The organism is Telluria mixta (assembly GCF_029223865.1).
GTDB lineage: Bacteria > Pseudomonadota > Gammaproteobacteria > Burkholderiales > Burkholderiaceae_D > Telluria > Telluria mixta.
The window spans coordinates 3,941,315-4,166,734 of record NZ_CP119520.1 but is presented as its reverse complement, the minus strand read 5'-3'; the positions used below and the strand labels follow the sequence as shown (position 1 = coordinate 4,166,734).

General features: G+C 66.4%; 208 protein-coding genes, 5 tRNA genes, 2 pseudogenes and 1 riboswitch (1 of these 216 running past the window's edge). Of the genes and pseudogenes, 69 read left to right on the top strand and 146 right to left on the bottom strand.

What is annotated here, in order from left to right; genetic code table 11:
- The first annotated feature begins 22 nt into the window (after window positions 1–22).
- From P0M04_RS18555 to P0M04_RS18545, 3 genes are all read left to right on the top strand, one after another.
- Window positions 23–148 carry a hypothetical protein gene (locus P0M04_RS18555; protein ID WP_259447616.1) on the top strand — a complete coding sequence of 42 codons (126 nt, stop codon included), beginning with the start codon at window positions 23–25 and terminating at the stop codon, window positions 146–148.
- An 89-nt stretch (window positions 149–237) separates the two neighbouring features.
- Entirely contained in the window at window positions 238–1,191 is a 954-nt protein-coding gene (locus P0M04_RS18550; protein WP_259447617.1) for a DMT family transporter, read from the top strand.
- Window positions 1,192–1,253: 62 nt separating this feature from the next.
- The gene (locus tag P0M04_RS18545; protein WP_259447618.1) at window positions 1,254–1,595 is read left to right on the top strand and encodes a DUF4124 domain-containing protein; all 342 of its coding nucleotides are present in this window, start codon (window positions 1,254–1,256) and stop codon (window positions 1,593–1,595) included.
- Here the strand turns inward: P0M04_RS18545 and P0M04_RS18540 are convergent.
- From P0M04_RS18540 to P0M04_RS18525, 4 genes are all read right to left on the bottom strand, one after another.
- A complete protein-coding gene (locus P0M04_RS18540) occupies window positions 1,592–4,552 on the bottom strand; it encodes a putative bifunctional diguanylate cyclase/phosphodiesterase (RefSeq protein ID WP_259447619.1) in 2,961 nt (986 codons plus the stop codon). The genes P0M04_RS18545 and P0M04_RS18540 overlap by 4 nt on opposite strands.
- Window positions 4,553–4,652: 100 nt before the next feature.
- Window positions 4,653–5,426, bottom strand: coding sequence for a hypothetical protein (locus tag P0M04_RS18535; protein WP_259447620.1), 774 nt, complete (start codon window positions 5,424–5,426; stop codon window positions 4,653–4,655).
- A gap of 132 nt (window positions 5,427–5,558) precedes the next feature.
- Entirely contained in the window at window positions 5,559–6,410 is an 852-nt protein-coding gene (locus tag P0M04_RS18530) for a PhzF family phenazine biosynthesis protein (RefSeq protein WP_259447621.1), read from the bottom strand.
- 25 nt (window positions 6,411–6,435) lie between these two features.
- Window positions 6,436–7,332 carry a LysR family transcriptional regulator gene (locus P0M04_RS18525; RefSeq protein ID WP_259447622.1) on the bottom strand — a complete coding sequence of 299 codons (897 nt, stop codon included), beginning with the start codon at window positions 7,330–7,332 and terminating at the stop codon, window positions 6,436–6,438.
- Between the two features lie 194 nt (window positions 7,333–7,526).
- Here P0M04_RS18525 and P0M04_RS18520 point away from each other — a divergent pair, with 194 nt between their 5' ends.
- Together P0M04_RS18520 and dkgB are read left to right on the top strand one after the other, a co-directional pair.
- Window positions 7,527–8,735, top strand: a complete 1,209-nt coding sequence (locus P0M04_RS18520) for an MFS transporter (RefSeq protein ID WP_259447623.1) — start codon at window positions 7,527–7,529, stop codon at window positions 8,733–8,735.
- 16 nt (window positions 8,736–8,751) lie between these two features.
- Window positions 8,752–9,555 carry a 2,5-didehydrogluconate reductase DkgB gene (dkgB, locus tag P0M04_RS18515; RefSeq protein ID WP_259447624.1) on the top strand — a complete coding sequence of 268 codons (804 nt, stop codon included), beginning with the start codon at window positions 8,752–8,754 and terminating at the stop codon, window positions 9,553–9,555.
- A 6-nt stretch (window positions 9,556–9,561) separates the two neighbouring features.
- Here dkgB and P0M04_RS18510 read toward each other — a convergent pair whose 3' ends face one another.
- Window positions 9,562–10,269: a glutathione S-transferase gene (locus P0M04_RS18510; protein ID WP_259447625.1), complete on the bottom strand. Its 708-nt coding sequence runs from the start codon at window positions 10,267–10,269 to the stop codon at window positions 9,562–9,564.
- A gap of 249 nt (window positions 10,270–10,518) precedes the next feature.
- Between P0M04_RS18510 and P0M04_RS18505 the strand changes: the two genes are divergently transcribed.
- Window positions 10,519–11,475, top strand: coding sequence for a DUF535 family protein (locus P0M04_RS18505; protein ID WP_259447626.1), 957 nt, complete (start codon window positions 10,519–10,521; stop codon window positions 11,473–11,475).
- 111 nt (window positions 11,476–11,586) lie between these two features.
- Window positions 11,587–11,686: riboswitch (TPP riboswitch) on the top strand.
- An 84-nt stretch (window positions 11,687–11,770) separates the two neighbouring features.
- A complete protein-coding gene (locus P0M04_RS18500; protein ID WP_259447627.1) occupies window positions 11,771–13,906 on the top strand; it encodes a TonB-dependent siderophore receptor in 2,136 nt (711 codons plus the stop codon).
- A 61-nt stretch (window positions 13,907–13,967) separates the two neighbouring features.
- Here the strand turns inward: P0M04_RS18500 and P0M04_RS18495 are convergent, their stop codons facing one another.
- Window positions 13,968–14,522, bottom strand: coding sequence for an AAA family ATPase (locus tag P0M04_RS18495; RefSeq protein ID WP_259447628.1), 555 nt, complete (start codon window positions 14,520–14,522; stop codon window positions 13,968–13,970).
- The gene (pnuC, locus tag P0M04_RS18490) at window positions 14,519–15,136 is read right to left on the bottom strand and encodes a nicotinamide riboside transporter PnuC (protein WP_259447629.1); all 618 of its coding nucleotides are present in this window, start codon (window positions 15,134–15,136) and stop codon (window positions 14,519–14,521) included. Before pnuC ends, P0M04_RS18495 begins: the two co-directional genes overlap by 4 nt.
- A 185-nt stretch (window positions 15,137–15,321) precedes the next feature.
- Here pnuC and P0M04_RS18485 point away from each other — a divergent pair, with 185 nt between their 5' ends.
- The 7 genes from P0M04_RS18485 to P0M04_RS18455 all read left to right on the top strand — a co-directional run bounded on the left by P0M04_RS18485 (window position 15,322) and on the right by P0M04_RS18455 (window position 22,528).
- Window positions 15,322–15,606 (top strand): hypothetical protein, encoded by a 285-nt coding sequence (locus P0M04_RS18485; protein ID WP_259447630.1) that lies wholly within the window; start codon window positions 15,322–15,324, stop codon window positions 15,604–15,606.
- A gap of 152 nt (window positions 15,607–15,758) precedes the next feature.
- A complete protein-coding gene (locus P0M04_RS18480; RefSeq protein WP_259447631.1) occupies window positions 15,759–16,568 on the top strand; it encodes an efflux RND transporter periplasmic adaptor subunit in 810 nt (269 codons plus the stop codon).
- A 19-nt stretch (window positions 16,569–16,587) separates the two neighbouring features.
- Window positions 16,588–17,271, top strand: coding sequence for an ABC transporter ATP-binding protein (locus P0M04_RS18475; RefSeq protein ID WP_259447632.1), 684 nt, complete (start codon window positions 16,588–16,590; stop codon window positions 17,269–17,271).
- Window positions 17,261–18,514 (top strand): ABC transporter permease, encoded by a 1,254-nt coding sequence (locus P0M04_RS18470; RefSeq protein WP_259447633.1) that lies wholly within the window; start codon window positions 17,261–17,263, stop codon window positions 18,512–18,514. The genes P0M04_RS18475 and P0M04_RS18470 overlap by 11 nt, the downstream gene beginning before the upstream one ends.
- The gene (locus P0M04_RS18465; protein WP_259447634.1) at window positions 18,514–19,710 is read left to right on the top strand and encodes an ABC transporter permease; all 1,197 of its coding nucleotides are present in this window, start codon (window positions 18,514–18,516) and stop codon (window positions 19,708–19,710) included. Before P0M04_RS18470 ends, P0M04_RS18465 begins: the two co-directional genes overlap by 1 nt.
- An 11-nt stretch (window positions 19,711–19,721) precedes the next feature.
- The gene (locus P0M04_RS18460) at window positions 19,722–21,113 is read left to right on the top strand and encodes a sigma-54-dependent transcriptional regulator (RefSeq protein WP_259447635.1); all 1,392 of its coding nucleotides are present in this window, start codon (window positions 19,722–19,724) and stop codon (window positions 21,111–21,113) included.
- On the top strand, window positions 21,110–22,528 hold the full coding sequence (locus P0M04_RS18455) for a sensor histidine kinase (protein ID WP_259447636.1): 1,419 nt from the start codon (window positions 21,110–21,112) through the stop codon (window positions 22,526–22,528). Before P0M04_RS18460 ends, P0M04_RS18455 begins: the two co-directional genes overlap by 4 nt.
- Before the next feature lie 52 nt (window positions 22,529–22,580).
- On the opposite strand, the pseudogene P0M04_RS18450 reads toward P0M04_RS18455, so the two are convergent.
- The 3 genes and pseudogenes from P0M04_RS18450 to P0M04_RS18440 all read right to left on the bottom strand — a co-directional run bounded on the left by P0M04_RS18450 (window position 22,581) and on the right by P0M04_RS18440 (window position 27,251).
- Window positions 22,581–24,718, bottom strand: a pseudogene (locus tag P0M04_RS18450) (S46 family peptidase).
- Window positions 24,719–24,864: 146 nt separating this feature from the next.
- On the bottom strand, window positions 24,865–25,521 hold the full coding sequence (locus P0M04_RS18445; RefSeq protein WP_259447638.1) for a hypothetical protein: 657 nt from the start codon (window positions 25,519–25,521) through the stop codon (window positions 24,865–24,867).
- 11 nt (window positions 25,522–25,532) lie between these two features.
- Window positions 25,533–27,251 carry a rhamnogalacturonan lyase B N-terminal domain-containing protein gene (locus P0M04_RS18440; protein ID WP_259447639.1) on the bottom strand — a complete coding sequence of 573 codons (1,719 nt, stop codon included), beginning with the start codon at window positions 27,249–27,251 and terminating at the stop codon, window positions 25,533–25,535.
- 188 nt (window positions 27,252–27,439) lie between these two features.
- Here P0M04_RS18440 and P0M04_RS18435 point away from each other — a divergent pair, with 188 nt between their 5' ends.
- A complete protein-coding gene (locus P0M04_RS18435) occupies window positions 27,440–28,432 on the top strand; it encodes a bile acid:sodium symporter family protein (protein WP_259447640.1) in 993 nt (330 codons plus the stop codon).
- Window positions 28,433–28,504: 72 nt separating this feature from the next.
- On the opposite strand, the gene P0M04_RS18430 is transcribed toward P0M04_RS18435, so the two are convergent.
- From P0M04_RS18430 to P0M04_RS18385, 10 genes are all read right to left on the bottom strand, one after another.
- Window positions 28,505–28,894 (bottom strand): hypothetical protein, encoded by a 390-nt coding sequence (locus P0M04_RS18430; RefSeq protein ID WP_259447641.1) that lies wholly within the window; start codon window positions 28,892–28,894, stop codon window positions 28,505–28,507.
- Window positions 28,895–28,898: 4 nt separating this feature from the next.
- Window positions 28,899–30,335, bottom strand: coding sequence for an efflux transporter outer membrane subunit (locus P0M04_RS18425; RefSeq protein ID WP_259447642.1), 1,437 nt, complete (start codon window positions 30,333–30,335; stop codon window positions 28,899–28,901).
- 8 nt (window positions 30,336–30,343) lie between these two features.
- Window positions 30,344–33,586, bottom strand: coding sequence for an efflux RND transporter permease subunit (locus P0M04_RS18420; RefSeq protein ID WP_259447643.1), 3,243 nt, complete (start codon window positions 33,584–33,586; stop codon window positions 30,344–30,346).
- Complete coding sequence (locus P0M04_RS18415; protein WP_259447644.1) at window positions 33,583–36,687, bottom strand: efflux RND transporter permease subunit; 3,105 nt, start codon at window positions 36,685–36,687, stop codon at window positions 33,583–33,585. Before P0M04_RS18415 ends, P0M04_RS18420 begins: the two co-directional genes overlap by 4 nt.
- 10 nt (window positions 36,688–36,697) lie before the next feature.
- Window positions 36,698–38,044, bottom strand: coding sequence for an efflux RND transporter periplasmic adaptor subunit (locus tag P0M04_RS18410; protein WP_259447645.1), 1,347 nt, complete (start codon window positions 38,042–38,044; stop codon window positions 36,698–36,700).
- A gap of 269 nt (window positions 38,045–38,313) precedes the next feature.
- Complete coding sequence (gene sppA, locus P0M04_RS18405) at window positions 38,314–40,185, bottom strand: signal peptide peptidase SppA (protein ID WP_259447646.1); 1,872 nt, start codon at window positions 40,183–40,185, stop codon at window positions 38,314–38,316.
- 11 nt (window positions 40,186–40,196) lie between these two features.
- A complete protein-coding gene (locus tag P0M04_RS18400) occupies window positions 40,197–41,672 on the bottom strand; it encodes a sodium:solute symporter (RefSeq protein ID WP_259447647.1) in 1,476 nt (491 codons plus the stop codon).
- Window positions 41,673–41,719: 47 nt separating this feature from the next.
- Window positions 41,720–42,148 carry a hypothetical protein gene (locus P0M04_RS18395; RefSeq protein ID WP_259447648.1) on the bottom strand — a complete coding sequence of 143 codons (429 nt, stop codon included), beginning with the start codon at window positions 42,146–42,148 and terminating at the stop codon, window positions 41,720–41,722.
- A 244-nt stretch (window positions 42,149–42,392) separates the two neighbouring features.
- Window positions 42,393–43,886, bottom strand: coding sequence for an NYN domain-containing protein (locus P0M04_RS18390; protein WP_259447649.1), 1,494 nt, complete (start codon window positions 43,884–43,886; stop codon window positions 42,393–42,395).
- 93 nt (window positions 43,887–43,979) lie between these two features.
- Complete coding sequence (locus P0M04_RS18385; RefSeq protein WP_259447650.1) at window positions 43,980–44,402, bottom strand: DUF1810 domain-containing protein; 423 nt, start codon at window positions 44,400–44,402, stop codon at window positions 43,980–43,982.
- 62 nt (window positions 44,403–44,464) lie between these two features.
- On the opposite strand from P0M04_RS18385, the gene P0M04_RS18380 reads away from it, so the two are divergent.
- The 8 genes from P0M04_RS18380 to P0M04_RS18345 all read left to right on the top strand — a co-directional run bounded on the left by P0M04_RS18380 (window position 44,465) and on the right by P0M04_RS18345 (window position 52,920).
- Window positions 44,465–44,674, top strand: a complete 210-nt coding sequence (locus P0M04_RS18380; RefSeq protein WP_259447651.1) for a DUF3820 family protein — start codon at window positions 44,465–44,467, stop codon at window positions 44,672–44,674.
- A gap of 102 nt (window positions 44,675–44,776) precedes the next feature.
- A complete protein-coding gene (locus P0M04_RS18375; protein WP_259447652.1) occupies window positions 44,777–45,478 on the top strand; it encodes a pirin family protein in 702 nt (233 codons plus the stop codon).
- A 144-nt stretch (window positions 45,479–45,622) separates the two neighbouring features.
- Complete coding sequence (locus P0M04_RS18370; RefSeq protein WP_105375525.1) at window positions 45,623–46,006, top strand: response regulator transcription factor; 384 nt, start codon at window positions 45,623–45,625, stop codon at window positions 46,004–46,006.
- On the top strand, window positions 46,003–47,100 hold the full coding sequence (locus P0M04_RS18365; protein WP_259447653.1) for a HEAT repeat domain-containing protein: 1,098 nt from the start codon (window positions 46,003–46,005) through the stop codon (window positions 47,098–47,100). The genes P0M04_RS18370 and P0M04_RS18365 overlap by 4 nt, the downstream gene beginning before the upstream one ends.
- Window positions 47,097–48,518 carry a glycosyltransferase family 2 protein gene (locus tag P0M04_RS18360; protein WP_259447654.1) on the top strand — a complete coding sequence of 474 codons (1,422 nt, stop codon included), beginning with the start codon at window positions 47,097–47,099 and terminating at the stop codon, window positions 48,516–48,518. Before P0M04_RS18365 ends, P0M04_RS18360 begins: the two co-directional genes overlap by 4 nt.
- Window positions 48,518–50,149 carry a hypothetical protein gene (locus tag P0M04_RS18355; protein ID WP_259447655.1) on the top strand — a complete coding sequence of 544 codons (1,632 nt, stop codon included), beginning with the start codon at window positions 48,518–48,520 and terminating at the stop codon, window positions 50,147–50,149. Before P0M04_RS18360 ends, P0M04_RS18355 begins: the two co-directional genes overlap by 1 nt.
- 91 nt (window positions 50,150–50,240) lie before the next feature.
- Entirely contained in the window at window positions 50,241–50,603 is a 363-nt protein-coding gene (locus P0M04_RS18350; protein ID WP_259447656.1) for a PilZ domain-containing protein, read from the top strand.
- 139 nt (window positions 50,604–50,742) lie between these two features.
- Window positions 50,743–52,920, top strand: coding sequence for a putative bifunctional diguanylate cyclase/phosphodiesterase (locus tag P0M04_RS18345; protein WP_259447657.1), 2,178 nt, complete (start codon window positions 50,743–50,745; stop codon window positions 52,918–52,920).
- Here the strand turns inward: P0M04_RS18345 and P0M04_RS18340 are convergent.
- Window positions 52,893–55,178, bottom strand: a complete 2,286-nt coding sequence (locus P0M04_RS18340) for a sensor histidine kinase (protein ID WP_259447658.1) — start codon at window positions 55,176–55,178, stop codon at window positions 52,893–52,895. The two genes, P0M04_RS18345 and P0M04_RS18340, sit on opposite strands and share 28 nt — an antisense overlap.
- Window positions 55,179–55,438: 260 nt before the next feature.
- On the opposite strand from P0M04_RS18340, the gene ribA reads away from it, so the two are divergent.
- The 4 genes from ribA to P0M04_RS18320 all read left to right on the top strand — a co-directional run bounded on the left by ribA (window position 55,439) and on the right by P0M04_RS18320 (window position 59,228).
- Entirely contained in the window at window positions 55,439–56,086 is a 648-nt protein-coding gene (gene ribA / locus P0M04_RS18335) for a GTP cyclohydrolase II (protein ID WP_259447659.1), read from the top strand.
- Between the two features lie 288 nt (window positions 56,087–56,374).
- A complete protein-coding gene (locus tag P0M04_RS18330; RefSeq protein ID WP_281042043.1) occupies window positions 56,375–57,529 on the top strand; it encodes a S1 family peptidase in 1,155 nt (384 codons plus the stop codon).
- Window positions 57,526–58,494, top strand: a complete 969-nt coding sequence (locus P0M04_RS18325; protein WP_259447661.1) for an FHA domain-containing protein — start codon at window positions 57,526–57,528, stop codon at window positions 58,492–58,494. The genes P0M04_RS18330 and P0M04_RS18325 overlap by 4 nt, the downstream gene beginning before the upstream one ends.
- Window positions 58,495–58,580: 86 nt before the next feature.
- Entirely contained in the window at window positions 58,581–59,228 is a 648-nt protein-coding gene (locus tag P0M04_RS18320) for a dihydrofolate reductase family protein (protein WP_259447662.1), read from the top strand.
- A gap of 3 nt (window positions 59,229–59,231) precedes the next feature.
- On the opposite strand, the gene P0M04_RS18315 is transcribed toward P0M04_RS18320, so the two are convergent.
- Entirely contained in the window at window positions 59,232–59,543 is a 312-nt protein-coding gene (locus P0M04_RS18315; protein WP_259447663.1) for a YciI family protein, read from the bottom strand.
- 91 nt (window positions 59,544–59,634) lie between these two features.
- On the opposite strand from P0M04_RS18315, the gene P0M04_RS18310 reads away from it, so the two are divergent.
- Window positions 59,635–60,708: a sensor histidine kinase gene (locus P0M04_RS18310; protein ID WP_259447664.1), complete on the top strand. Its 1,074-nt coding sequence runs from the start codon at window positions 59,635–59,637 to the stop codon at window positions 60,706–60,708.
- A gap of 7 nt (window positions 60,709–60,715) precedes the next feature.
- Window positions 60,716–61,438 (top strand): LytR/AlgR family response regulator transcription factor, encoded by a 723-nt coding sequence (locus P0M04_RS18305; protein ID WP_259447665.1) that lies wholly within the window; start codon window positions 60,716–60,718, stop codon window positions 61,436–61,438.
- Window position 61,439: 1 nt separating this feature from the next.
- On the opposite strand, the gene P0M04_RS18300 is transcribed toward P0M04_RS18305, so the two are convergent.
- A complete protein-coding gene (locus P0M04_RS18300) occupies window positions 61,440–63,059 on the bottom strand; it encodes a S53 family peptidase (RefSeq protein WP_259447666.1) in 1,620 nt (539 codons plus the stop codon).
- A gap of 167 nt (window positions 63,060–63,226) precedes the next feature.
- Here P0M04_RS18300 and P0M04_RS18295 point away from each other — a divergent pair, with 167 nt between their 5' ends.
- On the top strand, window positions 63,227–64,339 hold the full coding sequence (locus tag P0M04_RS18295) for a Gfo/Idh/MocA family protein (RefSeq protein ID WP_259447667.1): 1,113 nt from the start codon (window positions 63,227–63,229) through the stop codon (window positions 64,337–64,339).
- A 6-nt stretch (window positions 64,340–64,345) separates the two neighbouring features.
- Here the strand turns inward: P0M04_RS18295 and P0M04_RS18290 are convergent, their stop codons facing one another.
- Together P0M04_RS18290 and P0M04_RS18285 are read right to left on the bottom strand one after the other, a co-directional pair.
- A complete protein-coding gene (locus tag P0M04_RS18290; protein ID WP_259447668.1) occupies window positions 64,346–65,281 on the bottom strand; it encodes an SMP-30/gluconolactonase/LRE family protein in 936 nt (311 codons plus the stop codon).
- 484 nt (window positions 65,282–65,765) lie between these two features.
- Window positions 65,766–65,921, bottom strand: a pseudogene (locus P0M04_RS18285) (hypothetical protein); the annotation flags it as partial.
- Window positions 65,922–67,789: 1,868 nt separating this feature from the next.
- On the opposite strand from P0M04_RS18285, the gene P0M04_RS18280 reads away from it, so the two are divergent.
- Both P0M04_RS18280 and P0M04_RS18275 read left to right on the top strand, forming a co-directional pair.
- Entirely contained in the window at window positions 67,790–69,322 is a 1,533-nt protein-coding gene (locus tag P0M04_RS18280) for an alpha-L-fucosidase (RefSeq protein WP_259447670.1), read from the top strand.
- A 114-nt stretch (window positions 69,323–69,436) separates the two neighbouring features.
- The gene (locus P0M04_RS18275) at window positions 69,437–70,660 is read left to right on the top strand and encodes an acyltransferase family protein (protein WP_259447671.1); all 1,224 of its coding nucleotides are present in this window, start codon (window positions 69,437–69,439) and stop codon (window positions 70,658–70,660) included.
- 34 nt (window positions 70,661–70,694) lie between these two features.
- Here the strand turns inward: P0M04_RS18275 and P0M04_RS18270 are convergent, their stop codons facing one another.
- Window positions 70,695–71,258: a phasin family protein gene (locus P0M04_RS18270; RefSeq protein ID WP_259447672.1), complete on the bottom strand. Its 564-nt coding sequence runs from the start codon at window positions 71,256–71,258 to the stop codon at window positions 70,695–70,697.
- A gap of 189 nt (window positions 71,259–71,447) precedes the next feature.
- Here P0M04_RS18270 and P0M04_RS18265 point away from each other — a divergent pair, with 189 nt between their 5' ends.
- The 5 genes from P0M04_RS18265 (at window position 71,448) to P0M04_RS18245 (ending at window position 77,538) form a co-directional block, all read left to right on the top strand.
- Window positions 71,448–72,209: a hypothetical protein gene (locus P0M04_RS18265; RefSeq protein ID WP_259447673.1), complete on the top strand. Its 762-nt coding sequence runs from the start codon at window positions 71,448–71,450 to the stop codon at window positions 72,207–72,209.
- 333 nt (window positions 72,210–72,542) lie between these two features.
- On the top strand, window positions 72,543–74,123 hold the full coding sequence (locus tag P0M04_RS18260) for a flavin monoamine oxidase family protein (protein WP_259447674.1): 1,581 nt from the start codon (window positions 72,543–72,545) through the stop codon (window positions 74,121–74,123).
- Window positions 74,120–74,515, top strand: a complete 396-nt coding sequence (locus tag P0M04_RS18255) for a c-type cytochrome (RefSeq protein WP_259447675.1) — start codon at window positions 74,120–74,122, stop codon at window positions 74,513–74,515. The genes P0M04_RS18260 and P0M04_RS18255 overlap by 4 nt, the downstream gene beginning before the upstream one ends.
- Before the next feature lie 15 nt (window positions 74,516–74,530).
- Entirely contained in the window at window positions 74,531–75,025 is a 495-nt protein-coding gene (locus P0M04_RS18250; RefSeq protein WP_259447676.1) for a RidA family protein, read from the top strand.
- 62 nt (window positions 75,026–75,087) lie between these two features.
- Window positions 75,088–77,538, top strand: a complete 2,451-nt coding sequence (locus P0M04_RS18245) for a TonB-dependent receptor plug domain-containing protein (RefSeq protein WP_259447677.1) — start codon at window positions 75,088–75,090, stop codon at window positions 77,536–77,538.
- Here the strand turns inward: P0M04_RS18245 and P0M04_RS18240 are convergent.
- The 4 genes from P0M04_RS18240 to P0M04_RS18225 all read right to left on the bottom strand — a co-directional run bounded on the left by P0M04_RS18240 (window position 77,535) and on the right by P0M04_RS18225 (window position 81,410).
- Window positions 77,535–79,448, bottom strand: coding sequence for a two-component system response regulator (locus tag P0M04_RS18240; RefSeq protein ID WP_259447678.1), 1,914 nt, complete (start codon window positions 79,446–79,448; stop codon window positions 77,535–77,537). The genes P0M04_RS18245 and P0M04_RS18240 overlap by 4 nt on opposite strands.
- Window positions 79,449–79,532: 84 nt before the next feature.
- Window positions 79,533–80,435, bottom strand: coding sequence for an ion transporter (locus P0M04_RS18235; RefSeq protein ID WP_259447679.1), 903 nt, complete (start codon window positions 80,433–80,435; stop codon window positions 79,533–79,535).
- A complete protein-coding gene (locus P0M04_RS18230; RefSeq protein ID WP_259447680.1) occupies window positions 80,432–80,866 on the bottom strand; it encodes a VOC family protein in 435 nt (144 codons plus the stop codon). The genes P0M04_RS18235 and P0M04_RS18230 overlap by 4 nt, the downstream gene beginning before the upstream one ends.
- The gene (locus P0M04_RS18225) at window positions 80,856–81,410 is read right to left on the bottom strand and encodes an NADPH-dependent FMN reductase (RefSeq protein WP_259447681.1); all 555 of its coding nucleotides are present in this window, start codon (window positions 81,408–81,410) and stop codon (window positions 80,856–80,858) included. Before P0M04_RS18225 ends, P0M04_RS18230 begins: the two co-directional genes overlap by 11 nt.
- Window positions 81,411–81,646: 236 nt before the next feature.
- Here P0M04_RS18225 and P0M04_RS18220 point away from each other — a divergent pair, with 236 nt between their 5' ends.
- Window positions 81,647–82,597, top strand: a complete 951-nt coding sequence (locus P0M04_RS18220; RefSeq protein WP_259447682.1) for a phytanoyl-CoA dioxygenase family protein — start codon at window positions 81,647–81,649, stop codon at window positions 82,595–82,597.
- Between the two features lie 8 nt (window positions 82,598–82,605).
- Here P0M04_RS18220 and P0M04_RS18215 read toward each other — a convergent pair whose 3' ends face one another.
- The 29 genes from P0M04_RS18215 to P0M04_RS18075 all read right to left on the bottom strand — a co-directional run bounded on the left by P0M04_RS18215 (window position 82,606) and on the right by P0M04_RS18075 (window position 109,479).
- A complete protein-coding gene (locus P0M04_RS18215; RefSeq protein ID WP_105375500.1) occupies window positions 82,606–82,914 on the bottom strand; it encodes a hypothetical protein in 309 nt (102 codons plus the stop codon).
- A gap of 5 nt (window positions 82,915–82,919) precedes the next feature.
- Complete coding sequence (locus P0M04_RS18210) at window positions 82,920–84,131, bottom strand: MFS transporter (RefSeq protein ID WP_259447683.1); 1,212 nt, start codon at window positions 84,129–84,131, stop codon at window positions 82,920–82,922.
- Between the two features lie 61 nt (window positions 84,132–84,192).
- A complete protein-coding gene (gene ispF, locus P0M04_RS18205; RefSeq protein WP_036230599.1) occupies window positions 84,193–84,705 on the bottom strand; it encodes a 2-C-methyl-D-erythritol 2,4-cyclodiphosphate synthase in 513 nt (170 codons plus the stop codon).
- Window positions 84,706–84,722: 17 nt separating this feature from the next.
- The gene (gene ispD, locus P0M04_RS18200; RefSeq protein ID WP_259447684.1) at window positions 84,723–85,427 is read right to left on the bottom strand and encodes a 2-C-methyl-D-erythritol 4-phosphate cytidylyltransferase; all 705 of its coding nucleotides are present in this window, start codon (window positions 85,425–85,427) and stop codon (window positions 84,723–84,725) included.
- Window positions 85,428–85,437: 10 nt separating this feature from the next.
- Window positions 85,438–86,130, bottom strand: coding sequence for a hypothetical protein (locus P0M04_RS18195; protein WP_259447685.1), 693 nt, complete (start codon window positions 86,128–86,130; stop codon window positions 85,438–85,440).
- Entirely contained in the window at window positions 86,131–86,688 is a 558-nt protein-coding gene (locus tag P0M04_RS18190; protein WP_259447686.1) for an NUDIX domain-containing protein, read from the bottom strand.
- A gap of 64 nt (window positions 86,689–86,752) precedes the next feature.
- Window positions 86,753–89,038: a hypothetical protein gene (locus P0M04_RS18185; RefSeq protein ID WP_259447687.1), complete on the bottom strand. Its 2,286-nt coding sequence runs from the start codon at window positions 89,036–89,038 to the stop codon at window positions 86,753–86,755.
- A gap of 84 nt (window positions 89,039–89,122) precedes the next feature.
- Window positions 89,123–89,443, bottom strand: coding sequence for a DUF2818 family protein (locus P0M04_RS18180; RefSeq protein ID WP_259447688.1), 321 nt, complete (start codon window positions 89,441–89,443; stop codon window positions 89,123–89,125).
- A gap of 7 nt (window positions 89,444–89,450) precedes the next feature.
- Window positions 89,451–90,977: an NADH-quinone oxidoreductase subunit NuoN gene (gene nuoN / locus P0M04_RS18175; RefSeq protein ID WP_259447689.1), complete on the bottom strand. Its 1,527-nt coding sequence runs from the start codon at window positions 90,975–90,977 to the stop codon at window positions 89,451–89,453.
- Between the two features lie 20 nt (window positions 90,978–90,997).
- Complete coding sequence (locus P0M04_RS18170) at window positions 90,998–92,521, bottom strand: NADH-quinone oxidoreductase subunit M (RefSeq protein WP_259447690.1); 1,524 nt, start codon at window positions 92,519–92,521, stop codon at window positions 90,998–91,000.
- A 16-nt stretch (window positions 92,522–92,537) separates the two neighbouring features.
- Window positions 92,538–94,658: an NADH-quinone oxidoreductase subunit L gene (nuoL, locus tag P0M04_RS18165; protein ID WP_259447691.1), complete on the bottom strand. Its 2,121-nt coding sequence runs from the start codon at window positions 94,656–94,658 to the stop codon at window positions 92,538–92,540.
- A gap of 45 nt (window positions 94,659–94,703) precedes the next feature.
- Window positions 94,704–95,012, bottom strand: coding sequence for an NADH-quinone oxidoreductase subunit NuoK (gene nuoK / locus P0M04_RS18160; protein ID WP_029757428.1), 309 nt, complete (start codon window positions 95,010–95,012; stop codon window positions 94,704–94,706).
- On the bottom strand, window positions 95,009–95,674 hold the full coding sequence (locus P0M04_RS18155) for an NADH-quinone oxidoreductase subunit J (RefSeq protein ID WP_259447692.1): 666 nt from the start codon (window positions 95,672–95,674) through the stop codon (window positions 95,009–95,011). The genes nuoK and P0M04_RS18155 overlap by 4 nt, the downstream gene beginning before the upstream one ends.
- A 26-nt stretch (window positions 95,675–95,700) precedes the next feature.
- The gene (nuoI, locus tag P0M04_RS18150; protein ID WP_029757430.1) at window positions 95,701–96,189 is read right to left on the bottom strand and encodes an NADH-quinone oxidoreductase subunit NuoI; all 489 of its coding nucleotides are present in this window, start codon (window positions 96,187–96,189) and stop codon (window positions 95,701–95,703) included.
- 13 nt (window positions 96,190–96,202) lie between these two features.
- Window positions 96,203–97,270 carry an NADH-quinone oxidoreductase subunit NuoH gene (nuoH, locus tag P0M04_RS18145; protein WP_371877227.1) on the bottom strand — a complete coding sequence of 356 codons (1,068 nt, stop codon included), beginning with the start codon at window positions 97,268–97,270 and terminating at the stop codon, window positions 96,203–96,205.
- 36 nt (window positions 97,271–97,306) lie between these two features.
- On the bottom strand, window positions 97,307–99,637 hold the full coding sequence (gene nuoG, locus P0M04_RS18140) for an NADH-quinone oxidoreductase subunit NuoG (protein ID WP_259447694.1): 2,331 nt from the start codon (window positions 99,635–99,637) through the stop codon (window positions 97,307–97,309).
- 21 nt (window positions 99,638–99,658) lie between these two features.
- Entirely contained in the window at window positions 99,659–100,954 is a 1,296-nt protein-coding gene (gene nuoF, locus P0M04_RS18135) for an NADH-quinone oxidoreductase subunit NuoF (protein ID WP_259447695.1), read from the bottom strand.
- Complete coding sequence (gene nuoE, locus P0M04_RS18130; protein WP_259447696.1) at window positions 100,951–101,427, bottom strand: NADH-quinone oxidoreductase subunit NuoE; 477 nt, start codon at window positions 101,425–101,427, stop codon at window positions 100,951–100,953. Before nuoE ends, nuoF begins: the two co-directional genes overlap by 4 nt.
- A 17-nt stretch (window positions 101,428–101,444) precedes the next feature.
- A complete protein-coding gene (locus tag P0M04_RS18125; RefSeq protein WP_259447697.1) occupies window positions 101,445–102,698 on the bottom strand; it encodes an NADH-quinone oxidoreductase subunit D in 1,254 nt (417 codons plus the stop codon).
- Complete coding sequence (locus P0M04_RS18120) at window positions 102,698–103,291, bottom strand: NADH-quinone oxidoreductase subunit C (protein WP_259447698.1); 594 nt, start codon at window positions 103,289–103,291, stop codon at window positions 102,698–102,700. The genes P0M04_RS18125 and P0M04_RS18120 overlap by 1 nt, the downstream gene beginning before the upstream one ends.
- Window positions 103,292–103,309: 18 nt before the next feature.
- Window positions 103,310–103,786: a NuoB/complex I 20 kDa subunit family protein gene (locus P0M04_RS18115; protein WP_036230641.1), complete on the bottom strand. Its 477-nt coding sequence runs from the start codon at window positions 103,784–103,786 to the stop codon at window positions 103,310–103,312.
- Window positions 103,787–103,789: 3 nt separating this feature from the next.
- Window positions 103,790–104,149: an NADH-quinone oxidoreductase subunit A gene (locus P0M04_RS18110; RefSeq protein WP_259447699.1), complete on the bottom strand. Its 360-nt coding sequence runs from the start codon at window positions 104,147–104,149 to the stop codon at window positions 103,790–103,792.
- 297 nt (window positions 104,150–104,446) lie between these two features.
- Window positions 104,447–104,531, bottom strand: a tRNA-Leu gene (locus tag P0M04_RS18105).
- A 210-nt stretch (window positions 104,532–104,741) separates the two neighbouring features.
- Window positions 104,742–105,182, bottom strand: coding sequence for a preprotein translocase subunit SecG (secG, locus tag P0M04_RS18100; RefSeq protein ID WP_259447700.1), 441 nt, complete (start codon window positions 105,180–105,182; stop codon window positions 104,742–104,744).
- Window positions 105,183–105,376: 194 nt separating this feature from the next.
- Window positions 105,377–106,123: a triose-phosphate isomerase gene (gene tpiA / locus P0M04_RS18095; RefSeq protein ID WP_259447701.1), complete on the bottom strand. Its 747-nt coding sequence runs from the start codon at window positions 106,121–106,123 to the stop codon at window positions 105,377–105,379.
- 101 nt (window positions 106,124–106,224) lie between these two features.
- Window positions 106,225–107,211, bottom strand: a complete 987-nt coding sequence (locus P0M04_RS18090; RefSeq protein WP_259447702.1) for an NAD(P)H-quinone oxidoreductase — start codon at window positions 107,209–107,211, stop codon at window positions 106,225–106,227.
- 309 nt (window positions 107,212–107,520) lie between these two features.
- Window positions 107,521–107,859, bottom strand: coding sequence for a KGG domain-containing protein (locus P0M04_RS18085; RefSeq protein ID WP_259447703.1), 339 nt, complete (start codon window positions 107,857–107,859; stop codon window positions 107,521–107,523).
- Between the two features lie 169 nt (window positions 107,860–108,028).
- Window positions 108,029–108,643 (bottom strand): tetratricopeptide repeat protein, encoded by a 615-nt coding sequence (locus tag P0M04_RS18080; protein WP_259447704.1) that lies wholly within the window; start codon window positions 108,641–108,643, stop codon window positions 108,029–108,031.
- A 62-nt stretch (window positions 108,644–108,705) separates the two neighbouring features.
- Window positions 108,706–109,479, bottom strand: coding sequence for a GIN domain-containing protein (locus tag P0M04_RS18075; RefSeq protein WP_259447705.1), 774 nt, complete (start codon window positions 109,477–109,479; stop codon window positions 108,706–108,708).
- Between the two features lie 305 nt (window positions 109,480–109,784).
- On the opposite strand from P0M04_RS18075, the gene P0M04_RS18070 reads away from it, so the two are divergent.
- A complete protein-coding gene (locus P0M04_RS18070) occupies window positions 109,785–111,137 on the top strand; it encodes a M16 family metallopeptidase (protein WP_259447706.1) in 1,353 nt (450 codons plus the stop codon).
- A gap of 11 nt (window positions 111,138–111,148) precedes the next feature.
- Window positions 111,149–112,567, top strand: a complete 1,419-nt coding sequence (locus P0M04_RS18065) for a M16 family metallopeptidase (RefSeq protein WP_259447707.1) — start codon at window positions 111,149–111,151, stop codon at window positions 112,565–112,567.
- Between the two features lie 45 nt (window positions 112,568–112,612).
- On the opposite strand, the gene P0M04_RS18060 is transcribed toward P0M04_RS18065, so the two are convergent.
- The 10 genes from P0M04_RS18060 to rpsO all read right to left on the bottom strand — a co-directional run bounded on the left by P0M04_RS18060 (window position 112,613) and on the right by rpsO (window position 122,210).
- Window positions 112,613–112,801, bottom strand: coding sequence for a hypothetical protein (locus P0M04_RS18060; RefSeq protein ID WP_259447708.1), 189 nt, complete (start codon window positions 112,799–112,801; stop codon window positions 112,613–112,615).
- Window positions 112,802–112,880: 79 nt separating this feature from the next.
- Window positions 112,881–114,773: a hybrid sensor histidine kinase/response regulator gene (locus P0M04_RS18055; RefSeq protein WP_259447709.1), complete on the bottom strand. Its 1,893-nt coding sequence runs from the start codon at window positions 114,771–114,773 to the stop codon at window positions 112,881–112,883.
- A 10-nt stretch (window positions 114,774–114,783) separates the two neighbouring features.
- Complete coding sequence (locus P0M04_RS18050; protein WP_259447710.1) at window positions 114,784–116,121, bottom strand: ATP-binding protein; 1,338 nt, start codon at window positions 116,119–116,121, stop codon at window positions 114,784–114,786.
- Window positions 116,118–117,146 carry an ATP-binding SpoIIE family protein phosphatase gene (locus tag P0M04_RS18045; RefSeq protein WP_259447711.1) on the bottom strand — a complete coding sequence of 343 codons (1,029 nt, stop codon included), beginning with the start codon at window positions 117,144–117,146 and terminating at the stop codon, window positions 116,118–116,120. Before P0M04_RS18045 ends, P0M04_RS18050 begins: the two co-directional genes overlap by 4 nt.
- Window positions 117,134–117,601, bottom strand: coding sequence for an anti-sigma regulatory factor (locus P0M04_RS18040; protein ID WP_259447712.1), 468 nt, complete (start codon window positions 117,599–117,601; stop codon window positions 117,134–117,136). The genes P0M04_RS18045 and P0M04_RS18040 overlap by 13 nt, the downstream gene beginning before the upstream one ends.
- Window positions 117,601–117,957 (bottom strand): STAS domain-containing protein, encoded by a 357-nt coding sequence (locus P0M04_RS18035; protein WP_036230674.1) that lies wholly within the window; start codon window positions 117,955–117,957, stop codon window positions 117,601–117,603. The genes P0M04_RS18040 and P0M04_RS18035 overlap by 1 nt, the downstream gene beginning before the upstream one ends.
- A 9-nt stretch (window positions 117,958–117,966) precedes the next feature.
- Complete coding sequence (locus tag P0M04_RS18030; protein WP_259447713.1) at window positions 117,967–118,836, bottom strand: STAS domain-containing protein; 870 nt, start codon at window positions 118,834–118,836, stop codon at window positions 117,967–117,969.
- Between the two features lie 342 nt (window positions 118,837–119,178).
- Window positions 119,179–119,388 (bottom strand): hypothetical protein, encoded by a 210-nt coding sequence (locus tag P0M04_RS18025; protein ID WP_259447714.1) that lies wholly within the window; start codon window positions 119,386–119,388, stop codon window positions 119,179–119,181.
- A gap of 259 nt (window positions 119,389–119,647) precedes the next feature.
- A complete protein-coding gene (gene pnp, locus P0M04_RS18020) occupies window positions 119,648–121,756 on the bottom strand; it encodes a polyribonucleotide nucleotidyltransferase (RefSeq protein ID WP_259447715.1) in 2,109 nt (702 codons plus the stop codon).
- A gap of 184 nt (window positions 121,757–121,940) precedes the next feature.
- Window positions 121,941–122,210, bottom strand: coding sequence for a 30S ribosomal protein S15 (gene rpsO, locus P0M04_RS18015; RefSeq protein WP_259447716.1), 270 nt, complete (start codon window positions 122,208–122,210; stop codon window positions 121,941–121,943).
- 187 nt (window positions 122,211–122,397) lie between these two features.
- Between rpsO and P0M04_RS18010 the strand changes: the two genes are divergently transcribed.
- The 4 genes from P0M04_RS18010 to P0M04_RS17995 all read left to right on the top strand — a co-directional run bounded on the left by P0M04_RS18010 (window position 122,398) and on the right by P0M04_RS17995 (window position 125,165).
- Window positions 122,398–122,889 (top strand): hypothetical protein, encoded by a 492-nt coding sequence (locus P0M04_RS18010; protein WP_259447717.1) that lies wholly within the window; start codon window positions 122,398–122,400, stop codon window positions 122,887–122,889.
- A gap of 14 nt (window positions 122,890–122,903) precedes the next feature.
- On the top strand, window positions 122,904–123,410 hold the full coding sequence (locus P0M04_RS18005) for a hypothetical protein (protein ID WP_259447718.1): 507 nt from the start codon (window positions 122,904–122,906) through the stop codon (window positions 123,408–123,410).
- A 65-nt stretch (window positions 123,411–123,475) separates the two neighbouring features.
- Window positions 123,476–124,210 (top strand): hypothetical protein, encoded by a 735-nt coding sequence (locus P0M04_RS18000; protein ID WP_259447719.1) that lies wholly within the window; start codon window positions 123,476–123,478, stop codon window positions 124,208–124,210.
- 322 nt (window positions 124,211–124,532) lie between these two features.
- Window positions 124,533–125,165, top strand: coding sequence for a phasin family protein (locus P0M04_RS17995; RefSeq protein ID WP_259447720.1), 633 nt, complete (start codon window positions 124,533–124,535; stop codon window positions 125,163–125,165).
- An 82-nt stretch (window positions 125,166–125,247) separates the two neighbouring features.
- Here P0M04_RS17995 and pssA read toward each other — a convergent pair whose 3' ends face one another.
- The 6 genes from pssA to P0M04_RS17965 all read right to left on the bottom strand — a co-directional run bounded on the left by pssA (window position 125,248) and on the right by P0M04_RS17965 (window position 131,422).
- Complete coding sequence (gene pssA, locus P0M04_RS17990; RefSeq protein WP_259447721.1) at window positions 125,248–126,108, bottom strand: CDP-diacylglycerol--serine O-phosphatidyltransferase; 861 nt, start codon at window positions 126,106–126,108, stop codon at window positions 125,248–125,250.
- Between the two features lie 86 nt (window positions 126,109–126,194).
- Window positions 126,195–126,959 carry an SIMPL domain-containing protein gene (locus P0M04_RS17985; RefSeq protein WP_259447722.1) on the bottom strand — a complete coding sequence of 255 codons (765 nt, stop codon included), beginning with the start codon at window positions 126,957–126,959 and terminating at the stop codon, window positions 126,195–126,197.
- Window positions 126,960–127,129: 170 nt separating this feature from the next.
- Window positions 127,130–128,146, bottom strand: a complete 1,017-nt coding sequence (ilvC, locus tag P0M04_RS17980) for a ketol-acid reductoisomerase (protein ID WP_036230707.1) — start codon at window positions 128,144–128,146, stop codon at window positions 127,130–127,132.
- A gap of 74 nt (window positions 128,147–128,220) precedes the next feature.
- Window positions 128,221–128,712 carry an acetolactate synthase small subunit gene (gene ilvN / locus P0M04_RS17975; protein WP_028104341.1) on the bottom strand — a complete coding sequence of 164 codons (492 nt, stop codon included), beginning with the start codon at window positions 128,710–128,712 and terminating at the stop codon, window positions 128,221–128,223.
- Window positions 128,712–130,436 carry an acetolactate synthase 3 catalytic subunit gene (locus P0M04_RS17970; protein WP_056330513.1) on the bottom strand — a complete coding sequence of 575 codons (1,725 nt, stop codon included), beginning with the start codon at window positions 130,434–130,436 and terminating at the stop codon, window positions 128,712–128,714. The genes ilvN and P0M04_RS17970 overlap by 1 nt, the downstream gene beginning before the upstream one ends.
- Before the next feature lie 359 nt (window positions 130,437–130,795).
- On the bottom strand, window positions 130,796–131,422 hold the full coding sequence (locus tag P0M04_RS17965; RefSeq protein ID WP_259447723.1) for a glutathione S-transferase family protein: 627 nt from the start codon (window positions 131,420–131,422) through the stop codon (window positions 130,796–130,798).
- A gap of 166 nt (window positions 131,423–131,588) precedes the next feature.
- Between P0M04_RS17965 and P0M04_RS17960 the strand changes: the two genes are divergently transcribed.
- Genes P0M04_RS17960 through P0M04_RS17945 form a run of 4 tightly spaced genes read left to right on the top strand, consistent with a single transcriptional unit; the run spans window position 131,589 to window position 133,880 of the window.
- Window positions 131,589–132,158 carry an RNA polymerase sigma factor gene (locus tag P0M04_RS17960; protein WP_056136992.1) on the top strand — a complete coding sequence of 190 codons (570 nt, stop codon included), beginning with the start codon at window positions 131,589–131,591 and terminating at the stop codon, window positions 132,156–132,158.
- The gene (locus P0M04_RS17955; protein ID WP_259447724.1) at window positions 132,155–132,574 is read left to right on the top strand and encodes a DUF3619 family protein; all 420 of its coding nucleotides are present in this window, start codon (window positions 132,155–132,157) and stop codon (window positions 132,572–132,574) included. The genes P0M04_RS17960 and P0M04_RS17955 overlap by 4 nt, the downstream gene beginning before the upstream one ends.
- Before the next feature lie 3 nt (window positions 132,575–132,577).
- Window positions 132,578–133,345 (top strand): DUF3106 domain-containing protein, encoded by a 768-nt coding sequence (locus P0M04_RS17950; protein ID WP_259447725.1) that lies wholly within the window; start codon window positions 132,578–132,580, stop codon window positions 133,343–133,345.
- A gap of 10 nt (window positions 133,346–133,355) precedes the next feature.
- Window positions 133,356–133,880: an RDD family protein gene (locus P0M04_RS17945; protein ID WP_259447726.1), complete on the top strand. Its 525-nt coding sequence runs from the start codon at window positions 133,356–133,358 to the stop codon at window positions 133,878–133,880.
- Here the strand turns inward: P0M04_RS17945 and P0M04_RS17940 are convergent, their stop codons facing one another.
- On the bottom strand, window positions 133,881–134,372 hold the full coding sequence (locus tag P0M04_RS17940) for a thioredoxin family protein (protein WP_259447727.1): 492 nt from the start codon (window positions 134,370–134,372) through the stop codon (window positions 133,881–133,883).
- A gap of 9 nt (window positions 134,373–134,381) precedes the next feature.
- Entirely contained in the window at window positions 134,382–135,074 is a 693-nt protein-coding gene (locus P0M04_RS17935) for a cytochrome c biogenesis CcdA family protein (protein WP_259447728.1), read from the bottom strand.
- Between the two features lie 174 nt (window positions 135,075–135,248).
- On the opposite strand from P0M04_RS17935, the gene P0M04_RS17930 reads away from it, so the two are divergent.
- Window positions 135,249–135,992 carry a response regulator gene (locus P0M04_RS17930; RefSeq protein ID WP_259447729.1) on the top strand — a complete coding sequence of 248 codons (744 nt, stop codon included), beginning with the start codon at window positions 135,249–135,251 and terminating at the stop codon, window positions 135,990–135,992.
- On the top strand, window positions 135,989–137,287 hold the full coding sequence (locus P0M04_RS17925) for an ATP-binding protein (protein WP_259447730.1): 1,299 nt from the start codon (window positions 135,989–135,991) through the stop codon (window positions 137,285–137,287). Before P0M04_RS17930 ends, P0M04_RS17925 begins: the two co-directional genes overlap by 4 nt.
- A gap of 8 nt (window positions 137,288–137,295) precedes the next feature.
- Here the strand turns inward: P0M04_RS17925 and maiA (P0M04_RS17920) are convergent, their stop codons facing one another.
- On the bottom strand, window positions 137,296–137,931 hold the full coding sequence (gene maiA / locus P0M04_RS17920; protein WP_259447731.1) for a maleylacetoacetate isomerase: 636 nt from the start codon (window positions 137,929–137,931) through the stop codon (window positions 137,296–137,298).
- A 117-nt stretch (window positions 137,932–138,048) separates the two neighbouring features.
- Here maiA (P0M04_RS17920) and P0M04_RS17915 point away from each other — a divergent pair, with 117 nt between their 5' ends.
- Window positions 138,049–138,519 (top strand): MarR family winged helix-turn-helix transcriptional regulator, encoded by a 471-nt coding sequence (locus P0M04_RS17915; protein ID WP_259447732.1) that lies wholly within the window; start codon window positions 138,049–138,051, stop codon window positions 138,517–138,519.
- Window positions 138,520–138,522: 3 nt separating this feature from the next.
- On the opposite strand, the gene P0M04_RS17910 is transcribed toward P0M04_RS17915, so the two are convergent.
- A complete protein-coding gene (locus P0M04_RS17910; RefSeq protein WP_259447733.1) occupies window positions 138,523–139,128 on the bottom strand; it encodes a TetR/AcrR family transcriptional regulator in 606 nt (201 codons plus the stop codon).
- Between the two features lie 83 nt (window positions 139,129–139,211).
- Here P0M04_RS17910 and P0M04_RS17905 point away from each other — a divergent pair, with 83 nt between their 5' ends.
- Window positions 139,212–139,949, top strand: a complete 738-nt coding sequence (locus P0M04_RS17905) for a 3-oxoacyl-ACP reductase family protein (protein ID WP_259447734.1) — start codon at window positions 139,212–139,214, stop codon at window positions 139,947–139,949.
- A 5-nt stretch (window positions 139,950–139,954) separates the two neighbouring features.
- Here P0M04_RS17905 and P0M04_RS17900 read toward each other — a convergent pair whose 3' ends face one another.
- The 13 genes from P0M04_RS17900 to P0M04_RS17840 form a co-directional block, all read right to left on the bottom strand.
- Entirely contained in the window at window positions 139,955–140,905 is a 951-nt protein-coding gene (locus tag P0M04_RS17900) for a gliding motility protein GldB-related protein (RefSeq protein ID WP_259447735.1), read from the bottom strand.
- Window positions 140,905–141,615: an RNA pseudouridine synthase gene (locus tag P0M04_RS17895; RefSeq protein ID WP_259447736.1), complete on the bottom strand. Its 711-nt coding sequence runs from the start codon at window positions 141,613–141,615 to the stop codon at window positions 140,905–140,907. Before P0M04_RS17895 ends, P0M04_RS17900 begins: the two co-directional genes overlap by 1 nt.
- The gene (gene ltaE / locus P0M04_RS17890; protein WP_259447737.1) at window positions 141,612–142,649 is read right to left on the bottom strand and encodes a low-specificity L-threonine aldolase; all 1,038 of its coding nucleotides are present in this window, start codon (window positions 142,647–142,649) and stop codon (window positions 141,612–141,614) included. Before ltaE ends, P0M04_RS17895 begins: the two co-directional genes overlap by 4 nt.
- Window positions 142,646–143,521: a class I SAM-dependent methyltransferase gene (locus P0M04_RS17885; RefSeq protein WP_259447738.1), complete on the bottom strand. Its 876-nt coding sequence runs from the start codon at window positions 143,519–143,521 to the stop codon at window positions 142,646–142,648. Before P0M04_RS17885 ends, ltaE begins: the two co-directional genes overlap by 4 nt.
- Window positions 143,508–143,702 (bottom strand): Fe-S cluster assembly protein IscX, encoded by a 195-nt coding sequence (gene iscX, locus P0M04_RS17880; protein ID WP_036230754.1) that lies wholly within the window; start codon window positions 143,700–143,702, stop codon window positions 143,508–143,510. Before iscX ends, P0M04_RS17885 begins: the two co-directional genes overlap by 14 nt.
- 16 nt (window positions 143,703–143,718) lie before the next feature.
- Window positions 143,719–144,057 carry an ISC system 2Fe-2S type ferredoxin gene (gene fdx, locus P0M04_RS17875; RefSeq protein ID WP_259447739.1) on the bottom strand — a complete coding sequence of 113 codons (339 nt, stop codon included), beginning with the start codon at window positions 144,055–144,057 and terminating at the stop codon, window positions 143,719–143,721.
- Window positions 144,058–144,226: 169 nt separating this feature from the next.
- Complete coding sequence (gene hscA / locus P0M04_RS17870) at window positions 144,227–146,116, bottom strand: Fe-S protein assembly chaperone HscA (protein WP_259447740.1); 1,890 nt, start codon at window positions 146,114–146,116, stop codon at window positions 144,227–144,229.
- A gap of 108 nt (window positions 146,117–146,224) precedes the next feature.
- Window positions 146,225–146,740, bottom strand: coding sequence for a Fe-S protein assembly co-chaperone HscB (gene hscB, locus P0M04_RS17865; protein ID WP_259447741.1), 516 nt, complete (start codon window positions 146,738–146,740; stop codon window positions 146,225–146,227).
- Window positions 146,741–146,756: 16 nt separating this feature from the next.
- Window positions 146,757–147,080, bottom strand: coding sequence for an iron-sulfur cluster assembly protein IscA (gene iscA / locus P0M04_RS17860; protein WP_105375433.1), 324 nt, complete (start codon window positions 147,078–147,080; stop codon window positions 146,757–146,759).
- Window positions 147,081–147,107: 27 nt separating this feature from the next.
- A complete protein-coding gene (gene iscU / locus P0M04_RS17855) occupies window positions 147,108–147,500 on the bottom strand; it encodes a Fe-S cluster assembly scaffold IscU (RefSeq protein WP_025511909.1) in 393 nt (130 codons plus the stop codon).
- 31 nt (window positions 147,501–147,531) lie between these two features.
- The gene (locus P0M04_RS17850) at window positions 147,532–148,788 is read right to left on the bottom strand and encodes an IscS subfamily cysteine desulfurase (RefSeq protein ID WP_259447742.1); all 1,257 of its coding nucleotides are present in this window, start codon (window positions 148,786–148,788) and stop codon (window positions 147,532–147,534) included.
- Window positions 148,788–149,285 (bottom strand): Fe-S cluster assembly transcriptional regulator IscR, encoded by a 498-nt coding sequence (gene iscR, locus P0M04_RS17845; protein ID WP_025511911.1) that lies wholly within the window; start codon window positions 149,283–149,285, stop codon window positions 148,788–148,790. The genes P0M04_RS17850 and iscR overlap by 1 nt, the downstream gene beginning before the upstream one ends.
- Window positions 149,286–149,444: 159 nt before the next feature.
- Window positions 149,445–150,206: a uracil-DNA glycosylase family protein gene (locus P0M04_RS17840; protein WP_259447743.1), complete on the bottom strand. Its 762-nt coding sequence runs from the start codon at window positions 150,204–150,206 to the stop codon at window positions 149,445–149,447.
- 152 nt (window positions 150,207–150,358) lie between these two features.
- Between P0M04_RS17840 and P0M04_RS17835 the strand changes: the two genes are divergently transcribed.
- On the top strand, window positions 150,359–150,817 hold the full coding sequence (locus P0M04_RS17835) for a CBS domain-containing protein (RefSeq protein WP_259447744.1): 459 nt from the start codon (window positions 150,359–150,361) through the stop codon (window positions 150,815–150,817).
- Window positions 150,818–150,848: 31 nt separating this feature from the next.
- On the opposite strand, the gene maiA (P0M04_RS17830) is transcribed toward P0M04_RS17835, so the two are convergent.
- Window positions 150,849–151,493, bottom strand: a complete 645-nt coding sequence (gene maiA / locus P0M04_RS17830) for a maleylacetoacetate isomerase (protein WP_259447745.1) — start codon at window positions 151,491–151,493, stop codon at window positions 150,849–150,851.
- Window positions 151,490–152,515, bottom strand: a complete 1,026-nt coding sequence (locus P0M04_RS17825; protein WP_259447746.1) for a fumarylacetoacetate hydrolase family protein — start codon at window positions 152,513–152,515, stop codon at window positions 151,490–151,492. Before P0M04_RS17825 ends, maiA (P0M04_RS17830) begins: the two co-directional genes overlap by 4 nt.
- 95 nt (window positions 152,516–152,610) lie before the next feature.
- Between P0M04_RS17825 and P0M04_RS17820 the strand changes: the two genes are divergently transcribed.
- The 3 genes from P0M04_RS17820 (at window position 152,611) to P0M04_RS17810 (ending at window position 154,841) form a co-directional block, all read left to right on the top strand.
- Window positions 152,611–153,591, top strand: a complete 981-nt coding sequence (locus tag P0M04_RS17820; protein ID WP_259447747.1) for a LysR family transcriptional regulator — start codon at window positions 152,611–152,613, stop codon at window positions 153,589–153,591.
- A 56-nt stretch (window positions 153,592–153,647) separates the two neighbouring features.
- Window positions 153,648–154,220 (top strand): gamma-glutamylcyclotransferase, encoded by a 573-nt coding sequence (locus P0M04_RS17815; protein ID WP_259447748.1) that lies wholly within the window; start codon window positions 153,648–153,650, stop codon window positions 154,218–154,220.
- Window positions 154,221–154,301: 81 nt separating this feature from the next.
- Window positions 154,302–154,841, top strand: coding sequence for an ankyrin repeat domain-containing protein (locus P0M04_RS17810; RefSeq protein WP_259447749.1), 540 nt, complete (start codon window positions 154,302–154,304; stop codon window positions 154,839–154,841).
- 8 nt (window positions 154,842–154,849) lie between these two features.
- On the opposite strand, the gene P0M04_RS17805 is transcribed toward P0M04_RS17810, so the two are convergent.
- Window positions 154,850–155,419 (bottom strand): RNA 2'-phosphotransferase, encoded by a 570-nt coding sequence (locus P0M04_RS17805; RefSeq protein WP_259447750.1) that lies wholly within the window; start codon window positions 155,417–155,419, stop codon window positions 154,850–154,852.
- A gap of 65 nt (window positions 155,420–155,484) precedes the next feature.
- On the opposite strand from P0M04_RS17805, the gene P0M04_RS17800 reads away from it, so the two are divergent.
- The gene (locus P0M04_RS17800) at window positions 155,485–156,678 is read left to right on the top strand and encodes an acyltransferase family protein (RefSeq protein WP_281042041.1); all 1,194 of its coding nucleotides are present in this window, start codon (window positions 155,485–155,487) and stop codon (window positions 156,676–156,678) included.
- Window positions 156,679–156,681: 3 nt separating this feature from the next.
- On the opposite strand, the gene P0M04_RS17795 is transcribed toward P0M04_RS17800, so the two are convergent.
- Complete coding sequence (locus tag P0M04_RS17795) at window positions 156,682–157,365, bottom strand: PadR family transcriptional regulator (RefSeq protein ID WP_259447752.1); 684 nt, start codon at window positions 157,363–157,365, stop codon at window positions 156,682–156,684.
- Window positions 157,366–157,481: 116 nt separating this feature from the next.
- On the opposite strand from P0M04_RS17795, the gene P0M04_RS17790 reads away from it, so the two are divergent.
- A complete protein-coding gene (locus P0M04_RS17790) occupies window positions 157,482–158,816 on the top strand; it encodes a deoxyguanosinetriphosphate triphosphohydrolase (protein ID WP_259447753.1) in 1,335 nt (444 codons plus the stop codon).
- On the opposite strand, the gene P0M04_RS17785 is transcribed toward P0M04_RS17790, so the two are convergent.
- Window positions 158,813–159,367, bottom strand: coding sequence for an AAA family ATPase (locus P0M04_RS17785; protein WP_259447754.1), 555 nt, complete (start codon window positions 159,365–159,367; stop codon window positions 158,813–158,815). The genes P0M04_RS17790 and P0M04_RS17785 overlap by 4 nt on opposite strands.
- 85 nt (window positions 159,368–159,452) lie before the next feature.
- Between P0M04_RS17785 and P0M04_RS17780 the strand changes: the two genes are divergently transcribed.
- On the top strand, window positions 159,453–159,992 hold the full coding sequence (locus P0M04_RS17780) for a GNAT family N-acetyltransferase (protein ID WP_259447755.1): 540 nt from the start codon (window positions 159,453–159,455) through the stop codon (window positions 159,990–159,992).
- Here P0M04_RS17780 and P0M04_RS17775 read toward each other — a convergent pair.
- The 7 genes from P0M04_RS17775 to P0M04_RS17745 form a co-directional block, all read right to left on the bottom strand.
- Entirely contained in the window at window positions 159,989–161,140 is a 1,152-nt protein-coding gene (locus P0M04_RS17775) for a PA0069 family radical SAM protein (protein WP_307727049.1), read from the bottom strand. The two genes, P0M04_RS17780 and P0M04_RS17775, sit on opposite strands and share 4 nt — an antisense overlap.
- Before the next feature lie 99 nt (window positions 161,141–161,239).
- Window positions 161,240–161,812 carry a tRNA-uridine aminocarboxypropyltransferase gene (locus P0M04_RS17770; protein WP_281042039.1) on the bottom strand — a complete coding sequence of 191 codons (573 nt, stop codon included), beginning with the start codon at window positions 161,810–161,812 and terminating at the stop codon, window positions 161,240–161,242.
- Window positions 161,813–161,878: 66 nt separating this feature from the next.
- A complete protein-coding gene (locus P0M04_RS17765; RefSeq protein ID WP_259447757.1) occupies window positions 161,879–162,493 on the bottom strand; it encodes an NADPH-dependent FMN reductase in 615 nt (204 codons plus the stop codon).
- 19 nt (window positions 162,494–162,512) lie between these two features.
- Window positions 162,513–163,883 (bottom strand): efflux transporter outer membrane subunit, encoded by a 1,371-nt coding sequence (locus tag P0M04_RS17760; RefSeq protein ID WP_259447758.1) that lies wholly within the window; start codon window positions 163,881–163,883, stop codon window positions 162,513–162,515.
- A complete protein-coding gene (locus P0M04_RS17755) occupies window positions 163,880–164,959 on the bottom strand; it encodes an HlyD family secretion protein (protein ID WP_259447759.1) in 1,080 nt (359 codons plus the stop codon). Before P0M04_RS17755 ends, P0M04_RS17760 begins: the two co-directional genes overlap by 4 nt.
- A 14-nt stretch (window positions 164,960–164,973) precedes the next feature.
- Window positions 164,974–166,710, bottom strand: a complete 1,737-nt coding sequence (locus P0M04_RS17750) for an MFS transporter (protein WP_259447760.1) — start codon at window positions 166,708–166,710, stop codon at window positions 164,974–164,976.
- On the bottom strand, window positions 166,707–167,135 hold the full coding sequence (locus P0M04_RS17745; RefSeq protein ID WP_259447761.1) for a MarR family winged helix-turn-helix transcriptional regulator: 429 nt from the start codon (window positions 167,133–167,135) through the stop codon (window positions 166,707–166,709). Before P0M04_RS17745 ends, P0M04_RS17750 begins: the two co-directional genes overlap by 4 nt.
- A gap of 205 nt (window positions 167,136–167,340) precedes the next feature.
- Here P0M04_RS17745 and P0M04_RS17740 point away from each other — a divergent pair, with 205 nt between their 5' ends.
- The gene (locus P0M04_RS17740; RefSeq protein ID WP_259447762.1) at window positions 167,341–168,585 is read left to right on the top strand and encodes a dienelactone hydrolase family protein; all 1,245 of its coding nucleotides are present in this window, start codon (window positions 167,341–167,343) and stop codon (window positions 168,583–168,585) included.
- Between the two features lie 184 nt (window positions 168,586–168,769).
- Window positions 168,770–169,966 (top strand): esterase/lipase family protein, encoded by a 1,197-nt coding sequence (locus P0M04_RS17735; protein ID WP_259447763.1) that lies wholly within the window; start codon window positions 168,770–168,772, stop codon window positions 169,964–169,966.
- A gap of 4 nt (window positions 169,967–169,970) precedes the next feature.
- Here the strand turns inward: P0M04_RS17735 and P0M04_RS17730 are convergent, their stop codons facing one another.
- From P0M04_RS17730 to P0M04_RS17710, 5 genes are all read right to left on the bottom strand, one after another.
- On the bottom strand, window positions 169,971–171,875 hold the full coding sequence (locus P0M04_RS17730; protein WP_259447764.1) for a hybrid sensor histidine kinase/response regulator: 1,905 nt from the start codon (window positions 171,873–171,875) through the stop codon (window positions 169,971–169,973).
- A gap of 181 nt (window positions 171,876–172,056) precedes the next feature.
- A complete protein-coding gene (locus tag P0M04_RS17725) occupies window positions 172,057–172,938 on the bottom strand; it encodes a helix-turn-helix domain-containing protein (RefSeq protein ID WP_259447765.1) in 882 nt (293 codons plus the stop codon).
- 4 nt (window positions 172,939–172,942) lie between these two features.
- Entirely contained in the window at window positions 172,943–173,800 is an 858-nt protein-coding gene (locus P0M04_RS17720; RefSeq protein WP_259447766.1) for an alpha/beta fold hydrolase, read from the bottom strand.
- Between the two features lie 10 nt (window positions 173,801–173,810).
- On the bottom strand, window positions 173,811–174,179 hold the full coding sequence (locus tag P0M04_RS17715; RefSeq protein WP_259447767.1) for a nuclear transport factor 2 family protein: 369 nt from the start codon (window positions 174,177–174,179) through the stop codon (window positions 173,811–173,813).
- A complete protein-coding gene (locus P0M04_RS17710) occupies window positions 174,176–174,451 on the bottom strand; it encodes a hypothetical protein (protein WP_259447768.1) in 276 nt (91 codons plus the stop codon). The genes P0M04_RS17715 and P0M04_RS17710 overlap by 4 nt, the downstream gene beginning before the upstream one ends.
- On the opposite strand from P0M04_RS17710, the gene P0M04_RS17705 reads away from it, so the two are divergent.
- Window positions 174,435–176,678, top strand: coding sequence for an ATP-binding protein (locus tag P0M04_RS17705; protein WP_259447769.1), 2,244 nt, complete (start codon window positions 174,435–174,437; stop codon window positions 176,676–176,678). The two genes, P0M04_RS17710 and P0M04_RS17705, sit on opposite strands and share 17 nt — an antisense overlap.
- A gap of 19 nt (window positions 176,679–176,697) precedes the next feature.
- Complete coding sequence (locus P0M04_RS17700) at window positions 176,698–177,156, top strand: response regulator (RefSeq protein ID WP_259447770.1); 459 nt, start codon at window positions 176,698–176,700, stop codon at window positions 177,154–177,156.
- Here the strand turns inward: P0M04_RS17700 and P0M04_RS17695 are convergent, their stop codons facing one another.
- The 9 genes from P0M04_RS17695 to P0M04_RS17655 all read right to left on the bottom strand — a co-directional run bounded on the left by P0M04_RS17695 (window position 177,157) and on the right by P0M04_RS17655 (window position 185,717).
- Window positions 177,157–178,767 carry a response regulator gene (locus P0M04_RS17695; protein WP_259447771.1) on the bottom strand — a complete coding sequence of 537 codons (1,611 nt, stop codon included), beginning with the start codon at window positions 178,765–178,767 and terminating at the stop codon, window positions 177,157–177,159.
- A 145-nt stretch (window positions 178,768–178,912) separates the two neighbouring features.
- The gene (locus P0M04_RS17690; RefSeq protein WP_259447772.1) at window positions 178,913–179,254 is read right to left on the bottom strand and encodes an HNH endonuclease; all 342 of its coding nucleotides are present in this window, start codon (window positions 179,252–179,254) and stop codon (window positions 178,913–178,915) included.
- Between the two features lie 40 nt (window positions 179,255–179,294).
- Complete coding sequence (locus P0M04_RS17685; protein WP_259447773.1) at window positions 179,295–180,389, bottom strand: tartrate dehydrogenase; 1,095 nt, start codon at window positions 180,387–180,389, stop codon at window positions 179,295–179,297.
- Between the two features lie 26 nt (window positions 180,390–180,415).
- Window positions 180,416–181,801 carry an MFS transporter gene (locus tag P0M04_RS17680; protein ID WP_259447774.1) on the bottom strand — a complete coding sequence of 462 codons (1,386 nt, stop codon included), beginning with the start codon at window positions 181,799–181,801 and terminating at the stop codon, window positions 180,416–180,418.
- Between the two features lie 64 nt (window positions 181,802–181,865).
- Entirely contained in the window at window positions 181,866–183,083 is a 1,218-nt protein-coding gene (locus P0M04_RS17675; RefSeq protein WP_259447775.1) for a YeeE/YedE family protein, read from the bottom strand.
- 76 nt (window positions 183,084–183,159) lie between these two features.
- Entirely contained in the window at window positions 183,160–184,278 is a 1,119-nt protein-coding gene (locus tag P0M04_RS17670) for an alpha/beta fold hydrolase (RefSeq protein WP_259447776.1), read from the bottom strand.
- Window positions 184,279–184,396: 118 nt separating this feature from the next.
- Window positions 184,397–184,472 (bottom strand) — tRNA-Asn (locus tag P0M04_RS17665).
- A gap of 22 nt (window positions 184,473–184,494) precedes the next feature.
- Complete coding sequence (locus tag P0M04_RS17660; RefSeq protein WP_259447777.1) at window positions 184,495–185,589, bottom strand: acyl-CoA dehydrogenase family protein; 1,095 nt, start codon at window positions 185,587–185,589, stop codon at window positions 184,495–184,497.
- Window positions 185,590–185,641: 52 nt separating this feature from the next.
- Window positions 185,642–185,717 (bottom strand) — tRNA-Asn (locus P0M04_RS17655).
- A gap of 158 nt (window positions 185,718–185,875) precedes the next feature.
- Here P0M04_RS17655 and purT point away from each other — a divergent pair.
- The 3 genes from purT to P0M04_RS17640 all read left to right on the top strand — a co-directional run bounded on the left by purT (window position 185,876) and on the right by P0M04_RS17640 (window position 190,290).
- The gene (gene purT, locus P0M04_RS17650; RefSeq protein WP_281042038.1) at window positions 185,876–187,036 is read left to right on the top strand and encodes a formate-dependent phosphoribosylglycinamide formyltransferase; all 1,161 of its coding nucleotides are present in this window, start codon (window positions 185,876–185,878) and stop codon (window positions 187,034–187,036) included.
- A gap of 98 nt (window positions 187,037–187,134) precedes the next feature.
- A complete protein-coding gene (locus P0M04_RS17645; RefSeq protein WP_259447779.1) occupies window positions 187,135–189,198 on the top strand; it encodes a TonB-dependent siderophore receptor in 2,064 nt (687 codons plus the stop codon).
- 3 nt (window positions 189,199–189,201) lie between these two features.
- A complete protein-coding gene (locus P0M04_RS17640) occupies window positions 189,202–190,290 on the top strand; it encodes a PepSY-associated TM helix domain-containing protein (protein ID WP_259447780.1) in 1,089 nt (362 codons plus the stop codon).
- A gap of 43 nt (window positions 190,291–190,333) precedes the next feature.
- Here the strand turns inward: P0M04_RS17640 and P0M04_RS17635 are convergent.
- The 3 genes from P0M04_RS17635 to P0M04_RS17625 all read right to left on the bottom strand — a co-directional run bounded on the left by P0M04_RS17635 (window position 190,334) and on the right by P0M04_RS17625 (window position 191,928).
- A tRNA-Asn gene (locus P0M04_RS17635) sits at window positions 190,334–190,409 on the bottom strand.
- 66 nt (window positions 190,410–190,475) lie between these two features.
- Window positions 190,476–190,551: transfer RNA gene (locus P0M04_RS17630), tRNA-Asn, on the bottom strand.
- 165 nt (window positions 190,552–190,716) lie between these two features.
- Window positions 190,717–191,928: an amino acid aminotransferase gene (locus tag P0M04_RS17625; protein WP_259447781.1), complete on the bottom strand. Its 1,212-nt coding sequence runs from the start codon at window positions 191,926–191,928 to the stop codon at window positions 190,717–190,719.
- Between the two features lie 107 nt (window positions 191,929–192,035).
- Here P0M04_RS17625 and uvrB point away from each other — a divergent pair, with 107 nt between their 5' ends.
- Together uvrB and P0M04_RS17615 are read left to right on the top strand one after the other, a co-directional pair.
- Window positions 192,036–194,132 carry an excinuclease ABC subunit UvrB gene (uvrB, locus tag P0M04_RS17620; protein WP_259447782.1) on the top strand — a complete coding sequence of 699 codons (2,097 nt, stop codon included), beginning with the start codon at window positions 192,036–192,038 and terminating at the stop codon, window positions 194,130–194,132.
- 66 nt (window positions 194,133–194,198) lie between these two features.
- Entirely contained in the window at window positions 194,199–194,555 is a 357-nt protein-coding gene (locus P0M04_RS17615; protein ID WP_259447783.1) for an NTF2 fold immunity protein, read from the top strand.
- Between the two features lie 14 nt (window positions 194,556–194,569).
- On the opposite strand, the gene P0M04_RS17610 is transcribed toward P0M04_RS17615, so the two are convergent.
- Window positions 194,570–195,481 carry a LysR family transcriptional regulator gene (locus P0M04_RS17610; protein ID WP_259447784.1) on the bottom strand — a complete coding sequence of 304 codons (912 nt, stop codon included), beginning with the start codon at window positions 195,479–195,481 and terminating at the stop codon, window positions 194,570–194,572.
- Between the two features lie 102 nt (window positions 195,482–195,583).
- On the opposite strand from P0M04_RS17610, the gene P0M04_RS17605 reads away from it, so the two are divergent.
- The gene (locus P0M04_RS17605) at window positions 195,584–196,687 is read left to right on the top strand and encodes an aldo/keto reductase (RefSeq protein ID WP_259447785.1); all 1,104 of its coding nucleotides are present in this window, start codon (window positions 195,584–195,586) and stop codon (window positions 196,685–196,687) included.
- Here P0M04_RS17605 and P0M04_RS17600 read toward each other — a convergent pair.
- From P0M04_RS17600 to rlmN, 24 genes are all read right to left on the bottom strand, one after another.
- A complete protein-coding gene (locus P0M04_RS17600) occupies window positions 196,639–197,217 on the bottom strand; it encodes a hypothetical protein (protein WP_259447786.1) in 579 nt (192 codons plus the stop codon). The genes P0M04_RS17605 and P0M04_RS17600 overlap by 49 nt on opposite strands.
- Window positions 197,218–197,230: 13 nt before the next feature.
- Entirely contained in the window at window positions 197,231–197,767 is a 537-nt protein-coding gene (locus P0M04_RS17595; protein WP_259447787.1) for a PEP-CTERM sorting domain-containing protein, read from the bottom strand.
- A gap of 19 nt (window positions 197,768–197,786) precedes the next feature.
- Entirely contained in the window at window positions 197,787–199,676 is a 1,890-nt protein-coding gene (locus tag P0M04_RS17590) for a S53 family peptidase (RefSeq protein WP_259447788.1), read from the bottom strand.
- Between the two features lie 200 nt (window positions 199,677–199,876).
- Window positions 199,877–202,138: an ATP-binding protein gene (locus P0M04_RS17585; protein ID WP_259447789.1), complete on the bottom strand. Its 2,262-nt coding sequence runs from the start codon at window positions 202,136–202,138 to the stop codon at window positions 199,877–199,879.
- Between the two features lie 86 nt (window positions 202,139–202,224).
- Window positions 202,225–207,105, bottom strand: coding sequence for a DUF4347 domain-containing protein (locus P0M04_RS17580; RefSeq protein ID WP_281042037.1), 4,881 nt, complete (start codon window positions 207,103–207,105; stop codon window positions 202,225–202,227).
- Window positions 207,106–207,218: 113 nt separating this feature from the next.
- Window positions 207,219–208,442: a glycosyltransferase gene (locus tag P0M04_RS17575; RefSeq protein ID WP_259447790.1), complete on the bottom strand. Its 1,224-nt coding sequence runs from the start codon at window positions 208,440–208,442 to the stop codon at window positions 207,219–207,221.
- Window positions 208,443–208,511: 69 nt separating this feature from the next.
- The gene (locus tag P0M04_RS17570; protein WP_259447791.1) at window positions 208,512–209,321 is read right to left on the bottom strand and encodes an AraC family transcriptional regulator; all 810 of its coding nucleotides are present in this window, start codon (window positions 209,319–209,321) and stop codon (window positions 208,512–208,514) included.
- A gap of 3 nt (window positions 209,322–209,324) precedes the next feature.
- On the bottom strand, window positions 209,325–209,777 hold the full coding sequence (locus P0M04_RS17565; protein ID WP_259447792.1) for an FKBP-type peptidyl-prolyl cis-trans isomerase: 453 nt from the start codon (window positions 209,775–209,777) through the stop codon (window positions 209,325–209,327).
- Window positions 209,778–209,792: 15 nt separating this feature from the next.
- Complete coding sequence (locus tag P0M04_RS17560; RefSeq protein ID WP_259447793.1) at window positions 209,793–210,389, bottom strand: MarC family protein; 597 nt, start codon at window positions 210,387–210,389, stop codon at window positions 209,793–209,795.
- Window positions 210,390–210,486: 97 nt separating this feature from the next.
- On the bottom strand, window positions 210,487–211,029 hold the full coding sequence (locus P0M04_RS17555) for a phosphoribosyltransferase (protein WP_036240089.1): 543 nt from the start codon (window positions 211,027–211,029) through the stop codon (window positions 210,487–210,489).
- A 75-nt stretch (window positions 211,030–211,104) separates the two neighbouring features.
- Window positions 211,105–212,418: an adenylosuccinate synthase gene (locus P0M04_RS17550; RefSeq protein WP_371877234.1), complete on the bottom strand. Its 1,314-nt coding sequence runs from the start codon at window positions 212,416–212,418 to the stop codon at window positions 211,105–211,107.
- On the bottom strand, window positions 212,418–213,572 hold the full coding sequence (locus P0M04_RS17545; protein ID WP_259447795.1) for an ATP phosphoribosyltransferase regulatory subunit: 1,155 nt from the start codon (window positions 213,570–213,572) through the stop codon (window positions 212,418–212,420). The genes P0M04_RS17550 and P0M04_RS17545 overlap by 1 nt, the downstream gene beginning before the upstream one ends.
- A gap of 173 nt (window positions 213,573–213,745) precedes the next feature.
- Entirely contained in the window at window positions 213,746–214,624 is an 879-nt protein-coding gene (hflC, locus tag P0M04_RS17540; protein WP_259447796.1) for a protease modulator HflC, read from the bottom strand.
- Entirely contained in the window at window positions 214,624–216,036 is a 1,413-nt protein-coding gene (gene hflK / locus P0M04_RS17535; protein WP_259447797.1) for an FtsH protease activity modulator HflK, read from the bottom strand. The genes hflC and hflK overlap by 1 nt, the downstream gene beginning before the upstream one ends.
- Window positions 216,037–216,039: 3 nt before the next feature.
- On the bottom strand, window positions 216,040–217,176 hold the full coding sequence (hflX, locus tag P0M04_RS17530; protein WP_259447882.1) for a GTPase HflX: 1,137 nt from the start codon (window positions 217,174–217,176) through the stop codon (window positions 216,040–216,042).
- A gap of 29 nt (window positions 217,177–217,205) precedes the next feature.
- A complete protein-coding gene (gene hfq, locus P0M04_RS17525; protein WP_036168820.1) occupies window positions 217,206–217,442 on the bottom strand; it encodes an RNA chaperone Hfq in 237 nt (78 codons plus the stop codon).
- A 201-nt stretch (window positions 217,443–217,643) separates the two neighbouring features.
- A complete protein-coding gene (gene der / locus P0M04_RS17520) occupies window positions 217,644–218,981 on the bottom strand; it encodes a ribosome biogenesis GTPase Der (protein ID WP_259447798.1) in 1,338 nt (445 codons plus the stop codon).
- A gap of 6 nt (window positions 218,982–218,987) precedes the next feature.
- A complete protein-coding gene (gene bamB / locus P0M04_RS17515) occupies window positions 218,988–220,142 on the bottom strand; it encodes an outer membrane protein assembly factor BamB (RefSeq protein WP_259447799.1) in 1,155 nt (384 codons plus the stop codon).
- A gap of 33 nt (window positions 220,143–220,175) precedes the next feature.
- A complete protein-coding gene (locus P0M04_RS17510; protein ID WP_259447800.1) occupies window positions 220,176–220,826 on the bottom strand; it encodes a YfgM family protein in 651 nt (216 codons plus the stop codon).
- A gap of 38 nt (window positions 220,827–220,864) precedes the next feature.
- On the bottom strand, window positions 220,865–222,211 hold the full coding sequence (gene hisS, locus P0M04_RS17505; protein WP_259447801.1) for a histidine--tRNA ligase: 1,347 nt from the start codon (window positions 222,209–222,211) through the stop codon (window positions 220,865–220,867).
- Window positions 222,212–222,219: 8 nt separating this feature from the next.
- Window positions 222,220–223,497 carry a flavodoxin-dependent (E)-4-hydroxy-3-methylbut-2-enyl-diphosphate synthase gene (gene ispG, locus P0M04_RS17500; protein ID WP_259447802.1) on the bottom strand — a complete coding sequence of 426 codons (1,278 nt, stop codon included), beginning with the start codon at window positions 223,495–223,497 and terminating at the stop codon, window positions 222,220–222,222.
- Between the two features lie 15 nt (window positions 223,498–223,512).
- Window positions 223,513–224,571 carry a RodZ domain-containing protein gene (locus tag P0M04_RS17495; protein WP_259447803.1) on the bottom strand — a complete coding sequence of 353 codons (1,059 nt, stop codon included), beginning with the start codon at window positions 224,569–224,571 and terminating at the stop codon, window positions 223,513–223,515.
- Between the two features lie 10 nt (window positions 224,572–224,581).
- Window positions 224,582–225,391 (bottom strand): type IV pilus biogenesis/stability protein PilW, encoded by an 810-nt coding sequence (gene pilW, locus P0M04_RS17490; protein WP_259447804.1) that lies wholly within the window; start codon window positions 225,389–225,391, stop codon window positions 224,582–224,584.
- Window positions 225,391–225,420, bottom strand: the final stretch of a protein-coding gene (gene rlmN, locus P0M04_RS17485) for a dual-specificity RNA methyltransferase RlmN (RefSeq protein ID WP_259447883.1). It continues 1,143 nt past the right edge of the window; only the last 30 of its 1,173 coding nucleotides appear in the window; its start codon lies beyond the right edge, outside the window; the stop codon is at window positions 225,391–225,393. Before rlmN ends, pilW begins: the two co-directional genes overlap by 1 nt.

The following is a 225,420-nucleotide window of genomic DNA, read 5'->3' as shown; positions in this document are numbered from 1 at the left end:
AGACCGAACGCAACTGTCAGGAATGAGAGCAAAAAAGATCGCAACCGTTTTACTGGCCATCATCGCCTTCCTGATCGTAGCCGTCTGCCTCGCCGGGCAACTGATCGGCTACGGACTGAAAGAATTCGCAAAAGGCGGCGTCTGCTGAGAGACCCGGTCAAATCGCCAGTAGTTCCCGCCAAGACTCCCCTCCTCCCTCCCCCGACAATGGATGCTTTCCGCATCTGGAGCATCCCCGTGACCACGAACAAAACCCTCCTCGGCATCGCGGCCGGCATCGTCGCCGGCGCGTTCTGGGGCCTCGTCTTCCTCGCACCCAGGCTGGCCGCCGATTTTCCGCCGCTGCAATTGTCCGCCGGGCGCTATCTTGCCTACGGGCTCGTCGCCGCCGTGCTCGTGGCGCCGTCCTGGCGCCGGCTGAAGGGCGCGCTCGGGTGGCGCGAGTGGCGAGCCCTCGCCTGGCTCAGCTTCATCGGCAACATCCTGTACTACGTGCTGCTGGCCAAGGCGGTGCAGACCGGGGGCGTCGCGATGACCGCCTTCGTGATCGGCCTGCTGCCGCTTGCCGTCACGCTCGTCGGCAGCCGCGAGCGGCATTCTCCCACCTTGCGCGAGCTGCTTCCCTCGCTGGCCTGCAGCACGGCCGGGCTCCTCTGCATCAGCTGGCAATCGCTGGTAACGTCCGGCTGGGGCTCGTTGACGGGCCTGCTGTGCGCAGCTGGCGCACTCGTGTCGTGGACGGCGTATGCCGTCACCAACAGCCGCTGGCTGGCCCGGCTCGACCATGTGTCGGCGCAGGACTGGAGCCTGCTGACGGGCGTCGTCACGGGCCTCGAAGCCATCGTGCTGGCCGTGCCAGCATTTCATGGCGACACGTTCGTCCACGCGCACACGGACTGGCTGCGCTTCCTTGGCCTCATCGGCGCGATGGCGCTGTTCTGTTCCGTGCTCGGCAACGGCTTGTGGAATGTCGCGAGCCGCGCGCTGCCGCTCGCGCTCACGGGGCAGATGATCGTGTTCGAGACCATCTTCGCGTCGCTGTACGGCTACCTGTGGGAGGGCCGCTGGCCGGCACCGCTCGAAGCGCTGGCGCTGATGCTGCTCATCGCGGGCGTCGTGATGTGCGCGCGGGCGCATCGCGAAGAGACGCGCGTCACGACGGTGCTGGAAGCGGACATGCGCACTGGGTGAGTCAGCGAACAGAGGCAGGCGGCCGCACCGGGCACGATGGGAACCTAGCACAGGAGAACATCATGAAACGCCCAGTTAGACTGCTGAGCATGATCGCCGCCGCGGTTCTGGCGGCGCCGGCACTGGCCGGCGAGATCGTCAAATGTGTGGACAGCAACGGTCACATCACGCTGACGGACCAGCCCTGCGCGTCCGGTTCGGTCTCTACGCCCGTGTCGCGCGACACCGGCCCGTTGCCGGCGCAGCGCCACGTGCTGCCCGCGGCCGAGCTGCCGCGCGTGGCGTGGAAGAAGCCGAATCTCGCGGCGCCGGTGAAGCTGGCGCGCGACATCGCCACCTTGAAGGAGGCACGGCGCATGCTGATGCTGCACGATGCGCGCCCGCGCCTGGCGGGTCTGAATTAAAACAGGTGCTCGTCGTACGGCGCAAACCCGAGGAGTTCCGGCTCGTTGGCCGACGCACCCAGCGTACGCACGAGCTGCAGCACATCGTCGCCCTGGATGAAGCTGGCCGATGAACTCGCGGCCAGCAGTTTTTCCGGCGGCTGCGAGCGCGCCACAGCATAGCCCTGCACGTAGTCGACGCCGATCTCCGCCAGCGTGCGGATCGTGGCGGCGTCCTCGGCCCACTCCGCGATCGTGCGCATGCCCAGGTTGCCGGCCAGGTTGACGATCGCTTCCACGATGGCCACGTTGGCCGGGTGGGCGTTGATGTTGACGATGAAGTTGCCGTCGATCTTGAGCACGTCCGCCGGCAGCTCCTTCAGGTACGAGAACGACGTGTAACCCGCGCCGAAATCGTCCAGCGCCACCTTCACGCCGAAATTGCGCACCTGGTCGATGAAGCGGCGCGTGTTGTCCAGGTCGTGCAGCGCCACGCTTTCCGTGATCTCCATGCACAGGCGGCTCGCCACGTGCGTGTAGCGCGCCAGGATTTCCAGCGTGTCCTGCACGAAGCGCTCGTCGTTGAGCGACGCGCCGGACAGGTTCATGCACACGAAGCGCGTGTTGGTCAGCGATTCCAGGTTATCCTCGATCCACGACAGCGTGGTCGACAGCACCCAGCGGTCGATCACGCCGGCGCGTCCGCTCTTTTCGGCGGCGGCGATCAGGGGACCGGCCGGGGCCACGCGGCCGTCCGCCTCGCGCATGCGCAGCAGCACTTCGAAGTTCAGCGATTCGTACGGCGCGGAGAGCGACATGATCGGCTGCATCTCGAGGAACATGCCCTCGGTGGCGTCGGGACCGGACAGGCGCGCGACCAGGTTCAGTTCGTTGGCACGCTCCTGGAACGCGTTCGAGCCGCGTTCGTACACGACGAGACCTTCGTGGTGGCCGTCCTTCGCCTCGCGGCAGGCGCGGTCGGCGGTCGACACGGCATCCTTCATCGGCATGCCCGGCGACACTTCGATCAGGCCGACGGAGCCGCGCACGTGGAACGCCTTGTCGCCCACGCGGTACGGCGTGCCGCCGATGCGGTCGACGATGCCGCGGCAGATCAGCGACGCCAGCGGGATCGCGGTGTCCGGCATGACGATGACGAATTCGTCGCCACCCACGCGCCCGATCTTCTGGCCGCCGGCGAGGGTCAGCTCCATGCGTTCGCACACCTGCTTCAGCACTTCATCGCCGGCCGCGTGGCCGAACAGGTCGTTGATCAGTTTAAAACGGTCGAGATCGATGTAGGCCAGCGCCAGCGGCTTGCCCGCGTTGAGCAGCTGGGCCGCGCCCTCGAACATCTTTTCGATGCCGCGCCGGTTGAAGACCTTGGTGAGCGGGTCGTTGTTGGCCATGAAGCGCAGTTGCTCGGTGGCCTGGTATTGCTCGGTGACGTCCTGCAGCACGGCTTCCACGCGGCCGCGCGCGAGCGTGGCGCTGACCATGAAGCGCTGGGCGCCGTCGCGGCTGGCGATCTGCATCTCGGCGTCGCTGCGCAGGTGCACCTGTTCCAGCAGTTCCGTCCACAGGCTGTCGGCGAAGAACTGCTTCCACGACGTGCGTCCCGAAACGATCTCGGTGATGCCCAGCATCTTGCGCATGGCCGGGTTGGCGCTCACGATGTTGCCGTACATATCGAGCGTGAACAGGCCGACGGGCATCGCCTCGTAGGCGTGCTCCAGCTTTTCCTGGGCTTCGCGGCGCTTCTGCGTTTCGATGCGCATCTGCTCGGCCACGGCCAGCGCGGCCAGCAGGCTCGATGCGAGCGCCGCGGTCACGCTGTTGATCACGTTCAGCACCTGGTGCATGCCGAGCGCCGCCGACACGACCTCCGCCAGCGAAGCGACATAGGTCAGCGCGAACGACGCCGCGAACCAGCCCGCCACGCGGTTGCGCGAACGGATGATGATCGAGACGAGGCCCAGCGTCATCAGCGAGAAGCCGAAGGCCATGATGACCCACAGCATCGGCAGGAACGTCCCGTACGGCATGGTGACGGCACCGACGAGCAGCGGGATGCACGCCCATTGCGTGATGCGCAGCGGGATCGCCCAGCGCGTCTTGACGAGCTCCTCGCGGAACAGGGCCTGGTACAGCGTGAGCGTGGACACGCCGTACAGCGCGATCGTCAGCGAGCGGCCCAGCAGCATCCATTGCGGCGGCACGGTCATGCCCAGCCACTGGATGTCCCAGCCGGCCGACAGCCCGGCGATGCGCAGGTTCAGGAGCAGCCAGCCGGAGAACAGGACGTACAGCGGCTGGCGGTTGATGAGCGCCGTGATCAGGACGAACAGCGACAACACGATCATGCCGCCGTCGAGCAGGCCCGACTTGCGGTGGTAGCCCTCGACGGACAGGTCGAATTGCGTCTCCGGCCATTGCACGACGTTGACGCGCGCGGGGCCGGCGAAGGTGCCGCGGCACAGGATCTCGCGCGGCAGATCGGTGAGCTGCAGGGCGAAGCCGGCCTTGGAAGGATGCAGATACGGTGTGCTTTGCTCGCGCGTGGCGGTGCCGAGCGGTTGCAGGGTGGCGGCGTCCCAGCAGGAAATATCGACTGCGTGGCGCGACGGGAATTCGATCACGTCGCCGACGATGCTGCCGGTCGCACGCGGCCGCGTGCTGAAGCGGAACCACACGGGAGCTTCGGACAGATGCGTGTCGAAGTACGACACCGGGACGGCGGCATGCAGGCGCGCGTTCGCCGCGGGCGGGCTCAGCGGCGCCGTTTCCTTCAGGACGCGGATGTCGCGCGCATCGCTGCTGCCCGACACATACTGGCTGTCCCAGCACACGAGGGCAACGATCGAGACGACACCGATCGCGATCGGAATCAGATAGTAGGCGAACGTCCGGAACGTCAGGTCAAGCGCCGACTGCGCCAGGCCCGGCAGTTTCCAGCGACCGGATGATGTGAATTGCATGAGTATCTGCGAAGCTCGTAATGCGGCCCGTTGGCGCGGGCGGCCATTATTGTCTCGCAAGGATACAGCTTTACAGTAGTGCCGTCATGCAATTAATGGATCAGGCAACAAGTTCATGCCAATCCGATGCCTGCCTTACAACACCCGTACGACCCGCATTGGGCAGGGGCGGCCGCACGCCGGCCCGGCCGCTGACGTCGATATCCGGATGGTGCGTGTGGCAGAAGAAGTTCAGCAGCGGGTGCTGCGCGGCCGTCCAGCGTTCCTCGATCGTCGTGATGTCGAACGCCATGATCCGGTGCGGAATATTGCCCACGTGGCGCAGCGGGACGAAGCCCACTTCCGGGAAGACGTCGACGAAGGTCAGCTGCTCGTACTGGCGGTCGATCGGCGCGCGCCCCGTCGCCAGCGCCCAGTGGATGCCGTTCTGCTGGCAATACATGACGCCGGCCTTCAACAGCGCGGTCTTGACCATGCGTCCGATACGGCCGTTGTCCACGCCCAGGCGACTCATCTCGGCCAGGGGCTGGCCACGCAGCCAGTCGGGCAGCTCGACGGACTCTTCGACGTGCAGCGTCTCATGCAGGTTCGTCTGCATGCGGGCCGTGCCCAGCGGGGCGCCGTCCAGCTTGGATTCGGCGAGGAAAACGATTGCGTCGTCGCCGTAGTCAGAAGATTCGGGCTGGCCGAGCTGGCGCGCGAAGTCCGGGACGTGGCGCGCATAGGCCGCGTGACGCACGCGGACGGCTTTCCACAAGTCGGCTTCGTTGTCGACGCGGCGGATGGTAAAGGGCAGGCGTTCGGTCGGCTTGCCCGCGAACCCGGCGGGGGCTGTCATGACGGGGCGAAGAACGCCGGGGTGGCGCATTTCCATGTTGACTCCTGTGTTGATGTTCAGAAACGTATCGTGCTTTGAACTTTATCAACGTTGCAGGGGTTAACAATTTGTCGAAAAAGCGTGTCTTTTGCCCCTATTTCAATTTTCAATAAATCATGATCAATTTCATTAGTCTTTCACCAACATTCTTGCCGTCCCGCTAACGCGGATCGAACCGCCCTGTTCCGGACCGATTTCGGCATGCAATAACGACCGCATTCCCATGTCCTCGCCCTGCACGACGTCGATGGCGCCGCCGTGCGGCCAGCCGAGGTCGCGTAAATACCCGGCCAGCGCGGCCGTCCCCGCACCCGTGGCCGGGTCCTCGTAGACGCCCCCGATGGCGAATGGATTGCGGGTATGAAAACGTTGCGGCGTTTCAACATAGGCCAGCACGATCGTCGTCAGGCCGTATTTCGCCATCAGCGCACGGCCGGCCTCCAGGTCGTAGCGCATGGCGGCCAGCAGGTCGCGGCTGGCCAGCGCCAGAACGAGGTGGTTCGCGCCCGCGTGTGCGAGGCCGGGCGGAATGCGCGGGTCGAGGTCCGCATCGTGGTAACCGAACAACAACAATGCCTCCGCGACAAGCTCCGGCGTGGCCGGCCGGCTCCACGTCGGCGGCGATTGCAGCGCGGCGGCTACCCGTTCCCCTTCGCGCCGTCCTTCGACCGTGATGCCGGCATCGTTCAGGGCCAGGGCATACACGCCGTCACCCTCGCGCCGGGCCAGTGCGGCGCCGAGTGCGATCGTCGCGTGGCCGCAGAACGGCACTTCGAACGCCGGCGAGAAATAGCGCACGCGCCAGCCCTCCCCTTCCTGCGCCGCGAACACCGTCTCCGAGTAACCGACCGCGTGGGCCAGGCGCTGCATCTCGTCCGCCGGCGGGAGAGACTCTCCGATCCAGACGCCGGCCGGATTGCCGCCGGCGTCGCCGTCCGAGAATGCGGCGATACGAAGGATGTGCGAGGTCGTGATGGTCATGCGGTCTCCTTGTTGGGGTGAATGATCAGGGTTCGAGCACGCCGGCCAGCCGATCGGCCAGGAAGTCGACGAACGCCTTTACGCGCGGCGCCAGCGCGCCCTGCTTGTAGAACACGGCCCACACGGGCTGGGTCCACGGCAGCGCCGCCTCCTCCAGCACCGGCACGAGGCGGCCCGCGGCGATGTCGGCGCGTGTGAGAAAGTCGGACAGGCTGACGATGCCCGCGCCCTGCAGCGCGAGGTGGCGGACGGTCCCGCCGCTGGTGGCCGTCACGTGCGGCGCGATGCGCCAGCCTTCTTCGGTTCCCGCGCGCAGCGGCCACGTGTTCAGCGACGCGGGCGCGACGAAGCCGGCCAGGCGGTGCTTTGCCAGGTCTTCCACGCGCTGTGGTACGCCATGGCGTTCGAGGTAGCCGGGGGCGGCCAGCACGCGGATGCGGCTGCGGCCCAGGCGGCGGGCATTCAGCGTGGAGTCGGCCAGGTGGCCGATGCGGATGGCGACGTCGGCCTTTTCCTCGATCAGGTCGACGACGGTCTCGCCGCTCGTGAGTTCCACCTGCACCTGGGGGTACGCATCGAAAAAGGCCGCCAGCTGCGGCGCGATCAGGTGGTCCAGGGTCGGCGTCGCCGCGTTCACGCGCACGAGGCCCGCGGGTTGCGCACGCGCGAGGGCGGCCTGCGATTCCGTCTCTTCCAGCTCGGCGAGGATGCGGCGCGCGCGGGCCAGCAGCCAGCTGCCTTCCTCGGTGAGGTCGAGGCGGCGCGTCGTGCGGTGGATGAGGGTCATGCCGAGCTGCTGCTCCAGGCGCGCAATGGTGCGCGACACGCCGGATGGCGTCTGCCCCAGTTGCTGCGCCGCGTTGGAAAACGAACCCGTGTCGATCACGGCGACGAATGCAATCAACGCGCCCACGTCCAGCATCTTTGCTCCCAGGTCAAAAGTCTATTGTACGGCGACGGGTTTTTCTTTGTAGACCGGCCGGAGAGAATGCACCTTCGACGCAACCAACGTCGCCCCCGCGAAGGCGGGGGCCCAATTTCGCAAGCATCGCCACGACGCACGCAGAACTTGGATCCCCGCCTTCGCGGGGATGACGGCTTTTTAAGGATAACGATATGCCACTCGCACTTTGGGCCCTCACACTGAGCGCTTTCGCCATCGGCACGACGGAATTCGTGATCGTCGGCCTGATCCCCACCATCGCATCCAGCCTGCATGTATCCGTGCCGTCCGCCGGCCTGCTCGTGAGCCTGTACGCGCTGGGCGTCGCCATCGGCGCACCGGTGCTGACCGCCCTCACCGGCCGCATGCAGCGCAAGACGCTGCTGCTCGGCCTCATGCTGCTGTTCACGGCCGGTAACCTGACCGCGTGGATGGCCCCCGGCTACGCCGCCCTGATGGCCGCGCGCGTGCTGACGGGCCTCGCGCACGGCGTTTTCTTCTCGATCGGTTCGACGATCGCCACGAGCCTCGTGGCCAAGGAAAAAGCGGCCAGCGCCATCGCCCTGATGTTCAGCGGCCTGACCGTGGCCCTCGTGACGGGCGTGCCGCTCGGGACGTTCATCGGCCAGCACTTCGGCTGGCAGATGACGTTCCTGGCCGTCGCGCTGCTGGGCGTGATCGCATTCGCCGGCATCGCCCTGCTCGTCCCGCGCGGCATCGCCGGCAGCAAGCCGTCGAGCCTCCTCACGCAGCTGTCGGTGCTGAAGAAACCGCGCCTGCTGCTCGTGTATGCGATGACGACCCTGGGCTACGGCGGCTCGTTCATCGCCTTTACGTACCTTGCACCGATCCTCGAACAGGTTGCCGGCTTCTCGTCGAACAGCGTGGGCCTCGTGATGCTCGTGTACGGCGTGTCGGTCGCCTTCGGCAATATCTGGGGCGGCAGGCTGGCGGACCGCAAGGGCCCCGTGCGCGCCCTGCAGATCGTGTTCGCGCTGCTGGCCGCCGTGCTGTTCGTCCTGGAGTTTACGGCCGCGAACAAGATCGCCGTCCTCGTCACCGTACTGGCCTGGGGCGCCGTCGCCTTCGGCAACGTGCCGGGCCTGCAGGTTTACGTCGTGCAGCGCGCCGAGCGCGATGCACCCGGTGCCGTCGACGTCGCGTCGGGCCTGAACATCGCCGCGTTCAACGTCGGCATCGCCATCGGCGCGTGGGGCGGTGGCCTGATCGTCGCACACCTCGGCCTGATGCACACGCCGTGGATCGGCGGCCTGATCGTCATCGGCGCCCTCGCCCTCACCACGCTGGCCGGCTGGCTGGACCGGCGCGACCCGGCGCCGCAGCACGCCACCCGCGGCGAACGCGCCGTCGCCATGCATTGAATTGAAAGGAAACACCATGCACACTATTCCGCAACTGGGCCTCGGCACGTTCCGCCTGAAGGAACGACAGGCCATCGATGCCGTCGCCACCGGCCTGGACCTGGGCTACCGTCACGTCGACACGGCGCAGATCTACGGCAACGAGGCCGAGGTCGGGCAAGCCCTGGCAGAATCCGGCGTGCCCCGCGCCGACGTCTTCGTCACCACCAAGATCTGGACGGAGAACCTGGCAGCAAGCCGCCTGCGCGCCAGCCTCGAAGACAGCCTGGCCAAGCTGCGTACCGACTATGTCGACCTCACGCTGATCCACTGGCCGTCGCCCGGCGCCGCGGTGTCCGTCGCGGAATCGATGGAAGCGCTGCTGGCCGCGCGCGAGGCCGGACTGACGCGTGCCATCGGCGTATCGAACTTCCCGATCGCCCTGCTCCGCGACGCCATCGCCGCCGTGGGCGCGGACAACATCGCGACGAACCAGGTCGAGCTGCATCCGTTCCTGCAGAACCGCGCGCTGGATGCGTTCATGGTCGATGCCGGCATCCACCTGACCGCGTACATGCCGCTCGCCTACGGCAAGGTGATGGAAGACCCCACCATCGCCCGCATCGCGCAGGCGCACGGCGCGACGCCGGCCCAGGTGGCGCTGGCGTGGTCGATGGCGAAGGGCCATGCCGTGATCCCGTCGTCGACGCAGCGTACGAACCTGGAGAGCAACCTGCGGGCCCGCGACCTGATCCTGTCGCGGCAGGACATCGCCGCCATCGATGCGCTGGACCGGGGCGAGCGCCTCGTCAGCCCCGACTTCGCGCCGGCGTGGGACTGACGGCGCTTATTTATCCAGCTCTTTATAGTGGCGGAAGATCCCTTCCTCGTTGAAGGGAATCCGCCGCGGCGATTTCAGATAGGCCGCGATGCGCGGCCGTGCGGCCACCCGGTCGTGCAGGGCCGTCAGCAGCGGATAGCCCGCGTCGACGCGGCCCAGCGCCTTGGGGAAGGCGTAGCGCAGGCCCGCGACGAGCTGGAACAGCGACAAGTCCGCATACGTGACCGTGTCCCCCAGCAGATAATCCTTCGGCTCGGGCCGGGCCAGGATGTTCTCGAACCAGTCGAAGAATTTCGGGATGCGCGTGTCGATGAAATCGGCCGACCGGCGCTTCGCTTCCGGGCGCTGGTCCTCGAAATACAGCGACGTCGCGATCGGGTGGTGCGTGTCGTGCGTCTCGGCCACCAGGTCGGCAATGGTCAGCTGGATCTGGTTCACCCAAAATTTACCTTGCACATCCTGCGGCGCCAGGCCGTGGCGCTCGCCCAGGAACATCAGGATGTTGGCGGTCTGGCCCACCGTCACGTCGCCCGCCTTCAGGAACGGCGGCGCGAACGACGGGTGGTCGGCGCCGTCCATCGCCGCGATCATGCGCCCCATGCCGCCCGGCTCGCGCGCCACGTCCACGTACTGCACCCCTGCTTCTTCCAGCGCCAGGCGCACGAATTCGCCGCGGCCCTGGATGCTCGGCCAATAAAAAAGTTCATACACCATGCCACGCTCCTCATCTTGTTCGGTCTGACTCAATTATCGAGCAGGATTTTGATGTTCGGCGCGGCAATCGTGCTAGTCTTGCGTCTGGCGCTTGCCTGACAAAAGATTAATAAAAAGAGAGACATGAAAACAAGAATTGATAACGGGATGGGGCATCGGAGGCTCCGATCTTGACTTGCTGAACGATTCATTCCCGTTAAGCAAGCTACACAAGACGAATTCACCGATAACGATTGCCCGGAGCGCATCATGATTTTCGCTCACCTGACCAAACACTGGATGGCCCGTCGCCGCCAGCACAGCCTGTCGTCGTGGGTGCTGTGCATCGCGCGCAGCCTGCGCGTGCTGGCGTATTACCGCGACCACCGCGCGCTGTGCCAGCTCGGCGTCTACCGCAACCACGTCGCGAAAGACGCCAGCGAGGACCTGTTCCATCACCTCAGTCACCGCGATTACCTCATCAAGGGCTTGAGTCCGCGCCAGCGCGTGCAGGCCGTGCTGAGCCACTACCGGTTCGAGGAAACGACGTTCAACGACGGCTACCTGGACGCCGTCTACGGCCAGCGCGGCCTGCCCCTGTGGCACCACCAGGATGACGGCAGCACCTTCATGATCCAGCTCGAGATGGCCTCGCGCAGCAATGCCGAAGGCGACCTGACTCTCGCCCTCATCGCGGACGGCAAATGCCTGCACCGCCTCTCCTTCAGCTGGCTCGAAGGCGACATGGTGGGCGTCGACATGCCCGTCGTCGCGTTCATCGCGCGCAACCAGGGCCGCTGGATCGATTCCGGCGCCGCGTTCGAAGCGTTCGAGCGCGTCTTCCCGAACAACTCGCCCAGTTTCTTTTGCTTCGCAGCCATGCAGGGCATCGCACTGGCGCTCGGCATGGACAAAGTGGTCGCAATCCGCAGCGACGCGCATATCGCCTACGATCCCGATCCGGAAAAACATTTCGCCAACGCGTATGACGGCTTCTGGAAGATCCTCGGCGGCGAGGAGATGCCTGGCCGCGACGGCTATCTGATCCCGCTGCCGTTCTACGTGAAGCCGCTGTCCGAGATGCCGTCCAAGCACCGCAAGCGCGCGGCGCTGCGGCGCGAGCACTGGCGCCTGATCGGCGACGCGTCCCGCGCCGTCATCCAGCGCCATCTGCTGCATGCGCGCGCGCATGTGGTGCATCCGGCGGCGGTGCCCGAGCCGGCCTGATCCGCATGAACGGGGCCGGCGACGTCACGCTGGCCTCGTGCGGGAACCATTCGCTTTACAACATGTCTATTGACAGACGCACCACCATGGGGCGCGTCTGTGCTACACTCGCGCCTTCGCTAGGGGTCCTGGGAGTTCGCTTCCCGGGTGAGAGATACCCTTCGTACCTGATCTGGATAATGCCAGCGAAGGAAAGCGCAACGCAGTTCCCATCCTTGTTTGCCCTTCTCCCCGTTGGCTCCGGCTTTTAAAAAAAGCAGCGCGCCCATTGCCGGCGCGCGAAAACGAGCAAACCATGAACCGTCAACTGAAGTACTCCATCCTGGCCTGCGCGCTGATGCAAGCGTACGCGCACGTCGCCTACGCGCAGGTACAAGACACCCGCCCCGTCGCCGAAGTCGTCGTGACGGGCAACCGCTTCATCGCCGTCGACCGCGCCAGCGTCGGCGGGTTCGGCGAAGCGTCGCTGTTCGACACACCGGCCTCCATCACCGCCATCGGCCGCACGCAGATGCAGGACCTGTCGATCCGTTCGACGACCGAGGCGATGCGCTTCGACGCGTCCGTCGCCGACGCCTACAACGCCGTCGGCTATGCCGAGCAGTTCTCGATCCGCGGCTTCGCCCTCGACAACAACTACAGCTACCGCAAGGACGGCTTCGCGATCCCGGGCGACACCCAGATCCCGCTGGAGAACAAGGAACGCATCGAAGTGCTGAAAGGCCTCGCGGGCCTGACGGCCGGCATCGCCACGCCGGGCGGCATCGTCAACTACGTGACCAAGCGCCCGACGAATGCGCCGCTGCGCTCCGCGACCGTGGAAGTGTCCGAGCGCGGCACCCTGTACGGTACCGTGGACCTGGGCGGCCGCTTCGAGGACCGCCGTTTCGGCTACCGCATCAACGCGGCCGCCGCCGACCTGCATCCGTACGTGCGCGGCGCGAACGGCGACCGCCAGTTCGTGTCCGCCGCCTTCGACTGGCAGATCACGCCGGATGCGCTTCTGCAGCTGGACATGGATTACCAGCGCAAGGCCCAGATCACGGCGCCCGGCTTCCAGCTGATCCAGGGTACGACGTTGCCGACCGGCGTGTCGGCCAGGATGCTGCTGAACGACCAGCCGTGGACGCGTCCCGTCACGACGAAGGACAGCAACGTCGGCCTGCGCTTCGAGTACAAGCTGGCGCCGGACTGGCTCGCAACGGTGTCCGGCAACAAGCACTGGTTCAAGCGCGACGACTTCACCGCCTTCCCGTACGGCTGCAGCAACGAGGGCGCGGGCTATTATCCGGGCTACTGCGCGAACGGCGACTACGACGTCTACGACTACCAGAGCACGGGCGAGCGCAAGTCGCCGTGGGGCGTGCAGGCGCAGGTGCAGGGCAAGTTCGCGACCGGCGCAATCCGCCATGCGCTGACCGTCGGCGCGTCGTATGCGGAGCGCCACGACAGCTTCGGCGACTACGTCTACGACTACGTCGGCTACAGCAATATCTGGAACCCGCTCGTGACGCCGCACGTCGCCGCAGACCGCGTGACGGGCCCCGTGTTCGAGCGCCGCAGCGACGACGAACGCGCCCTGTTCGCCCAGGACATCGTGAGCCTGACGGACCAGTGGACCCTGCATGCGGGCCTGCGCCGCGTCGAGATCAAGCGCAGCGAATACGTCCCCGACATCAACGGTTACGTGCACGGCAACGATTCGTTCCTGCTGCCGAGCGTGGCCGTCGTGTTCAGCCCCGCCCGCGACTGGAACGTGTACGGCGCCGTCAGCCACGGCCTGCAGCACGGCGGCATCGCGCCGATGCAGACGACGAACGAGAACGCGGTGCTGGCCCCGCAGCGCTCGCGCCAGGTCGAGATCGGCGCGAAGGCCGCGCTGGACAACGGCATCAACCTGTCGGCCGCACTGTTCCAGATCCGCCAGGGCCTGGAGTACACGGATGCGAACAACACGTTCGTGCGCAACGGTAAAGAAACGCACCGCGGCATCGAGCTGACCGCGCAGGGCAAGGCGACGCCGGCGCTGGACTGGAGCGTGTCGCTGATGGCGCTGAACACGCGCCAGGAAGGCACGGGCCAGGCGAGCGTCGACGGCAAGCGCGTGACGGACGTCCCCGCGTTCAAGTCGACCGCATGGGTGCAGTACGCCGTGGCGGCGATCCCGGGCCTGAAGCTGGACGGCACGTGGCAGTACTCGGGCAAGAAGGCGTTCGACGTCGAGAACACCGTGTTCGTGCCGGACTATCACGTGTTCGGCATGGGCGCGTCGTACGGCCTGAAATGGGGCACGACGAACGTCACGATGCGCGCACGCGTGGAGAACCTGTTCGACAAGTTCTACTGGCGCGACGTGACGCCGGCGCTGGGCGGCTATCTGCTGCCGGGTGCGCCAAGGACGTTCCGGGCGTCGGCGCAGTTTGATTTCTGAGTTAGCCTAAAAACCGTCATCCCGCGAACGCGGGGATCCATACTGAGGTGACTTCGGATGCTCAGTATGGGTTCCCGCTTTCGCGGGAACGACGGGTGGGAGGGCCAATCAACGCTTCCACCTGCGCCATCCGCGCCTCCAGCTCCCCCGTCAGCAGCGCGAACGGAATCCGCCGCGCATCCAGCACGTCCACGAGCTGCGCATGCACGCGCTGCCTCACCGCCTCCGACTCGCGCTGCAAACCGTCCGGCACCCACGGCAGATCGGGCGCCGCGACGAGCGTGAACGCGTAGTCGTGCCCAGCTTCCAGCGCCAGCAGGTCGGGCGGCACGCGGCCCCAGTAGATGCGGCTGTACACGGCCGTCATCAGCGGCGTCGTATCGACGAACAGGAAGTCCCGCACGCGCGGGTCGCACGCGAGCAGCTCCTCGCGCGCACGCTGCGTGCGCGCGATGCCGGGCTGGTCGTCCTCGTGCGGCACGCGCGCGTTCACCTCGACGAACTCGCGCAGGTATTCCGGCACCCACAGCGTGCCGTAGCGCGCCGCCAGCGCCTGCGCCAGCGTCGACTTGCCCGTCGATTCCGCGCCCAGCAGCGCCACGCGTGCAACTGTCATCGCGCGCCCTCGGCCACCGGCATATCGGCGTCCTGCGCCGCATTCGTCCATGCGCGCAGGCCCAGCACGGCCAGCACGACGAACACGGCGTACAGGATCGCCGTCAGGTGCAGGCCCTTGTAGATGTACAGGCCCACGTACAGGATGTCGACGACGATCCACGTATGCCAGTTCTCGATCTTCTTTTTCGCGGTGAGCAGCTGGCCCACCAGGCTGCCCGCGGTGAGGAAGCCGTCCATGTGCGGCACGTCCGTGTCCGTGTACGCCTTCAGGAACGCCGACAGCGCGAAGAAGCCGACGGCCCAGCCGAGCAGCGCCGCGATCCAGCCGGCGCCCGACAAGCGCGTCACGGGCAGCGGCTTGCCCTCGGCGCCGCGCAGCCACTGCCACCAGCCCCAGATCGAGGCGGCGATGAACACGCCCTGCAGGCCGGCATCGCCGTACAGGCGGGCGTCGAAGAACACGACGCCGTACGTGGCCGACGACACGATGGCGAAGAACCAGCCCCAGTGATTGCGCAGGATGGTCAGGACGACCGTCGCGACGGACAGGACGAAGCCGAGCAGTTCGAGCGGCGTGGTGGAAAAGCCCAGCAGGACCAGGGTATCGTTCATGGGCGGACAGTGACAGGTGAGTCGGCGATTATGGAAGGTGGCGCGGGTTTATGCAACCCGACGGCGAGTGTCCGTTTCCGGACACCGCTGCCCGCCAGCGGGCAATGCTCCCACTTGCCCCCAGAGGGAAACCCTGCTGGCACGCGGCTTGCAATACAGGCAGCATCACACTGCCCGCTTTGATCATGGACCAGGCCATCCCGCTCGACATCCTCCGCCGCCGCACCCGCATACGGCTCGCGTCCACGCTCCTCGTGCTCGGGGCCCTGTGCGCCGCCGCGTGGGGCCTGAACCGCGCGCTGCGTCCGGGCGTCTCCGCCGCCGACGTCGTCATCGCGGAGGTCCGGCACGGGAACGTGGACAACACGGTGGGCGCGGCCGGGGTCGTCATCCCCGTGCACGAGGAAGTGGTGGCGAGTCCGGGCGCGAGCCGCGTCGCGAAGGTCCTCGCCAAGCCGGGGCAGCGGTAGCAGCGGGCGACCTGCTGCTGGAACTGGACGACCGCGACATCCGCCTCGCGCTGGAAGCGCTGAAGGAACAGCTCGCGCAGCAGGACAACCGCATCGCGACACTCAGGCAGGAACTGGAACAGAAGCGCACGCAGATCGTCAGCAGCCTCGAATTGCTGGAGATCGACCTGCAGGCCGCGCGCGCGACCCTGGAACGCAACGAGAAGCTGCGCAGCAGCGGCCTCGTCTCGGGCGAAAACCTGCTGACGGCGCAACTGAACGTCAAGCGCACGGAGATCCAGCTGCGCCAGCAGCGCGCGCTGCTCGAGGCGACGCGCCGCACGACGGCCACCAATATCGCCGCCGCCGACCTGCAAAAGGCGATCCTGCAAAAGCAGATCGCGCAGCAGGAGCAGCTGCTGGACCGCACCCGCGTTCGCGCCCCGTTCGGCGGCATGCTCACCTGGCTGCTGGAAGAAGAAGGCGCCAGCGTGGCGGCGGGCCAGCTCGTCGCGCGCGTCTCCGAATTGAACAACTACCGCGTGGAGGCCACGCTGTCCGACTTCCACGCGCGCCAGCTCGCGCCGGGACAGGCCGTGCGCGTGGAACAGAACGGCGAGGTCATGGCCGGCACCGTCCACACGATCCTGCCCGAAATCCAGAACGGCACCATCAAGCTGCTCGTCGACCTGGCCCAACCGCGCAACCCGCACCTGCGTAACAAGATGCGCGTGGACGTCGCCGTCGTCACCGAGCGTCGCACGAACGTGCTCGTGGTCGACAGCGGCCCCGCGTTCAACGGCCGCGGCCCGCAGCCCGCGTTCGTCGTGCACGACGGCGTGGCGCGCAGGACGACCCTCGACCTGGGCGCCGGCGACGGCAAGGTCGTCGAGGTCGCGGCCGGCGCCCGCGCGGGCGAGCGCGTGATCGTCTCCGACACCACCGACTTCAAGAACCGCGACACCATCCGCATCACCCACTGAATCCAACCCGGAGAGCACCATGATCAGACTGACCCAGGTGAGCAAGACCTACCGCACCGACAAGGTGGAAACGCTGGCCCTGAAGGACATCGAGCTGACCGTCGAGCGGGGCGAATTCGTCGCGCTGATGGGCCCCAGCGGCTGCGGCAAGAGCACGCTGCTGAACCTCATCGGCCTGCTCGACCGGCCCAGCCAGGGCGCGATCGACGTGGACGGCATCCCGATCAGGCGCTATGCCGACCGCCAGCTGGCCAGGCTGCGCAACCGGACGTTCGGCTTCATCTTCCAGAGCTTCCACCTGATCCCGGACCTGCGCGTGATCGACAACGTCGAACTGCCCCTGCTCTACCGCAGCATGTCCGGCGGCGAGCGGCGCCGGCTTGCGCGCGAGGCGCTGGCCCGCGTGGGCCTCTCCGCGCGCATGGACCATTATCCGAACCAGCTGTCCGGCGGCCAGCAACAGCGCGTGGCCATCGCGCGCGCCATCGTCGGCCAGCCGCACGTGCTGCTCGCGGACGAGCCGACGGGGAACCTGGACAGCCGGATGGGCGCCGAGATCATGGACATCCTGCTGAAACTGAACGCGGAAGGCACGACCATCGTGATGGTCACGCACGACGAGCGCGAGGCGTCGCAGGTCGGCCGCATCGTGCGCGTGTTCGACGGCCAGCTCGTCCAGCCGGAGCATCTCCATGCTGCGTAACTACCTGCTGACCGCGTACAAGGTCTTCATGCGCCGCAAGCTGTTCACGGCCATCAACCTCGCGTGCATCGTGCTCACGCTCGTCGTGCTGATGGTGATCAGCGCCCTGCTCGACACGGCGTTCTGGCCGACCGGCGTGGAGGGAAAAAGCGACCGCCTGCTGCAGGTGTACGGCATGCGCAGCGAGACCTTCAACGACAAGGGGCTGCCCACCAACACGCGCACCGGCCTGCTGGGCTACAAGACGATCTCGCGCTACCTCATGCCGCTGCAGAGCGTGGAGCGCGTCTCGGCCATCACGACGACGAGCGAGGTGTCGGTCTACCAGGGCGACCGCGTGAGCCGGCTCGACATGCGCCGCGTCGACGCGAACTACTGGAAGATCATGCAGTTCAAGCTGCTGGCCGGCCGCCTGCCGATCGAGGACGACGACCGCCTGGGCCGCATGGTGGCCGTCATCAACGCGACGAGCGCGCACAAGCTGTTCCCCGGCAGCGCCGCGGTCGGACAACGCATCAGCGTGGACGGCCAGGCGTTCGAGATCATCGGCGTCGTCGCGGACGTCATCCACATCAACGCGTATGCCGACATCTGGGCGCCGCTGGCCACGTTCCCGTCGTCGAACTACCGCGACGAATACACTGGCACCTTTGCCGCGCTGCTGCTGGCGCGCTCGCCCGCCGACCTGCCGCGCATCCGCGCCGACGTCGAACGCGTCGCGAAGACGATCCAGCCGGTCGGCGACCAGATCTTCGGCAAGACGACGTTCTGGGCCGACACGAAGCTCGACGTCGTCGCCCGCGCCCTCCAGGGCCGGGAGAGCCACGTCGATTCCGGCGGCAGCCGCCTCCTGATGATGATCGCGGGCGGCATGCTCGTGTTCATGCTGCTGCCCGCGCTGAACCTCGTCAACCTGAACATGGGCCGCATCATGGAACGCAGCGCGGAGATCGGCGTGCGCAAGGCGTTCGGCGCCACCAGCCTGCAGCTCGCGGGCCAGCTCGTCGTCGAGAACGTGCTGCTGTGCCTTGCCGGCGGCCTGCTCGGCCTGGCGTGCGCCCAGGGCGTGCTGTGGTGGCTCGAAGCGTCGCAGCTGATCCCGTACCTCGAAGTCCACATCAACCCGACCGTGTTCGGCTGCGGCATGCTGCTTGCCTTCGTGTTCGGCCTGCTGTCCGGCGCGATCCCCGCGTGGAAGATGTCGCGCCTCGATCCCGTCCATGCCCTGAAAGGAGCCGCGTGATGCTGCGCCATTTGTTGCGACTGACCTGGAAGCGCAAGTCCAGGAACCTGATGCTGAGCCTCGAAATCCTGCTCGCCTTCGTCATCGTGTTCGGCGTCGCCGCGTTCGGGCTGCGCTACTGGCAGCTGTACCGCGAACCGGTCGGCTTCGACGGCACCGACACGTGGTCCGTGCAGATGCAGATGGGCGAGGCACCACCGAAGTCCATCGCGCCGGACGTCTACGACACGCTGCGCCGCAGCCTGCTCGAACTGCCGGAAGTGCGCGCCGTGAGCTTTGCCAGCTATGCGCCCTACACCCGCTCGACGTGGACCACGACGTTCGCTTCGCCGCAGACCGGCGCCGCCGTGCAAACCAATACCATCGAAGCGAGCGACGACCTGCCGGAGGTGCTCGGCATGCGGCTCGTGGCCGGCCGCTGGTTCAGCACCGCCGACGATGGCCAGGACGCGCGTCCCGCCGTCGTGAACCGGCGCGTGGCGGCCGAGATGTTCCCGGGCGGGCCGGCGCTGGGCCAGCGCTACACGAGCACCGACTACGGCATCAAGCGCACCTTCCGCGTGATCGGCATCGTGGACACGTTCCGCAACCAGGGCCCGCTGATGGTGCCGACGAACTTCGTCCTCATGCGGTTCACGCCGCACACGACGGAATCGCGCGTGCGCACGATCCTGCTGCGGGTCGCGCCCGGCACGCCACGCGGCTTCGAGGCGAAGCTGAACCAGCGGCTGAAGGCGGTCCGCAACGACTGGGGCTACCAGATCGCGCCGCTGCAATCGATGCGCGCCTCGCTGCTGAAGGAGCAGCTCATTCCACTGGCCGTGGCGGGCGTGATCGGCACGTTCATGCTCGTGATGGTCGCCTTCGGCCTGTTCGGCGTGCTGTGGCAGAACACGACGCGGCGCATCCCCGAGATCGGCCTGCGCCGTGCGATCGGCGCGTGCGCCGCCGACATCTACCGCCAGATCGTCCTGGAACAACTGCTGCTCGGGTCCCTGGCGATGGGCGTCGGCCTCGTGCTGCTCGTGCAGCTGCCGCTCACGGGCGCACTGGGCGACACGCTGAACTGGCCCGTGTTCGCGGGGGCCGTTGGCCTGTCGATGGGCGTTATCTATCTGCTATCCTTGGCGTGCTCGCTCTACCCGGGCTGGCGCGCGAGCCGCCTCGATCCGGCCGCGGCGCTGCACTACGAATAAAAAAGGCACCCATGGAATCACAACGCAGGCGGCGCGTACTGGTCGTCGACGACGACCACGCCGTCCAGGTCTCGCTGGCCCTGCTCCTCAAGCAGGCCGGCTTCGACGCCGCGTGCGCGGACGGCCCGCGTGAAGCGCTGGCGGCACTTGAAGGCGGCACGTTCGATCTGGTCTTGCAAGACATGAATTTCTCGCTGCAGACGAGCGGCGAGGAAGGTCTCGACCTGCTCACGCGCATCAAGGCCGCGCATCCGGCCCTGCCCGTGCTGCTGATGACGGCCTGGGGCTCGATCGCGCTGGCCGTGCGCGGCGTGAAGGCCGGCGCCGCCAACTTTTTTACGAAACCCTGGGACAACGCCCAGCTGGTCGACCTGATCGAAGCGACGCTGGACCTGGGCACGCCGCCGGCGGCAAGCAGCCGCACGCGCGCCGCGCTCGACGCCAGGTACGACTTCAGCGGGATCGTCGGCGAGCATCCGAAACTATTAAAAGTGCTGGAGACGATCGCGCAGGTCGCGGCCACGCGCGCGCCCGTGCTGATCCTCGGCGAGAGCGGCACGGGCAAGGAACTGATCGCGGACGCCATCCACCGCAACAGCCCGCGCAAGCTTGCCCCCATCGTCAAGATCAACATGGGCGCCATCACGACGTCGCTGTTCGAGAGCGAGATGTTCGGCCACGTGCGCGGCGCGTTCACGGATGCGCGCGACAACCGCAAGGGCCATATCGCGAGCGCGGACGGCGGCACGCTGTTCCTCGACGAGATCGGAGAACTGAACCGCGGCGACCAGGTCAAGCTGCTGCGCGTGCTGCAGGACCAGCGCTACCAGCCCGTGGGCGCGAGCCGCGCGGAACAGGCGGACGTGCGCGTGATCTCGGCCACGAACCGCGAACTGGCGGAACTGGTGGCCGCCGGCGACTTCCGCGAGGATTTGTTCTACCGCCTGAACCTCATCACGATCCGCCTGCCGCCGCTGCGCGAGCGGCGCAGCGACATCCCGCTGCTGGCGCGCCATATCGTGGCGCATGTCGCCGACAGCTACGGCCTGAAAGCTGTCGCCCTCGCCCCGCAGGCGCTGGACTGGCTCGCCGCGCAGCCGTGGCCCGGCAACATCCGCCAGCTGAAACAGACGCTGGAACGCACGCTGCTCCTGGCCGGCAAGGACGTGCTCACGCAAGCCGACTTCCAGGCAACGAGCGCCGTCGACGACAACGTGCCGGGCACACGGCTCGGTGTCGACGGCATGACGCTGGACCAGGTCGAACGCCTGATGATCGAACAGGCCCTGCGCCAGCACGCCGGCAACATCTCGCGCGTGGCGAAGGCCCTGGGCCTGTCGCGCACGGCGCTGTACCGCCGGCTGGAACGCCACGGCCTCGCCGGCGCGGATGGCGCCGCATGATGCGGCTGCGCCCGCGCCTCGGCACCTACATCCTGGCGCTGCACGTGCCCCTGTTCGGCTGCGCCGCCCTGCTGCTGCCGGCGCGTCCTTTACTGTTCGTCGGCGCGGAAGGCCTGCTGCTCGCGAGCCTGGGCCTGGGCTGGTGGCTCGTGCGCCAGGCGCTGGAACCGCTGGGCTACACGCGCCGCTTCCATGAACTGCTGCAGGACCAGCACTACGCCAACCGCCTGGCCGCCCCCGCGTCGCGCGAGCTGGACGACCTCGTGGACACATTCAACACGATGCTGGCCGCGCTGCACCGCGAACGCCTCGCGATCGGCGAGCAGCAGGGCTTCCTCGACCGCCTGCTGGAAGCAACGCCTGTCGCCGTCCTCGTGTTCGACTTCGACGGCGCGATCAGTCTCGTGAACGCGAGCGCGGGCGAGCTTCTCGGCCTGGATCGGCCCGAGGGCAAGCGCTTGTCCACCTGGGCCGATGGCGATGCCGGATACGCAAAAAACCTCGACGCGCGCGGGCGCACACGGAGCCGCCAGCTCGCCGCGCAACTGGATGCGCTGCCGCTGGGCGAATCGCGCCTGCTGACGGACCCGGACGGCCGCCGCTACCGCGCGCAACGCGGCCAGTTCTACGACCGTGGCTTCGCGCGCCACTTCGTCATGGTGGAGGAACTGACGGCGGAACTGGAAGACTCGGAGCGCGCCACGTACGCGCGGCTGATCCGCGTGCTGGCGCATGAAGTCAACAACACGGTGGCCGCGACGGGCTCCGTGCTCGATTCGCTGCTGTTCTACCGCGACCAGCTCGCGGAACGGGACGCGGGCGACTTCGCGACGGCCATCGTCGCCGTCAAGCGCCGCAATGCGAGCCTCGGCGAATTCATCGACCGCTTCACGAAGGTCGTCAAGATGCCGCCGCCGGAACCGCGCCCGACGGACCTGAAAGCCGTCGTCGACGACATCCTGTGGCTGAACCGCGAACAGTGCAGCAGCCGCGGCATCGCGCTGGGCTGGCACCGCTGCGACGCCGTCGCGCCGCTCGCGCTGGATGCGCAGCTCATCGAGCAGGCGCTCATGAACATCGTCAAGAATGCGATGGAAGCGATCGAGGCGGCCGGTCAGGCGCAGGGCACGATTCGAGTGGAACTCGCGAATGAAGACCGGCGCGTGCGACTGTCGGTCGTCGATTCCGGCGACCTGCTGGCCACCGGACCGGCGCGGCCGCTGTTCACGCCGTTCTTCACGACGCGGAAAGGCGGCCAGGGGATCGGGTTGATGTTCGTGCGCGAGGTGCTGCAGCGGCACGGGTGCACGTATTCATTGGCACCGGGGGCGCCGGGAGAGACGCGGTTCGACATCTGGTTCGACGGTAGGGTGGACGGCTCGGCCGTCCACGCGTTCAAACCCGGCACGAATTGACGCGCCGGGTTTCATACGTTTGCTGAACGCGTGGACGGCAAAGCCGTCCACCCTACGACTTGGGATACTTGATCGTCATTTCCTTCAGCAGGTTGTCCGCATGGTCGACCTCCTTCATCACCCACAGCATGTAGCGGATGTCGACGTGGATCGCGCGCGTGATCACCGGATCGAAGTACCAGTCCTTCGTGATCGACTCGTAGGTCGAATCGAAGTTCAGGCCGATGAGCTCCCCGCGCTTGTTCATCACCGCGGAGCCGGAATTGCCGCCCGTCGTGTCGGCGCTCGACAGGAAGTTCACCGGCACCGTGCCCAGCGCCGGATCCCTGAACTGGCCGTAGCGCTTGTCGCGGATCGCCTGCAGCAGCGAGTTCGGCGCGTCGAACGGCGCCTTGCCCGTCTGCTTCTCAAGGATGCCTTCGACGGTGGTGAACGGCCCTTGACGATGCCGTCGCGCGGGCTGTACGGCGCCACCGTACCGTAGGTCACGCGCAAGGTGCCGTTGGCGTCCGGGTACACAGGCTTGCCCTGCGACTTCTTCCAGGCGACGACGGCGTCCATGTACAGCGGGACGACGCGTTCCAGGTTGCCGTCGACGTCCTTGCGGCGGTCTTCCAGCGCGAGGCCGACGTCGTGCAGGCGCACGGCCAGCTGGATGAACGGGTCGTTCGACTTGCGGAATGCGTCGGCATCCTTGCCGATCCACGCGAGACGCTTCGCCGTGTCGCCCAGCTCCGTGCCCTTGTACAGCGGCGCCAGCGCATTCTGCGCGGGCAGCAGCGCGTCAAGGCCGTGCGGCCGCGCCTTCGGATCGATCTTGCCGTAGCGGACCAGCGCGGCCTGCCAGCGGGCCTGGTCGACACTGGGCACGAACGATTGTTCGAGACGGGTCAGGCGCGCCTTGATGAACGAGACGTCGCGGTCCTGGAAGCCCGCCTCGCGCTGCGCGTCCGGCTTCTGGTGTTCCAGCGCCAGGCGGTACAAGGTGCGTGCGCTCTTCAGCAGGTCGCTGTGCGTGGCTTCCGCCCATGCGGTCTCCTGCTGCGTCGTCGCCATGTCGGCGGCGATGACGGCGTCGAGGTCGGCCAGCAGGTTCTTCGGACCGGTCCCATGAGCTTTGTACCAGGTGCGGAACTCGGCGTCCTGCGCATCCTTGATGGCGGCGATGTCCTTGCGCGCGAAACCGTCCAGCAGGCCCCGCGTCTTTTTCAGCACGTTGTTCAGGCTCTTCGCCACGCTGGCGTAGCGCACCGTGTAGTCCGGGTTGCCCATCGTGGCGGCCGCGATCACCGACAGGTCGGCCGTGATCGACGCCACCTTGGCCGGATAGTCCACGTCGCGCGCGAAGCGGATCTCGGCCGGCAGCTTGTAGCGGCTCGTGCGGCCCGGGTAGCCGGCCAGCAGGATCGGGTCGCCCGCCTTCAGGCCTTCGGCCGAGACGACGAGGAAGCTCTTCGATTTATAGGGCACGTTGTCCGGCGACGGATCGGCGGGACGGCCATCCTTGCCGACGTACGCGCGCAGGAAGGAAAAGTCGCCCACGTGGCGCGGGAATTCGTAGTTGTCGATGTCGCCGCCGAAGTCGCCGACGCTGTTCGCGGGCGCGTAGACGAGGCGCACGTCGCGGATCAGGAGCTGCTTGATGCGGTAGTACTCGCCGCCGCGGTTGAACGCGGGGACCGAGCAGCGGTAGGCCTTGTCGCTCTCGCATTCCGCGATCAGCGCCTTGATGCGCGCCTCGACCTGCTCGTGGCGCTCCTTGCCGGAGAGTCCCGGCGCGAGGCCCTTGAGCACGCGGTCGGTCACGTTCTCGACCTTTTCCGTCACGTAGACGACCGTGTTCGGACCGCCCGGCAGTTCCTCCGCGCGCGTCTTCGCGAGGAAGCCGTTGGCGATGTAATTGTGTTCCGGGGTCGAATTGCGCTGGATCGCGCCGTAGCCGCAGTGGTGGTTCGTGACGACGAGACCGTCCGGCGACACGAACGACGCCGAGCATCCCGGCGTCGCCACGATGGCGCTCATCGGGTGTTTCGACAGGTCGGCGAGCCGCTCGGCCGGAATCGTGATGCCGATGCGTTTCAGCTCGGATTTCAGCTGCGGCAGCTGGTGCGGCTGCCACTGGCCCTCGTCGGCGAGCGCACCGGCGCTCGCCCCCAGCAGGGCGATGGGAAGGACGACGGATTTGAACAAGACAAACCTCGGATGAAAAAAGCAAACCCGAGTATATCGTCTGCCCGTCTTGTTCCGGAAACAAAATTGTCACGAAACGCCCAGGATGAGTATGTACAGCCCGCGTATCGGCGTAGCGCGGGCGCCACATCCCGCAAACTCCCCGATCAGGCGTATTGACGTTTGCGGCGCCGCAGCACCGCCGCCATCCCAGCCAGCGCGGCCGCGCACAACGCCGGCGACGCCGGTTCCGGCAGGCCGATGCGCACCTCGTCCAGCGCGGGCGCGCTGTAGCCTGCCTGCCGGTTCGCGGTCGAGAAGGCGAAGTAGCGCACCTCGTCGAAGCCGGCACCGTCGACCAGGCCGAGGATCGCGCCGCGCGGGGAACTGAAGTTGCCGCTGCCGGTGCGCCGGCCGTCGTCGTACGTGGCCCAGTAGCCATTCAGGGACTGGTAACCGCTGCCGGCCGCGAACTCGATCCGGTGGAAGTCCGCGCCGTCAGCGCGGCGCACGCTGATCCAGGCGTTCATGCCGGACGTGGCAAGGTAGTTGCCGGAGAATGCGGGGCTCAGGTCGGACACCGCGTCATAGCAATCCACGCCCGCGTAGCCGCAGCCGTTGTTGGCGCCGTAGCCGCTGGCGTGGAACAGCAGGCCGTCCTCGACCCAGTCGTTGGCGAGTGCCGTGTTCAGGTCGAAGTGCGCCGTGTTGGTCACGGTGCCCACGGCCGTGCCGGCGCCGAGCGTCTGCAGCACAGTTGCGCCAGCACCCTGCGCGGCCAGGGCCAACACAGCTGCGCACAGCAGGCGGTTCTTGAAATGCATGGTCGTCTCCATCATGGCGTGGGAATCAGGTCGAGCGCGTCGTAGCTGTAGCCGGGGCTCAGGAAGCGGATGCCGCTGGAACCGCTGATCGCGGTCAGGGTCAGCACGTTCTGGCCGACCACCAGTTCGGTGGCGGGGATGTCGAACGTATACATCGTGTTATTGCCGCGGTAGGTGCCGACCGTCAGCGTGCGCGACGACGGCTGCGTGGACGCGGGCGGATTCGCCGACACCCAGCCGTTCACCTGCGCCTTCGGCCGGCCGCCCGCGAACGCGTCGGTGATGCCGACCCGTAGCCGCAGCGGCACAACCTGGCTCGCGCGCAGGTTGAAGCGCACGGTGAGCGTGCCGTTCACGTCCTTCCACTGGTACGCGGGGAAACCCGTCGCCGGCGCCGACGTGCCGACCACGTAATCGCCCGGCGTCCACGAGGCCATGCGCACGTCGGACGGGTGCATCGTCGTCACCTTGCCGCCGTTGATGAATTCCGCCGGCGTGCCGTCCCATTCGCCGATGCGCCAGAGCGCCGCCGCGCTGCCCGGATCGCCCGTCACGGCGACGGTGCCCGTGTCCGTCGTGGCGCCCGCACCGACCGTCACCGTGCGCGTGTCGACCGCCAGCTCGTTCTTGTAGACCTTCATCGTGTAGGTCCCGGGGAACATGCCGCTGCTGGCGAAATGGCCGTCGCCGGCGTCGGCCGCCGTCCAGTACTGCGCCGTCGCATTCGAGAAGCCGACCGTGTAGGCGAAGCGCGGATCGCGTCCCGTGATGGCGGCCCCGCGAACAGCGCCGCGCGCTTCCGGTCCCACCCAGCCCGTGAGGCCGAGGGTGCCGAGCCAGGACGTGTCCACCGGTACCGGTGCCGAACCGTCGTTGAAGACCATCGTGTACGTGTTGAGGATGTTCGTGCGCAGCGGCTCCGTCTGGCCCTCGCCGTAGTTGATGATGTAGGTGATCTCCTGGTTCGTGCTTGTGGCCTGGTTCAGCAGGCTGCGGTAGAACGGGCCGCCCGAATTGCCCTCGTTGTTGTCGCGGACGATCCACAGGCCGACGTTGGTCCCTGTCGCGCCAATGAACTGCCAGTCCTTCAGGCGCATGTTCGAATAGTGCTTGGATCGTGTCTCGCCGTCCGGCATGCCGAAGACGTCGCTCGCTTCGATGGCCCCGCTGGTGCCGCGCAGGTCCGACGGCGCCGGTCCGTTGGGCAGCCGCGCGATCGGCACGCGCACGATGAAGCGCGCGAGGTTCAGCGTATCGGGCTCGCTCGTGAAGTAGGTGCCCATGTAGATCTTCGCCTCGCCGCGGCGGGCGATGTAGTAGTGCGTGAGGCCGCCCGCCTGGACGGTCACCTTGACGATGTCGCTGCCCACCGTCTCCGCGTTCACGGCCACCGCGGAGATGCCCTTGTACAGGTAGTCGAAGCCGGAATTCACCTGCGTGCCGCGGCCCTGGTCCTGGTACTCGACGCCGTTGTAGACGAGCGATGCGATGTCGCCCGCCGACTGCGTGCTGACGCCGTTGTCCAGGCGCCGCACTTTGAAGACGAGGCCCGCGCCCGTGTCGATCGTGTAGAAATTCGCATCCAGCGTGAGGCCGAACGCGGAGGCCGTCGCGACGGTCGCCAGCATCCGGGGGGCGCCGGCGGTGCCGGTGTTGCTGGCGTCGCCGCAGCCGGCGACCAGCAGGCATAACGTAGCGGCGTGCGCAGTCCTGCGCATGAAGATGTGCATCGTCTGTCTCCTGTTTGTGAATTTTGTATGCGCCCGGGTTTGCACATCAGTATTGACGGCCTGTGCGCGGCGGGTCAACGGGGCGCACGGCGTGTCGCGCAAAGAATCACGCGCTTGAGCGGAGGCCCGCAGATGCAGATAGAATGACGGGTCCGGCGCCGTCCGGAGCTTCCTCGCCGACCATCATCATGCCCAGTCTCCTCGCACCCGTTTCCTCAGTCCTCCGCCGCCTGTCGATCGACACCTTCACCATCCTGCTGCTGTGCACCGTCGCCCTGGCCAGCGTACTGCCGTGTGCGGGCGAGACGGCCGTCGTCCTCGGCAAGGTCACCACCGTCGCCATCGGCTTGTTGTTCTTCCTGCACGGTGCCAAGCTGTCGCGCGAAGCGATCGTCGCCGGGATGACGCACTGGCGCCTGCACCTGCTTGTGCTTGCGTCGACCTTCGTCATGTTCCCGCTGCTGGGCCTCGCCATGAAGCCGCTGGCGGGCAGCGTCGTCACGCCCGAGCTGTACGTGGGCATCCTGTTCCTGTGCACCCTGCCCTCGACCGTGCAGTCGTCGATCGCGTTCACGTCGATGGCGCGCGGGAACGTGGCGGCGGCCGTGTGCAGCGCGTCGGCCTCCAACTTCGTCGGCATCTTCGTCACGCCGCTGCTGGTGTCGACCCTGATCGTGCAAGGCTCTGCGGGCGGCTCGTCGCTGGACGCCGTGATCACCATCGTCGAGCAGTTGCTGCTGCCCTTCCTGGCCGGCCAGTTCCTGCGTCCGTGGATCGGGAAGTGGGTCGATCGCCACAAGCCGATGCTGAAGATCGTCGACCAGGGCTCGATCCTGCTGGTCGTCTACACGGCGTTTTCCGAATCGGTCAATGAGGGCCTGTGGCACAAGCTGTCGGGGGAATCGCTCGCGGCGCTCGTCGTCATCAGCTGCGTGTTGCTGGCCATCGCACTGGGCGTCGCCACGTGGGCGAGCCGGCGCCTGGGCTTCAGCCGCGAGGACGAGATCACCATCGTGTTCTGCGGCTCGAAAAAGAGTCTCGCAAGCGGCGTCCCGATGGCCAAGGTGCTGTTCGCGCCGAGTGCGCTGGGCATGGTCATCCTGCCTGTGATGCTGTTCCACCAGATCCAGCTGATGGTCTGCGCGGTGCTGGCCCAGAAATGGGGCCGCGAGAATCGTTAACACCGGGGTCAGAGCCCGATTTTTGGAAATTTCCCTGATGCAGTTGCCAAAATCGGGGCTCTGACCCCGGTATTATTTGGCGAGAGCGAGTCCGCCCCACCATACCTCCGGCAGCGCGGCCGCGAGCATCATGCCGGGCCCCAGCGCCGTGATGAGCCAGCGGCGGCGCGGCGGCAGCCAGGCCGTGCGTGGATCGTGCAGGCTCGCGCGGATGTCGCGCCAGCTGAAGCTTGCCAGCGCCACCATCCCGAGCGCGAACAACGTCCACAGCGCCGACGCGTTCAACAGTGCGGCGAAGTCCTCATCCAGATAAGCGAGCGCCGGCAGCGCGAGGCTCACGCTGCCCAGCAGTTCGGCCGTCGCGACAAACGCCGCGCGGCCGCGGCGGCGGAAGTCGTGGCGCAGCATCCAGGCCGACAGCGCCACGTCGCCGGCCAGGTACAAGGCGCTCCATGCGGGCATGGTTCTACTCCTGCGCGGTGAGCTGGTCGGCATGCCAGCCGCCGCCCAGCGACTGGATCAGCGCCACGGCCGTCGTCTGGCGGTTGCCCTGCGTCTGCACGAGCGCGCGGCGCGCGTTCAGGGCCGTCACCTGGGCCTGCACCACTTCCGAATAACTCACCTGCCCGGCCTTGTAGCGGTTCAGCACCTGCTCCTCGACCTTGTCCGCCGCTTCCGATGCCAGTCGCTGCAGGTCCTGCTGCTGCGCGAGCACACGCGTGGCGTTCAACTGGTCCTCGACGTCGGCGAAAGCATCCAGCACCGTCTGGCGGTAGCGGGCGACGGCCTGCTCGCGCGCCGCGTCGGCGCCCTGCACCGCCGCGCGGTTGGCGCCGCCGTTGAAGATCGTCTCGGTGGCCGACAGGCCCAGTGCCCATGCCATGCTCGACGCCTTGAACAAGTCGCCGATGGCGCTGGCGGACGGGCCGTACGATGCCGTGAGGCCGATCTGCGGGAAGTAGGCCGCGCGCACGATGCCGATCTGCGCGTTGGCCGCCGCCACGGCGCGTTCGGACGCGGCGATGTCGGGACGGCGCTCCAGCAACGTGGACGGCACGCCGACCGGCACGTCCGGCACCGTCACGTTCCACTGGGCCGGCGCCAGCGCGAAGTCGGCCGGCGCCTTGCCGACGAGGACCGCGATCGCGTGCTCCAGCTGCGCGCGCTGGCGGGCCAAGGTCAGGTCGTCGCTCTGCGCGCTGGCGAGCTGGGTCTGGGCCTGGTAGACGTCCGAGTGCGGCACGATGCCCACGTCGAAGCGGTTCTGCGTGATCTTCAGCACGCGCTGGTAGCCTTCGATGGTCGTGGCCAGCAACGCGCGCTGGGCGTCGACGGAGCGCAGCGAAAAATAGTCCGCGGCCAGTTCGCCCTGCGCGGACAGGCGCGCGGACGCGAGGTCGGCCGCGCTGGCCTGCGCATTGGCCTGCGCCGCGGAGATGCCGGCGCGCAGGCGCCCCCACACGTCCGGCTCCCAGCTCGAGCCGATGTTCAGGCGGAAGCTGTTGGACGTGCGGCCGTTGTTGTTGCCGTTGTCGTTCGACCCGCCGCCGCTGCCGTTGCGGTTTGCGCCGCCGTTCAGGGTCACGGTCGGGAACAGCGACGCGCGCTGCTGCGCGACGAGCGCGCGCGCCTGGCTGTACGCGGCGACGGCGGCCGCCACGTTCTGGTTGCTGACCTCGACCTGGCGCACCAGTCCGTCGAGCACGGGGTCGTTGAACAGGGTCCACCACGGGCCCCGATCGAGCGCATCCGCTGGTGCGGCGGGCGCCCAACCTTGCAGTTCCTTGAAGGCCGCAGGCTGCGTCGTCGCCGGCCGCTCGTACGTGGGCGCGAGCGCGCAGCCGGACAACACGGCGGCGGCGAGCAAGGCGGAGATCAACGGGCGAAAGGTGGTAGTTCGCATGGTTCGGTTCATGGCTGGGAAATCGTTGGCTGGTCCTCCAGCGGATGGCGGACCAGGTGATGCTCGTCCGCGCCGCGGCGGCGCAGTTTGTCGAGGTAGACGTAGACGACGGGCGTCGTGAGGAGCGTCAGGAGCTGGCTCGCGACCAGGCCGCCGATGATGGCGATGCCCAGCGGCTGGCGCAGCTCGGAGCCTTCGCCGAAGCCGATCGCCAGCGGCAGCGCGCCCAGCGCCGCGGCCAGCGTCGTCATCAGGATTGGACGGAAGCGCAGCAAACACGCCTCGCGCACGGCTTCCGTGGCCGACAGCCCGCGCGCGCGCTCCGCTTCCAGCGCGAAGTCGATGATCAGGATCGCGTTCTTTTTCACGATGCCGATCAGGAGGAACACGCCGATCAGCGCGATGATGGAAAACTCCATGCGGAACAGCAGCAGCGCCAGCACGGCGCCCACGCCGGCCGACGGCAACGTCGACAGCACGGTCACCGGGTGCACGAGGCTTTCGTACAGGATGCCGAGGACGATGTAGATGACGACGATGGCGGCGAGGATCAACAGCGGCTGTTGCTGGCTCGATTCCTGCGCCTGCTTCGCCTGGCCCTGGAAGCTGCCGCGCACATTGGTCGGCATGCCGATGTCGGCCTCGGCCTGCTTGACCGCCTGCTGCGCTTCCGACAGCGAATAGCCCTGCGCGAGGTTGAACGAGATCGTCGTCGCCAGCTCACCGTCCTGGTGGTTGACGGAGCTCGGCGTCGCGCGTTCGGCGAAGTGCGCGATGGCGGACAGCGGCACCATCGTCGTGACGCCCGACGACAGCGCCGAGCCGCTGGACGGATCGCGCGCGGCCGTGAGATTCGCGGGCGCGGCGGGAGTGCCGGCGGCTGCGGTCGCCGTTGCGTTCTTGGCGGGTACATAGACGTCGTCCAGCGCCGCCGGCGAGCGCGCATACTTCTGCGCGACGCCCATGATCACGTGGTACTGGTTCAACTCGTCGTAGATGTTGGCGACCTGGCGCTGGCCGAACGCGTTATACAGCGCGTTGTCGATGTCCTTCGCGCTGATGCCGAGGCGCGCCGCCGTCTGCTTGTCGATGTCGACATAGGTTTCGACGCCGTTGTCCGCCTGGTCGGTGTCGACGTCGGTCAGCGCCTTCTGCGCTTTCATCGCATCGGCCAGCTTCGTCGCCCACGATTTCAGGTCGGCGCGGTTGTCGCTCTTTAGGGTGTACTGGTAGGTGGAGTTCGACTGGCGCCCGCCCATGCGCAGGTCCTGCACGGGATTCAGGAACAGCTGCACGCCCGTCACCTGCGCGAGCTTCGGACGCAGCCGCGCGATCACGGCCTGGCCGCTCTCGCCCTTGGCGCGCTCGTCGGCCGGTTTCAGGTTCAGGAACATGAAGCCGCCGCCCGCGCGCGAGCCGCCCGTGAAGCCGACGACGGTGTCCACGGCGGGATCGCTCTTGATGATATTGACGAGCTGGCGCAGCTTGCCCTGCATGGCCTGGAACGAGATGCTCTGGTCGGCGCGCAGGCCGCCGTTGACCTGGCCCGTGTCCTGCTGCGGGAAGAAGCCTTTCGGCGCGGCCGAGAACAAATAGACGTTCAGGCCGACGACGAACACGAGGATCAGCATCACGAGCAGCTTCATGTCCAGCGCCCAGTCGAGCGCGTGCTCGTACGATTTCAGCACGCCGTTGAAGCCGCGCTCCGCCCAGCGACCGAGGCGGCCCTGCTTGCGGCCCGCATGGTCGTGCAGCTTCTGGCCGGGTTTCAGCAGGATCACGCACAGCATCGGCGTCGTCGTCAGCGAGATCACGAGCGAGATCATCACGGCCGCCGACAAGGTGACGGCGAATTCGCGGAACAACCGGCCCACCTGGCCGCCCATGAACAGCAGCGGGATGAACACGGCCACGAGCGACAGGCTGATGGACAGCACCGTGAAGCCCACTTCCTGGGCGCCCAGCAGCGCCGCCTTCATGCGGTCCATGCCCTGCTCGACGTGGCGGCTCGTGTTTTCCAGCACGACGATGGCGTCGTCGACGACGAAGCCGGTGGCCACCGTGAGCGCCATCAGCGACAGGTTGTTGAGCGAGAAGCCGAGCAGGTACATCACGCCGAAGGTGCCCAGCAGCGAGACGACGGTCGCCACGGCCGGCACGACGGTTGCGCGCACGCTGCGCAGGAACACGGAGACCACGAGCACGACGAGCAGGATCGAGATCATCAGGGTCATCTCGATCTCGTGCAGCGACGCGCGGATGGAATTGGTGCGGTCCGACGCCACCTGCATGCGCACGTCCTGCGGCAACTGGGCCTGCAGCTGCGGCAGCAGCGCGCGCACGCCGTCCACGGTCTCGATGACGTTGGCGCCCGGCTGGCTCGTCACGAGCACGATCACAGCGGGCTCGCCGTTGAACAGGCCCAGGGTATGGATGTCCTCGACGCCGTCCTTCACGTCGGCCACGTCCTGCAGCCGGATGGCGGAGCCGTTGCGCCACGCGACGACGAGGCCCTTGTAGTCGGCCGCCGTGCGCCCGTTGGTGGGCGTGTTCGCCTGCGAATAGATCTGCAGGCGCATGCCCTGCCCTTCCAGCGCGCCCTTCGGCCGGTTGGCGTTGGTCGCCTGGATGGCGGCGCGCACGTCCTCGGTCGACAGGCCGTACTGGTTCAGCTGGTACGGATTCAGGTCGACGCGCACGGCGGGCAGCGAGCCGCCGCCGAGTTCCACGTCGCCCACGCCCTTCACCTGCGCGAGCTTCTGCTGCACGACGTTCGACACTTCGTCGTAGATCTGGCCGGGGCTGCGCGTCTTCGACGTCAGCGCGAGGATGATGATCGGCGCGTCGGCCGGATTGGCCTTGCGGTACGTCGGATTGCTGCGCAACGTGGCCGGCAGGTCGGCGCGCGCCGCGTTGATGGCGGCCTGCACTTCGCGCGCGGCCGAATCGATCTGACGCGTCAGGTCGAACTGCAGGTTGATGCGGGTGGAGCCGTTGCCACTGCTGGACGTCATCTCGTTGACGCCCGCGATCACGCCCAGCCGCCGTTCCAGCGGCGTGGCCACCGACGTCGCCATCGTGTCCGGACTGCCGCCCGGCAGGTTGGCGGACACGGAGATCGTCGGAAAGTCGACCTGCGGCAGCGGCGAGACAGGCAGCACGAAGAACGCGCCGATGCCCGCCAGCGCGATGCCGATGGTCAGCAGCACCGTGGCGATGGGCCGCCTGATGAACGGCTGCGAGAGACTCATGCGCCGGCTCCGCCCGGTTTGACAGCGGCCGGCTCCGCCCCGCTCCAGCGCCGCGCGAGGCGGTCGAACGCCAGATAGATGACGGGTGTCGTGAACAGCGTGAGCAGCTGGCTGACGATCAGGCCGCCGAAGATGGCGAGGCCCAGCGGCCGGCGCAGCTCCGCGCCCTCGCCCCAGCCGAGCATCAGCGGAATGGCGGCGAACAGCGCGGCCAGGGTCGTCATGATGATGGGACGGAAGCGCAGCATCGCGGCCTGGTGGATCGCAGTCCGCGGGTCTTTACCTTCGTCGCGTTCGGCCTCGATGGCGAAGTCGATCATCATGATCGCGTTCTTCTTCACGATACCGATCAGGAGGATGATGCCGATGATGCCGATGACGCCGAGGCCCTGCCCCGTGATCCCCAGCGCCAGCAGCGCCCCGACGCCGGCGGACGGCAGGGTGGAGAGGATCGTCAGCGGGTGGATGTAGCTCTCGTACAGCACGCCCAGCACGATGTACACGCAGACGACGGCCGCGAGGATCAGCCACAGCTGGTTCGACAGCGACGCCTGGTACGCGCCGGACGCGCCGAGGAACGTCATGGTCACAGCGCCCGGCAGGTTGATCTCGCGGGCCGCGTCCTTGATGGCGGCGACGGCGGTGCCCAGCTTGACGCCGGACGCGGTGTCGAAGCCGATCGTCGTCGCCGGGTACTGCGCCACGTGGGTGATCTGCAGCGGCGCGGCCTGCTCCGTGATCGAGGCGATCGCGGACAGCGGCGTCGGCGCACCGGAGCCCGTGCGCAACTGCAGGTCCGACAGCGCGTCGAGCGACATCTTGTCGTCCTGCTGCGCTTCCAGGATCACGCGGTACTGGTTCGTCTCCGTGAAGATGGTCGACACGATGCGCTGGCCGAACGCGCTGTACAACGCGTCGTCGACGTTCGATGCCGTCACGGACAGGCGCGACGCGCTGTCGCGGTCGATGTTGACGTACGCGGCCGCGCCGGTGGCGCCGGCATCGGTGACGACGTTGGCCAGCTCCTTGCGGCGCGCCATCGCCGCCACCAGCTTGTGTGCCCACTCCGTCACCGTCTTCGTGTCCGCGCCCTCGATCGACAGGCGGTATTGCGTCGGCCCGGTCTCGGCGTCGATTGTGAGGTCCTGCGTCGGCTGCAGGTACAGGGCGACGCCGGCCACGTTCTGTGCCACGCGGCGGCGCAGGCGGTCCATGATGTCCTGCTGGTCGTCGTGTTTCGCCTTCAGGTTGATCAGCATGGTGCCCGTGTGGAGCATCGTGTTGTTGGCGGCGTCCACACCGACCGTCGACGCGAGCGATTCGACGTCCGGGTCGGCCAGGATCTCGCGCGCGGCGGCCTGCTGCATCTCGGCCATCGAACTGTACGAGATCGCCTGGCGCGCTTCCACGCGCGCCTGCAGCTGGCCCGTGTCCTGCGTGGGGAACAGGCTTTTCGGGATGAACGTCCACAGGATCGCCGTCAGCACCAGCGTGCCCAGCGCGACGAGCAAGGTCAGGCCCTGGCGCGCGAGCACCCAGTTCAGGCCGCGGTCGTAGTGGCCCACGGTCCAGTCGAAGAACGACTGGAACTTGCGGGCGAACTTCGTTTCATGGGACTTGTCGTGCTGCTTGAGCCAGCGGGCCGACATCATCGGCACGAGCGTCAGCGACACGACGGCCGAGATCAGGATCGTGATGGCGAGCGACACGGCGAATTCGCGGAACAGCCGGCCCACGACGTCGCCCATGAACAGCAGCGGGATCAGCACGGCGATCAGCGACACGGTCAGCGAAATGATGGTGAAGCCGATCTGCGTGGCGCCCTTCAGCGCGGCATCCATCGGCCTCTCGCCTTCCTCGATGTAGCGAGAAATGTTCTCGATCATGACGATGGCGTCGTCGACGACGAAGCCGGTCGCGATCGTCAGCGCCATCAGCGACAGGTTATTGAGGCTGTATCCGAGGAGGTACATGATGCCGAACGTGCCGACGAGCGAGATCGGCACCGCGAGGCTCGCGATCACCGTGGCGCGCACACTGTGCAGGAACGCGAATATCACGAGCACGACGAGGATGACGGCCAGTACGAGCTCGATCTGCACGTGTTCGACCGAGGCGCGGATGCCGTTCGTGCGGTCCGACAGCACGTCCATGTGGATGCTCTGCGGCAGGCTGGCCTGCAGCTCGGGCAGGCGCTGCTTGATGGCGTCCACGGTGGCGATCACGTTGGCGCCCGGCTGGCGCTGCACGTTCAGGATGATCGCCGGCTTCATGTTCGCCCACGCGCCGAGCTTGACGTTTTCCGCGCTGTCGACGACCTTCGCCACGTCGCCCAGGCGCACGGGCGCGCCGTTCTTGTAGGCGACGATCAGGTTCGTATAGTCGGGTACTGTCACCAGCTGGTCGTTGGCGTTGATGGTGTACGCGCGCAAGGGGCCGTCGAAGCTGCCCTTGGCGCTGTTGGCGTTCGCGTTCGTGATCGCGGTGCGCAGCGTGTCGAGACCGAGGCCGTTGGCGGCGAGCGCCTCCGTGTTCGCCTGGATGCGCACGGCCGGACGCTGGCCGCCCTGCAGGGTGACGAGACCGACGCCCGTCACCTGGCTGATCTTCAGCGCGAGGCGCGTGTTGACGAGGTTCTGCACCTCCGTCAGCGGCATCGAGTCGGACGTGATGGCGAGCGTCAGCACGGGTGCATCGGCCGGGTTGACCTTCGCGTAGACGGGCGGCGCCGGCAGGTCGGTCGGCAGCAGCGAGCCCCCCGCGTTGATCGCGGCCTGCACTTCCTGCTCGGCCACGTCGAGCGTCTGGCCCAGCGTGAACTGCAGGGTGATCACGGAGACGCCGGCCGCGCTGTTGGAACTCATGCGCGCCAGGCCCGACATCTGGCCGAACTGGCGTTCCAGCGGCGCCGTCACGGTGCGCGCCATCACTTCCGGGCTCGCGCCCGGGTACAGCGTCTGCACCTGGATGGTCGGGAAGTCGACCTGCGGCAGCGCGGACAGCGGCAGGAATTTGTAGCCGACGAGGCCCGCCAGCACGATCGCCAGCATCAGCAGCGACGTGGCGACGGGGCGGCGGATGAAGGGTGCGGATGGGCTCATGCGGCACTCCTCATTGCGCAGCGCCTTCCTGCTGCTGGCGGCGGCGATGCTGGCCTGCCTGGCCTGCCTGGCCCTGCTTGGCACCCGCCTGGCCGCCCTGCCCGCGCGCCGGATGCTCGCCGGGCAGCGTCACCTTCGCGCCATCCTTGAGGCGATCCGCGCCTTCCGTGATGACGGTCTCGCCGCCTTTCAGGCCGCTCGTGATCTCGACGCGCTCGGCATCCTCCTCGCCCCGCTTCACGTTCGTCAGCGCCACCGTGCGGGTCTGCGGATCCAGCACGTAGACGTAGTCGCCGTTGGCGCCGTGGCGCAGCGCCGTCACCGGCACCGTGATCGCGTTCTTGATCACGTTCACCTGCAGGCGGATGTTCACGAACTGGCTGGGGAACAGTTTCGCTCCCTCGTTGCCGAAGCGGGCCTTGGCCTTGACGGTGCCGGTCGTGGTGTCGACCTGGTTGTCCAGTGCCATGAAGCGGCCCTGCGCCAGTTCGCGCGTGCGGGTGCGGTCCAGCGCCGTCGCGGGCAGCGTGGCGTTCGCGTTGATGCGTTCCTGCAGCGTGGGCAGGTGGTCCTGCGGCACGGCGAATTCGACGTCGATCGGCGATTGCTGCGTGATGACGGCGATGCCGTTCGCGTCGCTGCTGGCCACCAGGTTGCCGATGTCCACCGTGCGCAGGCCCACGCGGCCGGCGATCGGTGCGCGCACCTGGGTGTAGCCGAGGTTGATCTGGGCGATGCCTTCGGCCGCCTTGTCGGTCGTGACGGCGCCCTGCAGCTGCTTCACGAGGGCCGCCTGCGTGTCGACGTCCTGGCGCGCGATCGAATCCTGCTGGAGCAGCGTCTGGTAGCGCGACAGCAGGACCTTCGCCGATTCGAGCTGGGCCTCGTCGCGCTGGCGCTGGCCCGTGGCCTGCAGCAGCGCCATCTGGGACGGGCGCGGGTCGATCGTCGCCAGCACCTGGCCCTGCTTGACGAGCTGGCCTTCCGTGAACAGGATCTTCTGCAGCACGCCGCCGACCTGCGGCCGCACGGTCGCGACGGCGGCCGGGGTCACGGTGCCGAGGGCGTCCAGCACGATCGGGATGTCGGCCCGCTCGGCCTTGCCAACGCCGACCGTCGTCGCCGGCGCACCGCGCCCGCCGCCCGGACCGCCCCGACCGGCCCCAGGCCCGCCCGCGCCCTGCCCGCGCGCGCCGCCGGGCGCGCCCTGCGGCTGCTGGTGCACGAGGTGCCATGCGAGCCAGCCGAGACCGCCCATCGCGAGGACGGCGATGAGGGTCCCGATGATGCGGGTGCGGCGCGAACGCTTGGGTTGGGTCGGGGTTTTATTCTTGTCGGGTGTGACGGTCGAATCCATGCTAGTCCTTCGGCGGCCGAGTGTTCAAAAGCACAATAAATGTTGTTTTGAAATGTAGCACGGCCTGCTATTGCCTTATGTTTCGTAACGTACGGTGAGCGAACCTCCCTCCAGGCATAGGAAGTTGCATCTTTACATGGCTTTACACAGAAGCCGCCTACATGCGGGGAGATCAAAACAAAACGGGCGTGGGAAGATTCCCACGCCCGTGTTGCTGTGTATGTATGCCTGACTACACGCTGTTACAAAGATTAACGCACTGGAAAGGTTCAGGGCAGCGCACACAGGCAGTGCGTGACCGCCGCGAACGGTTGCTTGCGGTCGGCGACGGCCGACAGCCAGCCCAGGTCGCGGGTGATGCCTGCCGTCGCGTTGCCGCCCAGCGCGGCCGCGCCGAGGTCGACCGGCAGCAGGCCCAGCTTCACCTGCACGTTCAGGATCTGCGCGTCCGACAGGCCCATGCGCTCCAGCACCCGCTCGGCGAAGGTGGTCGGCTGCTCGGCATACGTGACGCGGAAATCGTCGCCCAGGTTGGCCCGCTTGGCCGCCGAACGCAGTGCGTCGCCGTAGCTGCCCAGGCGGTCGACGAGGCCGCGTTCCTTGGCCTGCGTGCCCGTCCACACGCGGCCCTGGCCCACTTCGTCGATCTTGGCCGGCGTCGTCTTGCGCGCGACGGCGGCCTTGGTCGTGAACTCGTCGTACACGTGGTTGATGGCGGACTGGATCAGCTGGCCGAAGCGCGGGTCGAGCGGGCGCAGCGGATTGTAGGCGTCCGCGAGCCACGTGGTCGTCACGCCGGCCGTGTGGATGCCGAGTTTATCCACGACCTTGTCCGCGGTCGGCAGGATGGCGAACACGCCGATCGAACCGGTGACGGTGGACGGGTCGGCGATGACTTCGTCGGCCGCCATCGATATCCAGTAGCCGCCCGACGCGGCCACGTCGCCCATCGACACGACGACCGGCTTGCCGGCCGCGCGCGTCAGCTCCAGCTCGCGCCGGATCAGTTCCGAACCGTAGGCGCTGCCGCCCGGCGAATTGACGCGCAGGACGACGGCCTTCACGGACGAGTCTTCGCGCACGCTGCGGATCAGGTTTGCCGTCGAGATGCCGCCCACCATGCCGGGGCCGCCCGTGCCTTCCGTGATGTCGCCGGCCGCGACGACGACGGCCACCGCGTCGCCGAACGGCTTGTCCGGATGGCGCGCCACGTAGTCGCCGAAGCTCACCTGGCGGAAGCTCTTGATGCGGTCGTCGTACGCGCCGCGCTTGATGAACTCGGCGCGCACTTCGTCGCGGGTCTTGACGCCGTCGATCAGCTTCCAGTCCAGGGCCACCTTGGCCGCGTTGCCGTTGGCCGCCTGCAGGCGCTGCGGCAGCTCGTCGATGCCTTTCGCGATGGCGCCCGCCGGCAGCTTGCGCGCCTTTTCCACTTCGGCCGTGTACGCGGTCCACAGGCCGTTGTACAGGAAGCTGTCCGCCTCTTGCGCGGCCTGGGACGGGCCGTTGCCGATGAACGGCTCCGCAAAACTTTTATACGTGCCGACCTTCATCAGGTTGACGGTGACGCCGACCTTGTCCAGCGCGTCGCGGTAGTAATTGCGGTGGCGGCCGAAGCCTTCGATCAGCACCATGCCCATCGGGTGCAGGTAGATCTCGCTGGCGTGCGCGGCGATCAGGTAGCGCTTCTGGTCGAAGTTGCCGCCCCAGACGACGACGCGCTTGCCGGCCGCCTTCACGCGCTCGATGCCCGCGCCGATCTCGCGCACGGATGCGAGGCCGCCGCCATCCAGCTCATCCAGCAGCACCAGCACTTCGTTCACGTTGTTGTCCTTCGCGGCGCCGTCCAGCGCCTTCAGCACGTCCGGCAGGCGCACGAGGCGGCGGCCGTTGCCCGACAGGCCGGCGACGACGGAATCGCGCACGCTGCCCGCGCGTTCCTCGACCAGTTCGCCCTTCAGGTCCAGCACGAGCGCCGTCTTCGGCGCCAGCGGCTTCAGGCCACCGCCGAACATGGCCCAGAAGAAGGCGATCAGGATGATCAGGAAGATGAGGTTCAGCACGAAGCGGCGGGTGGCGTCGAGGCCGCGCCACAGCGCGCCAATGCCGCGGCGCAGGGAGGAGATGGGCTTGAAAGACATTGAGGCTCCGGCTAGTTGAGATTCGGTTCGGTCAGTGCGGACGGCTCGGCGCGGCGCGAGATCGCGAACAGGCCGGCGAATACGAGGGCGCCGTTCACGATCAGCAGTTCGAGGCCGAGGCGGTAGCTGCCCAGCAGCGCATGCTGGTAATACTCCAGCAACGCGCACAGGATCGGCGCGCCGATGGTCACCATGGGCACGAGGCGGTCGTGCAGGGTCCGCGTCGTCATCATGCCGAAGGCGAACAGACCGAGCAAGGGTCCGTATGTATAACTTGCGAGCTTCAGGATGACGACGATCATGCTGGGATTGTCCACCCATTTGAAGACGAGCACCATGGCCAGGAACAGCGCGGCGAACCCGAGGTGCACGTGGCGGCGCAGGCGCATGCGCTGGTTTTCCGTCAGGTCGGTGCGGCGCTTGATGCCGAGGATGTCGATGCAGAACGTGGACGTCAGCGCCGTGATGGCGCCATCGGCACTGGGGAACAGCGCCGAGACCAGCGCGACCAGGAAGATGATCTGCACCACGGCGGGCAGGTGGCCCATCACGACGGCCGGGAAGATTCTGTCGCCCGTCGCCGTGACGCCGGCGAGCGGCGCGTACAGGTACAGCAGCCCGCCGAGGAACAGGAAGGCGCACAGCACGACGACCAGCACGGCGGTCAGGCTGAGCAGGTTCTTCTGCGAATCTTGCAGGGTCTTCACGGAGATCGTCTTCTGCATCATTTCCTGGTCCATGCCCGTCATCGTCAGCACGATGAAGATGCCGGCCACGATCTGCTTGAGCCAGTAGCCGGGGCTGTCCGGGTCGTGCGTGAACACGCGCGCGAGGCCCCTGTCCTGCATCTGCTGCAATGCCTGCGGAAAAGTCAGGTCCAGCTGGCCCAGCATGAAGGCGACGCACGCGAACAGGCCCGCCAGCATGCACGTCGTCTGCAGGGTATCGGTCCAGACGATGGTCTTCACGCCGCCCTGGTAGGTGTACAGCAGGATCATGCCGAGGATGACGAAGGTCGTGAGCCAGAACGGGATGCCGAGGCTGTCGAGGATGATGGTCTGCAGGACGGCGACGACGAGGTACAGCCGCGCCGTGGCGCCGAACAGGCGCGACAGGATGAAGAACCCGGCCCCGCTCTGGTAGGCGCGCCGGCCGAGGCGCACGTCGAGGTAGTGGTAGATCGACGTCAGGCGCAGCCGGTAGTACAGCGGCAGCAGCAGGTAGACGACGGCGATGTAGCCGATCACGTAGCCGATGAGGATCTGCGCATACCCGAAGCCGTCGGCCCCGACGGCGCCCGGCACGCTGATGAAGGTGGCGCCGGACAGCGTGGTGCCGACCATGCCGAACGCGACGAGCATCCAGTTGCTGCTCTTGTTACCGATGAAAAAACTGTCGTTGTTGGCACCCCGCCCCGTGGCCCAGGCGACGCCGAGCAGCAGGGCGAAATATGCGATGAGGATGCAGAAGAGTAAAGCCGGGGACATCGGGGATCCAAAAAGTTAACTGAGCGCCCAGCAATATACACCGGCGATCAGATCCCCTGCCCCGGCATCCGCTCGAACGGCCCGATGCACGCTTCCATCGTCTCGTCGCGGCACATCACGAAGCGCGCGCCGGACGGGTGGAAGCGGATGTAGTTCGTGGCGCGCGTGCCCGGCTTCATGATCTCGCCGGAGCAATCCTGCTTGCCGTTGTCCTTCACGATCTTGTCGTCGAGTTTATAAAAGCCCTTGGCGCTGGGCTTCTCGGCGACCGTGAATTCGCTTTCCGACACTTCGTCCGCGCTTTTCACGAGCGTCGTGCCGTCGCCGCGGAAGTGATAAGTCTCGGAACAGCCGAGCTGCGGGATCGCGAGGATCCAGATGCCCAGCAAGGGATGCGCCGCGGAGGGTGCGGCCGCCTGGGATGGCAGCGCGGTGGCGGCGAGGAGGCAGGCGAAGAGACCGGTGAGCGTACGCATGGTGGGCCTTTGCATGACGGTGGACGCGGAGGCGTTCTTGTCATTATTGCACAGGCCCGGATGGGACGCGCGCGCGGGTCCGGAACAACGCGAGCGAGTATTGTTGGCCCTGGGACCGTCATTCCCGCGCAGGCGGGAATCCAAGCTGAGCCACAGAAATCACCAAGTCGGAAACGCCTCAGCGCCTCCGACATCCTGATGCCGAAAACTCAGCATGGGTTCCCGCTTTCGCGGGAACGACGGGTCAGCTGTTCTCGGGCGGCGTCTTCGGCTTGGCCGGCCGGCGCGGCGCACGCGTGGCGGGCTTGCGCGACGGTGCCTTGTGCGCCGGGCGGGCCGACTTCTTGCGGGCCTGCTTCGCGGCTTCGCTTTCGCCTTCCACCGGCGCTTCCACCGGCGCTTCCACCGGCGCTTCCACCGGCTGCGCTTCCACGACCGCGTCCTGTGCATCCGGCGCCGGGGCGCTGTCTTCCTGTGCCACCGCCTCCACGGCCACACCCTTGCGCGCGGCCGGCTTGCGCGGCGTGCGCGTCGTACGGCGGCGTTCCTTCACCGGCGCGGGCGCTTCTTCGGTGGCAGCGACGGGTTCCTCGGCTGCGACGACCGGTTCCGGCGCTTCGGCCAGGTCCGGCGTCGGCGCGGGCCAGGTGGCCATCGCGGCCTCCTCGGACACCGGCACGGCTTCCTGCACCGCATCGGGCGCGGGCGCCTGCCCTTCGCGGCCCTTGCGTCCGCGGCCGCCGCGGCGGCGCGATTCGCGGGCGGCTGCCGGAACTTCAGTCGGCTGCTCGCCCTGGGTTTCCGCGGCCAGTTCGTCGCCGGCTACCAAGGCCACCGGCTCAGAAGCCATCTGCGGCTGCTCGACAGCGGTCTCCACCGGCGCGGCTTCGACCGGCTGCAGGTCGACCTGGGCGTTGGCGCCGCGGAAGACATAGGTGCCGGATTTTTCGTCGCGGCCGAATTCGAACAGGCCGCGCGTCTGGGCCTCTTCCAGCAGGTTGCCGAACGTACGGAAACCGTAATAGGTTTCGGAGAAGTCCGGGCGGCGGCGCTTCAGCGTGTCCTTCAGCAGCGACGCCCAGATCTTGCCGGTGTCGCCACGCTCCGAGACGAGCGCGTCGAAGGTCTCGACGACCATCTCCAGCGCCTGCAGCTTGCGCGCTTCCATCTCTTCGCGCTTGCGGTTATCGCCGTCCGACCGGCCGCGGCTCTGCTGCGGCTGGGCCTTGCGCTCGTCGCGCTTGGCGGCGGCGCGGCGCTGTTCGCGCACGAGGTCGTCGTAGAAGATGAATTCGTCGCAGTTCGCGACCAGCAGGTCCGACGTCGACTGCTTGACGCCGACGCCGATCACCCGTTTCGCATTTTCGCGCAGCTTGGAGACGAGCGGCGAAAAGTCCGAGTCGCCCGACACGATCACGAACGTGTTTACGTGCGCTTTCGTGTAGCACAGGTCGAGCGCGTCCACGACCATGCGGATGTCGGCGGAATTCTTGCCCGACTGGCGCACGTGCGGGATTTCGATCAGTTCGAAGTTCGCTTCATGCATCGTCGCCTTGAAGCCCTTGTAGCGATCCCAGTCGCAATAGGATTTCTTGACCACGATGCTGCCCTTGAGCAGCAGGCGTTCGAGGACGGGCTTGATGTCGAATTTCTCGTAATTCGCATCGCGCACGCCGAGTGCGACGTTTTCGAAGTCGCAGAACACCGCCATGCTGATATTGTCTGGAGATGAAGCCATGTGTGTTGTTGTGTGGTTGGTAGACAAGCTGACCACGGATTATACGCAACAACGTCGACGGCACCGTCGCGGACGCGTCTGGCGTCCGGGCGGTCAGCCCAGCCGCTCCATCGTGGCCGGGTCGGGGCGGCCGTCGAAGAACTGGTCGAGGCAGGCCTGGAAGATCGCTTCGTGGGGCGCCACGTCGGCAAACAAGGTCATCGAGGAATGGAATTTCAGGTTGTCCGGGTGCCCGAAGATCTCGTCGACGCCGCGGTCGTCGTGGCTGGCGACGGCCGTCGCGCAGGCGCGCAGGCGCGGGCCCAGCACGGGGTGCGCGAGATAGGCCGCGGCCTCGTCGGCGGAACGGATCGCGTAGCGCTGCGCCATCGCGCTGTGTCCCAGTCCCTCGATCTGGGGAAAGATGAACCACATCCAGTGGGTGCGCTTGTGACCGGCGCGCAGCTCGGCCAGCGCCGTATCGTAGACGCCGTTCTGGGCTTCCACGAAGCGTTCCAGGTTGAAGTCGGTTGCCATGATGGTCTCTCCTCTCCGGCGCATGCTACGCCCTTCGCGCGATTTGCTAAAGTGGCGGCACGATGAAACCTGAACACCTCACCCTGCTGCTGACCCGCGAAATGCCCTACGGCAAGTACAAGGGCCGCACGATCGCCGAACTCCCGGGGCACTACCTGGGCTGGTTCGCCCGCGAAGGCTTTCCGAAGGGAGAGCTGGGCGAATTGCTCGCCCTCATGTACGAGCTCGACCACAACAACCTGCGCGGCCTGCTCGATCCTCTGCGCCGTTGATCGAATTTTTCGATCACAGGCGCTAAAACTACTCGTTTTTCTTTGCGGGGCGGCTTCCCTATACTCATTCCATCGACAGGCAAACACACCAAGGAGCGAATCATGATGGAAGTCCGCAGGAGCGAAGAACGGGGCGCCGCCCACCACGGCTGGCTGATGTCCAAACACAGCTTTTCGTTCGCCGATTACTACGACCCGCGGCACAGCGGCTTCGGCCCGCTGCTGGTGATCAACGAAGACCGCGTCGCCCCGGGCGGCGGCTTCGGCACCCACGGCCACCGCGACATGGAAATCATCTCGTACGTGCTGGACGGCGCCCTGGAGCACAAGGACAGCATGGGCACCGGCTCCGTACTGCACTACGGCGACGTGCAGCGCATGAGCGCGGGCAGCGGCGTGCGCCACAGCGAGTTCAACGGGTCGAAGACGGACCCGGTGCACTTCCTGCAGATCTGGATCGAGCCGGACACGAAAGGCATCCCGCCCAGCTACGAGGAAAAGCATTTTTCGACCGACAGCAAGAAGGGCAAGCTGCGCCTGATCGCCTCGCGCGACGGCCGCCAGGACTCCGTGCTGATCCACCAGGATGCGTCGATCTACGCCGCCATCCTCGATGAAGGCGACAAGGCGGAACATGCCCTCGACAGCGAGCGCCTGGCCTACGTCCACGTGATCCGCGGCGACGTCACCGTCAACGGCGTGCCGCTGAAGGATGGCGATGCGCTCAAGATCGGCGGCGAGGAGCGGGTCGTGTTCGACAAGGCCGAGGCGGCCGAGGTGCTGCTGTTCGACCTGCCGGCCTGACCGGCTGGGTACCAGACTGCCAACAGGTCACAAATAAGTGCAAATAAGTGACCGTTGGCAGTCGCACGCTCACCACAATCGCGCGTCGAATGTTAAATGCCCTCGGTATAATGAAGCCCGACGGCAACTTTCGACCCCAACAACATGAGCGCACAACCCAGCGTCCTCGTCGTCGAGGATGATGTCCACATCGCCCACGTCCTCGGCTTCATGCTCGAGCGCCAGGGTTATCGCGTGATCCACGTGGCCGATGGCCGTGCCGCCGTCCAGCACGTCGTGTCGCAGCCGGCGCCCGACCTCGTACTGCTGGACGTGATGCTGCCGTACGTGGACGGGTTCGAGATCGTGGGCCTGATCCGCGCGCAGGCCGGCTGGGAAGCCGTGCCCGTGCTCATGCTGACCGCCAAGAACACGGAGCGCGACACCGTGCGCGCCCTCGACGCCGGCGCCAACGACTTCATCATCAAGCCGTTCCAGCCGCAGGAATTGCTGGCGCGCCTGCGCCGCTTCCTGAAGTCCCCCGCATGATCCTGCCCACGGGCGGCATCATCCCCGACCACGCGCTGGCCGTCGCGTTCACGGCGCCGACCGATCCGGTCCTGGCGGCGGCGTACTGGACGGGCATCGGCGCCCTCCTCCTGACCCTGCTCCTCGGGGCGCAGATCATCCGCCTGCGCATGGCGCTGCGCCGGCGCGAACGGCGCGAAGCGCGCGCGCTCGCCCGCTGGCGTCCCGTCCTGAATGCCGCCATCGTGGGCGAGACGCCCGACACGCTGCCGTCGCTCCGCAAATCGGAGCGCCCGCACTTCATCAAGCTGTGGGTGCACCTGCAGGCGTCGCTGCGCGGCGAGGCGGGCGTCGCCCTGAACGACGTCGCGCGCCGCCTCGGCGTGCAGAATGATGCGCGCGCCATGCTCGCGCGCGGCCCGCGCACGGAACGCCTGCTGGCGACACTCCTCCTGGGCCACCTGGGCGACCGCGCATCGTGGGACACCTTGCGCACGCTGGCCGAAAGCCCCGACGTGACCCTGTCGCTCTCCGCCCTGTGGGCGCTCGTGCGCATCGACCCGCACGCGGCCGCGGATTACCTGACGCCGCTGTTCGTCGCACGCGACGACTGGGCGATGTCGCACGTGGCCGGGATCCTGAAGGAAGCGAGCGCACCGGTCGCCGGCGTGCTGGCAAACCTGCTGCCGGCGCTGCCGCAGGAGCGTTTGCCGCGCGCCCTGCGCATCGCGGAAGCGCTGCGCATCGACCTGCCGGCCGACGTGCTGTCCGCCGCCCTCGCCAGCGGCGATCTCGAACGCGTGACGGCCGCGCTGCGCATCGTCGCGACGCCCGGCCTGCGGGACCAGGTGCGCGGCCTGCTCGCGCATGCGGACTGGCAGGTGCGCGTGCTGGCCGCCAAGGCGCTGGGCCGCATCGGCGACGCGTCCGACGTCGACCGCCTCACCGCCCTGCTGGCCGATCGCGAATGGTGGGTGCGCTACCGCGCGGCGCAGGCGATCGTCGAATTGCCCTGGCTGAGCCGCGCCCAACTGGACGCCTTGCAGGCAGGGCTCACCGACCGCTTCGCCGCCGACATCCTGGGCCAGGTCATGGCAGAAAGGCCCGCATCATGACGCACCACCTGCTCATCCAGTTCGTCACCTGGTTCGTCCTGTGCTACTTCATCCTGCTCAACGGCGGCTACCTCGTGCTGAACATGCTGTCGCTGCGCACCCTGCACCGCAAGGGCCAGGAAGAGATGCTGGACGACCTGCCGCGCGCCTATTCCGGCCTGGAACCGCCCGTCAGCATCCTCGTGCCCGCGTATAACGAGGAAGCGACGATCGCGGCGTCCGTGCGCTCGATGCTGCAGCTGACGTATTCCGAGTACGAAGTGCTGGTCGTGAACGACGGCTCGAAGGACGGCACGCTCGAAGTGCTGAAGTGCGAATTCGGCCTGCTGCCGTTCCCCGAAGCCTACCGCCGCCAGATCAAAACGAAGGAGATCCGCCAGATCTACCGCTCCACGCGCTTCCCGAACCTGCGCGTGATCGACAAGGAGAACGGCGGCAAGGCCGACTCGCTGAACGCGGGCATCAACGCGTCGCGCTATCCGCTCGTGTGCGGCGTGGATGCCGACTCGATCCTGCAGCGCGACAGCCTGGAAAAGGTCACGGAGCCGTTCCTGCGCGACCCGACCGTCGTCGCGACGGGCGGCACGATTCGCGTCGCCAACGGCTGCGAGGTGACGGGCGGCTTTCTCACCAAAGTCGGCCTGCCGAAAAACGTTTGGGCGCTGTTCCAGGTCGTGGAATACCTGCGCGCGTTCCTGTTCGGGCGCCTCGGCTGGTCGTCCGTGAACGGCATGCTGATCATCTCGGGCGCGTTCGGCGTGTTCCGCAAGGACACCGTGATCATGGCGGGCGGCTACCGTCCCGACACGATCGGCGAGGACATGGAACTGATCGTCCGCATGCACCGCCTGCTGCGCGCGAAGCGCCAGCCGTACAAGGTGGAATTCGTGCCCGATCCCGTGTGCTGGACCGAGGCGCCGGAAGACTACAAGACCCTCAAGAACCAGCGCATCCGCTGGCAGCGCGGCCTGGCCGAGAGCCTGAACGCCAACTGGGGCCTGATGTTTTCGCGCAATGGCGGCGTGCCGGGCTGGCTCGCCTTCCCGTTCATGCTGCTGTTCGAATGGCTCGGCCCCCTCGTCGAAGTGGGCGGCTACATCTTCATGGTCTGGTCGTTCCTCATGGGCGAGATCTCCTGGCAGGCGTTCACCACGTTCATGTTCGTCGCCATCGGCCTCGGCATCCTGCTGTCGGCCTCCGGCCTGCTGCTGGAAGAGATGTCCTTCCACATCTACCCGCGCGGCAAGCAGTTGCTGGCGCTGGCCGCCGTCGTGCTGCTGGAGAACCTCGGCTACCGCCAGCTGAACACGATGTGGCGCCTGATCGGCCTGTGGCGCTGGGTCATGCAGAAGGAATCGACGTGGGGTACGATGAAGCGCAAGGGCGACTGGCAGGCCAGTACGCCGAAAGGCCCCTGATGATCCGTCGATTGCTGTTTCCGTTGTCCCTGCTCGCCATGACCCTCCCGGCCCATGCCGCCTCGCTGCACCAGTGCGCCGCCGACGGGCCGCCGCGCTACATCGTCGACGACCAGCCCCGCAAGCCGGGCTGCACGAGCGTGGCACTGCCGCCCGGAACGCAGGTCGAGACGCTGTATCCGCTCGCGCCCGGCGAGACACCGGAGAACACCATCCTCCTGCACGGCAACGTGGCCGACGGCCGCTTCACCGTCAGCGAACATGAACTGCCGTCGTCGAAGACCGGTCCCGAACGACCCGGCCCCATGCCCCTGCACGCGAACCTGCTGCCGCGGATGCGCGCACGCACGTTTGGCGTCGAGGAGCGCGTGCAGGCGACGCTGGCGGACGGTCGCCTGCAGGTCACGTGCCGCCCCGGCCAGCGCGCCGCGGGCGTGATCCTTACGGGGCCGTGGTTCATGACGCGCGCGAACGCCGCGTTGGCGGCGACCTACACGGCGCAGGGCGGATCGTTCACGTGGCAGGTGGCCGACGAGGCGCGCCGTGCGCGCGACGACGCGTTCGACATGGGCACCACCGCCCCGGACGCGAAGGCCGCGCGCCTGGCGCTGCCGCCGCGCCTCGACCGCGCCGACTGGCGCCAGTTCGTGCTGCTGTGTCCCGCGACGCAGGCAAGCATCGACGTGGCCGCGCTCGCGCTGGAACCGGCCGGGGCATCGAAGCCGGCGCCCCGTTCGACGTGGGTCTGGCGCCCAGGCGACTGGATCGACGGCGGCCCCGCCCTGCTCGACTGGGCCGCGGCCCAGGGCCTCCGCGAACTGTTCGTCACCGTGCCGCTGAAGGACGGCAGCGCCGTGCGGGCGCCCGACCTGCTGGCCGCGTTCGTGCGCCAGGCGGGCGACAAGGGCATGGTCGTGTATAGCGTCGACGGCGACCCGCACATGGTGCTCGCGGACGAAGTCCCGGCCGTCGCGAAGCGCGTGCAGGCCTATGCCGCCTACAACGCATCGCAGCCGCCCGAGGCCCGTGTGCGCGGCGTGCAGTTCGACGTGGAACCGTATCTGTTGCCGGACAACGTGCTGCCCGCGGCCCGGCGCGACGCCGCGTACATCGCCATGGCGCGCGCCGTGAAAGCGGCGGCGGGCGACGCGCTGCGCGTGGAATTCGTCGTGCCGTTCTGGTGGGGCAAGAACCAGGCGCTGCTGGACGCGCTGGCGCCCCACGCGGACGCCCTCGCCGTGATGGATTACCGCACCGACCGCGACCAGATCGTCGACTTCGCCATCCCGTTCCTCGACTGGGCCGGTGCCCACGGCCGCCGCGTGCGGATCGCGCTCGAGGCGGGCCCCATCGATCCGGAAGTCCAACGGCGCTACGTGCGGGCCGCGGACGGTCCCGGCGACCTGCTGGCGGTGGACGTCGGTGGCCGCCAGGTGCTGGCCCTGCTGCGCCAGCCGCTCGCGGCAAAGGATGCAAGGTTGTACCGCCTGCAATCGACCCGCGACATCGACGGCAGCGCCACTACCTTCCACAAGGACAAGGCCGCCCTGCTGCGCCTGCTGCCCGGCCTGGAAGCGGCATTCGGCGCGTGGGAGGGCTTCGGCGGCATCGCCGTCCACGAGTTGCGGTAACCGAGTAAACCTTCTAAGTCGCGTACCGACAACCACAATTTAGTTCTCATCAGCAACAATCGACGGGTTTGTCTATACATCCGTTCTTGTCGTGGAATCGAATAACGCTTTTCGCACGGACACCTATGCCGACGACCGGCGTTCGCCGCGCCGCCTGTGCCGCGTCCGTGCCGTCGTCGACGTCACCTCCGGTCCGTCGCTGACCGCCGTCACGGTCGACATCGGCCGCGACGGCATGGCCGTCCTCCTGCCCTGCCCCCTGCCCGACGGCACCACGTGCCGCGTCGCCTTTTCCGTCTTCAGCGGCGGCAGCGTGCAGCGGCTCGACCTGAATGCCCGCGCGTCGAACAGCGTCTTTGTGCGGGACGCCGTCCGCGTGGGTCTCACGTTCACGGGCATGATGCCGGCCACGGGCAAGCTGCTGGCGGAGTTCGTCAACTTCGGCAAGCGTTGACTGCGCAAGGGACCGTGCGCCCGCATGATTTCCGCTACCACGCGCTGCCGTCGGGTTGACGCGACAAAAGCGGCCTGAGCGCGCGCCGCTGGCGTGCCGGACCTGCTAGCATGCGCGGAAAACGTAACCAAAAGTCCACATGCACGCGAACCCGCCAAGCATCAGTCGTCCCGACGGCGTCCCGGACGACGCCCAGCGCCGTTTCGACGACCTGCTCGCCCACCTGCCGGCAGGTGTCGTGATGCACGATGCTGCCGGCCGCGTGGTGGCGGCCAACTGCCAGGCGCTGGCGCTGCTGGGAAGGCGTGAAGAGCAGATGCTCGGGGCGCAATCCAGCGACGACACCTGGCATTTCGTGCGCGCGGACGGCTCCCGCATGCCGCCCTCCGAATATCCCGTGAACGCGGTCCTGCGCACCGGCGCGAAGGTGTCGGACCTCGTCGTCGGGGTGGCCCGGCCGGATCACGACGACGTGCGCTGGGCGATCTGCAACGCGTATCCGGAGCGCGACGAGCGTGGTGCCATCGACCGCGTCGTCGTCTGCTTCACGGACTGCACCGCCCTCAAGGACGCGGAACAGTCGCTGCACAAGTCCGAGGAGCGCATGCGCCTCGCGCTGCAGGGGTCCACGGATGCGCCCTGGGACTGGGACCTCGTCACCGGCGAACTGTATTATTCCGCACGCTACTGGGACATGCTCGGCTACGCGCCCGACGAGATGCGGGCCGACCCCGAGGCATGGGTGCGCCTCACGCATCCCGAGGACCGCGCCTGGGTGGCCGCCTTCCTGGAGGAATTGCTGGCCGGTCCGCGCCAGGCCTACAGCATCGAATTCCGCCTGTGCCACCGCGACGGCCACTACGTCCCCGTGCTGAGCCGCGGCTTCATCCTGCGCGACGGCGCCGGCAAGGCCCTGCGGCTGTCCGGCACGAATACCGACCTCACGGAACGCAAGCGGGTCGAGCACCGCATCCACGAACTGGCGTATTTCGACCAGTTGACCGGCCTGCCGAACCGGCGCTTCCTGATCGACGAACTGGGCCAGATCCTCGCGCGCAACGGCCGCGCGGGCCGCCACGGCGCCCTGCTGTTCCTCGACCTCGACAACTTCAAGCTCCTGAACGACACGATGGGCCACGACGTGGGCGACCTGCTGCTGCGCGAAGTGGCGCGGCGGCTGCGGCAGGCGCTGCGCGAAGGCGACCACCTCGCGCGCCTGGGCGGCGACGAATTCGTGATCGTGCTGGAAAACCTGGGCGCCAGCCCGGACGAGGCGACCATCGAAGTCCATGCCGTGGGCCGCAAGATCCTCGACGTGCTGGGCGAGCCGTTCGAGCTGGCCGGGCGCCAGTGCGCCAGCAGCCCGAGCATCGGCGTCACCCTGTTCGACGGCGCGCCCACCAGCATCGACGCCCTGCTGCGCCAGGCCGACCTCGCGATGTACCGCGCCAAGGAAGAAGGCCGCAACACGCTGCGCTTCTTCGACCCCGGCATGCAGGCTGCGGCGGACCGCCAGGCGGCGCTGTCGGCCGCGCTGCGCACCGGCCTCGCGCGGCGCCAGTTCGTGCTGTACTGCCAGCCGCAGTTCGGCCACGACGGGAGCCTCGTCGGCGCGGAGGCGCTCGTGCGCTGGCAACGCGGCGTCGATGAACTGGTGAGCCCCGGCGAATTCATCGGCGCGGCCGAATCGGGAGGCCTGATCGCCGCGCTCGGGCTGGACGTGCTGGAACAGGGTTGCCACGCGCTCGCGCGCTGGGCCCGGACGCCGGGCCTCGCCCCGCTGAAGCTCGCGGTGAACGTCAGCGTGCACCAGTTGCGCGACCCGGATTTCCCGCACGCCGTCGCCGCGCTGTTGGCCGCCACGGGCGCGCCCGCCGACCGCCTCACGCTCGAACTGACGGAAAGCGTGTTCGCGCGCAATCCGGACGACCTGGTCGACCGCATGCAGCAGTTGCGCCGGCTCGGCATCCACTTCGCGCTGGACGATTTCGGCACGGGCTATTCGTCGCTGGCCTACCTGGCCCGCTTTCCGCTGGCGGCGCTGAAGATCGACCGCTCGTTCGTGCGCGAGGTCGACCACGACCCGAACGCGTCGTCGATCGTCGAAGCGATCATCGCATTGGCCAGGAAGCTGCACCTGGAGACCATCGCCGAAGGCGTGGAACTCGACGCGCAGCACGCGTTCCTGGCCGCGCACGGGTGCGACGTGATGCAGGGCTACCTGCTGGGCCATCCCGTCGCCATGGACGAATTCGAGCGGCGCTATGGCGTGACTGGCGTGACGCGTGCTCAGGCCGCGAGCGGCAGTTCGACGTAGAACGTGGTGCCGATGCCCTCGGCACTGTCGAACCGGATGGTCCCGCCCATCTCTTCGACGATCTTCTTGCAGATCGACAGGCCGAGGCCCGTGCCGCCCTGGCGGCGCGAATCGGCGCCGTCGGCCTGGGCGAAGCGCTGGAACACGCGCTCGCGGAACGCTTCCGGAATGCCCGCGCCCTCGTCGGCCACGGCAAGGCGCACGTGCTCCGCGCCCGCTTCGACCTGCGCACGCACCGTGGATCCGGGCCCGGAAAACTTGATCGCGTTCGACAGCAGATTGGTCAGCACCTGGGCCAGGCGGTCGCGATCGACGTCCACGCGCGCGCTTTCCGCGCCGGGCGCCGCCACGCACGACAGCGCGATGCCGGATTGCGCGGCGAAGCTCTGCATCGCGGCGACGGCGTCCTCCGCCAGCGGCAGCACCGGCTGCACCTCGCGCTCGAACGTCATGCTGCCGGCGTCCATCTTCTGGATGTCCAGCACGTCGCCGACCAGGCGCACGAGCCGTCCCGAGCTCGCATTGGCGACGTCGACGAGTCCTTTCGCATCGGGCGGCAGCTCGCCGGCCATGCCGTCGGCCAGCAGCGCCAGCGACGCCGAGATCGCCGTCAGCGGCGTGCGCAGTTCGTGCGACACGGTCGACACGAATTCGTCCTTCATGCGCTCGACTTCCTTGCGCGCCGAGATGTCGTGCATGAACGCGGAAAAGAAGATGCCGTCACCCGTGCCGGCCAGGCCGACGGTCATCTCGACCGGGATCTCGCGGCCGTCGCGCGCCAGCAGGATGCGTTCGACGCGCTGGCCCAGCGTATCCAGTGTGCCCGTCTCGAGGAAGTGGCGCAGCAGCTCGCGTGAATGGGCGCGGAACCGCTCCGGCATCACGAGATCCGAGACGACGCGGCCCAGCGCCTCGTCGCGCGACCACCCGAGCATCTTCTCGGCCGCCGAGTTCCAGTCGCAGATGCGGCCGCGCATGTCGATGCCGACGAAGGCATCCTGCGCCGTCTCGATGATGGTGGCGATGCGCTGCTCGTTGGCGCGCACGCTGGCCAGGGCCTGTTCCAGCTCGCGGGTACGCGCGTTGACGCGCGCTTCCAGCGTCGCGTTCAAGTCTTCCAGCGCGCGCCGGCGCCGCACGAGGTTCGCCACGAGCGCGTTCAGCGTGGTGGCCAGTGCGCGCACCTCGGCATAGCCGCCGCGCCTGATTTCGATCGGGGCCGTCTCGCCCGCGCGGATGCGTTGCGCGGCATCGGCCAGGTCGCCCAGCGGGCGCGTGATGCGGCGCGCCAGCCACACGCCGGCCAGCGAGAACACGCCCGCCAGCACCACGCCGGCGGCCAGGCCGTATTCGCGCAGGCGGCGCACGGGGGCGAAGGCATCGTCGACGTTCTGGCGCACGAGCACGGTCCAGCCCAGGCCCGGATACTCGCCGTAGCCGTGGCCCAGCTGGTAGCCCACCAGGTACGAGCGGCCGTCCGGCCACGTCTCGACGACATAGCCGCCGCGCCGCTGCGCATGGGCCGCCTTCAGGCTCGGCAGGGTCAGGCGCTTGCCCGCCACGCCGGCCGGCCCGAGCAGCACGTTGCCGTCCGCATCCACGATCAGGGCCTCGACCTGGCGCCGCGCCGCGATCCCGGCCATCACGGAACGCTCGACGTCGCGCGCCCATTGCCAGGACAGGTGCGCGCCCAGCACGCCGCGCGTCACGCCCTCGTCGTCGACGTAGGGAAAGGCGACGTCGACGAAGCGCCACGGCTCGTCCTGCCTGGGCAGGTAGCGCGCCAGGAGTACCGCGTCGTGCACGTCGCCCGCGTGGATGCCGCGCAGGGCATTGCGGAACCACGGGCGCTTCGACACGTCCGCGCCTTCCAGCAGACCCTGCGCCGAGACCTGCACCTTGCCATCCAGGCCGGCCAGGCCGATCCAGCTGTAGTAACCGAGGCTGCTCTGGATGCCGTCCAGCGTGGCGCGGCGGCGCTCCTGCGGCTGCCCTTCGGCCAGCACGCGGCGCCGGGCCAGCAGGCTCACCTCGCGGTAGCGTTCGAACATGCCGCGTTCCAGCTTGTCCGACGTCTGCATCGCCAGCTCGGCCAGGCCGTGGCCGATGCTCGTCTGGACCTGTTCCGCCGACTTGCGTTCGATGACGGACGTCAGCACCAGCGTGAGGACGATGGACAGCAGCACGAAGGCGAGGGCGAGCCAGGCACCGAGGGCGCGCGGCAGCAGGCGGCGAACAAATTTCAGGGGATTTGGCATGGCGAACTAGAGTACATTGCGCCCGTATCGACGCTGGTGTGAGCCTAGCACAGCCAAGATTCCGTGCGGGAATTGTGTTGCACCACGTGAACACCCATGATGCATTGTTGTATTTTCGACCAGCAGCACCCATATCGGATGGCGAGGCGGAGGGGCCGCGAAGGGGCGAACTACACGGCCATGTCCGATTTCCGGTAAACTCGCCTGTTACGTAACCCTTATTTACGTAACCCTTTTCGCGTCATCGCCCAGGAAAAACCATGCAAGACAAAGCCACCGCGCCGTCCAACCTCGTCGACTACGTCACGTCGTGCTCCCTGCCGACGCCGTGGGCGCAGTTCACCCTGCATGCGTTCGTCGAGCATTCGACGGGCAAGGAGCATCTGGCGATGACGCTGGGCGACCTGTCCACGGGCGACGCCCCGCTGGCGCGCATCCACTCGGAATGCCTGACGGGCGACGTGATGTTCTCGCAGCGCTGCGACTGCGGCGCCCAGCTGGAATCCGCGCTGCGCCGCATCGCCGACGAAGGCCGCGGCATCCTGCTGTACCTGCGCCAGGAAGGCCGCGGCATCGGCCTGGTGAACAAGATCCGCGCCTACCGCCTACAGGAAGCGGGTGCCGACACGGTCGAAGCGAACCTGCAGCTGGGCTTCCACGCCGACGCGCGCAACTACGAGCTCGTGCTGCCGATGCTGGAACAATTCGGCATCGAGGCGGTGCGCCTGATGACGAACAACCCGCGCAAGATCGACGCCCTCGGCAAGCTGGGCATCAAGGTCGCCGAGCGCGTCCCGCTGCTCGTCAACCGCAACACCTACAACGACAACTACCTGAATACCAAGCAGGCCAAGCTGGGTCACATGATGACGCCGGCCACCGAAGCGGTGCTCGACAGCGAAGCGTAATCCCCGCCGCGGGCGGTTCTGGCAAGATGGGGGCATGCGCCTCCCGCCCGCCGCCCTTGCCGCCATCGTCTTCGCCGCCGCGTCACTCGCCGTCGCCGCGGGCAAGGGAGACCAGCGTGTCAAGCCGGTGCCGCAGCCGCCGCTCGTGATCCCCCCGCGACGCCACCGGCGACGACGCCGCCCGCGCCCGGCCCCGGCGAGACGGACGAGACGGCCGCGCTGCCCACGCCGTCCAGCGCCGCGCAAACCCTGTATTCCGCCGCCAGGGCCGACCTGCTGCAGATCCGCATGCTGCTCAGGAATGGCCGCAGCCAGTCGAGCGTCGGCTCCGGCTTCCTCGTCGGCACCGGCAACCTCGTGCTGACCAATTACCACGTCGTGTCGCAGATGGCGCTCGATCCGGACGTCTACATCGGCGAATACGTCGACACGGACGGCAAGAGCGGCCCGGTCGAACTGCTGGCCGTGGACGTGCTGCACGACCTGGCCGTCGTCCGCGTGAACCGCAACGGCACGGGGTTCTTCCAGGTGCCGGACAAGCCCGTGAAACTCGTGCAGGGCCAGTACCTGTACTCGCTCGGCAATCCGCTCGACCTCGGCTTCGCCATCTCGGAAGGGTCGTACAACGGCATCGTCACGCGCAGCTTTTACGAGCAGCTGATTTTCACGGGCCCCATCAACTCCGGGATGAGCGGCGGGCCCAGCGTGACGGCGGCCGGCGTCGTGGCGGGCGTGAACGTCTCCAAGCGCCTCGACGGCGAACTGGTCAGCTTCCTCGTGCCCGTCAAGTATGCGCAGGAACTGCTGCGGCAGGCGTCGGCGCAGCCGCATCCGCCGAAGAATTTCAATCCGCTGATCGGGCAGCAACTGCTGGCGCACCAGCGCGCGCTGATCGACCGCCTGCTGGCCGAGCCCCTGTCGATGCGTGCGATGGGGCCGTACCAGGTGCCCGTGCGCGAATCGCAGCAGTTGCGCTGCTGGGGCCGCTCGAACTTCCGCGCCGAGGCCGAGTACACGCTTGACTCGGTCAGTTGCGCGATGGAAGTGGCGGTCTATGTATCGGACACGCAGCAGACGGGCCACGTGTCGATGACGCACCAGGTGATCCGTTCGAGTTCCCTGCACCCGCTGCAGTTCGCCGTGCTGGCCAGCTCGCGCTTTCGCGTCGACCGCATCGGCGCGGGCCGCGACACGCGTCTCACGCGTCCCGCCTGTGCCGAGATGTTCGTGCACACGGCCACGCTGCCCGTGCGCGCCGTGACGTGCGTGCGCGCGTACCGCAAGTTCGCCGGGCTGTACAACTTCACCCTGCTGGCCGCCAGCACGGACGACCCGCACGCGAACCTGCAGAGCCGGCTCGACCTGGCGGGCGTGTCATACGAGAACGGCATGCGCGCGACGCGGGCATTTTTGTCCGCCCTCGGACGGAGCCGTGGGCGATGAGCGGCCCCTGGTTCGTCGAGCTGCTGGCCAGGAATGGCGATGTGCTGCACCGCCAGCGCGTCGACGGCCTGCCGATCCGCATCGGGCGCGGCTACGACAACGACGTGATCCTCGACGACGACTACGCAGCCGCCGCGCACGCCGTCGTCGAGCAGGATGCAGCGGGCCGGCTGCTGCTGCACGACCTCGGCACCCGCAACGGCATCGTCATCCAGGGCAAGCGCCTGCAGGACGCCCAGCTGACGGGAGATACCGTCGTCCGCATCGGCCACACGGCGCTGCGCGTGCGCGCGGCCGACTTCCCCGTCATGCCGGAACTCCTCGACCGCACGTTCCACGGCTGGGAAGGCGTGCTGCCGGGCGCGGCGGGCCTGCTGCTGGCCGGCGGCGTCGCGCTGCTGGCGCGCTGGCTCAGCGACACGGAATACTTCGAGCTCGTGCGCTACGCGGAGGCGCTCGCGGGCGGGCTCGCGGCCGCGCTGCTGTGGGGCGGCATCTGGGCGTGCGCCAACCGCCTGTTTGCCCGCCACGCGCGGCTGGGCCGGCATCTGTTCGTGTTCGGCTGCGGTATTACCGCCCTCGCCGCCTGCGCGCTGCTGGGCAGCACGCTCGGTTATGCGTTCTCGGCCGAAGGGTTCACTCATTACGCGTCGCATGTCGGGACGGTGCTGCTGGCCGGGATGATCTATTTTCACCTGTGCACGATCCGGACTCGCAACCGCACGCGCTACCGCTGGATCTGCGCCGGCTTCGCCGTGCTATGCTCCGGGCTGATTCTGGCTGGCAATATGCAGCGCACGGGACGCTGGTCCGACGAGCTCTATATGTCCGTGCTGATGCCGCCCGCCATCCGCGTGAGCCCCGACCACGGCGTGGACGAGTTCATGCGCGATGTGGACGCGATGAAGGGCCCGCTCGACCGCAGCCGCGGGCGCAAGCCGGGCGATGACGAGATCGACGATTGACGGCGCCGCGTTGTCGAAACGGGGCCGGCCCGTTCGTCGTAAGAACGAGGGACGCAGCCCGCGTCCCGTCCAACAGGAGAACGACGATGTCCAGACTGACAGTCCGATGCTTTGCCATGTCCCTCGACGGCTACGGGGCCGGCCCGAACCAGAGCCTGCAGAATCCGCTGGGCGAAGGCGGCGAGACGCTGCACCAATGGTTCCGCGTCACCCGCACGTTCCAGCGCATGCTGGGCGACGAATCGAAGGGAACCGATGGTCCGGACGAGGACTTCGCCGCGCGCGGCTTCGAGAATGTCGGCGCCTGGATCCTGGGCCGCAACATGTTCGGCCCCGTGCGCGGCCCGTGGCCGGACGACGAGTGGAAGGGCTGGTGGGGCGACGAGCCGCCCTACCACGTGCCCGTGTTCGTGCTGACGCACCACGCCCGCGCCCCGCTCGAAATGAAGGGCGGCACGACCTTCTACTTCGTCACGGACGGCATCGAGGCGGCCCTCGCCCGCGCCAAAGAGGCCGCGGGCGGCAAGGACGTGCGACTGGGCGGCGGCGTGTCGACCATCCGGCAGTACCTGCAGGCGGGATTGGTGGACGAGATGCACCTGGCCATTTCGCCCGTCCTGCTGGGGTCCGGCGAGGCGCTGCTGGCCGGTATCGACCTGCCCGCGCTCGGGTTCAAGGTCACCGAGCACGTGCCCACGCAGGCCGCCACGCACGTCGTGCTGACGCGCGGCTGATCCTTACGTCAGCGGGATCGTCAGCCGCGCGATCTCGACCGAGCCGCCCTCGTCGAAAATGGGACAGCGCTCGCCGATCTCGACGGCCTCGTTGAAGTCCGCCGCCTCGACGACCGAATAGCCGCACAGCGAGCTGGCGGATTCCTTCGGCCCGAGCAGGCGGCGCGGCACCTCGACGGCGCTGTGCGTGAGGCTGCCGCGGTCGAGGACGCGCGAGCCCATGCCGTCGAACCACGCGGCCCAGCGCGACAGGTCGTGGCGCGTGTCCGAATCGGCGCCCGGCTTGCCGTGGTACACGAACAGGAAACGTTCCATGTGCTTCCTCCAGGGGTTGGTGTGCTCGGCTCGACGTTAGCAGAAGCGTCGTCTCGATGCCGCACCGATGACTTTTGACAATCACCCGAGGATGGCCGATCATCGCCGCATGACCTTCCTGCGCCGCAATGCCGTCTTCGTGTCCGCCTGGATCCTGTTCTGGATCCTGATGATGCTCGTCGCCGTGCAGGATTTCGTCCGCAACGAGCACAGCCACGCGATCTGGAAGCCGCTGTTGTGGGAAGGGTCGTCGGCACTCGTCGTGACCGGACTCGCCCTCGTGCAGCTGCGCTGGTCGCACACGGACGACCACCTGCTCGGCACGCCGTGGCGCTGGTTCGCACGCCAGTCGCGCTGGCTGCCGATGTACTGGATCGCGTTCGTGCCCCTTGCGTTCGGCCTGCGCCATGGCGTGTACGCGCTCGTCGGCGAAACGTACCGGCACGACCCGGTGCCGCAGCTGTTCGTGTACGAATCGATGAAGATCACGATCTTCTTCGGCCTGTTCATGGCGATCCGCTTCGGCGTGCAATCCTACCGCGCCCTGCTCGACGCGCGGCTGCGCGCGGAACGCTCGAACACCCTGCTGCGCCAGGCGCAGTTGCAGAGACTGGGTCAGCAGATGCAGCCGCACTTCCTGTTCAATGCGCTGAACACGGTGTCGGCGCTGATCTGGACCGACCCGGCCAGGGCCGACGCCACGCTCACGCAACTGGCCGACGTGCTGCGCGAAACGCTGGCCTTGGGCGACCGCCACGCGGCGCCGCTCGCCACCGAACTGCGCCTCGCGCGCGGGTACGCGGACGTGATGGCCGAGCGCTTCGCCGACCGCGTCGCCATCGCCTGGCAGGTCGACGACGCGCTGCTCGACCGTGAAGTCCCCGTGATGAGCCTGCAGCCGCTGCTGGAAAACGTGTTCAAGCACACCGTGGAGCGACGCCGCGGCCAGACGCATATCGCGGTGTCCGTATGCCGCGAGGGCGACGAGCTCGTGCTGGGCGTCGAGGACGATGCCGGCAAGCTGGCGGCGTCGGAACGCCCCGGCGGCATCGGCTTGGCCAACCTGCGCGCGCGCATCCAGGCTTTATATGGCGACGCGGGCCGGCTGGACATCACGGCGCGGCCGCAAGGGGGCGTGCGCGCGGAGATGAGGTTGCCTTGCTGAGGTTCGTATGCGTCTGCTGATCGTCGACGACGAGCGCCCCGCCCGCGCCAAGCTGCGTCACCTGCTCGCGCAGCAGGACGGCGTCACGGCCGTCGAGGAAGCGGCCGACGGCATCGACGCGCTGGAACGGATCGCCAGCTTCCGCCCGGACGCGCTGCTGCTCGACATCGAGATGCCCGAACTGTCCGGCATCGAACTGGCCGCGTCGCTGCCGGAACCGGCGCCGCTGGTCGTGTTCGTCACGGCGTACGAACGCTACGCGTGCCAGGCATTCGACTGCGACGCCATCGATTACCTGTTGAAGCCCTACGATGGCGAACGCCTCGCACGCGCGCTGGCGCGCCTGCGCAAAAAGCTGGAGATCAAGGTCGACGGCCGGCCCGCCGCGCTGCCGCCCGCCCCGCTGGAGCAATTGCTCGTGAGCGAACGCGGGGCCACGCGCGTCGTGCGCATTGTCGACATCCAGTGGATCGAGACGGCCGACAACTACGTCGTGCTGCACACGGCCGCGGGCAGTCCGCTGCTGCGCCAGACCCTGACCGGCCTCGTCGACCGGCTCGGCGCCGGCTTCATCCGCTGTCACCGGCGCGCCGCCGTGGCCGTGGGCTGGATCGACAAGGTCGTCACGCTGGACAAGGGCGACGGCGAATTGCTGCTGCGTGGCGGCGCACGGGTGCCGTGCAGCCGCCAATACCGCGCCGACCTGCTGGCGCGGCTGGGGCCGGGCTGACTCAGCTTTCCAGCGCGGCCAGCAGCTTCACGCCGACGGGCACGCCCCAGCCCGTGCACGCATCCCAGCCGGCCCCGGCCGTGTAGCCGCCGTTGTCGCCGCGCGTGATGTCGCGCATGGCGCCACTGCCCGCCAGCGGACCGTACAGCAGCGGATTGAGCCAGCCCACGGGCTGCGGCAGCTTCTGGTTCAGCAACGCGATGAGCCCGGCATACAGCGGCGACACGGCGCTCGTGCCCCCGATGGTGTAGGTCAGGTAGTCGACCCGGACACGGTAGCCGGTCGCGGGCGACGCATTGCCGGCCACGTCCGGCACGCCGCGGCCGACGTGTCCGCCCGGGTTGATCGACGGCGGCACGCCCGCATCCGTCTGCCAGGACGGCAGCGCGAATTTGTCGCTGACGCCGCCGCCCGTGGCGCTGCTGGACGGATCGTCATTCCACACCGTCTCGCTGGTGATCGTATTGCCGCTGACGGCGATACGCGTGCCGCCACAGCCCAGCACGTACGGGCTGGACGCGGGGAAGTCCGCATGCGCGAGGCCGTCCGGCGTACCGTTCTGCGGGTTCTGGTCGTGCGCGCCGGCGTCGCCAGCCGCGCAGCACACCGTCACGCCCAGCGCGGCCGCGGCCTCGAACGCCTGGTCCATCGCGGCCAGGCCCTGGTCGGTCCATTCCGATTCCGGCGCGCCCCAGCTGATCGAGATCACGGACGGCTTGCGCACGTCGTCGTGGACGGCCGCCGCGATCGCATCGACGAAGCCCTGCTCGCTGTTCGGCGCGAAATACACGGCGATCTGCGCCTTCGGCGCGACGGCGCCCGCGACCTCGATGTCCAGCGCGACCTCGGCGTCCGCGCTCCACGGCAGCGACGGGCTGTTCTTGCCGCCGTCGACGGAGACGGCCGTCACGTGCGGCGCGGGCAGGCCCAGGCTCTTGAAATAGGCCTTCAGGTCGGCGCTGCGGTAGCCGCCGCCCAGCTCGATGATGGCGATGCACTGGCCGCTGCCGTCCAGGCCTGTCGGGAAATCGTACAGCTTCGCCAGGTCGACGCCCGTGAAACCGCCCGCGGCCTGCGCCTCGGCCTGCGCATCGGCGGGCGCGGCGCCCATCGGCATCGAGGCATTCAGGGCAGCCTGCGCGGATTCTTTGGAGAACCTGAAATGCGGCTTCGCGATAGGCACGTCGTCGATACCGAACACGCCTTCGACGATGCCGTCCAGCTCGGGCGGCAGCTGCACGGGCGCCGTGCGGCGGCGCGAGATCCCGGCCGCGTGTTCGACCCGTTCCACCGCCGTGCCGAACGCGGCCGTCACCTGGCCGGCCGTGCCGGACAGGACGATGCTGCGCGCGGCGGGCCGGCGCTCGACGACGGCGAGCCCGGCCCGCTGCGCGAACGCGGCGACGGCGTCGAGGTCGGCATCGCTGGCGCCGTGCTGCGCGGCGAATTCGGCGCGCGTGAGGTAGCGCCGCCGCCCCGGTTTCGCGTCGAGCGGATGGGGCGCAAGCGGCGCGCGGCGGCGCACGAAGACGGTGACGTCGATGCGTTCGTCGTCCGGTGCCGGTCCGAGCGACCGCAAGTCGGCGATGGGTACGGGCACGCTGCCCTGGAGTTTGACCATGATTCACCTCGTTGAAAGACGGCCCGGCCGTTCCGGGCACCATCTGCCAGTGTGCGCGCCGGGGGGCGCCGCTTATTGATTGGCGCTAATTTGTGGGCGAGCCCGTCCATTCGTATTAAAATGAGATCGCGACTGTGAGCGCTAACATCCATAACAAAGGAGACGTGATGATCGACAGGAATCGGCGAGGTCTGGTCCTTGCCGCCGGCGGCGCGCTGGCGGCGGGTGCGATGGGAGACATGGCATGGGCGGCCCCGCCCGATCGCAAGCTCGGCTATGCGATCGTCGGGCTCGGCTCCTATGGCCTGGGCATCATCATCCCGCAATTCAAGAACTGCAAGAACAGCCGCCTCGTCGCGCTGGTCAGCGGCGACGCGGCCAAGGCCAAGCGCGTGGCGCAGGAATACGGCGTCCCGGAAAAGAATCTCTATAACTACCAGAATTACGACGAGATCCGCAACAACCCGGACATCGACATCGTCTATATCTGCCTGCCCGTTTCGATGCATGCCGAGTACACGATCCGCGCGGCCAAGGCCGGCAAGCACGTGCTGTGCGAAAAGCCGATGGCCGTGTCATCGGCCGAATGCGAGTCGATGATCGCGGCGTGCCGCCAGGCCGGCAAGAAGCTGATGATCGGCTACCGCTGCCACTTCGAACCGTACAACCTGGAAGCGCGCCGCATCGCCCGCGCGGGCGAGATCGGCAAGCTGCGCTACTTCCGCTCCGAGCACGGCTTCAACTTCCGCGACCCGAACGCCTGGCGCCTCAAAAAGGCGCTGGCCGGCGGCGGTTCGATGATGGACATCGGCATCTACGCCCTCAACGCGGCACGCTACATGACGGGCGAGGAACCGACCGCCGTCTATGCCCAGGAAACGACGGACCGCAAGGACCCGCGCTTCCGCGAGGTGGAAGACCAGATCGGCTTCCAGCTGGAATTTCCCTCAGGCGTGATCGGCTCGTGCCAGTCGATGTACAGCGCCAACCAGAACCACATCCTGCTGGTGGGAGATAAAGGCCGCATCGACATGGAACCGGCGACCGGGTACCACGGCAACCGGATGTGGGTCGGGGGAAATGGCCGCGACAAGGAAGTCACGCCGCCACCGGGTCCCGGCGCCACGCAATGGGCCGGCCAGCTGGACCACATGGCGCAATGCGTGCTGCAGGACCGCGAGCCGATCGTCGCAGGCGAGGAAGGCCTGCGCGACCTGCGCATCATCGAGGCGATCTACCAGTCGGCGCGCGAGCAGAGGCGCGTCGTGCTGAAGACGTAAGGCCGGTCAGTACGGCGATCCGGTGACGTCCAGCCGGATCCGCCACACGGCGCCGGCGCCCGTCAGGAACAGCGTGTTGCCGTCGGCGCCGCCGAATGCGGCATTCGTGACGTTGGCGTCCGTACGGATCGTCGCCAGCTCTTTCCCCTGCGGCGAGAACACACGCACCCGCTTGGCCGGGTGCTCGGTCACGTAGATATTGCCGTGGCAATCGACGGCCATGCCGTCCGGGATGTCGAGCCCTTTTGCGATGTCGCGTCCCTGCCCCGGCACGCCGTTCACGATCGGGTAGGCGCGCAGGAAGCCGTCGCCCGCGTTCACGTACAGCACGTCGCCGGCCGGCGACAGCGAGACGCCGTTCGGGTTCGGCCGGCTGCCGTCCACGAGCGTCACCTTGCCGTCCGTGCCCACGCGGTACACGCCCGTGACCGGCTGCCCGCCGGGCGCCGCGGCCTTCTGGAAATCCGGGTCCGTGAAATAGATCGTGCCGTCCTTCGCGATGGCGATGTCGTTCGGCGAGTTGAACACCTGGCCGTTATATGCAGCGGCCAGCGTCGTGCGCTTGCCGTCGGCGATGGCATAGCGGGACAGGGCCTTGTACTTGTGCGTGGCCGCGACGAGGTCGCCGTGCGCGTCGACGGCGAGGCCGTTGCTGCCGCTGTCCTCCACGACCGTCGTCACGCTGCCATCCGCCGCCAGCTTGCGGATGCGCGACGGGAAGCCGGGCGCGAAGCTGAAATCGGAAAAGTACAGCGCATCCTTGATCCACACCGGGCCTTCGTACAGGCCCGGCTCCGAACGCGACGGCTTGACGCTCGCGATGCGCTCCGCGCGCAGTTCGCCGGTCGGCGCCGGGCCGCAGGCGGAAGCGGCAAAAGCAGCGGCCGCGTACGACAGGCTCAGCAGGAAGCCAGGGAGGGCGAGGACGGTGCGCGCGTGCATGGAAAGCCTTTCGTTCGATGGTCGGAGAAATTGATTGTATCGCGTCAATCGTTCTCCGTGTCCAACGCAACCTTGCGATCCTCCTTGTAGCGGCACAGGTCGATCTGCGGCGAGGCGTCCGCCCGGCACCAGCCCATGCCGCGGCGCCGCCCTTCGCCATCGATGCCGCCGACGAACGCGAGCTTGTCGGCCACCGGCCATTGGTACGCCCCATGGCGCCATGTCCCGCGGATGGGGCGGCGTGGGCCGGGACGAACACGCCGTCGCCGTGCGCCTCGCCCTTTACGAACGCGGCCTCGAGCCGTCCGTCCTTCGTCACGAGGACGCCGGAACCGGACGGCACGGCGTCCTCGACGCCGCCTTCATACGACACCATCTTGCCGCCGGCCGGGAAGCGGATGCTGCCCGAGCCGCGCGCCATGCCCGCCGCGAATTGTCCCTCGTACGCGACGCCCCGCTCGCTCACCAGCTTGCCGTGACCCGACGGCAGGCCCTGCACGAAGTCGCCTTCGTAATAACTTCCGTCCGCACGCAGCCACTTGCCCTTTCCGGCGGGTTTGCCGCCGGCCACCGGGCCTTCGTACACGGCACCGGTCGTGTAGCGCAGGCCATTGACGTCCGGCGTCGCGGTCGACGCCATGTCGGCCATGAGTTCCAGGTTTTCCATCAGCAGCGCGTCGAGCGGGTACTTGCCCGCCGAGTCGAACGCGACGGCGCTGCGGATGCTCTTGACCGCTTCCAGCAATTGCTTGTTGCGCAGGTAGAGGTGGGCCAGCATGCGGAAACTGCCGGGCGACGGTTCGTAGATGACGAGGGTGTCCAGGGCGGCGATACCTTCCTGGACAGGCCCGATGTCGGGCGCAAGCTTGTACGCGTGGCCCAGGACATAGTAGGCCATGGAATTCGACGGGTCTGCCTTGATGGCGCGCCGGGCCAGGTCGCGCGCCTCGTTGAGCGGCGCTTCCCAGCCGGACGTTCCCGTGTCGTGCATCGCGAATGCCGCCATGCGCAGGCCTTCGGCGCGGGTGGCCAGCAGGTCCGCATCGTTCGGATAGCGTTCCAGCAGTGCGGCCAGGCGGGTGGCACCATCGTCGACGACACCGTGACCGACGGCGATGATGTTCGCCTTCGGATCGTCGGGGTGGAGCTTCAGGTTCGTTGCGACCAGTTCCCGCGCCGCCCTGGTGCCGCGCTTCGCAAAGCGTGGCACCACGTCGGCCAGTACGGCATACGTCGCAGCGCGGTCGAGCTTCGCGACCTTGACCTGGACCTGCGGCAGGTCGAGCCCATCCTTGCCGGTCGAAAATCCGCGGGCCGTCAGGCGACGCTCCACGTAGCGCCGCATCTCGACGTTGAGTTCCTCGTACGACTTCTTGAAAGCGAAGCGCACGGCCTGGTCTTCCGACAGCCCCATGTTATGCAAGCGCAGGTAATGTGCGAGTTGCCTGCGCAATTCGGGGCTCGAATTGAAGTAGTGGATCGCGTACTTTGCGCAGGCATAAAAGCGGGCGGTGTCGATCGCGCGGCTGCGCGTGCTGTCGTCGTAGGCGAGCCTCGTCGTGTTGAACAGCCATCTGGTATCGAGATTGATCCGGCCCGTCTGGTCGGCCAGCCAGTCTTCGCGATGGCTGCCTTCCACGGGATGGCCGAACCATGCCGTACCGTCCTGGATGACGAGCGACGACCAGTACTCCGACATCCCTTCGTCGTACCAGCGCGGATACGCCGTCGTCTCGGGCGAATAATGCAGCAGGAAATGGTGGTATTCATGGAGGATGGTCGCGCGCGACATGTCGCTCGCCGCCGCCGACGTGACGTAATCCTCGATCTTCGCGATGGCCGCGTACCCATGGCGCGACAGCTGGAACACGCCGGCCATGTTGCGGGGCAGCTCCAGTGTCGCGAAGCTGCTCCGGCCCATGGCGACGATCGTCAGCGGCGGCCCGTCCAGCGATTGCGCGCCGCGCACGCGGTTGGAGATATAGCGGAGATTTTCCAGGTCGACGATCATGTGGCGCGCGACGTCTTCCGGCTGGTCGGTGACGACGCGGAAATTCGGGCTGGCGATGTCGATCCAGTTCCGGTCGACGAGATCGCTCACGTCGGCGGCCCGCGCCAGCGGCATCGCCAGGAACAGGATGGACAGGGCGCGGCTGAGGAAAGCGGTTTTCATGAACGGAATGGGAATGGAATGCTCGCAATACAGCATTCCATTCTAGAACGTATGTACCCGACGAAACATCACCAATTATCTCAGCCTTATTATTCCAAATTTGTATGATCGATATCTGAAAATCAGATTGGATTTATTTCTTTTGCCCCTGCATAATCTGAACCGTCTCCTCTATCTTCCTCCAAGAAAATAGATTCAAGCCCGCCCCGTGCGGGCTTTTTTTTTGGCCACTTACGAAATCCATCAATCCCCGCAGAGGATTACTCAAGTCGCCCCGCAGGGCATCCCGCCTCACTATGATCGCGGGTTTTGATACCGATGATGGAGACCCGACGATGGCGCTGCGCCCCTTACGAAGCTTGATCTGCACCGGCGTGCTGGCATGCTGGTTACCGGCATTCGCCGGCGAGGCTTACGAACCGCCGCTGCGGCCCGGCCCATTCACCAGCGACGCCGCCTCGTTCAGGCAATACCGCGCGCCGGACTGGTTCCGCGATGCCAAATTCGGCATCTGGTCGCACTGGGGACCGCAGGCGGTGCCGCGTGCAGGCGACTGGTATGCGCGCAATATGTATCTCGAAGGCCATCCCCAGTACGAGCATCACCTGAAGCACTACGGCCATCCATCCAGGGCGGGCTACAAGGACATCATTCCGCTGTGGAAGGCGGAGCGCTTCGATCCGGATGCGCTCATGGCGCTGTACGTCAAGGCGGGCGCCAAATACTTCGTGAGCATGGGTGTCCATCACGACAATTTCGACTTGTGGAATTCGCGTTACCACAGCTGGAATGCCGTCAGGATGGGGCCGCATCGCGACATCGTCGGCGCCTGGCAGCAGGCGGCGCGGAAACACGGCCTGCCGTTCGGCGTGTCCGAACATCTGGGGGCCAGCTATGCGTGGCTCGCGCCCAGTCACGGGCACGACAAGACCGGTCCCCTGGCCGGTGTGCCGTACGACGGCGCCGATCCCGCGTACCAGGAACTGTATCACCCGGCCCACGACGAGGGCCTGCACAGCAACCTGGACAACTGGTACGCGACCAGTCCCGCGTGGCATGAAGAATGGTTCAAGCGCATCAGCGACCTCATCGACACCTACCATCCCGACCTGTTGTATTCCGATGGCGGCCTGCCGTTCGGGAAGGTGGGGCGCACCTTGCTGGCCAACTACTACAACGGCAACATGGCGCGGCACGGCGGCCGCTTGACCGCCGTCTACAACCACAAGGCCCAGGGCTCGGGCGATACCTCCGACGCGGGCGTCCTGGACGTGGAACGGGGCGTGTTGAGCGGCATTCATCCGCAGCCGTGGCAAACGGACACGTCGATCGGCGACTGGTTCTACAGCGACGGCTACCACTATAAATCGACGGCCGAGGTCATCCATATGCTGGCCGATATCGTCAGCAAGAACGGCAACCTGCTGATCAACGTGGTGCAGTATCCGGACGGCAGCCTGCCGCCCGAGTCGCGCAGGTTCCTGGACGAGATGGCGGCATGGATCCAGCCCAACGGCGAGGCCATCTACGGAACGCGGCCCTGGAAGGTATATGGCGAGGGGCCGACGGAGACCGCCGCCGGCGCCATGAAGGAAAGCGCCGCGTACACGGCGCAAGACATCCGCTTCACCACCAGGGGCAATGCCGTGTACGCCATCACCCTCGGCGTACCGGTCAAGGAGGTGGTGATTCGTTCCCTCGGCAAGGGTGCGGCGTATGCCGGCGGACCGGTCCGTTCGGTGCGCCTGCTGGGCAGCAAGGCCAGGCTGAGGTGGACGCAGCGCGAGGATGCCCTGGTCGTGACGCTGCCGTCGCGCCTGCCGACGGCCCACGCGGCCGCGCTGAAGATCGAGCTGTCCGCGCCCTGAGCGGCCGGCTCGCCCCATCCCGTACCCGCTTCGCCACATTCCGCTCGCGCGGGACCATGCGCGGATCTAGTCTGACGTCGTTCTCTTTCATCGACCAACCGACGACGATCCGCCATGCACACCAACCATCCGCCGCGCCATCACTTCCTCGACTGGGTACGCATCATCGCGTTCTTCCTGCTGATCCTGTATCACGTGGGCATGTACTACGTGACGTGGGGCTGGCACGTGAAGAGTCCGTATGCCGGCCCTGCCCTCGAGCCCTTCATGATGCTGTCGTCTCCGTGGCGGCTGTCGCTGCTGTTCCTCGTGTCCGGCGTCGCCTCCAGCGCCATGCTGGCGAAGCTGCGTCCCCTCGCCTTCCTGCGCAAGCGCAGCTGGCGCCTGCTCGTGCCGCTGCTGTTCGGCATGCTGGTCATCGTGCCGCCGCAATCGTATCTCGAAGTCGTCGAGAAGCTCGGCTATGCGGGCAGCTACGCCGACTTCATGCGGCTGTACGTGCGCGGCTACCACGGCTTCTGCCAGGACGGCTGCCTGATCCTGCCGACCTGGAACCACCTGTGGTTCGTCGCCTACCTGTGGGCCTATACGGCCGTCCTCGCGCTCGTCGTGCTGGCGCTGGGTCCGCGCTTCGACCGCCTCGCCGCCCTGTTCGGCCGCGTGCTGACGGGCTGGAAGATCATCGTGCTGCCGGCCGCCGTGCTGGCGCTGGCGCGCATCCTGATGCTGAACCGTTTTCCCGTCACCCACGCGCTCGTGGACGACTGGTACAACCATGCGAACTATCTGCCGGTCTTTTTGCTGGGCGCCCTGATGGCGCGCGTGCCGGGCTTGTGGCCCCGTGTCGCGGCGCTGCGCTGGACGTGCCTCGCGCTGGCCCTCGCCGGCTGGGCCCTGCTCATGCTGTGGATCGCACTCGACGAGACCGGCGGCATCGACGGCACGCGCTGGGAATTGCTCGCGACGCCGATGCGCGCGAATTACGCGCTGCTGGCGTGGAGTGCGATCCTGGCGGCCTGCGGCTTTGCCCAGCGCCACCTGGATCGCGACGGACCGGCCCGGCGTTACCTGACCGAGGCCGTGTTCCCCGTCTACATCCTGCACCAGACCCTGATCGTCGTGCTGGCCCATGCGTTGAAACCGCTGCACCGCCCGCCGGGCCTGGAAGCCGTGCTGCTCGTCGTGCTCGTGACGGTGCTCAGCTTCGCCGGCTTCGAGATCGTACGCCGGGTGCCGTTGCTGCGTCCGCTGTTCGGCCTGGGGCCGCGCATCCGGACCGCTGCCCCGGCTGCACAGGACATCATCGCGCCGCACCCGGTGGCCGGGCGCGGCGCATAAGGCGTGGCAACTGCGGTCCGGGAACTGCGCCGGGTCAGTGCGTGGTGGCCCGCTGGTCCTTGCTACCCTGCTGCTGGCCCGGCGGCATTTGCTGCCCCTGGCTCGTGCCGCCCGATGCATGCGGCTGGGCGGCACCGTTGCCGGCCCGGATGAACGGATCGCTGAACTGGCGCACGGTTTCCTGCTGGGCGCGCAGGCCGCGCTCGGTCTGCTCGGTGGCGTCGCGCGCCACTTCGTCCGCCAGGGCGCGCGCGGTGCGGGTCGTGTTCTGCACGTGCTGCTCCGTCACGCGCGACAGGTCGACCTGGGCATCGGCCGCCAGGCGGGCGATGTGCTGCTGGTAGGCGCGCAGTTTTTCCGTCGCCGGCTGCGTGCGCGACGTGGCGGCGCTGAGCAGCTCCGACTGGCGGTCGGCGCTCAGCACCTGCTTGCTGGCGAGCGTCGTTTCTTCCAGCATCGTCTGCACGAGCTGGATGTTCAGGTCGCACATCTGCTGGAATGCGCTGAACAGCGACTTCGACATGTCATTCAGGAACGCGGTCTGGGCATCGATATGGGTACGGACCGCCGGGGCGATCGTTTGTGGAAATGGATACATGGATTTGCCTCGCAAAGTTTTGGGTTGAACGGGCCGCAGCTGGCGCCGCGACGCGATCTCACAGACTAAGGGCGCGAGGATGGCCACCTTTGATCTGGACTAATCGTGTCGGGCTTGTCAGCCTGAAGTAGCAAACGTTGGTCCGATCTTTGCATGGATTCAAGTTCCTGAACTCATGAGGGAGCCGCCATGTTTCTGCCAAACGATGTGATCCAGTATGCCCGCCCGCTACGCACGATCCGCATCCTGTGGATCGCCCCCGACCGGCTGCTCGCCTGCACCTTCGAGCTGGGCCTGCCGCACAGCCAGCCGCGCATGGTCGCGCCGCATGTGCTGGCCGACGACGTGCTCACCGGCCGTGCCCGCCTGCTGACCGACGATCCGTACGCCGCGCCCGCCCCGCCCACGCTGCTGCCCCAGAAATACCGCGACCTGCAGGCGAAGGCCTGGGACATCGTCGCCGGCCTGCACGCGCACGTGCCCGCGCTGTACCAGCCGCGCGAGCGCGCCGCGCTGGTGGCCGCATGCGCGGCCGCCCACGGCGTGTCGCGGCCGAGCGTGCTGCGCTACCTGCGCCGCTTCTGGGAGCGGGGCCAGACCATGGATGCGCTGCTCCCCGACTACGGCAATTCCGGCGCGCCGGGGAAGACGCGTGGGGCCAACGCGGGTATCAAGCGTGGCCGTCCCCGCAAATCGGGCGATCATCCCGGCCAGAATACGGATGCCGCGATGCGCGCAACGTTCCGCGCCGCCGTTGCGCGCTATACCGCCACGCATCCCGAGTTTTCGCGCCGCGCCGCCTACCGGCAAATGCTGCAGGACTATTACCGCGACCGGCCGCCCGCCGACCTGCCCAGCTTCGGCCAGTTCAGCTACTGGCTGGACAAGGACGGCGCGCCTGCCGCGGGACGGCGCCATGCCGTTGCGGTGCAGCAAACGATTCTGCCCTAGCCAATCCGGTGCGGGCCGGCCCAGCATGGTGCAGTGCGACAAAGCGGGCCGGCCGCGCCAGTTTCCCCATCTGCTGCGCATAAAGACAAAACAAAGTCTGTTCGTCGACAAATAAAGTGCGCGCGATGCGCCGTCCAGCTGGTCGGCCCTACTTGCCGCCGAAACGAACTTTATTTGGCGTCTCTGCCTTACCCCAACCTTACGTTCGCCAAATGCAGAAAACAACTTTATTTTCGACGTAGATTTTTTCTCTTTACCACCTCTCGCTGGCACGTCTATTGCTGAAACTCAAGTGAACGAAGAAGGTTCCAGCAATAACCAGAAGAGGTGCGGATGAAACGTTTGACACGGTCGCTGACGCGGCGCGAATTTCTTCACCGGGCGGCAATGGTTGGCGGTTCGGCCTTGCTGCTCAATACGATGAACGCCTGGGGCATGGGCATCGCGTCCCGGGTCAATGCCCCGCCGGCGCTGTCCGGCAGCGGCAGGGGCAAGAAGGTCCTCATCCTCGGCGCGGGCCTGGCCGGCATGACGGCGGCGTATGAACTGGGCAAGCTGGGCTACAAGGTCGAGGTGCTGGAAGCGCGCCCCTTCGCGGGCGGACGCTGCCAGACGGCACGCAAGGGCTTCACCTTGCAGGAACTGGGCGGCGAGGCGCAGGCCTGCCGTTTCGACGACGGCCTGTACATCAACCATGGCCCGTGGCGCATCCCGCTCGACCACCAGTCGACCCTGCATTACACGAAACAGTTCGACATCCCGCTCGAGGTCATGGTCAACGACAACGACCACGCCTGGGTCTACATGGAGGATGCCGGCCCGTTCTCGAAGCAGCGCCTGCGCCAGGAACAGATCAAGGCCGACATGCGCGGGCACGTGGCGGAGCTGCTGGCCAAGTCCGTGCAGGCCAACCGGCTCGACACGGCGCTCACGGCGGACGACCAGCACCTCCTGCTCGACTACCTGGCGCACGAAGGCGCCCTGTCCACGCAGGATCTCGTGTACCGGGGCCGCAACGGCGCGGGTTTCGCCGAGCAGCCCGGCGCGGGCCTCAGGCCGGGCAAGCTCGCCGATCCGCTGGGCTTTCGCGAGCTGCTCGAATCCAAGGTCGCCAAGGTCTACAGCGCCGTGCAGGAATTCCCGATGCACGCGACGATGTTCCAGCCGGTCGGCGGCATGGACCGCATCGCGCAGGGATTCGTGAAGCGCGTCGGCCGCCACATCCGCTACGGCGCGGAAGTGCAGACCATCCGCCAGTCGGCCGACCAGGTCACCGTCACCGTCAAGGACGTCAAGAGCGGCAGGGTGTCGCAGGTGACGGCGGATTACTGCCTGTGCACGATCCCGCTGTCCGTGCTGCGCACGATCGACGCGGACTTTTCAAGCGGCTTCAAGGATGCGCTGAAGGCCGTGTCGTATGCGCCGGTCGGCAAGATCGGCCTGCAGATGAAGCGCCGCTTCTGGGAAGAGGACGACCAGATCTACGGCGGTCACGTGCTCACCGACCTCAAGGCCATCAACACGATCTCGCTGCCCTCGTCCGGCTGGCAGTCGAAGAAGGGCGTGCTGCTCGGCTACTACAACTACGCGCTGGACGCCATCGAGGTCAGCGCCATGACGCCCGCCGAACGCGCGGACTTCGCCGTGAGCGCCGGCGCAAAGATCTTCCCGCCTTACCGGGAGGCGTTCGAGAACGCGTTCTCCGTGGCCTGGCACCGCGTCCAGTACAACCTGGGCGGCTGGGCCGAATGGGACGAGGCGGGCCGGCAGAAGGCGTATCCGACCCTGCTGGCGGGCGAAGGCCGCGTGCTGCTGGCGGGCGAGCACCTCAGCTACCTGACGGGCTGGCAGGCCGGCGCCATCGAGTCGGCGTGGCAGCAGATCGAACAACTCCATCGAAAGGCAAGCGCATGACGTTCAAAACACTCTTTCTTGCCGCGCTCGTGGGCTGCACCGCCGTCGCCCGCGCGGACACCACGGACGGCAAGAGCCTGTTCGCGAAGAACTGCGCCGCGTGCCATCAACCGACCGGCAAGGGTATCCCGGGCGCCTTCCCCGCCCTTGCGGGCAACGCGTTCGTGCAGGGCGCCCCGAGCGACGTGGCCACCGTGCTGCTGAAAGGCCGCGGCGGCATGCCCGATTTTTCCGGGAGCCTCGACGACGGCGAGATCGCCCAGGTGCTGACCTATGTCCGCTCAAGCTGGGGCAACGGCGGCGCGCCCGTCACCGAGCAGGACGTGGGCAGCACGCGCACCGCGCTCGGCGTGGCGCCCGCATCGCACAGCCGCTTCGGCAACAAACACTGACACCAGAGAGGTTCCATGAAAACGACAAGACTCGCCGCAGCCCTCGCGCTCGCCCTCCCCCTGACCGTGCTGGCCGCGCCCACCGCCATCGTCCGGCACAAGATCCCCGATTCCGACTTCCCGATCGCCCAGGCCGTCACCCTGCCGCCGGGGACGACGATCCACTTCATCAGCGGCCAGGTGCCGCCCGTCGTCGACAAGGCGGCCGACCCGAATTCGTCCGCCGCGTTCGGCGACACGAAGACGCAGACCGTCGGCGTGCTCACGAAGATCAAGGAGATCCTGCAGGGCATGGGTTTGACGATGGGCGACGTCGTCAAGATGCAGGTCTTCCTCGTCGGCGATCCGAATAAAAACGGCCGCGCCGACGTCGCCGGCTTCATGGCGGGCTATACGCAGTTCTTCGGCGGCGCGCAGCCGAACCTGCCCGCGCGTGCCGTCGTGCAGGTGGCCGGGCTGTCGAATCCCGGCTGGTTCGTCGAAATCGAAGTCGTGGCCGCAAAAAAATAAACCGGGGAGCCTCGCCCGTGGAGACATTCATTCCTAAAACACTGTCCAGATAAGGGGTTCACATGCACAAGGCCATCCTCCATGCCGGCGTCGCCGCCGGTGTCCTGTCCTGCAGTCTCGGCGCCCACGCCGCGGAAGACGAAGCACCGGTAGCTGCCGCCGAAGCCGGCCCGCTCAACACGGGCGTCGTCATCGTCACCGGCACGCGCGCCACGGGCCTGAAGGTCGAGAACAGCGCGTCGCCGATCCAGGTGCTCGACACGACGTCGCTGCAGCGCACGGGCCAGCCGGACCTGATCCAGGCGCTGGCGCAGAACCTGCCGTCGCTGACGGCGCAGGCGTTCGGCGGCGACATGGCCAACATGACGCTGTCGGCGCGCCTGCGCGGCCTGTCGCCGAACAATACGCTGGTCCTCGTCAACGGCAAGCGCCGCCACGGCACGTCGAACCTGGCCGTGCTGGGCGGCCCGTACCAGGGCGGCGCGGCGGCGGACCTGAACTACATCCCCGTCGCGGCCATCGACCACATCGAGGTGCTGCAGGACGGCGCCGCCGCGCAGTACGGCACCGATGCGATCGCGGGCGTCGTCAACATCATCCTCAAGTCGAACTACCGCGGCCTCACGGGCAACGTCAACGGCGGCGGCTATGGCGACGGCGGCGGGCGCACGGGCGACGCCAGCGCCAACCTGGGCCTCGCGCCGTTCGCGGATGCGTACCTGAGCCTGACGGCGGAAACGAAGTACCACGGCTTTTCCGACCGCGGCGGCATCGATCCGCGCGTGATCGACCCGGCCAACCTCGCGGCCATGCCGTCGCTGAAGGGCGCGCCGGGCTATCCGAACGTGAACCACATCTCCGGCGACGCGCAGTACCGCCAGCACATCTTCGCCGCCAACTTCGGCGCGGACCTGACGCCCGACCTCACCCTGTACGGCTTCGCCACGTACGGCCACAAGAAGGCCGCGGCGTTCGAGAACTACCGCATGCCGAACCGCCTGCCGACAATCTACCCGCTCGGCTTCTCGCCGCAGGAAACGTTCAAGGAAGACGACTACGCGTTCACCGCGGGCATCAAGGGCAAGCTGGCCGGCGGGTGGGACTGGGACCTGTCCAGCACCTACGGCCGCGACGAGGCGAAGCTGGGCGTCGCGCACTCGGGCAACGTGTCGCTGTTCGCGGACACCGGGTCGACGCCGCTCGACTTCTACGCCGGCAAGTTCGTGGCGAGCCAGTGGACCAACAACCTCGACCTGCACCACGAGTTCGCCGTGGGCTGGTCGACGCCGCTGACGTTCGCCGTCGGCCTGGAGCACCGCCGCGACGAGTACGAGATCGGCGCCGGCGACGCCGCCTCGCGCTACAAGGAAGGCGCGCAATCGTTCCCCGGCTTCTCGCTCACCGACGCCGGCTCGCACAGCCGCACCAACAAGGCCGTGTACGTGGACCTCGCCGGCCAGCCGGTGGCCGGCTGGACGGTCGACCTGGCCGGCCGCTACGAGCACTTCAGCGACTTCGGCAACGCCAAGGTCGGCAAGCTGACGAGCCGCTATGACTTCTCGCCGGTGGTGGGCGTGCGCGCCACGTATTCGAACGGTTTTCGCGCGCCCACGCTGGCCGAGGAATACTACTCGGCGACGAACGTGTCGCCGCGCAGCGCGTTCGTGCAGCTCGCGCCGAATTCGCCCGGCGCGAAGCTGGTGGGCGTGAACGGCCTGCGGCCGGAAGCGTCGACGAACATCAGCGCGGGCATCGTGATCAATCCGTCCGCGAACGCGGCGATCACGCTGGACGCCTACCAGATCACGATCCGCGACCGCATCGTCGGTTCCGGTTCGCTGTACGGTTCGGGCGGCGCGGTGAACTCGCCCGCCGTCACGGCCGCGATCATCGCCAACGGCAACCAGCTCGATCCGACCGTCGTCCAGACCGGCATCAACATCTTCTCGAACGCCGTGAACACGCGCTCGCGCGGCCTGGAATTCGTCGCGACCCTGAACAGCAGCTACGGCGCGTACGGCAAGGTGGACTGGTCGCTGGCGGCCAACTGGAACAAGGTCGAGGTCATCAAGATCAACCAGGCGCCGGCGCAGCTGCAGCCGCAGACGCTGCTGGACGCCACGGCGATCTCGGACCTGGAGACGGCGTCCCCTCGCGTGCGCGTGAACCTGGGCGCGCTGTGGAAGTCGGGGCCGTGGACGATCAATGCGCGCGAAGCGTTCTACGGCCGCGCCTCGGAACTGCAGTCGTCGGATGGCGCCACATACTACAAGACGGAGGTAAAGCCGACCGCGATCACGGACCTGGAAGTCAGCTACCAGTTCACCAAGGCGTGGATGCTGTCGGTGGGGGCGAACAATTTGTTCAACCAGTACCCGGACCACGTCAACGCAAACCTCCTGGCCGAGCAGCGCGCAAACCTCGACAACGGCGCCGTCACCGTGTATCCGTCGTTCTCGCCGTTCGGCATTAATGGCGGGTATTACTACGCGCGGCTGGGCTTCAAGTTCTAACGCGCGATCGCATCGACCCTGGCGCCGCCGTTCGGCGTCAGGTTCTCCTGGTCGAGCAGCCGGGTCATCACCTCCGCCGGCACCGGCTGGCTGTAGTAATAGCCCTGCGCGGCCAGGCAGCCGTGCGCCGTCAGGAACGAGACGTGCTCGGGGCTGTCGACGCCCTCCGCGATCAGGTTCAGGTGCAGGCTGTGCGCCATCGCGATGATGGCCGTGACGATCGCGGCGTCGTGCGCCTGCTCGTTGATCCCGATGACGAACGAGCGGTCGATCTTGAGCGCGTGGATGGGGAAGTTCTGCAGGTAGGCGAGGCTGGAATAGCCGGTGCCGAAGTCGTCGATGGACAGCTGCACGCCCATGGCGCTCAGCCGGCGCATGACGTCGAGGTTGTCGTCGCTGGGCTGCATCGTCAGGCTTTCCGTCAGTTCGAGCTCGAGCGCGTCGGCGGGGACGCCCGTGTCGCGCAGCACCTGGGCCACGAAGTCCGTCAGGTTGGCCTGGGTGAACTGGCGGGCCGACAGGTTGACGGCGATCCGCATGTCCGGATGGCCGCCGTCGCGCCAGCGCTTCAGTTGCGCGCACGCCTGGCGCAGCACCCATTCGCCGATCGGCACGATGATGCCCGTTTCTTCGGCGATGGCGATGAACTCCGCGCAGGACCGGGGCGTCTTGCCGGGCGGCGTCCAGCGCAGCAGCGCTTCCGCCGAAAAGATCCGCCCGCTCTCCATGTCGACCTGCGGCTGGTAGTACACGGAAAACTCGTCGTGGGCGAGCGCCTGGCGCAGCTGGCTGGTCGCCGCCATGCGCCGCTTCGCCGCTTCGTGCAGGGCCGGCGTGAAGAACTGGTAGGTGTTGCGGCCCTTCTGCTTGGCCTGGTACATGGCCGCATTGGCCGCGCGCAGCAGCGCGGCCGCGTCATGGCCGTCGGACGGGAACAGGCCCACGCCGATGCTGGCGCTGACGTGCAGTTCGTGGTCCTCGACGTGGAACGGCCGGCTCAGGGCGTCGAGGACCTTGCCCGCCACGAGCGCGGCGTCGTTGCTCCCCCGCAGGGCCGCGAGACAGATGCCGAACCCGTTCCCGCCCAGGCATCCGAGGCTGTCGCCCTCGCGCGTGCATTGCTGCAGCCGGGTGGCGACGGCCTGCAGCAGGCGGTCGCCGATGCGCTCGCCGAGGGAATCGTTGATGGTCTTGAAGTGGTCCAGGTCGACGTGCAGTTGCGCGACCATCTCGTCCTGGTGGCGCCGCGCCTGGGCGATCGCCTGGTTGACCCGGTCTTCCAGCAGCAGGCGGTTGGGCAGCCCCGTCAGGGCGTCGTGGTGCGCCATGTAATCGATGCGCCGCTCCGCCTGGTTGTAGTCGGCGATTTTCTGTTCCAGGCGGGCGTTGGTCCGGACCAGCTCCGCGGTGCGCTCGGCCACGCGCTGCTCGAGCAGGTTGTTGGCCGCCTGCAGCTCGGCTTCGGTGCGCCGCAGCTGGGCGTTCTGTTCCGCCAGACGCTTCTGCGCGCTGCGCAATGCAAGATGGGTCGTCACGCGCGCCCATACTTCATCGATCTGGAACGGCTTCGTCACGTAGTCGACGCCGCCCGCCGCGAAGCCCGCCACCTTGTCGTGGGTCTCGGAGAGCGCGGTCATGAAGATCACGGGGATGTCGCGCGTACGGGGGGAAGCCTTGAGGCGCCGGCACGTCTCGAAGCCGTCCATGCCGGGCATCATCACATCCAACAGGATCAGGTCGGGCTGCACGAATTCCGCGCGGGCCAGGCCCTCCTCGCCTTCTTGCGCGACCGCCACCCGGACCTGGCGACCCTCGAGATACTCGACGAGGATCCCCACGTTGGCCGGCGTATCGTCGACAATCAGGACGGTCGGGGTGCCCGCATCCTGGGGCGCGACAGAGGTCGTCATATCGGTTCCGTCCACTGGTCCATCGATTCGCAGGGACTTACGCTGTAATGACGATTCTATCCGATTCTAACAATTGAGCAACCCTCATTTTGCGCCACCGTGGCCCGCCGGCAGCGCCGCCCCGCAATCCTTGCAGAACCGGGCGCCCGCCTCGTGGCCGCCACTGCCGCACGACGGACAGTGGCGCGCCGTCCGTGCCGGCCCCATCCTGCGGTCGCCATGGCGCAGCGTCATCTCGGCCGTCACGATCCCGGTCGGCACGGCGAGGATGCCCCACCCCATCAGCATCATGAACGACGCGATCGCCTTGCCGAGGTTGGTGTGCGGCGTGATGTCGCCATACCCGACCGTCGTCATGGTGACCGTCGCCCAGTACATCGCGACGGGGATGCTCGTGTAGCCGTTCTTCGGTCCCTCGACGACGTACATGACCGTGCCGAGGATCAGGATCGCCATCAGCACGACGGACAGGAACACGAGGATCTTGCGCCGGCTGGCCGCGAGCGCTTCGCCCAGGCGCGTGTATTCCTCGATATACAGGGTCAGCTTGAAGATGCGGAAGACGCGCAGCAGGCGCAGGATGCGGATGTCGAGCAGCAGCTCGGTGCCGGGCATCAGCAGCGAAAAGTAAGACGGCAGCACGGCCAGCAGGTCGATCACGCCGTAGAACCCGCCCGCATAGCGCCATGGCCGCTGCACGCACACGAGGCGCGCCACATACTCCACCGTGAACAGCACGGTGAAGCCCCATTCGAGCACGTTCAGCAGCTCGGCATGGTCGTGATGCAGCCGCGGCACGCTGTCCAGCACGACGACGAGGATGCTGAGCAGGATGGCGCACACCAGGGCGATGTCGAAGCGCCGCCCGGCCGGCGTGTCGGCCTCGAAAATGACGTCGTACATGTGCCGCCGCCACCCGGGCGGCGGCTTGCCGTAGGCGGTGGGCGCCTGCGGCACGTACGGCGGTGCTTCATCATCCTGCCTCATGGCGCGGTAGGTGCTCCCTTCAGCTCGATCATGTTGCCTTCCGGGTCCTCGAGGTAGATCGACGGCCCCTCGCCCTCGGCCCCGAAGCGCGACGCGGCCGGCCCCGCCTCGATGCCGTGCACGGCCAGGTGGGCGCGGATGGCGTCTTCGTCGAACGGCTCGACGCGGAAGCAGAAATGATCGATGTTGCGCCCTTCCCTGCCCGGCGCCGCGCCGCCCGCCGCCCCGAGCTTGCCGGAGATCGGGATCAGGTCGACCATCGAACTGCCGGCGCGCAACTGCACGAGGCCGATCTCGTCCTGGCGCCGTACTTCGCGGCAGCCCAGCACGTCGCCGTAGAACGCCAGCATGCGCGCGAGGTCGACCACGCGCAGCACGATGTGATCGATTTCGCGGATCGCGATGGGGCTGTTTGCGGCATCAGTCGGCATGGCGCTCCACCCACGTCGCGAAGCACTCCATGAACTGCTGCAGGAACGTCTTGAGGCCCTCGTCCGTCAGCGTGTCGCCGTCGAACTTGCCCCCGACGCTGCCGATGTACGCTTCGGGCGACTGCATGCACGGCATGTTGAGGAAGACCAGGCACTGGCGCACGGCGTGGTTGGCGCCGAATCCACCCAGCGCGCCCGGCGAGTTGGACACGACCGCGCACGGCTTGCCCGTCCACGCGGCCTGGCCGTACGGGCGCGAGCCCACGTCGATGGCGTTCTTGAGGACGGCAGGCAGCGAACGGTTGTATTCCGGGGTGCAGAACAGGACGCCGTCGGCTTCCTTGATGCGGCCGCGGAACTCGGTCCAGGTGGCGGGCGGCGTATCGGTCTCGTCATCCTGGTTGTACAGCGGCATCTCGCCGATCTCGACGATTTCGAGTTCCAGCGTGGGCGGCGCGGCCAGCATCAGGCTCTTGGCCAGCTTGCGCGTAAACGATTCCTTGCGCAGGCTGCCGACGAGCACTGCGATCTTCCTTGTTGCCATGACGGTCCTTTCGTTCTCGATTCATTGCGAAGTAGGGAGTGTAGCGATTTTTCCACGAACACGACCACGACTGCGTACCCGGCCGGACCGCGTGTGTCCGTTCCAGAGGGAAACGGTGTCCAAACGAGCTATTTACTCACTTTAACATTTTTGAAATGTCTAAATGACATGATTCGGTCTTAGAATCGACGGGATGGCGCCGCGTCCGGCGTCGCGTCCGAGATCCCAGGAAGCCCATGCAGAAATACGTCAGCGTCAGCGGCGGGTCCAGGCACGCCCGGCTCAAACTGTTCGGCTATTACGTCCAGCGCGCGTGCACCAGCCGAACATTGCGACGCATCGCCACCCGGGCCCTGGTCGCGGGCCTCCACATGCTGCACGGGCCGTCCGCGCGCGCGATCCGGGACGACGGGCTCGCGCTCGATCGGATGCGTGCCCAGGGGTACCTGCGGATGGGCGCCCTGCTGTCCGGCGACCAGTGCGCGCAGGCGCTGGCATACCTGCGTGACCAGGACATGATCCCGGCACGGCGGGACGGCTGCCCGTTCCGCATCGACGCCGTGCCGCCCGGTTGCCGCGTGGGCGACTACCCGCTCGAGACCCTGGTCCACTGCCCGCACATCATGGAGGTGGCCAACCACCCGGACGTGCTGCGCCTGGCTGCGGGCTATCTCGGCTACACGCCGACGATCTCGCTGATGGGCCTGCGCTGGACCTTTCCTGGCGACGGCGCGCCCGACGGCCTGCTGGACTTCCATCGCGACTCGGAGCCGGGCAGCATCAAACTGATGGTGTATCTCACCGACGTCGACCTCGATGCGGGGCCCCACAGCTATGTCCCGGGCACGCACCGGGACCGCATGCCGATCCGCCTGCGCCACTACAGCGACGCCGACGTGATGCGCAGGCACGGCTGCCGCGTCGACATCACGGGCGCGGCCGGCACCGCGTTCTTCGTCGATACCCGCGGCATCCACAAGGGCACGCTGCCGGCACGCACGGCGCGCTTGATGTTGATCGTCCAGTATTCCCTGCTGCCCTGCCTCATCTATGACTATGCGCCGGTCGCCTACCCCGGCCACGACCGCTACGACGCCTACGTCAATCGCCTGATGCTCGCGACCGGCGCGGGCCGCGGCACGGTGCCGCTCGCGGACGACGTGCCGCGGCACTCGCTGCAGGACTGACGTCCGGCTCAAATGCGCCGGCGCCGGTATTCGTCGAGGAAGGTGCGCACCTCGCGCGCCGTCAGCACGCGCACTGGATCGCCGTGCCACGCATACAGGAACGGCGGCCCGCCCGCGCGGTCGGTGAGCTTGGCACGGATGAGGAAGCGGGTGCCGGCCGGATAGCGCTCGGGGTCGGACAACGCCCGCGCGCATTGCACGCGCATCGACGTCGCATACGCCTGCCCCGCCATCGGCTTGATGCGCAGCCGGCCGGTGCGCGCATCGGGCACGGATTCGACGGCCACGTCGCGGTAGGCCCAGGGATCGCGCGCCATGGAAGTCAGGCCGCCACGGCCGCGGGGGCCGGCTTCGCCTCGCGGATCGGCAGGTTGACGAGCGCGGCGGCAACGGCCAGGGCGATATCGGCGTACCACATCCACGAGTAGTCGCCGAAGCGCACGAACGCGAGGCCGCCCAGCCAGGCACCGAAGAAGCCGCCGATCTGGTGCGACAGCAGGGTCAGGCCGAACAGGGTGGCGAGGTAGCGCATGCCGAACAGCTTGCCGACGAGGCCCGCGGTCGGCGGCACGGTCGCGAGCCACGTGAAGCCGAGGGCGGCGGCGAACACGTAGAACGTCCAGGCGGATTTCGGCGCCAGCAGGTAGGCCGCGATGATTACGGCACGGCCGCCGTAGGTGAGCGCCAGCAGCCATTTCATGCGGTAGCGCTGGGCGAGCGCGCCCGCCGCCAGCGAGCCCGCGATGTTGAAGAGGCCGATGAGACCCAGCGCCGTCGCCGAGACGCCCGCCGGCAGGCCGCACAGCGCGACCTCGCCCGGCAAGTGGGTGACGAGGAAGGCGATGTGGAAGCCGCACGTGAAGAAGCCCGCGTGCAGGCACAGGTAGCTGCGGTCGCGCATCGCTTCACGTACCTGGCGGCCGAGCGTCAGGTCACCGTGGCCGACAACGGATTGCGCGGGCGGCTTGCCGCGCAGCGGCCACGCGAGCGGGATCGTGAGCAGGCTCGTCGCGGCCAGCGCCAGCATCGCGGTGATCCAGCCGGCCCGCGCGATGAGGAACTGGACGAGCGGCGCGAACACGAACTGGCCGAACGAGCCGCCCGCGTTGATGAAGCCGGATGCGAACGCGCGCCGCTCGGCCGACAGGCGCTGCGCGGTGGCGCCGATGAGGATCGAGAAACTGCCCGCGCCCGCCCCGCTCGCGGACAGGATGCCCAGGGTGACGAGCAGGCCCCATTGCGTGGACACGAACGGCGTGGCCGCGAGGCCGCCGGCCAGCAGCACGGCGCCCAGCACGATGACGGGCATGGAACCGTATTTGTCGGCGACGGCGCCGAAGACGGGTTGCGACGCGCCCCACATGAACTGGCCGACGGCCATCGCGAAGCTGATCGACGCGATGCCGAGGCCGGTCGCCGTGTTCAGCGGCGACAGAAACAGGCCCGTCGTGAGCCGCGCCGCCATCGTGATCATCAGGATGGCGCTGGCGGCCAGGATCAGGCCCCAGGCCGCACGTGGCGTGCTTGTTGTCATTGTCGTCCCCGTTGTCATCGTCAGATCGACGATGTTACAACGGAAACGAGAGTCGCGTGGATCAGCCCGCCGCGCGGATCAAAAGGACCGTCGCCTGCGCCGCCATGCCCTCTTCGCGGCCGAGGAAGCCGAGCTTCTCGTTGGTCTTGGCCTTGATGTTCACCTGCTGCGGCGACGCGCCGATGTCCTCGGCGATGCGCGACACCATCTGCGGGATGTGCGGCGCCATCTTCGGCTGTTGCGCGATGATGGTCGCGTCGACGTTGCCGATGGTGTAGCCGGTGCCCAGCACGCGGTTCGCCGCTTCGCGCAGCAGTACGCGCGAGTCGGCGCCGGCGAACATCGGGTCGGTGTCCGGGAAGTGCTTGCCGATGTCGCCGAGGCCGGCGGCGCCCAGCATGGCGTCGATGATCGCGTGCAGCAGCACGTCGGCGTCCGAGTGGCCGAGCAGGCCCAGGCGGTGCGGGATGGTGACGCCACCGACGATCAGTTTACGCCCTTCGACGAGGGCGTGGCAGTCATAGCCGGTACCGATGCGGAACGGCGGGGTCGGGTTGTACGATGCGAGAGCCATGATGTTCTTTACACGCCTTACACGAGTTCGGGTTGGGACACTGCCAGGTACATCTCGGCGATCCGGATATCGTCCGGCAGCGTCACTTTGAGATTGCGGGGATGCCCTTCCACCAATTTAGGGCTCAATCCGAGGGCTTCAACCGCGCTGGCATCATCGGTAATCGAATCCGGGTCGGTGGCGGCCGCCAGCGCCTCGCGCAGCAGCTCGTAGCGGAACATCTGCGGGGTCTGCGCCAGCCACAGGCCGTTGCGCGGCACGGTGCCGGCCGCTTCGCCGTCGATGCAGCGCTTGACCGTGTCGACCACCGGCAGCGCCAGCAGGCCGCCGGCCGGGTGGTCGCCCGTGCCGGTGATCAGTTTTTCGATGAGTTCGGCGGTCAGGCCGGGGCGCGCGGCATCGTGCACGAGCACCCAGTCGGCGCGCGACAGCGTGCTGGCGAGCACGGCGAGGCCGTTGCGCACGGATTCCATGCGGCTGGCGCCGCCGCAGCGCAGGACGGTCACGCCATGATGCGGCGCGACGGCGTCGATATAGGGGTCGTCCGGGCTCACGACGACGAACGTGTGCGCGATGAGCTCGCTGGACAGGAATGCGTCGAGCGTATGCCTGAGCATGGGCTTGCCGCCGATTTTCAGGTACTGCTTGGGGCTCGTTGCCTCCATCCGGGCGCCGACGCCGGCGGCGGGAATCAGGGCAAAGTAACGTGGTGCTTGAGTCATGTTGTTCAATCTACGATCGGGAACGTCTTGTCGATCCAATAAGAGACTGTACCTCACCTTGGCAAACTTTGCTCAGACGCGCATATTCCGTCGGACTGTCGATGGCGGCCTGCAGCTTTTCCACGCGCCCCATCTCTGCCTTAATGTACGGCATCCAGTTGCGGTCGATTTCGCGCTGGAGCAGTGCCCGCGACTCCCCGGCACGCGCATACAACGGTTTGCCGGCGAAGCGGCCACCCAGCCGGGCGCGCACCCGCTCTTCCACTTTCGGCAGATAGTCCAGGTAAGACTTGAGATGGCGCATTTCGTGCGCAAGTATCTCGTCATACGTGCACGAGTCCGGCTCGAATTCGCGGCTGACGTATACGACGATGGGCTGGTAGTACAAGGTTACCGCGATGCGCGGCAGCACGCATTCGGCCGCGCCGTCGGGCGACGTCAGCAAGGTGCCGTCGACCTGGATCGCCACGCGCGATTCCGTGCGCGTAAGACCCAGCACGTAGCCGTTGCGCACGCCCGGCCGCTTCATGCGGGTCAGGTCGCGGTAGGACGCGGTATTGTCGACGCGCCAGCCGCTCTCGCGCGTGGAAAACGTCGCGCCGGCGTCGCGGGCCGCGTCCTCGCAGCTCGCTTCGAACGATGTGCGCGCGGATGCGAGGCCGCTCCAGGCGAGCAGCATCAAGCCGAGCGCGGCCCAGCGCACTTAGGCCGGCTTCCAGGTGCCGGCAGCGATCTTCTCCAGCCAGAACGTGCCGATCACGGTCTTGACGTCCGTGATGTCGCCGCGTTTCACCATCTCCAGCATCTCGGGGATGGTCGCCGTGAAGGTCTCGAGGAATTCGCCGTCGTCCAGCTTCGCGTCGCCCGCGGTCAGGCCACGCGCGAGGAACAGGTCGAGGTGCTCGTCGGAATACGCGATCGCGTTGTGGATCGTGCAGACGAAATGCCAGTCGGTGGCCGTATAGCCCGTCTCTTCTTCCAGTTCGCGCTTGGCGCACGCGAGCGACTCTTCGCCCGGGTCGATCTTCCCGGCCGGGAATTCGATGAAGACCTGGTCGTTCGGATAGCGGAACTGGCGTTCGAGCAGCACGCGGCCGTCGTCGAACAGCGCGAGGATCACGACGGCGCCGGGATGGCGGATGAATTCGCGTTGCGTGATCTTGCCGTCGGGGAGTTTCACGCGGTCGCGCGAGACTTTGAGGAAGTTGCCGTCGTAGGCGAGCTCGCCGTCGATCTTCGTTTCTTTGAGGTGGTCGTCCATGGGCAGTCCGGTTGTCTTGAGCCCGCAGTATAAGACAAACAACCGGACTGGTGCCCCGCACGCGTCACTGGCCGATGCGCAGCACCGCGCTCTCGCTCATCACGTAGACGTTGCCGTCCATGCCCACCGCCAGCGCAGCGATCGCGCCCAGACTGCCCGGCGCGCCCAGGCGCACGCCGTACGCCCCCGGCGTGCCGGCGATGATGCTGTCGGCGCCGGCCGGCGTGACCTTGTGCACCGAGTACCAGTTCGGCTTTTCGTGCCACGCCAGGTACAGGTTGCCGGCGCGGTCGCGCGCGATGGCGAGCGGCACGGCGCCTGTCGTGGCGGACACGGTGCGCACGACGGTCACCTTGCCGTCGGTGCCCAGCCGGGTCACGGTGCCGTCGGGCTTCACGCTCCACAGGTTGCCGTCCGCGTCCGGCGTGCCGAGGCTCGTGGCGGTGTCCGGTAGCGTCGTGACGGTGCCGCCCGGCGCGAGCTTGAGCACGGGATACGGTCCGGGCGACGTGACGGCCGTACGGTAATCGATCCAGTACAGGTTGCCGGACGCATCCATGGCGACGTCGTTCTCCCCATACCCGACGGAACCCGCGGGGACGCCCGTCACCACCGCGAGGCTGCCGTCCGCATTTACACGGTCGAGCGGATCGAGCGCACGGGAGGCGTACGCATTGCCGCCGAACGCCAGTCCCGCAAGAAAGAGGCGCGCATCCTTGGCGCCGGGCGCCTGCAGCGGCAACGTGCCGACGTTGCCGTCCGGCGTGACCTTGCGGATGCGGTCGTTCTCGCCCACGTAGACATTGCCCAGGGCGTCGGCCGCCAGCGCATAGTTCGACCGGGCCGAAAACGGGAGCGAGGTCTGGCGGTAGTCGATCGTGTTGAGCACGAACTGCGCGCTGCTCGCCGGGCCGTCCACGTTGATGAGGGTCGAGCCTGCGCGTCCCGCGACGGTCTTGACGTCGCCGTCCGGCGTAACCCGGCGGATCGTCCGGGCCGTGCTGTCCGCGACGACCAGGTTGCCGGCGACGTCGAGCACCAGGTTACCGAGATCGGTGCCGCTCGTCTGCCACTTCAGGTAGAACGGGTCGACGGCCCCGCAGAAGCTGGCCGCCGGGCCCTTGCCGTCTCGACCGCCGCGGCCGCCCGACATGCCCGCCACGTCGGTCATCGTCCCGTCCGGGGCCACCTTGCGGATCCGGCACCCGATATAGGTGTCGTTGACGTACACGTTGCCCGCCTTGTCGATGGCGAGGCCGAGGTCGCCGCCCGTGATCGCCGCCGGCTGGCCGCCCTCCGTGACCGTCCGGGTACTGACGACGCCCGCGGGCGTGACGACGCGCAGCTTCAGTCCGTCGACCAGCTGGATGTTGCCGTTGGCATCGAGTGCCAGCGCCGTGATGCTGCCGAAGCTGGCTGCGGTGCCGGTCCCATCCTTCGGATAACCGCTGCCGTCCAGCGCACCACCGCCCGCGACGGTGGCGACGCTGCCGTCCGGCGCGATCTTGCGCACGACGTTGGCATCGGCCACCACCACGTTGCCTTGGGCATCGACCGCGAGCGCCGCGATGCCGTCGAAGCGCGCGGCCGTGCCGGCGCCGTCGGTATGCCCGCGCCCGGTGGCGGAGCCGGCGAACAGCGTGCGCTTGCCGCCCGGCGCCGTCCGGTAGACCGCGCTCCAGGTGGCTTCGTAGAGATTGCCGGCCTTGTCGAACGCCATGCCGGTCGTGCGCAGCGGTTCGGTATTGATCGTCCTGATATCGCCCGTGGCGACGTTCACGATGCGCAGGACGGTGTCGCCAGTCGGCGGATTCCCGTCCGACACGAGCGCGCTCATGTCGTCGGCCACGTACAGCACACCGTCTGGGCTGAGGGCGACGCGGACGGGCGACGCCAGGCGGCCGTCGACGCCGTCCAGGTTCCCCGCACCGCCCAGCGTGCCGGCGACGAACGCCAGTCCGCGTGCCGCGGCCGGCAAGACCGTCAGCACGGCTGCGGCGCTCGTCGCGCTGCCGCCGGCATTCTTGACGACGACCGTGAATCTGGCGCCCGTGTCCGCGCTCTGCACGTTAGCGAGGGTGTAGCTGGCGGACGTCGCCCCGGCGATGTCCTTGCCGTCGCGCTGCCACTGGTAAGTGAGGTCGGTGCCGCTCGCGGTCACGGTGAACGTGGCGGCGCCGCCGGCGCTCACGGATTGCGCGGCCGGCTGGGATGAGATCGTGGGCGCCTGGGCCGTCGGTGCCGTCACGGGCGGCGCAGTGGTCTGGCTACCGCCACCGCCTCCACCGCATGCGGCCAGCAGGATGGCGACAGCCACGGCGAAGCCGGGATTTCTCGTTTGTACGAACATGGGGTTCTCCTTGCGAGCGGCAACAATAGCAAGGAAAGGGGTGTGGAATGTTCAACCTTTTCCACACGGGGACGCGCGCGGCGGTCAGCCGCGGCGTTTGCGGAGGTAGCGCAGGACGAAGCCCGGGAAGGCCAGCACGAGGAACAGGCAGGCGGTGATCGCGTAGAACTCCCAGGTCTGGGGAAACGCGGTGCCGATGCGGGATTCGAGGCCGTGGGCCAGCAGGCCGACGACAAAGTACAGGACGATCAACTCGAGCAGGCGCACGACGAAATATTTCGCGTGCGCCCTGTTGAGTGCCGGCTTCACGGGAATGAAGCCGAGCACGCTCTCGTTGAGGAACGGCAGGTTGGCGAACGCGAGTGCGACCGCGATCACCAACCAGCTGGCCAGGGAGACGTCCACCGTGGCCTTAGGACTTCAGGGTCAGGGTCATGGCCGACAGGCAGGCCGCCAGCAGCGGGCCCGGCAGCACGCCCAGGATCACGACGAGGATGCCGTTCAGCGACAGCACGACGCGCATGTCCAGCGGGGTCGAGATCGGCGACGCATCGGCCACCTCGTCGAACCACATGACCTTCACGACGCGCAGGTAGTAGAACGCACCGATCAGCGACGCGGCCACGGCGATGACCGCGAGCCACAGCTGGCCCGAACCGACGACGACGTCCAGCACGGCCCACTTGGCCATGAAGCCCATCATCGGCGGCACGCCAGCCAGCGAGAACATCAGGGCGGTCATGACGACTGCGTACCACGGGCTGCGCTTGGCCAGGCCCTTGAAGTCGGCCAGTTCTTCCGCTTCGTGGCCCGAGCGCGCCAGCATCATGATGATGCCGAAGGTGCCCAGCGTGGTCAGCACGTAGGTGATCGTGTAGTACATCGATGCGCTGTAGGCGGTCGCGGTGTTGGCGTAGTTCAGGGCATCGCGGGGACCGGTCACGCCGGACATCATGCCCAGCAGGACGAAGCCCAGCTGTGCGATGGTCGAGTACGCCAGCATGCGCTTCAGGTTCGTCTGCGCGATCGCGGTCAGGTTACCGATCACGAGCGACAGCACGGCCAGCGCCAGCAGCATCTGCTGCCAGTCGATCGCCAGACGCGGCAGGCCTTCAGCCAGAATGCGGAACATCATTGCGAACGACGCCAGCTTCGGCGCGGCACCCAGCAGCAAGGTGACGGCGGTCGGCGAGCCCTGGTACACGTCCGGGACCCACATGTGGAACGGCACGGCGCCCAGCTTGAAGGCCAAGCCGGCCACGACGAACACGAGGCCGAACACGAGGATCGTGTGGTTGGCGGCGTTGCTCGATACCAGGTTGGCGATCGTCGTGATGTCCAGCGAACCGGTGGCGCCGTAGATCATCGAGATACCGTAGAGCATGAAGCCCGATGCCAGCGAACCCAGGATGAAGTATTTCATCGAGGCTTCGGTCGAGATCGCGTGGTCGCGGCGCATCGCCACCAGCGCGTACAGCGACAGCGACATCAGTTCCAGGCCCAGGTAGATCGGCAGCATGTTGTTACCGGAGATCATGACCATCTGGCCCAGCAGCGTGAACAGCGCGAGCACGTAGAACTCGCCGCCCATGTTGCCGGACATCATGCCGCGCTCGCCGGCGTACTGGCGCGAGTACACGAGGGTCACGCCCACGGCCAGGTAGGTGAACAGCTTGAGCAGGTTCGCCATCGGATCCGACACGAACATGTTGTAGAACGTGTAGGTCGTCGTGCCGGCGTGGAAGTCGGCGTAGGTGATCACTGCGCAGCCCACCAGCGTGAGCAGCGACAGGACGTAGGTCAGCGTACGCTTGCCTTCCTTCTGAAACATGTCGATCAGAAGGATGGCGCAGGACGCGATGACCAGGAAGATTTCTGCAGAGACCGGCCCCAGGTTGTTGGCGGCCAGCACGGCTTGGGTGTTAATCATCGGATTCATATCGTTGTTTGTGCCTCTATTCAGTGCGCGGCGACCGCAGCGACTGCCTGCGGCAGCTTGCTGACCGACACGTGCTGCAGCAGGTCCGTGACCGACACTTGCAGCGCATCGGTGAACGGCGCCGGATACAGGCCCATGTAGATGGTCAGGATCGCGAGCACGCCCAGCATGAAGAACTCGCGGCCGTTCAGGTCGGTCAGTTCGGCCACGTGCTTGTTGCCGATCTTGCCGAACACGACGCGCTTGACCATCCACAGCGAGTACGCCGCGCCCAGGATCAGGGCGGTGGCGGCCAGCAGGCCGGTCCAGAAGTTGAACTGGACGGCGCCCAGGATGACCATGAATTCGCCCACGAAGCCCGACGTCGCCGGCAGGCCGCAGTTGGCCATCGCGAACAGCACGGAGAACGCGGCGAACTTCGGCATCACGTTGACGACGCCACCGTAGTCGGCGATCTGGCGCGAGTGCAGGCGGTCGTACAGCACGCCGATGCACAGGAACATGGCGCCCGACACGAAGCCGTGCGAGATCATCTGCACGATACCGCCCTGCACGCCGATCTCGTTGAAGATGAAGAAGCCGAGCGTGACGAAGCCCATGTGGGCGATCGACGAATACGCGACCAGTTTCTTCATGTCGACCTGCACCATCGCGACCAGGCCGATGTAGATCACGGCGATCAGCGACAGCACGATGATCAGCGGGGCCAGGTAGTGCGATGCGTCAGGCGCGATCGGCAGCGAGAACCGCAGGAAGCCGTAACCGCCCAGCTTCAGCATGATCGCGGCCAGCACGACGGAACCGCCGGTCGGCGCTTCCACGTGGGCGTCCGGCAGCCAGGTGTGCACCGGCCACATCGGCACCTTGACGGCGAAGGCCATCAGGAACGCGACGAAGATCAGGACTTGCTCCTTCATCGTCAGCGGCAGGTTGTGCCATGCCAGGATGTCGAAGCTGCCGTTCGATTTGTTGTACAGGTAGATGATCGCGATCAGCGTCAGCAGCGAGCCCATGAACGTGTACAGGAAAAACTTGAACGACGCGTACACGCGGTTCGGGCCGCCGAACACGCCGATGATGATGAACATCGGGATCAGCGTGGCTTCGAAGAAGAAGTAGAACAGCAGGCCGTCCAGCGCGACGAACACGCCGATCATCAGGCCCGACAGCAGCAGGAACGAACCCATGTACTGGGCCACGCGTTCCTGGATCACTTCCCAGGCCGAGATCACCACGATGATCGTGATGAACGCGGTCAGCGGCACGAACCACAGGCTCAGGCCGTCAATGCCCAGGTAGTACTGGATGTTGAAGCGCTCGATCCAGGCCGCTTTTTCCACGAACTGCGGGCCGTGGGCCGTGTTGCTGAACTGCGTGAACAACGGGATCGTCGGCAAAAAGCTGATGATCGAACCGGCCAGCGCCAGCAGGCGGGTGAAACCCGCGCGGCTGTCGCGACCGACGGCCAGCACGATGACGCCGCACAAAATCGGCAGCCAGACGGACAGGCTCAGGTAAGGAGGAAAGGTCGAAATAGACTGCATCTTGTTTTTCTCTCTTTTAAGCGTGCCAGAACGGGAAGAAGTACAGCAGCGTACCCAGCACGCCCAGGATCATCACGAACGCATAGTGGTAGATGTAACCAGTCTGGAACGTGCGGACGATGGTCGAGAACCAGCCCACGAGCTTCGCGGAACCGTTGACGACGAGGCCGTCGATCAGCGCGCGGTCGCCCACCTGCCACAGGCCCTTGCCCAGCAGGCGTGCGCCACCGGCGAACACGACTTCGTTGAACTTGTCCATGTAGTACTTGTTGTCCAGCAGCGTGTGGATCGGACGCAGCGCTTTGTAGAAAGCGGCCGGCACGCGCGGATTGATCATGTAGCAGTAGAACGCGGCGACGACGCCGGCCAGTGCCAGGATGAACGGCAGCGACGTGAACGAATGCACGCCCATCGCGGCGGCGCTGTGGAACTCGTGCGCCAGTTCTTCCATCGCCGGGTGGCGTTCCGCATTGATGTAGATGACGTTCTTGAAGAAGTCGCCGAACAGCATCGGGCCGATCGTGAAGAAGCCGATGATGACGGACGGGATCGCCAGCAGGATCAGCGGCAGCGTCACGACCAGCGGCGACTCGTGCGGCTTCTGGCCCGGGGCCAGGCCGTGGTGGCCGTGATCGTCCTCGTCTTCTTCGTGGTGGGCAGTGGCCTCGTGCAGCGCGGTCGGGTCCTTGCCTTCGCCGTTGTGTGCATGATCATCGTGGTGCGCGTGAGCATGATCGTCATGGGCATGGGCCTGGCCGAAGCGCTCTTTACCGTGGAACACGAGGAAGTACATGCGGAACGAGTAGAACGCCGTGATGAACACGCCGGCGACGACCGCGAAGTACGCGAAGCCCGAACCCCACAGGTGCGAGGCACCAACGGCTTCGATGATCGAGTCCTTCGAGTAGAAGCCCGAGAAGAACGGCGTACCGATCAGTGCCAGCGAACCCAGCAGCGACGTGATCCACGTGATCGGCATGTACTTGCGCAGGCCGCCCATGTTGCGCATGTCCTGGTCGTGGTGCATGCCGATGATGACGGAACCGGCACCGAGGAACAGCAGCGCCTTGAAGAACGCGTGGGTCATCAGGTGGAACACGGCGACGTTGTATGCCGACACGCCCAGTGCGACCGTCATGTAGCCCAGCTGCGACAGCGTGGAGTACGCGACGACGCGCTTGATGTCGTTCTGGATGATGCCCAGGAAACCCATGAACAGCGCGGTGATCGAGCCGATGATCACGATGAACGACAGTGCCGTATCCGACAGTTCGAACAGCGGCGACATGCGCGACACCATGAAGATGCCGGCGGTAACCATCGTCGCGGCGTGGATCAGTGCCGAGATCGGGGTCGGGCCTTCCATCGAGTCCGGCAGCCACACGTGCAGCGGGAACTGCGCCGATTTACCCATCGCGCCGATGAACAGGCAGATGCAGGCAGCCGTCAGCAGCGGCCAGGTCGTGCCCGGCACGACCATGGCCGACAGCGCGTCCGCCTTGGCGAACGTCTCGTCGTAGTTCATCGTGCCGGTGGCGGCCAGCAGCAGGCCGATGCCGAGGATGAAGCCGAAGTCGCCGACGCGGTTCACGAGGAACGCCTTCATGTTCGCGAAGATCGCGGTCGGACGCGTGTACCAGAAGCCGATCAGCAGGTACGAGACCAGGCCCACCGCTTCCCAGCCGAAGAACAGCTGCAGGAAGTTGTTGGACATGACCAGCATCAGCATCGAGAACGTGAACAGCGAGATGTACGAGAAGAAGCGGTTGTAGCCGTCGTCTTCCGCCATGTAGCCGATCGTGTAGATGTGGACCATCAGCGAGACGGACGTGACCACGCACATCATCATCGCGGACAGCGCGTCGATCTTGAAGCCGACCGACATTTTCATGGTGCCGATCGTCATCCAGGTGTAGACGTCGCCGTTGAACGTGGCGCCGTCGATGACCTGGTTCAGCGTCATGATCGAGATGATCATGGCGACGAACACGCCCAGGATGGTCGCGGAGTGCGACACGGCCCGGCCGACCACGTTGCCGAAGAACTTGGTGCCGAGCAGGCCGGCGATCGCCGAGCCCGCGAGCGGCGCCAGTGGCACCGCCAGCAAGAGATTAGGGTTAATAATTTGCCCCGCCATGTTGAACCTTTTGTGTATTTATCAGGAGGTTGACAGACAAACCGCTTAGCCCTTCAGGCTGTCGAGGTCTTCCACGTTGATCGTGTCCAGGTTACGGAACAGGACCACCAGGATCGCCAGGCCGATCGCCGATTCGGCGGCCGCGACAGTCAGGATGAAGAACACGAAGATCTGCCCTGCCGCGTCGCCCAGATAATGCGAGAACGCCACAAAGTTCAGGTTCACCGCCAGCAGCATCAGTTCGATGGCCATCAGCAGGATGATGATGTTCTTCCGGTTCAGGAAAATGCCGATCACGGAGATCGCGAACAGGATCGCGCCCAGGATCAGGTAGTGAGCGAGCGATAAAGTCATTGCGCCTCCTTGTTGGCAGCGGCGGCAGCAGCTGCGGCAGCGATTGCCGCATCGTCGATCGCCTTCTGGTTCACCGTCTGCATCTTGACGATCTTCAGACGGTCGTTACGCTTGACGCGGACGGCGAGGCCCGGGTCGATGGCTTTGGTGTCCTTGCGCTTGCGCAGGGTCAGCGCCACGGCGGCGATGATGGCGACCAGCAGGATCAGGCCGGCGATCTCGAAACCGTAGATGTACTGGGTGTAGATCAGGCGGCCCAGTTCATGCGTGCCGCCGATGTGACCCACGGTCGCCTCGGCCGGCGCATCGCCCTGGCCCAGGAAGCCGCGCCACAGCACGGCGGCCATCTCCAGCACGATCAGCGCGCCGACGCCCGACGCCACCGGCAGGTAGCCCCAGAAGCCTTCGCGCATGCGGTCGATGTTAATGTCGAGCATCATCACGACGAACAGGAACAGCACCATGACGGCGCCGACGTAGACCAGTACCAGCACGATGGCCAGGAACTCGGCCTTGAGCAGCATCCAGATACCGGCAGCGTTGAAGAACGCGAGCACCAGGAACAGCGCGGCGTGGACCGGGTTCTTGGCGGTAATGACGCGCAACCCGGCCAGCACCATCACGGCCGAGAAGACGTAGAACAGAACAGTTGTGAAATCCATGACGTTACGCAGGAGCCCTTTTATTGTTAGCGGTACTTGGCATCGGCTTCGCGCGCGGCGGCGATGTCGTTCTCGTAGCGATCGCCCACGGCCAGCAGCATTTCCTTGGTGTAGTACAGGTCGCCGCGTTTTTCGCCGTGGTATTCCAGCACTTGCGTCTCGACGATCGAATCCACCGGGCACGACTCTTCGCAGAAGCCGCAGAAGATGCACTTGGTCAGGTCGATGTCGTAGCGCGTCGTGCGGCGGGTGCCGTCTTCGCGCTGCGCCGATTCGATCGTGATGGCCATCGCCGGGCACACGGCTTCGCACAGCTTGCACGCGATGCAGCGCTCTTCCCCGTTCGGGTAGCGGCGCAGCGCATGCAGGCCGCGGAAGCGCGGCGAGATGGGGGTCTTTTCTTCCGGGTACTGGACCGTGATCTTGCGCGAGAACGCGTACTTGCCGGTCAGGGCCAGACCTTTAATCAGCTCGGACAGCATCAGGCTGCCGAGGATCTCTTTAACTCGTGTCATTTTGTGTGCTTCCTTACTTCCAGATGTTCCACGGCGTCTGCATCCAGCCAGCCACCAGCACCAGCCAGATCAGGGTCAGCGGAATGAACACTTTCCAGCCGAGACGCATGATCTGGTCATAGCGGTAGCGCGGGAACGTGCCGCGGACCCAGATGAACAGCGAGACGATCAGGAACATCTTCGCGAACAGCCAGAAGAAGCCGCCGACGGCGCCGAATTCCAGGAACGAGAACGGTGCGGACCAGCCGCCCAGGAACATGATCGATGCCAGCGTGCCGACGAGGATCATGTTGGCGTATTCGGCCAGCATGAACATCGCGTACGACATGCCCGAGTATTCGACCATGTGGCCGGCCACGATTTCCGATTCGCCTTCCACCACGTCGAACGGGTGGCGGTTGCACTCGGCCAGGCCGGACGTGATGTAGATGATGAACAGCGGCAGCAGGGGCAGCCAGTTCCACGACAGGAAGTTCACGCCGTGGGCAGCGAACATGCCGCGCTCCTGGCTCGTGACGATGTCCGAGAAGTTCAGCGAACCCGACACCATCAGCACGACGACCATCACGAAGCCCATCGGGATTTCGTACGAGATCATCTGCGCCGATGCGCGCATCGCGCCCATGAACGAGTACTTCGAGTTGGCCGACCAGCCGGCGATGATGATGCCGTACACCTCCATCGACGTGATCGCCAGCAGCAGCAGCAGGCCGGCGTTCACGTTGGCGAGTGCGGCTTGCGGGCCGAACGGAATGACCGACCATGCGGCCAGTGCCGGCATGATGGTCATCAGCGGGCCGATCACGAACAGGCTCGCGGTGGCTTTCGCCGGGATCACGATTTCCTTCAGCAGCAGCTTCAGGGCGTCCGAGATCGGCTGCAGCAGGCCGCCGGGGCCCACGCGGTTCGGGCCGATACGGATGTGAATCCAGCCGATCAGCTTGCGCTCCCACAGCACGAGATAGGCCACGAGGCCCATCAGCGGCAGCAGGACGACGACGATTTTCAGCAGCGTCCACACGAGCGGCCATGCCGTCGTGCCGAGCAGGCTCGCGCCGCTGCTGTTCAGGTTGTTGATCATGTCAGGTACCGACATTTTGCTTGGGCTCCCCTGCTTTTATGCTTTAGCTACGTTGATCGGACCGAACATGTCGCCCAGTACCGAAGTCGATTCGTGGGCGGCCGCGACGCGCACGACGTTCGCCGGCAGGCGTGAGTCGATGTTTGCGCTCAAGACGACGCTGCCCTGCCCTTGCGATACCGTGACCTGGTCGCCGGCGACGACGCCCAGCTTTTCAGCGAGCGCGGCCGAGATGGTCGCCAGCGGCGCCTGGCCGTCGGCCGTGCGCAGCAGCGGTTCGGAACGGCGCGCGACGGCGTCGGCGAAGTGGATCGGCACGTCGGCCAGGCGTTCCAGTTGCTCGCCATTGCCGAAGAACGCGCCCGCCGGTTCCAGCTTCGCGACGTTGTTCAGCTTCGCGGACAGGTCCGTGTTGCCTTTGCCGAGAGCTTCGTCGCGGATCGATTCCGAGTTCTCGTAGTCGAAGCCTTGCAGGCCCAGCAGGTTGCCCAGCACGCGCAGCACTTTCCAGGCCGGACGGGTTTCACCCAGCGGCTTGACGGTGCCGTTGAAGCTCTGTGCGCGGCCTTCGCAGTTGACGAACGTACCGGCGGTCTCGCTGAACGGCGAGATCGGCAGCAGCACGTCGGCGTAGTCGGTGCCGTGCTTGAACGCGGACATCGCGACGACCATCTCGGCGCCACGCAGGGCCTTGATCGCTTGTGCCGGGTTGGCGGCATCCAGTTCCGGTTCCGCGTTCAGCAGCACGTACGCTTTCTTCGGCTGGGCGAACAGGTTCGCGGCGTTCTTCGACGTCGCGTTGACCAGGTAGCCGCCCACCGTGTTGGCGGCGTCGACGAAGTAACCGAACTTCGCGCCCGTCTCGGCGGCGATCCACTCGGCGACCGCGTGCAGCTTCGATGCCTGCGGGTGGTACATCGCGGCATTGCCCAGCAGGACAGCGCCCGGCAGGTCGGCAGCATTCTCGACGACCAGCGTCGCGGCGACAGCCTTGGCGGCATCGCCGGCGGAGACTCCCTCGAAACCGGCCGGTGCGGCGATGCCTTTGGCGGCAGCGACGGCGACGGCGATTTCCGTCAGCGCTGCGAGCCAGTCGCTCGGTGCGGCGATGATACGGTTCGCGGTCGGGATCAGGTTGTCGTCGGCCGAGCCGTGGACGATCGACAGCTTGGCGCCCGACTTGACGGCGGCGCGCAGGCGCGTCGCGGCCAGCGGGTGGTCCTTGCGCAGGAACGAGCCGACGACCAGCACGCGCGACAAGGTCGACAGTTCGGCGATCGGCATGCCCAGGTGCGGCACGACTTTACCGTCCAGTGCGAAGTCGGTCTGGCGCAGGCGGAAGTCGACGTTCTCGATGCCGAAGCCACGCATGGCTTTCTGCAGCAGGAACAGTTCTTCGACCGTCGAGTGCGCGGTGCCGATGGCGGCGATGCTGTCGGCGCCGTGTTCGTGGCGGATGTTGCGCAGGCCGTGGGCGACGTATTCCAGCGCCGTCTGCCAGTCGGTCTCGATCCACTTGCCGTCCTGCTTGATCATCGGCTGCGTGAGGCGCGATGCGTTGTCGAGGGCTTCGTACGAGAAGCGGTCCTTGTCGGAGATCCAGCACTCGTTGATGTTCTCGTTTTCCAGCGGCAGCACGCGCATGACCTTGCCGCCCTTGACCTGGACGATCAGGTTCGAGCCGAGCGAGTCGTGCGGCGACACCGAACGGCGGCGCTGCAGTTCCCACGGACGTGCCGAGTAGCGGAACGGCTTCGACGTGAGCGCACCGACCGGGCACAGGTCGATCATGTTGCCCGACACTTCCGAGTCGACCGACTTGCCCACGAACGTCGTGATTTCCGAGTGCTCGCCGCGGCCCAGCATGCCGAATTCCATCACGCCGGCCACTTCCTGGCCGAAGCGCACGCAGCGGGTGCACTGGATGCAGCGGCTCATCTCTTCCATCGAGATCAGCGGGCCGGCTTCCTTCGGTGCCACCACGCGCTTTTCTTCCTGGTAGCGCGATTCGCCCTTGCCGTAGCCGACGGCCAGATCCTGCAGCTGGCATTCGCCGCCCTGGTCGCAGATCGGGCAATCCAGCGGGTGGTTAATCAGCAGGAATTCCATGACGGATTTCTGCGCCTGCACGGCCTTGTCGCTATGCGTGCGCACGATCATGCCCGGGGACACCGGGGTGGCGCAGGCGGGCAGCGGCTTCGGCGCTTTTTCCACTTCCACGAGGCACATGCGGCAGTTGGCCGCGATGGACAGCTTCTTGTGGTAGCAGAAGTGCGGGATGTAGCTTCCCAGTTTGTTTGCGGCGTCCATCACCATCGAACCCGGTGGGACTTCGACTTTCTTGCCGTCTAATTCGATTTCAACCATTTGATCGTTACCTGACCCGGTTTAGAGGTAAGTCGGCACCAGGCAGTGCTTGTGCTCGACGTGATATTCAAATTCTTCGCGGAAGTTCTTGATCATGGCGCGGACCGGCATCGCGGCGGCATCGCCCAGTGCGCAGATGGTGCGGCCCTGGATGTTGTCGGCGATCGAGTTCAGCATGTCCATGTCTTCCGGACGACCCTGGCCATGTTCGATGCGGTGGACCATGCGGTACATCCAGCCCGTACCTTCACGGCACGGCGTGCACTGGCCGCACGATTCTTCGTAGTAGAAGTACGACAGGCGCAGCAGCGACTTGACCATGCAGCGGGTCTCGTCCATGACGATCACGGCGCCCGAACCCAGCATCGAACCGGCCTTGGCGATCGAGTCGTAGTCCAGGTCGGTCTGCATCATGACGTCGCCGCGCACGACCGGTGCCGACGAACCGCCCGGGATGACGGCCTTGATCTTCTTGCCACCACGCATGCCGCCGGCCAGTTCCATCAGCTTGGCGAACGGGGTGCCCAGCGGGACTTCGTAGTTGCCCGGACGCTCGACGTCACCGGAGATCGAGAAGATCTTCGTGCCGCCGTTGTTCGGCTTGCCCAGTCCCATGTACTCGGCGGCGCCCATGTTCAGGATGAACGGGACGGCTGCGAACGTTTCCGTGTTGTTGATCGTGGTCGGCTTGCCGTACAGGCCGAACGAGGCCGGGAACGGCGGCTTGAAGCGCGGCTGGCCCTTCTTGCCTTCCAGCGATTCCAGCAGCGCGGTTTCTTCGCCGCAGATGTAGGCGCCGTAGCCGTGGTGCGCGTGCAACTGGAACGAGAACTCCGAACCCATGATCTTGTCGCCCAGGAAGCCGGCGGCGCGCGCCTCTTCCAGCGCCTCTTCGAAGCGCAGGTATTCCTGGAAGATCTCGCCGTGGATGTAGTTGTAGCCCACGGTGATGCCCATCGCGTACGCACCGATGGCCATGCCTTCGATCAGCGCGTGCGGGTTGTAGCGGATGATGTCGCGGTCCTTGAACGTGCCCGGTTCGCCTTCGTCGGTGTTGCAGACGAGGTATTTCTGGCCCGGGAACTGGCGCGGCATGAAGCTCCACTTCAGGCCGGTCGGGAAGCCCGCGCCGCCGCGGCCGCGCAGGCCGGACGTTTTCAGGTCGGCGATGATCGCCTCGGGCGTGATCTTCTCTTCCAGGATGCGGCGCAGCGCGGAATAGCCGCCGCGCTTGACGTAGTCTTCCAGGTGCCAGTTATCGCCGTTCAGATCTTTCAGGATCAGCGGATTGATGTGGCGGTCGTGCAGGCTGGTCATTTGTTCAGTTCCTCCAGCAGGGCGTCGATCTTCTCGTCCGACATGAACGAGCACATGCGGTGGTTATTCACCAGCATGACCGGCGCGTCGCCGCAGGCGCCCATGCACTCGCCTTCCAGCAGGGTGAACTGGCCGTCTTCGGTCGTGTCGCGGAAATTGATGCCCAGGGCATCCTTGATGCGCTGGGCGGCACGCTCGCCGCCCGACAGCGCGCACGGCAGGTTGGTGCACACGGTGATCTTGTGCTTGCCGACCGGCTTGATGTTGTACATGTTGTAGAAGGTGGCCACTTCCTGGACGGCGATGGCGGGCATGCCGATGTAGTCGGCCACTTCCTGCATCGTTTCCGGCGACAGCCAGCCCTTTTCGACTTGCGCGTGGGCCAGCGAGGCCATCACGGCCGACTGACGCTGGTCGGCCGGATACTTGGCCAACTCGCGGTCGATTTTTTTCAAGCACTGCTCAGATAACATAATCTTTTCTACCCTTCTTATCGGTCGATCGAGCCGAACACGATGTCCTGCGTACCGATGATGGTCACGGCGTCGGCGATCATGTGACCGCGCGCCATTTCGTCGAGCGATTGCAGGTGGACATAGTCCGGGGTGCGGATCTTCAGGCGGTACGGCTTGTTGGCGCCGTCCGAGACGATATAAATGCCGAACTCGCCCTTCGGATGTTCGACCGCTGCGTAGGCCTCGCCCGGCGGGACGTGGAAGCCTTCGGTGAACAGCTTGAAGTGGTGGATCAGCGATTCCATGTTGGTCTTCATGTCCACGCGCGACGGCGGGGCGACCTTGTGGTTGTTCGTCATGACCGGGCCCGGGTTGGCGCGCAGCCAGGCGATGCATTGCTTGATGATGCGGTTCGACTGGCGCAGCTCCTCGATGCGCACGAGGTAACGGTCGTACGAGTCGCCGTTGGTGCCGACCGGGACGTCGAAGTCCACCTTGTCGTAGGCCGCGTACGGCTGCACCTTGCGCAGGTCCCAGGCGATGCCCGAGCCGCGCAGCATCGGGCCCGAGAAGCCCATGCCCATCGCGTCTTCCGGCGTCACGACGCCGATGCCGACGGTACGCTGTTTCCAGATACGGTTGTCGGTCAGCAGGGTCTCGTATTCGTCGACATAGCCGTCGAAGCGCTTCGTGAACGAATCGATGAAGTCGAGCACGGAGCCCTGGCGGGTTTCGTTCAGTTCGTCGATGGCCTTCTTGCTGCGCAGCGGCGATTCGCGGTGGCGCGGCATCACGTCCGGCAGGTCGCGGTACACGCCGCCCGGGCGGTAGTAGGCCGCGTGCATGCGCGCGCCCGACACGGCTTCATAGACGTCGAACAGGTCTTCGCGGTCGCGGAACGCGTACAGGAACGGACCCATCGCACCGATGTCCAGCGCGTGCGCGCCCAGCCACATCAGGTGGTTCAGGATACGCGTGATCTCGTCGAACATCGTGCGGATGTACTGCGCACGGATCGGGACTTCGATGCCCAGCAGCTTCTCGATGGCCAGCACGTAACCGTGCTCGTTGCACATCATCGAGACGTAGTCGAGGCGGTCCATGTACGGCACGGACTGCAGGTAGGTGCGGGTCTCGGCCAGCTTCTCGGTGCCGCGGTGCAGCAGGCCGATGTGGGGGTCGGCACGCTGGATGACCTCGCCGTCCAGTTCCAGCACGAGACGCAGCACGCCGTGCGCTGCCGGGTGCTGCGGACCAAAGTTCAGGGTGTAATTCTTAAGCTCAGCCATTATTTCATCCCGTAGGTTTCTTCGCGGATCACGCGCGGAATGTTCTCGCGCGGCTCGATCGTCACGGGTTGGTAGATCACGCGTTTCTGCTCGGGGTCATAACGCATCTCGACATAGCCCGAGATCGGGAAGTCCTTGCGGAACGGGTGGCCGATGAAGCCGTAGTCGGTGAGGATGCGGCGCAGGTCGCCGTGGCCTTCGAACAGGATGCCGAACAGGTCGAACGCTTCACGCTCGAACCAGTTGGCGTTACGCCAGACGCTCGTGACGGAGTCGACCAGCGGCATGTCGTCGTCCGGGCAGAACACGCGGACGCGCACACGCCAGTTGTGCTCGATCGACAGCAGGTGCGACACGACCGCGAAACGCAAACCGTCCCACGTGCCTTCGCCGTAGGACGAGTAGTCGACGCCGCACAGGTCGACGAGTTCCTGGAAACGCAGCGCGGGATCATCGCGCAGCTTTTGCATGGAGGCCAGGTAGTCACTGGCCTTCACCACTACCGTTACTTCGCCCAGCGCCACGGTAATGGCAGCGCCCTCGCCCAGAGCATTCTTCAGGGCGAGTTCGAGGGCTTCGATTTTTGTCGTCATGGTTGAAACCGGCTTGGATTATCGCGCGATGGTATTGGTGCGCTGGATCTTATTCTGGAGCTGGATGATGCCGTACAGCAGAGCCTCGGCGGTCGGCGGGCAGCCCGGGACATAGACGTCGACCGGAACGATGCGGTCGCAGCCGCGCACGACGGAGTACGAGTAGTGGTAGTAGCCGCCGCCGTTGGCGCACGAGCCCATCGAGATGACCCAGCGCGGCTCGGCCATCTGGTCGTACACCTTGCGCAGTGCCGGCGCCATCTTGTTGCACAGGGTACCGGCCACGATCATCACGTCGGACTGGCGCGGCGACGGGCGGAACACAACGCCGAAACGGTCGAGGTCATAGCGCGCGGCACCCGCGTGCATCATCTCGACCGCACAGCATGCCAGGCCGAACGTCATGGGCCACATCGACCCGGTACGCGCCCAGTTGATCAGTTTGTCGGCTGTGGTAGTGACAAAACCTTCGTTTAAAACGCCTTCAATAGCCATGGCTTATTCCCAATCAAGGGCACCTTTCTTCCAGATGTACCAGAACCCGACGACGAATTCGACGATGAAGACCATCATCGTGAGGAATCCAGGCAGGCCCAGTTCGCGCATCGAAACGCCCCACGGGAAGAAGAATGCCGTTTCCAGATCAAACAAAATAAACAGGATCGCGACCAGGTAGTACCGGACGTCGAACTTCATGCGCGCGTCTTCGAAGGCTTCGAAGCCGCATTCATACGGAGAGAGCTTGGCGGGGTCGGGGCGATGCGGACCGACGACACGGCCCAACACCTGGGATGCGACGCCGACGACGGTGCCGATCACGATGAAGAGTAAGACGGGGAAGTAGTTCTCGAGGTTCACGATGAAGCCTTAGTTGAACGATCGGTTGAAAAAACACTGCAGGGGCTGCAGTACCGCATCGCGCAATCCTGGCTATTGGCCTACACCAGGATCGTACGACTGGAGACTCTCAATCACCTGTTCCGCGTTGCCGATCCCGACCTTCGAGGCTCGCCGCACGTTCGTACGACCGGGCTTCTCGGGCCAGAAGGGCCGCCGCAGGGGACGGTTCTTCAAAGCCTCCGACAGATCCTCGTAAAAAAGCCAGCTAGTGCTAACGAGCGGAAGCTCATGCGCCCTAGCTGGCTTCTTGTATCTTGGTGCCGACGGCGAGACTCGAACTCGCACAGCTTGCGCCACTACCCCCTCAAGATAGCGTGTCTACCAATTTCACCACGTCGGCTGGAGACCAGTATTCTACTCTGACTTAGCAGCATTTTTCAATGCTCAAATTGCGCTAAACCAAGAAAAAATACTCTTTTTCTCAACTTTTTTAAAACCCGTGTTTACGGCGAACCGAGTTGAGAGTCCGGTCGCCGGCGCTGGCGGACCGAAGCCCGCAGAATGTTACACCACCCTGCTCGCGCTTGCAGGAAGTGGCCGCGCCGCAAAATTACTTGGCGGGCGCGGGTGCCGGTGCTGCAGGTGCTGCAGGCGTGGCGACACCCGGCACGTCCTGCGTGGCGGACGGTGCGGGTGCTGCCGGGGCCGGGACCGGTGCGGTCGTCGGGACGGCATCGCCTGCGCCGGCCGGGACCTTGGCCGCCGGGACCGTCGCGTGTTCCATCACGCCGCCGCCGACACTCGCGTGCGGACGGTTGGTGCCGAAGTACGCCAGGCCCAGCGTCGACGCGAAGAAGACCGCGGCGGCGACGGCCGTCGATTTCGACAGGAAGTTCGACGAACCGCTGGCACCGAACAGGCTGCCGGACGCGCCGGAACCGAAGGCGGCGCCCATGTCGGCACCCTTGCCGTGCTGGACGAGCACGAGACCGATGATGGCCAGCGCGGAGACGACCTGTACGACGACGATCAGATTGAACAACACGTTCATTGTTTATTCCATTCCAAGGTTGACTACGTTTGCAAAAAACTTTGCCACTACGTCGCCCCTGCGAAGGCAGGGGCCCAATTTTTCAAGCGTTACGACAGCGCCCGAAACTTGGGGGGATAGCGCCAGTGGCGCTATCCCGCCTGCGCGGGAACGACGGTTTTTAGTACCCGGACTGGAATTCCAACCCGGTATATTCAAGCTGCGCGAATGATGGCAAGAAAATCTTCCGCCTTCAAGGCCGCGCCGCCGATCAGCCCGCCATCGATATCCGGCTGGGCCAGCAGATCCTTCGCATTCTCCGGCTTCATGCTGCCGCCATACAGGATCGGCACGATGTCCGCCGCTTCGCCGCTGCGCGCCTTCAGTTGCGCGCGCAATTGCGCATGCACTTCCTGCGCCATCGCCGGCGTCGCGTTCCTGCCGGTGCCGATGGCCCACACGGGTTCATAGGCCACGACGATCTTCGCCACCGATGCCGCGTCGAGCGCCTCCAGCACCGCGTCGAGCTGGGCGCCGACCACCTGCGCCGTCTCGCCCGCTTCGCGCTGCTCCAGCGTTTCGCCGACGCACACGATCGGGGTCATGCCCTCGCCCAGCACCGCCACCGCCTTCTTCGCCACCAGCGCACTGTCCTCGCGGTGGTAGGCGCGGCGCTCGGAGTGACCGACGATCACGTAGCGGCAACCGAACTCGGTCAGCATCTTTGCGCACACTTCACCGGTGTACGCGCCGAACTCGTGCATCGAGACGTCCTGCGCGCCCCACGCGAGCGGCGTACCGGTCAGCACATCCTCGCACTGCTGCAGGAACGGCGTCGGCACACAGACCGCACAGGATGCTTGCGCATCGCCGATACCGGCGACGATCCCCTTCAGCAGGGCTTCATTGGCCGCTCGGCTGCCATTCATCTTCCAGTTGCCTACGATGAGTTTGGCACGCATTACAACCTCACGGTCAAATAACCCGTTATTGTAACGGGCGTTGAAAAACCGGTCAAACCGGGCCGGGCATGGTGGTTCAGTGAATTATTCATTGTATTTTTTCAGTGTTCGGCGACACGCAGCATGATCTTGCCGACGTGTGCGCTGCTTTCCATCAGTGCGTGCGCGGCGGCCGCTTCTTCGAGCGGGAAGGTCTGGTAGATGACGGGTTTGATGTGGCCGGCTGCCAGCAGCGGCCACACCCGCTCGCGCAGCTCGCGTGCGATCTGCGCCTTGAAGGCCACCGGACGCGGACGCAAGGTGGAGCCCGTGATCGTCAGGCGGCGACGTAGCACCTGGCCCAGGTCGACGTTCGCCTTCGCCCCGCCCAGCAGGGCGATGATGACGATGCGGCCGTCGTCCGCGAGGCACGAGACCTCGCGCGCCACATAGTCGCCGCCGACCATGTCGAGCACGACGTCGACGCCCCTCCCGCCCGTCAGTTCCTTGACGATGGGCGCGAAGTCCTCGGTCTTGTAGTTGATCGCCCGCTCGGCGCCCAGGTCTTCGCACGCGCGGCATTTGTCGGCACTGCCGGCCGTCGCGAACACGCGGTGGCCCAGCGCCTTCGCCAGCTGGATCGCCGTGGTGCCGATACCGGAGCTGCCGCCCTGGACGAGCAGCGTCTCGCTCTCGCCCAGCGCGCCGCGCTGGAACACGTTGCTCCACACGGTGAAGAACGTCTCCGGCAACGCGGCCGCCTCGAGGGGGCTCAAGCCTTGCGGCACCGGCAGGCATTGCGCGAGCGGCGCCGCGCAGTACTCGGCATAGCCGCCGCCCTGCACGAGGGCGCAGACGAGGTCGCCTTTCTCGAATCCGCTACCGGACAGATCGCCGTCGACGATCTCGCCGGCCACTTCAAGGCCCGGCAGATCGGACGCGCCGGGCGGCACCGGATACTGGCCCAGCCGCTGGAACACGTCGGGCCGGTTGATTCCGGCCGCGTGGACGCGGATGAGCACCTCACCCGGTTTCAATTGCGGCACCGGGCGCTCGCACAGCTTGAGCACCTCCGGTCCGCCAGGTTGGACAATTTCTATTGCACGCATGGCATACCCTAGTTAAATGATGAGCAATGGTACTCCATCGGGCCGGATCACCCAAGCATGCCGCGCCACAAAATGGCTGCTATCGCTAACAATGAGCAAGAAAATGCTCATTTATCGAGAAAATGTAGTAAATTTACTGCTGAGCTCACGGATCGTGTAGTAGTCGACCGGACGCACGAAACGACACCGCCAGCCTCGAAGGGCTGGCGGTGTCGGGAACGTCGTATGTGTGATACAGAACGTCAGGCAGTATGCGACGTCACCGGCGGCGCCGGCACACGCGTTCCGCCCGGGCGTTCACGCGTCACATCACTTCTTGTCGTTCTTGTGGCTCTGCGAGCCTGCCTTGGCGTGCTGCTCCGGCGTGCCGCCGCGGGTGCCGCCGCTGGATTGATTACCACTTTGCTGGCTGCCGCCACCCTGGCTCTGCTGGCTGCCGCCGTCGTTCTTGTGGCTCATCGAGCCGGCACGGCGTGCCTCTTCCGACGTGAACTCGTGGGCATTGCCGGAAGCGTGTGCAGCCTTGCCGCCTTCCGAGGCGATTTCACGCTGCTTCTGCGGGTCCATCGATGCGAAACCGCGGTTGCTGGTGTCGCCGCTCTGGTTGTTGCCCTTGTTGCCGCCTTGATTGTTGCCTTGGTTTGCCATGATTGCCTCCAATGGATGAGTTGTCGTACAGCTCGTGAAAACTGCTTGAGGGGTTCTCATCGTAGTCCCGCAAAGGCGGGCAGGACACCAAGGATTCGCCATGTGCGCGTAGGACGATGCCTCATACCCGGGTCGGCATCGTCCTTACATCAGAAGGTAACTTGACCGTTCAGGAACCGCTGCCGCCCGTGCGGGACTGCGTCGGCAGCGGCGTTCCAGGCTTCCAGTTGCGCGACATCGCCTGCGCTTCGTCGATCTGCTCCTGGCTCATCTGTTTGACGAGCGAGGCGCGCTGCTCGATGGCATTGCGATGCCCGTTGGCGGCCGCCAGGTTGCACAACATGTAGGCGAGGACGAGGTCTTGCGGCATCCCCGCCACGTGGTAGCGGTACATCAGCGCAAGCGCGTGCTGGGCGTCCGGATGGCCCTGCTCGGCGGCCTTGCGGAACCATTGCACGGCCAGTTTCTGGTCCTGGGGCACGGAATTACCCGTGTAGTACATCGCGCCGATCACGTATTGCGCATCGACCTTGCCCTGCACGGCTGCCTTGTAGTGCCAGGCGAACGCCTGCTTGTAGTCGCGCGGCACGCCGCGGCCCATGTAGTACATCAGGCCCAGCAAATGCTCCGCGTCCGCGTTGCCGGCCTTGGCAAGCGGGGTGATTTCCTTCAGGGCCAGCGCGTAGTTGCGGGCATTGTAGGCATTGGCGCCCTCCGCGAGGCCCGCCATCGCACTACCGTGCAGGCCCAGCGCGAACAGGATCGCAACGGTCAGTTTTCTCATTGTCTCGTTCGGATTCGTGAGGCCTCGCCTCTTTGTTCTTTTGCTTCGAGATAAATCTTCTTTTACTTCCAGCTCACTTTCCCCAACCCGTCAACCGCGACCTTGCGGTTCTGGGGCTTGCCGTACACCGTGACGGAACCCATGCCGGACAGGTTCAGGTTCGCGTTCTGGCGCGCCGTCACGCGCGCGTTGCCGAGGCCGGACAAGTCGATATCGACGGAGTCCGCGTTACACTGCTGCGCGTCCAGGTTGCCCAGGCCGCCGAGGTCGGCCTTCAGCCATTTCGCGCGCCCCGCCAGCGAGATGTACCCCGCACCCTGCAGGTTCAGTTCGACACCCTCCCCGTTCAGGCCCTGCATCTGCATGCTGCCGATGCCGCCCAGGCTCGCCCGCACGAGGCGGTAATTGCACGCGATCTTCATCGAGCCCGCGCCATCCAGGGTCAGTTCCAGCTCGTCGCCGGAAAAGCCGGAAATGTCCGTCGATCCGAGGCTCTCCGACGTCACGGCCCGCAACGCGGGCAGCACCAGTTCCGCATGAAGCGAGCCGCTGCGCACGTGGCCGCGGATGTCCGTGTCGATGTTCAGCGTGTCGCCGTTCTGCGACGTCATCGTGCGTTCCAGGTAGCGCGATTCGCCCGTGAGCGTCAGGGCCGGCGTGCTGCCCTGGCGGATCTTCAGGTCGACGGCGCCGTCGACCTTGACCCGCACGACGCGGGCATCGACGGGCCGCGTCTCGGTCGTGACGTCGGGCGCGGCATGCGCGAGCCCAAGGACGAACAACTGCGCGACACACAGGGCGGCACCGACGGGGGCGAGCGAGAAAATCTTGTTCATCCGATTCTCCGAATTCCTGTTTTTGTTATGCAAGGGTTGGTGTTTATGGAAAACAGGATAAACGGACAAGCCATCCCGGCCCAGCGGATTGCGACGAACTGCAAAAATGGCCACCTGAGCGACATAGGGACGGGCTGGCATGCATAGGCGAGCCGGTCATTATCGCGCGCCGGAGCACCTCCAAATGTCACCGTTTGTCACCGCTTGTCATCAATGTATGTATCAACATTTTCATGCCAGTCCTGCATTTGTTGCGTTAAGATAAATTCGATGCCCCACCCCATAACTTCATAAAAAGGTGATCAATGCGCCTGCGCTACCTGCCCGCCCTGCTGGCCGGCGTGTCGCTTTCGCTGTCCGCGGCTGCCGCGACCAGCGACCAGTGGACCCTGCCGGTCAACGTCAAGAAGCTCGACAACGGCCTGACGGTCGTCGTCTCCGAAGACCACAGCTCGCCGACCGTCGGCGTGTCCGTCGTGTACCACGTCGGCATGCGCCTCGAGCCGCGTAACCGCACCGGCTTCGCCCACCTGTTCGAGCACCTGATGTTCCAGGGCACGCCGAACGCGCCGAAGGGCGTGTTCGACCGCGCCATCACGGGCGGCGGCGGCCGCAACAACGGTTCCACGCGTCCCGACTTCACGAACTACATCGAGACCGCGCCCGTGTCGTCGCTCGAACCGATCCTGTGGCTCGAAGCGGACCGCATGAAGACCCTCGACTTCAACCCGGCCACGCTGAAGAACCAGCAGGACGTGGTCAAGGAAGAGATCCGCGTGAACGTCAAGAACCAGCCGTACGGTGGTTTCTACTGGCTCGACATCAGCCAGCTCGGCTTCCAGAAATGGGAGAACAACCACGACGGCTACGGCAGCTTCGAAGACCTCGAAGGCGCGAGCCTCGATGACGTGCGCGCCTTCCACCGCGACTACTACGGCCCGAACAACGCCGTGCTGGCGATCGCCGGCGATATCTCCCCCGCACAGGGTTTCGCGCTGGCGCAGAAATACTTCGGCGGCATCCCGGCCCGTCCCGTGCCGAAAGGCTCGGACTTCACCGAAGGCCTGAACACGCAGGAAAAACGCATCGAGCAGAGCGATGCGCTGGCGCAGGTGCCGGCCGTCGCCGTCGGCTGGAAAGTGCCGGACCAGGGCAGCGCCGACCAGGCCCCGATGGCCGTGCTGTCCGAACTGCTGGCCGGCGGCGACGCGTCGCTGTTCTACCAGAGCATGGTCAAGGGCCGCGAGATCGCGCTGAACGTCCAGGGCGGCTTCGGCCTCACCGGCCCGTTCGAATACGGCGGGCCCACCCTGTTCACCGTGTTCGGCCTGTACAAGCCGAACAGCAGCGCCGACGCGATGCTGGCCTCGATGGACGAGCAGATCGCCAAGGTCGTCAAGGATGGCGTCGACGCCGCCACCTTGAAGCGCGTGAAGACCCGCATGCTGGCCGACTGGAACAACGACCTGGAAAACATCCTGTCCCGCGCCGACACGCTGGCGAAGCTGCAGACCCTGTGGGGCGACGCCCACGTCGTCAACAAGGTGCCCGGCTGGATCGAGGGCGTGACGTCCGCCGACCTCCAGCGCGTGGCCGCCACGTATTTGACGAAGGCGAACCGCACCGTCATCGACCGTAAGCCGGCAGTCAAGAAATGAGGAGCGCCCCGATGAAACAACTGATGCTGACGATGATCGTGGGTGCCTTGTTCGCCCATTCGGCCCAGGCGGCCGACGTGCCGAAAGAAACGATGCCGGCCGCGATGCCTGCGTATGCGAAAGACAAACCCCTGCCCGTCCCCCACATCGGCAAGAAGACCTTGTCGAACGGCCTGCAGGTGTGGATCGTGCCGCGCACCGGCATCCCGCGCGTGGACATGGTGCTGGCCGTGCGCGACGCGGGCTTCGCCGCCGACGACGCGAAGCACCCGGGCTTCGCCGAGCTGCTGGCCGGCCTGCTCAACGAAGGCACCGCGAAACGCGACTCGCGCGCGATCGCGGAAGCGGCGCAGGGCATGGGCGGTTCCGTGGCCGCCGGCGCCAGCGCGGACGGCATCTCGGTCCAGGCCAGCGCCCTCGCCTCGCAGGCCGGCCCGATGATGCAGCTGCTGGCCGAAGTCGCGCGCACGCCGTCGTTCCCCGACAATGAAGTGGCGCTGGCCAAGGCGAACGCGCTGCAAACCCTGCGCGTCTCGGAGACGCAGCCGCGCTTCCGCGCCGAGCGCGCCATCAGCCGCGCGATCTATGGCGACCATCCGTACGGCCACATGACGCCGACGGCCGAGGCGATCGAGTCGACCACGCAGGAACTGCTGCGCGGCGAGCACGCGAAACGCTTCCGCCCGGAGCGCGCGCTGCTCGTGATCACGGGCCGCATCAAGGAAGCGGACGCTTTGAAACTCGCGCAGAAGGCGTTCGGCGACTGGAAGGCGAGCGGACCGGCGACGGCCGAGGTGCCGAAAGCCACGGCCACGGCAAAACCCGTGCACCTGCTGCTTGAGCGGGGCGGCAGCGTGCAGTCGACGCTGCGCCTGGGCAGCCCCGGCATCGCCGCAACGAGCGCCGACCAGATCCCGCTGCGCCTGACCAGCACGATCCTGGGCGGCGGCTTTTCGAGCCGTGTGAACATCAAGCTGCGCGAAGAAAAGGGTTACACATACGGCGCATCGGCCGGCGCGCGCCTGCTGCGCGAAGGCGGCAGCATCGTCGGCGGCGCGGACGTGCGCAACGAAGTCACGGGTGCCGCCCTGACGGAGTACTTCAACGAGTACAAGCGCATCGGCGCGGACCTCGTCTCGGCGGACGAGATGAAGATGCACAAGCGCTACGTGGCGGGCGGCTACCTGCTGAGCAACCAGATGCAGCGTGCCGTCGCGAACACGCTGGCCGCCAACTGGCTCGTGGGCCTGCCGGCCGAGTTCCTGGGCCAGTATGTGCCGCTGATCGAAAAGGTCACGCCGGAACAGGTGCGCGACGTGGCGAAGAAATATTTCGCTCCGGAGAATCAGTCCATCGTCGTGGTGGGCGATTCGAAGGCCGTCGGGGAGCAGCTGAAGGCGTACGGGGACTTCACGGTCACCGACAAGTAACCGCCTTCGAATAAAAAAGCCTCCCGGATGCGAGCCCGGGAGGCTTTATTTTTTGCTCGACTGTTTCGAACCGCCGCTCGACGACTGCTTGGTCTCGCCGTGCTCCGCGCGCTGCTTGTTCACGATGCGCGACGCGACCTCTTCCTCGCGGCCGGGATAGCGGTGTTCCTTCTTGAATTCCGTCTCGAGCTTCTTGAACTCGCGCTCGCGTTTCGGGCTGGCTCCCTTGGGCATGATGGCCTCCATCCGTTGCAATGATGGCGCCAGATTAGGCCGATGACGCGCGAATGTACGTGCGCTGACGCACGTTGCATCAGCCCTGCAATGCTTTTTCCAGGTCTTCCAGCTCCGCCGGCTTGACGAGGTGCGCATCGAACCCCGCCTCCTGCGCCTTGCGCCGGTCTTCGGGCGAACCGTAGCCCGTATGCGCGACAAGGCGGATCGACGCCAGCTGCGGATGCTGCTTGAGCATGCGCGCCAGCTCGTAGCCATCCACGCCCGGCAGGCCGATGTCGAGCACGATCACGTCCGGCCGCAGTTCCAGCGCCATCTGCACGAGGTTGCCCGCGTCCGCCGTCGTATGCGCCTCGTAGCCCATCTCCGCCAGCAGGAACGCCATCATCTCCATCGCATCGACGTTGTCGTCGACGAGCATGATCTTGCGGCCGCCCGATGCCGGTGCCGGTGCTTCTGCCGTTGCCTGGGGCGCCTGCGCGCCCTGCTCCGCCGTACGCAGCACCGGCAGCTCGACGGTGAACGTGGAGCCGAGGCCGATGCCCGGACTCGTGGCGGACAGCCGGCCGCCGTGCATCTCGAGCAGGCGCGAGACGAGCGACAGGCCGATGCCGAGGCCTTCCGGCGCGCGGTCCGGCGGCACGGCGGCCTGCGCGAACATGCCGAAGATGCGCGACAGGTTGTCGTCGGCGATGCCGATGCCGTTGTCCTGCACGGCGATGCGCACGACGTCGCCCGCGAGCGTCACCTCGACCCTGATGCGGCCGCCCTTGGGCGTGAACTTGGCCGCGTTGTGCAGCAGGTTGCCCATCGACTGCGCCAGGCGCACCGGGTCGCCCATCAGCCAGATCTGGCGCTCCGGCTGGACGACTTCCAGCTTGTGCTCGCGCGCCGCGATCAGGGGGCCGGCCGTTTCGACCGCCTGCGCGATCACGCCTTTCAGCTCGACCTCTTCCTGGCGCAGGACGATCTTGCCTTCCGAGATACGCGCCACGTCGAGCAGGTCGTCAACGAGGTGGGCAAGGTGATCGACCTGGCGCGTGATGACGTCGCGCGCACGGGCCTGGCGCTCGTTGGCGCCGTTGCCGGACGCGCCCAGCAGCGCCGCCGCATTGCGGATCGGCGACAGCGGATTGCGCAGCTCGTGCGCGAGCGTCGCCAGGAATTCGTTCTTGTTGGCGTCGGCCGCGCGCAGCAGCGCTTCCATTTCCTTGCGGCGCGTGATGTCGCTCGTCACGCGCGCCACGCGGTACACCTGGTCGTGCCGGTCGCGCACGGGGAACAGGCGGTCGCGCACCCAGCGCGGCGAGCCATCCGGCATCGTCACGCGGAATTCGGCTTCGTAGTGCGGCGTATCCTGCACGGCCTCCCACAGCGCCCCGACGTAGGCGCGGTCGTCCGGATGCACGGCCGTGAGCCAGCTGTCCGGCTCGCGCGCAAGCGTGTCGACGGGGCGGCCCCAGATCGTCGCGTAAGCCGGGCTCACGTACTCGAGTGCGCGCGCCGGCACGGAGAACATCCAGAACACGTCCTCGATATTGTCCGTGAGCTGGCGGAAGCGCTCCTCGCTGTCGCGCAGCGCGCTCTGGGTCTGGCGCATGCGCAGCAGCGCGTTGACGTTGGCAATCAGCTCGTCGGCCTCGATCGGCGCGGCGAGATAGTTGTCGGCGCCGCCCTCCAGGCCGCGGATCTTGTCGGCCCGGCCCGTCAGCGCGGCCGACGTCTGCAGCACGAGGACCATCGCGCTGTCCGGGTCGGCCTTGATGCGGCGGCACACTTCGATGCCGTTGATGTCCGGCAGCTTCACATCCAGCAGCACGAGCGCGACGCTGCTGCGCTTGACGACGGCCAGCGCGTCGGTGCCGTTGCTGGCCTCGACGACGTCGAAGCCGGCGCTCTGCAGGATCCGCGTCTTGGCGTAGCGGGCGCCGTCGTTGTCGTCGACGTTGAGGATCAAAGTCGGGGTAGTCATGTTGCGTTCCTCAGGTTCCATCGTTGCGCGGCGAAGACTTGGCCGGGAAGAGGCGCGGCAGCACGAGGCTGAAGGTGGAGCCGACGCCGGGCTGGCTGACCACGTCCACGCGGCCGCCGAGAAGGTCCGCCAGCTTGCGGCACAGGGGCAGGCCGAGGCCCGTGCCCTTGCTGCGCCGCTGCAGCGGGTGTTCGATCTGGCTGAACTCTTCGAAGATCAACTGCAGGTTCTCCGGGCTGATGCCGATCCCGGTGTCGGCCACCGCGAACGTGATGGTATCGGCGTCGGGGTCGTGGAAGGCCGACACGCGTACCGCGCCCTGCTCGGTGAATTTCAGGGCGTTCGAGATGAAGTTGCGCAGCACCTGCGAGATCTTGCCCTCGTCCGAATCGAATGCCTCGGTATAGTCGCACGGTTCGAAGATCAGGTCGACCCGCGCGTCGTCGACGAGCGGACGAAGCATGCCCTTGAGCGCGCGGAACAGGTTGTCCACGACGATGGGTGCCACCAGCACCTCGACGCGCCCCGCCTCGATCTTGGCCAGGTCGAGCAGGTCGTTGACGAGCTCCGACAGGTCGGACGCGGCGGCCTCGATGAACCGCACCTGGCGTTCCTGCTCCTGCGTGAGGTCGCCGTCCATGCGGTCCAGCAGCAGCTTGGCCAGCGCGCGGATCGACGACAGCGGCGTGCGCAGCTCGTGGCTCGTATTCGACAGGAAGCGCGACTTCATCTCGTCGGCCTTGCGCAGGCGCTCGGCCTTGTCTTCGATCTCGGCATACAGCGCGACGATGCCCCGGTTCGTGTCTTCCAGCTCGCGCGTCAGCGACAGCAGGTCTTCCTGGCGTTCGCGCAGCTCCGCCAGGGTGGTGACCAGTTCGCGGTTCTGCAGCTGCAATTCGTTGTACGTGTTCGCGACGGGGCTGTCCTTGGCCAGCTGCGCCGCGATCTCCGCCAGGCGCGCATTGTCGACCCACGCCTGCGGCGGCAGCGCCTTGCGCATCGTGATCACGCCGGCGCCTTGCGCGTCCTGCGCGACGTCGCACTCGTCCATCAGGCGGTGCGCGGTGACGACGGCATCGTCCGGCAGCGCGCCCTGCGCGCCCCTGCCGCCGCTGATCGTCACCTCGAGCGACTGGCGCCGGCCCGCTTCGCGGATCAGGAACGCGGCGCGGCCGCCGAAGCCGGCCTGGCTGGCACCGCGCGCCACTTCCGAGACGGCGGTGGCGATGCGGACCTGGTCCTGCTGCGAAAACCCGAGCAGGTGCGAGACCTGGCGCGCGCGCTGGCGCACGAGCACGACGTCCTGCTCGTCGTCGAGGCCCACTGCCAGGATGCGTTGGACGTTCATGCCATTCTCCGGCGCGCGACCAGCACCATCGCGTCGTCGCGGCGGCGGATGTAGTCGCGCATCAGCACGGCCGCCACAAGCGCGGGCGCATGCACGTGGAGGCCCGGATACGCGGACAGGTCCCACTGGGTCTGGATACCGTCCGAGGCCAGCACGCACAGCGCGCCGGGCGGGAACGGCACCGTGAATTCCTGCACCTTGCGCATGTTGTGGCCCACGATGCCGTTGTGCGAAACGAGCGCGCGGCGCGCCATGCCGTCGTGGACGATGGCGCTGACGTTGCCGATGCCGGCGAAGCGCACCTCATCGCTGCGGTAGTCGATGCGCGCCACGGACAGAGCGGCGCCGCGCGTGATGCGCAGCAGCTCGTGCGCCGTCTGCACCACCTCGCCGGGCGCCGCGGCCGGACGCTTTTCCAGCGCCTCGATCGCACCCGCGGCGGCCTTCGCGGCTTCCGGCCCATGACCGAGACCGTCCACGCCGAGCAGGGTCGCGCCGTCCGGGTCGCACGTCACGCCCCAGCCGTCTCCGCACTCGTCCTCGCCGGCGAGGGGTGTGCACAGCGCGCCCACGTCGATGCCGCACGGCTCGGACGGGACCGCGCCGCGCCAGATGCGCATGAAGAATGCGCTGCCGCGGCCATGCTGGGTCCATGCGTCGAATTCATCGGCCTGGCGGCGCAGCGCACCGAGGCCGGTGCCCGCCGTGCCGGCCGTCGAGACGCCGTCGCGCAGCGCGAAGTCGAGGTCGGCGATGCCGGGGCCGTTGTCGACGGCGACGACGTCCACGCCCGGCATCGCGACGCCGGACTGCGTACGCATGATCGTGACGGTGCCTTCGCCCGCGTGCTTGAGGATGTTGGTGGCCGCTTCCGTGATGATGATCGCGAGGCGGCCGGCCTTGACATCGTCGAAGCCGAGGGCATCCGCCAGCTTTTGCCCCGCGCGGCGCGCGGCGGCGACGTCGCTGGCGTGGGTGATGGCGAAGTTGAGCTGCGGAGACAGCGAGCTGATCAGCGTTTCCATTTGACGACCGACACCGCAGTGCCCTCTCCCGTGCGGGAATCGATGTCGAATTCGTCGACGAGGCGCTTCGAGCCGCCCAGGCCGAGACCCAGGCCGCCGCCCGTCGTATAGCCGTCGCGCAGCGCCATGTCGAGGTCCGGGATGCCCGGACCGTTATCGATGAAGATCAGGCCGATGCCCTTGCGGAAGCCGTCCGTCAGCGCATCGAGGTAGACCATGCCGCCGCCGCCGTACTTGAGCGTGTTGCGCGCCAGCTCGCTGGCCGCCGTCACGAGCTTGGTCTGGTCGACGAGCGACAGCGCGATCGCGACGGCCCGCTCGCGCACGTGCTTGCGCAGGGCGACGACGTCCTCGTCCGACCGCAGCGGCAGCGCCGTGCGTTCGGTGCGGTCCTGGCGGTGCCGCTCGAGCAGTTCGGACTCGAAGACCACCGGGTTGTTGAGAGCAGCGCTCATCAAAAATTAGTCTTTCCCAACAGGGCCATGCCCTTCTCGACGTTGAGTGCCGTCTTCACGCCGTGCAGCGTGAGACCCAGTTCGACCAGCGTGATCGCGACGGCCGGCTGCATGCCGACGACGACCGTCTGCGCATCGAGCACGCGCGCCATCGCGGCCGTATTGCTGATCATGCGGCCGATGAACGAGTCCACCAGGTCGAGTGCGGAGATGTCGATCAGCACGCCCTTGGCACGGTCGCGCACGATGCGTTCGGTGAGGTCGTCCTGCAGGGTCATCGCCAGGCGGTCGTGCATGTCGACCTGGATCGTCACCAGCAGCAGGTCGCCCATGCGGAGAATCGGGATGCGTTCCATGCGCAGTCCTTACGCGGCAGCGTGGCGCTTGATGACGGACGTGCCGGTGCGCTCGAGCGCGACGAGGAACGCGTCCGCCAGCGTGGCCTTGGTCACGACATCCTCGAGGTTCACGCCCAGGTGCACGATGGTCTGCGCGATCTGCGGACGGATGCCGCTGATGATGCAGTCCGCACCCATCAGGCGCGCGGCCGCGATGGTTTTCATGAGGTGCTGCGCGACGAGCGTGTCGACGGTGGGCACGCCCGTGATGTCGATGATGGCGATCGCGGCGCCCGTGTCGACGATCTTCTGCAGGATGTTCTCCATCACCACCTGGGTGCGGGCCGAATCCAGCGTGCCGATCAGCGGCAGCGCGAGGATGCCGTCCCACAGTTTCACGACGGGCGTCGACAATTCCAGCAATTCCTGCTGCTGGCGCACGATGATCTGGTCGCGCGCGCGCTGGAACACTTCGATGGTGTACAGGCCCATCTTGTCGAGCAGCGAGCTGACGGTCCACGAGGCCGCTGCCAGCGCGGCCGGGTCGTTCGCCAGGGCCTGGTTCAGGTGCTTGAACAGCGGCTGCTTCAACGAAAACACGAAGGTCGCCGTCTCACTCGGCGTGGAACCGTTCCTGGCGCGGGTCGACGAGATCTCGCTCAGGATGTCGCGGACTTCGTCCCACGAACGATGGTCGATGTTCTGCAGCTCGCCGCCGCGCGTCGCCTGGGCGAACGCCGCCAGGAATTGCTGGCAGTGCTTGCGGAGCTGATCTTTCGAGACGACGTTCGACCGAACCGTCAACGCTTCCAGCTGCTCGATCCATTCCGCGCCGATGTCGGCCTGGTGGTCCTGGATGAGCTGGCTGATGCGGTTCGCGTAGTCCTGGGTCGTCATCTGTGTTCCTTTTTTGGAGTGATAGGTTGTGCCGTTTGGACCAGTTTGCGGCCCCGGCAATTCTGTCAAATGACCAACTATACCATCCATTTCCTGAGCTACACGACACGATAGGCGGGGAAACCTGAATATATTCTGCCGGTTTACGACGTCCGCCGACACAGGTTTACCAAACTTGTGACTTAGGGAAACTTCTTTTGGTAAATGCCGGGGAAATTCGAATTCTGTAGGCGTGGGACGCCAGAAACAAAAAACCGCCAGGCTCACGCACTGGCGGTTTTAATGGCTGATGAACAGGGGTACTACATGGGGTAACAAACGACACTGCTGCATGACGCCGGCTCACGCACGCTTTGCTTTCTCTTCCGCCGTCAGGCGCTTGCCGACGACAACGATGGTGATCAGCGGGGATTCCATGACGGGCGATTCTTCGACGATGGTACGGGAAGCGACTTCCAGCGGCGCGGCAGGTGCTGCGATTGCGTTCGCGACGCTGACGGCGGCGACGACGGCTGCGACAAAGATCGATTCCATGTTCTTGGCGATGTTCATTTCTGTTCTCCGTTTGGTTGGGTGTATGGACATTATGCGAACCGGAAAGATATAAATCCAATTTCATGTTCAAATACTGGCCATTTCCCCAAAGAATATCTCGGCAACCATGAACGGCTGAGATATCACATCAGTGAATGAGATAATCCAAGATCATGAATGAGATGGCAGGAATGGCAGTTTCTCGCACGAATGGGCGTAAAAAAACCGCCAGGCTCACGCGCTGGCGGTTTCATTCGGCTGAACAGCCGGCGGAGGCTTACTGCGCCGTTGCCGCCGCGTCATCCGCAGCCGCTGCCTTCATCGACAGCTTCAGGCGGCCGCGCTCGTCGGTCTCGAGGACCTTCACGCGCACCTGCTGGCCTTCTTTCAGGTAGTCGGCGACGGCGTTGACACGCTCGTTGGCGATCTGCGAGATGTGCAGCAGGCCGTCCTTGCCCGGCATGACCTGGACGATGGCGCCGAAGTCCAGCAGCTTCAGCACGGTGCCGTCGTAGGTCTTGCCCACTTCGACCGATGCGGTCAGCTCTTCGATGCGGCGCTTGGCTTCCTGGCCGGCGGCGGCGTCGACCGACGCGATGGTCACGATGCCTTCGTCGGTGATGTCGATCTGCGTGCCGGTTTCTTCGGTCAGCGCGCGGATGACGGCGCCGCCCTTGCCGATCACGTCACGGATCTTCTCCGGGTTGATCTTGATGGTGATCAGGCGCGGTGCGAAGTCCGACAGTTCCGTCTTCACGGACGGCACGGCCTTCTGCATCTCGACCAGGATGTGCTGGCGGGCTTCCTTGGCTTGCGCCAGTGCCACCTGCATGATTTCCTTGGTGATGCCCTGGATCTTGATGTCCATCTGCAGCGCGGTGATGCCTGCGGTGGTACCGGCCACCTTGAAGTCCATGTCGCCCAGGTGGTCTTCATCGCCCAGGATGTCGGTCAGGACGGCGAACTTGCCGCCTTCCTTGATCAGGCCCATCGCGATGCCGGCCACGTGGGCCTTCATCGGGACGCCCGCGTCCATCAGTGCCAGGCAGCCGCCGCAGACGGAGGCCATCGACGACGAACCGTTCGACTCGGTGATTTCCGACACCAGGCGGACCGAGTAGCTGAACTCTTCCGGCGACGGCAGTGCGGCGACCAGCGCGCGCTTGGCCAGGCGGCCGTGACCGATTTCGCGGCGCTTCGGCGTGCCCACGCGGCCGGTTTCACCGGTGGCGAACGGAGGCATGTTGTAGTGCATCATGAAGTCGTCGGTGTACTCGCCCATCAGCGCATCGATCTTCTGGCTGTCGCGGCCGGTGCCCAGCGTGGCGATCACGAGGGCCTGGGTTTCGCCGCGGGTGAACAGCGCGGAACCGTGAGTGCGCGGCAGGACGCTCGTGCGGATCGAGATCGGACGCACGGTGCGGGTGTCGCGGCCGTCGATGCGCGGCTCGCCTTCCAGGATCTGCGAACGCACGACCTTGGCTTCCATGTCGAACAGGATGTTGCCGACTTCGGCCGCATCCGCTTCGACGCCCTGCTCGGCCAGGCCAGCCAGCACTTCGGTCGACAGCGACTTCAGCTTTTGCTGGCGCGCCGATTTTTCGCGGGTCTGGTAGGCGTCGCGGATCTTCGCGTCGGCCAGTTGCGCCACCTGGGCGATCAGTGCTTCATTCTTCGGTGCCGGTGCCCATTCGACTTCCGGCTTGCCGCCTTCTTCGACCAGCGCGTGGATCGCGTCGATCACGGCCTTCATCTGCTCGTGGCCGTAGACGACCGCGCCCAGCATGACTTCTTCCGACAGCTGCTGCGCTTCGGATTCGACCATCAGCACGGCGTGTTCGGTACCGGCGACGACCAGGTCCATCTGCGAGGTCTTGAGCTGGGTCGTGGTCGGGTTCAGGATGTACTGGCCGTTCGCGTAGCCGACGCGGGCCGCGCCGATCGGGCCGTTGAACGGGATGCCGGCGATGCACAGGGCAGCCGAGGCGCCGATCATCGACGGGATGTCCGGATCGATTTCCGGATTGACGGACAGGACGTGGATGATTACCTGGACTTCGTTCAGATAGCCTTCCGGGAACAGCGGACGGATCGGACGGTCGATCAGGCGCGACGTCAGCGTCTCCTTCTCCGACGGACGGCCTTCGCGCTTGAAGAAGCCGCCCGGGATCTTGCCCGCGGCATAGCTCTTCTCGATGTAGTCGACGGTCAGCGGGAAGAAGTCCTGGCCTGGCTTGGCATCCTTCTTGGCCACGACGGTCGCGAGGACGACGGTGTCTTCGACCGACACGACGACGGCGCCACTGGCTTGACGGGCGATTTCGCCGGTCTCGAGGGTGACGGTATGGTCGCCGTACTGGAAGGTTTTCGTAACTTTGTTAAACATGGGTAATCCCTTTCTATTTGCCGACAGATTTTCAGGCGCTGTCGTTCACCTCACGACGGGCAACACTATTCTTACTGCAGGGTAAAACTCAACAACGGCCAAAACGAAAAATGCCCGCGACAGTGAAACTGACGCAGGCATTTCGAAGCTTGAGCCGTCTGGCGCAATGCTCAGGAACTGCTGATTACTTACGCAGGCCGAGCTTGGCGATCAGGTCGCGGTAACGGTTCAGATCCTTGGCCTTCAGGTAAGCCAGCAGGCTCTTACGACGGTTGACCATCATGATCAGACCACGACGGGAGTGGTGATCCTTCTGGTGTTCCTTGAAGTGGCCGTTCAGTTCGTTGATGCGGGCGGTCAGCAGTGCAACCTGGACTTCCGGCGAACCGGTGTCTCTGTCGCCGCGTGCGTTGTCCGCGATGATCGCGGCCTTGTTGATGTTTTCTACGGTCATGATGTTGCCTTTCACATGCGGTGCAAGAGTCGGAACCCAGCGCACCGTGAATTAAAAAAAACCTGGCCCGAAGGCCAAGACCGGGAAGTATATGTGAAAAGCGCAGGCGAAGCCAGTTTTTCCGCCGCTTCCGTTAAAATCGCCGGGTTGGCGATGCCACAATGGCATCCCCCTGAACGGTACAACCATGAAAACAACTCTCATCACCCTCGCCGTCGCCCTGTCCCTGTCCGCCTGCTCGACCTTCAGCCGCACGCCGCCGGCCGGCACGCCGCTGGCCGACGTGACCGCCAAGCTGGGCAAGCCGGACGCCGTCTATCCCGACCCCGCCGGCGGCCAGGTGCTGGAATACCGCGGCCAGCCGATGGGCCAGTTCCAGCACATGGCGCGCATCGGCGCCGACGGCCGTCTCGTCTCGTACGAGCAGGCACTCACGAGCGAAAACTTCGCCAAGGTGCAGCCGGCGCGCTGGACGAAGGACGACGTCCTGCGCAACTTCGGCCGCCCCGCCGAGGTCTCGCGCGACCGCGCGACGGGCGACGAAGTCTGGTCGTACCGCTACAAGCAGGACGGCGTCTGGAACTCGTACATGAACATCTATTTCAACGTGCGGGGCGAAGTACGGCGCACGGGCAACACCCCGGACCCGCTGCTCGACGACCGTTCGAAGGGCCTGTAATTCAGGAGATGACGATGAATGTCCGGTTCCATTCGATGCTATGCGCGGCCGCCGCTGCGCTGACCCTGGCGGGCTGCACGACGATATTGCGCCAGCCGCCGCCCATCGGGGCGCCGCTGACCGCCGTCACCGCGCAGCTCGGCCAGCCGAACGCCGTCTATCCGGACCCCGCCGGCGGCCAGGTGCTCGAATACCGCGGCCAGCCGATGGGCCAGTTCCAGTACATGGCGCGCATCGGCCCGGACGGCCGTCTTGTCTCGTACGACCAGGTGCTCACGAGCGAGAACTTTGCGAAAGTGAAGGTCGACCGGTGGACCAAGGACGATATCCTGCGCAACTTCGGCCGCCCCGCCGAGGTCTCGCGCGTGTACGCGCACGACTACGAAGTCTGGTCGTACCGCTACAAGGAAGCGGGCGTGTGGAATTCGATGATGAACGTCCACTTCGACGCACAGGGCGTCGTGCGCCAGATGCTCAACGGGCCGGACCCGCTGTACGACGAACGCTTCCGCCGTTGGTAAGCGTCGCCGGCGGGCGCAACAATGTGTGAGGATATGGCGACCGGCGCTGGCTATACTGGGCCGACATGATCGCCACCGCCCCTGTCCTGCTCCCGCCGCGCGACCGCCGCCACGTCGGCATCGCGGTCACCATTGTCGTGCATGCCGCCCTGATCTTCGGCTGGCAGATGACGCGCCGGCTGCCCGCTATCACACCTGATCCGCCGCGCTCGACGATCCAGTGGATACGGTTGCCGGCGCCCGCGGTGCCGCAGCCGCGGCGCGAAACGGAGGAGCGCGAGCCCGAGCGCACGCACGTGGCGCCGCGCGCCGGCGCGATCACCCTGCCCCGCGTGACCGTGCCGGCCGCACCCGCCGTGGCGCCGCCGACGGCCGACACGCCCGCCGCCGCGAGCACGCCCGCGCCCCCGGCAGCGCCTTCCGCCGGCGCCACCATGCTCGAACGCGCACGCCGCGACGTGGGCGCCATCGACCGCGCCCTGCGCAAGGAAAACAATCCGTATATCGTCGCCCCGCCGGACAGCCCGCAGATCCGCCTGCGCAAGGGCATCCAGGCGGCTGCCGACATGGCACCCAACGCGTGGTACGAGGCACCCAAAGTGGCGGAACTCGTGAACAACACGGGCGACGGCGCCCGCCGCAGCCGTGTGATCTCGGGCGGCGGCACGTACTGCGTTACGGAGCGCGCGCCCACGACCAGCATCGACATGATCGAGAAGCACGGCAAGACGAGGATCACCAGCTGCCCGGAACACGAATCCACGGCCAACGCGCAGGAATGGCGCACGGCGCGGGATTGATGCCAAGGCGCCTTTTCAATACTCCCCGACAGAACTGCTGCGACGCAGCAATCCAATATTAGTTTCCGAGCAAATACAGACGAAAAAATCGTTTGGCCGATAGGGCTGGAAACAGGTCAAAGCAGACAAAAACGTCGCGTGCACGATTGAATCCGACATTGAAAAGCCAAAGAAATCGTCTAGGCTAACGAACTCGCGCTGGAACGCACTTTTGCAGTGCAGCGCGATTGTGCGATGCGGAATCTCGATATTGATTGATTTAAGGCATCTTTATGCCACGCATCGCAATCCACACAGCGGATACACTTTAATGAGGTCATCCATGTTCCTATTCTCGCAATCCGTTACGCCCGCAGTCCGTTCGCACCTGGATGCACAGGTCGCCTTTCTCAACGACGTGTCGAAGTCGTGGTCGCGTTCGATCCAGAACATCGTCGAGGCAAACATCCAGTTGAGCCAGACGCTGCTCGAAGAAACGAATATCGCCAGTCAACAACTGTTGACCACCAGGCATCCGACCGAGGCCATCTCGGCTGCCGCATCGCGTGCCCAACCGGCAGCGGAAAAGCTGCGCGCCTACCAGCAGCATCTGTCGCGTGTCGTGGCCGATTCCCAGGTCGAACTGGCCCGCGTCGCCGAGCAGCACGTTCCCCAGACGTCCCGTACGGCCAAGTCCCTGGCCGACGAGGTGGCGCGCGCCGCGTCCGAAGAAACGCAGAACAGCCTGCGCACCCAGCAGGACACGCTGAAGAACTTCCGCGATCCGTTCCAGCAGGGTGGCGGGAATGGCAGTGCCCACCGCGGCAACCTGCAAAGCGGCGGCAACGGTGCGGAGGCCGGTGTCCGTGTCGAAGCCGATGCGCGTGACGGGACGATCCAGGGCAACGTCCAGGGCAACGTCCAGGGCAGCCAGCAGGGCCAGCAACAAGGCAAGTCTGCGACCAAGGCAAGCTGACGCGAGCCCGAAACGACAACGGGACCGCGCACGGTCCCGCTTCACACGATGCCCCGCCTGGGGCATTTTTTTTGGCGCCGCGTCAGCGGCGCTCGCTCGGATCGAGCGTCTCTTCCTCCGTCTGGATGATGCTGACGGGCTTGCCCTTCGCAAGCCGGTACAGGTACACGGCATACCCCGACAGGCCATACACGACGAACAGCGGCCACAGCACCTTGGGCGGGTCGATCGCCAGCAGCGCCAGCGCGAGCGCGATCAGGAACACGACGATGAACGGGACCGACTTGCGGAAATTGACGTCCTTGAAGCTGTAGAACGGCACGTTGGTCACCATCGTCAGGCCCGCGAACAGCGCGATACCCCACGAGATCCAGTCGACCTTGCGCGCGCTGACGTTGATGTCCGGGTCCGTCATCATCATCACGAAGCCGACGACCAACGCAGCCGCGGCCGGGCTCGGCAAGCCCTGGAAGAAGCGCTTGTCGACCACCTCGATGTTCGTGTTGAAGCGGGCCAGGCGCAGCGCGGCGCCGGCGCAGTAGACGAACGCGGCGATCCAGCCCAGCTTGCCCAGGCCGCGCAGCGACCATTCGTAGATGACGAGGGCCGGCGCGGCGCCGAACGAGACCATGTCGGACAGGCTGTCGTACTGCGCGCCGAACTCGGACTGCGTGTTCGTCAGGCGCGCGACGCGGCCGTCCAGGCTGTCCAGCACCATCGCGATGAACACGGCCCAGCAGGCGTGGTCGAAGCGCTGGTTCATCGCCATCACGATCGCGTAGAAGCCGCCGAACAGTGCGGCCGTCGTGAAGGCATTCGGCAGCAGGTAGATGCCCCGGCGCGGGCGGGACGCGGCGGCGTCCGTCTTGCGGACGCGGCTGAAGCGGGCGAAGCGGGGCGCCTTGATGGCGCCGGGTTTGCGGCGTCGGGGTAGTGTCGGCATAGGTTTCTTTTTCTCAACAATGCACCGAGGTGGCGCGGACCCCGCCATTATAGTGTCCGCACCCCTCTGTTAGCGAACGGCTACCGTCAGCGGAATTTTACTTTGCCGACCAAACGCATCTGCAAGGTCGTCTCGCCCGGCTCGAAGCTCGGCTCCGGCATCTCGGCCATGTCCGCGCGCTTGGCCGACATGCGCATCATCTGCGGTGCCGCCGCCTCGGCCTGGCCGCCGGCGTAATTGCCGCTGCCTTCGAAGTCGACCGTGTCGATGACGGCATCGTTCACGTTGCGGCCCATCGCGCGCGCGATCGAGGCGATGCGCTCGTTCAGGTTGCGGTATGTGGCGGCGATGCGCTCGTCGTCCAGGCGTTTCGACAGCTCCGGGCTCAGGTGGTAGTCGATGCCGTTCAGGTTGACGACTTTCTGCGCGGCGGCGGCCGTTTTCGGCAGCGCCTGCAGGTTGCGCGTTTTCACTTCCAGGTACTGGCCCACACGCCAGCCGATCGGGACGCGGCGCGCAGTCTGGTTCGCCAGCGGACGCGGGCCGTCCGGCACTTCCGGATAGACGGGGTAGGTGTAATAGCCGACGGTCTTGAGTTCCGCCTGCGGATCCTCGCGGCGCACGATGTCGGTACCCTGCTTCATCTTCTGGTTGGCGCGGGCGGTGGCGGCCGCGCGGTCCTTGTCCTGCTCCTCGACGGCGAAGGTCACGGTCGCCTCGTCGTTGGCATGTTTCACTTCGCCGAACGCGGGCACGATGACGAGCGTGCCGCTCGTGGCCGGTGCGCTCTGGGCTTGTGCGGACAGCGCGGCACTCAGCGCGGTCAACAGGACGAGTTTTTTGATGGACATTGTTGTTCTCCTTGATTGCATGCGCGGCTGGTGCCGCGGCAGGAGAACGATAACCGGTTTGACGTAAAAGTCGAGTTTATGTAATGGAAAGTTGCAAATGATTGCAAACGAAGGACACAAAAAAAATCGCCCCGCGAGCGGGGCGATTTTCATTCAGCTGAGGATGCCGATCAGTTCTTCGACTGGTCGACCAGCTTGTTCTTGGCGATCCACGGCATCATCGCGCGCAGCTGTGCGCCGACCTGCTCGATCTGGTGCTCGGCGTTCAGGCGACGACGCGAGATCAGGGTCGGGGCGCCGGCCTTGTTTTCCAGGATGAACGACTTGGCGTATTCGCCGGTCTGGATGTCCTTCAGGACGGCGCGCATCGCGTTCTTGGTGTCTTCGGTCACGACGCGCGGGCCGGTGACGTATTCGCCGTATTCCGCGTTGTTCGAGATCGAGTAGTTCATGTTGGCGATGCCGCCTTCGTAGATCAGGTCGACGATCAGCTTCAGCTCGTGCAGGCACTCGAAGTAAGCCATTTCCGGAGCGTAGCCGGCTTCCACCAGCGTCTCGAAGCCGGCCTTGATCAGTTCGACGGCGCCGCCGCACAGCACGGCCTGCTCGCCGAACAGGTCGGTTTCGGTTTCTTCACGGAAGTTGGTTTCGATGATGCCGGCCTTGCCGCCACCGTTGGCCATCGCGTACGACAGGGCGATGTCGCGGGCTGCGCCGGACTTATCCTGGTAGACGGCGACCAGGTGCGGCACGCCGCCACCCTGGCGGTAGGTACCGCGCACGGTGTGGCCCGGGGCCTTCGGTGCGACCATGATGACGTCGAGGTCGGCGCGCGGCACGACCTGGCCGTAGTGCACGTTGAAGCCGTGCGCGAACGCCAGCACGGCGCCCTGCTTGATGTTCGGCTCGACGTTGTTCTTGTACACGTCGGCGATGTTTTCGTCCGGCAGCAGGATCATGACGACGTCGGCGGCTTTCACTGCCTCGTTGACTTCAGCGACCTTGATGCCGGCCTGCTCGACCTTGCCCCACGAGGCGCCGCCGCGGCGCAGGCCGACGGTGACGTTGACGCCCGATTCCGTCAGGTTCTGGGCGTGTGCGTGGCCTTGCGAGCCGTAGCCGATGATGGCGACATTCTTGCCTTTGATGAGGGAGAGGTCGCAGTCTTTGTCGTAGAAAACTTTCATTTTTTAATCCTGTGCTTTTCGTGTTTCGTTATTTTGTTTGGCGGGCACGGAGCCCGCCGAATGAATCGCCAGCGTCAAACCTTGAGGATGCGCTCGCCGCGGCCGATGCCGGAACCACCCGTGCGGACGGTTTCGAGGATCGAGGCGCGGTCGATGGCGTCGATGAAGGCGTCCAGCTTGCTCTTCGCGCCCGTCAGCTCGATCGTGTACGTTTTTTCCGTCACGTCGATGATGCGGCCGCGGAAGATGTCGGCGGTGCGCTTCATTTCTTCGCGCTCCTTGCCGACTGCCCTCACCTTGATCAGCATGAGCTCGCGCTCGATGTGCTGGCCTTCGGTCAGGTCGACCACCTTCACCACTTCGATCAGGCGGTTCAGGTGCTTGGTGATCTGCTCGATGATGTCGTCCGAACCCGTCGTCACGATGGTCATGCGCGACAGGGTAGCGTCTTCGGTCGGCGCCACGGTCAGCGTCTCGATGTTGTAGCCGCGTGCCGAGAACAGGCCCACCACGCGCGACAGCGCGCCGGCTTCGTTTTCCAGCAGGACGGAGATGATGTGTCGCATTACAGGTCCTCCGATCCGAGCAGCATTTCCGACAGGCCCTTACCCGTCTTGACCATCGGCCAGACGTTTTCGCTGCGGTCGGTAATGAAGTTCATGAACACCAGGCGGTCCTTCATGGCGAACGCTTCGCGCAGCGCGCCGTCGACGTCGCCCGGCTTCTCGATGCGCATGCCGACGTGGCCATAGGCCTCGGCCAGCTTCTCGAAGTCCGGCAGGGAATCCATGTACGACTCGGAATAACGCGAACCGTAGTCGAGTTCCTGCCACTGGCGCACCATGCCCAGGAAGCGGTTGTTCAGGAGGATGATCTTCGGCGTCAGGTGATACTGCTTGCAGGTCGCGAGTTCCTGGATGTTCATCTGGATCGAACCCTCGCCCGTGATGCAGGCCACGGTCGCGCCAGGATTCGCCATCTGCACGCCCATCGCGTACGGCAGGCCCACGCCCATCGTGCCCAGGCCACCGGAGTTGATCCAGCGGCGCGGCTTGTCGAACGGGTAGTATTGCGCAGCCCACATCTGGTGCTGGCCCACGTCCGACGTGATAAACGCGTCGCCGCCGGTGACTTCCCACACTTTCTCGACGACGGACTGCGGCTTGATCAGCTCATCCGAGGTCGCGTAGCGCAGGCACTCGCGGCCGCGCCAGTCCTCGATCTGCTGCCACCACTTCTGCACGGCCGGGTTCGGACGCTGCTCGGCGGCATCCAGCTGCGACAGCAGTTCGACCAGCACGTCCTTGACGTTGCCGACGATGGGGATGTCCACTTTCACGCGCTTCGAGATCGACGACGGGTCGATGTCGATGTGAATGATCTTGCGCGGGTTCGACGCGAAGTGCTTCGGGTTGCCGATCACGCGGTCGTCGAAGCGGGCGCCGATGGCGATCAGGACGTCGCAGTGCTGCATCGCCATGTTCGCTTCGTAGGTGCCGTGCATGCCCGGCATGCCGACGAATTTCTTGTCGGTGGCGCGGTAGGCGCCCAGGCCCATCAGTGTGTTCGTGACCGGGAAGCCGAGCTTGTCGACCAGCTTGTTCAGTTCGTTCGATGCATTGGCGAGGATGACGCCGCCGCCCGTGTAGATCATCGGACGCTCGGCCGCCAGCAGCAGCTGCACCGCCTTGCGGATCTGGCCGGCGTGGCCCTTGTCGACGGGGCGGTAGGAACGCATCTCGACCTCTTTCGGGTACGAGTACGTCGCCTTCTGCATGCTCACGTCCTTCGGAATATCGACGAGGACCGGGCCCGGACGGCCGGTGCGTGCGATATAGAAGGCTTTCTTGATGGTATCGGCAAGGTCTTTGACGTCCTTGACGAGGAAATTGTGTTTCACCACCGGGCGCGTGATGCCCACGGTGTCGCATTCCTGGAATGCGTCCTGGCCGATCGCATTGGTCGGAACCTGGCCGGAAATCACGACCATCGGAATCGAATCCATGTATGCGGTGGAGAGGCCGGTGACGGCATTGGTGACGCCCGGACCGGACGTGACCAGGCATACGCCCACTTCATTCGAGCTGCGCGAATACGCGTCGGCCGCGTGCACGGCTGCCTGCTCGTGGCGTACCAGGATGTGCTGGAATTTGTCCTGCTTGAAGATGGCGTCGTAGATGTAGAGAACCGCACCGCCGGGGTAACCGAAGACGTGCTTCACGCCCTCTTCCGCCAGGCAACGGACTACGATCTCAGCGCCCGTGATGGGAGCTGCTGCGTCGTTACTCATGATACGTTCCTTTCAAAACCCATAGGGAGATTGATCGGATGCTCGTCCCTGACGAGATACGTGTCACGCAACAGTGCTCATGCTTCCCTTCTCTCTGCGGTCACGTCGATCTTTCAGGATGCCGTAGGATCCTTACGAACCGGCGCTGGACGCAACTCGTTCAGCTTGAGTTACTGTAGCGGAATGCGAATCTCTCGCGCTTGTGGCACGGGTTGGAGCAAACTGCCTACATTGTGAAAGCGCGTCATGCCGAGATTGACGTTGTGTGACAAGCTGGCTTGACAATAAGCTTCGGGGGTGCAAAGCGTTCTATACCTTACTGCGTTGCACCATTCTGGTCAAGATAAATAATTATTTTTTCAAGCGATTTCGTCGGGCAACCACGCCCTGGCGGCGGGCCGGGCTTCCAGCCGCGCCATCCAGGCCGCGATGGCGGGATAGTCGGGGCGCTCGCTCATCGGCGTCTTGCGCCAGCGGTGTGCCGACAGGCCGAGCACGATGTCGGCCAGCGAGAACGCCCCGCCCGCCACGTAGTCGCCGGCCGTTTCCAGGTGCCGTTCGAGCAGGCCCATCTGGCGATTCCAGCCGGCGATGCCTGCGGCGATCTGCACCGGATCCTGGTGCGCGGGACTGTTGCGTACCAGGCCCATGAACGCGTAGCGCCACGCATTGTTCAATTCCGTCGCCTGCCAGTCCATCCACTGCTCCACCTTCGCGCGGGCCACCGCATCGCCCGGCAGCAGGCGCCCGTCGCCATAACGCGTGGCCAGGTAGCGGCTGATCGTGTTCGACTCCCACAGCACGACATCCCCGTCGACCAGCACCGGCACCATCGCGTTCGGGTTCAGCGCGAGGAACTCCGGTTCCTGCGTGGAGCGGAAGCCGCTGCCCCAGTCTTCCCGTTCGAACGGGATGTCGAGTTCCGTAGCGGTCCACAACACCTTGCGGACGTTGATCGAGCTTGCCTTTCCGAGGATGCGCATCACGCCTGTCTCCTGCACAATGTTAATCCGACCATTCTAGAGTCAATAAGGGAAGACCGCACACGCCACCCTGCCTGTTTCGGGTGCGGTCATCCGTAAATTTTGCTAGCATTCGAAAGTTTTCCGAAAAGCCACAGGCAACGTACCGGTGGCGTCCACCACATATCGCATGGCCACTGATAAAGAACTCAACGACTTCCTCGAGAGTGTCGAGCGGCGCGCCTTCAAGCAGGCGGCGTACGCGGTCCGCAAGGACGAGGCAGCGCTCGACATCGTTCAGGACGCCATGATCAAGCTGGCGGAGAAGTACGGCGACAAGCCCCTGGCCGAATTGCCGATGCTCTTCCAGCGCATCCTGCAGAACACCATCCTCGATTACTTCCGCCGCGAAAAGGTCCGGAACACCTGGATCAGCCTCTTCGGAGGCCTCGGCCGCCGGGACGACGACGACGAGGATTTTGATATACTTGCATCTTATGAGGCCGAGGAAGGAACGTCCGCCGCGGAGTCGAGCGCGGATCAGGTCGAACGCGCGGAAACGCTGCGCCTGATCGAGGAAGAGATACAAAAACTCCCGGCGCGTCAACGGGAAGCGTTCCTCATGCGTTACTGGCAGGACATGGATGTGGCCGAGACGGCCCAAGCGATGGGATGCTCCGAGGGCAGTGTAAAAACGCATTGTTCTCGCGCTACGCATTCCCTGCAGAAAGCCCTGGAGGCCAAGGGAATTAAATTATGAACACCGACGACATCAACCTGGCGTACAAGATTCGCCATGCCCTGAACGACAACCTCGACAACCTGCCGGCCTCGACGACGGACCGCCTGGCCGCCGCGCGCGCGGCCGCGCTCGCCCGCAAGAAGGCGGACGCACCGGTCCGCGCGAAGCAGCAGCGTGCGTCGTTCGACCTGGGCGCGCTGTTCTCGATGCAGTGGGTGGCGCGCGCCGCCGTCGTCGCGCCGCTGCTGCTGATGGCGGCCGGCATGGTCGGCGTGTACCAGTACGAAACCCAGCAGCGCGCCGCCGAGCTGGCCGAGCTGGATGCGGCCGTGCTGTCCGACGACCTGCCCCTGACCGCCTACACCGACCACGGCTTCAACGCTTACCTGGCCCAACAGCAGCAAGCACAGCAACAGCCGCAGCGAGCCCAGTAAAGGATGACGGCTAACAAGCTCAAGGTTGCCGGCGCCGCCGCCGCCGTCGTGCTCGTTGGCGCGGCCGCCCTGACCGTCCATCAGCAAGGCGGTTTCCTTCCCGCATCGGGCCCGGCCACGCGCGACGCGGCCGACGCCGCCCCCGCCACCTCCACCCAGCCCGCCAAAACGGCCACCGGCAGCCACAAGGGCGGCGACAAGCCCCTGTGGCGCAGCCTGACGCCGGCCCAGCAGGTGGCCCTGCAGCCGCTGCAGGCCGAATGGGACCAGATGGACGGCGTGCGCAAGCAGAAATGGCTGCAGCTCGCGAACCGCTTCGCGACCCTGAAACCGGAAGAGCAGCAGCGCGTGCACGAACGCATGCGCGCCTGGGTCAAGCTGACGCCCGAGCAGCGCGAGCTGGCGCGCGAAACCTATACGCGCACCCGCAAGATCGCCCCGAAGCAAAAGAACGCGACGTGGGAAACCTACCAGCAACTGCCGGAAGACCAGAAGAAGAAACTGGCCGCCTCGGCCACGGCCCGCAAGACGCCGCGCGTCGTGCCGTCCCAGGCCAACGGCAAGGTCGTCGCACCGCTGGGCCAGGGCGCGACGTCGTGCCCGGCCGGCATGATCAGGAACGCCGTCTCGGCCGCGCCGCCGTGCGTGACGCCGCCACCACCCGCGCCGGTCCAGCCCGCACCGGTGCAGCCCCCCGCCAATCCCCAGCCCGCACCGGAGCCGGAAAAGCAAGTACCGGCCAACTGGGGTATCACGCCCAACAACGCCTGAACGGATCGCCATGCATGAAACGCCGAGCATCAAACGCCGCCTGATCACGATGGTCTACGAGACCTTCCTGCTGCTGGCGGTGGAGATGCTGGCGGTGGCGCTGTTCCTCGTCGTGACACTTAATAACCACGCCCCCTTCTTCCAGTACGCGATGAAGGTCTGGCTGTTCGTCGTCACCGGCGCGTATTTCGTCTGGGGCTGGACCAACAGCGGCCACACGCTCGCCATGAAGACGTGGCGCATGCAGGTCGTCACGACCGGCGGCGCGCGCCTGCCGCTGACGACGGCCATCGTGCGCTACCTGCTGGCCTGGGGCTGGTTCCTGCCTGCCCTCCTCGCCTGCACGGCGCTCGGCCTGAAGGACAGGACCCAGATCGGCGCGACGATCGCCGTGGGCGTGCTGGCGTGGGGCCTCACGGCCTTCCTCGACCGCGACCGCCAGTTCCTGCACGACCGCCTGGCCGGCACGCGCCTCGTGCTGCTGCCGAAGCCGGCGAAGGCCGGCGCCCCCGCCGCGCCCGCCGAAGCGTCGTAATCACGGCTGCGCCAGCAGCTTGCGGATCGTCGCCTCGGTCTGCGCATAATCCCCTTCGCCGAAGTGCGTGTAGACGACTTCGCCCTTCTTGTCGACGAGGTAGAACGCGGGCCAGAACTGGTTGTTGTACGCGCTCCAGGTGGCATACCGGTTGTCCTGCGCGACCGGGAACGTAATCCCGTTGCGCTGCACGGCGGTTTTCACGTTGTTCAGGTTGCGCTCGAACCCGTATTCCGGCGTGTGCACGCCGACGACGACGAGCCCCTGGTCCTTGTACTTCTGGTGCCACCCTTTCACATACGGCAGCACGTGCTGGCAGTTGATGCAGTCATACGTCCAGAAATCCACGAGCACCACCTTGCCGCGCAGCTGCTGCATGCTCAAAGGCGCGCTGTTGATCCAGTTGTCGATGCCCGCGAATTCCGGTGCGGGGGCGGCTTGTGCGCCAGCGGCGACGAAGGCAGCGGCAGCGATGAGGAAACGGATTTTCATGTGAACTCCTTACAGGGTTGGGAAGATGGACGGGACATGGGCGGCGATCTGCGTATCGACCTGGAACCAGATCGCGGCTGCGCTGGCCAGCACGAGCACCCCGAACGCGCGCTGCAGGGCCACGGCATGACGGGCCACGCCGCGCACGCGCTGGACGATGGCCTGGCCGCCGTGGATCAGCGCCAGCATCGGCAGCGCGGCGCCGAGCGCATACAGGCCGACGAGTTGCACGGCCTTCGTCGGATCGTGCGCCTGCACGACGAGCGCGAGAATCGAGGCGAGCACGGGGCCGGCACACGGCGTCCACACGGCGCCCAGCGACAGGCCGAGCACGAACGCGCCGCTCGGCTTCGGCACCGCATCGCCCCCGCGCAGCTTCGCCCACAGCGGGCGGATGGTATCGACGAGCAGGTCCCACGGCCGCGACCAGATCCTCAGCAGGCCCGATAAGCCCAGCAGCACGATCGCGACGTTGCGCAGGGTCTCCTGCGCCAGCTGCGCGGCGCTCGACACGGCGCCCAGCGCCAGCGCGAACCCGGAGAACGACAGCACGAAGCCGGCCACGATCAGCAGCGGCCGGCGGCGGCTGGACTGCTCCACGGTCGCGCCGAGTAAAAACGGCAGCACGGGCAGCACGCACGGGGACGCCACCGTGGCCAGGCCGGCCAGCAGGGCAAGGGGGGATTCGATCGGGTTGGTCATGGCAGCCTCCTGTGTTTTGCGAGACTCCATTGGACCCCCGCGACATGTGCGCGATGTGTCCGCAACCTCCCATTTTTGTCAGGCCATGTGTCCTGTCCAGCCCCCGACACATTCGGACATAATGACGCCGCGACGTCGCGCTACAGTAGCCCTGCAACCACCGAAGGAGAACTTATGAACGAGACCGATCACGTCCTGGTCGTCGACGACGACCGCGGCATCCGCGAACTGGTCGGCGCGTATCTGGAAAAGCAGGGCCTGCGCGTCACCCTGGCCGCCAACGGCCGCGAGATGAGAAACGCGCTGATGCACGCGACGCCCGACCTGATCCTGCTCGACCTCATGATGCCCGGCGAGGACGGCCTCACCTTGTGCCGCGAACTGCGCGCGGGGAAGCACCGCGCGGTCCCGATCGTGATGCTGACGGCGCGCGACGACGAGACCGACCGCGTCGTCGGCCTGGAACTCGGCGCCGACGACTACGTGCCGAAGCCGTTCGCCGTGCGCGAACTGCTGGCCCGCATCCGCGCCGTCCTGCGCCGCACGCGCATGCTGCCGCCGAACCTGCAAGTGACGGAAGCCGCGAAACTGATCGCGTTCGGCGACTGGCGCCTCGACACGGTCGGCCGTCACCTGCTCGACGAGAGCGGCGTCGAAGTCGCGATGAGCGGCGCGGAATACCGCCTGCTGCGCGTGTTCCTCGACCACCCGCAGCGCGTGCTGTCGCGCGACCAGCTGATGGGCCTCACGCACGGCAACGACGCGGAATTCTTCGACCGCTCGATCGACCTGCTCGTGAGCCGACTGCGCCAGCGCCTGGGCGACGGCGCGCGCGAGCCCCGCTACATCAAGACCCTGCGCAACGAGGGCTATGTGTTCTCGGCCGAGGTGACGATATTGGAAGGCAAGACGATATGAAGCCCTGGTGGCCGCGCAGCCTGTATGCGCGCCTGGCGCTGATCCTGTTCGCGGGCCTCGCGCTGGCGCAGGGCCTGTCCGTCGCGCTGACGTTCACGGAACGCGACCAGGCGACGACGAACCTGATGATGGGGTATGTGGAACGCGAGGTGGCAAGCTCCGTCGCCCTGCTCGACCTGCTGCCGGCGGCCGAGCGCCCGGCATGGCTGCCGCGTCTCGCACGGCGCAGCTACCGCTTCATCCTCGGCCCGGGCGAAACGGCGGGCGCGATGCCGGACGAGAAGCTGTCGGCGCAGATCGCGCACTCGATCGAACAAGGCATCGGCCGCAGCTATCCCCTGTCCGTGAACGGCCTCGGGAACGAGGGCCGCATGCAGGTGCACCTGCGCCTGTCGGATGGCTCCCCGTTGACCATCGACGTGCAGCCGATGCACGGCGTCCCGCTGTCGCCGTGGCTGCCGTACGTGCTGGCCGCGCAACTGGCGATCCTCGCCGCGTGCTGCTGGTTCGCGGTGCGCCAGGCCGTGGGGCCGCTGCGCGTGCTGGCCGAGGCGGCCGATGCGCTCGGGCCGGACCTGCGCCCCGTCGAACTGCCGGAACGCGGCCCGTCCGAAGTCCTGCGCTCGGCGCGCGCGTTCAACGCCATGCAGAAACGCATCGCCGCGTACGTGGACGAGCGCGTGCGCATCCTGGCCGCCATCTCGCACGACCTGCAGACGCCGATCACCCGCATGCGCCTGCGCGTGGACATGATGGACGACGAAGCCCAGCAGCCGAAACTGCGCGCCGACCTCGACGAGTTGCAGGGCCTCGTCAAGGACGGCATCGGCTACGCGCGCGCGATGCACGGCGCACGGGAACCAGCGCGCGCCGTCGACCTCGACGCCCAGCTCGACAGCCTCGTGCTGGACTACCGCGACGCGGGCAGCGCCGTGAACCTCGAAGGCCGCATCGGTTCGCCGGTGCAGACGCGCCCCAAGGCGCTGCGCCGGATCATCGGCAACCTTGTCGACAACGCGCTGCGCTACGGCGGCGGCGCCGACATCGTCGCCGGGCGGGACAGCCAGGGCGCGGTCCTCATCCGCGTGCTCGACAACGGTCCCGGCATCCCCGCCGAGCAGCTGGAAGCCGTGTTCGAACCGTTCTTCCGGCTGGAAGCGTCGCGCAACCGGGATACGGGCGGCACGGGCCTCGGCCTGGCTATCGCGCGCCAGCTGGCGGGAAGTCTCGGCGGGACGCTCACCCTGCACAACCGGCCGGAGGGCGGGCTCGAGGCGCGCCTTACCCTGCCCTGAGTTGCGCGTTACCTCTGTGCGTTATCCCTGAACGCGGGGATGTCGGCCAACCGCGCGGCGATCGCCTCCACGTGCGGCCAGCGCGCCAGCGGCAGGCCCGCGCGCGCCGCGTTCAACGCCTGCGGGAACAGGAAGACGTCCGCCAGGCCCGGCGCATCGCCCGCACAGAAGCGGCTGGGCGTCACGGCATGGCGGCGCGCCAGCAGCGCCTCCAGCGCATCGATCCCCTCTTCCGTCCAGTGACGGCGCCACGCGGGCGCGGTCGTCCCGTCGAAGCCCGGCATGGTCGCGAGATGGTTCGCAACACGCGGCGTCACCAGCGCATGCGTCTCGGCCAGCACGGCCAGCACGAACGCGCGCACCCAGGCGCGCGTCGCCGGATCCGCCGGCAGCAGCGGCGCCTGCGGGTAGACCTCGTCCAGGTATTCGACGATGGCCAGCGATTGCGTCAGCAGCACGCCGTCGTCCGTCAGCAGCGCGGGCACGAGGCCTTGCGGATTCACGTCCCGGTAGGCCGGCCGGCGGTTCTCCGCGCCCGCGCCCACGATCTCGACGGGGATGCGGTCGACTTGCAGACCCTTCAGCGCGAGGGCGATACGCACCCGCGCGGCGGCGGACGAGATGGCGGCGTCGTACAGTTTCATCCTTGGCTCCGCTATCGACATAAAGATTATTGAGATAAGTATTTCCACAAAGTCTAGCAGCGCGATTCCCGAATTTCAAGTACGATAATCGTTATCACGATAATTTTCTGGACAATCATGCCTGACGACAACGACACCCGTGCCAAAGCGGCCCGCATGGCGGACTTCATGTGCTTTGCGATCTACTCGACCAATCTCGCGTATTCGCGCGTGTACAAGCCCGTGCTGGACGCGCTGGGCCTCACCTACCCGCAATACCTGGCGATCATCGCGCTGTGGGAGCAGGACCAGTTGACCGTCAAAGCCTTGAGCGAAAAACTGTTCCTGGAGCCGAGCACGGTCACGCCGATGCTCAAGCGGCTGGAAGCGATGGGCTATGTGCGCCGCGAACGCGACAAGGAAGACGAGCGCAACGTCCGCATCTCCCTCACGGACGCGGGCCGCGCGCTGCGCGAAAAGGGGCTGGGATTCGGCAAGCAGACGGTCGCCGCGTCCGGCCTCAGCCCGGAAGAATTCCCGCTGCTGCAAAAGGCCATCGTGCAGTTGCGCGACAACCTGATCGACGCGGCGGGCAAGACGGAAGCCTGACGCTCAGACCTCCGCGACGGGCGTCGCGCGCGCCTTGAGTGCGGCGATGACGAAATCGACCGTCGCGCCGAGTTGCGCCGCGTCGGCGCCCGCTTTCGCGCTGATGCGCATGCCGCGGATGGCCGTGTGGATGAAATGCGCGGCCGCGGCCGGATCGAGGCCGGGCGCCAGCTCGCCCGCCTGGCGCGCGCGTGTGAGGACCTCCGCGAAGATGTCTTCCGTGACCCGCTGCGACCGTTCAATGAGCGCCTGCACGTCAGCATCCCCTTGGCCGAATTCCGCCACTGCATTGACGCTGAGGCAGCCGCGCGCACGCAGGGCCGCGTCCGCGCCGGCGATTTCGCGCAGGAACGCCTCGAGCGCGGCCAGCGGCGACGGTCCGGCCGCGAGACGGCGCCTCAGCGCCGCGCCGCCCGTGTCCGTGTAATGCGTGAGCGCGGCGAGATACAGCTGTTTCTTGTCGCCGAACGTGTCGTACATGCTCTGGCGGCCGATGCCCATCGCGCGCAGCAGGTCGTCCGTGGACGTCGCCTCGTACCCCTGCTCCCAGAATACCCGCACCGCCGCATCGAGCGCCGCGGCCGGTTCGAATACCTTCGTTCTTGCCATGTTTTTTAATCTTGACTAGTCAGTCCAGAATGGAAGTATAATCGATTCTCCATTTTGGACCAATCAGTCAAGAAAGGCTCACCATGACTTCCCTCACCGGCAAGATCGCATTCGTCACCGGCGGTTCGCGCGGCATCGGCGCCGCCATCGTCCGCCGCCTCGCTTCCGATGGCGCTACCGTCGCCTTTACCTACGTCAATGCGGAAGATCGGGCACGCCAGCTGGCGGCCGATATCGACGCGGCAGGCGGCCACGCCCTGCCCCTGCGCGCGGACAGCGCCGACGCGCAGGCACTGCAGCAGGCCATCGCGGGCGTGGCGGCGCGGCTCGGCCGCATCGACATCCTCGTCAACAGCGCGGGCATCCTCGTCCACAAGGACCTCGGCGAAACAACGCTGGAGGACTACGACCGCATCGCGGCCGTCAACGTGCGCGCGCTGTTCGTCGCCACGCAGGCGGCCGCGCCGCACATGCGAGAAGGCGGACGCATCGTGAACATCGGGAGCATGGTGGCGGACCGCGCGGGCAGCCCCGGCGTGGCGCTGTACGCGATGAGCAAGGCCGCCGTGGCCGGCCTCACGCGCGGGCTCGCGCGCGACCTCGGGCCGCGCGGCATCACGGTGAACAATGTGCAGCCGGGGCCGACGGAGACGGAGATCGTCGCGGACGAAGGCGTGCGCGCCTACCTGCGCTCGCAGATCCCGGTGGGACGAATGGGGCAGGACGCCGAGATCGCCGGGCTGGTCGCTTACCTCGTCGGGAACGAGGCGGGATATGTCAACGGTGCGTCGTTGACGATCGATGGCGGGTTCGTGGCCTGAACGGCTTACAGGCCGTAGCCGCTGGCCTCGAGGATCGCCGCGGGATCGCGCAATTCGATGAGTTCACGGATCGCGGCGCGCTTGTCGGATGCGCGCGCCACATAAGCTTCCGCGATGCGCATGCCGACCCAGTACCCGGCCTCGCACGGCCAGCCCTCGGGCGCGGATCCGCAGTTCACGAACCAGCGCCGGAAATGCGGGCTGGCGATCAGCTTGTTCACGTCGTCGCGGCTGCCTTTCAGCGCCTGGCGATCCTGCTGGAACGCCTGCCACAGCCTGGCTTCCTGCGGACGTGCCCACGCATCGCGGTCCTGATGCGGAATCGCGCCCGTGACCAGCGTCGCGAGATAGTCCGCGCCGCCTTCCCTCAACGCTTGGCTCAGCAGGAGATCGGCCAGTGCGGCCGGCGTCTCCTCGTCCTGCCACGTGTGCACCGTTTCGTGTGCAAAGAAGCCCCGCATCGCGGTGCGGAACTGCTCGGGCGTCGTCCCGGGCGGACAGATCACCTCCAGGCCGAGCACTTGCCTGTCGTTGCTGGCGGTGCCGCCCGAGTTGCCGGCACCGAAGACGACGTCGATGGCGGGCAGCGGACGTTCCGGCAGCAGGCCGGCAAACCCGAGATAGATCGCGCGCAGGTCGCTACGCAGGGCCGGCACCTGCGGCAGGCATGCACGGATCGCGTACCGGTACACATCGGGTTTGTTGGCGACCGCCTTGGCCAGGTGCTGAGCGTCGCGGATCCGTCCCGGCGTGAAGACCTTCACGCCCGGCCCCGCCCCGTCCAGGTAACCGCGCTGCAGCGCAGCGGCCGTCGGCACGGCGCCATCCTTCATCAGATCGGCGAAGCGTTGCGCGTCGTGCGCATCGATGTCGGCCGTCAGCGGGTCGACGCCGGCGGCCAGCACGGCGCCGGTCCACAATGCCAGCAGGGGCAGACAGCGCCGGATGAACTTCATCAGAACCGCTCGGTCTCGAGCAGATACCGCCAGCGCCCGGCCGGCAACTGGCCCAGCGACACGCGCCCGATGCGCAGCCGGCGCAGCGATGTCACGCTCAAGCCGACCGCGGCACACATCGCGGCAACCTGCCCCGGGCGGACGTCCTTCCCGGCCAGGCGCAGCCGCGCCTCGCTTTGCCAGCTCGCCTTCAGCGGCACCGTCGCCCTGCCCTGCACGCGCATGCTCGCGTTCAGGCGAGACAAGCCATCGTCGGCGATCGCGCCCGTCACTTCGGCCACATATTCCTGTTCGATGCGGGCGGCATCCTCCACCAGCTTGCGCGTCACGCGCCAGTCCTGGCTCAGCACCAGCAGGCCGCTCGCTTCCGGTTCCAGCGGCGTGACGATGGTCAACCGCGCCAGGTGCCGGCGCAGAAAGCGTGCGTTGGGAGACGCGGCCAGCGTCGCGGGTTCGATGAGGGCCAGCGCACCGGCCGCGTCGACACCGGCCGGCTTGTGCAGCAGGATCGTCACCGGCACCGGTTCGACGGGTTCCGCGCCCGGCAGCAGCGCGACAACCTCCGCGGTCGTCACGCGCGTGGCGGGATCTTCGGCGACGGCACCGTCGACGGTCACCCAGCCACCCGCGATGTAGCGTTCGGCTTCGGCGCGCGAGCACGGCACGATTTCGGCCACGCGCTTGGCGAGGCGGATACCTTCGTCGTTCATTGTTTGTTCCAGTCGAGGAAGAATGCTTCGAACGCAGCGATGGTTTTCTTCACATCCGCGGCCGTCACATCGAGGTGCGTGACGAGGCGCGTGTGCGGGCCGATCGATGCACGGATGCCCTGGCGCGCCAGGGCTTCATGCAGCGGCGCGCACGCGGCTTCCGGGATCTCGACGTAGAAGATGTTCGTCTGCGGCGTCGTCACCTTCAGCGGCTCGATGCGTGCGAGGCCGGCGGACAGGTCGGCCGCGTTTTGATGATCCTCGGCGAGGCGCTCGACGTTGTGCGCCAGCGCGTAATGCGCCGCGGCCGCGATGACGCCGGCTTGCCGCATGCCGCCGCCCAGCATCTTGCGCCAGCGCTTGCCCTGCTCGATGAAGGCCCTGGGGCCCAGCAGCACGGAACCGACCGGCGCGCCGAGACCCTTCGACAGGCACACGGACACGGTGTCGAATCCGGCCGCCGCGTCGCGCAGCGGGATGCCCTGCCTGACGGCCGCGTTGCAGACGCGGGCGCCGTCCAGGTGCGTGACGAGGCCCTTCGCATGCGCGAAGTCCGTCGCGGCCTTCACGTAATCGCGCGGGAGCACGCGGCCGCCGATCGTGTTTTCCAGCGCCAGCACGCGGGTGCGCGCAAAGTGCATGTCGTCCGGCTTGATGTACGCGGCGATGTCGGAGATCGCGATCGAGCCGTCCGGCTGGTTGGCGATCGGCTGCGGCTGGATCGAACCCAGCACCGCGGCACCACCGCCTTCGTACTTGTACGTGTGCGCTTCCTGGCCGACGAGGTATTCGTCGCCGCGGCCGCAATGCGTCATCAGCGCGATGAGGTTCGTCTGCGTGCCGCTCGGCGCGAACAGGCCCGCTTCGAAGCCGAACAGCTCGGCCGCGAAGTCCTGCAGGCGGTTCACGGTGGGGTCGTCGGCATAGACATCGTCGCCGACGGGCGCCGCCGCCATCGCCGCGCGCATGGCGGCGGACGGTTGGGTGACGGTGTCGCTGCGCAGGTCGATCCAGCGGTCGTGGTGGTCGCTCATGGCGTTGGCTCGCTTGTAGTTGCCTCGGTATAGAAACGCGATGAGAGTTCCCCGAGGCCGACTTCGGCCAGCACCTGCTGCAGGCGCTCGGCCGGCCGGCGGCGCGGCAGGTTTTTATACGTGGCGACGATCAGCTCGTTCTTCATCGAGTGTTCCCAGCCCACCAGCTCCGTGACGGTGACCTGGTAGCCGTGCGCCTCCAGCTGCAGGCAGCGCAGCACATTGGTGATCTGGCTGCCGAATTCGCGCGTGTGGATCGGGTGGCGCCAGATCTCCGTGAGCGCGCTGCGGCCCAGGTCCTTGCCTTTATTCTTGCGCAGCACGGACGCCACTTCGGCCTGGCAGCACGGCACGAGCACGATGTGCTTCGCGTGCTTCTTCAGCGCGAAATCGATGGCGTCGTCCGTCGCCGTATTACAGGCGTGAAGCGCCGTCACCACGTCGATCGTGGCCGGCAGCTTGTCGGACTCGGTGGACTCCGCGACGGACAGGTTCAGGAACGACATGCCCGGGAAGCCGAGGCTTGCCGCCAGCTCCGTCGATTTCTGAACGAGTTCTTCGCGCGTCTCGATGCCGTAGATATGGCCGCTGTTTTCCCGTCCTTTGAAGAACAGGTCGTACAGGATGAAGCCGAGGTAGGACTTGCCGGCGCCGTGGTCGACGACGGTCGCACCTTCCCCGACGTCCTTCAGCAGCGGCTCGATGAACTGCACGAGGTGGTAGACCTGCTTCAGTTTGCGGCGGCTGTCCTGGTTCAGTTTGCCGTCGCGCGTGAGGATGTGCAGTTCCTTCAGCAGTTCGATCGACTGGCCCGGCTTGATTTCCGGGGCCAGTTGATAAATCGTCGGGGCTTCTTTTTTAGCGGGCTTCATCTATCCAGGCTGCCTGTATGGCTTCGAGTACGCGTTCGCCGCCGCGCGTGCGGTCGTCGTCGAAGCCGTCCAGCGCGACGACCCAGTTATGCAGGTCGACGAAACGCACGGTGGCCGGATCGACGTCCGGGTGCTGTTCGTACAAGGCCTCGGCGATGGCCGTGACATCGGTCCACTTCATGTGTCCCCCGTCGTGATCAGTGGTTCTCGGCTGCGTGGTTGATCGTGTACTTCGGGATCTCGACGACGAGGTCTTCATCCGCGATGATGGCCTGGCAGGACAGGCGCGAGTTCGGCTCCAGGCCCCAGGCCTTGTCGAGCATGTCCTCTTCCTTTTCCTCCTGCTCGTTCAGCGAGTCGAAGCCTTCGCGCACGACCACGTGGCACGTCGTGCACGCGCACACGCGGTCGCAGGCGTGTTCGATCTCGATGTCGTTCTCGATCAGCGTGTCGCAGATCGACTTGCCGCTCTGGCCTTCGAGCACGGCGCCTTCGGGGCAGAAGACGGGATGGGGGAGGATGACGATTTGTGGCACTTCTTGACCTCTTCGATTTTGTTTGCTTATCACCCGTCATCCCCGCGGAGGCGGGGATCCAAGCTGAGTCGCCGAAGTCGGTACAGCGCTCACGCCGCACACGTTACGACTTCTGATGCTCAACTTGGGTTCCCGCCTTCGCGGGAACGACGGTGCTGCGGCTTCGGGCTTAAACTTGATCCAGCGCTTTTCCTGCCAATACCTTGCGCACGCTCTTGTCCATGCGCCGCGCCGCGAATTCCTCGGTGCCGCGCGCCAGCGCCTGCACCGCGTCGTGCAGCACGTTCTGGCGCGAGTCGGCGTCGATGGCGGTGTCGTTGGAGCGCGCCGTCGCATCGCGCACGCCCTGCATCAGCTGCGCGATGGCGCCCTGCTCTTCGTCGCTCAGCAGCTCGGCGTCCGTGTCGAGCGCGGACTGCGTGGCCAGCAGGATGCGCTCGGCCTCGACCTGTTCCTCGCGCAGCGCGCGCGCGACCATGTCGACCTGCGCCGAGTTGTATGAGTCCTGCAGCATGCGCGCGACTTCGTCGTCGCCGAGGCCGTACGACGGTTTCACGGTGATCGACGCTTCCACGCCGGAGCGCGTCTCGCGCGCCGACACCGACAGCAGCCCGTCCGCGTCGACCTGGTACGTGACGCGGATGCGCGCCGCGCCGGCCGCCATCGGCGGGATGCCGCGCAGCTCGAAGCGCGCCAGCGAACGGCAGTCGGACACCAGCTCGCGCTCGCCCTGCACCACGTGCACGGCCAACGCGGTCTGGCCATCCTTGAACGTCGTGAACTCCTGCGCACGGGCGCACGGGATCGTCGAGTTGCGCGGGATGATCTTCTCGACCAGGCCGCCCATCGTCTCGATGCCGAGCGACAGCGGGATCACGTCCAGCAGCAGCCAGTCGTCGCCCGCGGCGCGGTTACCGGCCAGGAGATTCGCCTGGATCGCGGCGCCCAGCGCGACGACCTTGTCCGGGTCGATGTTCGCGTGCGGGATCGTCTTGAAGAAGTCGCCGACGGCGCGGCGGATGTGCGGCATGCGCGTGGCGCCGCCGACGAGCACGACGCCGTCCACGTCTTCGACGCTCACGTTCGCATCGCGCATCGCCTTGCGCACTGCGTTCATCGTCTTCGCGACGAGCGGCTGCGTGATCTCGGCGAACGTCTTCGCGGTGATCGTCACCTGCACGACTTCGCCGGATTTCAGGATCGCCTCGACGGTCGTCTCTTCGTTCGTCGACAGCAGTTCCTTGGCCTGGCGCGCCTTGACCATCAGGGTCGCGGTGTCCATTTCGGACAGCGGTGCGAGACCGGCCTGCTGGGTGATGTAGCAGAACAGGCGCTGGTCGAAGTCGTCGCCGCCGAGCGCGGAATCGCCGCCCGTGGCCAGCACTTCGAACACGCCCTTCGACAGTTTCAAGATCGAGATGTCGAACGTACCGCCGCCCAGGTCGTACACGGCGAACACGCCTTCCTTGCCGTGGTCGAGGCCATACGCGATGGCGGCGGCCGTCGGCTCGGACAGCAGGCGCAGCACGTTCAGGCCGGCCAGCTGGGCCGCGTCCTTCGTCGCCTGGCGCTGCGCGTCGTCGAAGTACGCGGGCACCGTGATGACGGCGCCGACCAGTTCGTCGCCTAGCGCGTCTTCCGCGGTCTGGCGCAGCGTGGCCAGGATCTGCGCGGAGACTTCCACCGGCGACTTCACGCCGGCCACGGTCTTCACCTGCACCATACCCGGAGCATCGACGAAGTCATACGGCAGGTTCTCGACGTGCGCGATGTCCTTCAGGCCGCGGCCCATGAAGCGCTTGACGGAGACGATGGTGTTCTTCGGATCGGTGGTGCGGGCCGCCATGGCCTTGTAGCCGATGTTGGCGTGGCCGTTCGGCAGGTAGCGCACGATCGATGGCAGCAGCGAGCGGCCGTCCTCGTCGGTCAGCACTTCCGGGATCGAGTGGCGCACGGTCGCGACGAGGGAATTGGTGGTGCCCAGGTCGATGCCCACCGCCAGCCGGTGCTGGTGCGGCGCGGTCGACATGCCGGGTTCGGAGATCTGCAGTAGTGCCATGGTCGTGTTACCTGGTTTTATTATTGGATACAGTAGTATGGGGTGTGGTGATTGATGCCTCGGCATCACTCACCACACCCCATGCCCCGCATTCACGGCGCAGTTATGTCAAGTCTCAAGCGCCTCGAACGCGTAATGCAATTCGTCGCCGAATTTATCGAGGAACATCAGCGCCCGCACGCCCTGCGCCGCCTGCGGGTAGTCCCCGGCGTCGAGCAGCTTGCCGACCTGTGCCAGGCGCTGCTTGCGCTCGCCGCGGATGCGCGCATCCAGCTCGTCGAGGGCGCCGGCGTCCTTCGCGTCGCGCGCGTCGGACAGCGCTTCGCGCAGTTCCATCTGCTCCATCAGGAAGTCCATCGGCATCGCGGTGTTCGACTCGGTCTGCAGGTCGACGCCATTCAGCTCGCACAGGTAGCGTGCGCGCAGCATCGGGCTGCGCAGCGTTTGATAGGCCTCGTTGGCGCGCGTGGCCCATTGCATCGCGACGCGCTTTTCGGCGTCGCTCGCGTTCACGAAGCGGTCCGGATGGACGCGGCCCTGGACTTCGCGGTAAGCGGAATCCAGCGCGTCCATGTCGACGTCGAACCTGGCCGGCAGCTGGAACAGCTCGAAGTGGTTTTGCACGTTCCGGCGCTCCCGGTCAGACGCGGAAGCTTTCGCCGCAACCGCAATTGTCCTTGACGTTCGGGTTGTTGAAGCGGAAGCCTTCGTTCAGGCCTTCGCGGGCGAAATCGAGCTCGGTGCCGTCGATGTACGCCAGGCTCTTCGGATCGACGAAGACCTTCACGCCATGCGATTCGAAGACCGCATCTTCGGCGCTGGCTTCGTCGACGTATTCCAGCTTGTAGGCCAGGCCGGAGCAGCCGGTCGTGCGCACGCCGAAACGCAGGCCCACGCCCTTGCCCCGGCGTTCGAGGTAACGGTTGATGTGCTTTGCGGCTTTTTCGGTCAGGGTCACAGCCATTTCACTCTCCAGCTTGGGGTTACGACGTTACGCTTTTTCGGTCGCGTGCTTGGTCTTGTAGTCGGCGACGGCCGCCTTGATGGCGTCTTCGGCCAGGATCGAGCAGTGGATCTTCACCGGCGGCAGCGCCAGTTCTTCGGCGATCTGCGTGTTCTTGATGGACAGCGCTTCGTCCAGCGACTTGCCCTTGACCCATTCGGTCACGAGCGAGCTCGAAGCGATCGCCGAGCCGCAGCCGTACGTCTTGAATTTCGCGTCTTCGATCACGCCGGCTTCGTTCACCTTGATCTGCAGTTTCATCACGTCGCCGCAGGCCGGTGCGCCGACCATGCCGGTGCCGACGTCGTCGGAATTCTTGTCGAACGAGCCGACGTTGCGCGGGTTTTCGTAGTGGTCCAGGACCTTGTCGGAATATGCCATGGTAGTGCTCCTTCGTGTTCTGTTCGGTGAATTAGTGGGCTGCCCACTGGATCGAGTTCAGGTCAATGCCATCCTTGTGCATTTCCCACAGCGGCGACAGTTCGCGCAGCTTGCCGACTTTTTCCTTCAGCAGCTTGATGGCGAAGTCGATGTCTTCCTCGGTCGTGAAGCGGCCGATGGTGAAGCGGATCGAGCTGTGCGCCAGCTCGTCGCTGCGGCCCAGGGCGCGCAGCACGTACGACGGTTCCAGCGACGCCGAGGTGCAGGCCGAACCCGACGACACGGCGATGTCCTTGACGGCCATGATCAGCGATTCGCCTTCGACGAAGTTGAACGACACGTTCAGGTTGTGCGGGACGCGGTGTTCCATGTCGCCGTTGATGTAGACCTCTTCGATCTCCAGCAGGCCCTTGGCCAGGCGGTCGCGCAGCGCCTTGATGCGCGCGAGCTCGGTGTCCATCTCTTCCTTGGCGATGCGGAAGGCTTCGCCCATGCCGACGATCTGGTGCGGTGCCAGCGTGCCCGAACGCAGGCCGCGCTCGTGGCCGCCGCCGTGCATCTGCGCTTCCAGGCGCACGCGCGGCTTGCGGCGCACGTACAGGGCGCCGATGCCCTTCGGACCATAGGTCTTGTGCGCGCTGAAGCTCATCAGGTCGACCTTCAGCTCTTCCAGGTTGATCTCGACCTTGCCGGTGGCCTGCGCCGCGTCGCTGTGGAAGATGATGCCCTTCTTGCGGCACAGCTCGCCGATTTCCTTGATCGGCTGGACCACGCCGATCTCGTTATTCACGAGCATGACGGAGACGAGGATCGTGTCCGGACGCATCGCGGCTTCCAGCTGCTCCAGCGTGATCAGGCCGTTGTCCTGCGGCTCCAGGTAGGTCGCCTCGAAGCCCTGGCGTTCCAGTTCGCGCACGGTGTCCAGCACGGCCTTGTGCTCGGTCTTGACCGTGATGATGTGCTTGCCCTTCGACTTGTAGAACTGCGCCGCGCCCTTGATCGCAAGGTTGTTCGACTCGGTCGCGCCCGACGTCCAGATGATCTCGCGCGGATCGGCGCCGACGAGCGCCGCGACCTGCGCGCGCGCCTCTTCGACAGCCGCCTCGGCGCTCCAGCCGTACGCGTGGCTGCGCGACGCCGGGTTACCGAACTGCTCGCGCAGGTACGGAATCATCTTGTCCGCCACGCGCGGATCGATCGGCGTCGTGGCCGAATAATCCATGTAGATCGGGAAATGCGGCGCAGTCACGAAGCTCTGCTCGATTTTTTTGTCCAAAGGCGCGTTCATCAGTTCACTCCAATATGCTTAGCTTCAGTATTTTCCGACGGCGCGTGGCGGTGCATCACCACGACGTTCTGTTCTTTCTGCTTCTGCTGGTCGACGAGGTCCTGCAAGGTCACCGAGTCGAGGAAATCGACCATCTTGGCATTCAGCGTGGCCCACAGTTCGTGGGTCATGCAGCGGGTGCCGCTGGCGGCATCGGCGCCATGACAGTTTTCCTTGCCGCCGCACTGGGTCGCATCGATGGGCTCGTCAACGGCGATGATGATGTCGGCGACGGTCACCTTGTCGGCGCTGCGCGCGAGGCTGTAGCCGCCGCCCGGGCCGCGCACCGACTCGACGATCTCGTGCCGGCGCAGCTTGCCGAACAATTGCTCCAGGTACGACAGCGAAATGGCCTGGCGCTGGCTGATGCCCGACAGCGTGACCGGACCATTGCCCTGGCGCAGGGCGAGGTCGATCATCGCGGTAACAGCAAAACGGCCTTTGGTGGTCAGACGCATCAGAACCCCGGTTGGTTTTCCAGACAGTGTTAAAATCTTGCTTCTCTTCAACCGGTCACACTTTCATCTGTCCTCAGGGACATCCAGAAAAGCCTGATTAGTTGATCGATTTAGTCAAGTATAGCGTATTTCGCCAGCCTTTGCTTGGCCCCCTCTTTTTTAGCCGCGGTGCAGCAAATGCATCGGCCCGAACAGTTTTTGCATGCCTTCGTGGCGGATGAACGACAGGTTGTACGGGTGCTCGGCATGGATCTGCGGGAAACCGGCCGTCTCCGGCACCTTGTTCAACTGCTCCGCGATCTTGCCCCACAACACCAGCGTCGGCTTGTCGGCGCGCTCCGCCAGCGCGGCGAACACGGCGCGCTGGAACGGTACCCATGCGCGCGCTTCCTGGACCGGAGGCACATGCTTGCGGAACACGAGGGCCGCATTCAATAACAGGAATCCGTGGCCGAGCAGGTTGTCCTGCAGCTCGGCCAGGGTCTGGATCGAGCCATCCGTGCGGGCCGCTTTCGCGACGGGTGCCAGTGCCGCGCCGCCCGTGTCGTCCTCGCTCAGCCGGCCCTCGGCCACCAGCAGCATCTTCATGAAGTTGCGCAGCGACGTCGCGCGGTTGACGGGTTTCGACAGGCCCGTGTCCGACCACAACGGTCCGACGGCGCCATCCATGAAGCACACTCCGGTCGCGCTTTCCTCGCGCGGATACGGGCCCTCCCCCACGAGCACATACCGCACTGCAGCGAACGGCAGCGCGAACGCGGCGAACAGGCGGCCGTCCGTGGGCAGGTAATGGTCGTCAGCCAGCGCCGGCAGATAGTCGGGCGTCGCGCGCATCATCGCGTCGAGACCGGTGATCAGATGGGGACGCCACGAGGCGTCGGCGCGCTGCAGGGCTTCGAGGATGGGCGCGGGGATAGGCATGGTGTCGTTGCGAGTCAAAGAGGCGCAGATTGTAGCCGAGCCGGCTTTGCACAAGGCCTTTATTCACGGACTGTTCCGCAGTTCAACGTAGCGTCCGATCTTCGCGAAAGCGTGCATCATGCATGCCGTGTGAACATCAGGAGGAGGTTCAAATGCAGACCATTCAGGATGTGATGACCCGCGACGTGCAAAGCATTTCGCCGCAGGAAACCGTGCAGCGCGCCGCGCAGATGATGGATGAGTTGAACGTGGGCTCGATCCCCGTGCTCGATGGCCAGAAGCTGGTCGGCATGATCACCGACCGCGACATCACGGTCCGCTCGACGGCGGCCGGCCAGGCACCGAGCCAGACCCGCGTGGGCGACGTGATGAGCACCGACGTGCGCACCTGCGCGCCGAACCAGACGGTGGACGAAGTGCTGGGCCAGATGGGTGACGTGCAGATCCGCCGCGTGCCCGTCGTCGACGAACAGTCGCACGAGGTGATCGGCATCGTCTCGCTGGGCGACATGGCGGCCAAGCACTCGGCCGGCATCGACCATACGCTGGAAGAGATCTCGACGCCGGCCGAGCCGGATCGCTCGACCGTCGGGTCGCAGACGCGGCACTGAGCAGCGCCGCGTCGTCGATCAGCCGGATGCTTTACTCAGCGTCCGGCTGGTTGGCGGGATGCGCCGCCACGAACGCAGGCAGCTCGACGCATGCCGCGTTGATGCGCGCGATGTTCGGATAGACCGAGATGTCGATGCCGTGGCGCTGCGCATTGAACACCTGCGGCACGAGGAAGCAGTCGGCGATCGTCGGCAGGTAGCCGTGGCACAGCGGGCCCGCGCTCGGGTCGCGCGCCAGGTGCTTCTCCAGCACATCGAGGCCGCCCACGATCCAGTGGCGGTACCACTGCGTCTTGATCTCTTCCGACAGGCCGAGATCCTTGACGAGGTAGCGCAGCACGCGCAGATTGTTCACAGGATGGATGTCGCAGGCAATAATCTGGGCGAGCTCGCGCACGCGCGCGCGGCCGGACGCATCCTTCGGCAGCAGCGGCACTTGCGGGTATTCATCCTCGAGGTATTCGAGGATGGCCATCGACTGCGTCAGCGTGATGTAGTCGTCCTGGAAGGTGGGGACGAGACCGCTGGGATTCATCTTGACGTAGTTCTCTTGCAGCTGCTCGCCGCCGCCACGCAAAAGGTGCACCGGAACCGCGTCGTACTTCAGCCCTTTCAGGTTGAGCGCGATACGCACCCGGTATGCGGCCGAACTGCGGAAATAGGTATAGAGCTTCATTCCTTCCTCCCGTGATAGTGTGCTACCTCCTGGTCGATGGCACCGAACACGCTGGCGCCGTCGGCATCGAGCATCTCGATACGAACAGTATCGCCGAAGCGCAGGAAAGGCGTGCCTGGCGCGCCCTGTTCGATCGTCTCGTACATACGCAGCTCCGCCAGGCAGCAATAGCCCACGCCGCCGTTGGCGATGCTCGATCCATGCAGGCCGCCCTGCTTGTTCGACACCGTGCCCGATCCGATGATGGAACCGGCTTCCAGTTCGCGCGTCTTCGCGGCGTGCGCGACCAGTTGCGCGAAGCTGAACGTCATGTCGTCGCCCGCGTTGGGACGGCCGAACGGCTGGTCGTTCAACGTCACCAGCAGCGGGAGGTGCAGCTTGCTGTCGCGCCAGGCATCTCCGAGCTCGTCCGGTGTCACGGCCACCGGAGAGAACGCGCTGGCCGGCTTGGACTGGAAGAAGCCGAAGCCCTTTTCCAGCTCCCTGGGAATCAGGTTGCGCAGGGAGACGTCGTTGACCAGCATGACGAGGCGGATGGCCTGGCCCGCCTGCTCCACGGTGGCGCCCATCGGCACGTCACCCGTCACGACCGCCACTTCCGCTTCCAGGTCGACGCCCCACTCCTCGGACAGCACGGCGATCGGATCGCACGGGCCGACGAAGGAATCCGAACCGCCCTGGTACATCAGCGGATCCGTGTAGAACGACGGTGGCACCTGGGCGCCGCGGGCCTTGCGCACGAGTTCCACGTGGTTGATGTAGGCGGAGCCGTCGGCCCACTGGTAGGCGCGCGGCAGCGGCGACGCGCATTCTTCCTCGATGAAGGATTCCGCCCCCGTGGCCGTGCCGGCGTTCAGCTGGTCATAGACCTGGCGCAGCTTCGGCGCGACATGGTCCCAGTCGTCCAGCGCCTGCTGCAGGGTGCGGGCGATCTTCGGGACGGCCTGGCAGGTGACCAGGTCGCGGCTGACGACGACGAGCGTACCGTCGCGGCCGCCCGACTTCAGGGTAGCGAGTTTCATGGCGTTTCCTTCGACAATGTAGTGTTTCCGCCATTAAAAAGTAAAACGGACTATCATACAAACAATATTTTCCGCTCTATTTATCGGACTTTCTGATGAATCCTACCCTGCGCCAGATGCGCGCCTTCGTTGCGCTGGCAAAGACCGGTAACTTTACGCTTGCCGCGCAGTACATGCACGTGACGCAGTCGGCCTTGTCCGGTTTGATCAAAGAGCTGGAACAGACGCTCGGCGTCCGCGTCGTCGACCGCAGTACGCGGCGTATCGCATTGACCGAAACGGGGAACGAGCTGTATCCCCTATTCAGCCAGATGATCGACGACCTCGACCGTGCGCTTGCGAACATTGCGGACCAGGCGCAACTCAGGAAGGGCATCGTGCGCGTGGCCGTGCCCCAGTTGATGGCGTGTACCCTGCTGCCGCAGGTGATCGCCGCGTGGCGCACGCGCTACCCGGACATCGGCATCAGCCTGTCCGATTCGCCGGTCGAGGCCGTGACGACGCGCGTGCTGTCCGGCGAGACGGACTTCGGCATCGGCCCCGAACGCGACAGCGCCCCGCAACTGGAAGCGCGCGAGCTGATGGAGATGCCGTTCGAAGCGGTGCTGCCGCCCGATCATGCGCTGGCGAAGCGCCGCCGGCTCGGCTGGAGCGACCTGGCCGCGCATCCGCTGATCACCTTGCGCGGCCAGTTCACGGAGCGGCTGCTGGCGGACATGGGCCGTGGCAGCAGCAGCGGCAACGGCGGCGCCGTCGACACCCAAGCCGGCAACGCGGACGCGCTGCGCGAGCTGACGCTGCGGCCGGCCCACGAGGTCACGTACATGACCACCGCGCTGGCCATGGTCGCGTCCGGCCTGGGCGTGACGGTCTGCATGCCGTATGCCGCGCCGCTCGTGCGCCTGCACGGCCTGCGCATGCTGCCGCTCGACGCACCCGTCCTGACGCGCCGCTTCTTCGTCTACACGCGCGAGCAACGGTCGCTGTCGCCGGCCGCGGCCGCCTTCATCGCGTTCCTGTTCGACTGGGTCGGCGCGGCCGACAATCCCGCGGGCGCATTGCGGCCACGCGTCTGACGCCGCCGGACGGCCGCGCTAGAATGCAGCTTCCTCCACGCAACCTCCTTTCATCGATGTCCCATAACACCATCGCGATGAACCAGCGCATGGACAGGTTCGACAACCACGCCAGCGTCTGGCTGTTCGGCTACGGCTCCCTCATCTTCAAGGCCGACTTCCCGTACCTCGAGCGGCGTCCCGCCAGCATCACGGGGTGGACACGGCGCTTCTGGCAGGGCTCGCACGACCACCGCGGCACCGAGACGGCGCCCGGCCGGGTCGTGACGCTGGTGCCGGACGCGGGCGCGACCTGCCACGGCATGGCCTACCTCGTCACGCCCGAAGAATTCGCGCACCTCGACTACCGCGAAAAAAACGGCTACCTGCGCCTCGCGACCGACATCCGCTTCGAAGACGGCGGCACGGCCGAGGGCCTCGTCTACATTGCCACGCACGAGAACGCGGCCTACCTCGGCCCGGCGAGTGAGCGCGACATTGCGCTGCAGATCGCCACCGCGCGCGGCCCGAGCGGACCGAACAGCGAATACCTGCTGGAACTGGCCAGGGCCCTGCGCGCACTCGGCAAGCCCGACCCGCACGTGTTTGAGATCGAGCGGCACCTGGAAGAGTTCCAGCGCCGCGTTTGATATTCCGCGCATCCGGCGCTGCCGTGCGCGCGGCGGCTTTATGATCTAATCCTGTCGAGCTTTCACGAACAGGAGATCACGATGCAGCAACCACCGCCTCGACCGCCGTCGGCCAGCGAACTGGACGAAGACACGCTGGCGTTCGTACGCAAGGTCTTCCACTTCGCGCGCACCGGTGAGGCCGGCGAACTCGCGACGCTGCTGGGCCAGGGCCTGCCGCCCAACCTGCGCAACGAACGCGGCGACAGCCTCCTGATGCTGGCCTGCTACCACGGCCATGCGGACGCGGCCCGCGTGCTGCTGGAACATGGTGCCGATCCGGAAATCATGAACGACGCCGGCCAGACCCCGCTGGCAGGCGCCGCCTTCAAGGGAGACCTGACGATCGCGACCCTGCTGCTGGACCACGGGGCGACGGTCGACAACGCGGGCCCGAACGGCAAGACGGCGCTGATGTTCGCCGCCATGTTCAACCGCGCGGACATCGTGCGCCTGTTGCTGGCGCGCGGCGCCGACCCGTTCCGCCTGGACGCGGACGGCAACGCCATCGTCGACGCGGCCCGCAGGATGGGCGCGGCCGACACGGCCGAACTGCTGGCCGCGGCGACCGACGAGCGCTGAGCGGCTCGTCAATCGCCGTCGCGGACGCTCCCGTCCAGCACGCGCAGGTAGCGCGGCGCCACGGGACCGGTCAGCCAGACACCGTTGTCCGAGCGGTAGAACACGGCGCCGTCCGCGCGCATGCGCGCCGTATCGACGTGCAGGATGACGGGAAAGCCGTGGCGGGCGCCGACACGGCGTGCCGTGTCGACGTCGCCCGACAGGTGCACGTGCTGGCGGTTGCCGGCGCGTAGGCCGGACGCGAGGATGGATTTCATGAAGCGGCTCGCCGTGCCGTGGTATAGCACGTCGGGCGGTTGCGCCGGCTGCAGGTCCAGGTCGACCTGGATCGAATGGCCCTGGCTGGCGCGGATGCGGGACCGGGCGGCGTCGAATGCGAAACGCTGCTTGTCGTTGTCTGCGACCACGCGGTCCAGCAGCGCGCGGTCGACCGGCTTGCCGTGTTCGGCCAGGCGCTGCAGCAGCACGTCGACGTCGGCCCAGCCGTTGGCATCGAGTTGCAGGCCGATGCTGTCCGGGCGGTGGCGCAGGACGTAGCTCAACAGTTTGCTGGTATCGACGATGGCATCGCGGGACATGATGTGAAGCATACGACATGCCCGGCGCGGCCGCCAACGCATCGGCGACGACGCGGTGATGATTGTTGAGTCTTGACGCCTGGCGCTCAGGTACACTTGCGCGCCATGCCCCCTCACCCGTCCTGACTCCGCTGCCGTCGCCCCGCGCGCCCGGCCTCGACCTGCTGCGCGCCCTCGCGATCGTCGTCGTCATGTTGTACCACCTGTCCAGCCACGGCATCGACGTGGCCGGCCCCGGACGGCATGGCTGGATGGGCGTCGACCTGTTCTTCGTGCTCAGCGGCTACCTGATCGGGTGGCCCGTGCTGCGCGACCTGGCGGCCGGCCGCAAGCCTGACTGGACGGGCTTCGTCGTGGGCCGGGCGTGGCGCATCCTGCCGGCCTACCTGGCGGTGCTGGCGCTCTATCTCGCGCTGCCGGCCTGGCGCGAAGCCGACGCGATGCCGCCCGTCTGGCAATTCCTTACGTTTTCGATGAACGTCCTGCCCGAGCACCTCACGCAACGGGCCTATTCCCATGCATGGTCGCTGTGCGTCGAGGAACATTTCTACCTGCTGTTTCCATTGGTTGCATGGCTACTGGCGCGCTCCGGACGGATGCCGGGTGTGCTCGCGACAAGCGCCGGTGCGGCCCTGCTGTTCGGTGCGGGCATGCTGCTGCGCGACTGGGAATGGCGGCATGCGATCGCACCGCATCTTGCGTCCGGCGGCGACGCCGCGCGCGCGGTTGCGGGCTACGTCGGCAGGATCTACAGCCCGACGTGGACCCGGCTCGACGGGTTGCTGGCCGGGGTCCTGCTCGCCGCCCTGCGCGCGTTCCGTCCGGCGTGGTGGACGCGCGTGCTGACACACGGGTGGGTGTTGCTCGGCGCGGGTCTGGCGCTGCTCATGGCAGCCACGCAGCTCGATCCGCTGGGCCGTGGCGGCGCGGTATTTCTCTATCCGCTCGCGGCCCTCGGCTGTGCCTGCCTGCTGCTCGGTGCGCTGAGCCCGTGCACGCCGCTCGGGCGTCGGGCGTTGCCGGGCGCGCGGACACTCGCCCTGCTCGCATTCAGCCTGTACCTGACGCACCGCCAGGTGTATGCGTGGCTCGACGACGTGGCGGGCGACCTGACGGCGAACGCACCGCTCGCCGCGTTCGTCCTGTACAACGGGGCGTCGCTGGCCGTGGCGGCGCTGCTGTACGTGGCGGTCGAGCGTCCGGGCTTGCGAATGCGTCCAGGCATGACCCGTCGGCTGCGCGGCGCACTCGCCCGCTGAGCGTCAGCGGCTCTCGCCGCCCTGCTCGATCTCGGCCGCCGCCCGTGCCAGGATCGCGGCGATGCGCTGCTGTTCCTCCGCGGACGCACCGGCCCGCGACGCCAGTGCGCGCTTGAGCGCGTGGCGCGCGTCGTGCAGCTCGGCGCTGAACGGACCGCGTCCGCCCGGGCCCTCTTCCCCTTCGGCGAGCGCGCTGCGCATCAACGCCATCTTGCGTGCGGCCTCCTGCAGCCGGGCGAGCAGCATGTCGACGTGTTCGCGATTCGCGTCCAGGTGGGCGCGGCCCTCGTCCGACAGCGCATAACGCTTGCGCGTGCCTTCGAGCTGGATGGTCACCCAGCCCAGGTCTTCCATGGCGGCGAGTGCCGGATACATCATGCCGGGACTCGGCACGTAAAAGCCCCCCGAGCGGGTTTCCAGTGCCCGGATGAGCTCGTAGCCATGGCTGGGCTGTTCGGCGATGAGGGCCAGCAGCAGCAATTGCAGGTCGTCCGACGACAGCTTGCGTCCGCGCGGCAGGCCGCCGTCGTCGGAAAAGCCGAAGCCGCCAGGTCGGCCGCCCCGACCATGATGGCCGCCGGGGCCGCCGTGCCGGTGGGGCGGCGCGAACCCGGCGTGCTCGTGGTCGTGCTCATGGCCGTGATGATGGTGATGATGGTGGTGGTGATGTGGATGGTGGTGCGGCATGATCGCCTCCTTATATCGTAAGATACATCGTAAGATATACAATGAAGTTGACGATGTCAACCATTTATTCGCGCGACGGCGCTACACTGCATCACCGAACAATTTCTGGAGAAAAGATGCCGATGGAATGGGACCGCTTGGTGTCGACAATGCGCCTGGGTCGCGAAGATGACCGGGGCGACGGCGGCAGCCGTACGGAATACATGCGCGACTGGGACCGGCTCGTGTATTCGAGCGCGTTCCGGCGCCTGCAGGACAAGACGCAGGTGTTCCCGCTGTCGGACAGCGATTACGTGCGCACGCGTCTCACGCACAGCATCGAGGTGTCGTCGGTGGGCCGCTCGCTGGGCATGCTGTGCGGAGAATTCATCAAGGAGCGCGAACCCGCGTTGTCGATGGCGCCGCAGGACTTCGGCAGCATCGTTGCGGCCGCCTGCCTCGCCCACGACATCGGCAACCCGCCGTTCGGCCACTCGGGCGAGGCCGCGATCCAGTCCTGGTTCGCCGAGCATGCGCAGCGCTGGCTCGCGGACGTGACGGAACGCGAGCGTCAGGATTTCCTGCGCTTCGAGGGTAATGCCCAGGGCTTCCGCCTCGTCACGCGCCTGCAGAACGCGGTCGACCACGGCGGCTTCCAGCTCACGTATGCCGTGCTCGCGGCATTCATGAAATACCCGCGCGCATCCGACCTGCCGTCGGCCAAAGACAGGATCAGCGAGAAGAAATTCGGCTACTTCGCGGACGACGCGGCGACGGCCGAGCGGGTCGCGACCCAGGTCGGCCTCATGCGCAAGGGACCGGGGGCCTGGACGCGCCACCCGCTCGCCTTCGTGATGGAGGCGGCGGACGACATCTGCTACGGCATCGTCGACCTGGAAGATGGCCACCGGCTGGGACGCGTGTCCTTCGACGAGGCGCGGCAACTGCTGTGGCCCCTCGCCTTTCCGGGCGGCGTGGCCGAGAGCCAGTCTTACCGGCAACTGGCCGACGACACGGGCCGCGTGGAATACCTGCGTGCCCGCGCCATCGGCCATCTCATCGGCGCCGCGCTGGACGTGTTCCGTGCGTCTTACGACACGATCATGGAAGGCCGTTTCGAGCAAGACCTCGCCGGTGCATCGCGCTTCGCCCCAGAACTGAAGGCGATCGCGACGCTGTCGCGCGAGCGCATCTATGCGACGCCGTCCGTGCTGCAGATCGAAGCGGCCGGCTTCGAGATCCTCGGCGGCCTGCTGGGCAAGATCGTGCCGGCACTCGTCAAGCGGGAAGCGGACCGGTCGGCGGCCGACCGCAAGATCGCGCAAATCATCCCGCAGCAGTTCAGCCGCGGCACGACGCCGTACGCGCGCCTGCTCGGGGCGACCGACTACATTTCCGGGATGACGGACAGCTTCGCGCTGAAGCTGTTCCGGCGCCTGCACGGCATGGAGTTGCCGGGCACGATAGTCTAGGCTGCGTCGAGTACGCGGCGCACCTGGCGCGCCCGTTCTTCCACGCTGCCGTGCACGACGGTGTATGGGATGCGGCGCGCGTCGAGGTCTTTCAGCACGAGTTGCTGGATGCGTCCGCGCCACGCCTCGTTCTCGCGCACGTCCTGCTCCTCGTACGGGATGTCGTCCGCGCAGACGAACGTATGCGCATAGCGCGCGCGGCACTCGTCGGCGCAGCGCAGCAGCTCGGCCGGCGGCGGGTCGCCGACCTGGTGGAACTCGATACCCAGCAACAGTGTCGTCAGCGCATTCGTGTCGACGAACAGCCAGCGCCGCGCCCGCGCCATCGCTGCATCCTCGGCGGCGCGGTGTCTGACGGCGATCTCGACGTAATCATCCGGCCCCAGCCTGCCTTGCTTTTCTTCCCAGATAAAGCGGCCGATCTCCGGCACCGCGACCGTGTCGTAGGCACGCGCCAAGTACTCGGACAACGTCGACTTGCCCGTCGATTCCGCGCCCACAAACACGACCCGCTGCACGACGCGCTGCACCGTACTGCCCTGCTCCACCATAGTCCGCCTGCCGATCCGCCGATATAAAGAGCGCAATCGTAGCCGAGAGCATGCATCCCCACAACTGACGAGTTATCATGCCTACATGACACAGCCCCTGCACGCCGACGGCTTCCTGCTGCGCCCTCTCGTCCCCGACGACGCGACGGCGATGGCGGCCGCCGTGCGCGAGTCGATGGCGAGTCTCGGCCCATGGATGCCCTGGGCCCATCCCACTTACGACGATGCCGATGCCCTGGCGTGGATCGCGCTCTGCGATGCTGCCCGTGCCGACGGAAGCGCACACGAGTTCGGCATTTTCCAACCGGACGGCCGGCACTACGTCGGCGCGGCCGGCCTGAACCAGTTCAACCGCCTGCACGGCTTCTGCAACCTCGGCTACTGGGTACGCACCTCGGCCCGGGGCCAGGGCGCGGCACTGGCCGCCATCCGGGCGCTGTCGCGTTTTGCGTTCGAGCGCCTGGGCCAGTCGCGGGTCGAAATCGTCGTCGCGGACGGCAACCTCCCCAGCCTCGGCGTCGCCCGCAAGGCCGGGGCCGTCCATGAATGCCTCGCGCGCAACCGCCTCAACCTGCACGGACGCCCTGTCGCGGCGCACGTGCTGTCGCTGGTTCCAGCGCTTTAAAACAGATCCATCTGCGCCGCCGCCGCGCTGGCCGGCTTGACGATCGTCTTCGGCACCACGAGCGGCCGGCGGAATTGCGAACCGTCCAGCTTGTGGAAGCGTCCCATATAGCCGTCCAGGCCGAGGCGCTTGATGGCCTTCGTGAAACGCTGGCGGATCAGGTCTGCCCAGATGCCCTCGCCCGTCATGCGCTTGCTGAAGTCGCTATCGTAGTCCTTGCCGCCACGCATGTCGCGGATGCGGTTCATCACGCGCTGGGCGCGGTCCGGGAAGTGGGCGTGCAGCCATTGCTGGAACAGCGGGTTCACTTCCCACGGCATGCGCAGCACCGTGTAGTGGGCGCCGACGGCGCCGGCGTCCTTCGCCGCTTCCAGGATGCGCTCGATTTCCGGTTCCGTGATGAACGGGATGATCGGCGCAACGCTCACGCTGACGGGAATGCCGGCTTCCGTCAGGGTGCGGATCGCGCGCAGGCGGCGGGCGGGCGCGGCCGCGCGCGGTTCGAGCGTGCGCGAGATTTCGCCGTCCAGCGTCGTCAGGGTGATGGCGGCGCAGGCCAGGCCCTTCTCGGCCATCGGCGCGATGAGGTCGATGTCGCGCTCGATCAGCGACGACTTCGTGATCAGGCCGTACGGGTGGTTGCACTCGCCCAGCACTTCCAGCACGTCGCGCGTGAGGCGGCGCTCGCGTTCGCACGGTTGATACGCGTCGGTGTTGACGCCGATGGCGATGTTTTCCGGAACGTAGCCCGGGCGCGCCAGTTCGCGCCGCAGCAGGTCGGCCGCGTTCACCTTGGCGTACAGGCGGCTTTCGAAATCCAGGCCCGGCGACAGGCCCAGATAGGCGTGCGTGGGCCGCGCGAAGCAGTAGATGCAGCCGTGCTCGCAGCCCCGGTACGGGTTCAGCGAGACGCTGAACGGGATGTCCGGCGACGTGTTGCGGCTGAGGATCGATTTGGCGATCTCGTCCGTGACGGTCGTCTTCAGGGGCGCCGGTGCCTCGTCTTTCAATCCTGGCACGGTCCAGCCGTCGTCGAACCGTTCGCGGCCGTTTACTTCATAGCGGCCTTGAAGATTGGTGACGGCGCCACGACCTTTGATCGGCCCGTTGATGGGCACGACCTCGGCGGACTTTTGCGGGAACGGCAACACCACCTGGCTGACCGCCCGACTTGCGTTTGCTTTGTTGACCCGATTCACACGGCGCTCCTTAAGTACTGTATGTTTATACAGTATAGTACGCCGATGTCAGGATGGGTTCAAGCACAAAAAATAAGCAGCTTGTTGTTGCACAAAACCGTCAAACGCCTGCAGTAGAGGCCGGTATGCGTCGACGTCGCTTTCCATTTGGCCAAGTGCCAGCGCGGCCGCTTCCAGCGTCGACAGCTGATGCGGCGCGTGCGCCTTGCGAATCCGATAAGCCGACACAGGCACGTCGTGCAGCGCCAGGCGTGGCAGACGCTGCAGTTCGGGATTTACGTGGAGCATCTTGAGGCTCTTGCGCCAGGTGGCGTCGAGCACGACGAGCCGCAGTCGCTCCGGCGGCGGCACCGGTTCGAGCACGGGCACCGAATCGGGCGTCTCCGGATACAGCAATACCGGCACCCGCCCATCCGCATGCAGCAGCGCGTGCAAATCAGGGAAAGTCTCGCCCACTTCGAGGCGGCTGCCACTTAAACAAAGATGCAGCAGCCGCGCACTGTTCTTGGCATTGCGCACCTCGAGCGGATGTTGCAGGATCAACAGGTCGACGCGGCTGGACAGCGGCCGCACCCAGTGGCAGATGCAGGCGCTTTGCGCGCGCAGGCAGGCGGCGCACATGGCGCGCCTTGTAGAAGAAGATGAAGCGGTCATGGGCGGCGATTTTAACCCCGCCGCCCCGGACGATCACTGGCTGCCCATGCGCTGCCCCGTATGCGGCGCGTCGGCGGAAGTGATGGGCGCATCCGGCCGCAGCGTCCGGAGCGCCCGACTCCACGCCACCACCTGGTCCAGCATCGCATCCACGGACTGCTCGTGATGCTCGGCCGGATTGAAGGTCGTGTAATTCTCGAAGTCGGTGCGCAGCGACAGCATCACCTGCGCGCGCACGTCGGCCACCATCAGCTCGCCCATCACGAGGCGCAGGCTCTCGATGGCGCGCGAGCCGCCCGCGCTGCCGTAGCCGACGAAGCCCGCCGCCTTGTTATTCCATTCCTTGTACAGGAAATCGATGGCGTTCTTCAGCGCGCCCGACGTGCCGTGGTTGTATTCCGGCGTCACGAACACGAAGCCGTCGAAACCGGCGATGGCCGCGGCCCAGGCCTGCGTGTGCGGCTGCGTGTACTGGCCCAGCGACGGCGGCACGGGTTCGTCCAGCAGCGGCAGGTTGAAATCCTGGATGTCGACCAGTTCGAACACGGCGTCCGCGCGCATGCCCGCGATGTCCAGCACCCAGCGCGCCACGTCCAGCGCCTTGCGGCCCGGCCGGGTGCTCCCGACGATGATTCCGATCTTGATCATGTTCCCTCCTCCATGGATGTTATTGGTTCCAGCCGCCGCCCAGCGCGCGGTACAGGTCGACGTGGGCCTGCAGCCAGGCGGCGCGCAGCTGCAGCGCGGCGTTCTCCGCGGCGAAGGCGTTGCGCTGGGCATCCAGCTCTTCCAGGTACGACGAATAGCCGTTGCGGTAGCGGTTGTGGGCGATGCGCAGGACTTCGCTCGTGGCCACGCGGCGCGCCTCGACCTCGTCCAGCTGTTCGCGCAGGCGCTGTACGGCCGTCAGGGCATTCTCCGTATCGGCGAACGCGTTGCGCACGGCGGCTTCGTACGCGAACACGGCGCGGTCGCGCAGCGACGCGCTGATCTCGGCCTGGGCACGCAGCCTGCCCGCGTCGAACAGCGGCGCCAGCACGCTGCCGCCCACGCTCCACAGCTTTGTCGGGGATGACAGCAATGTCGGCAGATCGTTCGCATACGCGCCCAGCGACGCCGTCAGGCGCAGCGACGGCAGCATCTGGTCGCGCGCCGCCGCGAGGCTCGCGTCGGCCGCGGCGAGCGCGCGTTCGGCCGAGGCGATGTCGGGCCGCCGGCGCAGCAGTTCGGACGGCAACCCCGGCTGGATCGCGGGCGCGTTCAGGCGGACGAGCTCGGCGCCCCGCCCGACGGGGCCGGGATTGGCGCCGGCGAGGATGTCGAGGGCGTTCTCCTGCTGCGCGATCGCCCGTTCCAGTTGCGGCACGACGGCGGCAGTCGCGCGATATTCCGCCTCGGCCTGCGACAATTCCAGGCGCGAGCTGTAGCCGACCTCGAACTGGCGCCGCGCCAGGTCCAGCGAGCGCTGGCGCGACGCGAGCGTGGCGCGCGCGAGCTCCAGCTGGGCATCGAGGCCGCGCAGGTTCAAATAGCCGGACGCCGTGTTCGCCGCCACCGACAGCGCCGTCGCGTCCGCCGCGGCCTGCTGCGCGGCGTAGTCGAGCCGCGACGCTTCCGTCAGGCTGGCCGTGCGGCCGAACGGATCGAGCTCGTAGGCGGCCTGGAACGCGCCCTGGAGGGACGTCGTGTCGATCGGCGTGCCGAACGGCCCGATCACGCGCGCGCGCGTAGGCGTGAACCCGACCGACAAGGTCGGCTCCCCGGCCGCGCGCGCCACCTGGACGCGCGCCCGGTATTCCTGCAGCCGCGCCTGCGCCGTGCGCACCTCGTTGTTGCGTTCCAAGGCCTGCGCGACCAGGCGGTCCAGCGCGGGATCGGCGAACGCATGCCACCAGTCGCGCTCGACGGGCGCGCCCGGCCCCACCTGGCTTCTCCACGCGGGCGGCACGGCGAGCGTCGGCTGCGGCGGCGGCTGCACGGGGATGCGGCAGCCGGCCAGCAGCGCGGCGCACCCGCACAGTAATAACCGGCGCTTCATCGGGCCTGCCCTTTCGCTTTCGTGTCGATGCTGGCCACGACGGACATCCCCGGCCGCAGCCGCGCCGCCAGTTCCTGGTTCGGATCGATGCTGATGCGGACCGGGATCCGCTGGGCGATCTTGACGAAGTTGCCTGTCGCGTTGTCCGGCACGATCACGGAAAATTCGGATCCGGTGGCCGGCGCGATCTGCTCGACGTGGCCGCGCAGCTTCGCGTGGTTCAGCGCGTCGACGGTGAACGAAACGGGCTGGCCGACGCGCACGTCGGCCATCTGCGTCTCCTTCATGTTGGCGACGACCCACATTGTCTGCGGCACGAGCGCCGTCAGTTGCGCGCCCGCGTTGACGAACGCGCCGAGGCGCACGCTGACCTGCCCCAGCTGGCCGTCGCGCGGCGCGACGATTCTCGTGTTGGACAGGTCGATCTCCGCCAGCCGCACGGCCGCCTCCGCGTTCGCGACGGCCGCTTCCAGCGATGCGCGGTTGACGTCCACGGTGCGCAGGTTCTGGCGCGAGATTTCCAGTGCCGCCCGCGCCTGCTCGGCCGCGGCGACGGTCTGGGCACGGGTGGCGCGGGCGGCGTCCCGTTCGCGCGCGGACAGGGAGCCGTCGGCCGCCAGTTCTTCCACACGTCTCAGGTCGGCATTCGCACGCTGCGCCTGGGCGGCCGCGTTGGCGACGGCGGCCTGGTTCTGCGCGATCGTGGCGCTGGCCGTGCCGCGGCTCTGCGCGAAGTTCGCGAGGGCCGCGCGCGTCGTCGCCAGTTGCGCCTTCGCCTGGTCGAGTCTCTGCTGGTAGATGCGGTCGTCGATGCGCATCAGGAGCTGGCCCTGATGGACCATCTGGTAATCCTGCACGTCGACTTCGACGACGTAGCCGGACAGCTGCGGGCTGATGATCGTCACCTGCCCGCGCACGAGGGCATTCTCGGTCGACTGCATGGCGCTGTGGAACGGCGGCAGGTTCCAGGCGTACAGCACGATCAGGACGCCGATCAGCGCGATGAGGGCGAACAGCAGGCCGCTCACGATGACGTGGCGATTCGATTTTTGTTGTGTCGTTGTGGATTCCGGCATGGTGAAGGCTCGGTTCAGGTTGGGACGGCCGGCGCCGGCTCGGGCGGGCGCGGCGCCGTGCGGCGGTCGCCGGACGGCACGGCGATCGGCGAATCGGTCGGATCGGGCGGCGCCGGGACCGGCACCGGCGCCGGCGGTGGCGGCGCTACGTATTTCAGCCACAGCGAGCGGCCGAAGATCCATGCGGCCAGCAGGGTCGCGATGATGGCGATCAGCAGGAACACGTCGTTGTAGGCGAGGATGTTCGCTTCGCGGGCGGCCGTCTGCGTCAGCACGGAAATGCCCTGGCGCGTGCGCGCGGACGGATCCGCGAGCTGGCGCGCATACGCGGCCCCGTACTGCTGGATGCGCGCGGCGACGAGCGGATCGAGCGAACTCAGTTGCTCGGCCAGCACGGACGAGTGGTATTTTTCGCGCATCACCTGGAACGTGCCCAGCAACGACGAGCCGATCAGGCCGCCCAGGTTCTGCGTCAGGCCGAACAGGACGGAAAAGCTGATCAGGTTGGCAGGATTCGCGATCACGGACCCGAGCAGGGTCAGCAGCAGCGGCCCGAGGAACATCACGCCGCCGAACGCCAGCAGGCCCTGGCTCACGTACATCTGGGCGGGCCGCGTGGCATTGGTCGCGTTCGAATCGATCCACGCGCCCAGCGCCATGATCAGCAATGCCACCACCTGCGGCGCCATCAGGTGCGGCGGTCGGGTGACCAGCACGGAGACGACGATACCGAGGACGGTCGCGAGCAGGATGACAATGAACAGTGTCTGCATCTCGTCGTTGTTCAGGCCCACGAGGCGCAGGAAGCCGACGGCGCCCACGCTCTGCTCCGACAGCACGACGCGCACGAGCATCAGCGCGATGGACAGACGCAGGATCATCCCGTTGGTCAGCCAGCGGATGTTCAGCAGCGGGTTGTCGCGGTTGTGCTCGACGCAGATCGCGGCCAGCAGCAGCACGACGGACGCGGCCAGCGCGACGCCCACCCATGCATTCTCCGTCCACCACAGCACGCGGCCGAACGTGAGCGCCGCGCACAGCAGCGCCATGCCGGGCGCGAACAGCGAGAACGTGAGGAAATCCGTGGGCCGGAACGCCTTGAAGCGGTCGCCCGGCGGCAGTTTCAGCCACAGCACGGCCGCCAGCGTGACGAGCGTGAGCCCGAGCTCGAACAGGTACAGCCCGCGCCATTCCGCGATCTGCAAAAGGCTCCGGGAAAAGATGTAGGCGATCGGCTGCGCGAGCTGCGCGATGCCGGTCGAGATCACGATGCCCCGCGGCCGCCATTCCCTTTTAAACGCCTGCAGGCTGTAGTACAGGCCCAGCGTCGACAGGGCCGCACCCGCCATGCCGTGGGCGGCGCGCACGGCGATCGCGGAGCCCAGGTCGTTGACGAACAGGTGCGCGAACGTGATCAGGGCATACAGCACGAGGAAGAACTCGGTGAACGCGCGCAGGCCGAATTGCTGGCGGAATTTCACCAGCAACAGGTTCATCGACACATTGGTCATCACATAGGCCGTCGGCAGCCAGTTGACCTCGGCCGCGAAGACGCCTAGTGTGCCCTGCAGGTTGACGAGGTTGACGGTGACGAGCGCATTGCCCAGGCCGCCCGTGATGGTCACGAGCGTGCCGATCAGGAAATAGGCGATGCGGCGCGGCGTCGAGTGCTTGGGGAAGGATGGGCCGCCCGGCAACGTGGGACGCTCGTCCGGGTCCCACTGGCGCGGCGCGTAATCGGCGTCGCTCATGGGCTCTCCAGCAGCCGCTGCAGGTCTTCCAGCACGGCGGCGGCCGCGGCCATGGCGTCGGCGTCCAGCCGCGCGACGGTCAGGCGGCGCAGCGCGGCCGCTTCCGCATGCACGTGGCCCATGACCGTCTCGCCCTGCGGCGTGAGGGCGATGCGCTTGACGCGGCGGTCGCCCGGTTCCGAATCGCGCCGCACGAGGCCGCCCGCGACGAGGCGGTCGAGGGTCGTCACGAGCGTGGCGCCATCGACGCCGAGCCGGCGCGCCAGTTCCCGCTGCGACGGCGGTTCCGGGCTGCTTGCCACGGCCGTCAGCGCATTCCACCCGGCCATCGTCAGTCCGTGCGCCTTCAGGTGGCGTTCGAACGCGAGACGCCAGGCGCGCGCACTGCCTTGCAGGGCTTGAAGGAAACGGTCGTCGGTATTCATGTCAGTTAAACATGGGTATCCCAATCGTTGGCCATGCAGATTATCGGCCTGTTATGGCAAATGTGGCCACACGCGAAGATTTAGTTCGAGATTTGGTTAATTGGACATTGCTCTGAGAAATCACCGTGCTTAGAATCAATTCATTCCACGAGGCAATCAGTATTCGTGGAAAACGAGCAAACCCGGTGTCGTTCCAGAGTCCTCCATGCTTAAAGTCCGCCCTTCCGTTCGCAAACTGACTGCCGCCTTCATCGCTTCCCTGGCCCTGCTGCCGGGTCTCGCCATCGAACAGGAGCTGCAGCTCGACTACCGGATCAACGAGCACATCGTCCTGATCCCGGCCGGCCAGAACCACCAGGCCCGCCTCGAGACGACCGTGTTCCAGCCGAACGGCCCGGGCCCATTCCCGCTCATCATCATCAACCACGGCAAGGATCCGGGTCACCCGAACCTGCAGCCGCGCGACCGCTTCTACCACATGGCCCACGCCTTCGTGGAACGGGGCTATGCCGTGATGGTGCCGATGCGCCAGGGCTTCGCCAACTCGACGGGTTATTACCGCGACCACGGCTGCGACATGACGGCCAACGGCTACACCCAGGCCGAGGACATCAAGGACACCCTCGAATACGCGCGGGCGCAGAAATGGGTCGATACGGACCACGTCGTCGTCGCCGGCCAGTCGTATGGCGGCCTCGCGACGATGGCGCTCGGCACCGAGGACCTGCCGGGCGTGCGCGGCCTGATCAACTTCGCGGGCGGCCTGCGCGACGACAGCAACGGCTGCGGCTGGCGCTCCGCCCTCGTCTCGGCCTTCGCCGAATACGGCTCGCAGAACAAGGTGCCGAGCCTGTGGATGTATGGCCAGAACGATTCGCTGTTCTCGCCGGAACTCGTGGCGCGCATGCACGACGCGTTCGAACAGGCCGGCGGCCGCGCCCAGCTTGTCGAGTACGCCGCGTTCAAGCGAGATTCGCATGGAATGCTGGCCAGCCGCGACGGCCAAAAGGTATGGCTGGCCGACACGATGAATTTCCTGCAGCAGATCGGCATGCCGACCAGGGTCGTGTTCAAGGTGCCGGAACCGCCGCAGCCGCAGGCGACGAACTTCGCCGCCATCGAGGACGCCGATGCCGTGCCGTTCCTGTCCGAGAACGGCAAGCGCGCCTACCGCGAATATCTGACCAAGATGACGCCGCGCGCGTTCGCGGTGTCGCCCAGCGGCGCCTGGTGCTGGGCCGAGGAAGGCGAGGATCCGGAAGCCCGCGCCCTGGCCACCTGCTCGGCCAAGAGCGACAAGCCGTGCCGCCTGTACTCGGTGGACGAGCACGTCGTGTGGAACCCGGACCTGGCCGAGAAGGCTGCGGTCACCGCCTCGAACACGACGGCGCCCGCTGCGCCGGGCAATGGCGCAGTGGGCAATGCGGTGGGCATGACGGCGGCGAACTGATCGTCTCGTTTTTTCGCTCCGCACAATGACCGGCGCGCCATGTGCGCCGGTATAGTGCGCACAAGCCACACCGACACCATTTTGTTGCATTGCAGCAGCCGTTTCGTCGTCCCGGTCGAGGCAGCGCAAACTCCGCGCCGCATATCAAACCGACAATGGGCTCGCCACGTCAATGGAGAGTCACATGTTGCGACTGACGAAGTCCTGCGCCTGCGCGCTGCTGGCGCTTGCCGCATTACTCGGCACGCCTGCCCGCGCGGCCAATAACGATCCCGTCGTGCTCGTGCACGGCGTCCTCGGCTTCGGGCCGGAATCGCATCCGCTCGGCAGCTTCCTGTACTGGGGCGGCTACGGCAACATCGCCGCGCACCTCACCGTCTACCACGGCCCGCACACCGTCTTCACGGCCCAGGTGGGCGCGATCGCATCGAACTGGGACCGCGCCGCCGAGCTGTATGCCCAGATCAAGGGCGGCTGCGTCGACTACGGCGCCCACCACGTGGCGCGCTACGGCTATCCCGGCCAGCCGCAGAAGCCGGCGGGTAAATGCTGGGCCGCGGACCCGGCCAACAATCCGGACAACTACCCGCTCGCGTTCTACCCGCAATGGGATGCCGCGCACCCGGTCCACATGATCGGCCACAGCCAGGGCGGCACGACGATCCGCGCCCTGATCCAGTTGCTGGAACACGGCTCGCCGGACGGCGACGAAGGTGGCGGCGAACTCTATAAAGGCGGCAAGGTCGGCTGGATCAGGAGCGTCGTGACGATCTCCGCGCCGCACGACGGCACCACCTTGCGCGACGCCGTGCTGGACGTCCTGCCGAACCTGCGCAGCCCGTTGCGCGACATCCTCGACAACGAACTGGCCCACTGGGAACTGGCGCCGGACGGCGCGCGCGAATTCAACCGCTGGGCGCTGACGTCGCCAACGGTCTATTACTTTTCCCTGGGAACGCTGGCGACGGAAGCCGGCGCCTGGTGCTGCAACGGCACGGACCGCGTGCTCGCGCCCGTGCAGAACGTCCAGTTCCAGTATCCGCGCGCGGACATGATCCCGTACTTCAAGCTGTTCGCCGGCGAGTGGATCGTCGGCTCGCTGGCCCAGCCGGGCATGGGCTCGTACACGCAGAACGCGCCGGGCCGGGTACGCATCGACAACGCGTGGTTTCCGAACGATGGCGTCGTCAACACGGTGAGCATGCGCGCACCCGGCGGGCATCCGGTGCGCGACTACGATGGCAAGGCGATGAAAGGGACGTGGAATTTCCTCGGCAATTACCGGGGCTACGACCATTTCGACATCCTGAACTGGCCGAACAACGGGCCGTCGGCCGATCCGGTCTACGAGCGGATCAGCGACATCATCTTCGGCTTGTGAAGCCTTACGCGGCCGACCGTAACGTCCGCGCGAGGTCCGACAGGCGATACGGCTTGTTGACGAACGCGAAGTCGTTGAGGTCGACGCCATGCCGCTGCTTGAGGGCCGGCAGCGGGTAACCCGACGCCAGCATGATCTTGGTGGCCGGATAATGCTCGCGGGTGTAGCTGGCCAGCTCGATACCGTTCATCCCGTTCGGCATCACGACGTCGGTGAACAGGATGTCGATGTCGCGCCGCTCCATCACGTCGATCGCTTCCTGTCCGCTCGCCGCCGTGACCACCTCGTAGCCCATGCTCGTGAACAGCGACGCGGCCACGTCCATCAGGTCGGGCTCGTCCTCGACGATCAGGACGCGCTCCGTGTGCTCGGCCTGTGCCTCCTCGACGGGGCTGACGGCGGCCGGCAGGTAGATCGCCACGGTCGAGCCCTCGCCCGGCTTGCTGTCGATGGCGACTTCGCCGCCCGACTGCTTGATGAAGCCATAGACCTGGGACAGGCCCAGGCCCGTGCCCTTGCCCACTTCCTTCGTCGTGAAGAACGGCTCGAAGGCGCGCGCCACCACCTCCGGCGGCATGCCGGTGCCCGTGTCGCTCACCGTCACGCGCACGTAGTCGCCGGGCGCCAGGCCGGCCGGGTGCTGGCCGTCCGCCACGACATTGGCCGTCGCGATGACGAGTCGGCCGCCCTCGGGCATCGCGTCGCGCGCATTGACGACGAGGTTCAGCAGCGCCGACTCGAAGCGCGCGCTGTCGATCAGGGCATTGTGCGCCTTGCGGTCGAGGTCGATCACGAAGTCGATGCTGGGATTGCCGGCGCGGCGCAGCACCGACTCGAAGCCGCGGATGATGGCATTGAGGTTGCGCGTTTCCGCCTGCAGCGGCTGCTGGCGCGCGAACGCGAGCAGTTGCTGGGTCAGGCGCGCGCCGCGGTCGATCGCGCGGCGCATCGATTCCAGCGTACGCGCATCACCCTCGCCGCGCTGCATGTTCAGCACTTCGAGGCCGCTGGACAGCACGGACAGCAGGTTGTTGAAGTCGTGCGCGACGCCGCCCGTCAACTGGCCGATCGATTCCATCTTCTGCGCCTGGTACAGCGCGATATTCGCCTTTTCCAGCGCCTCGTCCGCCTTCTTCTTTTCCGTCAGGTCGCGCGTGATCTTCGCGAAGCCGAGCAGCTCGCCGTGGTCGCCGTGGATGGCGTCGATGACGGCATGGGCCCAGAAGCGCGAGCCGTCCTTGCGCACGCGCCAGCCTTCGGATTCGTAGCGGCCCGCCGCCGCGGCCGTGTCGAGCGCGCGCTTCGGGATGCCCGCCGCCTGGTCTTCCGGCGTATAAAAGCGCGACAGATGGCTGCCGATGATCTCGGCCTGGCTGTAGCCCTTGATGCGCTCGGCGCCGGGATTCCAGTTCGTGACGGTGCCTTCCGGCGACAGCATATACAGCGCGTAGTCGGTGACGCCGTTCACGAGCAGGCGGAAGCGCTGCTCGCTTTCGCGCAGCGCATCCTCGGTGCGCTTGCGCTCGGTGACGTCGCGCGTGACCTTCGCGAAGCCGAGCAGCACGCCCTCCTCGTTGTAGATCGGATCGATCACCACGTGGGCCCAGAAGCGCGACCCGTCCTTGCGCACGCGCCAGCCCTCGGCCTCGTACTTGCCCTCCGCCAGCGCAATCGACAGCGCGCGCGCGGGCTTGCCCGCTTCGCGGTCTTCCGGCGTGTAGAAGCGCGAGAAGTGCTCGCCCAGGATCTCCTGCGCGACATAGCCCTTGAACCGGTTGGCGCCGGCATTCCAGCTGCTGACGTAGCCGTTCGGATCGAGCATGTAGATGGCGTAGTCGCTGATTCCGGAGATCAGGTACTGGTAACGCCGCTCGTCGGGCCAGGATTGCGTGGGAGACAGATCGTTCATTTACTGCGGCTAAAAGGGCTCGAAAAGGGTTCCAAACCGGCCCATCATACACCGCAGGAAAAAGCCTTGCGCGCGGTGTCGGTAACGAATTTCACATTGCCAATTTTCGGGTTTTGGATCGTCAAAGAACATGCATTCTCAATGCATCCTCACCAAAAATCATCGGAATTGATGAGTGTGTTTACGCCGTAAATTTGTTGCGGAACCACGCCGCCGTAGCATTATCAGCAGGAAAAAACGCCTCCAGCCGCAACTCGTGCACGGTCACATCGTGCGGCGTGCCGAGCGTCGTGATTGTCGTAAACAGGTTCAGTTCGACGCCCTCGTGCGCGATCGTCAGCGGCAGGAACGGCAGCGCGCGCCGGTCGAGGTTCGGCACGTGGCCGTCGGATAGGGCCGCCATCCCGGGCAGCGCGGACAGCTCGGCCAGCAGCCTGGTGGCCTCGCTGCCCGGTCCGTCCGCCATCGCCTCCCGCTGGATCCACAACAGGCTGTCCGCGCACACGGCCTCCCAGTTGACGAGACGCGGCCGCAGCCCGTTCGGGTCGAGCATCAGGCGCAACACGTTGATGGAACCGTCGCGCGGGATGGCCGCACCGGGAGGCAGGCCAAGCAGCCACTTCATGAAGCCGGCCGCGGGCTCGTTGAACATCACGAGATTCCACAGCCGGTCCACGACGAGGGCGGGAAACGGCGCCTGCTGGCGCAGCATGAAGTCGAGCGCCTGCATCACGGACGACAGTTCCGGGTCCGACAGGTTGCGCTCCTGGTAGGCGGGCGCGAAGCCGGCCGCGAGCAGCATCGCATTCCTCTGGCGGAGCGGCACGTCGAGCACGATGCCGAGTTTCAGGATCAGGTCGCGGCTCGGCTGCGCCCGTCCGCTTTCGAGGAAACTCAGGTGGCGCTGCGACACGCCGCCATCCACGGCAAGGCGCAGCTGGCTGTAGCCGCGCCGCGTGCGCCAGTAGCGCAGCGCCGAGCCGAAATCGCTGAAATAGCCGTCGCTGCGCGCTTCCTCCGCGTGTCCGTCCTGCATCGCGATCCCCTCTTGATGTAAAGGCATCAATTTAGACCTCCGCGCGGATGAACTCAAGCAACTCGCCATTGACCTGCTCCACGTGCGTGAGGAACATGCCGTGCGCGGCGTCTTCGTAGACGACGAGGCGGCAGTCCGGCACGAGGGCCGCGGTACGGCGCGCCGTCAACTCCAGCGGGGCGGAGACGTCGAGCGCACCCGCGATCAAGAGCACCGGCACGTCGACGGCTTCCAGCTCCGCCACCATGTCCGACTCTTCCACGCAGAGGTGGCAGTCGTGCAGGGCCTGCAGCGAACATTGCAGGGCCATCTGCGCGAGCCAGTCGCGCATGCGCGGCCCGGCGCCGGGCACGAACGGTTCGACGTTCTCCTCGATCCAGCGCGGGAAGTCGTGCAGCAGCTGCGTGCTGCGGAACTGTGCGAGCAGCGCCGGGTCGATGCCGTGCGGATTCGACGCGGACAGCGTGATACCCGGCGTCATCGGCCCGAGCAGCGCGACCTGCGTCACCCGCGCGCCGCCGTGGCGCGTGAGGTAGCGGACGATCTCGTTGCAGCCCATCGAGTGCCCGACCAGCACGACGTCGCGCAGGTCGAGGGCCTCGATGACGGCCGCGATGTCGTCGGCCAGCGTGTCGAGGTCGTAGCCGCCGCCCGGGTCGGACGAGCGGCCATGGCCGCGCCGGTCGAAGGCGATGCAGCGCAGGCCCTGGCGGCACAACGCCATCATCTGGTAGCCCCAGGAATCGGAGCACATCGACCAGCCGGCCACGAACAGCACGGGGCGGCCGCGGCCCCAGTCGCGGTAGTACAGGTTGACGTCGCCGGCGATGATGGTGTTCGGGGCCCCCGTGTAGGCGCGGCCGGGGCGGGGATTGCGGAGCGTGGTCATGGTCGTCTCCTCAGGCGGCATCCAGGAAACCGATGACGCGCACGAGGCGCCCGTCCGCATCGACGGTGGCGACGTCCGTGCCGATGGCGAGCGGCGCTGCATCCGCCGGGGCACCGCCAGGCGCCAGCGACCAGGAAAAACGCACGACGTCGTTGTGGGCGTCCGGCGTGCCGTGCAGCGCGAAGCGGCAGCCGGGGAATTGCTGCTGGGCGGCGCCGATCATCGCATCGATGCCGTCCACGCCGCGGCCGCGCATGATCGGGTCGAGGTAGCTGGCGTCCGGTGCGAACACGTTCGCGACGTGCGCGCGGCGTGCGGCCGGGTCGCGTTCGTTCCAGGCGGCGAGGTAGCGGTCGGCGATGTGGGCAGCTTGGTTCATGATGGTCTCCTTCGGTGGTTGACGATGGAGCCAGTGTGCCGGGCGGCGCGCGGCGCGGCGATTACCTCCCAGGTAATGATGGTTGTCGGCGAATTTCCCATTTCCACGACAATAACCACGTCGATATACCCGCGCAATTCGCCGGATTCGCGCGCCTCGATGAGGTATCGTTGCATGAATGCCGAATTGACATTCAGCTTTTCATTGTAAAATGCTGCACTTGCAACCCGACGTTTCAGACGCTGTTTACCACCCATGACCCAGGCCGCCATCGTACCCGTCCTCGACCTGTCGACCTGCGACAAGGAACCGATCCGCACGCCCGGCAGCATCCAGCCGCACGGGTTCCTGCTCACGCTCGCGCCCAACCTCGCGGTGCTGCAGGCCAGCGCCAACCTGGGCGACTGGACCGGCACCGCGGCGGCGGGCATCATCGGGCATCCGCTGGCGGACGTGATCGGCGCCGCTGCGGCGCAGCGTATCGCGTCCGAACTGGCGGCCGACCTGGGCCCGCGTCCGTACTACGTGGGCACGATCACGACGGCCAACGGCAAACACTTCGACGTGCTGGCCCACAAATGGGACGGCGTCGTCATCGCGGAGTTCGAAGCGGTCGACCGCGCGGAAGCGGCGGATTTCCGCCACCTGTACCCGCTGATCGGCGACTTCCTGCTGAAAGTGAACGACGCGAGCAGCATCGAATCGCTGGCCAGCCTGGCGTGCCAGCACATCCGCTCCGTGACGGGCTTCGGGCGCGTACTCGCCTATCAGTTCGACGTGGACGGCCACGGCCACGTGATGGCGGAAGCGCGCGACGAACGCTACCACTCGTACATGGGGCAGCATTTCCCGGCGTCCGACATCCCCGTGCAGGCGCGCGAGCTGTACAAGCTGTCGCGCATCCGCCTGATCCAGGACGCGACCTACACGCCCGCGCCGCTCGTGCCGGCGCTGAATCCCGTCACGGGCCGGCCGAACGACCTGTCGTTCGCGGCGCTGCGCAGCGTCTCGCCGGTGCACCTGCAATACATGCGCAACATGAACACGCTGGCGTCGATGTCCGTGTCGCTGATAGTCAAGGGCAAGCTGTGGGGCCTGATCTCGTGCCACAACGAGGGATCGATCCCCGTCGCCTTCGAAAAGCGCACCGCGTGCGAGCAGCTGGGCCAGATCCTCGCGCTGTGCATCGAGTCGCGCGAGGACGCGGCCGACCTGCAGTTCCGCCTCGAGGTGCGGCGCACGATGGTGTCGATGCTGGCCGGCCTCACGCAGGGCAGCGACTTCATCGAAAACCTGGTCAACGTGTTCCCGGACCTGCTGCGCTTCGCGCGCGCGTCGGGCGCCGCGATCATGGTCGACGACCGCGTCCTGACGTATGGCGACACGCCGGACGAAGACGACATCCGCGCCCTCGTCGACTGGCTCACCCTGCACGACCACGGCGACGTGTTCCACACCGATAAACTGTCCGCACAGTACCCGCCGGCGGCGCGCAACATGCGCAACGCCAGCGGCCTGCTCGCGATGCCGATCTCGCGCATCCACAAGCACTACCTGCTGTGGTTCCGCCCCGAGTGGGTGCACACGATCGAGTGGGCCGGCAATCCGCACGCGAAGGCGCCTGCGCCGGGCGCGCCGACCCAGCTGTCGCCGCGCACGAGTTTCGATGCGTGGCGCGAGACGATCCACGGCACGAGCCAGCCGTGGCACCAGGGCGAGATCGAGATGGCGCTGGAATTCCGCACCGCCCTCCTCGGCATCGCGCTCGAACGCGCCGAGCAGATGGCGGAACTGGCCGAGGAACTGGGCCGCGCCAACAAGGAACTGGAAGCGTTCTCGTACTCCGTGTCGCACGACCTGCGCGCGCCGCTGCGCCACATTGTCGGCTTTGCCGACCTGCTGCTCGAATCGGCCGGCAGCGAGGACGCCCAGCAGCGCCAGCGCTTCCTCAAGAACATCAAGGAAGCCGCGCGCCTGGCCGGCAAGCTCGTCGACGACCTGCTGTCGTTCTCGCAGATGGGCCGCGCCTCGCTGCGCCCGACGACGGTCGACATGAACGATCTCGTCGCGTCCTGCCTCGACAAGCTGGCGCTGGAAGCGCGCGGCCGCAACATCGAGTGGGACATCGGCACGCTGCCGGAAGTCTGGGCCGACCCGGCGTTCCTGCACCTGGCCCTGTTCAACCTGCTGTCCAACGCCGTCAAGTTCACGGGCCAGCGTGATCCGGCCGTGATCCGCGTGTTTGCCGAGGACCATCCGCACGAGACGGTCTTCCATGTGGCGGACAACGGCGCCGGCTTCAACATGGAATACGTGCACAAGCTGTTCGGCGTGTTCCAGCGCCTGCACCGGATGGAAGATTTCCAGGGGACCGGCATCGGCCTCGCGAACGTGCGCCGCATCGTCGAGCGCCACAACGGCCGCGTCTGGGCCAATTCCGTGCAGGGCGAAGGCGCGACGTTTTCGTTCGCGCTGCCCAAGCAAGACTCACATCATTGAAAGTTTCACGAAGGTATCCATGCTCAAGCCCATCCTGCTGGTCGAAGACAACCCGAACGATCTCGAACTCACGCTGATCGCGCTGTCCAAGAGCCAGCTCGCCAACCAGGTCATCATCGTGCGCGACGGCGCCGAAGCGCTGGACTACCTGCACCGCCGCGGCGAATACGCGTCGCGCCCGGCCGGCAACCCGGCCGTCGTGCTGCTCGATCTGAAGTTGCCGAAAGTGGATGGATTGGAAGTCCTGCGCGAAGTCCGCGGCACGGACGGGCTCAAGCCCCTGCCGGTGGTGATGCTGACGTCGTCGAAGGAAGAACAGGACCTCGTGCGCAGCTACGAGCTGGGCGTGAATGCCTACGTCGTCAAGCCGGTGGATTTCACGGAATTCGTGCGCGCGATCGCCGACCTGGGTATCTTCTGGGCCGTGCTGAACGAGCCGCCGCCGGGCTCGCAGCGCTACATCAAGCCCAACAAGTAATCAGATCATGGCGCTTTGACGGCGCCGCAGCAGGTGCCGGATGCGCGCGCTGAGCGCGTCCGGGTGGTACGGCTTCTGCAACAGGTTGACCGACGCCTCCAGCTTCCCTTCGTGCGCCAGCACGCCCTCCGCATAGCCCGACGTGTATAAAATCTGCGCCTGCGGCAGGCGCGCGCGCACCGCCTCGCCCAGTTGCAGGCTGCTCACCGGCCCCGGCATGATCACGTCCGTGAACACGAGGTCGATGTGCTGGCCGCTCTGGACGATCTCCACGGCCTTCGCCGCATCCGGCGCCTCCAGCACCCTGTAGCCGAGCGCGGACAGGATGCCGCAAGTCGTGCTGCGCACGTCTTCCTCGTCCTCGACGACGAGGATCGTCTCCACGCCGCCCAGCAGGGGCGCCGTCGGCGCCTGTTCCACGTGCTGCGGTTCGGCCTCGCTGCGCGGCAGGTAGATGCGCACGCTGGTGCCCTTGCCGGGCTCGCTCTTCAGGACGATCTCGCCGCCGGACTGCTTGACGAAGCCATAGGCCATCGACAACCCGAGGCCCGTCCCCTGCCCCGTCGGCTTGGTGGTAAAGAACGGCTCGAACGCGCGCTCCAGCACTTCGGGCGTCATGCCTTTGCCCGTGTCCGCCACCTCGATCAACACATAATGGCCGCGCGGCACTTCCGTCGGCAAAAAGCTGTCCGGGCCGGCATTGGCTGCGCGGATCGTCAGCGTGCCGCCGCCCGCCATCGCATCGCGCGCATTGATCGCGAGGTTCAGCAGCACGTTGTTGAGCTGGTTCGGGTCGACGAGCGTGCTGCCCAGGCCGGCCGCGATCTCCGTCACGACACGTGCGCGCGGACCGAGCACGCGGCGCATCATGTCGTCCATCTCGCGCAGCAAATGGCCCGGATTGATCACGACGGCCTGCAGCGGTTGCCGGCGCGCGAACGCGAGCAGGTGCGACGACAGCTTGGCCCCACGCTCCACGCCGGCCAGCGCCATGTCGACGCGCGCCTTGCCGGCATCGTTCAAATTGCCCACCAGTTTCAGCAGTTGCAAATTGCCGCCGATGATCTGCAGCACATTGTTGAAATCGTGCGCGACGCCGCCCGTCAGCTGGCCGATCGCTTCCATTTTCTGCGCCTGGTGCAGCGCCGACTGGCTGGCCGCCAATTGCTCCTGGCTGTGCCGCAGCGACACGAACGCGGCATCGCGCTGGCGCCGCGCGATGCAGGCATCGCTGTGGTAGCGCACGCGCGCAACGAGTTCGCGCGGATCGGGCCATTTCACCAGATAATCGTTGGCGCCCATGGCGAACGCTTTCGCCTTAATCTCAGGATCTTCTTCGGACGACAACAGGACGACGGGAATGTGCTCGGTGTCCTTGTCCGCGCGCAGGCGGCGGGTGACTTCGAATCCGTCGATTTCCGGCATGCGCAGGTCGACGAGCACGACCGTCGCATTGATTTCCTTCGCCAGCTCGACCGCCATGCCGGGGTCGCGCGCATAGCGCAGCGCATACGACGCGCACCCTTTCATGCCGTGAGAAATGATGTCCTCGGCAAAGGGTTCGTCGTCGATCAGGAGAACCGAGCAGGCGTTCGAGTCTTCTTGGTTCATTGCAACTGCAGGGATAGCGGCATTGAAAAAGGAACCAGAATTGCAAAAAAGTAAGATCCGATTTTAACACCAAGCACGACGGTGGTGACGTTCGATTCAATCGTGCGGCATAAGCGATGCCATCCTGATAACGGCAAATTGGCACTCAGCGGTTCTTCTTTTTATTCGATGTAAACGTCCGCGCATAAAACGCCGGCGGCTTCTTCGCCACCCAGTCGATGAACGCCCGGATCGCGTCATCACCCTGCAGCGCGTCCCACGTGTGATACGCATGCAGCAACTCGCGTTCGGAAAACGTCGCGTGGATCTTGCGGTGGCAGATCTTGTGGATGGGGAACTGTTCCCTGCCCTTCAGCGACTTGGGAATCAGGTGATGCCGGTCGATGTTGACCGTGCCGAGCGGCCGGCCGCACAGCGGACACGGGCTGTCCGCCGCGGCAGGCTGGGCAGGAAAATCGAAGTCGGGAATGCGGGAACGGCGCGCCATGTTTCGTATATCGGGGTGGCCGTGCCCGTTTAAAGTATGATCAGCCTCGCACGCGCGCCGCGATGGCGTCGCCCACTTCGACCGTCGTCGCCGTGCCGCCCAGGTCGCCCGTGCGCGGTCCGTTCTTGAGCACGTCCTCGATCGCGGCCACGATGGCGTCGTGCGCCTCGCCGCAGCGCGGGTCCGCGTCGGGACCGTCCGCGAGGAATGCCAGCATCATCGCGCCCGACCAGATCATGGCGATGGGGTTGGCGATGCCCTTGCCCGCGATGTCCGGCGCGGAACCGTGCACCGGCTCGAACAGCGACGGGAACGTGCGATCCGGATTCAGGTTGCCAGAGGGCGCCAGGCCGATCGTGCCCGTGCAGGCCGGGCCGAGGTCGGACAGGATGTCGCCGAACAGGTTCGACGCGACGACCACGTCGAAGCGGTCGGGCTGCAGCACGAAGCGGGCCGTCAGGATGTCGATGTGCTGCTTGTCGACGGTGACGTCCGGATAGTCGGCGTGGATGGCGTCCGCGCGGCCGTCCCACCACGGCATGCTGATGGCGATGCCGTTCGATTTGGTCGCGACCGTCAGGTGCCGGCGGCGGCGCGCGTTGGCCAGTTCGAAGGCGTAGCGCAGCACGCGGTCGGTGCCGTGGCGCGTGAACACGGATTCCTGGATCACCATCTCGCGCTCGGTGCCCGGGAACATCACGCCGCCCAGGTTCGTGTACTCGCCCTCGGTGTTTTCGCGCACGACGAAGAAGTCGATGTCGCCCGGCTTGCGGCCGGCCAGCGGGCACGGCACGCCCTCGAACAGCCGCACGGGACGCAGGTTGATGTACTGGTCGAATTCACGGCGGAACTTGAGCAGCGAGCCCCACAGCGAGATGTGGTCCGGCACCAGCGCGGGCCAGCCGACGGCGCCGAAATAGATGGCATCCATGCCGGACAATTGCTCTTTCCAGTCGGGCGGCATCATCTCGCCGTGCTGGATGTACCAGTCGCAGCTGGCCCACGGAAAATGCTTGAACTCCAGCTGGAGGCCGAAACGCTCGGCCGCGGCCGCCAATACCTTGAGGCCTTCCGGCAGGACTTCCTTGCCGATGCCGTCGCCGGCAATCGCCGCGATCTTGAAACGTCGTGTCATCTGATTTCTTTCTTGAATGGTGAAGCTCATACCGCCGGCGCCGCAACGACGAGGCGCGAAAAACTGGCCACGCTGGCCGCGAACGAGAACGCGGCGGCGATGCCGAGCGCGAACCACGGCCCGCGCACGTGGGAAATGGTAAGGCAGAACGCCACCAGGGCGGCGCCCGTCGCCTGCCCCGTCAGGCGCGCGGTGGCGACCATGCCGCTCGCGCTGCCGGCACGCGAGGCCGGCGCGCTGCCCATGATCGCCTTGACGTTCGGCGCCTGGAAAAAGCCGAAGCCGATGCCGCACACGGCCATGCGCCAGCCGATGTCGAGGGCGGACGGCGACGCCGGCAGGCTCATCATCGTGACGAGGCCGGCCGCGAGGATCAACAGGCCGATACCGCCCAGCAGGCCCGGAGAATAGCGGTCGCTCAATCGTCCGGCCACGGGCGCCATCACGCCGACCAGCACGGGCCAGGGCGTCATCAGGAAGCCCGTCTCGACGGGCGAACGGCCGAGCGTCGTTTCGAAAAAGAACGGCAGCGCGACGAACGCGAGCGCCTGCGCCGCGAAGGTGCAGATGGCGGTGATGGTCGACAACGCGAACAGGGGACGACGGAACAGGTCCACGGGCAACAACGGCGCAGGATGGCCTCGTTCGCGGCGCAGCAGCAGTGCGAAGAACACCAGTGCGATCACGGCTTCCGGCAACAGCGTCCGCATGTCCGCGCGGTGCGCGGCATCGCCCAGCACCAGCACGGCCATCGAAAACGCGACGACGTTATAAAAGCCGGCGAGCCCGTCGACGCGGTGGCTGGCGCGGCGCGTCTCCGGGAGCACCTTGCGCGCCATGAAGAACGCGACGATGCCGGGTATCACGTTGATGCCGAACAGCCACTCCCACGACGAGAATTTAAGGATGATGGAGGCAAGGCTCGGCCCGAGCCCGAAGCCGACCGCGACCACGAGGGCGTTGGTGCCGAAGCCGCGTCCCTGCAGCTGCGCCGGATACGTGGCGCGCAGCAGCGCCGTGTTGACGCCCATGATGGCGCTGGCGCCGAGTCCCTGGAACAGGCGCGCGACGATCAGCACGGGCAGCGACCACGCGAGCGCGCATGCGAGCGAGGCCACCGTGAACAGGGCCATGCCGGCCACGTAGACGCGGCGGTAGCCGATGGTCTCGCCCAGCGCCGCGATCGGCAGCAACGTGGCGACCATGGCGAGCTGGTAGGCATTCACGATCCACACCGAGTCGGCCGGCGTGGCGTGCAATTGCTGCGCCATCGCGGGCAGCGCGGTGTTGGCGATGGCGGTATCGAGGGACGACATGCCAACGCCCAGCGCGAGGGCGAGGATGGCCCAGGCACGCGGCCCCGGCGGCAAACCGTCCTGTTCGAGAGATGTTGTATTGACTGTTGCTTGCATGCTCGATCCTGACGGCAAAGGATCGATTGTAGGCCGGTTGGCCGAAGCTTGCAGCGACCCGGCCTCAGCAGCCGCTCGGTTTCACTCGTTCCACTTCGAGCCCGAACAGCGGCCGCAGCCGCGTGCCGAAGACGTTGCCGGCGAACGCGGCCACGAGCCACAGCCAGCCGTGCAGGCTGCCCGACACGATGCCGCTGAAGTAGGCGCCGATGTTGCAGCCGTACGCCAGACGCGCGCCATAGCCGAGCATCAGCCCGCCGGCGACGGCCGCGAGGAGCGAGCGCAGCGGCACGCGCCACACGGGCGCATACCGGCCAGCCAGCGCCGCCGCCAGCATCGCGCCCAGCACGATGCCGATGTCCATCACCGACGTCACGTCGTGCGACACGGGCGCGGCCAGCGCGGCGGCGTTCGCCTTCGTCGACCAGTAGGTCCAGCTCGCCGTATCGATGCCGATCGCCTGCGCGGCCTTGGCGCCCCACAGGGCGAACGCGGACGTCACGCCCCACGGCCTGCCGGACAGCGCGAGCGTCGCGAAGTTCAGCACGACGAGCGCGATGGCACCGGCCACCAGCGGCCACGGCCCGTGCAGCCATGGCGACCTGTGCGCGGGCCGCACGGTCGGGTCGACGAGGCGGCCGTGGCGGCGCTTCTCGACGACGACGGTGACGAACGCGATCAGCGCGAACACGCTCCAGTTGAGCAGCAGCGCCGGGGCCAGGCCCAGCGTCTTGACGAGCGAGACCGGTTTCAGTTGCGGCAGCGACGTCCAGAACGGCATGTGCGCGGTCGCGATGACGGAACCCGTGATGAACGCGAGCAGGGTCACGATCATGCGCGTGCTGCCGCCGCCGACCGTGTACAACGTGCCGGACGCGCAACCGCCGCCCAGCTGCATGCCGATGCCGAACATGAACGCGCCGATGATGACGGACGTGCCCGCGGGCGATACGAGGCCCGTGACGGGATTACCAAACAACGTTCCTGCAGACAGTGCTGGAAAGAACAGCGCCACGCCGACCGCGAGCATGATCATCTGCGCGCGCAGGCCGGCGCCGCGGCCGTCCGCGATGAAGACGCGCCACGCGGACATGAAGCCGAACGCGGCGTGGTACAGCGCGAGGCCGAGCAGCGCGCCGACGACGAACAGCGCGGCGTGCTTTGCCCCAACGGTCTGCGCCAGATACCAGGCGCCGAGGACGATGAGCAACAGCGCGATGCCGAGCGGTTTCGGGTTGATGTCGGCGCCGCGCGGCAGTGAAGACGTAGCGAGTGTGGACATGGGATAGGTGCCTGAAGAAACGTAATTCGTTATTGTCGCGCGTTTCCTCGTTCCACGCAGGTGTCGAGTTCGTTACTCAGGAGGCCGCCAGCGTGGTGCGCCGCATGAATTGCCGGATGGCTTCCGCATACCTCGGTCCCTGCTCGATGAGGCCATTGTGCCCGGCCGGCGCCAGCCTGACGAAATCGGCGTTCGGGGCGAGGCGGCTGATCTCGATGCCGGCTTCCGGCTTCGTCAGCTTGTCGACGTCGCCCGTGATCGCACGCACGGGGATGCGGATCGCGCCCGGCGTCGCCGTCTCATCCCAGCGCAGGACGGCGCGCAGGCCCTTGGCGATGACCGATGGCGTGTCCTTGACGTTGTAGCGCGACGCGAAGTCGAGCTGTTCGCGCGTCACGCTGCCGCTCAGCGACGTCAGCCGGTTCACGATGTGGCTCGTACCGTTCATGTAGCTCATAAAATTGCTCAGCCGGATCAGTGGCGACAGCACGATCGTGAGCAGCAGCAGCGGTTCGATGACGGGCCAGCGCAGCAGGCGCATCAGGCCGCCGCCGATGACCGTCTTCAGCGGCCACGTGTGCGTCGTGTCCATCAACACCATGCCGTTGATCTTGGTCCGCAACAGGTCGGGGTGCAGGCGCGCCAGCGTCAGCATCATCATCCCGCCGATGCTGTGGCCGACGAGGGTCACGGGCGCGTTGCCGGTCTGGGCGATGACCGTGCGCAGGTCTTCGGCGAGGCGCTCGATCGAGTAGCGGCGGTCGGCCGGCTGGCTCGACCGGCCCAGTCCCGGCAGGTCCCACAGCACCAGGCGATAGGTCTGCGCGAGTTCGCGGCGCACCGAGTACCACGCGTCGCTGTCCAGCGCCCAGCCGTGGGTCAGCACGAGGACCGGACCGTCGGCCGGGCCGTCGAATTCGATGTGGAGGCGGCTGCCGTCCGGGGCGTCCAGCATCTGGCCGGCATCGGCATGCGTCGTGGGCGGGGAGTCCGTGCCACGAGGATAAAAAGCGAGGACGATCATGCGGCCGAACAGGGACCATGCGATCGAGGCGATACCGGACCAGAGCCAGGCCACGGCGATGAGGGCGCCGGTGAACCAGCCCCAGACCATCCAGATGCCGCCGGCCAGCAGGGCCAGCGATGCGATGCTGGCGATGGTGCTCAACAAGAAAGGTAGTGGAAGAATGAACATGCGTGCTCCGAGGGGTGGAAAATCGACACCCGATCTTAGCCCGCCTACCCGAACTGCATTGTTCGCTTGCCAGCGCAAAACAAAAAGGCCGCGTCACAGACGCGGCCTTTCGAAATTCTGGCTCCCCGACCTGGACTCGAACCAGGGACCTGCGGATTAACAGTCCGTCGCTCTACCGACTGAGCTATCAGGGAAAGGAGGCCGCATTATAGCGGCTCAGTTCTGCGGCAGCAAGAGCGCATGTTGCGACGCCGTGTGGAAGTCGCGCCAGACGCGGTTGACGGCGCTGTCGGCGCTGGCCGCCACGAGGCCGCAGTACGGATACAAGGTGTCGACGGCGTGGCGCGACGCCGCCACCCACTCCTGCGCCAGCGCCTGCATCTGCGCGGCCTGCCCGTCCGCGACGGGGGCGCCGGCAACGACGTCGGCCCACGTCGCGTCGAGCAGGGCATAGAACCGGCCGCGCACGTCATCGAGTCGGGAAGAAGCACCATCCAGCACCGCGCGCACGGCCGGCACCTCGATCAGCAACTCGTTTTGCCCGCCGAACCGGTTGCGCCGGCGCGCGATGCAGGCACGGGCCAGGTCGACGAAGTGATACGCCATCCCGGCCACGTTCGCGGCCAGCGTGACGAAGGCGAACGGGAGAAATGGAAAGCGGTACAGCGGCCCCTGCTCGCGCGCGGCGTCCGGATCGATGACGAAACCGTGGTCGGCATGGATCCACGCGCCGCGGATCCGGTACGCGTGCGATGCCGTCGCGCGCAGGCCGATGCTGCGCCAGCGGGGCACGATCTCGACGATCTCCCTCGGCACCACGAACGCCTGGATGCGCGGTTGTCCGGCCGCATCGAGCAATGGATGGCCATCCGCGCGCAGGTACGCGTTGAACGTGAAATGCGTGGCCATCGGCGCGCCGCTGGCGTAGTCCCATTCGCCCTCGATGCGCCAGCCGTCGCCGTCGCGGTCCGCGTGGCCGGTCGGGGCGCCGCTGCCCGCGAGGCAGGCGCGCGGCGTGGAGAGAATGGCGCGGGCCAGGTGCGGCGGCAGGAAGCCCGCGAACCAGCCCGCGCCGGCGCACAGGGTGACGGTCCAGCCGACGCTGCCGTCCACGCGGGCGATGGCTTCTTCCAGCCGCACGACGTCCGGCAGCGGCCGCTCTTCCCCGCCGACGGCGCGCGGCGCCAGCATGCGCAGCCAGCCCCGGTGATGGATCAGGGCCTGCTGGACGGGGTGCAGCCAGCCGTCCGTGTCGGCGATGGCGGCGTAGTGGTCGATGCGGGCGGCGTCGCGCGGGGAAAGGATAGTCATGGCAGGGCGGAAACGAAAAAGGCCGCGTTGGATAACGCGGCCTTTTGAATTCTGGCTCCCCGACCTGGACTCGAACCAGGGACCTGCGGATTAACAGTCCGTCGCTCTACCGACTGAGCTATCAGGGAATTGAGGCAATATTATAGCAGGAATCCGGGAATTGCCAAATCGCGCCCGCGGCGTGCGTCCGCAAGCACTGTTTGCTATAGTCGCCGTCTTCCCGACCTGCCCCTACTGACCAATGACCATCCTCGGCACGCCCCTCTCCCCTTCCGCAACGAAAGTCATGCTGCTCGGCTCCGGCGAGCTCGGCAAGGAAGTGATCATTTCCCTGCAACGTCTCGGCGTCGAAGTGATCGCCGTCGACCGCTACCCGGACGCGCCCGGCCACCAGGTCGCGCACCGCGCGCACGTCATCGACATGACGGACGGCGCCGCCCTCGCCGCGCTGATCGAACAGGAGAAGCCGGATCTCGTCGTGCCCGAGATCGAGGCGATCGCGACCGCCAAGCTGGCGGAGCTGGAAGCGCTAGGTGCCATCACCTGCATTCCGACCGCGCGCGCCGCACAGCTGACGATGAACCGCGAAGGCATCCGCCGCCTCGCCGCCGAGGAACTGGGCCTGGCCACGTCGCCGTACCGCTTCGCATCCAGCCTCGACGAACTGAAAGCCGCCTGCGCCGAGATCGGTTTCCCGAACGTCGTCAAACCCGTGATGTCGTCGTCGGGCAAGGGCCAGTCGAAGCTGGACAGCGCCGCCGACGTCGAGAACGCGTGGCACTACGCCGCGTCCGGCGGGCGCGTGGACGCGGGCCGCGTCATCGTTGAAGGTTTCATCGACTTCGATTACGAGATCACCTTGCTGACCGTACGCGCCGTCGGTGTCGACGGTAATGTCGAGACGCGCTTCTGCGAACCGATCGGCCACAAGCAGGTGCATGGCGACTACGTGGAATCGTGGCAGCCGCAGCCGATGGCGCCGCTCGCCTTGCAGCGTGCGCAGGAGATCGCGGACAAGGTCACGGCCAACCTGGGCGGCCGTGGCGTGTTCGGCGTCGAGCTGTTCGTCAAGGGCGACATGGTGTGGTTCTCGGAAGTGAGTCCGCGCCCGCACGATACCGGCATGGTGACGATGGCGACGCAGGTGCAGAGCGAATTCGAACTGCACGCCAAGGCGATCCTCGGCCTGCCCGTGAACACGGCGCTGCGCGCGCCGGGGGCGTCCGCCGTGATCTACGGCCAGCTGGAAGAAGCGGGTATCGCGTTCGAAGGCGTGGCCGACGCGCTGCGCGTGCCGGGCAGCGACATCCGCCTGTTCGGCAAGCCGGAATCGTTCCAGCGCCGCCGCATGGGCGTGGCGCTGGCGACGGCGGACGATGTCGACACCGCGCGGGCGCGGGCGCTGGAGGCGGCGGGCAAGGTCAGGCCCGTGTCCGGCAAACGGTGATCACAGGGCGCCGCGGCGCCCTTTTTTGTGCCCAGGTCGGGTTGACAGATGCCGAACATAAAATGATAATCGTTCTCATTATCATTTGCATTACAACCATGAACCGTCATCTCATCGCCCTCCTCGTCGCATCCGTTTGCGCCAGCCTCGCCCATGCGCAGGACGAAGTCACCCAGGTCCACGTCAGCGCCACCGGCTACCGCACGACGGGCACCAAGTCCGACCTGAAGCCGCTCGAGGCGCCGATGAGCTACGAGGTCTACGACAGCGACCTGCTGGCGAAGCGCCAGGTGGACACCGTCAACGAGGCGTTGCGCTACGTCTCCGGCGTGACGCCTGAAAGCCGGCCGAACGTGACCATCTTCGACCAGTACACGATCCGCGGCTTCGAAAGCTACCGCAATTACTACGATGGCCTGCCCCTGCAGTACAACGGCCTGTGGAACCTCGTGCCGCAGGTCGACGCGTGGGCGACGGGCAGCGTCGAGGTGCTGAAAGGGCCGACGTCCGTGCTGTACGGCTCGGCGCCGCCGGGCGGCATGGTCAACCAGACGGCCAAGCAGCCGCAGTCCACGCAGGACAACGTCGTGCGTGTGCGTATCGGCAACGACAACCTGCGGGAACTGGCGCTCGACAGCACGGGGCCGCTGTCGCGGGACGTCGATTATCGCCTGCTCGCCCTCGGCCGCCAGCGCGACGGCCAGCAGGCCACGACGCGCGAAGAGCGCTACCTGCTCGCGCCGTCCGCGACGTGGCGCATCTCGCGCGATACGAAGCTGAACGTGAACGCCTACTACCAGAAGGACCCGGCGCTGGTGCCGTCCACGCCGCTGCCGGCCACGGGCACCTTGCGTCCCGCGCCGTACGGCGAACTGGACAGCGACGCGTACGCGGGCGACGTCAACTGGGCCGGCATGTCGCGCACGGTCAGGATGGCGGGCTGGAAGTTCGAGCATGCGTTCGGCAACGGCGTGATGTTCCTGCAGAACGTGCGCTGGACGAAGGCCGACGGCTTCCAGCGCAACACGTATAACTACGGCCTGCAGGCCGACGGCCGCACGCTCATCCGCTCCGCCTATTTCACGGACGAGCACCAGGACGGCTGGGTAGCCGACAACCAGCTCGCGTTCCGCACGGCCACCGGCCCCATCGCGCACCGCCTGCTGGCCGGTGTCGATTACCAGAAGATGGATTCGCACGTGCGCTACGGCGACACGCTGAGCACGGACACGCCCACCATCGACCTGGGCAACCCGGACTGGAACCTGCTGGATCCATCCAGGCTGCCGTTCGACACGTACACGGAACGGCACGACATCGACCAGTCCCAGCTCGGCTGGTACGCGCAGGACGAGGCGAAATGGGGCCCGGTGACGGTCGTCGCCGGCCTGCGCCGCGACCGCTACCGCAGCACCGACGACAACGGTGGCGCGGCCACGCGCATCGCGCAACGCCGCACGAGCGGCCGCCTGGCCGCGATCTGGAAGCTGGACAACGGCGTCGCGCCGTACGTGAATTATTCGACGTCGTTCGAGCCGACGTCGGGTGTGGATTCGCTGACAGGTAACGCGTTCAAGCCGACGACGGCGAAGCAGGTCGAAGCCGGCGTCAAATACCAGTCGCCCGACCGGCGCACGCAGCTGACGGGCGCGTGGTTCGATATCCGCAAGCAGAACGTCGTCGTCAACACGCCCACGTTCAACCGCTACACGCAGAACGGTGAGGTCCAGTCGAAGGGACAGGAAGTGTCGTGGCGCCAGATCGTCACGGGCGACCTCGACCTCACCGTCGCCCTCACCCACCTCGACATGCAGGTGACGAAGAACGAACTGGACCCGTCGCTGATCGGCAAGACGCCGGTCTGGGTCGCCGACAAACAGGCGTCGGCGTGGCTGAACTGGAGCGCCGCCGCGCGCCTGGACCTGAGCGGCGGCGTGCGCTACATCGGCCGCAGCCAGGCCGATGCCCTGAACACGGCGACCGTGCCGGGCTATGCGCTGATCGACGCGGCCGCATCGTACCGGCTGACGGACCGCACGACGCTGGGCGTCACCGTGAGCAATCTCGCCGACAAGCGCTACGTCGGCGCCTGCCACGACGCCAACAATTGCTGGATGGGCGCGCAGCGCAGCGTCGAGATGAGCCTGTCGACCCGTTTCTGAGCGATGCACTACCGTACCTGGTATGCCATCCACAAGTGGACGAGCCTCGTCTGCATGGTGTTCCTGCTGATGCTGTGCGTAACGGGGCTGCCGCTGATCTTTTCGCACGAGCTGAACCATGCGCTCGGCAACAGCGTCGAGGCGCCGGCGCTGGCCGGACGTGACGCAGCGCGGCGCGCCGACCTGGACGCCATCGTCGCCGACGCGCAGCGCCGCCGTCCGCACGACGTGCCGCAGTTCATCGTGGCCGAGGCGGACGAGCCGGACCTCGTCAACGTGCGCATGGCCGCGCGCGTCGACGACCCGGGCCTCACCGCGTACTACACGTACGATGCGCGCACAGGCGCCTTCCTGAGCGACTATCCGCTCGACAGCGGCTTCATGACCGTGATGCTGCGCCTGCATACGGACATGTACTCGGGCCTGCCCGGCACGTTGCTGCTCGGATTCATGGGCATGCTGCTGGCGGCGTCGATCGTGTCCGGGGTCGTCGTCTACGGCCCGCACATGCGCAAGCTGAAGTTCGGCACCGTGCGGCACGCCCGCGCGGGCCGCATATCCTGGCTGGACCGGCACAACGTGCTGGGCATGGCGACGCTCGCGTGGCTGTTCGTCGTCGGCCTGACAGGCACCGTCAATGCGCTGAACCGGCCCATCTTCGCGCAATGGCAGGCGACGGAACTGGCGGCGCTGGCGGCCCCGTACGCGCACCTGCCGCCCGTGACAGCCACGCCGTCGGCCGCCGCCGCCGTGAACGCCGCAAAGCACGCCCGGCCGCACATGTCGCTCAGCTTCATGGCCTACCCCGGCAACGGCTTCGCGACGCCGCGCCACTTCATCGCCTTCATGCAGGGCGACACGGCCGTGACATCGAAACTGCTGGACATCGTGATGATCGACGCGGTCACGCACGACGTCGTCGCGACGGGCAGCATGCCGTGGACGGTGTCCGCGCTGATGCTGTCGCAACCGCTGCACTTCGGCGACTACGGCGGCCTGGCGCTGAAGCTGCTGTGGCTGCTGCTAGACGTGCTCAGCATCGTCGTGCTGTGGAGCGGGCTCGTGCTGTGGTGGAAGCGGCGCGGGGCGTAAACGACGAAGGGGCATCGATCGCTCGATGCCCCTTCAGAAATTCTGGCTCCCCGACCTGGACTCGAACCAGGGACCTGCGGATTAACAGTCCGTCGCTCTACCGACTGAGCTATCAGGGAATAGGTGTTGGTATTATAGCCGCTCACCAACGGCTTGCACAGGTTGGACGCAACCGTGCGGAAACTTGGCTCCCCGACCTGGACTCGAACCAGGGACCTGCGGATTAACAGTCCGTCGCTCTACCGACTGAGCTATCAGGGAATTGGTGGGGGCTTGAATAGCCTGCTGCGCGTTGCATTTCCGGTCTGCGATGCTCGCCGTACCGTAAGTACGGCTGCGCTTCTCGACCGGAACTGCTGCCGCTCGCGACGGCTCTTCAATGCCCCTGATACGCTAACAATGATTGCTTAGCGGAAGGCCGAGATTTTAGAGAACTTTTGCGATGGCGTCAACGACGCGATCGATGTTCTTCGAGTTCAGCGCGGCCACGCAGATGCGGCCGGTGTCCACGGCGTAGATCGATTCGGCGCGCAGCTTCTCGACCTGGTCCTTCGTCAGGCCCGAGTACGAGAACATGCCGACCTGCTCGCGCACGAAGGCGAAGTCCGAATTCGGTGCCTTTTCGGCCAGCTTCTTGACCAGCTCGTCGCGCATCTGCTTGATGCGGACGCGCATGCCGGCCAGCTCGTCTTCCCACAGTTGACGCAGTTCCGGCGTCGACAGGACGGTCGCGACGACCTTGCCGCCGTGCGTCGGCGGGTTCGAGTAGTTCGTGCGGACGATACGCTTCAGCTGCGACAGCAGGCGGGCCGCCTCTTCCGCGGTCGATGCGACGACGGACAGTGCGCCCACGCGCTCGCCGTACAGCGAGAACGACTTCGAGAACGAGTTCGACACCAGCAGCGGGCCGGCGGTGTCGGTGAAGCGGCGGACGACGGCGCCGTCTTCCGCGATGCCGTCGCCGAAGCCCTGGTAGGCCATGTCGAGGAACGGGATCAGGTTGTTTTCACGCACGACCTGGATCACCTGGCCCCACTGGTCGGCATTCAGTTCGGCGCCGGTCGGGTTGTGGCAGCAGGCGTGCAGGACGACGATGGCGCCTTCCGGCATCGCTTTCAGCGCGGCCAGCATGCCTTCGAAGTTGACGCCGTGCGTGGCCGCGTCGTAGTAGGCGTAGTTGTTGACGGTAAAGCCGGCGCTTTCGAACAGCGCGCGGTGGTTTTCCCAGCTCGGGTCGCTGATGTAGACTTGCGAATCCGGCGAGAAGCGCTTCAGGAAGTCGGCGCCGATTTTCAGCGCGCCGGTGCCGCCCAGGGCTTGCACCGTGACTGCACGTTTCTCTTGAATTACGGCGCTGTCGGCACCAAATACGAGTTCTTGTACAGCTTTGTCGTACGCACCCAGGCCTTCGATCGGCAGGTAGGTACGCGGCGTCGGTTGTTCCATCAACTTCGCTTCCGCTTTCTGAACGCATTCCAGCAGCGGCACTTTCCCGTTGTCATCGTAGTAGACGCCCACGCCCAGATTGATCTTGGCGGGGTTGGTATCTGCGTTGAAGGCCTCGGTGATGCCGAGGATCGGGTCGCGGGGAGCCATGGCGATGGCGCTGAAGATGCTGGCAGAAGCTGGGGAATTCATCGTGATAAACTTGGTTTGTCGGCTGGGTTCGCAGCGGTTGTATAGATAGGCGGTCTGGACGATGCCAGATCGCAGGCGGATTCTCATTCTAGCAAAGGTCTGATCCAATGGCAGATTTATCGGTTGCAAATTCACCAGCACCCACGGTCATCACGTTCCCGGATTCCCCGTTCAAGCTGCACCAGCCCTTCCCGCCCGCGGGCGACCAGCCCACGGCGATCGAAGGCCTGGTGGAAGGCATCGATGACGGCCTGATGTACCAGACGCTGCTCGGCGTGACCGGTTCCGGCAAGACTTATACGATGGCCAACGTGATCGCCCGCGCAGGCCGTCCGGCGATCGTGTTCGCCCCGAACAAGACCCTCGCGGCCCAGCTGTACGCGGAGTTCCGCGAGTTCTTCCCGCAGAATGCCGTCGAGTACTTCGTCTCGTACTACGACTATTACCAGCCGGAAGCGTACGTCCCGCAGCGCGACCTGTTCATCGAAAAGGACTCGTCGATCAACGAGCACATCGAGCAGATGCGTCTGTCGTGCACGAAGTCGCTGATGGAGCGGCGCGACGTCGTCATCGTCGCAACCGTGTCGGCCATCTACGGTATCGGTAATCCGAACGAGTATCACAAGATGATTCTCACGTTGCGCACGGGCGACAAGGTCGCGCAGCGCGACGTCATTGCGCGCCTGATCCAGATGCAGTACACGCGCAACGAAATGGACTTCGCGCGCGGCACGTTCCGCGTGCGCGGCGACACGATCGACATCTTCCCGGCCGAACACGCCGAGCTCGCGATCCGCGTCGAGATGTTCGACGACGAGATCGAATCGCTGCAACTGTTCGACCCGCTGACCGGCAAAGTGCGTCAAAAAATTCCGCGCTTCACCGTGTACCCGGGCTCGCACTACGTCACCGGCCGCGCGACCGTGCTGAAGGCCGTCGACTCCATCAAGGCCGAGCTGCGCGACCGCCTGGAGGAATTCCGCCAGCAGGGCAAGCTGCTGGAAGAGCAACGCCTCGAGCAGCGCACCCGCTTCGACCTCGAGATGCTGGCCGAAGTCGGTTTTACCAAGGGCATCGAGAACTACTCGCGCCACCTGTCAGGCTCGATGCCGGGCGAACCGCCGCCCACCTTGATCGACTACCTGCCGAAAGACGCGCTGATGTTCATGGACGAGTCGCACGTGATGATCGGCCAGTTGAACGCGATGTACAACGGCGACCGTTCGCGCAAGGTGAACCTCGTCGACTACGGCTTCCGCCTGCCCTCCGCGCTCGACAATCGCCCTTTGAAATTCTCGGAATTCGAGAACAAGATGCGCCAGTGCATCTTCGTGTCCGCGACGCCGGCCGACTACGAAAAGGAAAAAGCCGACAACGTCGTCGAGCAGGTCGTGCGTCCGACGGGCCTCGTCGACCCGCAGGTCATCGTCAAACCCGCGCGTTCGCAGGTGGACGACCTGATGGGCGAGATCACGGACCGCATCAAGAAGGACGAGCGCGTGCTGGTCACGACGCTGACCAAGCGCATGGCCGAGCAGCTGACGGAATACCTGTCCGACCACGGCATCAAGGTGCGCTACCTGCACAGCGACATCGACACGGTGGAGCGCGTGGAAATCCTGCGCGACCTGCGCCTGGGCACGTTCGACGTCGTCGTCGGCATCAACCTGCTGCGCGAGGGTCTCGACCTGCCGGAAGTGTCGCTCGTGGCCGTGCTGGACGCCGACAAGGAAGGCTTCCTGCGTTCGGAACGCTCGCTGATCCAGACCATCGGCCGCGCGGCACGTAACCTGAACGGCGTGGCGATCCTGTACGCGGACCAGATCACGGATTCGATGAAGCGCGCGATCGACGAAACGGAACGCCGCCGCGCCAAGCAGATCGCGTTCAACGAGGCGAACGGCATCACTCCGAAGGGCGTGCAGAAGAAGATCAAGGAAATGATCGACGGCGTCTACAGCGCGGCCGCGCAGAAGGCCATGCTGAACGACGTCGGCTTGTCGGAAGACGCCGCCAAGGTCGAGGGCATGAGCGAGAAGCAGATTTCGAAAGAGATCAAGCGCCTCGAAAAGCTCATGGTCGACCACGCCAAGAACCTCGAGTTCGAGAAGGCGGCCCAGGTGCGCGATCAACTGCATGTCCTCAAGCAGCAGGCGTTCGGGGCGCCGGGGGCGGACAACGTGGTGTCGATTCTCGGCAAGTAAGCATCAAGCGAAACGGCTCTTCGGAGCCGTTTTTCCTGCCTTCGCTTCGGACTCGGGGCTTAACTCGTGCGAATCACTTCGGTATTTCTCTTGCTTGTCCTCGCTTCGACTGACCTTACCCTCACGCATGCGGCTGAACAGGTCGACAAACAGCAGCTAAAAGAATCCGAATCCGTGGCGGGATATCAGCCAGCTAATGGCGTTGTTCCTGATCCGGCAACAGCTGTTGCCATAGCCGTCGCCGTGTGGGAGCCAATATATGGCAAGAAGAATGTCGCTGAAGAAGCCCCTTATCGGGCAACGCTAAAGGACGGCCGTTGGACCGTGACTGGTACGCTTCCGAAAGGAAGGGTTGGTGGGACAGCGACTGCAGTGATCGATAAGATGAACGGGCGAATCATCACGATTTTTCACACGAAGTAAAGTTGCGTCGAACTTCACTGTTCATCCGCACCGCCCAACCGTTCAGCGCAATAATCGATAAACGCCCGCAGCTTCGCAGGCAAATGCCGCCGCGTCGGATAGTAGAGATGAAACCCCGGCTGTGTCGACCAACACGCCGGCAACACGGGCACGAGCCGGCCCGCGGCAAGGTCGCTTTCGACCTGCCGGCGAAAGACGTGGGCGATACCGATCCCGTCGCGCGCCGCGCCCGCCATCGACGCGCTGTTCGTCAGGATCAGCCGCCCGTCGACCTCCGCGTCGACGAGGTTGCTATCCCGCATGAGCTCCCACCGGTAGATCGCATTGTTCTTGCGGAACCGATAGCGGATGCAATCTTGCTGCTGCAGTTCCTCGATCGTGCGCGGCAGCCCGCGCCGCGCCACATAGTCCGGCGACGCCACCATGCACAACTGCTCCTGCCGCGTGAGCGGCACGGCCACCATGTCGAGCTGGACGGATTCGCCGAGGCGCACGCCGGCATCGAAGCCGCCCGCGACGATGTCCACGAAGCCCTCGTCGAAGCCGAGTTCGACCTTGATGCCGGGATGGCTTGCGAGAAAACCGGGCAGCAACGGACGCAGCCAGACGGCGTACACGATGTTCGCCATGTTCAGCCGCAAGATGCCGCTGGGTCCGCTGCGGAACGCGTCCAGCTCGGCCGCCGCCTGCGTGAGCTCGGCGACAGCAGGACCCACGCGTGCGAGAAATTGTTCCCCCGCTTCCGTCAGGCTCACGCTGCGCGTCGTCCGGTTCAACAGGCGCACGCCCAGCCGTTCCTCCAGTTGCCGCACCGTCTGGCTCACCGCCGACGGCGTTACCTCCAGCAACGCGGCCGCGGCCGTGAAATTGCCCTGCTTCGCCACAGTGGCAAAGGCCAGCAGGCCGTCCAGTTGCGTCAGTTTCATTATGAAGTCGAGCTTAATAAGGAATGAAGATTATGCATGTTTTTCTTCCTTATCGAGCCGGCTATTCTGTCGTTCATTCACTCACGAACAAGGAGAACGACCATGAATCAGCCCATCTACTACACCCTCGGCCGCACGGGCCTGCGCGTCAGCCGTTTGTCGCTGGGCGCGATGACGTTTGGAACGGAATGGGGCTGGGGTTCCGACAAGGCAGCGGCCGAGACCGTCTTCGATCTCTATCGCGACCACGGTGGCAACTTCATCGACACGGCGGATGTGTACACGAACGGCACGAGCGAAACGTGGCTGGGCGAATTCATCAAGGCCAGCGGCTCGCGCGACGAACTCGTGCTGGCCAGCAAATACACGTTCAACCTGGCGGCCGCGAATCCGAACGGCGGCGGCAACGGCCGCAAGAACCTGCTGCGTGCCGTCGAAGGCTCGCTCAAGCGCCTGCAGACGGATTACCTCGACGTGTTCTACGTCCACGCCTGGGACCAGCTGACGCCCGTCGAAGAAGTGATGCGCACCCTGGACGATCTGGTCCGCGCCGGCAAGATCCGCCACATCGGCCTGTCGGACGTACCAGCCTGGTACGCGGCGCGCGCCCAGACCCTGGCGGAATGGCGCGGCTATGAACCGGTGTCGGCGCTGCAGCTGCAGTATTCGCTCGTCGAGCGCAACATCGAACACGAATACACGCGCCTGGCCACCGAGCTCGGCATGGGCATCACCGTGTGGAGCCCGCTGGCGAGCGGTCTGCTGGCCGGGCGGTACAAGCGCGACGCCGCCACCGACGGCCGTCTCGCCGCGATGCAGGGCAACGGCAATCCGGCCTTCCAGCACCTCACGGAGCGCAATTTCCAGATCGTCGATGAACTGGAAAAAGTGGCCGACGAGATCGGCCGGCCGATGGCACAGGTGGCCCTGAACTGGGTGGCAAACCGTCCGGGCGTGGCCAGCGTGATCGTGGGCGCGTCGCGGCCGGAGCAATTAAAAACGAATCTCGGGGCGCTGGACTTCGAGCTCCCCGCCGAGCTCGCCCACCGCCTGGATGAGGCCAGCAAGCCCGTGACGCCGTTCCCCTACTACTTCTTCACGAATGCGATGCAGGGCATGATGTACGGCGGCGCCCGGGTTGGCGACAAGCCGACGGGTTATCGGGCGCCGGTGCTCGTCGAGGGCTCGGGAAGCGGGGTCGAGTAATGTCGGCCAATGGCGAAACGCCGGCGTATCCGGCCTGACGTGTCCAGCTCTACGCCCTGCCCGCCAACCATCGTCTTGCCGTGGCAGTCCGTATCGATACAGCGCGCGACGCAACCGGTACAGGCCTGAGCCGTCCCGTCCGCGAACGCTTCGCAATGGTCGAATTGCGCGGGCACGATGATGTCGAACGTCGCCCCGATGAAGTAGCCGCAGCGGCGTCCGGCAGACGTGAACCGTTCGATGCCGTCGGGATTGGGCATGTCGAAGTCACCTGTGTAGGCAATGTTCGGCACGATCACGCGGCCGTGCACGTCGACGGCGACGAGTTCGCGCGTTTCCGCGATCAGGATGGTGGTCGGGGCCGACCGGAGCCGATTGACGAAGCGGGCCTCCACCTTCCGGGCGGCGCCCGTCGTTTGAAAGCATCGCGTCGACCATTCGGCGTTCCGGTCGGTCCGCGGGCAGAGGTCCGCCGCGGCGCCATGTGTCGCACAGCACAGGAGCAACGCGGCAAGGCGTCGCGACGGCATGCCGGCCTTCACATCAATCCGCCTCCACAACGGCCTTGCGCCGCCGCACCCCGACCATCCCGGCCAGACCGAGCGCCACCAGCGCCAGACTCACCGGCTCCGGAATATCGGAAACGGCACGCCCCGTGAACCCGGCACCGTCGACGAGGAACGTGCCGCCCAGGCGCAGGTCATAGGTCCCGCTCGTGATCCAGCCCGCGCCCCTGGCCAGTTCGCTCGCCAGGCTCAGGCTCAGCGCGTCGATCGGCGTGAACAGGTCGCCCGCGAAAAAGCCCAGGTCCGTGAATGCAATCGAGCCCGCGAAGTCCGGGAACACGACGAACGAGAACCAGGCTGGCTCGGGCGGCGTGTTGAACAGGAAGTCGAACTCGAACGTCTCGCCGGCCAGGGCGCCCGGCGCCGAGATGCCGAAGTCCCAGGTCTGCGTCGTGGTCGAGCCGAACTCGGGCACGACGAAGAACATGTCCGTGTACGTCGGCGTGGCGGAGGCGTTGAAGACGGCGCAGGTCGCGAGGACGAGGCCGAGCAGCATGTGTTTGATCGATTTCATGTGGTTCTTCCCGAAAGGTTCACAGATTCACGCCGAGAGCGCGCGCGAGGTTCGTCACGTCGAGCGAGCCGAGGCCCGTCGCCGGATTGAACGTGTTCGTGCTCTTGTAGTAGAGGTTCGTGCCGGCCGTGATCGCGCGGAACGGCGACTTCGCGCCATAGCCATAGGTCTTGAAGGCGCCGTACAGCTGCGGGTGCAGCAGGCCCAGGCGGCTGTTCCTGCCGGCGGCGATCAGGGTGAAGATGCCGTTCAGTTGCGGCGCGACGAAGCTCGTGCCGCCGCTGCCCGAACCCCACTGCCCTTCGAAGTACACGAGGTAGCCGCTGTACGGGTCGGCGTTGAGCGACACGTCCGGCAGGTTGCGCCCCGGGGTGGCAGGCGGCAGGTCGATCAGCCACTCGTACCCCGTGCCCGGATCGCCCAGCACCGACGCCTTGCAGTACAGGCTCTGCGCCGCCGACGTCGATGCCACGCCGGCCAGGTTGTTCTGGTACGACGGCCGGCCGAAATCGACGCTCACGCCGCCACCGCCGCCGACCGGGAAATAATCCGTGTAATAGGTCGTCTGGCCGTAGTACTGCGTGATGTAGTTGCGCAGGTAGTCCCACGCCCAGGCGCGCTCGGTCGGGATCGTGATATTGCCGTACTTGTGCACCTGCGTGTGCGGCAAGGTCGTGCCGCCGGCCGCGAGGACGGCTGTGTCCGACGCCGGGTGATCGGTCGTCAGCAGGGTCGTGCAGGCGGGATACGGCAGCACGCTGTTGATGTCGAAGGCGCCGGCGTCGCCCGACGCGGCGATCACGGGGATGCCCTGCAGCGCGGCCTGGATGAACACGGCGTGGAACGCGGCCAGGTCCTCGGGGGCGTTGAAGATCTCGGCGGCGCCCCAGCTCACGGACAGCGTGTCGACGATGTTCTCGTCGACGGCCGTCGCGAACATGTCCAGGAAACCATTGCCCTGGTTCGGCGCCAGGTAGACGCGGATGTTGGCGCCCGGCGCCACGCCGCCCGATTGCTCGATGTCGAGGGTGGTCTCGCCCGCGCCGTCGCTGCCCGGACCGTCATCCGGCAGCGGACCGCCATCGACCAGCACGTCGGTGATGCGGTTCGGCGCGACGGCGAGGCCCAGCGCATTCCAGTAGCCATACGCATCGGACTGGCGATAGCCGGCCAGGGTAGCGATGCCGATGGTCTTGCCGGCGCCCGTCACGCCGGCCGAATACAACGGGTTGACGTTGTACTTGGCGGCCAGGTCCCGCACCGTGTATTCGCCCGGCAGCGATGCGGCCGCGGCATTCGCCGTCGGGACACGGCTCGGCACGAGCTTCGACTCGCCGGTCGCCACGCCCGAGGCCGGCTGGCGCACGATATTGCTGTGGAAGAGCGGCCGGCCGTTCAGGCCGTGCACGGCCTTGACGATGCCGGACAAGTTGGCGGGCACGACGGTCGTGCCCGCCGGCGCCTCGTAGGTGCGGCCCAGCGTCCGGTAAGCATGGATCGGGCTGCCGAACACGGCGGCGAGTTGCGCATTCGTGCCCTTCGCGGAAATCAGCAGGTTGTTCGCATAGACTTTCGTGACCGTCAGGCCCTGGGACTGCAGGAAGTTGACGACCTGGGCGATGGACGTCGCGTCCTGGCCATACAGGCTGCCGACCTGTGCCGGCGTCAGGAATTTGCGGTAGTTCGGGCTGGACGGGTCGACGATGGACGCCGCGTGTGCTTCCATCGCGGCGGCGTTCCTGACGGCCAGCGACAGCGTGATCTGCCGCACTTCCGACTGGGGCGCGATGCCCAGGTCGACGATGCGGGCGTCGCGGTCGAGGTGGAACTGGGTGGAGGTCGTGGCGCCGTGCGCCAGCGACGTGGTCAGCACGCCGATGACAACAGCGATTGCGGTAAGCGTTCTCAAATCAGACTCCCTGTCGATTGTTGAAGATCCCGCCGGGAAACGGCAGGCTCATCCGCAATCAAGCAAGGGGTATGCCATTATCTGTAACCAAGAGTTATTTCCTTGATTAATCAAACGCTTGTTTCATTTTTACCGGATTGAATTGTGTCGAATAGTTGTAACGATGTAAATTTTCCCGACACACATGTATTTGATTGTCATCAAACCGCTGGCCGCACCGCGTCTTCGGTCCGGTAGCGCGCCACGAAGGCGGCCAGGTCCTTCGAGTGATAGCCCCGCGCCAGCGCATCCACGTGGTCGGCGAACGGCGCGTAGGCCGGATCGAGCGTCCGCAGGTGGCCGGCCTGTTCGCGGATCTTGCGCATGTTCCCGATCCGCACCAGCTGCCACAGCACCTCGATCTCGTCGGTGGGCGGAACGACCAGCGCGGCCTCTTCTCCCTCCGGCGGCGCTTCCTGCGCAGGGCGGCCGGTGATCCAGGTCAGCGCCAGCAGCGTGCCGATGGTGCGGAGCAGGACATCGTGTTCGACCGGCTTGGGAACGAAGGCATTCGCGCCCGCTTCCAGGCACCGCGCTTCGTCGTCGGGACTGGCGCCCGCCGTCACGGCGATGACCGGGACCCGGCGCCATGCGGGCATGAGGCGGATCCGCCGCGTCGTCTCGTTGCCATCGATAACGGGCATCATGACGTCCATCACGATCAGGTCGGGCTTGAAGCTGTCGAGCAGCACGAGGCACTCCAGGCCGTTCTCGGCCGCGGCCACGACGAAGCCCATCGACTGCAGCAGGTCGATCAGCATCGCGCGGTTCTGCGGCACGTCGTCGACGATCAACACGCGCTTGCGCTCGCCTTCATAGCCGACGATCGTGCCCGGTGCCGGCAGGTTGGCCGGGCTGCCGGTGGCGACTGGCGCCGCGAGTTCGAACCAGAACGCGCTGCCCTTGCCTGGTTCGCTGGCGACGTCGATGTTCCCGCCCATGAGGCGCACCAGTTGCTGGCTGATGGCCAGGCCCAGGCCCGTGCCGCCGGCGCGCCGCGGCATGTCGGCCACCTGTTCGAACGGCTGGAACAGTCGCCCCAGCTGTTGCGGGCTCATGCCGATCCCGGTGTCGGTCACCTCGAAGCGAAGCCGCACGCAGGCGTCGTCCCCGATGGAGGACGGCACGCGCAGCACCCGCAGCGAGACCGTCCCGCGATCGGTGAACTTGACCGCGTTGCCCAGCAGGTTGAGCAGCACCTGGCGCAGGCGCGTCTCGTCGATCGTCACCGCGGCCGGCGCGTCGGGCGCGAGCGCGTACTCGAACGCCAGGCCCTTTTCCTCGGCCTTCACGCGCATGATGTCGACCACCACCTGCAGGAACGTGCCGAGGTGGACCGCGGCAGGATACAGCTCCATCCTGCCGGCCTCGACCCGAGCGAGGTCCAGGATGTCGTTGATGAGGGTGAGCAGGTGCTGGCCGCTCTCGTGGATGGTGGCGACGCTGGCGGCCTGCCGGTCGTTCAACTGGTGCCGGTCGCGCTTGAGCAATTGCGCATAGCCAATGATGGCGTTGAGCGGGGTGCGCAATTCGTGACTCATCTGCGCCAGAAAATTGCTGCGCTGGCGCGCGAGGCCCACCGCCTCCGCCAGCGCCGCCTCGCGCGCCGCCTCGGCCGCCTTGCGTTCCCGGTCGACGGCGGCCAGGTGTTCCAGGCGCGATGTCGTGTCGGACAGGCTGGCCCGGAAATGCAACAGGCCCAGCGACAGGCCGAGGATGCCGCAGGCGATCCAGGCGAACACCAGGCCCATGAGCAGCGCCGTCTTCGAGATCCACTTGCCGTGGAACCGGATCGACCGCACCTCGAGCGTGATCGACTGTCCGTGCGGAACGGCCCCCGTCGACAATTCCACGGCCGTCACCCGGTCGAACCGAGCATAGCTCTTGGACAGCGGGACCTTGTGCGTGCTGCGCCACCAGTCGGCGGTGCGCAGCACGTTCATCGGAATCGTGAACGTGGCCTGCTCGGGCAATTCGATTTCCGCCTCGTTGAACCGCTGCGAATTCCAGTCGCCGGGCGTGGAAAACTCCGGCTCGAAATTCATCACATGCAGCTTGATGAGGTGCGGCGGCCGTCCCGTGTAGCGCAGGTCGAAATCGATCGAATCGAACCCGGACAGGTCGATCCCCTTGCCCGGCCGGCCCAGCAGGAATTGCATCTTGCAGAACCCGTACGTCGCGACCGTGCCCAGCGCGCACCGCATGACGAGCGCATCGGGCGTGCGCTCCAGGATGGCGACCGAATTGCCTTTCAACTCGGGCCGGTCGTCGGCGACCCGGGCGCCGTGCGGCTGGCTGGGCGAGATCTCGATGGTCCGGACCATCCCGTAGTGCTGCCAGACCAGCAGCGCCGGCGTCGCCAGCAGCAACAGGATGACCAGGTAATAGCTGATCGTCGTTCGGCGGGAGAGCGACTGGTTCATTGTGGACCCACGGTTCCTGGACTGGACATCGGGCAACGATGGCCAGTATATACCCAGGAAGTCCGCAGGAACCGGCTTGCTCTGCCTCAGACTACCGTGAAGTCGGTGTTGGCAAGGGCCAGGTTAACGCCGACCACGGCGAACTGCACCGCGACGCCGGCACCCGATCCGTCGGCGTCGTAGTACAGGGCCCCGGTGGCCTTGTTGTACAGGATGAAGTCATCCGCATCGAGGGCCGCCGACCCGATCACCTTGAAGTTGCCGGCGCCGAGCGTACCCGTCGTCAGCAGCTTCGTGAAGATCGCGTTTTCCAGCCGGATCTTGTCCTCCCCTTTCGTGAAGTCTTCGATCCGGTCGACGTTGCCGCTCAGCGCCGTCGTGAAGGCGAACACGTCGCTGCCGGCGCCGCCCACCAGCACGTCGTTGCCGCCCATGCCGTCGAGGACGTCGACGCCCTCGCCGCCATGGATCACGTTGCCGCCGGCATTGCCGGACAGGATGTCGTTGTAGTCCGACCCGATCAGGTTTTCGATGTTGATCACGGTATCCGCGCCGGAAATCCCCGCCGCCGTCGTCTTCACCCCGGCCGCGCCCAGCGTCAGCGTCACACCCGTCGTGCCGGACGTGGTGGCCGTCTCGAACGACAGGGTGTCGATGCCCGCGCCGCCGTCGATTGCGTTCACGCCGGAACCGGCGACGATCAGGTTGTTCAGGGCGTTGCCCGTACCGTTGATGGTACCGCCCAGCAGCGTCAGCTCCTCGACGTTGGCTGCCAGCACGTAGCTGACCGATGTCACCACCTGGTCGATCCCGCCGCTTGCCAGCGCATTGGTCTCGGTCACGACGTCGCCGGCATTGTCGACGTAGTACGTGTCGCTGCCGTCGCCGCCGCTCATTGCGTCGATGCCGCTGCCGCCGTCCATGGTGTCGTCGCCGGCGTCACCGTTGAGCCGGTCGGCGCCGCCCGCGCCGACGAGCACGTCGTCGCCGTCGCCGCCGGTCAGGGTGTTGTCCGACGCATTGCCGGTCAGCTTGTCGCCGAAGCGCGAGCCCGACACGTCCTCGATGCTGACGAGCGTGTCGGTGTGGCCCCAGTTGTCGGTGGCGACGCCGGTCGCCAGGTTGACCTTCACCCCCGAACCGGTGATGGGCTGGTTGCCGTAATCGTTGAAGTAGGTGACCTGGTCGCGGCCTGCGCCGCCGTCGATCGTGTCGTTGCCCGTGCCGCCGGAGAAGCGGTCGGCGCCGGCCCCGCCCTGCAGGACGTCGCTGCCGTTGCCGCCGTCGAGCCAGTCGTTGCCGTCGCCGCCGGCCAGCGTGTCGTTGCCGTCGTCGCCCCACAGGTTGTTGTCGGACGCATTGCCCGTGATGCTGTCGCCATAACGGGACCCGGTCACCTCTTCGATGGAGATGAGCTTGTCGGTATTGCCCCAGTTGTCGGTCGCGGTCCCGGTCGCCAGATCGACGACGACGCCCTTGCCGGTCGCGGGGATGCTGCCATAGTCACTGTAATACGTGAGGCGATCCGAGCCGTCGCCGCCATCGATCGTGTCGTTGCCGGCACCGCCGGACAGTTGGTCGACCCCGGCACCGCCCTGCAGGCTGTCGGCACCGATGCCGCCGTCGAGCCAGTCGTTGCCGGCGCCGCCCGCCAGCGTGTCGTTGCCCTCGTTGCCCCACAGGTTGTTGTCGGACGCGTTGCCCGTGAGGCTGTCGCCGTAGCGCGAACCGGACACATGTTCGATGCCGGCGAGCGTGTCCGTATTGCCCCAGTTATCGGTGGCGGTGGCGGTTTCCAGGTTGACGATCACGCCCTTGCCGGTCGGAGCGATATCGCCGTAGTCGTTCGAATACGTGACCGTGTCGCCGCCGTCGCCGCCGTCGATGGTGTCGTTGCCGGCGCCGCCCGAGAGCTGGTCGGAGCCCGCGCCGCCCAGCAGGCTGTCGGCACCCGCGCCCGCGTCGAGCCAGTCGTTGCCGGCGTCGCCGGACAGCGTGTCGTTGCCGTCCATGCCCCACAGGCTGTTGTCGGACGCGTTGCCGGTGAGGCTGTCGGCATAGCGCGAACCCTGCACGTTCTCGATCGCGACCAGTTTATCGACGTTGCCCCAGTTGTCGGTGGCGACGCCCGTGAGCAGGTTGACGGTCACGCCCTTGCCGGTCGGGGTGATGTTGCCGTAGTCATTGCTGTAATTGGCGGTGTCGGTGCCGTCGCCGCCGTCGAGCGTGTCGTTGCCGGCGCCGCCGGACAGTTGGTCGAAGCCCAGGCCGCCCAGCAGGCTGTCGGCACCGGCGCCCGCGTCGAGCCAGTCGTTGCCGGCATCGCCGGACAGCGTATCGTTGCCGTCGTTGCCGTACAGGCTGTTGTCGGAGGCGTTGCCGGTCAGCTTGTCGGCATAGCGCGAACCCTGCACGTCCTCGATGTTCACGAGCTTGTCGGTGTTGCCCCAGTTGTCGATGGCTACGCCCGTGAGCAGGCTGACGGTCACGCCCTTGCCGGTCGGGGTGATGTTGCCGTAATCGTTGGCATAATTGGCCCCGTCGCGGCCATCGCCGCCGTCGAGCGTGTCGTTGCCCGCGCCGCCCGACAACTGGTCGCCATCGGCGCCACCCGCCAGGCTGTCGGTACCGGCGCCGCCGTCCAGCCAGTCATAACCGCCGCCGCCGACGATCGTGTCGTTGCCTTCGTCGCCATACAGGCTGTTGTTCCCGGCGTCGCCGGTCAGGCTGTCGCCATAGCGCGAACCCGACGCGTTCTCGATGCCGACGAGTTTATCGGTATTGCCCCAGTTGTCGGTGGCGGTCCCGGTCGCCAGGTTGACGGTCACGCCGTTGCCGGTCGGGGCGAGGTTGCCGTAGTCGTTGAAATACGTGGCCGTGTCGCTGCCGTCGCCGCCGTCGAGCGTGTCGTTGCCGGCGCCGCCGGACAGCTGGTCGTAGCCCGCGCCGCCCAGCAGGCTGTCGGCACCCGCGCCCGCGTCCAGCCAGTCGTTGCCGTCGTTGCCGGACAGCGTGTCGTTGCCCTCGTTGCCGTTCAGGCTGTTGTCGGATGCATTGCCGGTGATCGTGTCGGCATAGCGCGAACCACCCACGTCCTCGATGCCCACGAGCTTGTCGACGTTGCCCCAGTTGTCGGTGGCCACGCCGGTGACGAGGTCGACCGTCACGCCCTTGCCGGTGATGGCCGGGCCGCCGTAGTCGTCCGAATAATTGACGCGGTCGCGCCCGTCGCCGCCGTCGAGCGTGTCGTTGCCGCTGTTCCCGGTCAGCATGTCCATGCCGCCGCCGCCCGCCAGGCTGTCGTTGCCTTCCTGGCCCCACAGGTAGTTGTCGTTGGCGTCGCCCGTGATGACGTCGGCGAAGCGCGAGCCGGTCACCTCTTCGATGCCGACGAGTTTATCGGTATTGCCCCAGTTGTCGGTGGCCACGCCCGTCGCCAGGTTGACCGTCACACCCTTGCCCGTGAGGCCGACGCCGTTGTACTCGTTGTTGTAGTTGACGCGATCGCGGTCGGCGCCGCCGTCGAGGGTGTCGTTGCCGGCACCGCCGGTCAACTGGTCGAAGCCCAGGCCGCCCAGCAGGCTGTCGGCACCGGTGCCGCCGTCGAGCCAGTCCTGGCCGGCGTCGCCGGACAGCGTGTCGTTGCCCTCCTGGCCCTGCAGGTTGTTGTCGCCCGCGTTACCGGCGATCGTGTCGGCAAAGCGCGAACCGCCCACGTCCTCGATGTTGATGAGCGTGTCCGTATTGCCCCAGTTGTCGGTGGCGACGCCGGTGGCCAGGCTGACCGTGACGCCGACGCCCGTGACCGGCACGTTCGAGAAGTCGAAGGTATCGTCCCAGTAGTTGGCGGTGTCGCGTCCGCCGCCGCCGTCGATGGTGTCGTTGCCGCTGCCGCCATAGAAATTGTCGCTGCCGGCGCCGCCCGTGAGCTTGTCGTTGCCGCCGCGGGCGAACACGTACCCGCCGAGGTCGGACAGCTGGACGACGTCCGCGCCCATGCCCGTATGGACGTTGCGGATGCCCGTCAGCGTATCGGTGCCGATGTCCGCGCCGAAGGCCGTGCCGTTCTTCAGGTCGACGGTGACCGTGGTACTGTTCCCTTCGTACATGACGACGTCGTCGCCACCGCCGCCGTTGACGGTGTCGTTGCCCTTGCCGGGACGGAACCAGTTCGTGCCGGCCGAGCCGATCAAGGTGTCGGCATACGCGCTGCCGGTGATGTGCTCGATCCCGATCAGCGTATCCGTCTTGCCCCAGTTGTCCGTGGCGGTACCGGTGCCCAGGTTGACGGTCACGCCGGCCGCGCCGTTCGAATAGTCGACGGTGTCGCCGTATGCGCCGTCGGCGCCGCCGTCCATCGTGTCGCTGCCGTCACTGCCGACGAGGACGTCGTCGCCGACGCCGCCCGACATCGAATCCGCCCCCGAGGTGCCTTCCAGGCGGTCGTTATTGACCGTGCCCGTGACGGTCGCCAGCGTGCCGGCAAAGGCCGGGGCCGCAAGCGGCCGGGCCATGATCGTGCCGACGTGCGTGTCGAGCCGCCAGTTCCCGCCCAGCGCAGCGGCGCCGACCAGGCCGGTCGACGCGGCCACGTCGCTTCCCGTGTAACCGGACAGCCGCTCCAGGAAGGCCGCACCGGCGTCGCCCTGGCCCACTTCGCAACCGTACAGCAGGATGTCGCCCGCAACCGCCAGGCTGCGGCCGATGGCGGCGAGTTCGGTCTCATAGTGCGCGAGCACGCCGGCCGTCACGGCCGTGCTGCCCAGTACGATCTGGCCGGCGCTGCCGTGCGAGACGATGTGGATGGCGGCGAGATCGCGCTCGGCCGCCAGCGCGGCGGCGATCTGGACGAGGCCGTCCTGTGCACCGTCCAGCACGACGACGCGTGCCTGGCCGGCAGCGGCCGCAATGTCCTCCCAACCGGAGACGGCGGGGTCGATGACAAGCACTTCACGGGAATAGTTCATGGACTCTCTCTGTATTTATTTTTGATCTGGAAATTATAACTGTCAAAATTTCCGAAATGCAATTGACTTAGGGTTTAGACAAAAAAAGAAGAGACCAGGAACAAAAAACAACGTCAGATATCCAGCAGCCGGTCGACGGCCATGCGGACGCCATCTTCCTCCCGCATCGCCTGCCCCACGCGCCGTGCTTCCTCGCGCATGGCCGGCTGCGACGCCGCAGCCACGGCCTGCACGAGGCGCGCGCTGTCGAGCCCGGCCGCCGGACAGGTCGCGGCGATCCCCCGCAGCGCCATGCGCCGCGCCCAGAAGAACTGGTCGCCGGCGAACGGCACGACGACGGACGACACGCCCGCGCGCGCCGCGGCGTGGCTCGTGCCCGCGCCGCCGTGATGCACGACGAGCGCCGTGCGCGGGAACAGCCAGTCGTGCGGCGTGTCGTCCAGCACGAACACGTCGGGCGGCAGATGGGCCGGATCGATGCCGCTCCAGCCCGGATGGAACAGCACGCGCCGTCCGCTTGCGACGGCCGCGATCGCATCGACCAGCGTGCCCCGATCGATGCCCGCCATGCTGCCGAAGCCGATGTAGACGGGCGCAGGCCCCGCTTCCAGGAAGTCCAGCAAGGCGCGCGGCGGTTCGTAGCCCTGCCCGGCCGGCAACTGCCAGACGCCCGTGACCGCGACGTTCGGCGGCCAGTCGGCCGGACGCGCCAGCAAGGTGGGCGAGCAGCCGACGAGCAGCGGCATGTCGCGCCACGGCGCCCTGCGCGGCGGCGCGCCGAACACCCGCGCGCGGGCACGGTTCAATTCAGGGCCGAACATAGCCCACGCCATCCGTTCGAACGCGCGGTGGGCCAGCATATTGGCCCAGCCGGGCAGACGGTGCCTGTTCAGGAACGGCGGCGCGAATTCGCGCGTGGGCGTCATCGGCCACATCGCGGCGCCGATGCACGGCATGTTCAAGCCCTCCGCCACCGCCAGGCCGACGAATCCGGCGAGGCCCGAATACACGAGCAGGTCGCTCCCGCGCGCGGCCGCGCAGGCGGCTTCCATCCACGGCAGCGTGTTGTCGCGCGCGAGCGTCGCGCACGCGCGCATGAGCCGGGACATGCTGGCGCCGTCTTTCAGCAGCGCGCCGAACGCGCCGCCCGGCTGGAACGCACCGCGCATGTCGCCGGCGAGCGCCGTGAAAGGAATGCCGAGGGCGGCCGCGCGCGGGGCGCCCGCCACGTCGGCCAGTACGTGCGCCTCATGGCCCCGGTGGATGACGTCGCGCGCCAGCGCCAGCAGCGGCCGGGTATCGCCTTCGGTGCCGTAGGTGAGAAAGGTGATCTTCATGGTCGTGCCTCTTTCGGAAAGGCACGATTTTCGCCAGCGGATGTCAGCCCGGCTTGTATAAATCCGACATCAAAGCCGATAGGGCCAGTACTCGGGATCGTTATCGATGTGCTCTTCCAGCCGGGACGGCGGCAGGAAGGCGAGCTCGCGCAGTTCGCGCGCCATATGGGCCTGGTCGGCATAACCCAGTTCCGCGGCCAGGTCCGCGAGCGAGCGTGCCGGCGCATCCGGATCGCGCAACGCGTACACGGCGGCGTTCATGCGCTGCAGGCGGCGCGCCTGCGCCGGGCTCAGTCCCACGCGGGCCCGGTATTGTCGCTGCGTCTGGCGCTCGCCGACGCCCAGCTCGGGCGCGGTGGCGGCGATGCTGCGCAGGCTCGCGCCGAGCTCCGCATCCCAGCGTCCGCGCACGGCGCGCCAGCGCTCACCGAGCCGCGCTTCGATCCACGCCGCCTGTGCGGCTTCGTCGGCGCACGCGCGCAGTGCCTGCGGCCAGTCCGCCCAGGTTTCGTCGAGCAGGCCGTCGGCGGGGTCGTTGCGGTCCTGGAGTGCCGCCGGCGCGAGCCCCGTCAGCAGCGCGAAGGCATCGGGATACAGCACGATGCCCACCGTGCGCAGCGGCGCCAGCGTGAGCGACGCGATCGGCCGCGTGCGCGGCCCGGACACGATCAGGTCGGACATGGCGCGCAGTTCGCCGTCGTCGCCGGGCAGCGCGGCGGCGCCCTCCGTGAAGAAATTCAGGCTGCAGTACACCATCGCCGGGAACCGGTTCAGCTGCGGCTGCGCGGGCGGCCACGGCTCGTCCACGGTCGAATAGAAGCCGATGCCGTGCAGGGCCTCGGCCAGCTCGCCCTGCGGATGGTGCATCCAGGCGTGCATGGCTCACTGCACGTCGAGCAGCTCGACGTCGAAGATCAGGTTGGCGTTCGGCGGAATCGGGCCGGCGCCTTCCGCGCCATAGCCCAGCGCGGCGGGAATCACGAGCGTGCGCTTGCCGCCCACCTTCATGCCCTCGACGCCCTGGTCCCAGCCCGGGATCACCATGCCGCTGCCGAGGCGGAACGTGAACGGCTTGCGGCCGATGGAGCTGTCGAATTTTTCGCCGTGATGGTCGGGCGCGTCCGGCAGGTACAGCCAGCCCGTGTAGTTCACGGTGGCGTGGGAGCCGGCCCTGGCCTCGGTGCCCGTGCCGACGGTGGTGTCGATCTTCTGGAACTGGATGGCGGAGGTGTCGGCCTTCAGCGGCGCGGACGGGGCCTCTTCCCTGCGCTTGCAGGCGGCCAGGGACAGTACGAGGGCGAGGCCGAGGAAACCGGCGCGGATCATCGGGGTCATGGTAAATCCTTGTGGTTATAAAGTCTTGACGAAGGCGCGCACGCCGCCCAGCAGCATCTCGATCGACATGGCCGTCAGGATCAGGCCCATCAGGCGCTCGAACGCCGTCATGACCTGCGTGCCGAGCACCTTCTGCAGGCGCTCGGCGCCGAGGAAGACGGCGAGCCAGATGATGGCGACGGCCGCCAGCGCGGCCACGTGCACCATCACCTCCTCCATCGATTGCGACGTGAACAGCAGCACGGTCGCCAGCGCGGACGGTCCGGCCAGCGCGGGGATCGCAAGCGGCACGATGAACGGCTCGCCGCCTTCGCTGCGACCGAGCACACCGTCCGGGTGCGGGAAGATCATGCGGATGGCGATGATCAGGAGGATGACGCTGCCGCCGATGCGCAGCGAGATGTCGGTCAGTTGCAGCGCCGCGAGGAAGTGCCGGCCGAAGAACATGAAGAGCAGCAGCAGGAGAAAGGCGATCGCGCATTCGCGCACGACGATGCGCGGGCGGCGGGCCGGGGCCACGTCCTTCAGCGCCGTCACGAACAGGGGAACGTTGCCGAAGGGGTCGGTGACCAGCAGCAGCAGGATGAAGGTCTGGAAGAAGCTCTGGGTCATGGGTCGTTGTTATTGTTCTGGCAGGTATGATCTTAACCGATCAAATGAAAAAGGGCGGCACCGCGGTGTCGCCCTTTTCGTTCCATCCGTTCCCGGATCAGTTCTGCTCGAACTTCTTCAGCCAGGAAGACAGCTGATGCGGACGCAGCCCGTCGTAATCCTCGAACGGCTGGTGGATCCACGGATTGTGCGGCAGGTCGACCAGGTGGTAATCCGGCTTGATCGACGACGTGCCCTTGACCCAGATGACGGCCGAACGCACTTCCGTCACGTCCTGGTAGTTCTCCTGCAGGTGCTCGCGCACGCGCATCAGGGTGACGCCCGAATCGGCCAGGTCGTCGACCAGCAGGATGCGGCCGGCCAGCGGGCCCTTGGTCATCGTCATGTACTTGGCGATGTCCAGGTCGCCCTGCTTCGTGCCCGCTTCTTCGCGGTACGAGCTGGTCGACAGGATCGCCAGCGGCACGTCGAAGATGCGCGAGATCGCGTCGCCCGGGCGCACGCCGCCGCGCGCGAGGCACAGCACCATGTCGAACTTCCAGTTCGATTCGTACACCTTGAGCGCCAGGCGCTCGATCAGGCGGTTGTATTCATCCCAGGAGACCCACAGGTCCTTGTCGGTCGATGGAGGCGTCGTCATTTGGATTATCCCTAGTTTCTGCTTGTGGCTGACGTCCGCGCCGCGCGGGTGGCGTAACGCGGACGATGTTTCGTATCAGGCTGCGAACGGGTGGCGCAGCACGATGGTTTCTTCGCGGTCCGGGCCGGTCGACACCATGTCCACCGGGATGCCGACCAGTTCTTCGATGCGCTTGATGTAGGCGCGGGCGTTGGCCGGCAGGTCGTCCATCGACTTGGCGCCGACGGTGGTGCCCGTCCAGCCCGGCATCTCTTCGTACACCGGCACGCAGGCCGCGGCTTCTTCCGCGCCGACCGGGAAGATGTCCACGTCGCGACCGTCGATCTTGTAGCCGGTGCACAGCTTCAGCGTTTCCAGGCCGTCCAGCACGTCCAGCTTGGTCAGGCACATGCCGGACACGCCGTTGATCTGCACGGAGCGGCGCAGCAGCGCGGCGTCGAACCAGCCGCAGCGGCGGGCGCGGCCCGTCACGGTGCCGAACTCGTGGCCGATGCGCGACAGGTGCTCGCCCACGCCGGCGTCCGTCGGCAGTTCCGACGGGAACGGGCCCGAACCCACGCGGGTCGTGTAGGCCTTGGTGATGCCCATGATGTAGTGCAGCATGCCCGGACCGACGCCCGAACCGGCGGCGGCGTTGCCGGCCACGCAGTTCGACGAGGTGACGAACGGGTACGTGCCGTGGTCGACGTCCAGCAGCGAGCCTTGCGCGCCTTCGAACAGCAGGTGGCCACCGGCGTTATGCGTCGCGTACAGCGCGGACGACACGTCGCCGACCATCGGACGCAGGCGCGGCACGAGGGCCATCGCGTCGTCGTACACCTTCTGGAAGTCCAGCGCCTGGCCGCCCAGGAAGCCGGTCAGCACGAAGTTGTGGTATTCCAGGTTCTCGCGCAGCTTCTCGGCAAAACGGGTTTCGTTCAGCAGGTCGGCGATGCGGATCGCGCGGCGCGCGACCTTGTCTTCGTAGGCCGGGCCGATGCCCTTGCCCGTCGTGCCGATCTTGTTCACGCCGCGCTTCGCTTCGCGGGCGACGTCGATGGCGACGTGGTACGGCAGGATGACCGGGCAGGCTTCCGAGATCTTCAGGCGCGAGGCGACTTCCACGCCGGCCGCTTCCAGCTTGTCGATCTCGCGCATCACGTCCGGTACGGAGACGACGACGCCGTTGCCGATGTAGCAGGCCACGCCTTCGCGCATGATGCCCGACGGGATCAGTTGCAGCGCGGTCTTCTGGCCCTTGATCACCAGCGTGTGGCCGGCGTTGTGGCCACCCTGGAAACGCACCACGCCGGCGGCATGGTCGGTCAGCCAGTCGACGATCTTACCCTTGCCTTCATCGCCCCACTGGGTGCCGATGACAACGACGTTCTTAGCAGTATTTGACATCATTAACCTAAGTTTTTGAGAATCCAATTTCCTTGTTCGAGGACGAGCACACGGTCGCACTCGAACTCGTCCTGTACATTGTCGTGACCCGGCATGGACTGGATCACCACTTCGCCCGCTTTGCGCAGTTCAGCGATTTTTTCGCGCAGCTCGGGCGCGTTGCCCCAGGGGGCACGAATGGAATGCTTGCGCTCGGCCGTCGGCAGCAGACGGGCCAGTTCGCGCAGGTCGAGCGAGAAGCCCGTGGCCGGACGCGCGCGGCCGAAGGCTTCGCCCACGTGATCGTAACGCCCGCCGCGCGCGACGGCGTTCGGCAGGCCCGGCACGTACAGCGCGAACATGGCGCCGCTTTCGTACTGGTAGCCGCGCAGGTCGGCGAGGTCGATGGCGATCTGGGCGCGGCCCAGCGCGGACCCGGCCAGCGCGGCGAGTTCCGCCAGCGCGCGGGCGATGCCCGGCAGCGCCGGCAGCACCTCTTTCGCACGCGCGAGCACGTCGATGTCGCCGTACAGGTTCGGCAGCGCCAGCAGCGCGGCGCGGGTCTGTTCGTTGTAGTTGGCCGTCGCTTCTTCCAGGCCCGGGACGTCCTTCGAGCGCAGCAGGGTGTACAGCAGCTGCTCGTCGCGCTTGGCGGCGGCATCCTCGGCGAGGATGGCGCGCAGCACGCCCACGTGCGACAGGTCGAGGCGCGGCTGTTCGAAGCCGGCCAGCGCCAGCGATGCCAGCGCCAGTTCCTGGATCTCCGCATCCGCTTCGAGGCCGGCGTGGCCGTAGATCTCCGCGCCGATCTGCAGCGGCTCGCGCGTCGCGTGCAGGCCGGAGGGCTGCGTGTGCAGCACGCTGCCGGCATAGCACAGGCGGGTGACGGTGTCGCGGTTCAGCAGGTGGGCATCGATGCGGGCGACCTGCGTCGTCATGTCGGCGCGCAGGCCGAGCAGGCGGCCGCTCATCGAATCGACGAGCTTGAAGGTGCGGAGATCGGTGTCCTGTCCGGCGCCGGCCAGCAGCGAATCGACGTATTCGAGCAGCGGCGGCATCACGAGTTCGTAGCCGTAGGTACGGAAGGTGTCGAGCATCAGGCGGCGCAGCTCTTCGATCTTGCGCGCTTCGGACGGCAGGACGTCGGCGATATTCTCGGGCAGGAGCCAGGTGGGCATGGGCAAAGCGGGTCGGGTTATTAAAAGTCGGACAACATTCGGGCAGCATGAACGCGGCTTTGCACGCGTTCGTTCCGCCGAATCGACGATTTTAACCGAAAACGCGGGTCGGTTGGCGATGAAACGAATGCCAACGTTGCCGATACTCCACGACCGGCGCGCTCATTTCCCTATTACTTACCTGCGCCGGGGCCCTTGAAATACTTGAAGAACTCGGAGTTCGAGTCGATCACGATCACGTCGTTGCGCCCCTTGAAGGTGGCCTTGTAGGCCTCCATCGAGCGGTAGAACCGGTAGAACTCGGGGTTCTTGCCGAACGACTGGGCATAGATCTGCGACGCCTGCGCATCGCCTTCTCCCTTGATCGTCTCGGCATCGCGCTGGGCGTCGGCGACGATCACGCTGCGCTGGCGCTCGGCGTCGGCGCGGATCGTCTCCGCCTCGGCCACGCCGGTCGCGCGGAGTTCGTTCGCCACGCGCACGCGGTCGGCCTTCATGCGTTCGTAGACGGCGTTGTTGACCTGGTCGATGAAGTCGATGCGCTTCAGGTGCACATCGACGACTTCCACGCCGAGGTCTTTCGCGCCACTGGCCAGGTCGGCACGGACGGCGTTGGCGACGTCCGTGCGCTTGCCGCCCGTCAGCACGTCGGCCAGGTTGCGTTTGCCGATCTCGGCCGTAAGCGCATTGCGGACGAGCTGGTTCAGGCGCTCGCCGCCGCGGTCGGCGTTGCTGCCGATGGCGATCACGTACTGGCGCGGATTCACGATGCGCCATTTGACGAACGCATCGACGAGCAGGTCCTTCTTTTCCGCCGTCAGGTAGCGTTCGCCGTCCGGCGTGTCCAGCGTCTGCAGGCGTTTATCGAGGAAGACGACATTCTGGAACGGCGGCGGCGCCTTGACGTTCAGGCCCGGCTCCTGGATGACCTCGCGCAGTTCGCCGAGCGCGTACACGACGGCATAACGGTGCTGGTCGACGACGAACACGGACGACGACACGAGCGCCACCGCGATGGCGGCGCCGAGCAGGCTGGCTAACAGGCGGCTCATCAGCGGCTCTCCCTTTCGCGGCCCGTGTCGCGGCTGCGCAGGTCGTGCGTGCGGTTCGATTCACCGGCCGCCGCGGCTTCCGGTTGCGGCTGCGCGGCCTGTGCTTGCGGCTGCGGCTGCGCTTGTTGCTGTGCTTGTGGCTGCGGCTGCGGCTGCGGCTGCGCCGGATTCTGCTGGGGCGCCATCACCGGACCGGAATTGGCGCCGCGCGCCGCCTCGTTGGCCGTCGACTGGGCCAGCAGGCGGTCGAGCGGCAGGTAGATCTGGTTGGTGCCGGTCTTGGCGTCGATCATGACCTTGCTGGTACTGGAAAGAATTTGCTGCATCGTCTCGATATACATGCGGTCGCGCGTGACGGCCGGGGCTTTCGCATACTCGGCCACGATCTTGTCGAAGCGCGCGGCATTGCCGGTCGCGACACTCACGACGCTGGCGCGGTACGCTTCCGCATCCTGCAGCAGGCGGGCAGCCTTGCCCTTCGCCTGCGGGATGACCTCGTCGGCAAACGCCTGCGCTTCGGTGCGCGCACGAACCCGCTCTTCCTGCGCCTTGCCGGCGTCCTCGAACGCGGCGGCGACCTGGTCGGGCGGCTGCACGGACTGCATCGTCACCCCGACGATCTCCGCGCCCATCTTGTAACGGTCGGCCAGGCGCTGGACCGCTTCGCGGGCTTGCACCGCCAGCTTGTCGCGGCCCGTGTACAGGACGGTGTCCATCCTGTTCTGGCCGACGAGTTCGCGCACGACGGTCTCGGCCGAGTCACGGATGGTCTCGACCTGGTCGCGGTTGTTGAACACCCAGGCGACCGGGTCCTTGATCTTGTACTGCACGGAGAACTGGACGTCGACGATGTTCTCGTCGCCCGTCAGCATCAGCGCCTCGCTCGGCTGCTTGTTGCGCACGTTGGCGCGGTAGCCGATCTCGGCCGTCTGCACCTGGGCCGTGTTGACGGTCTCGTGCGACTGGAACGGCGCCGGCCAGCGCCAGTTGAAGCCGGCACCCGTCACGTGCGACAGGCGGCCGAACGTCGTCACGATGCCCACCTGCCCTTCCTGCACGATGAACGCGCCGCTGGCGAGCCAGATCAGGAGGGCGATGGCGCCGACGACGGTGGCCGTCAGGCCGACGCCGCGCGCGTCCGGACGGAACGGGCCGCCGTCGCCGCCGCGCTTGCCGCCGAACAGGCGGTTCAGGCGCTGATTGAAGTCGCGCCACAGCTGGTCGAGATCGGGCGGACCGTCGCTGTCGTTCTTGTTGTTATTGTTCGGGCGGCGTCCCTCGTTCGACTTGGGATCGTGGCCCCAGCGTGGATCGTTGAGGGAAAAAAGCGGCACGCCGGCCTTGCGCGCGCCGGCGTGACGACCGGTCGGCGCCAGCCGCGCGCCGATCCGTTTGATCAGAGAAACAAGCATAGACTAGTGTGGTCCGGGATGGGGAGTCGCGGGCATGAGGTCGGGGTGCTCGTCGACACCGGGCACAACGGCCGGGCTGCCGGCTGCCTCGACGATGGCCTCGCGCAGCAGATCGAGGCCGGCGCCGCTCCTGGCGCTGATGAAAACGCGGCTGATCTTACCATATTCATCACGCTCGATCCCCGGCTCGAGGCCGGCCGCATCGATCTTGTTCCAGACCAGGATCTGCGGGATGTGGTCGGCGCCGATTTCGCGCAAGACCTCGTTGACCTGCTCGATCTGCTCCATCCGCACGGGAGAAGCGCCGTCGACGACGTGCAGCAGCACGTCGGCATGGATGGTTTCTTCCAGCGTGGCGCGGAATGCGGCGACCAGCTGGTGCGGCAGTTCGCGCACGAAACCGACGGTATCGGACACGACCACGTTGCCGGTGTCCGGACCGAGGTACAGGCGGCGCGACGTCGTGTCGAGCGTTGCGAACAACTGGTTCGCGACATACACCCCGGCCTTCGTCAGGGTGTTGAAAAGGGTCGACTTGCCGGCGTTGGTATAGCCGACGAGCGACACGGAAAATGTCTGGTTGCGCCCGCGCGAACGGCGCTGGGTCTCGTGCTGCTTGCGCAGCTTGGTGAGACGGGTGCGCAGCATCTTGACGCGCTCGCCGATGAGCCGGCGGTCGGTCTCGAGCTGGGTTTCACCGGGACCGCGCAGACCGATACCGCCCTTCTGGCGTTCCAGGTGGGTCCAGCCGCGGATCAGGCGCGTGGCCAGGTGCTGCAGCTGGGCCAGTTCGACCTGCAGCTTACCCTCGTGGCTCTGCGCGCGCTGCGCGAAGATGTCGAGGATCAGGCTGGTACGGTCGACCACGCGCACGTTGAGCCGCCGCTCCAGGTTACGCTGCTGGGCGGGCGACAGGGCGTGGTTAAAAATGACGATCTCGACCTTGTCGGCGAGAACGGCCTGCGCGATCTCGTCGGCCTTGCCGCTGCCGACGAAATACGCAGGATCGGGACTGTTGCGCTTTGCAGTGATCGTGCTGATCGGTTCGGCCCCCGCCGAGCGCGCCAGCAGGGCCAGTTCTTCCAGGCTGGCCTTGAAATCGCCAGCGTTGAAATCGATACCGACCAGGGCGGCGCGCATGGTGTTGCCAGAAACGTCAGCCATCGACCTCACTCGGCGTCTTGTTCGAGGTTGAGGTTGACCGCACGGGCCGGAACGACGGTAGAGATCGCATGCTTGTACACCATCTGGGTGACGGTGTTACGCAGGAGGACGACGTACTGGTCGAAGGACTCGATGTGGCCCTGGAGCTTGATCCCGTTGACCAGGTAGATCGAGACGGGGACGTGCTCTTTGCGCAAGGCGTTGAGGAATGGGTCTTGTAACAGTTGCCCTTTGTTGCTCATGACAGCTCCGTGATGTTGTTGTCGTATAAAAATTGTGGCGGGATGCCGGATTTCAAGTGGCTGCGCCAACATTCTCAAGCTGTGAATGTTCGCCCAAGCTAACTGTAACCTGTTTTGCTCTTTTTTGTCGTACTGCTCTGGTTAAACCTGGCTTAAAACCCGCGCCGGGTGAACCCTCGTAAAACCGGCCCCCGGACGGTTTTACTCTTTAGCGAACGGGTTCTTGCCGCTCTTCAGTTCGATGCGCAGCGGCGTGCCGATCAGGTCGAACGTATCGCGGAAATGCTTTTCCAGGTAACGCTTGTACGGTTCCGTGATGCCATCCAGCGCATTGCCGTGGATGACGATGATGGGCGGGTTCTGGCCGCCCTGGTGCGCGTAACGCATCTTCGGGCGCGTGCTGCCCTTGCGCTTCGGCTCCTGCTTCTCGACGGCCTCCTGCAGCGCGCGCGTCAGGCGCGGCGTGGACAGCTTCGCGGTCGCCGCGGCATACGCCGTGTCGATCGACTTCATCAAGTGGTTGATGCCGGTGCCCTTCAGCGCCGAGATGAACTTCGTCTCGGCGAAGTCGAGGAAGTTCAGCTTGCGGTCGATGTCGTTCTTGACCTGGTCGCGCTGGTCGGACGTCAAACCATCCCACTTGTTCACGGCGACGACGAGCGCGCGGCCCGTCTCCAGGATGAAGCCGGCGATGTGCGCGTCCTGCTCCGAGATGTCCTGCTGCGCGTCCAGCATCAGCACGACGACGTTCGCTTCCGAGATCGACTGCAGGGTCTTCACGACCGAGAATTTTTCGATGGCCTCGAACACCTTGCCGCGGCGGCGGATGCCGGCCGTGTCGATCAGCGTGTAGTGCTTGCCGCCCTTTTCGAACGGGACCTCGATCGAGTCGCGCGTGGTGCCCGGCATGTCGAACGCGATCACGCGCTGCTCGCCCACGAGGGTGTTGATCAGGGTGGACTTGCCGACGTTCGGACGCCCGACCAGCGCGATCTTGACGCCGTAGTCGGCGGGATCGAACTCCTCGGCTTCTTCCGGGCGCTGCTGCACGGCGACGTCGATGGCCTCGTTGACGAGGTCCAGCACGCCGTCGCCGTGGGCGGCGGAGATCACGTACGGGTCGCCCATGCCCAACTCATAGAAGTCGGCGGTGACGGACGTGTACTTCATGCCCTCGCTCTTGTTCACGACGAGCATGACCTTGCGGCCCGACTTGCGCAGGAAGTCCGTGATGGTCTTGTCGTGCGGCGTGAGACCCTGGCGGCCGTCGACGATGAACATCACGATGTCCGCCTCGGCGACGGCCTGGCGCGTCTGCAGCGCCATCTCGTGCATGATGCCTTCCTTGGCGACCGGCTCGAAACCGCCGGTATCGATGACCAGGAACGGACGTTCGCCCATGCGCCCTTCGCCATAGTGGCGGTCACGCGTCAGGCCGGGCAAGTCCGCCACCAGCGCGTCGCGCGAGCGGGTCATGCGATTGAATAAGGTCGACTTTCCGACGTTGGGACGACCTACGAGTGCGATTACCGGCTTCATTGAATCTTATTCGACCGCGATAGCGGTCACGGTTCCATTTTGTGTTTGAAAAATCAGGTTCGAACCGACGACGAGCGGCGTGGATTCGATGGCGCTGCCGTCCGTGGCGGCGCGGGACAGGAAAGCCCCGTCCTCGCGCGACAGGAAGTGCACGTAACCCTGGTAGTCGCCGACGGCGACGGCACGGCCGTACGACACCGGCGTGGACAGGCGGCGGTAGGCCAGCTTGTCGTTCTTCCACGCGCTCGTGCCGCTGTCGCGGTTGTACGCGTAGACGGCGCCCTTGTCGTCCGGGACGAATACGAAGCGCTGGTCCGCGGCCACGCCGACTTCCGACGACAGGTCGCGGGTCCAGCGCGGGCTGCCGGTGGCCAGGTCGAAGCAGCCGACGCGGCCCTGGTACGACACGGCGCACACGTCGCCGTCGATGATGACCGGCGCGCCGCCCATGTCGGTGACGCGCTCCAGTTCCGTCGCGCCGCGTGCGACGCCGACCTCGATCTCCCAGCGCGGCGCGCCGGTGGCGAGGATCAGCGACATCAGCTTGCCGCCCGGCTGGGCGATGAGCACGTCCTTGTCGTGGATGACCATGCCCGGCGCCAGGCGCAGGGACAGTGCCGGCGCGTTGCGCTGCACGGTCCATTTCTTCTGGCCCGTCTTGGCGTCGTAGCCGACGATGCGGTTGTCGATGCTGCGCGCGACGACGATGCCCTGGCCCACGACCGGCGACGACAGGATCTCGGAAGACAGCTGGGCATCCCACAGCTTCTTGCCGTCCATGTCGAACGCCAGCAGCATGCCCTTGGCGCCGCCCAGCACGATGACGCTGCCGTCCGTGCCGACACCCGCCGTCAGGTCCATGCCGGCCTTCGTGCGCCAGATCTGGCGTCCGGTGGCCGCTTCCGCACGCACGATGGTGCCGTCGCCCCCGGCCGCGATGATGGTGTTGTCGGCGATGGCTGGCGAGAACATATAGCTCTGCGACTTGCCGACTTCCAGTTTCCACGCCGTGCGCACGGCCATCGAACCTTTCAGGTCGACCAGCGGCGTGGGCTGGTTGCCCTTCGGTTTGGACGCGAACGGATTCAGCGAATTCATGGTGGAACACCCTGCCACTAGGGCGAACATACCGACACCAACGAGCTTCCGGGCAATACGCATATTCTTCTTACCTTGTTCTTGACTCTGGGTTAGTTACGCAGCTGCTTTCGGTGCCGGCGCGCCGCCGATGGCATCCAGCTTGACCTGCACGACCTGGCGGCCCGGATGGTTCTTCTCCATCTTGTCGAGCGCGGCCTGGTACGCCGTGCGGGCTTCCGCCAGCTTGTTCTGCGCGACGAGGACGTCGCCCTTGCGGTCCTGCACCTCGGCCGCGAACTGCGCCGGGAACTCGCGGTTCAGCAGCGCCAGCGCCTGGTCGAACGCTTTCTCGTCCAGCAGCACGCCGGACAGGCGCAGTTTGGCGATGGACTTGTACTCGTCGTCGCCATGGTCGACCGCCCATTGCAGCTGGGCCTTCGCGGTTTTCAGGTCGTTCGCGTCGAATGCGGCCTTGGCAGCGGCCAGCGCGGCCATCGGGGCGTAGGCGGTCGAGCCGAACTTGTTCTCGAGATCGCCCGTGATGCGCTGGACCTTGGCCGCGTCCTTCGCTTCGATCGCCTCGGTCAGGCCGTCATACAGGCCGGACGCTTCCGCGGCCTGCGAGCGCTGGTGCGAGCCCCAGAAGTTGTAGGCGGCGTAGCCACCCAGCGCGAGGATCAGCACCCAGGTGATCAGGTTGCCAAAGCGGTCCCAGAAGGCCTTGAAATTGGCTATCTGTTCTTGTTCTTCGAGATCGTATGCCATGGACGTTCGTCTTCTTCGTTATGGTGAATTAATCGGAATTACGGATGGTAGTGCACGTGGTCGTGATCATGGTCATGATCGTGGCCACCGACGATCTGATCGACGATGAAGTCGACGGCTTCGTCGAACGGCACGCTGGTCTGCTGCTGGCCACCTTCCGCCTCGCGCAGCGATTTCACGGCGACGACGTCGTTCTTGACCTCGTCCTCGCCGATGATCACGGCGAACGCGGCGCCGGAACCGTCGGCCTTCTTCATCTGGCTCTTGAAGCTGCCCGCGCCGGCCGGGGTGGCGCAGTGCAGGACGACGTCCAGGCCCGCGTCGCGGATACGCTCGCCGAGGATGAACGCCTTCATCTGCGCTTCTTCACCCTGGTGCACGAGGTAGACGTCGCACTGGGCCGGCGCGGCCGGTTCGCCCTGCGCCTTCATCAGCTCGATCAGGCGTTCGATGCCCATCGCGAAGCCGATGCCCGGCGTCGGCTTGCCGCCGAACGTCTCGATCAGCGGATCGTAGCGGCCGCCCGCGCACACGGTACCCTGCGCCCCCAGCATGTCCGTGACCCACTCGAACACGGTGCGGTTGTAGTAATCGAGGCCGCGCACGAGACGCGGGTTCACGGTGTACTGGACGTTGTTCGCATCGAGGATCTTCTTGAGGCCCTCGAAGTGCGCGAGCGATTCGCCGCCCAGGTAGTCCAGCAGCTTCGGCGCGTTGTTGACGAGGTCCTGCATCGCCGGGTTCTTCGTGTCCAGGATGCGCAGCGGGTTCGCGTGCAGGCGGCGCTTCGCTTCGGCGTCGAGGACGTCGATGTTCGCTTCGAAGTAGGCGATCAGGTCGGCGCGGTGGCGCTGGCGCTCTTCCGCGTTACCGATCGAATTCAACTCCAGGCGGATGTTGTCGAGGCCCAGGTCGTCCCACAGGCGGCGGCACAGCATGATCAGTTCCGCGTCGATGTCCGGGCCGGAGAAGCCGATGGCTTCCGCGCCGAACTGGAAGAACTGGCGGTAGCGGCCGCGCTGCGGACGCTCGTGGCGGAACATCGGACCCTTGTACCACAGGCGCTTCGGACCGTCGTAGGCCATGTTGTGCTCGACGACGGCACGCACGACGCCGGCCGTGCCTTCCGGACGCAGGGTCAGCTGGTCGCCGTTCATCGAATCGGTGAAGGAATACATCTCCTTTTCGACGATGTCGGTGACGGCGCCGATGGCGCGCGCGAACAGGCCCGTCTCTTCGACGATCGGGGTGACGATCTTCTGGTAGCCGTAGCTCTTCAGCACGGATTCCGCGGTGTTCTCGAACAGTTCCCACAGCGGCGCGTCGGCCGGCAGGATGTCGTTCATGCCTTTGATGGCGACGATTTTCTCTTTTTTCTCGGACATTTTCTGTATTACGCGACGGTGTCGCGGCTGTAATTCTTTTGTACGTAATCGAGCACGATCGTCTTGAACTCATCCACGATCCGCTCGCCCCGCAGTGTAGCGACCTTTTGCCCATCCACAAAGACCGGGGCCGCCGGCGATTCGCCCGTGCCCGGCAGCGAGATGCCGATGTTCGCGTGCTTCGACTCGCCTGGACCGTTCACGATGCAGCCCATCACGGCCACGTTCATCGCTTCCACGCCCGGGTAGGTCTTCTTCCATTCCGGCATCTGCTCGCGCAGGAAGGTCTGGATGTTGTCGGCCAGTTCCTGGAACACGGTCGACGTCGTGCGGCCGCAGCCCGGGCACGCGATCACCATCGGCGTGAATTTACGGAGGCCCATCGTCTGCAGGATTTCCTGGCCGACGACGACTTCCTTCGTGCGGTCGCCGCCCGGTTCCGGCGTCAGCGAGATGCGGATCGTGTCGCCGATGCCTTCCTGCAGCAGCACGGACAGGGCCGCGGTCGACGCGACGATGCCCTTGCTGCCCATGCCCGCTTCCGTCAGGCCCAGGTGCAGCGCGTAGTCGCAGCGCTTGCCCAGTTCGCGGTAGACGGCGATGAGATCCTGCACGCCCGACACCTTGCACGACAGGACGATCTTCTCGCGCGCCAGGCCGATTTCCTCGGCGCGCTGCGCGTTCTCGATCGCCGACGTGATCAGCGCTTCGTACATCACCGACTGCGCGCTCCACGGCTGGGCGCGGGCGGCATTCTCGTCCATGATGCGCGCCAGCAGCGCCTGGTCCAGGCTGCCCCAATTGACGCCGATGCGCACCGGCTTGTCGTAGCGGATCGCGGTTTCGATCATCTGCGCGAACTGGGTGTCGCGCTTGGCGCCCTGCCCCACGTTGCCCGGATTGATGCGGTATTTCGACAGCGCCTGCGCGCACTCGGGATAATCGCGCAGCAGCAGGTGGCCGTTGTAGTGGAAGTCGCCGACGAGGGGGACGTCCACGTCCATCCTGTCGAGCTGTTCGCGAATCGCGGGCACGGCGGCCGCCGCTTCCGGCGTGTTCACGGTGATGCGCACGATCTCGGAACCGGCGCGTGCCAGTTCCTTGACCTGGATGGCGGTGCCGATCACGTCGGCCGTGTCCGTGTTCGTCATCGACTGCACGACGACGGGGGCGTCGCCGCCGACCATCACCTTGCGCGCGCCGTGCTGCACGACCACGCCGCGGCTGGCGCGGCGCGGCAGCGGGCCGGAACCGATCGGCTCGTTGGCGTTGTTCGAAAAAGTCATCTGAGTGTTCCGTTGTTACTGGAGATTGACGCGCGAGATCGTCTTGCCCGGCACCTGCGGCAGGGAGACGGCCGTACCGCGCAGCGTCGCCGTCACGCCGCCCGGATTACCGACCGTCACGCGGACGGGCTGCTCGACGTTGACGGTCTCCGTGCTGCCCGCCTTGACGAGGCGCGAGAACAGCGGCGCGCCGCCCTTGGCCGGACGGACTTCGATCCAGGAGTCTTCGCGCACGTTCAGCACGAGGGCATTGGCGCCGCTGGCCGCAGGGGCTGGCGCCGGCACAGCCGACGCGGTCGCCGGGGCCGGCGTCGCGGGCGACGTGGCGCCGGGCGCTGCGGCCGGGGCCGCGGGAATGGTCGTCGGCGGCGCACCGGTCGCGGTCGCGCCCGGCACATTCACGACGGGACCCGGCGCGGCCGTGGTCGCAGGCGCGGTACCAGCCGGCGCGGTGGCCGGTGCCGATGCGCTGGCGCTCGGGCCCGGCACGGAAATCAGCGGCACGGCAGGATTCTGCAGGGTCTCGACAGAGCTGCCGTTGGCGGCCTCCGTCGAGGCACCGGTCGCGGCCGGCGTGGCCACGGTGCTGCCCGTGTCCGCATGCTGGCTGCCCGGCACGAAGCCGAAGTGCCATGCCGCGGCAGCGGCAGCCACGACGACCACGACGGCGCCCGCGATCATTCCCAGCGGCAGGGTCGAGCGCTTGCCGTGGCTCGGGAACCTGGATTGCGAGAACGAGGTCGGGGTCGGGCGACGGTTCGCCGTGACGGCGCTCGTATCGGGCGCGGGCTCGGTCTCCATGGCGATCTGGGCCACCAGCGGCGCCGGATCGACCTTCACCAGCTTGGCGTAGGCCCGCACGAAACCGCGGGTCACGGCCGGACTCGGCAGCGACGCGTAATCGCCCGCCTCCAGGGCGATGACCTGGCGCACCGCCAGTTTCAACTGGTCGGCCACCTGCTCGACCGACCACCCCATCGCCTCGCGCTGCGCGGCCAGGACCTGGCCGGGAACACCGTGCACAGGCGGTTGGTTGTCGGGCGTCGCCGGCTGATCTGCACGCTCGGAACTCATTGTCGTTGTCTCACTCACTAAAGGCACCGCGCTCGAAGGCCGCGTACTCGGGCGAGCCGGGGAAGCGCTTGCGCAACTGCGCCGCCAGCGAAGCTTCCGTGGCCCGGTCGCCGAGCATGTGCTTGACCCGGATGGCCAGCCACAGCACGTCGGCCGACAGCGTGTCGAGCTTCGCTGTCTCCGTCAGGCGGTTAATGAAAAACCCGGCGCGGGTGTAATCGCGCCGCTCGAAATATACCCGACCCAGGCCGGCGCTCGTCGCCGGCAGGTCGGGATCGTAACGCAGGGCGTCGAGCAGATAGCGCTCGGCCGCGTCGACATTCTTCATCTTCAGGCTGCAGTTACCTGCGTTCACCATGGCTTTGACCGGCGTCGCGTAATTTGGATTCTTCAGCGCCGCATCGAAATAGGTCATGGCCTCCGCCGGCTTGCCGCCGGCGTCGCACAGGAACAGCCCGTAATTGTTCGACAGATCCGGATTGCGCGGCGCCAGGCGCAGCGCGTGCCGGTAGTTCTCGTCGGCGAGGCGGTTCTCGCCCATCGCCGTGTAGATCAGGGCGCGCACGCCATACGCGTCGGCAGAGTCCGGGTTGGCGGCGATAGCCTGCTTCACCTCGTCCAGCGCGATCTCGTACTTGCGCTCCTGGTAATAGCCCACCGCCAGTTGCAGGCGGATCTGGGCGCGTTTTTCCGCGGCCGTCTGGTCGGACAGCGTCTTGAGCTCGTGCGATTCGCCCGCCATGCCACCATTGCCGGCGCACGCCGCCAGCAGCAGAGGAAGGGCGAGCGCGCAGGCCAGGCGTCCGGACAGCCGCGGCATCAGGACGAGATCTCCACGATCTTGCCGAA

What these genes read in the sequence shown, in the direction of transcription:
- P0M04_RS18120 (WP_259447698.1), bottom strand. Translation starts at nt 103,291, where the DNA reads ATGACGACAAAAATCGAAGCCCTCGAACTCGCCCTGAAGAATGCTCTG.
- P0M04_RS17760 (WP_259447758.1), bottom strand. Translation starts at nt 163,883, where the DNA reads ATGAAGCGCCGGTTATTACTGTGCGGGTGCGCCGCGCTGCTGGCCGGC.
- ilvN (WP_028104341.1), bottom strand. Translation starts at nt 128,712, where the DNA reads ATGCGACACATCATCTCCGTCCTGCTGGAAAACGAAGCCGGCGCGCTG.
- bamB (WP_259447799.1), bottom strand. Translation starts at nt 220,142, where the DNA reads ATGCGTATTGCCCGGAAGCTCGTTGGTGTCGGTATGTTCGCCCTAGTG.
- P0M04_RS18425 (WP_259447642.1), bottom strand. Translation starts at nt 30,335, where the DNA reads ATGCGAACTACCACCTTTCGCCCGTTGATCTCCGCCTTGCTCGCCGCC.
- P0M04_RS18430 (WP_259447641.1), bottom strand. Translation starts at nt 28,894, where the DNA reads ATGCCCGCATGGAGCGCCTTGTACCTGGCCGGCGACGTGGCGCTGTCG.
- P0M04_RS18340 (WP_259447658.1), bottom strand. Translation starts at nt 55,178, where the DNA reads ATGCCAAATCCCCTGAAATTTGTTCGCCGCCTGCTGCCGCGCGCCCTC.
- P0M04_RS18315 (WP_259447663.1), bottom strand. Translation starts at nt 59,543, where the DNA reads ATGGAACGTTTCCTGTTCGTGTACCACGGCAAGCCGGGCGCCGATTCG.
- P0M04_RS17685 (WP_259447773.1), bottom strand. Translation starts at nt 180,389, where the DNA reads ATGACACGACGTTTCAAGATCGCGGCGATTGCCGGCGACGGCATCGGC.
- P0M04_RS17825 (WP_259447746.1), bottom strand. Translation starts at nt 152,515, where the DNA reads ATGAAACTCGCTACCCTGAAGTCGGGCGGCCGCGACGGTACGCTCGTC.
- P0M04_RS18485 (WP_259447630.1), top strand. Translation starts at nt 15,322, where the DNA reads ATGGACCAGGCCATCCCGCTCGACATCCTCCGCCGCCGCACCCGCATA.
- P0M04_RS17610 (WP_259447784.1), bottom strand. Translation starts at nt 195,481, where the DNA reads ATGAAACTGACGCAACTGGACGGCCTGCTGGCCTTTGCCACTGTGGCG.
- P0M04_RS17730 (WP_259447764.1), bottom strand. Translation starts at nt 171,875, where the DNA reads ATGAACGATCTGTCTCCCACGCAATCCTGGCCCGACGAGCGGCGTTAC.
- P0M04_RS17935 (WP_259447728.1), bottom strand. Translation starts at nt 135,074, where the DNA reads ATGACCAACCCGATCGAATCCCCCCTTGCCCTGCTGGCCGGCCTGGCC.
- nuoG (WP_259447694.1), bottom strand. Translation starts at nt 99,637, where the DNA reads ATGGTTGAAATCGAATTAGACGGCAAGAAAGTCGAAGTCCCACCGGGT.
- P0M04_RS17595 (WP_259447787.1), bottom strand. Translation starts at nt 197,767, where the DNA reads ATGAAATCGATCAAACACATGCTGCTCGGCCTCGTCCTCGCGACCTGC.
- P0M04_RS17495 (WP_259447803.1), bottom strand. Translation starts at nt 224,571, where the DNA reads ATGAGTTCCGAGCGTGCAGATCAGCCGGCGACGCCCGACAACCAACCG.
- P0M04_RS18535 (WP_259447620.1), bottom strand. Translation starts at nt 5,426, where the DNA reads ATGGAAATGCGCCACCCCGGCGTTCTTCGCCCCGTCATGACAGCCCCC.
- P0M04_RS17725 (WP_259447765.1), bottom strand. Translation starts at nt 172,938, where the DNA reads ATGCCTTTACATCAAGAGGGGATCGCGATGCAGGACGGACACGCGGAG.
- P0M04_RS18455 (WP_259447636.1), top strand. Translation starts at nt 21,110, where the DNA reads ATGATGCGGCTGCGCCCGCGCCTCGGCACCTACATCCTGGCGCTGCAC.
- P0M04_RS18395 (WP_259447648.1), bottom strand. Translation starts at nt 42,148, where the DNA reads ATGCGTACGCTCACCGGTCTCTTCGCCTGCCTCCTCGCCGCCACCGCG.
- secG (WP_259447700.1), bottom strand. Translation starts at nt 105,182, where the DNA reads ATGAACGTGTTGTTCAATCTGATCGTCGTCGTACAGGTCGTCTCCGCG.
- P0M04_RS17510 (WP_259447800.1), bottom strand. Translation starts at nt 220,826, where the DNA reads ATGGCATACGATCTCGAAGAACAAGAACAGATAGCCAATTTCAAGGCC.
- nuoE (WP_259447696.1), bottom strand. Translation starts at nt 101,427, where the DNA reads ATGTTATCTGAGCAGTGCTTGAAAAAAATCGACCGCGAGTTGGCCAAG.
- pilW (WP_259447804.1), bottom strand. Translation starts at nt 225,391, where the DNA reads ATGCCGCGGCTGTCCGGACGCCTGGCCTGCGCGCTCGCCCTTCCTCTG.
- P0M04_RS17995 (WP_259447720.1), top strand. Translation starts at nt 124,533, where the DNA reads ATGTTCCTATTCTCGCAATCCGTTACGCCCGCAGTCCGTTCGCACCTG.
- P0M04_RS18075 (WP_259447705.1), bottom strand. Translation starts at nt 109,479, where the DNA reads ATGAACAAGATTTTCTCGCTCGCCCCCGTCGGTGCCGCCCTGTGTGTC.
- P0M04_RS17780 (WP_259447755.1), top strand. Translation starts at nt 159,453, where the DNA reads ATGACACAGCCCCTGCACGCCGACGGCTTCCTGCTGCGCCCTCTCGTC.
- P0M04_RS17930 (WP_259447729.1), top strand. Translation starts at nt 135,249, where the DNA reads ATGAACGAGACCGATCACGTCCTGGTCGTCGACGACGACCGCGGCATC.
- uvrB (WP_259447782.1), top strand. Translation starts at nt 192,036, where the DNA reads ATGGCAGATTTATCGGTTGCAAATTCACCAGCACCCACGGTCATCACG.
- P0M04_RS18230 (WP_259447680.1), bottom strand. Translation starts at nt 80,866, where the DNA reads ATGCCGACTGATGCCGCAAACAGCCCCATCGCGATCCGCGAAATCGAT.
- P0M04_RS17675 (WP_259447775.1), bottom strand. Translation starts at nt 183,083, where the DNA reads ATGTCCACACTCGCTACGTCTTCACTGCCGCGCGGCGCCGACATCAAC.
- P0M04_RS17895 (WP_259447736.1), bottom strand. Translation starts at nt 141,615, where the DNA reads ATGAACGACGAAGGTATCCGCCTCGCCAAGCGCGTGGCCGAAATCGTG.
- P0M04_RS17985 (WP_259447722.1), bottom strand. Translation starts at nt 126,959, where the DNA reads ATGTCCATCAAAAAACTCGTCCTGTTGACCGCGCTGAGTGCCGCGCTG.
- P0M04_RS17720 (WP_259447766.1), bottom strand. Translation starts at nt 173,800, where the DNA reads ATGACCACGCTCCGCAATCCCCGCCCCGGCCGCGCCTACACGGGGGCC.
- P0M04_RS18445 (WP_259447638.1), bottom strand. Translation starts at nt 25,521, where the DNA reads ATGCATTTCAAGAACCGCCTGCTGTGCGCAGCTGTGTTGGCCCTGGCC.
- P0M04_RS18155 (WP_259447692.1), bottom strand. Translation starts at nt 95,674, where the DNA reads ATGGATTTCACAACTGTTCTGTTCTACGTCTTCTCGGCCGTGATGGTG.
- iscU (WP_025511909.1), bottom strand. Translation starts at nt 147,500, where the DNA reads ATGGCATATTCCGACAAGGTCCTGGACCACTACGAAAACCCGCGCAAC.
- P0M04_RS17695 (WP_259447771.1), bottom strand. Translation starts at nt 178,767, where the DNA reads ATGAACCAAGAAGACTCGAACGCCTGCTCGGTTCTCCTGATCGACGAC.
- P0M04_RS18125 (WP_259447697.1), bottom strand. Translation starts at nt 102,698, where the DNA reads ATGGCTGAGCTTAAGAATTACACCCTGAACTTTGGTCCGCAGCACCCG.
- sppA (WP_259447646.1), bottom strand. Translation starts at nt 40,185, where the DNA reads ATGTCTTTCAAGCCCATCTCCTCCCTGCGCCGCGGCATTGGCGCGCTG.
- maiA (WP_259447731.1), bottom strand. Translation starts at nt 137,931, where the DNA reads ATGAAACTGTACGACGCCGCCATCTCGTCCGCCGCCGCGCGGGTGCGT.
- hisS (WP_259447801.1), bottom strand. Translation starts at nt 222,211, where the DNA reads ATGTCCGAGAAAAAAGAGAAAATCGTCGCCATCAAAGGCATGAACGAC.
- der (WP_259447798.1), bottom strand. Translation starts at nt 218,981, where the DNA reads ATGAAGCCGGTAATCGCACTCGTAGGTCGTCCCAACGTCGGAAAGTCG.
- P0M04_RS18540 (WP_259447619.1), bottom strand. Translation starts at nt 4,552, where the DNA reads ATGCAATTCACATCATCCGGTCGCTGGAAACTGCCGGGCCTGGCGCAG.
- P0M04_RS17925 (WP_259447730.1), top strand. Translation starts at nt 135,989, where the DNA reads ATGAAGCCCTGGTGGCCGCGCAGCCTGTATGCGCGCCTGGCGCTGATC.
- P0M04_RS18025 (WP_259447714.1), bottom strand. Translation starts at nt 119,388, where the DNA reads ATGAACATCGCCAAGAACATGGAATCGATCTTTGTCGCAGCCGTCGTC.
- P0M04_RS18190 (WP_259447686.1), bottom strand. Translation starts at nt 86,688, where the DNA reads ATGGACGACCACCTCAAAGAAACGAAGATCGACGGCGAGCTCGCCTAC.
- P0M04_RS17810 (WP_259447749.1), top strand. Translation starts at nt 154,302, where the DNA reads ATGCAGCAACCACCGCCTCGACCGCCGTCGGCCAGCGAACTGGACGAA.
- P0M04_RS18255 (WP_259447675.1), top strand. Translation starts at nt 74,120, where the DNA reads ATGACGTTCAAAACACTCTTTCTTGCCGCGCTCGTGGGCTGCACCGCC.
- P0M04_RS18115 (WP_036230641.1), bottom strand. Translation starts at nt 103,786, where the DNA reads ATGGCTATTGAAGGCGTTTTAAACGAAGGTTTTGTCACTACCACAGCC.
- P0M04_RS17835 (WP_259447744.1), top strand. Translation starts at nt 150,359, where the DNA reads ATGCAGACCATTCAGGATGTGATGACCCGCGACGTGCAAAGCATTTCG.
- P0M04_RS17690 (WP_259447772.1), bottom strand. Translation starts at nt 179,254, where the DNA reads ATGGCGCGCCGTTCCCGCATTCCCGACTTCGATTTTCCTGCCCAGCCT.
- P0M04_RS18070 (WP_259447706.1), top strand. Translation starts at nt 109,785, where the DNA reads ATGCGCCTGCGCTACCTGCCCGCCCTGCTGGCCGGCGTGTCGCTTTCG.
- P0M04_RS18555 (WP_259447616.1), top strand. Translation starts at nt 23, where the DNA reads ATGAGAGCAAAAAAGATCGCAACCGTTTTACTGGCCATCATCGCCTTC.
- P0M04_RS18185 (WP_259447687.1), bottom strand. Translation starts at nt 89,038, where the DNA reads ATGTTCGTACAAACGAGAAATCCCGGCTTCGCCGTGGCTGTCGCCATC.
- ispD (WP_259447684.1), bottom strand. Translation starts at nt 85,427, where the DNA reads ATGACTCAAGCACCACGTTACTTTGCCCTGATTCCCGCCGCCGGCGTC.
- ispG (WP_259447802.1), bottom strand. Translation starts at nt 223,497, where the DNA reads ATGACTTTTTCGAACAACGCCAACGAGCCGATCGGTTCCGGCCCGCTG.
- P0M04_RS18465 (WP_259447634.1), top strand. Translation starts at nt 18,514, where the DNA reads ATGCTGCGCCATTTGTTGCGACTGACCTGGAAGCGCAAGTCCAGGAAC.
- P0M04_RS17950 (WP_259447725.1), top strand. Translation starts at nt 132,578, where the DNA reads ATGACGGCTAACAAGCTCAAGGTTGCCGGCGCCGCCGCCGCCGTCGTG.
- P0M04_RS17815 (WP_259447748.1), top strand. Translation starts at nt 153,648, where the DNA reads ATGTCCCATAACACCATCGCGATGAACCAGCGCATGGACAGGTTCGAC.
- hflC (WP_259447796.1), bottom strand. Translation starts at nt 214,624, where the DNA reads ATGAGCCGCCTGTTAGCCAGCCTGCTCGGCGCCGCCATCGCGGTGGCG.
- P0M04_RS17910 (WP_259447733.1), bottom strand. Translation starts at nt 139,128, where the DNA reads ATGGCAAGAACGAAGGTATTCGAACCGGCCGCGGCGCTCGATGCGGCG.
- P0M04_RS18370 (WP_105375525.1), top strand. Translation starts at nt 45,623, where the DNA reads ATGAGCGCACAACCCAGCGTCCTCGTCGTCGAGGATGATGTCCACATC.
- P0M04_RS18225 (WP_259447681.1), bottom strand. Translation starts at nt 81,410, where the DNA reads ATGGCAACAAGGAAGATCGCAGTGCTCGTCGGCAGCCTGCGCAAGGAA.
- P0M04_RS17550 (WP_371877234.1), bottom strand. Translation starts at nt 212,418, where the DNA reads ATGATGTCAAATACTGCTAAGAACGTCGTTGTCATCGGCACCCAGTGG.
- ispF (WP_036230599.1), bottom strand. Translation starts at nt 84,705, where the DNA reads ATGGCTCTCGCATCGTACAACCCGACCCCGCCGTTCCGCATCGGTACC.
- P0M04_RS18520 (WP_259447623.1), top strand. Translation starts at nt 7,527, where the DNA reads ATGCCACTCGCACTTTGGGCCCTCACACTGAGCGCTTTCGCCATCGGC.
- iscA (WP_105375433.1), bottom strand. Translation starts at nt 147,080, where the DNA reads ATGGCTGTGACCCTGACCGAAAAAGCCGCAAAGCACATCAACCGTTAC.
- P0M04_RS17560 (WP_259447793.1), bottom strand. Translation starts at nt 210,389, where the DNA reads ATGACCCAGAGCTTCTTCCAGACCTTCATCCTGCTGCTGCTGGTCACC.
- P0M04_RS18355 (WP_259447655.1), top strand. Translation starts at nt 48,518, where the DNA reads ATGATCCGTCGATTGCTGTTTCCGTTGTCCCTGCTCGCCATGACCCTC.
- P0M04_RS17605 (WP_259447785.1), top strand. Translation starts at nt 195,584, where the DNA reads ATGAATCAGCCCATCTACTACACCCTCGGCCGCACGGGCCTGCGCGTC.
- P0M04_RS18250 (WP_259447676.1), top strand. Translation starts at nt 74,531, where the DNA reads ATGAAAACGACAAGACTCGCCGCAGCCCTCGCGCTCGCCCTCCCCCTG.
- P0M04_RS17850 (WP_259447742.1), bottom strand. Translation starts at nt 148,788, where the DNA reads ATGAACGCGCCTTTGGACAAAAAAATCGAGCAGAGCTTCGTGACTGCG.
- P0M04_RS17670 (WP_259447776.1), bottom strand. Translation starts at nt 184,278, where the DNA reads ATGTTCATTCTTCCACTACCTTTCTTGTTGAGCACCATCGCCAGCATC.
- P0M04_RS17755 (WP_259447759.1), bottom strand. Translation starts at nt 164,959, where the DNA reads ATGCCGGAATCCACAACGACACAACAAAAATCGAATCGCCACGTCATC.
- P0M04_RS18080 (WP_259447704.1), bottom strand. Translation starts at nt 108,643, where the DNA reads ATGAGAAAACTGACCGTTGCGATCCTGTTCGCGCTGGGCCTGCACGGT.
- P0M04_RS18260 (WP_259447674.1), top strand. Translation starts at nt 72,543, where the DNA reads ATGAAACGTTTGACACGGTCGCTGACGCGGCGCGAATTTCTTCACCGG.
- hfq (WP_036168820.1), bottom strand. Translation starts at nt 217,442, where the DNA reads ATGAGCAACAAAGGGCAACTGTTACAAGACCCATTCCTCAACGCCTTG.
- P0M04_RS17580 (WP_281042037.1), bottom strand. Translation starts at nt 207,105, where the DNA reads ATGAACTATTCCCGTGAAGTGCTTGTCATCGACCCCGCCGTCTCCGGT.
- P0M04_RS17570 (WP_259447791.1), bottom strand. Translation starts at nt 209,321, where the DNA reads ATGCACGCCTGGATGCACCATCCGCAGGGCGAGCTGGCCGAGGCCCTG.
- P0M04_RS17905 (WP_259447734.1), top strand. Translation starts at nt 139,212, where the DNA reads ATGACTTCCCTCACCGGCAAGATCGCATTCGTCACCGGCGGTTCGCGC.
- P0M04_RS18530 (WP_259447621.1), bottom strand. Translation starts at nt 6,410, where the DNA reads ATGACCATCACGACCTCGCACATCCTTCGTATCGCCGCATTCTCGGAC.
- nuoI (WP_029757430.1), bottom strand. Translation starts at nt 96,189, where the DNA reads ATGACACGAGTTAAAGAGATCCTCGGCAGCCTGATGCTGTCCGAGCTG.
- nuoN (WP_259447689.1), bottom strand. Translation starts at nt 90,977, where the DNA reads ATGAATCCGATGATTAACACCCAAGCCGTGCTGGCCGCCAACAACCTG.
- P0M04_RS17805 (WP_259447750.1), bottom strand. Translation starts at nt 155,419, where the DNA reads ATGTCCCGCGATGCCATCGTCGATACCAGCAAACTGTTGAGCTACGTC.
- tpiA (WP_259447701.1), bottom strand. Translation starts at nt 106,123, where the DNA reads ATGCGTGCCAAACTCATCGTAGGCAACTGGAAGATGAATGGCAGCCGA.
- P0M04_RS18380 (WP_259447651.1), top strand. Translation starts at nt 44,465, where the DNA reads ATGAAACCTGAACACCTCACCCTGCTGCTGACCCGCGAAATGCCCTAC.
- P0M04_RS18440 (WP_259447639.1), bottom strand. Translation starts at nt 27,251, where the DNA reads ATGCACATCTTCATGCGCAGGACTGCGCACGCCGCTACGTTATGCCTG.
- P0M04_RS17715 (WP_259447767.1), bottom strand. Translation starts at nt 174,179, where the DNA reads ATGAACCAAGCTGCCCACATCGCCGACCGCTACCTCGCCGCCTGGAAC.
- iscX (WP_036230754.1), bottom strand. Translation starts at nt 143,702, where the DNA reads ATGAAGTGGACCGATGTCACGGCCATCGCCGAGGCCTTGTACGAACAG.
- P0M04_RS18510 (WP_259447625.1), bottom strand. Translation starts at nt 10,269, where the DNA reads ATGGTGTATGAACTTTTTTATTGGCCGAGCATCCAGGGCCGCGGCGAA.
- P0M04_RS17680 (WP_259447774.1), bottom strand. Translation starts at nt 181,801, where the DNA reads ATGCAAGCAACAGTCAATACAACATCTCTCGAACAGGACGGTTTGCCG.
- P0M04_RS18085 (WP_259447703.1), bottom strand. Translation starts at nt 107,859, where the DNA reads ATGGCAAACCAAGGCAACAATCAAGGCGGCAACAAGGGCAACAACCAG.
- P0M04_RS18290 (WP_259447668.1), bottom strand. Translation starts at nt 65,281, where the DNA reads ATGCACGCGCGCACCGTCCTCGCCCTCCCTGGCTTCCTGCTGAGCCTG.
- P0M04_RS18005 (WP_259447718.1), top strand. Translation starts at nt 122,904, where the DNA reads ATGAATGTCCGGTTCCATTCGATGCTATGCGCGGCCGCCGCTGCGCTG.
- P0M04_RS18305 (WP_259447665.1), top strand. Translation starts at nt 60,716, where the DNA reads ATGCGTCTGCTGATCGTCGACGACGAGCGCCCCGCCCGCGCCAAGCTG.
- P0M04_RS18295 (WP_259447667.1), top strand. Translation starts at nt 63,227, where the DNA reads ATGATCGACAGGAATCGGCGAGGTCTGGTCCTTGCCGCCGGCGGCGCG.
- P0M04_RS18280 (WP_259447670.1), top strand. Translation starts at nt 67,790, where the DNA reads ATGGCGCTGCGCCCCTTACGAAGCTTGATCTGCACCGGCGTGCTGGCA.
- P0M04_RS18065 (WP_259447707.1), top strand. Translation starts at nt 111,149, where the DNA reads ATGAAACAACTGATGCTGACGATGATCGTGGGTGCCTTGTTCGCCCAT.
- pnuC (WP_259447629.1), bottom strand. Translation starts at nt 15,136, where the DNA reads ATGAACGATACCCTGGTCCTGCTGGGCTTTTCCACCACGCCGCTCGAA.
- P0M04_RS17840 (WP_259447743.1), bottom strand. Translation starts at nt 150,206, where the DNA reads ATGCCTATCCCCGCGCCCATCCTCGAAGCCCTGCAGCGCGCCGACGCC.
- P0M04_RS18410 (WP_259447645.1), bottom strand. Translation starts at nt 38,044, where the DNA reads ATGGATTCGACCGTCACACCCGACAAGAATAAAACCCCGACCCAACCC.
- P0M04_RS18415 (WP_259447644.1), bottom strand. Translation starts at nt 36,687, where the DNA reads ATGAGCCCATCCGCACCCTTCATCCGCCGCCCCGTCGCCACGTCGCTG.
- pssA (WP_259447721.1), bottom strand. Translation starts at nt 126,108, where the DNA reads ATGCCGACACTACCCCGACGCCGCAAACCCGGCGCCATCAAGGCGCCC.
- P0M04_RS18010 (WP_259447717.1), top strand. Translation starts at nt 122,398, where the DNA reads ATGAAAACAACTCTCATCACCCTCGCCGTCGCCCTGTCCCTGTCCGCC.
- P0M04_RS18460 (WP_259447635.1), top strand. Translation starts at nt 19,722, where the DNA reads ATGGAATCACAACGCAGGCGGCGCGTACTGGTCGTCGACGACGACCAC.
- P0M04_RS18475 (WP_259447632.1), top strand. Translation starts at nt 16,588, where the DNA reads ATGATCAGACTGACCCAGGTGAGCAAGACCTACCGCACCGACAAGGTG.
- P0M04_RS17770 (WP_281042039.1), bottom strand. Translation starts at nt 161,812, where the DNA reads ATGTGCGCCGCCTGCCTGCGCGCGCAAAGCGCCTGCATCTGCCACTGG.
- P0M04_RS17955 (WP_259447724.1), top strand. Translation starts at nt 132,155, where the DNA reads ATGAACACCGACGACATCAACCTGGCGTACAAGATTCGCCATGCCCTG.
- P0M04_RS17750 (WP_259447760.1), bottom strand. Translation starts at nt 166,710, where the DNA reads ATGAGCGACGCCGATTACGCGCCGCGCCAGTGGGACCCGGACGAGCGT.
- iscR (WP_025511911.1), bottom strand. Translation starts at nt 149,285, where the DNA reads ATGCGTCTGACCACCAAAGGCCGTTTTGCTGTTACCGCGATGATCGAC.
- P0M04_RS17555 (WP_036240089.1), bottom strand. Translation starts at nt 211,029, where the DNA reads ATGACGACGCCTCCATCGACCGACAAGGACCTGTGGGTCTCCTGGGAT.
- P0M04_RS17600 (WP_259447786.1), bottom strand. Translation starts at nt 197,217, where the DNA reads ATGCCGTCGCGACGCCTTGCCGCGTTGCTCCTGTGCTGTGCGACACAT.
- P0M04_RS17765 (WP_259447757.1), bottom strand. Translation starts at nt 162,493, where the DNA reads ATGATCAAGATCGGAATCATCGTCGGGAGCACCCGGCCGGGCCGCAAG.
- P0M04_RS18310 (WP_259447664.1), top strand. Translation starts at nt 59,635, where the DNA reads ATGGCCGATCATCGCCGCATGACCTTCCTGCGCCGCAATGCCGTCTTC.
- P0M04_RS17885 (WP_259447738.1), bottom strand. Translation starts at nt 143,521, where the DNA reads ATGAAGCCCGCTAAAAAAGAAGCCCCGACGATTTATCAACTGGCCCCG.
- P0M04_RS17710 (WP_259447768.1), bottom strand. Translation starts at nt 174,451, where the DNA reads ATGGCGGCCTGGGTCATGGGTGGTAAACAGCGTCTGAAACGTCGGGTT.
- P0M04_RS18505 (WP_259447626.1), top strand. Translation starts at nt 10,519, where the DNA reads ATGATTTTCGCTCACCTGACCAAACACTGGATGGCCCGTCGCCGCCAG.
- dkgB (WP_259447624.1), top strand. Translation starts at nt 8,752, where the DNA reads ATGCACACTATTCCGCAACTGGGCCTCGGCACGTTCCGCCTGAAGGAA.
- P0M04_RS17790 (WP_259447753.1), top strand. Translation starts at nt 157,482, where the DNA reads ATGCCGATGGAATGGGACCGCTTGGTGTCGACAATGCGCCTGGGTCGC.
- P0M04_RS18210 (WP_259447683.1), bottom strand. Translation starts at nt 84,131, where the DNA reads ATGACAACAAGCACGCCACGTGCGGCCTGGGGCCTGATCCTGGCCGCC.
- P0M04_RS18050 (WP_259447710.1), bottom strand. Translation starts at nt 116,121, where the DNA reads ATGAACGTCCAACGCATCCTGGCAGTGGGCCTCGACGACGAGCAGGAC.
- P0M04_RS18235 (WP_259447679.1), bottom strand. Translation starts at nt 80,435, where the DNA reads ATGAGGCAGGATGATGAAGCACCGCCGTACGTGCCGCAGGCGCCCACC.
- P0M04_RS18300 (WP_259447666.1), bottom strand. Translation starts at nt 63,059, where the DNA reads ATGGTCAAACTCCAGGGCAGCGTGCCCGTACCCATCGCCGACTTGCGG.
- P0M04_RS18245 (WP_259447677.1), top strand. Translation starts at nt 75,088, where the DNA reads ATGCACAAGGCCATCCTCCATGCCGGCGTCGCCGCCGGTGTCCTGTCC.
- nuoL (WP_259447691.1), bottom strand. Translation starts at nt 94,658, where the DNA reads ATGGCGGGGCAAATTATTAACCCTAATCTCTTGCTGGCGGTGCCACTG.
- hflX (WP_259447882.1), bottom strand. Translation starts at nt 217,176, where the DNA reads ATGCGCGCCGCCCTGGTCGGTATCGATTTCAACGCTGGCGATTTCAAG.
- P0M04_RS18035 (WP_036230674.1), bottom strand. Translation starts at nt 117,957, where the DNA reads ATGGAACGCATCCCGATTCTCCGCATGGGCGACCTGCTGCTGGTGACG.
- P0M04_RS18360 (WP_259447654.1), top strand. Translation starts at nt 47,097, where the DNA reads ATGACGCACCACCTGCTCATCCAGTTCGTCACCTGGTTCGTCCTGTGC.
- P0M04_RS18220 (WP_259447682.1), top strand. Translation starts at nt 81,647, where the DNA reads ATGCAGAAATACGTCAGCGTCAGCGGCGGGTCCAGGCACGCCCGGCTC.
- P0M04_RS18320 (WP_259447662.1), top strand. Translation starts at nt 58,581, where the DNA reads ATGTCCAGACTGACAGTCCGATGCTTTGCCATGTCCCTCGACGGCTAC.
- P0M04_RS18055 (WP_259447709.1), bottom strand. Translation starts at nt 114,773, where the DNA reads ATGACTACCCCGACTTTGATCCTCAACGTCGACGACAACGACGGCGCC.
- purT (WP_281042038.1), top strand. Translation starts at nt 185,876, where the DNA reads ATGCTGCTCGGCTCCGGCGAGCTCGGCAAGGAAGTGATCATTTCCCTG.
- P0M04_RS18170 (WP_259447690.1), bottom strand. Translation starts at nt 92,521, where the DNA reads ATGCAGTCTATTTCGACCTTTCCTCCTTACCTGAGCCTGTCCGTCTGG.
- ilvC (WP_036230707.1), bottom strand. Translation starts at nt 128,146, where the DNA reads ATGAAAGTTTTCTACGACAAAGACTGCGACCTCTCCCTCATCAAAGGC.
- P0M04_RS17915 (WP_259447732.1), top strand. Translation starts at nt 138,049, where the DNA reads ATGCCTGACGACAACGACACCCGTGCCAAAGCGGCCCGCATGGCGGAC.
- P0M04_RS17660 (WP_259447777.1), bottom strand. Translation starts at nt 185,589, where the DNA reads ATGACTATCCTTTCCCCGCGCGACGCCGCCCGCATCGACCACTACGCC.
- hscA (WP_259447740.1), bottom strand. Translation starts at nt 146,116, where the DNA reads ATGGCACTACTGCAGATCTCCGAACCCGGCATGTCGACCGCGCCGCAC.
- P0M04_RS18545 (WP_259447618.1), top strand. Translation starts at nt 1,254, where the DNA reads ATGAAACGCCCAGTTAGACTGCTGAGCATGATCGCCGCCGCGGTTCTG.
- P0M04_RS18365 (WP_259447653.1), top strand. Translation starts at nt 46,003, where the DNA reads ATGATCCTGCCCACGGGCGGCATCATCCCCGACCACGCGCTGGCCGTC.
- P0M04_RS18470 (WP_259447633.1), top strand. Translation starts at nt 17,261, where the DNA reads ATGCTGCGTAACTACCTGCTGACCGCGTACAAGGTCTTCATGCGCCGC.
- P0M04_RS17565 (WP_259447792.1), bottom strand. Translation starts at nt 209,777, where the DNA reads ATGACCCCGATGATCCGCGCCGGTTTCCTCGGCCTCGCCCTCGTACTG.
- P0M04_RS18400 (WP_259447647.1), bottom strand. Translation starts at nt 41,672, where the DNA reads ATGTCCCCGGCTTTACTCTTCTGCATCCTCATCGCATATTTCGCCCTG.
- P0M04_RS17700 (WP_259447770.1), top strand. Translation starts at nt 176,698, where the DNA reads ATGCTCAAGCCCATCCTGCTGGTCGAAGACAACCCGAACGATCTCGAA.
- P0M04_RS18240 (WP_259447678.1), bottom strand. Translation starts at nt 79,448, where the DNA reads ATGACGACCTCTGTCGCGCCCCAGGATGCGGGCACCCCGACCGTCCTG.
- P0M04_RS17735 (WP_259447763.1), top strand. Translation starts at nt 168,770, where the DNA reads ATGTTGCGACTGACGAAGTCCTGCGCCTGCGCGCTGCTGGCGCTTGCC.
- P0M04_RS17645 (WP_259447779.1), top strand. Translation starts at nt 187,135, where the DNA reads ATGAACCGTCATCTCATCGCCCTCCTCGTCGCATCCGTTTGCGCCAGC.
- P0M04_RS18420 (WP_259447643.1), bottom strand. Translation starts at nt 33,586, where the DNA reads ATGAGTCTCTCGCAGCCGTTCATCAGGCGGCCCATCGCCACGGTGCTG.
- P0M04_RS18060 (WP_259447708.1), bottom strand. Translation starts at nt 112,801, where the DNA reads ATGCCCAAGGGAGCCAGCCCGAAACGCGAGCGCGAGTTCAAGAAGCTC.
- P0M04_RS17900 (WP_259447735.1), bottom strand. Translation starts at nt 140,905, where the DNA reads ATGAAGTTCATCCGGCGCTGTCTGCCCCTGCTGGCATTGTGGACCGGC.
- ribA (WP_259447659.1), top strand. Translation starts at nt 55,439, where the DNA reads ATGCAAGACAAAGCCACCGCGCCGTCCAACCTCGTCGACTACGTCACG.
- P0M04_RS18215 (WP_105375500.1), bottom strand. Translation starts at nt 82,914, where the DNA reads ATGGCGCGCGATCCCTGGGCCTACCGCGACGTGGCCGTCGAATCCGTG.
- P0M04_RS17820 (WP_259447747.1), top strand. Translation starts at nt 152,611, where the DNA reads ATGAATCCTACCCTGCGCCAGATGCGCGCCTTCGTTGCGCTGGCAAAG.
- P0M04_RS17970 (WP_056330513.1), bottom strand. Translation starts at nt 130,436, where the DNA reads ATGAGTAACGACGCAGCAGCTCCCATCACGGGCGCTGAGATCGTAGTC.
- P0M04_RS18265 (WP_259447673.1), top strand. Translation starts at nt 71,448, where the DNA reads ATGTTTCTGCCAAACGATGTGATCCAGTATGCCCGCCCGCTACGCACG.
- P0M04_RS17625 (WP_259447781.1), bottom strand. Translation starts at nt 191,928, where the DNA reads ATGAATTCCCCAGCTTCTGCCAGCATCTTCAGCGCCATCGCCATGGCT.
- P0M04_RS18495 (WP_259447628.1), bottom strand. Translation starts at nt 14,522, where the DNA reads ATGACAGTTGCACGCGTGGCGCTGCTGGGCGCGGAATCGACGGGCAAG.
- P0M04_RS18325 (WP_259447661.1), top strand. Translation starts at nt 57,526, where the DNA reads ATGAGCGGCCCCTGGTTCGTCGAGCTGCTGGCCAGGAATGGCGATGTG.
- P0M04_RS17640 (WP_259447780.1), top strand. Translation starts at nt 189,202, where the DNA reads ATGCACTACCGTACCTGGTATGCCATCCACAAGTGGACGAGCCTCGTC.
- P0M04_RS17745 (WP_259447761.1), bottom strand. Translation starts at nt 167,135, where the DNA reads ATGAATACCGACGACCGTTTCCTTCAAGCCCTGCAAGGCAGTGCGCGC.
- P0M04_RS18040 (WP_259447712.1), bottom strand. Translation starts at nt 117,601, where the DNA reads ATGAGCGCTGCTCTCAACAACCCGGTGGTCTTCGAGTCCGAACTGCTC.
- hflK (WP_259447797.1), bottom strand. Translation starts at nt 216,036, where the DNA reads ATGCTTGTTTCTCTGATCAAACGGATCGGCGCGCGGCTGGCGCCGACC.
- P0M04_RS18435 (WP_259447640.1), top strand. Translation starts at nt 27,440, where the DNA reads ATGCCCAGTCTCCTCGCACCCGTTTCCTCAGTCCTCCGCCGCCTGTCG.
- nuoK (WP_029757428.1), bottom strand. Translation starts at nt 95,012, where the DNA reads ATGACTTTATCGCTCGCTCACTACCTGATCCTGGGCGCGATCCTGTTC.
- P0M04_RS18345 (WP_259447657.1), top strand. Translation starts at nt 50,743, where the DNA reads ATGCACGCGAACCCGCCAAGCATCAGTCGTCCCGACGGCGTCCCGGAC.
- P0M04_RS18390 (WP_259447649.1), bottom strand. Translation starts at nt 43,886, where the DNA reads ATGGCTTCATCTCCAGACAATATCAGCATGGCGGTGTTCTGCGACTTC.
- P0M04_RS18375 (WP_259447652.1), top strand. Translation starts at nt 44,777, where the DNA reads ATGATGGAAGTCCGCAGGAGCGAAGAACGGGGCGCCGCCCACCACGGC.
- P0M04_RS17785 (WP_259447754.1), bottom strand. Translation starts at nt 159,367, where the DNA reads ATGGTGGAGCAGGGCAGTACGGTGCAGCGCGTCGTGCAGCGGGTCGTG.
- P0M04_RS17940 (WP_259447727.1), bottom strand. Translation starts at nt 134,372, where the DNA reads ATGAAAATCCGTTTCCTCATCGCTGCCGCTGCCTTCGTCGCCGCTGGC.
- pnp (WP_259447715.1), bottom strand. Translation starts at nt 121,756, where the DNA reads ATGTTTAACAAAGTTACGAAAACCTTCCAGTACGGCGACCATACCGTC.
- P0M04_RS18385 (WP_259447650.1), bottom strand. Translation starts at nt 44,402, where the DNA reads ATGGCAACCGACTTCAACCTGGAACGCTTCGTGGAAGCCCAGAACGGC.
- P0M04_RS17960 (WP_056136992.1), top strand. Translation starts at nt 131,589, where the DNA reads ATGGCCACTGATAAAGAACTCAACGACTTCCTCGAGAGTGTCGAGCGG.
- P0M04_RS18275 (WP_259447671.1), top strand. Translation starts at nt 69,437, where the DNA reads ATGCACACCAACCATCCGCCGCGCCATCACTTCCTCGACTGGGTACGC.
- P0M04_RS17945 (WP_259447726.1), top strand. Translation starts at nt 133,356, where the DNA reads ATGCATGAAACGCCGAGCATCAAACGCCGCCTGATCACGATGGTCTAC.
- P0M04_RS18030 (WP_259447713.1), bottom strand. Translation starts at nt 118,836, where the DNA reads ATGACGACCCAGGACTACGCGAACCGCATCAGCCAGCTCATCCAGGAC.
- P0M04_RS18270 (WP_259447672.1), bottom strand. Translation starts at nt 71,258, where the DNA reads ATGTATCCATTTCCACAAACGATCGCCCCGGCGGTCCGTACCCATATC.
- P0M04_RS18045 (WP_259447711.1), bottom strand. Translation starts at nt 117,146, where the DNA reads ATGGAAACGCTGATCAGCTCGCTGTCTCCGCAGCTCAACTTCGCCATC.
- P0M04_RS17705 (WP_259447769.1), top strand. Translation starts at nt 174,435, where the DNA reads ATGACCCAGGCCGCCATCGTACCCGTCCTCGACCTGTCGACCTGCGAC.
- P0M04_RS17740 (WP_259447762.1), top strand. Translation starts at nt 167,341, where the DNA reads ATGCTTAAAGTCCGCCCTTCCGTTCGCAAACTGACTGCCGCCTTCATC.
- rpsO (WP_259447716.1), bottom strand. Translation starts at nt 122,210, where the DNA reads ATGACCGTAGAAAACATCAACAAGGCCGCGATCATCGCGGACAACGCA.
- P0M04_RS18500 (WP_259447627.1), top strand. Translation starts at nt 11,771, where the DNA reads ATGAACCGTCAACTGAAGTACTCCATCCTGGCCTGCGCGCTGATGCAA.
- P0M04_RS18330 (WP_281042043.1), top strand. Translation starts at nt 56,375, where the DNA reads ATGCTGCTCAGGAATGGCCGCAGCCAGTCGAGCGTCGGCTCCGGCTTC.
- maiA (WP_259447745.1), bottom strand. Translation starts at nt 151,493, where the DNA reads ATGAAGCTCTATACCTATTTCCGCAGTTCGGCCGCATACCGGGTGCGT.
- P0M04_RS17545 (WP_259447795.1), bottom strand. Translation starts at nt 213,572, where the DNA reads ATGCCCACCTGGCTCCTGCCCGAGAATATCGCCGACGTCCTGCCGTCC.
- P0M04_RS18525 (WP_259447622.1), bottom strand. Translation starts at nt 7,332, where the DNA reads ATGCTGGACGTGGGCGCGTTGATTGCATTCGTCGCCGTGATCGACACG.
- P0M04_RS18090 (WP_259447702.1), bottom strand. Translation starts at nt 107,211, where the DNA reads ATGCGTGCAATAGAAATTGTCCAACCTGGCGGACCGGAGGTGCTCAAG.
- P0M04_RS18000 (WP_259447719.1), top strand. Translation starts at nt 123,476, where the DNA reads ATGATCGCCACCGCCCCTGTCCTGCTCCCGCCGCGCGACCGCCGCCAC.
- P0M04_RS17575 (WP_259447790.1), bottom strand. Translation starts at nt 208,442, where the DNA reads ATGAAGATCACCTTTCTCACCTACGGCACCGAAGGCGATACCCGGCCG.
- nuoF (WP_259447695.1), bottom strand. Translation starts at nt 100,954, where the DNA reads ATGACCAGCCTGCACGACCGCCACATCAATCCGCTGATCCTGAAAGAT.
- P0M04_RS17585 (WP_259447789.1), bottom strand. Translation starts at nt 202,138, where the DNA reads ATGAACCAGTCGCTCTCCCGCCGAACGACGATCAGCTATTACCTGGTC.
- nuoH (WP_371877227.1), bottom strand. Translation starts at nt 97,270, where the DNA reads ATGATCAACAACCTGAACAGCAGCGGCGCGAGCCTGCTCGGCACGACG.
- ltaE (WP_259447737.1), bottom strand. Translation starts at nt 142,649, where the DNA reads ATGAGCGACCACCACGACCGCTGGATCGACCTGCGCAGCGACACCGTC.
- P0M04_RS17795 (WP_259447752.1), bottom strand. Translation starts at nt 157,365, where the DNA reads ATGCCGCACCACCATCCACATCACCACCACCATCATCACCATCATCAC.